General features: G+C 38.6%; 215 protein-coding genes, 1 tRNA gene, 1 pseudogene and 1 riboswitch (2 of these 218 running past the window's edge). Of the genes and pseudogenes, 112 read left to right on the top strand and 105 right to left on the bottom strand.

The window, feature by feature from the left end:
* The 4 genes from H4J38_RS04320 to H4J38_RS04305 form a co-directional block, all read left to right on the top strand.
* A protein-coding gene (locus H4J38_RS04320) for a hypothetical protein (RefSeq protein ID WP_182129744.1) crosses the window boundary here: on the top strand, window positions 1-515 show its 3' portion. The gene continues 22 nt to the left of window position 1, outside the view; 515 of the gene's 537 nt are visible here — the last part of the coding sequence; the start codon falls outside the window, past its left edge; its stop codon occupies window positions 513-515.
* Between the two features lie 13 nt (window positions 516-528).
* Entirely contained in the window at window positions 529-1074 is a 546-nt protein-coding gene (locus H4J38_RS04315; RefSeq protein ID WP_182129742.1) for a hypothetical protein, read from the top strand.
* A gap of 510 nt (window positions 1075-1584) precedes the next feature.
* Window positions 1585-2004 (top strand): hypothetical protein, encoded by a 420-nt coding sequence (locus H4J38_RS04310; protein ID WP_182129740.1) that lies wholly within the window; start codon window positions 1585-1587, stop codon window positions 2002-2004.
* 96 nt (window positions 2005-2100) lie between these two features.
* Window positions 2101-2679 carry a hypothetical protein gene (locus H4J38_RS04305; protein ID WP_182129738.1) on the top strand — a complete coding sequence of 193 codons (579 nt, stop codon included), beginning with the start codon at window positions 2101-2103 and terminating at the stop codon, window positions 2677-2679.
* Window positions 2680-2757: 78 nt separating this feature from the next.
* On the opposite strand, the gene H4J38_RS04300 is transcribed toward H4J38_RS04305, so the two are convergent.
* Window positions 2758-3462 (bottom strand): endonuclease, encoded by a 705-nt coding sequence (locus tag H4J38_RS04300; RefSeq protein WP_182129736.1) that lies wholly within the window; start codon window positions 3460-3462, stop codon window positions 2758-2760.
* A 97-nt stretch (window positions 3463-3559) separates the two neighbouring features.
* On the opposite strand from H4J38_RS04300, the gene H4J38_RS04295 reads away from it, so the two are divergent.
* Entirely contained in the window at window positions 3560-3745 is a 186-nt protein-coding gene (locus tag H4J38_RS04295; protein WP_182129734.1) for a hypothetical protein, read from the top strand.
* A 63-nt stretch (window positions 3746-3808) separates the two neighbouring features.
* Here the strand turns inward: H4J38_RS04295 and H4J38_RS04290 are convergent, their stop codons facing one another.
* On the bottom strand, window positions 3809-4471 hold the full coding sequence (locus H4J38_RS04290; protein ID WP_182129732.1) for a magnesium chelatase domain-containing protein: 663 nt from the start codon (window positions 4469-4471) through the stop codon (window positions 3809-3811).
* 529 nt (window positions 4472-5000) lie between these two features.
* Here H4J38_RS04290 and ilvG point away from each other — a divergent pair.
* The 6 genes from ilvG to H4J38_RS17130 all read left to right on the top strand — a co-directional run bounded on the left by ilvG (window position 5001) and on the right by H4J38_RS17130 (window position 13329).
* The gene (gene ilvG / locus H4J38_RS04285; RefSeq protein WP_182129730.1) at window positions 5001-6665 is read left to right on the top strand and encodes an acetolactate synthase 2 catalytic subunit; all 1665 of its coding nucleotides are present in this window, start codon (window positions 5001-5003) and stop codon (window positions 6663-6665) included.
* Complete coding sequence (gene ilvM, locus H4J38_RS04280; protein WP_182129728.1) at window positions 6666-6923, top strand: acetolactate synthase 2 small subunit; 258 nt, start codon at window positions 6666-6668, stop codon at window positions 6921-6923.
* Window positions 6924-7018: 95 nt separating this feature from the next.
* Window positions 7019-7945 (top strand): branched-chain amino acid transaminase, encoded by a 927-nt coding sequence (locus H4J38_RS04275; RefSeq protein ID WP_182129727.1) that lies wholly within the window; start codon window positions 7019-7021, stop codon window positions 7943-7945.
* Between the two features lie 237 nt (window positions 7946-8182).
* Complete coding sequence (gene ilvD, locus H4J38_RS04270) at window positions 8183-10057, top strand: dihydroxy-acid dehydratase (RefSeq protein ID WP_182129725.1); 1875 nt, start codon at window positions 8183-8185, stop codon at window positions 10055-10057.
* Window positions 10050-11630 carry a threonine ammonia-lyase, biosynthetic gene (ilvA, locus tag H4J38_RS04265; protein ID WP_259365380.1) on the top strand — a complete coding sequence of 527 codons (1581 nt, stop codon included), beginning with the start codon at window positions 10050-10052 and terminating at the stop codon, window positions 11628-11630. The genes ilvD and ilvA overlap by 8 nt, the downstream gene beginning before the upstream one ends.
* 121 nt (window positions 11631-11751) lie before the next feature.
* Window positions 11752-13329, top strand: a complete 1578-nt coding sequence (locus H4J38_RS17130; RefSeq protein ID WP_259365379.1) for a DUF418 domain-containing protein — start codon at window positions 11752-11754, stop codon at window positions 13327-13329.
* Window positions 13330-13541: 212 nt separating this feature from the next.
* Here the strand turns inward: H4J38_RS17130 and H4J38_RS04255 are convergent, their stop codons facing one another.
* Window positions 13542-13793 carry a ubiquinone biosynthesis accessory factor UbiK gene (locus tag H4J38_RS04255; protein WP_182129721.1) on the bottom strand — a complete coding sequence of 84 codons (252 nt, stop codon included), beginning with the start codon at window positions 13791-13793 and terminating at the stop codon, window positions 13542-13544.
* A gap of 178 nt (window positions 13794-13971) precedes the next feature.
* Here H4J38_RS04255 and rep point away from each other — a divergent pair, with 178 nt between their 5' ends.
* Together rep and H4J38_RS04245 are read left to right on the top strand one after the other, a co-directional pair.
* Complete coding sequence (gene rep, locus H4J38_RS04250; RefSeq protein ID WP_182129719.1) at window positions 13972-15990, top strand: DNA helicase Rep; 2019 nt, start codon at window positions 13972-13974, stop codon at window positions 15988-15990.
* A 117-nt stretch (window positions 15991-16107) separates the two neighbouring features.
* Entirely contained in the window at window positions 16108-17124 is a 1017-nt protein-coding gene (locus H4J38_RS04245) for a GGDEF domain-containing protein (RefSeq protein WP_182129717.1), read from the top strand.
* A gap of 33 nt (window positions 17125-17157) precedes the next feature.
* Here the strand turns inward: H4J38_RS04245 and H4J38_RS04240 are convergent, their stop codons facing one another.
* From H4J38_RS04240 to H4J38_RS04185, 12 genes are all read right to left on the bottom strand, one after another.
* On the bottom strand, window positions 17158-17637 hold the full coding sequence (locus H4J38_RS04240; protein ID WP_182129715.1) for a DUF1456 family protein: 480 nt from the start codon (window positions 17635-17637) through the stop codon (window positions 17158-17160).
* A gap of 93 nt (window positions 17638-17730) precedes the next feature.
* Window positions 17731-19296 (bottom strand): ubiquinone biosynthesis regulatory protein kinase UbiB, encoded by a 1566-nt coding sequence (ubiB, locus tag H4J38_RS04235; protein ID WP_182129713.1) that lies wholly within the window; start codon window positions 19294-19296, stop codon window positions 17731-17733.
* A 9-nt stretch (window positions 19297-19305) separates the two neighbouring features.
* Window positions 19306-19947, bottom strand: coding sequence for an SCP2 domain-containing protein (locus tag H4J38_RS04230; RefSeq protein ID WP_220465406.1), 642 nt, complete (start codon window positions 19945-19947; stop codon window positions 19306-19308).
* Window positions 19948-19951: 4 nt separating this feature from the next.
* On the bottom strand, window positions 19952-20740 hold the full coding sequence (gene ubiE, locus H4J38_RS04225) for a bifunctional demethylmenaquinone methyltransferase/2-methoxy-6-polyprenyl-1,4-benzoquinol methylase UbiE (RefSeq protein WP_182130151.1): 789 nt from the start codon (window positions 20738-20740) through the stop codon (window positions 19952-19954).
* Between the two features lie 134 nt (window positions 20741-20874).
* The gene (gene recG / locus H4J38_RS04220) at window positions 20875-22974 is read right to left on the bottom strand and encodes an ATP-dependent DNA helicase RecG (RefSeq protein ID WP_310733438.1); all 2100 of its coding nucleotides are present in this window, start codon (window positions 22972-22974) and stop codon (window positions 20875-20877) included.
* Between the two features lie 26 nt (window positions 22975-23000).
* A complete protein-coding gene (gene trmH, locus H4J38_RS04215; protein WP_182129707.1) occupies window positions 23001-23711 on the bottom strand; it encodes a tRNA (guanosine(18)-2'-O)-methyltransferase TrmH in 711 nt (236 codons plus the stop codon).
* A 78-nt stretch (window positions 23712-23789) separates the two neighbouring features.
* Window positions 23790-24179: a RidA family protein gene (locus H4J38_RS04210; RefSeq protein ID WP_182129705.1), complete on the bottom strand. Its 390-nt coding sequence runs from the start codon at window positions 24177-24179 to the stop codon at window positions 23790-23792.
* An 8-nt stretch (window positions 24180-24187) separates the two neighbouring features.
* Entirely contained in the window at window positions 24188-26296 is a 2109-nt protein-coding gene (spoT, locus tag H4J38_RS04205; protein WP_182129703.1) for a bifunctional GTP diphosphokinase/guanosine-3',5'-bis pyrophosphate 3'-pyrophosphohydrolase, read from the bottom strand.
* 196 nt (window positions 26297-26492) lie between these two features.
* On the bottom strand, window positions 26493-26768 hold the full coding sequence (gene rpoZ / locus H4J38_RS04200) for a DNA-directed RNA polymerase subunit omega (protein WP_182129701.1): 276 nt from the start codon (window positions 26766-26768) through the stop codon (window positions 26493-26495).
* Window positions 26769-26842: 74 nt separating this feature from the next.
* A complete protein-coding gene (gmk, locus tag H4J38_RS04195) occupies window positions 26843-27466 on the bottom strand; it encodes a guanylate kinase (protein WP_182129699.1) in 624 nt (207 codons plus the stop codon).
* 107 nt (window positions 27467-27573) lie between these two features.
* Window positions 27574-28551 carry a diguanylate cyclase domain-containing protein gene (locus tag H4J38_RS04190; RefSeq protein ID WP_182129697.1) on the bottom strand — a complete coding sequence of 326 codons (978 nt, stop codon included), beginning with the start codon at window positions 28549-28551 and terminating at the stop codon, window positions 27574-27576.
* Between the two features lie 27 nt (window positions 28552-28578).
* Window positions 28579-35280: a response regulator gene (locus H4J38_RS04185; protein ID WP_182129695.1), complete on the bottom strand. Its 6702-nt coding sequence runs from the start codon at window positions 35278-35280 to the stop codon at window positions 28579-28581.
* 802 nt (window positions 35281-36082) lie between these two features.
* On the opposite strand from H4J38_RS04185, the gene H4J38_RS04180 reads away from it, so the two are divergent.
* On the top strand, window positions 36083-38344 hold the full coding sequence (locus H4J38_RS04180; protein ID WP_182129693.1) for a TonB-dependent receptor: 2262 nt from the start codon (window positions 36083-36085) through the stop codon (window positions 38342-38344).
* Window positions 38345-38776: 432 nt separating this feature from the next.
* Here H4J38_RS04180 and H4J38_RS04175 read toward each other — a convergent pair whose 3' ends face one another.
* The 4 genes from H4J38_RS04175 to H4J38_RS04160 all read right to left on the bottom strand — a co-directional run bounded on the left by H4J38_RS04175 (window position 38777) and on the right by H4J38_RS04160 (window position 42575).
* On the bottom strand, window positions 38777-39181 hold the full coding sequence (locus H4J38_RS04175; RefSeq protein ID WP_182129691.1) for a VOC family protein: 405 nt from the start codon (window positions 39179-39181) through the stop codon (window positions 38777-38779).
* A 149-nt stretch (window positions 39182-39330) separates the two neighbouring features.
* Window positions 39331-39831, bottom strand: a complete 501-nt coding sequence (locus tag H4J38_RS04170; protein ID WP_182129689.1) for a DUF2569 domain-containing protein — start codon at window positions 39829-39831, stop codon at window positions 39331-39333.
* 388 nt (window positions 39832-40219) lie between these two features.
* Window positions 40220-41407: an amino acid aminotransferase gene (locus tag H4J38_RS04165; protein WP_182129687.1), complete on the bottom strand. Its 1188-nt coding sequence runs from the start codon at window positions 41405-41407 to the stop codon at window positions 40220-40222.
* A 457-nt stretch (window positions 41408-41864) separates the two neighbouring features.
* Window positions 41865-42575: a DUF445 domain-containing protein gene (locus tag H4J38_RS04160; protein ID WP_182129685.1), complete on the bottom strand. Its 711-nt coding sequence runs from the start codon at window positions 42573-42575 to the stop codon at window positions 41865-41867.
* A 189-nt stretch (window positions 42576-42764) separates the two neighbouring features.
* Between H4J38_RS04160 and H4J38_RS04155 the strand changes: the two genes are divergently transcribed.
* Window positions 42765-43694, top strand: a complete 930-nt coding sequence (locus tag H4J38_RS04155; protein ID WP_259365378.1) for a peptidylprolyl isomerase — start codon at window positions 42765-42767, stop codon at window positions 43692-43694.
* 21 nt (window positions 43695-43715) lie between these two features.
* Here H4J38_RS04155 and H4J38_RS04150 read toward each other — a convergent pair whose 3' ends face one another.
* Complete coding sequence (locus H4J38_RS04150) at window positions 43716-44543, bottom strand: SDR family oxidoreductase (RefSeq protein WP_182129683.1); 828 nt, start codon at window positions 44541-44543, stop codon at window positions 43716-43718.
* Window positions 44544-44697: 154 nt separating this feature from the next.
* Between H4J38_RS04150 and H4J38_RS04145 the strand changes: the two genes are divergently transcribed.
* The 5 genes and pseudogenes from H4J38_RS04145 to greB all read left to right on the top strand — a co-directional run bounded on the left by H4J38_RS04145 (window position 44698) and on the right by greB (window position 52361).
* Window positions 44698-47586, top strand: coding sequence for a pitrilysin family protein (locus H4J38_RS04145; protein WP_182129681.1), 2889 nt, complete (start codon window positions 44698-44700; stop codon window positions 47584-47586).
* Between the two features lie 524 nt (window positions 47587-48110).
* Window positions 48111-48743 carry an OmpA family protein gene (locus H4J38_RS04140; RefSeq protein ID WP_182129679.1) on the top strand — a complete coding sequence of 211 codons (633 nt, stop codon included), beginning with the start codon at window positions 48111-48113 and terminating at the stop codon, window positions 48741-48743.
* A 459-nt stretch (window positions 48744-49202) separates the two neighbouring features.
* Window positions 49203-49358, top strand: a pseudogene (locus H4J38_RS04135) (MgtC/SapB family protein); the annotation flags it as partial.
* 208 nt (window positions 49359-49566) lie between these two features.
* Window positions 49567-51624 (top strand): S8 family serine peptidase, encoded by a 2058-nt coding sequence (locus H4J38_RS04130; protein WP_182129675.1) that lies wholly within the window; start codon window positions 49567-49569, stop codon window positions 51622-51624.
* 263 nt (window positions 51625-51887) lie between these two features.
* A complete protein-coding gene (gene greB / locus H4J38_RS04125) occupies window positions 51888-52361 on the top strand; it encodes a transcription elongation factor GreB (RefSeq protein WP_182129673.1) in 474 nt (157 codons plus the stop codon).
* Window positions 52362-52778: 417 nt separating this feature from the next.
* Here greB and H4J38_RS04120 read toward each other — a convergent pair whose 3' ends face one another.
* The 3 genes from H4J38_RS04120 to H4J38_RS04110 all read right to left on the bottom strand — a co-directional run bounded on the left by H4J38_RS04120 (window position 52779) and on the right by H4J38_RS04110 (window position 55709).
* Window positions 52779-53015 carry an RNA-binding protein gene (locus H4J38_RS04120; protein ID WP_182129671.1) on the bottom strand — a complete coding sequence of 79 codons (237 nt, stop codon included), beginning with the start codon at window positions 53013-53015 and terminating at the stop codon, window positions 52779-52781.
* Between the two features lie 99 nt (window positions 53016-53114).
* Window positions 53115-53813: an exonuclease domain-containing protein gene (locus H4J38_RS04115; protein WP_182129669.1), complete on the bottom strand. Its 699-nt coding sequence runs from the start codon at window positions 53811-53813 to the stop codon at window positions 53115-53117.
* A gap of 15 nt (window positions 53814-53828) precedes the next feature.
* Window positions 53829-55709, bottom strand: coding sequence for a putative nucleotidyltransferase substrate binding domain-containing protein (locus H4J38_RS04110; RefSeq protein ID WP_182129667.1), 1881 nt, complete (start codon window positions 55707-55709; stop codon window positions 53829-53831).
* Window positions 55710-55995: 286 nt separating this feature from the next.
* Here H4J38_RS04110 and H4J38_RS04105 point away from each other — a divergent pair, with 286 nt between their 5' ends.
* The 4 genes from H4J38_RS04105 (at window position 55996) to H4J38_RS04090 (ending at window position 62192) form a co-directional block, all read left to right on the top strand.
* Window positions 55996-56247 (top strand): DUF4212 domain-containing protein, encoded by a 252-nt coding sequence (locus H4J38_RS04105; RefSeq protein ID WP_182129665.1) that lies wholly within the window; start codon window positions 55996-55998, stop codon window positions 56245-56247.
* Window positions 56247-57986, top strand: coding sequence for a sodium:solute symporter family protein (locus tag H4J38_RS04100; protein ID WP_182129663.1), 1740 nt, complete (start codon window positions 56247-56249; stop codon window positions 57984-57986). Before H4J38_RS04105 ends, H4J38_RS04100 begins: the two co-directional genes overlap by 1 nt.
* 228 nt (window positions 57987-58214) lie before the next feature.
* The gene (locus tag H4J38_RS04095; RefSeq protein WP_182129661.1) at window positions 58215-58655 is read left to right on the top strand and encodes a hypothetical protein; all 441 of its coding nucleotides are present in this window, start codon (window positions 58215-58217) and stop codon (window positions 58653-58655) included.
* Window positions 58656-58754: 99 nt separating this feature from the next.
* Window positions 58755-62192, top strand: coding sequence for a PAS domain-containing hybrid sensor histidine kinase/response regulator (locus H4J38_RS04090; protein WP_182129659.1), 3438 nt, complete (start codon window positions 58755-58757; stop codon window positions 62190-62192).
* Window positions 62193-62253: 61 nt separating this feature from the next.
* Here H4J38_RS04090 and H4J38_RS04085 read toward each other — a convergent pair whose 3' ends face one another.
* The 4 genes from H4J38_RS04085 to coaBC all read right to left on the bottom strand — a co-directional run bounded on the left by H4J38_RS04085 (window position 62254) and on the right by coaBC (window position 66650).
* The gene (locus tag H4J38_RS04085) at window positions 62254-62913 is read right to left on the bottom strand and encodes a response regulator transcription factor (protein WP_182129657.1); all 660 of its coding nucleotides are present in this window, start codon (window positions 62911-62913) and stop codon (window positions 62254-62256) included.
* Between the two features lie 192 nt (window positions 62914-63105).
* Window positions 63106-64578 (bottom strand): aminoacyl-histidine dipeptidase, encoded by a 1473-nt coding sequence (locus H4J38_RS04080; protein ID WP_182129655.1) that lies wholly within the window; start codon window positions 64576-64578, stop codon window positions 63106-63108.
* Window positions 64579-64673: 95 nt separating this feature from the next.
* Window positions 64674-65258 carry a nucleoid occlusion factor SlmA gene (slmA, locus tag H4J38_RS04075; protein WP_108457513.1) on the bottom strand — a complete coding sequence of 195 codons (585 nt, stop codon included), beginning with the start codon at window positions 65256-65258 and terminating at the stop codon, window positions 64674-64676.
* A gap of 147 nt (window positions 65259-65405) precedes the next feature.
* Complete coding sequence (gene coaBC / locus H4J38_RS04070; protein WP_182129653.1) at window positions 65406-66650, bottom strand: bifunctional phosphopantothenoylcysteine decarboxylase/phosphopantothenate--cysteine ligase CoaBC; 1245 nt, start codon at window positions 66648-66650, stop codon at window positions 65406-65408.
* An 84-nt stretch (window positions 66651-66734) separates the two neighbouring features.
* Between coaBC and radC the strand changes: the two genes are divergently transcribed.
* The 6 genes from radC (at window position 66735) to rpmG (ending at window position 69528) form a co-directional block, all read left to right on the top strand.
* Window positions 66735-67412 carry a DNA repair protein RadC gene (gene radC / locus H4J38_RS04065; protein WP_259365377.1) on the top strand — a complete coding sequence of 226 codons (678 nt, stop codon included), beginning with the start codon at window positions 66735-66737 and terminating at the stop codon, window positions 67410-67412.
* Between the two features lie 40 nt (window positions 67413-67452).
* Window positions 67453-67776, top strand: a complete 324-nt coding sequence (locus H4J38_RS04060; protein ID WP_182129650.1) for a PilZ domain-containing protein — start codon at window positions 67453-67455, stop codon at window positions 67774-67776.
* Between the two features lie 71 nt (window positions 67777-67847).
* Window positions 67848-68516: an AAA family ATPase gene (locus H4J38_RS04055; RefSeq protein ID WP_182129648.1), complete on the top strand. Its 669-nt coding sequence runs from the start codon at window positions 67848-67850 to the stop codon at window positions 68514-68516.
* Window positions 68503-68889, top strand: coding sequence for a hypothetical protein (locus H4J38_RS04050; protein ID WP_182129646.1), 387 nt, complete (start codon window positions 68503-68505; stop codon window positions 68887-68889). The genes H4J38_RS04055 and H4J38_RS04050 overlap by 14 nt, the downstream gene beginning before the upstream one ends.
* 237 nt (window positions 68890-69126) lie before the next feature.
* Entirely contained in the window at window positions 69127-69363 is a 237-nt protein-coding gene (gene rpmB / locus H4J38_RS04045) for a 50S ribosomal protein L28 (RefSeq protein WP_077284236.1), read from the top strand.
* Between the two features lie 9 nt (window positions 69364-69372).
* On the top strand, window positions 69373-69528 hold the full coding sequence (gene rpmG / locus H4J38_RS04040) for a 50S ribosomal protein L33 (protein WP_070375415.1): 156 nt from the start codon (window positions 69373-69375) through the stop codon (window positions 69526-69528).
* Window positions 69529-69846: 318 nt separating this feature from the next.
* On the opposite strand, the gene H4J38_RS04035 is transcribed toward rpmG, so the two are convergent.
* Window positions 69847-71589 (bottom strand): DUF885 family protein, encoded by a 1743-nt coding sequence (locus tag H4J38_RS04035; protein WP_182129644.1) that lies wholly within the window; start codon window positions 71587-71589, stop codon window positions 69847-69849.
* 140 nt (window positions 71590-71729) lie between these two features.
* On the opposite strand from H4J38_RS04035, the gene H4J38_RS04030 reads away from it, so the two are divergent.
* From H4J38_RS04030 to mutM, 3 genes are read left to right on the top strand one after another with little or no spacing between them, the layout of a single operon-like run.
* Window positions 71730-72221 carry a hypothetical protein gene (locus H4J38_RS04030; protein WP_182129642.1) on the top strand — a complete coding sequence of 164 codons (492 nt, stop codon included), beginning with the start codon at window positions 71730-71732 and terminating at the stop codon, window positions 72219-72221.
* Window positions 72222-72278: 57 nt separating this feature from the next.
* Window positions 72279-73175: a RimK family alpha-L-glutamate ligase gene (locus H4J38_RS04025; protein ID WP_182129640.1), complete on the top strand. Its 897-nt coding sequence runs from the start codon at window positions 72279-72281 to the stop codon at window positions 73173-73175.
* A 1-nt stretch (window position 73176) separates the two neighbouring features.
* Window positions 73177-74094: a bifunctional DNA-formamidopyrimidine glycosylase/DNA-(apurinic or apyrimidinic site) lyase gene (gene mutM / locus H4J38_RS04020; protein ID WP_182129638.1), complete on the top strand. Its 918-nt coding sequence runs from the start codon at window positions 73177-73179 to the stop codon at window positions 74092-74094.
* Window positions 74095-74214: 120 nt separating this feature from the next.
* Here mutM and H4J38_RS04015 read toward each other — a convergent pair whose 3' ends face one another.
* A complete protein-coding gene (locus H4J38_RS04015; protein ID WP_259365376.1) occupies window positions 74215-74778 on the bottom strand; it encodes a class I SAM-dependent methyltransferase in 564 nt (187 codons plus the stop codon).
* A gap of 697 nt (window positions 74779-75475) precedes the next feature.
* Between H4J38_RS04015 and H4J38_RS04010 the strand changes: the two genes are divergently transcribed.
* Together H4J38_RS04010 and H4J38_RS04005 are read left to right on the top strand one after the other, a co-directional pair.
* Complete coding sequence (locus tag H4J38_RS04010; RefSeq protein ID WP_182129636.1) at window positions 75476-75799, top strand: hypothetical protein; 324 nt, start codon at window positions 75476-75478, stop codon at window positions 75797-75799.
* Between the two features lie 108 nt (window positions 75800-75907).
* Window positions 75908-76114, top strand: a complete 207-nt coding sequence (locus H4J38_RS04005; RefSeq protein WP_081150364.1) for a cold-shock protein — start codon at window positions 75908-75910, stop codon at window positions 76112-76114.
* Between the two features lie 353 nt (window positions 76115-76467).
* Here the strand turns inward: H4J38_RS04005 and coaD are convergent, their stop codons facing one another.
* The gene (coaD, locus tag H4J38_RS04000; RefSeq protein ID WP_182130146.1) at window positions 76468-76962 is read right to left on the bottom strand and encodes a pantetheine-phosphate adenylyltransferase; all 495 of its coding nucleotides are present in this window, start codon (window positions 76960-76962) and stop codon (window positions 76468-76470) included.
* 86 nt (window positions 76963-77048) lie between these two features.
* Window positions 77049-77429 carry a nuclear transport factor 2 family protein gene (locus H4J38_RS03995; protein WP_182129634.1) on the bottom strand — a complete coding sequence of 127 codons (381 nt, stop codon included), beginning with the start codon at window positions 77427-77429 and terminating at the stop codon, window positions 77049-77051.
* 172 nt (window positions 77430-77601) lie between these two features.
* Here H4J38_RS03995 and H4J38_RS03990 point away from each other — a divergent pair, with 172 nt between their 5' ends.
* Entirely contained in the window at window positions 77602-78258 is a 657-nt protein-coding gene (locus H4J38_RS03990; protein ID WP_182129632.1) for a TetR/AcrR family transcriptional regulator, read from the top strand.
* A gap of 49 nt (window positions 78259-78307) precedes the next feature.
* Here H4J38_RS03990 and H4J38_RS03985 read toward each other — a convergent pair whose 3' ends face one another.
* Window positions 78308-79063, bottom strand: a complete 756-nt coding sequence (locus tag H4J38_RS03985; RefSeq protein ID WP_220465405.1) for a 3-deoxy-D-manno-octulosonic acid kinase — start codon at window positions 79061-79063, stop codon at window positions 78308-78310.
* A gap of 48 nt (window positions 79064-79111) precedes the next feature.
* Between H4J38_RS03985 and H4J38_RS03980 the strand changes: the two genes are divergently transcribed.
* From H4J38_RS03980 to H4J38_RS03970, 3 genes are all read left to right on the top strand, one after another.
* Entirely contained in the window at window positions 79112-80200 is a 1089-nt protein-coding gene (locus tag H4J38_RS03980; protein ID WP_182129630.1) for a glycosyltransferase family 9 protein, read from the top strand.
* A gap of 19 nt (window positions 80201-80219) precedes the next feature.
* Window positions 80220-80663 (top strand): NUDIX domain-containing protein, encoded by a 444-nt coding sequence (locus H4J38_RS03975; protein WP_182129628.1) that lies wholly within the window; start codon window positions 80220-80222, stop codon window positions 80661-80663.
* A 78-nt stretch (window positions 80664-80741) separates the two neighbouring features.
* Window positions 80742-81341 carry a PepSY domain-containing protein gene (locus tag H4J38_RS03970; RefSeq protein ID WP_182129627.1) on the top strand — a complete coding sequence of 200 codons (600 nt, stop codon included), beginning with the start codon at window positions 80742-80744 and terminating at the stop codon, window positions 81339-81341.
* A gap of 33 nt (window positions 81342-81374) precedes the next feature.
* Here the strand turns inward: H4J38_RS03970 and waaA are convergent, their stop codons facing one another.
* A complete protein-coding gene (gene waaA, locus H4J38_RS03965) occupies window positions 81375-82667 on the bottom strand; it encodes a lipid IV(A) 3-deoxy-D-manno-octulosonic acid transferase (RefSeq protein WP_182129625.1) in 1293 nt (430 codons plus the stop codon).
* Between the two features lie 177 nt (window positions 82668-82844).
* Between waaA and H4J38_RS03960 the strand changes: the two genes are divergently transcribed.
* Entirely contained in the window at window positions 82845-83663 is an 819-nt protein-coding gene (locus tag H4J38_RS03960; protein WP_182129623.1) for a hypothetical protein, read from the top strand.
* Here H4J38_RS03960 and H4J38_RS03955 read toward each other — a convergent pair whose 3' ends face one another.
* Complete coding sequence (locus H4J38_RS03955) at window positions 83664-84092, bottom strand: Lrp/AsnC family transcriptional regulator (protein WP_081150340.1); 429 nt, start codon at window positions 84090-84092, stop codon at window positions 83664-83666.
* A 176-nt stretch (window positions 84093-84268) separates the two neighbouring features.
* Here H4J38_RS03955 and H4J38_RS03950 point away from each other — a divergent pair, with 176 nt between their 5' ends.
* Genes H4J38_RS03950 through glpG form a run of 4 tightly spaced genes read left to right on the top strand, consistent with a single transcriptional unit; the run spans window position 84269 to window position 87712 of the window.
* Window positions 84269-85483 (top strand): glycine C-acetyltransferase, encoded by a 1215-nt coding sequence (locus H4J38_RS03950; RefSeq protein WP_182129621.1) that lies wholly within the window; start codon window positions 84269-84271, stop codon window positions 85481-85483.
* Window positions 85484-85485: 2 nt separating this feature from the next.
* Window positions 85486-86514 carry an L-threonine 3-dehydrogenase gene (gene tdh, locus H4J38_RS03945; RefSeq protein ID WP_182129619.1) on the top strand — a complete coding sequence of 343 codons (1029 nt, stop codon included), beginning with the start codon at window positions 85486-85488 and terminating at the stop codon, window positions 86512-86514.
* The gene (gene glpE, locus H4J38_RS03940) at window positions 86514-86846 is read left to right on the top strand and encodes a thiosulfate sulfurtransferase GlpE (RefSeq protein WP_182129617.1); all 333 of its coding nucleotides are present in this window, start codon (window positions 86514-86516) and stop codon (window positions 86844-86846) included. The genes tdh and glpE overlap by 1 nt, the downstream gene beginning before the upstream one ends.
* Before the next feature lie 26 nt (window positions 86847-86872).
* Window positions 86873-87712: a rhomboid family intramembrane serine protease GlpG gene (gene glpG, locus H4J38_RS03935; protein ID WP_310733437.1), complete on the top strand. Its 840-nt coding sequence runs from the start codon at window positions 86873-86875 to the stop codon at window positions 87710-87712.
* A 71-nt stretch (window positions 87713-87783) separates the two neighbouring features.
* Here glpG and H4J38_RS03930 read toward each other — a convergent pair whose 3' ends face one another.
* A complete protein-coding gene (locus tag H4J38_RS03930; RefSeq protein ID WP_182129613.1) occupies window positions 87784-88164 on the bottom strand; it encodes a flagellar basal body-associated protein FliL in 381 nt (126 codons plus the stop codon).
* A gap of 547 nt (window positions 88165-88711) precedes the next feature.
* Between H4J38_RS03930 and H4J38_RS03925 the strand changes: the two genes are divergently transcribed.
* Window positions 88712-89278 (top strand): chorismate lyase, encoded by a 567-nt coding sequence (locus tag H4J38_RS03925; protein ID WP_259365375.1) that lies wholly within the window; start codon window positions 88712-88714, stop codon window positions 89276-89278.
* A 12-nt stretch (window positions 89279-89290) separates the two neighbouring features.
* Window positions 89291-90151 (top strand): 4-hydroxybenzoate octaprenyltransferase, encoded by an 861-nt coding sequence (ubiA, locus tag H4J38_RS03920; RefSeq protein WP_182129611.1) that lies wholly within the window; start codon window positions 89291-89293, stop codon window positions 90149-90151.
* 265 nt (window positions 90152-90416) lie between these two features.
* On the opposite strand, the gene plsB is transcribed toward ubiA, so the two are convergent.
* Entirely contained in the window at window positions 90417-92861 is a 2445-nt protein-coding gene (plsB, locus tag H4J38_RS03915; protein ID WP_259365374.1) for a glycerol-3-phosphate 1-O-acyltransferase PlsB, read from the bottom strand.
* A 262-nt stretch (window positions 92862-93123) separates the two neighbouring features.
* Here plsB and H4J38_RS03910 point away from each other — a divergent pair, with 262 nt between their 5' ends.
* The 12 genes from H4J38_RS03910 (at window position 93124) to H4J38_RS03855 (ending at window position 105780) form a co-directional block, all read left to right on the top strand.
* The gene (locus tag H4J38_RS03910; protein ID WP_182129609.1) at window positions 93124-93615 is read left to right on the top strand and encodes an NYN domain-containing protein; all 492 of its coding nucleotides are present in this window, start codon (window positions 93124-93126) and stop codon (window positions 93613-93615) included.
* A gap of 188 nt (window positions 93616-93803) precedes the next feature.
* Window positions 93804-94748 (top strand): response regulator, encoded by a 945-nt coding sequence (locus H4J38_RS03905; protein ID WP_182129608.1) that lies wholly within the window; start codon window positions 93804-93806, stop codon window positions 94746-94748.
* Window positions 94749-95690: 942 nt separating this feature from the next.
* Entirely contained in the window at window positions 95691-96383 is a 693-nt protein-coding gene (locus H4J38_RS03900) for a hypothetical protein (RefSeq protein ID WP_182129606.1), read from the top strand.
* Window positions 96370-97329 (top strand): LPP20 family lipoprotein, encoded by a 960-nt coding sequence (locus H4J38_RS03895; RefSeq protein WP_182129604.1) that lies wholly within the window; start codon window positions 96370-96372, stop codon window positions 97327-97329. The genes H4J38_RS03900 and H4J38_RS03895 overlap by 14 nt, the downstream gene beginning before the upstream one ends.
* Window position 97330: 1 nt before the next feature.
* Window positions 97331-98461 (top strand): hypothetical protein, encoded by a 1131-nt coding sequence (locus H4J38_RS03890; RefSeq protein WP_182129602.1) that lies wholly within the window; start codon window positions 97331-97333, stop codon window positions 98459-98461.
* Window positions 98458-99825: a hypothetical protein gene (locus tag H4J38_RS03885; RefSeq protein WP_182129601.1), complete on the top strand. Its 1368-nt coding sequence runs from the start codon at window positions 98458-98460 to the stop codon at window positions 99823-99825. The genes H4J38_RS03890 and H4J38_RS03885 overlap by 4 nt, the downstream gene beginning before the upstream one ends.
* 9 nt (window positions 99826-99834) lie before the next feature.
* Window positions 99835-101115, top strand: a complete 1281-nt coding sequence (locus H4J38_RS03880; RefSeq protein WP_182129599.1) for a hypothetical protein — start codon at window positions 99835-99837, stop codon at window positions 101113-101115.
* Window positions 101115-101828 (top strand): hypothetical protein, encoded by a 714-nt coding sequence (locus H4J38_RS03875; protein ID WP_182129597.1) that lies wholly within the window; start codon window positions 101115-101117, stop codon window positions 101826-101828. Before H4J38_RS03880 ends, H4J38_RS03875 begins: the two co-directional genes overlap by 1 nt.
* On the top strand, window positions 101791-102939 hold the full coding sequence (locus H4J38_RS03870; RefSeq protein WP_182129595.1) for a transglycosylase SLT domain-containing protein: 1149 nt from the start codon (window positions 101791-101793) through the stop codon (window positions 102937-102939). Before H4J38_RS03875 ends, H4J38_RS03870 begins: the two co-directional genes overlap by 38 nt.
* Window positions 102936-103520, top strand: a complete 585-nt coding sequence (locus H4J38_RS03865; RefSeq protein ID WP_182129593.1) for an LPP20 family lipoprotein — start codon at window positions 102936-102938, stop codon at window positions 103518-103520. Before H4J38_RS03870 ends, H4J38_RS03865 begins: the two co-directional genes overlap by 4 nt.
* A gap of 90 nt (window positions 103521-103610) precedes the next feature.
* The gene (locus H4J38_RS03860; RefSeq protein WP_182129591.1) at window positions 103611-104429 is read left to right on the top strand and encodes a PKD domain-containing protein; all 819 of its coding nucleotides are present in this window, start codon (window positions 103611-103613) and stop codon (window positions 104427-104429) included.
* Window positions 104430-104439: 10 nt separating this feature from the next.
* Window positions 104440-105780 carry a YfaP family protein gene (locus H4J38_RS03855; protein WP_182129590.1) on the top strand — a complete coding sequence of 447 codons (1341 nt, stop codon included), beginning with the start codon at window positions 104440-104442 and terminating at the stop codon, window positions 105778-105780.
* A 626-nt stretch (window positions 105781-106406) separates the two neighbouring features.
* Here the strand turns inward: H4J38_RS03855 and H4J38_RS03850 are convergent.
* A tRNA-His gene (locus tag H4J38_RS03850) sits at window positions 106407-106482 on the bottom strand.
* Window positions 106483-106810: 328 nt separating this feature from the next.
* Between H4J38_RS03850 and H4J38_RS03845 the strand changes: the two genes are divergently transcribed.
* Window positions 106811-107359 carry a DUF1285 domain-containing protein gene (locus tag H4J38_RS03845; RefSeq protein ID WP_182129588.1) on the top strand — a complete coding sequence of 183 codons (549 nt, stop codon included), beginning with the start codon at window positions 106811-106813 and terminating at the stop codon, window positions 107357-107359.
* A gap of 1 nt (window position 107360) precedes the next feature.
* On the opposite strand, the gene hemN is transcribed toward H4J38_RS03845, so the two are convergent.
* From hemN to H4J38_RS03805, 8 genes are all read right to left on the bottom strand, one after another.
* The gene (hemN, locus tag H4J38_RS03840; protein WP_182129586.1) at window positions 107361-108731 is read right to left on the bottom strand and encodes an oxygen-independent coproporphyrinogen III oxidase; all 1371 of its coding nucleotides are present in this window, start codon (window positions 108729-108731) and stop codon (window positions 107361-107363) included.
* A gap of 169 nt (window positions 108732-108900) precedes the next feature.
* Window positions 108901-109401: a DUF2489 domain-containing protein gene (locus tag H4J38_RS03835; RefSeq protein WP_182129585.1), complete on the bottom strand. Its 501-nt coding sequence runs from the start codon at window positions 109399-109401 to the stop codon at window positions 108901-108903.
* 9 nt (window positions 109402-109410) lie between these two features.
* Complete coding sequence (gene yihI, locus H4J38_RS03830; protein ID WP_182129583.1) at window positions 109411-109983, bottom strand: Der GTPase-activating protein YihI; 573 nt, start codon at window positions 109981-109983, stop codon at window positions 109411-109413.
* Between the two features lie 659 nt (window positions 109984-110642).
* Entirely contained in the window at window positions 110643-111176 is a 534-nt protein-coding gene (locus H4J38_RS03825) for a VOC family protein (protein ID WP_182129581.1), read from the bottom strand.
* Between the two features lie 142 nt (window positions 111177-111318).
* On the bottom strand, window positions 111319-113112 hold the full coding sequence (locus H4J38_RS03820) for a M61 family metallopeptidase (RefSeq protein WP_182129579.1): 1794 nt from the start codon (window positions 113110-113112) through the stop codon (window positions 111319-111321).
* A gap of 105 nt (window positions 113113-113217) precedes the next feature.
* Window positions 113218-114078, bottom strand: a complete 861-nt coding sequence (purU, locus tag H4J38_RS03815; protein WP_182129577.1) for a formyltetrahydrofolate deformylase — start codon at window positions 114076-114078, stop codon at window positions 113218-113220.
* Between the two features lie 87 nt (window positions 114079-114165).
* Window positions 114166-114408 carry a VF530 family DNA-binding protein gene (locus H4J38_RS03810; RefSeq protein ID WP_182129575.1) on the bottom strand — a complete coding sequence of 81 codons (243 nt, stop codon included), beginning with the start codon at window positions 114406-114408 and terminating at the stop codon, window positions 114166-114168.
* A 139-nt stretch (window positions 114409-114547) separates the two neighbouring features.
* Window positions 114548-115276: a glutathione peroxidase gene (locus H4J38_RS03805; protein ID WP_182129573.1), complete on the bottom strand. Its 729-nt coding sequence runs from the start codon at window positions 115274-115276 to the stop codon at window positions 114548-114550.
* Window positions 115277-115609: 333 nt separating this feature from the next.
* On the opposite strand from H4J38_RS03805, the gene hutG reads away from it, so the two are divergent.
* Together hutG and H4J38_RS03795 are read left to right on the top strand one after the other, a co-directional pair.
* Window positions 115610-116422, top strand: a complete 813-nt coding sequence (gene hutG, locus H4J38_RS03800) for an N-formylglutamate deformylase (protein WP_182129571.1) — start codon at window positions 115610-115612, stop codon at window positions 116420-116422.
* A 12-nt stretch (window positions 116423-116434) separates the two neighbouring features.
* Window positions 116435-117799, top strand: coding sequence for a formimidoylglutamate deiminase (locus H4J38_RS03795; RefSeq protein ID WP_182129569.1), 1365 nt, complete (start codon window positions 116435-116437; stop codon window positions 117797-117799).
* Between the two features lie 102 nt (window positions 117800-117901).
* On the opposite strand, the gene H4J38_RS03790 is transcribed toward H4J38_RS03795, so the two are convergent.
* Complete coding sequence (locus H4J38_RS03790) at window positions 117902-118258, bottom strand: hypothetical protein (protein ID WP_182129567.1); 357 nt, start codon at window positions 118256-118258, stop codon at window positions 117902-117904.
* A gap of 222 nt (window positions 118259-118480) precedes the next feature.
* Here H4J38_RS03790 and ccoG point away from each other — a divergent pair, with 222 nt between their 5' ends.
* Genes ccoG through H4J38_RS03775 form a run of 3 tightly spaced genes read left to right on the top strand, consistent with a single transcriptional unit; the run spans window position 118481 to window position 121576 of the window.
* Window positions 118481-119914, top strand: coding sequence for a cytochrome c oxidase accessory protein CcoG (gene ccoG / locus H4J38_RS03785; RefSeq protein WP_259365373.1), 1434 nt, complete (start codon window positions 118481-118483; stop codon window positions 119912-119914).
* Window positions 119914-120891, top strand: coding sequence for a serine/threonine protein kinase (locus H4J38_RS03780; protein ID WP_182129565.1), 978 nt, complete (start codon window positions 119914-119916; stop codon window positions 120889-120891). The genes ccoG and H4J38_RS03780 overlap by 1 nt, the downstream gene beginning before the upstream one ends.
* Before the next feature lie 52 nt (window positions 120892-120943).
* A complete protein-coding gene (locus H4J38_RS03775) occupies window positions 120944-121576 on the top strand; it encodes a thiol:disulfide interchange protein DsbA/DsbL (RefSeq protein WP_182129563.1) in 633 nt (210 codons plus the stop codon).
* Between the two features lie 126 nt (window positions 121577-121702).
* Here the strand turns inward: H4J38_RS03775 and H4J38_RS03770 are convergent, their stop codons facing one another.
* The 14 genes from H4J38_RS03770 to H4J38_RS03705 form a co-directional block, all read right to left on the bottom strand.
* Window positions 121703-122368 carry a TVP38/TMEM64 family protein gene (locus H4J38_RS03770; RefSeq protein WP_182129561.1) on the bottom strand — a complete coding sequence of 222 codons (666 nt, stop codon included), beginning with the start codon at window positions 122366-122368 and terminating at the stop codon, window positions 121703-121705.
* 232 nt (window positions 122369-122600) lie between these two features.
* Window positions 122601-124724 carry a hypothetical protein gene (locus tag H4J38_RS03765; RefSeq protein WP_182129559.1) on the bottom strand — a complete coding sequence of 708 codons (2124 nt, stop codon included), beginning with the start codon at window positions 124722-124724 and terminating at the stop codon, window positions 122601-122603.
* A gap of 43 nt (window positions 124725-124767) precedes the next feature.
* The gene (locus tag H4J38_RS03760) at window positions 124768-125421 is read right to left on the bottom strand and encodes a single-stranded DNA-binding protein (protein ID WP_182129557.1); all 654 of its coding nucleotides are present in this window, start codon (window positions 125419-125421) and stop codon (window positions 124768-124770) included.
* A 118-nt stretch (window positions 125422-125539) separates the two neighbouring features.
* Window positions 125540-125893, bottom strand: coding sequence for a DUF3802 family protein (locus H4J38_RS03755; RefSeq protein ID WP_182130136.1), 354 nt, complete (start codon window positions 125891-125893; stop codon window positions 125540-125542).
* Between the two features lie 244 nt (window positions 125894-126137).
* Entirely contained in the window at window positions 126138-126935 is a 798-nt protein-coding gene (locus H4J38_RS03750; protein WP_182129555.1) for a DUF1338 domain-containing protein, read from the bottom strand.
* Window positions 126936-127183: 248 nt separating this feature from the next.
* Window positions 127184-128656 carry a succinylglutamate-semialdehyde dehydrogenase gene (astD, locus tag H4J38_RS03745; RefSeq protein WP_182129553.1) on the bottom strand — a complete coding sequence of 491 codons (1473 nt, stop codon included), beginning with the start codon at window positions 128654-128656 and terminating at the stop codon, window positions 127184-127186.
* 49 nt (window positions 128657-128705) lie between these two features.
* Complete coding sequence (astA, locus tag H4J38_RS03740; protein ID WP_182129551.1) at window positions 128706-129722, bottom strand: arginine N-succinyltransferase; 1017 nt, start codon at window positions 129720-129722, stop codon at window positions 128706-128708.
* Window positions 129723-129792: 70 nt separating this feature from the next.
* A complete protein-coding gene (locus tag H4J38_RS03735) occupies window positions 129793-131007 on the bottom strand; it encodes an aspartate aminotransferase family protein (RefSeq protein ID WP_182129549.1) in 1215 nt (404 codons plus the stop codon).
* Window positions 131008-131472: 465 nt separating this feature from the next.
* Entirely contained in the window at window positions 131473-132618 is a 1146-nt protein-coding gene (locus H4J38_RS03730; protein WP_182129547.1) for an HDOD domain-containing protein, read from the bottom strand.
* A gap of 79 nt (window positions 132619-132697) precedes the next feature.
* Window positions 132698-133303 carry an aminodeoxychorismate/anthranilate synthase component II gene (locus tag H4J38_RS03725; protein WP_182129545.1) on the bottom strand — a complete coding sequence of 202 codons (606 nt, stop codon included), beginning with the start codon at window positions 133301-133303 and terminating at the stop codon, window positions 132698-132700.
* Window positions 133304-133435: 132 nt separating this feature from the next.
* Window positions 133436-134521, bottom strand: coding sequence for a biotin-dependent carboxyltransferase family protein (locus tag H4J38_RS03720; RefSeq protein ID WP_182129543.1), 1086 nt, complete (start codon window positions 134519-134521; stop codon window positions 133436-133438).
* Window positions 134518-135288, bottom strand: coding sequence for a 5-oxoprolinase subunit PxpB (pxpB, locus tag H4J38_RS03715; RefSeq protein ID WP_182129542.1), 771 nt, complete (start codon window positions 135286-135288; stop codon window positions 134518-134520). The genes H4J38_RS03720 and pxpB overlap by 4 nt, the downstream gene beginning before the upstream one ends.
* A 4-nt stretch (window positions 135289-135292) precedes the next feature.
* On the bottom strand, window positions 135293-136036 hold the full coding sequence (locus H4J38_RS03710; RefSeq protein WP_182129540.1) for a 5-oxoprolinase subunit PxpA: 744 nt from the start codon (window positions 136034-136036) through the stop codon (window positions 135293-135295).
* 14 nt (window positions 136037-136050) lie between these two features.
* Window positions 136051-137259 carry an MOSC N-terminal beta barrel domain-containing protein gene (locus H4J38_RS03705; RefSeq protein ID WP_182129538.1) on the bottom strand — a complete coding sequence of 403 codons (1209 nt, stop codon included), beginning with the start codon at window positions 137257-137259 and terminating at the stop codon, window positions 136051-136053.
* Window positions 137260-137478: 219 nt separating this feature from the next.
* Here H4J38_RS03705 and mpl point away from each other — a divergent pair, with 219 nt between their 5' ends.
* Both mpl and H4J38_RS03695 read left to right on the top strand, forming a co-directional pair.
* Window positions 137479-138846 (top strand): UDP-N-acetylmuramate:L-alanyl-gamma-D-glutamyl-meso-diaminopimelate ligase, encoded by a 1368-nt coding sequence (mpl, locus tag H4J38_RS03700; RefSeq protein WP_182129536.1) that lies wholly within the window; start codon window positions 137479-137481, stop codon window positions 138844-138846.
* 127 nt (window positions 138847-138973) lie between these two features.
* Window positions 138974-139645 (top strand): flavin prenyltransferase UbiX, encoded by a 672-nt coding sequence (locus H4J38_RS03695; RefSeq protein WP_182130134.1) that lies wholly within the window; start codon window positions 138974-138976, stop codon window positions 139643-139645.
* Window positions 139646-139812: 167 nt separating this feature from the next.
* On the opposite strand, the gene H4J38_RS03690 is transcribed toward H4J38_RS03695, so the two are convergent.
* Complete coding sequence (locus H4J38_RS03690; RefSeq protein WP_182129535.1) at window positions 139813-140106, bottom strand: hypothetical protein; 294 nt, start codon at window positions 140104-140106, stop codon at window positions 139813-139815.
* Window positions 140107-140328: 222 nt separating this feature from the next.
* Between H4J38_RS03690 and H4J38_RS03685 the strand changes: the two genes are divergently transcribed.
* The 9 genes from H4J38_RS03685 (at window position 140329) to H4J38_RS03645 (ending at window position 148225) form a co-directional block, all read left to right on the top strand.
* On the top strand, window positions 140329-143634 hold the full coding sequence (locus H4J38_RS03685) for an amidohydrolase family protein (RefSeq protein WP_182129533.1): 3306 nt from the start codon (window positions 140329-140331) through the stop codon (window positions 143632-143634).
* Window positions 143635-143923: 289 nt separating this feature from the next.
* Entirely contained in the window at window positions 143924-144868 is a 945-nt protein-coding gene (locus H4J38_RS03680; protein WP_182129531.1) for a DUF523 and DUF1722 domain-containing protein, read from the top strand.
* 75 nt (window positions 144869-144943) lie between these two features.
* On the top strand, window positions 144944-145363 hold the full coding sequence (locus H4J38_RS03675) for an N-acetyltransferase (RefSeq protein WP_182129529.1): 420 nt from the start codon (window positions 144944-144946) through the stop codon (window positions 145361-145363).
* Window positions 145364-145421: 58 nt separating this feature from the next.
* Window positions 145422-145832, top strand: coding sequence for a GFA family protein (locus H4J38_RS03670; protein WP_182129527.1), 411 nt, complete (start codon window positions 145422-145424; stop codon window positions 145830-145832).
* Between the two features lie 20 nt (window positions 145833-145852).
* Window positions 145853-146662: a formyl transferase gene (locus H4J38_RS03665; RefSeq protein ID WP_182129525.1), complete on the top strand. Its 810-nt coding sequence runs from the start codon at window positions 145853-145855 to the stop codon at window positions 146660-146662.
* 23 nt (window positions 146663-146685) lie between these two features.
* Entirely contained in the window at window positions 146686-146970 is a 285-nt protein-coding gene (locus tag H4J38_RS03660; protein ID WP_182129523.1) for a putative quinol monooxygenase, read from the top strand.
* 24 nt (window positions 146971-146994) lie between these two features.
* Window positions 146995-147363, top strand: a complete 369-nt coding sequence (locus tag H4J38_RS03655; RefSeq protein WP_220465403.1) for a hypothetical protein — start codon at window positions 146995-146997, stop codon at window positions 147361-147363.
* Window positions 147364-147415: 52 nt separating this feature from the next.
* Window positions 147416-148033: a DUF2238 domain-containing protein gene (locus H4J38_RS03650; RefSeq protein ID WP_182129519.1), complete on the top strand. Its 618-nt coding sequence runs from the start codon at window positions 147416-147418 to the stop codon at window positions 148031-148033.
* Between the two features lie 3 nt (window positions 148034-148036).
* Entirely contained in the window at window positions 148037-148225 is a 189-nt protein-coding gene (locus H4J38_RS03645; RefSeq protein ID WP_182129518.1) for a hypothetical protein, read from the top strand.
* A gap of 50 nt (window positions 148226-148275) precedes the next feature.
* Here the strand turns inward: H4J38_RS03645 and H4J38_RS03640 are convergent, their stop codons facing one another.
* Window positions 148276-148815 carry an NADPH-dependent FMN reductase gene (locus tag H4J38_RS03640; protein WP_182129516.1) on the bottom strand — a complete coding sequence of 180 codons (540 nt, stop codon included), beginning with the start codon at window positions 148813-148815 and terminating at the stop codon, window positions 148276-148278.
* A 144-nt stretch (window positions 148816-148959) separates the two neighbouring features.
* Here H4J38_RS03640 and rluF point away from each other — a divergent pair, with 144 nt between their 5' ends.
* On the top strand, window positions 148960-149916 hold the full coding sequence (gene rluF / locus H4J38_RS03635; RefSeq protein ID WP_182129514.1) for a 23S rRNA pseudouridine(2604) synthase RluF: 957 nt from the start codon (window positions 148960-148962) through the stop codon (window positions 149914-149916).
* Between the two features lie 30 nt (window positions 149917-149946).
* Window positions 149947-150573: an FMN-binding negative transcriptional regulator gene (locus H4J38_RS03630; protein ID WP_182129512.1), complete on the top strand. Its 627-nt coding sequence runs from the start codon at window positions 149947-149949 to the stop codon at window positions 150571-150573.
* 42 nt (window positions 150574-150615) lie between these two features.
* On the opposite strand, the gene H4J38_RS03625 is transcribed toward H4J38_RS03630, so the two are convergent.
* The 3 genes from H4J38_RS03625 to uvrA form a co-directional block, all read right to left on the bottom strand.
* Window positions 150616-151536 (bottom strand): spermidine synthase, encoded by a 921-nt coding sequence (locus H4J38_RS03625; RefSeq protein WP_182129510.1) that lies wholly within the window; start codon window positions 151534-151536, stop codon window positions 150616-150618.
* Complete coding sequence (locus tag H4J38_RS03620; RefSeq protein WP_182129509.1) at window positions 151529-152206, bottom strand: fused MFS/spermidine synthase; 678 nt, start codon at window positions 152204-152206, stop codon at window positions 151529-151531. The genes H4J38_RS03625 and H4J38_RS03620 overlap by 8 nt, the downstream gene beginning before the upstream one ends.
* Window positions 152207-152340: 134 nt before the next feature.
* Complete coding sequence (gene uvrA / locus H4J38_RS03615; RefSeq protein WP_182129507.1) at window positions 152341-155187, bottom strand: excinuclease ABC subunit UvrA; 2847 nt, start codon at window positions 155185-155187, stop codon at window positions 152341-152343.
* 321 nt (window positions 155188-155508) lie between these two features.
* Between uvrA and H4J38_RS03610 the strand changes: the two genes are divergently transcribed.
* Entirely contained in the window at window positions 155509-156873 is a 1365-nt protein-coding gene (locus tag H4J38_RS03610; RefSeq protein ID WP_182129505.1) for an MFS transporter, read from the top strand.
* 42 nt (window positions 156874-156915) lie between these two features.
* On the opposite strand, the gene H4J38_RS03605 is transcribed toward H4J38_RS03610, so the two are convergent.
* Window positions 156916-157515, bottom strand: a complete 600-nt coding sequence (locus tag H4J38_RS03605) for a hypothetical protein (RefSeq protein ID WP_310733436.1) — start codon at window positions 157513-157515, stop codon at window positions 156916-156918.
* A gap of 153 nt (window positions 157516-157668) precedes the next feature.
* Here H4J38_RS03605 and H4J38_RS03600 point away from each other — a divergent pair, with 153 nt between their 5' ends.
* Complete coding sequence (locus tag H4J38_RS03600; protein ID WP_182129503.1) at window positions 157669-159699, top strand: NADPH-dependent 2,4-dienoyl-CoA reductase; 2031 nt, start codon at window positions 157669-157671, stop codon at window positions 159697-159699.
* Window positions 159700-159989: 290 nt separating this feature from the next.
* The gene (gene pssA, locus H4J38_RS03595; RefSeq protein ID WP_182129501.1) at window positions 159990-161321 is read left to right on the top strand and encodes a CDP-diacylglycerol--serine O-phosphatidyltransferase; all 1332 of its coding nucleotides are present in this window, start codon (window positions 159990-159992) and stop codon (window positions 161319-161321) included.
* 93 nt (window positions 161322-161414) lie between these two features.
* Here the strand turns inward: pssA and H4J38_RS03590 are convergent, their stop codons facing one another.
* Window positions 161415-162170, bottom strand: a complete 756-nt coding sequence (locus H4J38_RS03590) for an ABC transporter substrate-binding protein (RefSeq protein WP_182129500.1) — start codon at window positions 162168-162170, stop codon at window positions 161415-161417.
* A gap of 127 nt (window positions 162171-162297) precedes the next feature.
* Window positions 162298-162996: a 2OG-Fe(II) oxygenase gene (locus tag H4J38_RS03585; RefSeq protein WP_182129499.1), complete on the bottom strand. Its 699-nt coding sequence runs from the start codon at window positions 162994-162996 to the stop codon at window positions 162298-162300.
* Between the two features lie 216 nt (window positions 162997-163212).
* On the opposite strand from H4J38_RS03585, the gene H4J38_RS03580 reads away from it, so the two are divergent.
* Window positions 163213-163605 (top strand): thioesterase family protein, encoded by a 393-nt coding sequence (locus H4J38_RS03580; protein ID WP_182129498.1) that lies wholly within the window; start codon window positions 163213-163215, stop codon window positions 163603-163605.
* Between the two features lie 293 nt (window positions 163606-163898).
* The gene (gene ssb / locus H4J38_RS03575; RefSeq protein ID WP_404842584.1) at window positions 163899-164579 is read left to right on the top strand and encodes a single-stranded DNA-binding protein; all 681 of its coding nucleotides are present in this window, start codon (window positions 163899-163901) and stop codon (window positions 164577-164579) included.
* Window positions 164580-164760: 181 nt separating this feature from the next.
* On the opposite strand, the gene H4J38_RS03570 is transcribed toward ssb, so the two are convergent.
* The 5 genes from H4J38_RS03570 to H4J38_RS03550 all read right to left on the bottom strand — a co-directional run bounded on the left by H4J38_RS03570 (window position 164761) and on the right by H4J38_RS03550 (window position 169274).
* On the bottom strand, window positions 164761-165156 hold the full coding sequence (locus tag H4J38_RS03570; protein WP_182129496.1) for a hypothetical protein: 396 nt from the start codon (window positions 165154-165156) through the stop codon (window positions 164761-164763).
* Between the two features lie 22 nt (window positions 165157-165178).
* Entirely contained in the window at window positions 165179-166075 is an 897-nt protein-coding gene (locus H4J38_RS03565) for a TIGR01777 family oxidoreductase (protein WP_182129495.1), read from the bottom strand.
* A gap of 291 nt (window positions 166076-166366) precedes the next feature.
* Window positions 166367-166558: a hypothetical protein gene (locus H4J38_RS03560; RefSeq protein WP_081150193.1), complete on the bottom strand. Its 192-nt coding sequence runs from the start codon at window positions 166556-166558 to the stop codon at window positions 166367-166369.
* Between the two features lie 171 nt (window positions 166559-166729).
* Window positions 166730-167866 (bottom strand): anhydro-N-acetylmuramic acid kinase, encoded by a 1137-nt coding sequence (locus tag H4J38_RS03555; protein ID WP_182129493.1) that lies wholly within the window; start codon window positions 167864-167866, stop codon window positions 166730-166732.
* A 1-nt stretch (window position 167867) separates the two neighbouring features.
* Entirely contained in the window at window positions 167868-169274 is a 1407-nt protein-coding gene (locus tag H4J38_RS03550; RefSeq protein WP_220465402.1) for an OapA family protein, read from the bottom strand.
* Between the two features lie 190 nt (window positions 169275-169464).
* Here H4J38_RS03550 and tyrS point away from each other — a divergent pair, with 190 nt between their 5' ends.
* On the top strand, window positions 169465-170664 hold the full coding sequence (gene tyrS / locus H4J38_RS03545; protein WP_182129492.1) for a tyrosine--tRNA ligase: 1200 nt from the start codon (window positions 169465-169467) through the stop codon (window positions 170662-170664).
* Window positions 170665-170779: 115 nt separating this feature from the next.
* Here tyrS and H4J38_RS03540 read toward each other — a convergent pair whose 3' ends face one another.
* Entirely contained in the window at window positions 170780-171208 is a 429-nt protein-coding gene (locus H4J38_RS03540) for a hypothetical protein (protein WP_182129490.1), read from the bottom strand.
* 128 nt (window positions 171209-171336) lie between these two features.
* On the opposite strand from H4J38_RS03540, the gene H4J38_RS03535 reads away from it, so the two are divergent.
* The 6 genes from H4J38_RS03535 to H4J38_RS03510 all read left to right on the top strand — a co-directional run bounded on the left by H4J38_RS03535 (window position 171337) and on the right by H4J38_RS03510 (window position 174811).
* The gene (locus H4J38_RS03535; RefSeq protein ID WP_182129488.1) at window positions 171337-171930 is read left to right on the top strand and encodes a DUF4136 domain-containing protein; all 594 of its coding nucleotides are present in this window, start codon (window positions 171337-171339) and stop codon (window positions 171928-171930) included.
* Window positions 171930-172406, top strand: coding sequence for a hypothetical protein (locus tag H4J38_RS03530; RefSeq protein ID WP_182129486.1), 477 nt, complete (start codon window positions 171930-171932; stop codon window positions 172404-172406). Before H4J38_RS03535 ends, H4J38_RS03530 begins: the two co-directional genes overlap by 1 nt.
* A gap of 186 nt (window positions 172407-172592) precedes the next feature.
* Window positions 172593-172916, top strand: a complete 324-nt coding sequence (locus H4J38_RS03525; protein WP_182129484.1) for a ribonuclease E inhibitor RraB — start codon at window positions 172593-172595, stop codon at window positions 172914-172916.
* Between the two features lie 474 nt (window positions 172917-173390).
* The gene (locus H4J38_RS03520) at window positions 173391-173600 is read left to right on the top strand and encodes a hypothetical protein (protein WP_182129482.1); all 210 of its coding nucleotides are present in this window, start codon (window positions 173391-173393) and stop codon (window positions 173598-173600) included.
* Window positions 173601-173716: 116 nt separating this feature from the next.
* Window positions 173717-174208: a DUF6622 family protein gene (locus H4J38_RS03515; protein WP_182129480.1), complete on the top strand. Its 492-nt coding sequence runs from the start codon at window positions 173717-173719 to the stop codon at window positions 174206-174208.
* Window positions 174209-174319: 111 nt separating this feature from the next.
* Window positions 174320-174811, top strand: a complete 492-nt coding sequence (locus H4J38_RS03510) for a gamma-glutamylcyclotransferase family protein (protein ID WP_182129478.1) — start codon at window positions 174320-174322, stop codon at window positions 174809-174811.
* A 75-nt stretch (window positions 174812-174886) separates the two neighbouring features.
* Here the strand turns inward: H4J38_RS03510 and H4J38_RS03505 are convergent, their stop codons facing one another.
* Complete coding sequence (locus H4J38_RS03505) at window positions 174887-175558, bottom strand: tRNA (adenine(22)-N(1))-methyltransferase TrmK (protein WP_182129477.1); 672 nt, start codon at window positions 175556-175558, stop codon at window positions 174887-174889.
* A gap of 226 nt (window positions 175559-175784) precedes the next feature.
* Between H4J38_RS03505 and H4J38_RS03500 the strand changes: the two genes are divergently transcribed.
* On the top strand, window positions 175785-176162 hold the full coding sequence (locus H4J38_RS03500; RefSeq protein ID WP_182129475.1) for a PAS domain-containing protein: 378 nt from the start codon (window positions 175785-175787) through the stop codon (window positions 176160-176162).
* A 126-nt stretch (window positions 176163-176288) separates the two neighbouring features.
* Window positions 176289-176456 carry a PLDc N-terminal domain-containing protein gene (locus H4J38_RS03495; protein ID WP_182129473.1) on the top strand — a complete coding sequence of 56 codons (168 nt, stop codon included), beginning with the start codon at window positions 176289-176291 and terminating at the stop codon, window positions 176454-176456.
* A 222-nt stretch (window positions 176457-176678) separates the two neighbouring features.
* On the opposite strand, the gene H4J38_RS03490 is transcribed toward H4J38_RS03495, so the two are convergent.
* Window positions 176679-176837: a hypothetical protein gene (locus H4J38_RS03490; protein WP_182129471.1), complete on the bottom strand. Its 159-nt coding sequence runs from the start codon at window positions 176835-176837 to the stop codon at window positions 176679-176681.
* 477 nt (window positions 176838-177314) lie between these two features.
* On the opposite strand from H4J38_RS03490, the gene H4J38_RS03485 reads away from it, so the two are divergent.
* The 5 genes from H4J38_RS03485 to H4J38_RS03470 all read left to right on the top strand — a co-directional run bounded on the left by H4J38_RS03485 (window position 177315) and on the right by H4J38_RS03470 (window position 180912).
* On the top strand, window positions 177315-177572 hold the full coding sequence (locus H4J38_RS03485; RefSeq protein WP_182129469.1) for a hypothetical protein: 258 nt from the start codon (window positions 177315-177317) through the stop codon (window positions 177570-177572).
* Between the two features lie 88 nt (window positions 177573-177660).
* A complete protein-coding gene (locus H4J38_RS17040; RefSeq protein WP_220465401.1) occupies window positions 177661-177852 on the top strand; it encodes an MscL family protein in 192 nt (63 codons plus the stop codon).
* Window positions 177821-178051, top strand: coding sequence for a hypothetical protein (locus H4J38_RS17035; RefSeq protein WP_220465400.1), 231 nt, complete (start codon window positions 177821-177823; stop codon window positions 178049-178051). The genes H4J38_RS17040 and H4J38_RS17035 overlap by 32 nt, the downstream gene beginning before the upstream one ends.
* 617 nt (window positions 178052-178668) lie before the next feature.
* Window positions 178669-179427 carry a PRC-barrel domain containing protein gene (locus H4J38_RS03475; RefSeq protein WP_182129467.1) on the top strand — a complete coding sequence of 253 codons (759 nt, stop codon included), beginning with the start codon at window positions 178669-178671 and terminating at the stop codon, window positions 179425-179427.
* A 114-nt stretch (window positions 179428-179541) separates the two neighbouring features.
* Complete coding sequence (locus H4J38_RS03470; protein WP_182129465.1) at window positions 179542-180912, top strand: lyase family protein; 1371 nt, start codon at window positions 179542-179544, stop codon at window positions 180910-180912.
* A gap of 198 nt (window positions 180913-181110) precedes the next feature.
* Here H4J38_RS03470 and H4J38_RS03465 read toward each other — a convergent pair whose 3' ends face one another.
* The 6 genes from H4J38_RS03465 to H4J38_RS03440 all read right to left on the bottom strand — a co-directional run bounded on the left by H4J38_RS03465 (window position 181111) and on the right by H4J38_RS03440 (window position 185586).
* Window positions 181111-181740, bottom strand: coding sequence for a trimeric intracellular cation channel family protein (locus H4J38_RS03465; protein WP_182129463.1), 630 nt, complete (start codon window positions 181738-181740; stop codon window positions 181111-181113).
* A gap of 12 nt (window positions 181741-181752) precedes the next feature.
* Window positions 181753-182142 (bottom strand): rhodanese-like domain-containing protein, encoded by a 390-nt coding sequence (locus H4J38_RS03460; RefSeq protein ID WP_182129461.1) that lies wholly within the window; start codon window positions 182140-182142, stop codon window positions 181753-181755.
* 120 nt (window positions 182143-182262) lie between these two features.
* Window positions 182263-183243 carry a cobalamin biosynthesis protein gene (locus H4J38_RS03455; RefSeq protein ID WP_182129459.1) on the bottom strand — a complete coding sequence of 327 codons (981 nt, stop codon included), beginning with the start codon at window positions 183241-183243 and terminating at the stop codon, window positions 182263-182265.
* Complete coding sequence (mtnN, locus tag H4J38_RS03450; RefSeq protein ID WP_182129457.1) at window positions 183243-183953, bottom strand: 5'-methylthioadenosine/S-adenosylhomocysteine nucleosidase; 711 nt, start codon at window positions 183951-183953, stop codon at window positions 183243-183245. The genes H4J38_RS03455 and mtnN overlap by 1 nt, the downstream gene beginning before the upstream one ends.
* Window positions 183954-184119: 166 nt before the next feature.
* On the bottom strand, window positions 184120-184779 hold the full coding sequence (locus H4J38_RS03445) for a DUF2726 domain-containing protein (RefSeq protein WP_182129455.1): 660 nt from the start codon (window positions 184777-184779) through the stop codon (window positions 184120-184122).
* A gap of 174 nt (window positions 184780-184953) precedes the next feature.
* Window positions 184954-185586, bottom strand: coding sequence for a dUTP diphosphatase (locus tag H4J38_RS03440; protein WP_182129453.1), 633 nt, complete (start codon window positions 185584-185586; stop codon window positions 184954-184956).
* 135 nt (window positions 185587-185721) lie between these two features.
* On the opposite strand from H4J38_RS03440, the gene H4J38_RS03435 reads away from it, so the two are divergent.
* Window positions 185722-186066, top strand: coding sequence for a DUF2956 family protein (locus H4J38_RS03435; RefSeq protein ID WP_182129451.1), 345 nt, complete (start codon window positions 185722-185724; stop codon window positions 186064-186066).
* Between the two features lie 88 nt (window positions 186067-186154).
* Here the strand turns inward: H4J38_RS03435 and H4J38_RS03430 are convergent, their stop codons facing one another.
* From H4J38_RS03430 to H4J38_RS03420, 3 genes are all read right to left on the bottom strand, one after another.
* Entirely contained in the window at window positions 186155-187387 is a 1233-nt protein-coding gene (locus H4J38_RS03430) for a hypothetical protein (protein ID WP_182129449.1), read from the bottom strand.
* A gap of 98 nt (window positions 187388-187485) precedes the next feature.
* Window positions 187486-188367 (bottom strand): outer membrane lipoprotein-sorting protein, encoded by an 882-nt coding sequence (locus H4J38_RS03425; protein WP_220465399.1) that lies wholly within the window; start codon window positions 188365-188367, stop codon window positions 187486-187488.
* Window positions 188368-188384: 17 nt separating this feature from the next.
* Window positions 188385-190976 carry an RND family transporter gene (locus H4J38_RS03420; RefSeq protein WP_259365372.1) on the bottom strand — a complete coding sequence of 864 codons (2592 nt, stop codon included), beginning with the start codon at window positions 190974-190976 and terminating at the stop codon, window positions 188385-188387.
* Window positions 190977-191174: 198 nt separating this feature from the next.
* Between H4J38_RS03420 and H4J38_RS03415 the strand changes: the two genes are divergently transcribed.
* A complete protein-coding gene (locus tag H4J38_RS03415) occupies window positions 191175-191495 on the top strand; it encodes a metalloregulator ArsR/SmtB family transcription factor (protein WP_182129447.1) in 321 nt (106 codons plus the stop codon).
* Window positions 191496-191552: 57 nt separating this feature from the next.
* On the opposite strand, the gene H4J38_RS03410 is transcribed toward H4J38_RS03415, so the two are convergent.
* Window positions 191553-192572: a GlxA family transcriptional regulator gene (locus H4J38_RS03410; RefSeq protein ID WP_182129446.1), complete on the bottom strand. Its 1020-nt coding sequence runs from the start codon at window positions 192570-192572 to the stop codon at window positions 191553-191555.
* A gap of 136 nt (window positions 192573-192708) precedes the next feature.
* On the opposite strand from H4J38_RS03410, the gene H4J38_RS03405 reads away from it, so the two are divergent.
* Together H4J38_RS03405 and H4J38_RS03400 are read left to right on the top strand one after the other, a co-directional pair.
* A complete protein-coding gene (locus H4J38_RS03405; protein ID WP_182129444.1) occupies window positions 192709-194604 on the top strand; it encodes a beta-ketoacyl synthase in 1896 nt (631 codons plus the stop codon).
* Window positions 194605-194818: 214 nt separating this feature from the next.
* Window positions 194819-197026 carry a diguanylate cyclase gene (locus H4J38_RS03400; protein ID WP_182129442.1) on the top strand — a complete coding sequence of 736 codons (2208 nt, stop codon included), beginning with the start codon at window positions 194819-194821 and terminating at the stop codon, window positions 197024-197026.
* A 67-nt stretch (window positions 197027-197093) separates the two neighbouring features.
* On the opposite strand, the gene H4J38_RS03395 is transcribed toward H4J38_RS03400, so the two are convergent.
* The 3 genes from H4J38_RS03395 to folE2 all read right to left on the bottom strand — a co-directional run bounded on the left by H4J38_RS03395 (window position 197094) and on the right by folE2 (window position 204561).
* Window positions 197094-198542 carry an FAD-dependent oxidoreductase gene (locus H4J38_RS03395; protein WP_182129440.1) on the bottom strand — a complete coding sequence of 483 codons (1449 nt, stop codon included), beginning with the start codon at window positions 198540-198542 and terminating at the stop codon, window positions 197094-197096.
* Window positions 198543-198569: 27 nt separating this feature from the next.
* Window positions 198570-203030, bottom strand: coding sequence for a glutamate synthase large subunit (gltB, locus tag H4J38_RS03390; protein WP_182129438.1), 4461 nt, complete (start codon window positions 203028-203030; stop codon window positions 198570-198572).
* A 604-nt stretch (window positions 203031-203634) separates the two neighbouring features.
* The gene (folE2, locus tag H4J38_RS03385) at window positions 203635-204561 is read right to left on the bottom strand and encodes a GTP cyclohydrolase FolE2 (protein ID WP_182129436.1); all 927 of its coding nucleotides are present in this window, start codon (window positions 204559-204561) and stop codon (window positions 203635-203637) included.
* Window positions 204562-204923: 362 nt separating this feature from the next.
* Between folE2 and H4J38_RS03375 the strand changes: the two genes are divergently transcribed.
* Complete coding sequence (locus tag H4J38_RS03375; protein ID WP_182129432.1) at window positions 204924-205271, top strand: Hpt domain-containing protein; 348 nt, start codon at window positions 204924-204926, stop codon at window positions 205269-205271.
* A 53-nt stretch (window positions 205272-205324) separates the two neighbouring features.
* Here H4J38_RS03375 and arcA read toward each other — a convergent pair whose 3' ends face one another.
* The 3 genes from arcA to H4J38_RS03360 all read right to left on the bottom strand — a co-directional run bounded on the left by arcA (window position 205325) and on the right by H4J38_RS03360 (window position 209046).
* Window positions 205325-206026 (bottom strand): two-component system response regulator ArcA, encoded by a 702-nt coding sequence (gene arcA, locus H4J38_RS03370; protein ID WP_182129430.1) that lies wholly within the window; start codon window positions 206024-206026, stop codon window positions 205325-205327.
* Between the two features lie 270 nt (window positions 206027-206296).
* Window positions 206297-207910 carry a sensor histidine kinase gene (locus tag H4J38_RS03365; protein ID WP_182129428.1) on the bottom strand — a complete coding sequence of 538 codons (1614 nt, stop codon included), beginning with the start codon at window positions 207908-207910 and terminating at the stop codon, window positions 206297-206299.
* Window positions 207911-207996: 86 nt separating this feature from the next.
* The gene (locus H4J38_RS03360) at window positions 207997-209046 is read right to left on the bottom strand and encodes a methyltransferase (RefSeq protein WP_182129426.1); all 1050 of its coding nucleotides are present in this window, start codon (window positions 209044-209046) and stop codon (window positions 207997-207999) included.
* A 287-nt stretch (window positions 209047-209333) separates the two neighbouring features.
* Between H4J38_RS03360 and H4J38_RS03355 the strand changes: the two genes are divergently transcribed.
* The 5 genes from H4J38_RS03355 (at window position 209334) to H4J38_RS03335 (ending at window position 215240) form a co-directional block, all read left to right on the top strand.
* Complete coding sequence (locus H4J38_RS03355) at window positions 209334-210593, top strand: DsbA family protein (protein ID WP_182129424.1); 1260 nt, start codon at window positions 209334-209336, stop codon at window positions 210591-210593.
* Window positions 210594-210710: 117 nt separating this feature from the next.
* Window positions 210711-210945, top strand: a riboswitch (Lysine riboswitch).
* Window positions 210946-211025: 80 nt separating this feature from the next.
* Complete coding sequence (gene dapA / locus H4J38_RS03350) at window positions 211026-212036, top strand: 4-hydroxy-tetrahydrodipicolinate synthase (RefSeq protein WP_182129422.1); 1011 nt, start codon at window positions 211026-211028, stop codon at window positions 212034-212036.
* The gene (locus H4J38_RS03345; RefSeq protein WP_182129420.1) at window positions 212033-212782 is read left to right on the top strand and encodes a 2,3,4,5-tetrahydropyridine-2,6-dicarboxylate N-succinyltransferase; all 750 of its coding nucleotides are present in this window, start codon (window positions 212033-212035) and stop codon (window positions 212780-212782) included. Before dapA ends, H4J38_RS03345 begins: the two co-directional genes overlap by 4 nt.
* A gap of 8 nt (window positions 212783-212790) precedes the next feature.
* Window positions 212791-214053, top strand: coding sequence for a PLP-dependent decarboxylase (locus H4J38_RS03340; RefSeq protein WP_259365371.1), 1263 nt, complete (start codon window positions 212791-212793; stop codon window positions 214051-214053).
* A gap of 38 nt (window positions 214054-214091) precedes the next feature.
* Entirely contained in the window at window positions 214092-215240 is a 1149-nt protein-coding gene (locus H4J38_RS03335; protein ID WP_182129418.1) for a succinylglutamate desuccinylase/aspartoacylase family protein, read from the top strand.
* A gap of 160 nt (window positions 215241-215400) precedes the next feature.
* On the opposite strand, the gene yjgA is transcribed toward H4J38_RS03335, so the two are convergent.
* The gene (gene yjgA, locus H4J38_RS03330; protein WP_182129416.1) at window positions 215401-215919 is read right to left on the bottom strand and encodes a ribosome biogenesis factor YjgA; all 519 of its coding nucleotides are present in this window, start codon (window positions 215917-215919) and stop codon (window positions 215401-215403) included.
* Between the two features lie 99 nt (window positions 215920-216018).
* Between yjgA and pmbA the strand changes: the two genes are divergently transcribed.
* Window positions 216019-217380, top strand: coding sequence for a metalloprotease PmbA (gene pmbA / locus H4J38_RS03325; protein WP_404842583.1), 1362 nt, complete (start codon window positions 216019-216021; stop codon window positions 217378-217380).
* Between the two features lie 158 nt (window positions 217381-217538).
* Here pmbA and mgtE read toward each other — a convergent pair whose 3' ends face one another.
* The 12 genes from mgtE to H4J38_RS03265 all read right to left on the bottom strand — a co-directional run bounded on the left by mgtE (window position 217539) and on the right by H4J38_RS03265 (window position 227222).
* Window positions 217539-218900: a magnesium transporter gene (mgtE, locus tag H4J38_RS03320; RefSeq protein ID WP_182129412.1), complete on the bottom strand. Its 1362-nt coding sequence runs from the start codon at window positions 218898-218900 to the stop codon at window positions 217539-217541.
* A gap of 489 nt (window positions 218901-219389) precedes the next feature.
* Window positions 219390-219668 carry an HPr family phosphocarrier protein gene (locus H4J38_RS03315; RefSeq protein ID WP_182129410.1) on the bottom strand — a complete coding sequence of 93 codons (279 nt, stop codon included), beginning with the start codon at window positions 219666-219668 and terminating at the stop codon, window positions 219390-219392.
* A 6-nt stretch (window positions 219669-219674) separates the two neighbouring features.
* Entirely contained in the window at window positions 219675-220529 is an 855-nt protein-coding gene (gene rapZ / locus H4J38_RS03310) for an RNase adapter RapZ (RefSeq protein WP_182129408.1), read from the bottom strand.
* 6 nt (window positions 220530-220535) lie between these two features.
* A complete protein-coding gene (ptsN, locus tag H4J38_RS03305) occupies window positions 220536-220988 on the bottom strand; it encodes a PTS IIA-like nitrogen regulatory protein PtsN (RefSeq protein ID WP_182129406.1) in 453 nt (150 codons plus the stop codon).
* 27 nt (window positions 220989-221015) lie between these two features.
* Window positions 221016-221303, bottom strand: a complete 288-nt coding sequence (gene hpf / locus H4J38_RS03300; RefSeq protein WP_182129404.1) for a ribosome hibernation promoting factor — start codon at window positions 221301-221303, stop codon at window positions 221016-221018.
* 34 nt (window positions 221304-221337) lie between these two features.
* The gene (locus H4J38_RS03295) at window positions 221338-222846 is read right to left on the bottom strand and encodes an RNA polymerase factor sigma-54 (protein WP_182129402.1); all 1509 of its coding nucleotides are present in this window, start codon (window positions 222844-222846) and stop codon (window positions 221338-221340) included.
* A 60-nt stretch (window positions 222847-222906) separates the two neighbouring features.
* Window positions 222907-223638, bottom strand: a complete 732-nt coding sequence (gene lptB, locus H4J38_RS03290; RefSeq protein WP_182129400.1) for an LPS export ABC transporter ATP-binding protein — start codon at window positions 223636-223638, stop codon at window positions 222907-222909.
* Entirely contained in the window at window positions 223639-224118 is a 480-nt protein-coding gene (gene lptA, locus H4J38_RS03285) for a lipopolysaccharide transport periplasmic protein LptA (RefSeq protein WP_182129398.1), read from the bottom strand.
* 31 nt (window positions 224119-224149) lie between these two features.
* Complete coding sequence (lptC, locus tag H4J38_RS03280; RefSeq protein WP_182129396.1) at window positions 224150-224716, bottom strand: LPS export ABC transporter periplasmic protein LptC; 567 nt, start codon at window positions 224714-224716, stop codon at window positions 224150-224152.
* A complete protein-coding gene (kdsC, locus tag H4J38_RS03275; RefSeq protein WP_182129394.1) occupies window positions 224713-225258 on the bottom strand; it encodes a 3-deoxy-manno-octulosonate-8-phosphatase KdsC in 546 nt (181 codons plus the stop codon). Before kdsC ends, lptC begins: the two co-directional genes overlap by 4 nt.
* Window position 225259: 1 nt before the next feature.
* Window positions 225260-226225, bottom strand: a complete 966-nt coding sequence (locus H4J38_RS03270; protein WP_182129392.1) for a KpsF/GutQ family sugar-phosphate isomerase — start codon at window positions 226223-226225, stop codon at window positions 225260-225262.
* A gap of 16 nt (window positions 226226-226241) precedes the next feature.
* Window positions 226242-227222, bottom strand: coding sequence for a calcium/sodium antiporter (locus H4J38_RS03265; RefSeq protein ID WP_182129390.1), 981 nt, complete (start codon window positions 227220-227222; stop codon window positions 226242-226244).
* Window positions 227223-227636: 414 nt separating this feature from the next.
* Between H4J38_RS03265 and mlaF the strand changes: the two genes are divergently transcribed.
* The 5 genes from mlaF to H4J38_RS03240 form a co-directional block, all read left to right on the top strand.
* Window positions 227637-228446 carry a phospholipid ABC transporter ATP-binding protein MlaF gene (gene mlaF / locus H4J38_RS03260; RefSeq protein WP_182129388.1) on the top strand — a complete coding sequence of 270 codons (810 nt, stop codon included), beginning with the start codon at window positions 227637-227639 and terminating at the stop codon, window positions 228444-228446.
* Entirely contained in the window at window positions 228443-229219 is a 777-nt protein-coding gene (gene mlaE / locus H4J38_RS03255; RefSeq protein WP_182129386.1) for a lipid asymmetry maintenance ABC transporter permease subunit MlaE, read from the top strand. Before mlaF ends, mlaE begins: the two co-directional genes overlap by 4 nt.
* A 60-nt stretch (window positions 229220-229279) precedes the next feature.
* Window positions 229280-229750 (top strand): outer membrane lipid asymmetry maintenance protein MlaD, encoded by a 471-nt coding sequence (mlaD, locus tag H4J38_RS03250; protein ID WP_182129384.1) that lies wholly within the window; start codon window positions 229280-229282, stop codon window positions 229748-229750.
* Between the two features lie 2 nt (window positions 229751-229752).
* Window positions 229753-230391 (top strand): phospholipid-binding protein MlaC, encoded by a 639-nt coding sequence (locus H4J38_RS03245; RefSeq protein ID WP_259365370.1) that lies wholly within the window; start codon window positions 229753-229755, stop codon window positions 230389-230391.
* Between the two features lie 68 nt (window positions 230392-230459).
* Window positions 230460-230686, top strand: the 5' portion of a protein-coding gene (locus H4J38_RS03240) for a lipid asymmetry maintenance protein MlaB (RefSeq protein ID WP_182129382.1). The gene runs 70 nt beyond the window's last position; only the first 227 of its 297 coding nucleotides appear in the window; its start codon is at window positions 230460-230462; its stop codon lies off the right edge, out of view.

Here is a 230686-nt window from a genome sequence, read left to right as displayed (position 1 = left end):
TATTATTTTCTTTATTTATCTCATATCCAACTTTTGTTAAAGGAACTGCTCTTTCTCCTACACTAGTAGCAAAACTTCAAGCTATAGAAGGTGATATGGAATCAAAATATCATAAATACGGTTGGTATGATTCTAGGAGTGTAGATGAGTTAACAGGAAAGTTTTCAGCCAGTTTATCACCTGAAGGGGCGCCCGCAAGATTTACGCCAGTCGTTATATGCTCTAGTGATAACAAAGGAGGTAATTTCGCATTGAAAAATACTGATGGTTACCATACTGATGAACCTATTACTCTAACGTTTAGATTTGATGATGATAAGGCATTCGAGCAAGAACTAAAAAGAGAAAGTTATTGGCTTCATGTACTACCCAATAATTATTTTGGTGAAAATGTCCTCGATAATATGTTGTCGGGTAAATATAAATTAATGAGATATCGAAGTGGTAAAGATGGGTTAATTATCAAAATAGAAATAAAATCATTAAATGACTTGTTTATTAAAACTTGTAAATAAAGAGTAAATATTTATGTTTAGTTTTTTCAAAGGTTGGGCACCTAAACAACCAGTAAGTGAGTCAGATCAAGCTCACTTAATACAAAAGTACAAACTCACCAAGCAAGAACTTAATTGTTACATTGAGAGAGTTGATGCTTTCGATGTTGCCAAGCTAACTAGAGAGTTTTACTGTTCTTTCCGTAATGTAGTGGAAGCATATATTCGAATTCAACTAGGTTTTAAAAAAGCTCTTTTTGATCCCATTGATGAACCATATGTTTGGTCAAATAGTAAAGAAGTCTCTGAGGAGTTCATTAATGATAACTATTACAACTTTGGAGAGCAATGTCGATATCATGGGGTTTCTGATCCTAAAGACATAAAAAAGTGCTATATGGAGGTAGTCAAGTTAGTCAATTCACCCGCAGGAAATATCCGCTATACAATCCTTGTGGAATATATTGTTCTTAATTTGATAAGTAGAGGAGATATAAAAGGTACACCCAAACCACCTTCAACTACAGAGTCTCCTATTCTTACTGTAACTCAGGAACTGATGCTTGACCGTAACAAGTAAGATTTTGAAGCTATATTAATTAGGGATTGTGAATCTTGAATAGCTATTAGCTCATTATAAATCTGATTTTAGTTGTCGAATTTAAAGATATTCTTATATGAAAGTATATAAGCAACACCAAAAATTAAAAACCAAAAGATCCACAGTCCTATAAATCCAAATTCACTCACTACGAATTTTGCATTTACACCTAAGCCAAATATGCTTAAGAATAGGTAGACGGAACAATGCTTTTTGTTAATGTTTTGAATGTGCGCTCCTGTGTAGAATATTATCGATAAAGTTATTAATGGTAATAGGTAGTTAAACATGGTTCCTCAGTTGTTACTTAATTCAACTTGATATTTATTTTAAGGTCTAAATTTATTTAATTCAATGTGTTATACCAGTCTAAGAGTGTTTTAACTAAGGTTTTTTCATTAGTCATATAGAAACATAGTTTGTGCTTTCTTATTTTTCTAAATTGTGGAATATTATGAGTAAATCTCTATTGTTGATCTAAGGATAGCTATGAAAAATTTATTACTCATGCTTTTAATTGCATTCACCGTTGCCCCTGTATTTGCTAAGGGTAAGTGGGAAGGGGTTACAGCATATGGAAGTAGCCTAGAACACTTGATAAGTCGCTATGATAATCATAGTAATGGAAAAGAAGCACATATAGGTGCGGTAATAGATTTCACCCATATGTATTATGGTAATTATGTCGCCTTAGAAATGGCAAAGAAAACTCACATTGATAAACCTGTTTTTTATTATTGCCTTACAAATGCTGCAAAGTCCGCAACAGATGAATTAGAACTTTTCATCTCTTGGTCAAAATTGAAAATTGCTAGTGAGAGCAGCCTATCAAGTCAATCTATAGTTTCTGTATATCCCATATATTTAATGGATATGTACCCTCTAACTGAATGTGAAAGTAATAACTAATTAAAGAAACGCAAGCACTGCTAGCTTTTAATTACCTCCCAATATTACTTTTTAATCGATGAAATGCCTAAACCTCAGGATAAAGACAACACTCTTATGGATATAGAATTATATAAACTTACTTTAGATGTAATAGGTGATGCAGTAAAAATTCTTGGACCTGCTTCTATTACAGGCATACTCGTTTTTCATCAGAGTAAACTTCGATTAGGTTTGAAAATAAAAGAATTAGACAAAAACAATGAATTTAAGGCTAGAGAGAAAATATTTGAATTTCATAAAGATAAGCTTAATAGCGTCCAATTATCGATTGATAGTCTTAGTAATGAATTGGGACATTATTTAGGTATGTCTGTAGCTGACCAACATAACGAACTCAGACTGAACAGCTTTATTAATCGTCATATCACTAATAATATTAAAAACCTCCCATTTGAGGTATCTCATATACATACAGAATTAAAAAAGTATCCTATCGATTTTGATGCGGAGTTAATTCGTATGGATGCAGAGGTCGAGAATATACATACTTTAATTACTCCTACTGACCCACAAATGGTTCAATCAACTATTACAGATTTATTAAGTATCTATGGATTTCTAGCACATTGTGTTCGTTGTTTAATTGAAAAGGAGGCTATATCAAGTTTTAGACCATATATCGTCGATACTTGATTGTTAAGTTTTACACTCACTACCAGCCATACTTCATGTTAAAAACCATTCTAATAACGACTATGTTCATAAATGGATTTAATCAATAAACATATCCACGAACACATTAGAGTTCCCTTGGATCTCTTTAATCCTAGTATTCCTAATGAACTCCCATTCACTAGGTGGATCTATACGAGACCACTTAAGGAACATCAAAAACTCGTTCTCAGAAACAACCACATTATGCTTATAATTCATATATAGCCAAACCCTTGCTAAGTCGCCCCTAATAGCATCAGAAGGCTCTACAAGCTCCTTAGTCCATTCAAAGTCACATGAGCCTAACTTCCTTTCTTCACCTTGGATAATCCCATAACGAGAGTCTGACCTGATACGGTTAGCTTGTCCTACTGCTGGTACAAGGTTATGTAAATCAAAGATGATATTCTTGGCATCTTGTGAGGTTCTTTCGCATTGACTACGATTACCATTAACCCAACAGTCCATTTGTCTAGCTGGCGTTAATGAAGCAGGCACTACGTGTTCCCAATCGAGGACGTTAATAGCATTCTTATACTTTGCTCCAGAGCCTTCATACCCACAGGATTCCGTATCGACAACACCACCACTAGTACCTTTAGGCTCGTAAGGGCAACTACAATACTTAGTTACTGAGTGGTCGAAGTAGACTTTATCCCTAGCGGTCTGCTTGGTCTTAGTCCATGAACTAGGGACACTGTGCGCATCAGCTAAGTTAATTAATAAAGATGATAGTAATACAAGAAAATAGAATAACTTCAATGTTCATTCCTAGAGGACTTTATAGAGAAAACACTATTGCAGAAACAAGAATTGTTTACTACTTTTTATATATGGAGTCTCAATAAATGGAATTATTATGAGCAATAGACCTAACACTAAAAAACAGCAGTTAACCCCCCCTATAACCTTAATGCAAACGTGGTGTATCCTTGCTAGAGATGAAGACGAGCAAGTCAGTAAACATGCCATGAAGATGCTTTTAGATACTTTTGGTGACTTGAAGTCAATTATTGAGTTTGTTAAAAAAAACAATATTAAATAATAACTTATGTTAATTTTTAGAGTTATATTCTTACTTGTTTAGATTTAAAACTAAATGGGTCTATTAAGGCATGTAAATAAGTAAATTATGACCACCACTGGCGGCAATTTCTAGCGCTCGCTTGGCTAACGGCTGACCGACAACATCGGCAATGTCATGCACAATTTTGGTTTTATATTCTTGTATGGTACTTGTTTCAACAAGTGGCAAGCTTTGTTGTTTTAAAAAATGAGGAAATAGTTGATTTAAATGTGACAGACTTAATATTTTTACTTGTTGTACCCAGCTGGCTTGTTCTGCGTTTGCCGTTGGTATTACTAGTGTTCGGCCACTTTCTTTGCAAGCCATTGCCATGGGTATTTCACCAATAATAGCCCTTAGTTCGCCAGACAACGCCAACTCACCAGCAAATTCATATTGCTTTAAGTCTGCTTCAGGAAGCTGTGCAGCAGCGGCAAGAATACCTAAGGCAATAGGCAGATCGAAGCGTCCTCCCTCTTTTGGTAAATCTGCAGGGGCTAAGTTTACTGTGATACGTTTAGCGGGGAATTCATATCCGCAATTGAGAATGGCACTACGAACCCGATCTTTTGCTTCTCGAACCGATGTTTCAGGTAAACCAACAATGTTAAATGCGGGTAGTCCATTGGCTAAATGTACTTCTACCGTAACTAAGGGGGATTCGAGCCCGACACGAGCACGACTGAAAACACAGGCTAAGGTCATAAAAATCCATTTTTATTTTCTTTATTACTATAGACTAGTGTAGTTAAGTAATGCTTATTGCGCGAAAAATAAACAGACTAAATTTTAAAGCCAAAGTGCTGGTTATAACTAAGAAAAATGTTTTTACAAAAAAAACACTAATAAAAACACTTGCGCTTGTTATTAGAGCTATGGTACTAATTTAAATAGGCTTGAAATTCTTAGTACTCGAATTAATATACTTACAGAAAATATAGATAAACATGCAAAATTATAACTCAATGATTATTAACGTCCTCATCGTGGTGATTCTTAAATCGTCGCGGGGGTATTTGTTGAGCTAAAGAAAAGTAAAAAATTAAAACAACAACAAACCCCCCGCTCCGCAAGGACCGGGGGGTTTGTCGTTATATGAACTATTTAAGCAGCGTAAAACGCATTAGCATTATTTACCTTTGGGAGAATACTTATAAATCACTAAAACAATTACGCTTTTTCATATAAATGAATAGCTAATGAATAAAAAGTGATTAAAAAGTAAAATAAACACATGACAACTGAAAAGAAATTGACCGGCGCAAGCTTATTATTTAACGTGCTAGAGCAGCATGGCGTTGCTCATGTTTTTGGCTACCCAGGTGGCGCAATAATGCCTATCTACGACGCGCTGTATGACAGTGATGTAGAACACTTTTTGTGTCGACATGAGCAAGGAGCCGCATTTTCAGCCGTAGGTTATGCCAGAGCATCCGGTAAAGTAGGTGTTTGCTTTGCCACATCGGGGCCAGGAGCGACTAATTTAATCACAGGCCTTGCTGATGCCTTAGCCGATTCAATTCCCGTTGTTGCTATTACAGGACAAGTTGCCACTGCTGCCATGGGTTCTGATGCATTTCAGGAAATTGATATTTTTGGTTTATCTCTTGCCTGTACTAAGCACTCTTTTCAAGTCACCGATATTAACGATTTAGCCAGCGTGCTGCACCAAGCATTTGCCATTGCCTTAGAAGGTAGGCAAGGACCGGTATTAGTCGATATTCCTAAAGATATTCAGATCACCGAAGTTAATGGCTGTTTAGATGAGTTAGTTAACTTACAAAACAAAGTGAAATTGCCACCAGCGAATGTTGGTAGTGCTATCGCATTATTAAATCAAGCCAAGCAACCTATTTTATATGTTGGTGGCGGTGTTGGTATGGCTAATGCCATCGATGAATTACGCGATTTTGCCAAAATAACCGGTTTGCCAAGTGTTTCTACCCTTAAAGGATTAGGTGCGATTGATCCAGAAGATAAATATTACCTAGGTATGCTGGGCATGCACGGTACTAAAGCGGCGAATATAGCGGTACAAGAATGTGATTTATTGATTGCAGTAGGGGCGCGCTTTGATGACCGAGTTACCGGCAAGTTAAATGAATTTGCGCCTAATGCCAAAGTTATTCATTTTGATATTGATACCGCAGAAATAAATAAACGACGAATTGTCGATGCGTCAATATTGGGCGATTTAAAGGTTAATTTACCTGCATTAGCCATTCCATTAGCCATTGAAGCTTGGAAAAAAGTTTGCCTGCAAATGAATGAAGATTTTGCTTGGGATTATAACCACCCCGGTGAGTCCATTTTTGCGCCTGCGGTATTAAAAGAAATTAGCGATAAAATGCCTGAAAATAGTTGCGTAACTACTGATGTTGGACAACACCAAATGTGGGCTGCACAACACATGGTATTTGATGACCCAAGTAATTTTTTAACCAGTGCCGGTATGGGCACCATGGGTTTTGGTATACCAGCAGCAGTTGGCGCCCAAGTTAGTCGACCGACAGACTGTATTATTGCGGTTTCGGGTGATGGTTCTTTTATGATGAATGTGCAAGAGCTTTCAACCATTAAGCGTTTTCAATTACCGGTTAAAATAGTGCTTATTGATAACGCCAAGCTAGGTATGGTGCGTCAATGGCAAGATCTATTTTTCAATGGCCGATTAAGCGAAACGGATTTAGCTGATAACCCTGATTTTATTATGTTAGCGAATGCTTTCGATATTAAAGCTCAAATGATCACTAAAAAATCAGAAGTGAGCGCCGCCATTGAAGAAATGCTAGAGCATGACGGGCCATATTTGTTGCAAGTAAAAATTGATGCGCAAGAGAATGTATGGCCACTTGTGCCACCGAATACCGCTAACGATAAAATGATGGAGAGTACCTAAATGAATAACTATCAATTAATGATAACAGCGGATGATAAGCAAGTGGTACTTGAACGAATTCTACAAGTAACTCGCTATCGTGGTTTTTTAATCAGTGGCATGAATGCAAAAGTGAATACGGGTACCAACGTAGGCACCATTGAATTAATGGTCAGAAGTGAACGTCCGATCGAACTTTTGGTCGATCAAATTAATAAACTGATCGACATCAAAGAAGTCAAGGTAGACAATAGCGCATCACAGCAATGCATCGCATAATGCTGAGTTAAAATCGATGACAATACGTAATATAACTTAATCAGTTAATTTTTTAAGCTGACTGATTGATACGCAATAAAATTTAGGAAAAGAAAATGGCAAAAGTTAACGCAGAACTAATTTGGTTTAACGGTGAACTCATGCCGTGGCAAAATGCTACGGTACATGTAATGAGTCATGCGCTACATTACGGTTCATCAGTGTTTGAAGGTATCCGCGCTTATGACACACACAAAGGCACGTGTATTTTCCGTTTAGAAGAACACATTGCAAGATTATTCGATTCTGCAAAAATTTATCGCATGAATATTCCTTTTACACATGAAGAAGTTGTTCAAGCGTGTAAAGACGCTGTTGTGAAAAATAATTTAAAATCTGCATACCTTAGACCTTTAGCATTCTTGGGCGATGTAGGTATGGGACTTCGTCCACCGATTGATGCTAAAGCCGATTTAATGGTTGCTGCTTTTAGTTGGGAAGCTTACCTAGGTGCTGAAGCTATTGAACATGGTGTTGATGTAGGTGTGTCTAGCTGGAATCGTTTAGCACCAAACACTATGCCAACAGCGGCTAAAGCGGGTGGTAACTACTTGTCATCACAGCTAATTTCTACAGAAGCTGCTCGTCATGGTTATACTGAAGGTATCGCCTTAGATGTAAATAACATGGTAAGTGAAGGCGCAGGTCAAAACCTATTTTTGATCAAAAAAGGGGTTTTATTTACGCCGCCAAGTGCCGCCTCTATTTTACAAGGTTTAACTCGTGATGCCGTATTCGTGTTAGCAAAAGAATTAGGCTATGAAGTACGTGAAGAGACTATTTCACGCGAATCTTTGTACCTCGCCGATGAGTTTTTCATGTGTGGAACAGCAACTGAAATTGTGCCAGTTAAAACTGTTGATGGCATTCAAGTAGGTTCAGGTACACGTGGACCCATCACTAAAGCACTTCAAGAAGCCTTTTTCGGCATTTTTGATGGTACAACTGAAGACAAATGGGGTTGGTTAGAGCCGGTTAAATAATTGCAATAACTCAATTTGTTGTCATCTGATCTTTATCTGTGTCGCTAATACTCACTTATTTCTTATAAGTTCGGTATTCTCGCTTTACTAAAGTATCAGGTGACCACGAGTTGCGTCATCAACACCAACTTAAATGTTATTTTATAAGCTCATTGTAAAGTGAATTTTTAAAATAATTTTTCATACTTATCACGCTTACTGATAGCAACATACATACAATATATAGGGACTAAGGTCATGCCAAAATTAAGATCAGCAACTTCTACTCAAGGCCGAAATATGGCTGGAGCTCGTGCGCTCTGGCGTGCAACGGGTATGACAGATGGTGATTTTGGTAAACCTATTATTGCTGTGGTTAACTCTTTTACGCAATTTGTACCTGGTCATGTGCATTTGAAAGATATGGGACAGTTGGTTGCAGGTGCCATTGAAAAGGCAGGCGGCGTAGCTAAAGAATTCAATACCATTGCTGTTGATGACGGCATTGCTATGGGTCATAGCGGTATGCTTTATAGCTTACCGTCACGTGATTTAATTGCAGATTCTGTTGAATACATGGTTAATGCCCATTGTGCTGATGCCATGGTCTGTATTTCAAACTGTGACAAAATTACCCCAGGCATGTTAATGGCGGCAATGCGCTTAAATATTCCGGTGATATTTGTTTCTGGTGGCCCAATGGAAGCCGGTAAAACCAAACTTTCAGATCAAATTATAAAGTTAGATTTAGTTGATGCCATGATCCAAGGTGCCGATCCGTCAGTATCTGACGAGCAGTCTGATCAAGTAGAACGTTCAGCCTGTCCAACTTGTGGTTCATGTTCTGGCATGTTCACCGCTAATTCAATGAACTGCTTAGCTGAAGCGTTAGGTTTAGCACTACCCGGTAACGGCTCTATGCTAGCTACGCATGCAGACCGTGAGCAGTTATTTTTAAACGCGGGTAAAGAAATTGTCAAATTAACCAAGCGTTACTACCAAGATAACGACGAATCGGCCTTACCACGTAACATTGCCAATAAAGATTCGTTCTCAAATGCGATGTGTTTAGATATTGCCATGGGCGGTTCAACAAATACTATTTTACATTTACTAGCAACAGCGCAAGAAGCGGAAATTGATTACACCATGGAAGACATGGATAAATTATCACGCATTGTGCCGCAATTATGTAAAGTTGCGCCATCCACGCCAAAGTACCACATGGAGGACGTTCATCGTGCTGGTGGTGTCATTGCCATTTTAGGTGAGCTAGCACGCGCTAATTTATTAAAAACAGATGTACCGAATGTTTTAGGCACGACATTAGCTGATGTTATAGCTAAATATGATATTACCGTGACTGACGATGAAGAGGTTAAAAAGTTTTACCGTGCTGGTCCTGCAGGTATTCGCACCACTAAGGCATTCAGTCAAGATTGTCGTTGGGATACCTTAGACGATGACCGCGAAAATGGTTGTATTCGTAGCATTGAAAACGCCTTTTCATTAGAAGGTGGCTTAGCCGTACTTGCCGGTAATATTGCGGTTGATGGCTGTGTAGTTAAAACCGCAGGCGTAAGTGACGACAATTTAGTATTTACCGGTCCTGCGCACGTATTCGAAAGCCAAGACGCCGCTGTAGCCGGTATTTTAGATAAAAAAGTCGTGGCTGGTGAAGTGGTTGTTATTCGTTACGAAGGCCCTAAAGGTGGTCCTGGGATGCAAGAAATGCTGTATCCAACTACTTATTTAAAATCGATGGGCTTAGGTAAAGCCTGTGCGCTATTAACTGATGGCCGTTTCTCTGGTGGTACTTCTGGTTTATCTATTGGCCATGTTTCTCCTGAAGCCGGCAGTGGCGGCACTATTGCTTTAGTAGAGCAAGGCGACATTATTCATATTGATATCCCTAATCGCGTTATTGAGTTAAAGGTAAGTGAAGAAGAACTCACCCAGCGTCGCAAGGCGATGAACGCTAAAGGTAAAGATGCTTGGAAGCCAATTGGTCGTATTCGTCCAATTAGTTATGCCTTGAAAAACTACGCCATGTTAGCCACCAGTGCCGATAAAGGTGCTGTACGTAATCGTGAATTGCTTGATAGCAATTATAATGGTGAAAGCAATGACTGATGCTGAACAAGCAGCATTAGTGCAAGCCCAAGCTATGCAAGGGCAAGGACTAGACTATTTACGGAGAATATTACTTGCACCAGTTTATGATGTTGCCGTTGAATCAGCGCTAACACCTTTAACAAAGTTGTCATCACGTTTAGGTAATCAAATTTTCCTCAAGCGAGAAGATCAACAGCCGGTACATTCTTTTAAGTTGCGTGGTGCTTATAACAAATTAGTCAACTTGTCTGAGCAGCAATGTTTGCACGGGGTTATTGCTGCATCTGCCGGTAATCATGCACAAGGTTTAGCATTAGCGGCTCATAAAATGGGTATTAAAGCGACCATTGTCATGCCCATTACCACACCTGAGATCAAGGTGGAAAATGTTAGGCGCTATGGCGCTGAGGTACGCTTAGTCGGTAAGAGTTTTAACGAAGCACAACAAGCCGCGATGGAATATGCCAAAGCAGAAAATAAAACCGTGGTTCACCCGTTTGATGATGTTGATATTATCGCCGGCCAAGGCACGGTGGCAAAAGAGCTATTACAACAACTCCCTCATACCCAAGTGGTATTTATTCCGGTTGGCGGTGGTGGCTTATTAGCCGGTATGTCGGTTTATCTGAAACAATTACAACCTAATATTAAAGTCATTGGCGTCGAAGCTGAAGACTCTGCCTGTTTAAAAGCCGCATTCGCTGCGGGTAGGCCGGTTGATTTGGCACAAGTTGGCTTATTTGCCGATGGTGTGGCTGTAAAGCGTATTGGTAAGCATACTTTTGATTTAATTAAACATTACTGTGACGACGTGATCACAGTTTCTACCGATGAAATTTGTGCCTCGATAAAAGATATTTTCGAGCAAACCCGAGTTATTTCTGAACCTGCCGGCGCATTATCCTTAGCAGGACTGCAAAAGTATTGCCAAACTAGTCAAGGTGACGAGTCATTAGTGGCGATTCTTTCTGGCGCTAATATGAACTTTCATACTTTGCGTTATATTTCTGAACGCTGTGAATTGGGTGAGCAAAAAGAAGCGGTATTTGCGGTCAAAATTCCGGAAGAAAAAGGCAGCTTTAGAAAGTTTTGCAAGGCACTTGCAGGAAGAGTGATCACCGAATTTAATTACCGTTATGCAGACAAACCTAATGCTTCAAATCAAGCACAAAATGCCAATATTTTTGTTGGTGTGCGCTTAGGTGGAGATGTTAATGACAGAGAAACATTAACCCAAAATTTGCAGCAACAAGGTTATGAATTAGCTGATTTTACTGAAAATGAATTGGCCAAGCTTCATGTGAGATACATGATCGGTGGTAAAAATGCATTGTCAGCTCAGGAACGTATTTTTCGTTTTCAATTTCCTGAATACCCAGGTGCACTAGAGACATTTTTAGATACCCTTGGGGAGCATTACAATATTACGTTGTTCCATTATCGTAACCACGGTGCAGCTTTTGGCCAAGTATTAGCGGGTTTTGAAGTAAAAAAAGCGCAAGAAGCTGACTTTTTTGCCCACTTAAAAGCCTTAGATTATGACTGGCAAGAAGAAACAGACAACAAGGCTTATCAAACCTTCCTTACCTAATCTTTGGTTAGTGCCAATGTATTCTTCGTTAAAAGCAGCTTTAAGCTGCTTTTTTTTTGTTAAATGATTTATATTGCTTAGGCTTATCAAGTAAAATTATAATAATAAAAAAGGAAATTTTATGTCAGATATTCAAGCTGATACACCAGAAACAAGACCCAAATCAACACCAATAATTGAAAATCTAGCACCGATTGTCATCAGCCAGCGCATTGACGCGATGGACATTCTTAGAGGCTTGGCACTTGTGGGTATTTTGCTGATGAATATTGAGTGGTTTAATCGCGCCATGGCCAGTTTAGGTAGTCAGGATGCCAGTTTAACTGGTCTAGATCATGCCGTAGGTTGGTTGGTTAGGTGTTTTGTCGAAGGTAAATTTTATAAGCTGTTTGCTTTGTTATTCGGTATGGGTTTTGCGGTGATGCTGATCAGGGCGAAAGAAGCAGAGCGTCCATTTGGTGCTTGGTTTTCGCGCCGCATGCTGGTTTTAATCGTCTTGGGTTTATTGCATATGGTGTTTCTATGGGGCGGTGATATTCTTCATGATTATGGTATTGCAGGTTTGTTACTTCTGGGCTGGGTATCATTACTGAATAAGCCACGCTTTAAAAAATATGACAATCCTAAATCATTTTTTAAACTCTCCGTAGTCTGGTTATCTGTTCCTATTCTAATGTCGGTATTGGCTGGTATCAGTTTTGGACTCTTTAATGATACACACGACTTAACAGAACAATGGCATGAACAAATCCAAGTAGCAGAACGTGTTGAAACCATAAAGTTAGCGAACGAAATTTTGTCGCAACAACAGCGTGAAGCACTAACCGAAGCAACAAAAACCGAATTACTAGTTGAAGACTCAGCAATACTTGAAATGACTACTAATGAAGAAAATTTAGCGAATGAAATGTCTGTGCATGTTGACGCTAAGCAAGCGACAATTGATGGTGCTGAAGAACCAGCCGAGCTTTCTGCGGAAGGTTTAGTAGAACAACAAGCGCAAGCCATAGTGGCTCAGCAAGCTGAAATGCAACAAGAAATAGATAAAGAAATTACTGCTTTTACCGAGGGCACTTATTGGCAGGCAACTGAGTTTCGTTTGAACTTTGCTCTATTTATGCTGATGTTTACGTTGCCTTTTGCTTTTAGCATGCTGTTGCCAATATTTATTTTAGGTTATTGGTTAGTATCGAGTGGCATTATGAAAAATTATCAACAACATGGCGCATCATTTAAAATTATGGCCTATGTTGGTGTAGGTTTAGGAGCCGTACTTGAAACCGCTGGGTTGTTAGTGGTACAACACCCAGTTGCGAAACAAGTCATATTGTTACTGGGCGTTGGCGAAAGTTTATTTTTTATTGGTCAGTTTGTAATGGCAGTGGGCTATTTTGGTTTGATCATGTGTTTACTAACAGATGAAAAATGGCATAAGCGTTTATCGGTATTTACCCCTATGGGTAGAATGGCATTAACCAATTACATTATGCACTCAGTAATTTTAACCACCATATTTTATAGTTATGCTGGCGGCTATTTTGGTGAAATATCTCGAGCGCCACAAATGTTAATAGTATTGGCCATTGTTGTCTTTCAATTACTTTTTTCACGCTGGTGGTTAAATAACTATGCCTTTGGTCCATTAGAATGGCTATGGCGCAGTTTATCTTATAAAAAATTACAAACTATGCGTATATAAGTGTATCTGCTTCAAAGGCCTGTAGATTAATTAAGGCCTTTGAAGTTGCTATTATACCAAGTGAAATAAATAATCCATCATTCTAAAGTGGTCTAAACCTTCAATATCTGCGTTACTTTCAATCCCAATAGCTAGCTATTGCTTAATCAAGTGCCTTGCTCTTGAATATTTACCCTCACTTACAATTGATCAATTACTTAATTCAATTGGTATTACTCGACGTTTAACTTTGCTTCTAACGCGGAAACTTTGGCTTCAAGCTCTGTTAATATAGCACGTGTTTTAATTAACACCTGTGTTTGTACATCGAATTCTTCACGCGTAACTACATCAAGTTGAGACAGTTTACGCTGCAAAACAACCTTAGTTTTATCTTCCATTTCATTGGCAAAGTCTTTCAAACCCGCAGGAATTGAATCAGTGACTTGTTTGGCTATCTCTTCTATTTTTTTTGCGTTAATCATAATAAATTTCTTTTTTTGCTAGCGATGGCGTTATTGTAGGCGCTTTTGAGAATAATATCTCCATTAACGAATCTAAGAAATTACACAAGTAAGCTCAAAGTTGATGTTGTCTTGCAATAAAAACAGGTAAAATTGCCGTATAAATATATTTACCATAAATTTGAGTTACAGCGCAGCAATGAAATTAAACCCAGGTCAAAATGAAGCAAAAAAATATGTTGAGGGTCCTTGCCTAGTATTGGCAGGCGCAGGCAGTGGTAAAACTGGGGTTATTTGTCAGAAAATTGCGTACTTAATTGAAAATTGTGGTTATAAAGCGAAGAATATTGCTGCAGTAACCTTTACAAATAAAGCCGCACGAGAAATGAAAGAGCGTGTGGTTAAAATGATGGATAAATCGCAGACCAGAGGATTAACGGTGTGTACTTTCCACTCATTGGGTTTAGACATTATTCGTCGAGAATTAAAAACTTTAGGCTATAAGCCCGGTTTTACCTTATTTGATGACCAAGACAGTTTAGCGTTATTGAAAGAACTTACCCAAGAGCAACTTGAGGGTGATAAAGACTTATTAAATAAATTACAAATGATGATTTCCAGTTGGAAAAATGATTTGTTACTGCCCGATGCAGCAATTAAACAAGCCAGTGATGCTGATGCTCTGCAATATGCTGAGTTTTATGCAATGTACCAAAAGCATATGAAAGCCTATAACGCGCTTGATTTTGACGACTTGATTTTAATTCCAACATTATTAATGCGTAATTATCCGGAAGTACGTTCGCGTTGGCAGCAAAAAATTAAGTATATGTTGGTCGATGAATATCAAGATACTAATGCCAGCCAATATGAATTAGTCAAGCAGATCACCGGCGAACAAGGTTTATTGACCGTGGTAGGGGACGATGACCAATCAATATACTCTTGGCGTGGCGCTAAACCGCAAAATTTAGTGCTTCTAGGTAAAGACTATCCCAATCTTAAGCTGATTAAACTTGAGCAAAACTATCGCTCTAGTGGCCGTATTTTAAAATGTGCCAATACGCTGATTGCCAATAATCCTCATGTTTATGACAAAGCGTTGTTTAGTGAGCTAAATTACGGCGTTGAATTACGTGTACTGCAAACTAAAAATGAAGATCATGAGGTTGAGCGAGTTGTTGGTGAATTAATCGGCCACCGCTTTTTGAACAAGAGCAAATTTAAAGATTATGCGATTTTGTATCGTGGAAATCATCAATCGCGCTTACTCGAAAAAGCGTTAATGACTAATAGAATTCCCTATAAAATTAATGGTGGCACCTCGTTTTTCTCGCGCGCTGAAATTAAAGATATGATGGCGTTTTTAAGGGTGCTGGTTAACCCTGATGATGACAATGCTTTTTTACGTATTGTGAATGTACCGCGACGAGAAATTGGCCCAACAACGCTAGAAAAACTGGGCAGTTACGCCAATATGCGTCAAATTAGCATGTTTGCTGCTAGTTTCGAGCTAGGATTAGAGCAGCACCTGACTGGTCGCGGTTTGATCAGCGTACAAAAATTTTCCCGTTGGTTAGTAGAAACCGCTGATCATGCTGAGCGTGGTGAGACGTCAGCTGTATTGCGCTCTATGGTGCGTGAAATTAACTATGAAGATTGGCTGTACGATACATCTCCGAGCGCAAAAGCTGCAGAAATGCGCATGAAAAATGTTACGCAACTGTTCAGTTGGGTAACACAAATGCTCGAAGGTAATGACGATGAAGAGCCAATGACCTTAGCACAAGTTGTTACGCGATTGACCTTACGTGACATGATGGAACGCAATGAAGATGAAGAAGATACTGACCAAGTGCAGTTGATGACGCTACATGCCTCCAAGGGCCTAGAATTTCCCTATGTTTTTCTAATTGGTATGGAAGAAGGCTTATTGCCACACCAAACCAGTATGGACGAAGGTAACGTTGAAGAAGAGCGCCGTTTAGCTTATGTTGGCATTACTCGTGCCCAGCGAGAGTTAATATTTACCTATGCTAGAGAGCGCAGGCAGTATGGTGAAGTTTCACGTACTGAAGCCAGTCGCTTTTTGCATGAGTTACCGCAAGATGATTTAAGCTGGGAACTGACGCAAACTAAGCAGAGCATAGAAAAGAAACAGGAAACGGCAAAAATGGGTGTAGCAAATTTACGTGAGATGCTAAAACATAAAAAATAATATAGACTCTGAAGATAAAGTTCATCAATTTGAATTATCTATTTGAATTTTTTATATTAAAGGTTGATAGTCAAATTAATATTTTAAGGAAAATAATAGTTGAGTAGGAAAGCTTTAATGACAAAACGTTCAGCAGCAGAAAAAATGCTACTAATATTAAGTGCGTTTGCGGTTATTACCATTTCACCATTTGTGTATTTACGCTGGCTTGATGGTGACATGCTCATGGCGTTTATTGATGGCACACTTGTGGTTGTGACAGCGACTTTCTTTACTTTTGTTTATATTACCAGACAAGTTGATACCGCTAAACTTGTGCTATCTAGCTTTTTTGCTGTCGCTATTGTGTCTATTGTTGCCATTCGTGGGCAATCACATTTATTTTGGTTGTATCCTTGCATGATCGCCTTTTACTACATATTACCAGCGCGACCGGCAGGTATAATATGTTTCATTGCTATTATGCTAATTGCTCTCATCTTATGGCCTGTTACTAGTACTTTAGAATTTTTAACCATCACTTTAACACTCTTTCTAACGGCTTTGTTTGCTTATGTAATTTTTAACAACTATAGCAAAACCAATAGTAAGCTAGCTTTATTAGCCAGTATTGATCCATTAACCTCATCTGGTAATCGTCGGGCTTTGGATTTAAAGCTGGAAAAAATTCTAGCAGATCAAAATAGAGAATCCTCGAAAGTTTCATTACTGTTATTAGATTTAGATCATTTTAAGAAAATTAACGATAACTATGGTCATGCTAATGGCGATATCGTGCTAGTTGAATTGGTTGAGTTAATTCAAAAATCTAGCCGAGCGTTAGATGCCTTATATCGTTATGGTGGTGAAGAGTTTATTATTTTACCGTTAAAAGTTGATTTAGTTGAGGCCACAAAGGTCGCTGAAAAGTTACGTGCTTTAATTGCTAAAACGACTTTTGCTGATGACATCTCAGTAACCGTTTCTATTGGTGTTGCGCAATATCGTGCTGCTGAGTCCGCAGAAGCTTGGATTAGTAGAGCAGATGCTGCGCTATATTTAGCAAAAGATAGTGGCCGTAATCGTGTGGTAGCTGAAACAGAAGTTACAGAGAAAGCGATTGCAGCTAAATCAGTTGAAGAGAAAGCTAGCTAGGTCTATTACCCTAGCTTGCTTTATTGTATTCCTTTATTCCTTTATTTCTAAAATAGCTTGTTGATTTTTTAAATGTAAGCCATTAAAAAACTTCAATAATGTGTCATCGTTACATGTGCGGAAATGTTTGTGCTCAGGTTTACGGAAAAAAGCACTGAGCTCATGCTTACTCAAGGTTAACTCAGCAGAATCGAGCAAGGCAATAATATCTTCAGCTTTTAAGGCTAGAGCGATTTTTACTTTATTAAAGACTATATTGTTATTTACTGACTGATTCAACAGCGCTTGCGCACCCTCTTTTGCTCCACGACACTCTATAATTAAACCATCAAGAAAACTCGCTAAATTGTTATCAGCGATACGCGTAAAAGTTGGCTCACCATTTTTACGGAAAAAACTGTTAATTTCTTCATCAGTTTTTGGACATTCAGCAAGCTTAAAAATAGCGGATATTTTTTCATTGCTTAGGGTGAATATATAACGAATGTGATGTAAAACTTCGTTGTTAGTCATGTTTATTCCTGTTTAATTAATCTATTTTTTATTACTTAATACTTTACGCTAAGTACTTATCTCTAACGTTGAAATAGCAAGTTGCTAACGTCATTAAGTAAAGCTAATGGTCAAGCAAATGGCGAGCGTGGCAATAACGACCATTTTTGTCATTTGCTTGCTGTGTTGTTGTTGCTGCTGCTGTATCTGTTTCAGTGACATTAATTGTTGTCGCTGAGCTTCTCGATTAGTTTTTAAGTAATCGTAGACTAAATCAGGTATTTCCGGCAGTTTTTCATTCCAAAAAGGTAAGTTATCTTTTACCTTTTTATAAACCGCTTTAATGCCCATTTGTTCTTTAACCCAATTTTCTAAAAATGGTTTGGCTGTTTGCCAAAGATCTAAGGCTGGATAGAGTTGTCGACCTAAGCCCTCAATATAGAGCAGTGTTTTTTGTAGTAACACTAGCTGAGGTTGTACTTCCATATTAAAACGGCGTGCGGTATTGAAAAGATTGACCAATACCTGACCAAACGATATTTCAGATAAGGGCTTATTAAATATGGGCTCGCAAACTGTGCGTATAGCAAATTCAAATTCATCAACACTGGTGTCACTGGGTACCCAGCCAGAATCGACATGTAATTGTGCAACTTTACGATAGTCACGGTTAAAAAAGGCAACAAAATTTTCTGCTAAATAGCGCTTATCTTCACGATTTAGAGTCCCAACAATGCCGTAATCAATCGCAATCCAAGTGGGGTCAGCTGGTGTTGTTGCATCAACAAAAACATTACCTGGGTGCATGTCTGCATGGAAAAAACTATCACGAAATACTTGTGTGAAAAACACTTCAACACCACGTTCAGCGAGTAGTTTCATGTCGACATTTTTTGCTTTTAAGGTGTCAACATCACCCACACCAACACCATAAATTCGCTCCATAACCATCACGTTTTTCGAGCAGTATTCGCTGTATATTTCAGGTACGTAAAGCACTTTATCGCTATCTCGCCCTTGGCTGAAATTGCGCTTTAATTGAATGGCGTTACCCGCTTCACGGTTTAAATCTAATTCTTCTAAAATAGTTTTTTCATATTCTGCGACAACTTCTACAGGGCGTAAGCGTTTTCCGTCAGGTAACCAACGAGCAATAATTTTGGCAAAGAGTGACATCACGTTGATGTCAGCTAAAATAGTTTCTGCAATGTTTGGTCTTAATACTTTTAGCACCACGGCTTGCTCGCCATTTGCATGCAACATGGTAGCTGTGTGCACTTGGGCAATAGACGCGGATGCAAGCGGTGTTAGATCGAAATCTTTAAACTGTTCAGCAAAAACTTCAGCGCCCATTGCGGCAATAATTATTTTTTCAGCTTCTGTGCCAGCAAATGCGGGTACCTTATCTTGTAATAAGGTCAACTCATTAGCGAAGTCTTCGGGTAACAAGTCTCGGCGAGTTGAAAGCATCTGGCCAAATTTAACAAATACTGGCCCCAATGACTCTATCGCTAATCGAAAGCGCTGCGCTTTAGTTTTATCTTGGTGCTTGTTGCGAAGCCAAAACAATGAGCTGCGCAGCATTTTTATGTACCACGGCAGATATTTTTCCGGCAAAAGCTCATCAAGCCCAAACTGAAGAAATGTTTTTACTATCTTGTATAAACGTTTACTACTCACCAAAGGCCCTTAGGATAATTTGCTTATGCGATTAATTAATTGATTAATTCGTTGATTTAAATCGGCAGTTTGTTGTTCAGTATGTTCAACATCACGACTAAAATAAGATAATTCTGCTGCCGTTATGATGAGGCGTTTTTCATGTACTAGCCATTCACTCGCATCTGCTGGAATTTGTTTTGCAGCAAAGCTTAACTTATTCAAAAGTTGGCGACCCAGCAACCCAATTTTGTAGGTTGGAACATCACCAATGCGTTTGGCTAACTCACTTTGCCAATCAATGTCGAGTGTTTGTGCAATGTCGGCGAAGCGTTGAGCTACTTTTAAATCACCTTGAATGTCGAGTTTGTCATTTTTAATTAAATCAGTAAGTTGCTGCTCTTTTTTTAACTCAATCAAGGTACTTATACTGGTGATTAAACAGCAATTATAATGCTCATCGTTGGTGGTTACATGAATTTTTTCATCACTAACCGAAAAGCTTAAGGGAAACGATAATTCTGCAAGCTTCACTGTTAGTGTTTTTTCAGACAAAGGTTTTAACGCCCGTGTGCCGTGCAAATTATAACGCAGAAACTGATTGATCAGTGTTTCAAGCGCCGCACTTAGGGTCTGAGCAAACATAAGTTGTTGACTAATAGTCTGACGCATAAGGTTAAAATTTATAACCTTTATGCAGCGCGACAACACCACCGGTTAAATTTTTGAAACTGGTTTGTTCAAAACCAGCAGCGTCCATCATGGTTTTCAGTGTTTCTTGATCAGGATGCATACGAATAGATTCTGCTAAATATTGGTAGCTGTCACCGTCTTTTGCCACTAACGCACCCATTTTAGGCAAGATATTAAAAGAATAAAAATCGTAGGCTTTATTGACTAACTCATGCTCAGGTTTAGAAAATTCTAATACTAATAAACGGCCACCAGGCTTAAGTACACGGTACATAGAGCGCAATGCCATATCTTTATCGGTAACATTGCGTAAACCAAATGCGATAGTGATGACGTCAAAAGTATTATCCTCAAAGGGTAAATATTGCGCGTTTGCTTGAACGTACTCAATGTTTTGCACTAAACCACGATCGCGCAATTTATCGCGACCAACATTCAACATTGAGCTATTGATATCAGCGAGTATTACTTTACCTTCACGACCAACAAGTTGAGAGAATTTTGCTGTTAAATCACCAGTACCACCGGCTAAATCTAATACTTTATTGCCTGGGCGTACGCCACTGGCGTCAATGGTAAAACGTTTCCATAAGCGATGAATACCAAACGACATCAAATCATTCATCACGTCGTATTGTTGTGCAACAGAATGAAATACGCTGGCAACTTTCGACTCTTTTTCATTTTTTTCGACGGTTTGAAAACCAAAGTGAGTGGTGGACTCGTCACTATTGTCATTGTTTACCGGATGATTTTGATCGTGTGCAGACATCATGGTTTCGCCATAAAATAAAATTACTGTTAGTTTACCGTATTTTTTTAGATTAATTAACACTTGAGATCAAGGTGGGAGTTAATAACACTGATGTTAATGAAAATAATGACTACTTACTGAAATTATCTGTCTTAAGCATTAGAATATTTTTCACGGTTAGCTAGCCATCGATTGATCAGCGCGTTGGCCTTTTCAGGGTACTGTCGCCATATCAGGTGAGCTTGCTGTTGTACTTCAGGTATTAAGTGAGCGTCTCGCTGTAGGTCAGCAATCCTTAAATCAGCTAAACCTGTTTGTTTGGTACCGAGCAATTCACCAGGCCCGCGAATTTCGAGATCTTTTTGCGCAATAACAAAACCATCGTTACTTTCTCTGAGTACTTTTAAACGTTTGGTGGCGGTTTTAGTTAAGGGCGCTTTGTACATTAATACGCAATGCGAAGCTACTAAGCCACGGCCAACACGACCGCGTAATTGATGTAATTGGGCCAAGCCTAAACGCTCTGGATTTTCAATAACCATTAAACTTGCATTAGGCACATCAACACCAACTTCGATAACGGTTGTTGCCACTAACACGTCGAGTTCACCAAGTTTAAAGCGCTCCATTACAGCTTGTTTTTCATCGGCTTTCATTCGACCGTGTACTAAACCAATTTTTAATCCGGATAATTGCTCTTGCAAGTACACAGCAGTATCTTCTGCAGCCTGACATTGTAGAACTTCAGACTCTTCAATTAGGGTACACACCCAGTAGGCTTGACGATTATCTTTTGTGCAACCTTGACGAATGCGTTCAATAACATCATCTCGACGACTGTCGGGCAATGCTACTGTGGTAATGGGCGTTCGCCCCGGCGGTAATTCATCAATTACTGAGGTGTCTAAGTCTGCATAAGCTGTCATGGCCAAGGTACGAGGAATAGGTGTTGCTGTCATGATTAACTGGTGTGGATAATTACCTTGCCATGCGCCTTTTTCACGTAATGATAAACGTTGATGCACACCAAACTTATGTTGTTCATCAATAATAATCAGTGCGAGTTTGTTGAATATTACCTGCTCTTGAAACAATGCATGGGTGCCAATAACCATTTGCATATTGCCATTTTCAATGTGCTCTAAGGCATTGCGTCTTGCTTTGGCTTTGGTTTTACCGACCAGCCAACCTACTGAAATGGAAAGAGGCTCAAACCATTTTTGAAAATTAATCGCATGTTGTTCAGCCAATATTTCTGTCGGTGCCATTAAAGCAACTTGAAAACCTTGGCCTATAGCGGTTAATGCTGCTAACGCTGCAACCAAGGTTTTTCCTGAGCCAACGTCACCCTGTACTAAACGCATCATCGGCATGGGTTTGAGTAAGTCGGTGCGTATTTCTGCGGTAACTCTTACTTGTGCCCCTGTTGGTGAAAAAGGTAACGATCCTAAGAAGTTTTTCTCTAACTGAGTATCTATTGCCAAAACAACCGCGGGGTGATGATCATTAGCCGCACGTAATTTCAACATACTGAGGTTATGGGCTAATAACTCTTCTTTGATCAACCTAAGTTGTGCCGGATGTTTGCCTTCTTCCATTAAAACAACTGAGGTGTCTGGCGGTGGTCGATGAATTAATGCTAATGCTTCAGCTAAGGAGTATTGTTGATGGCTAATTTCTGCGGGTAATAATTCTTCTACATGGCCGCGTTTTAAACGGATTAAAGCTTGTTCGGTTAAATTACGTAAAGATATTTGCCGTAAACCGTCGGTAGTTGAATAGACCGGTGTCAGGGTTTCTTCTGCAGGAGTTAAGGGTTGATCTTGATCTAGCGCTTTATATTCTGGATGCACCATTTCAAAGCCACGCATACCGCGATTAACTTCGCCATAACAACGAATATTGAGCCCAATAGCTAGGCTATTTTTTTGACTAGCTGAAAAATGAAAGAATCGCAGGTTGATACTGCCAGTACCATCATTGATGGTAACTAGCATCATTCTACGTTTGCCTTGTATGATTTCGTTTTGGGTTACTTCACCGATAATATTGGTGAATATACCGGGCATAAGATCACGAACAGAGGTAACGCGTGTACGGTCTTCGTAACGAAGTGGTAAATGAAAAAGTAGGTCTTGCAATGACACTAAACCTACTTTTTCTAGCTTAGCCGCCATACCTGGGCCAACGCCTTTTAAGGTAGTGACTGGAATTTGGGCTAAATTAGTTAACGCTTCCGTTTGGCGAGACACCGCAGAATTCCTTATCAGTTTACTGATTATTCGTTGTCTATATTTTTCCAAGCATCTTGGGTCATTTGCATTTGCTGCCACCATTGCTCTGATGCAACAATTTGTCCATCTTCATCGATCTCTGGATAGGGCAAGCCTTTGCGTTGGCAAGCCGTTGCAAAAATAGGATGACCCCCTTCAAATAATATGCGTTGACGGCGTTGCTGGCTTATTCTTGGTTGCTGATATAACCCCACTGCTTGACGTTGGCGCTGGGCTTCATATAAAACAACAGAACAAGCAACAGAGACATTTAATGACTGCACCATGCCCACCATAGGAATAATAATATCTTGGTCAGCCATTTCTAGGGCTTTTTCAGAGGCGCCAAATTTTTCTTGTCCAAGAATAATAGCGGTTGGTTTGGTATAGTCAATTTCGCGAAAGTCGACAGCAGTATCAGATAAGTTTGTTACCAATACCTGCATACCCTGCTTTTTTAATTCGTTAATTGCATCTTCGGTATTACTGTAATCATGCACATCAATCCAGTTTTGACTACCCGCAGCACTACCACCAGAAAGGCGCATGGTTTCATTTTTCCATACTGCATGCACATCGCTAACGCCAACGGCGTCTGCAGTGCGAACTACTGCGGCTAAGTTATGAGTTTTGTGCACGCCTTCCATACATACGGTTAAATCAGGTTGGCGTTGATCTAACATGCTGTTAATTCGTTGTAGTCTATCCGGAGTCATATACTTGTTCTAAAGTTGAGTTAAATGTTGGTAAGCGCTCATCAGTGGTGCTTGCCGGTAAAATTTTATTATTTGGTGTTAACTGTAATTTGGTAATTCCATAATGCCGTCAATTTCAATGGCAACGTCTTTTGGTAGTCGAGCAACTTGCACCGCTGCACGCGCAGGGTAAGGCTGTTGAAAGTATTGGCTCATAATTTCATTCACCGTAGCGAAATTAGTAAGGTCTTGTAAAAAAATATTCACTTTTACCATGTCATTAATATTGCCACCAGCTGCTTCACACACCGCAACAATATTTTTAAAGACTTGTTGTGTCTGCTCAGCAAAATCGTCAGAAACGATTTCCATAGTTTCAGGTACTAATGGGATTTGGCCTGAAAGATAAACCGTATTGTTAACTTTTACTGCTTGGCTATAGGTGCCTATTGCACTAGGAGCTAAGTCTGTATTAATAATTGTTTTCATAGTTTTTCCTATTTGTTACGCACAACGCGTTGAACGTCGACCATAACTTTAATTTTCCGGATGATGTCGGCAAGGTGAACCCTGTTTCGACAAGTAATTTCCATATCAATGAGGTACAAGCCAGACTCTTTCTCGCCAGAATTTAGCGAGTGAACATTTGAGCCACAACGGGCAACTACATTGGTTAATGCTGCGAGCGCGCCTTTATGATTGAGAATTTCGATGCGTAATTTGGCAATAAAATCTCGGTCAATATCTGTATCCCAGCGAACGGGGAACAAACTACCTTGTTCATGACCTTTGTTATTTCTACAACCATGTTGATGCACCATCAAGCCTTTACCTGGGCTTAAATAGGCCAGAATAGAATCACCAGGAATAGGTCGGCAACATTTACCATAACTGACCATCATGCCTTCGGTACCTTTAATGGGCATTTTATTTTTAGTGGTGGTTGGTTTTAGTTCTGACTCTTCGGTAAATTCGTCTTTTAAACGTTTAGCAATACCTATGCTTAGTGCATTACCCAAACCGATATTGATCAGTAACTCTTCAATATTTTTATTACCGGTGTCTTTTACTACTTGGGTTAGCTTTTCTTCGGCAATATCTTCTAATTTTGTCGCACCTAAAGCATGGCTAAGTAAGCGTCTGCCCAAGGCAAGCGATTCGGTTTTCTCTTGCGAGCGTAAATAGGTACGAATTTGTAAACGAGCTTTTGAGGTAACAACAAAGTTAAGCCAAGTCGCATTAGGTCGCGCAGCAGTGGAGGTCACCACTTCGATGGTTTGACCTGAATCTAAAGGCTTGCTTAATGGGAAAGGTTTACGTTCCACTTTTACGCCAACGCATGAATTACCCACGTCGGTATGCACAGCATAAGCAAAATCGACCGCTGTAGCCCCCATAGGTAATTCGATAATACGACCGTCTGGTGTGAAAACATAAATCTCTTCTGGAAAAAGATCCGATTTTACATTTTCGATAAACTCAAATGAGCTCCCTGCGCTTTGTTGCAATTCTAATAAACTTTGCATCCAGCGGCGTGCTTTCATTTGTGCTGTAGTGCCGGTGTCTTCGCCGTCTTGTTTATATAACCAGTGAGCCGCAACACCTTTATCCGCCATTTGATCCATATCGTGGGTACGAATTTGAATTTCAACAGGAATACCATGTGGACCAATTAAAGAGGTATGAAGTGATTGATAACCGTTGGTTTTAGGAATAGCGATATAATCTTTAAAACGTGACTCAATCGGTTTAAATAAGTTGTGAGCAGCACCTAACGCGCGGTAACAGTCATCAATTTTATCACCAACAATAATCCTAAAAGCATAAATGTCCATCACTTCATTGAACATCAGTTCTTTATTGCGCATTTTACGATAAATAGAATAAAGGTGTTTTTCTCGGCCAATAACCTGTGCATTAATGCCGTTTTCAGCTAAACGGTTGGTGACTTCTTCTTGAATATTATTGATAACTTCTTTGCGGTTGCCACGTGCTTGTTTTATTGCCGATTTTAATGCTCGAGCACGCATAGGGTAAAGCGCCTCAAAACCTAATACTTCCAGTTCGTTTTTAACATCATGAATACCGAGGCGATTGGCAATAGGGGCATAAATATCTAATGTTTCACGGGCAATACGTCGACGTTTATCTGGTCGTAAGGAACCTAAGGTACGCATATTGTGGGTGCGATCAGCAAGCTTGATCAAAATAACGCGAATATCTTGCACCATGGCTAAAATCATTTTGCGGAAGTTTTCCGCTTGCATTTCTTCTTTATTATCGAACTTTAGCTTATCGAGTTTACTCACACCTTCAACCAGTTCGGCGACGGTATGGCCAAAGAGTTCAGCTAATTGGTCTTTAGTTACAGGCGTATCTTCAATCACATCATGCAGTAAAGCAGCCATTAAGGTTTCGTGATCTAAATGCATTTTTGCAAGGTTGAGTGCAACGGCTACGGGGTGAGTTATATAGGGCTCGCCACTTGAGCGCATTTGGCCGTCGTGCGCTTCACGGGCAACAATATAGGCCTGTTTTAACAGGTCAATCTGTACTTTCGACAGATAACTTGATACGTGTTCTTTTAGTGGTTCAAAAAGGTACACCCAGTATTTCCTTGCTTGTACTATAGATTTTAGCGATAAGTTTAGAATACGATTATTTTGTCGCTATGCCAATGTTTAAGCGCACTAGCATGGATTTTTATCATAAAAAATAAACAGAGAATAAAAAACGCGTAAATCACAGTGATGTAATTTACGCGTTTTTGATGTTACTACTAACGTTAAACGTAAGTAAAAACTATTGGTTGCCACCAACAATTGCTGCAACAGCGGCTAATTCAGCCGTATCTTGTTGCACTTGTTCATGCTTATCTGAACGGTCCATTACTTCAGTGGTAATGAGACCAGCTTCGATTTCACGCAAAGCTATTACTGTTGGTTTGTCATTTTCAGGGTCTACCAATGGATCTTTACCGCCCGTAGCAATTTGACGAGCACGACGAGATGCGATTAACACCAAGTCAAAACGATTACCGACTTTTTCTACGGCATCTTCAACAGTTACGCGAGCCATTTGGTCACTCCAACAATTAAATTTATAAAATAGTCGCGTAGTTTACTTGATCCACAGGTAAGTAAGCAATAGCGCTACGCTAATAATTCATCAAATAATGTTTGATGCTCACAGACTTGTTGACTGCGCTTTAAACGTTGATTATTCACTACTGTGGTTAAATCTGCTAATGCTGTCTCGAAATCATTGTTGATAATAATATAGTCAAACTCTTGGTAATGTGAGCATTGAGCCTGCGCTTGTGCCATTCTGGCTTGAATAACTTCCTCACTGTCTTGACCCCGTCCGCGCAATCGATTTTCTAATTCTTGCTTGGATGGAGGGCTAATAAATAGAGTTGTTACCTCGGGCTTTTTAATTCTAACTTGCTGCGCGCCTTGCCAGTCAATATCAAGAAAAACATCAATACCTTCAGCAAGCTGTTGATCTATTGCAACTTCACTGGTGCCATAAAAATTGCCAAACACTTCGGCGTATTCGTAAAAGTGTTTGTCTGCAATCGAGCGTTTAAACTGCTCTTTATTAACAAAGTGATAGTGTTGACCGTTGACTTCACCGGGACGAGGCTCGCGAGTAGTGTGCGAAACAGAAACTTGCATAGGTCTTGCTGATGTTTGTTTAAGTAAAGCGGAGATTAAACTCGACTTACCTGCGCCACTAGGGGCAGATAGAATGAAAAGGTTGCCTTTAGTTGTCACAATTTATCCTTTATAGCTGAGTCAGTATTAATGGCGCGCACTATAACTAAAATTTAGTGTATTTCCCATTAATTTGTCCTCGAAAAGTGTGATGCTTTATCATTGAACTAGGAAATATCGAGAGGAATTTGCTTATTGTTTTGATCAAGCTCTAACAGACTGAAGGCATTTCGAGAGTCATTTTTAACTTTATACAACCTTTCATCGGCTTGCTGCATGATTTGCTCAATACTGGTGTTTTTATTTGGAATTACCTGAATAGCACCAATACTTACCGAGACATGACAACTTGTGCTAATCGCGAGATGAGGAATGGCGAGTTCAGTTATGCTGTTAAGACAAACGGACAGTACGGTTGACGCTGTACAGTTACTTTTAACTGGAAAGTAAAAATAAAATTCTTCGCCACCACAACGAAAAATAGCGCCATTATAATCATATAATTTTCGTTTAATGATATTAGCAATTTTGCGTAACACCACATCACCTTGTTGGTGGCCGTAATGATCATTATATTTTTTAAAGTGGTCAACATCGATAATGCCATACACCATAGCACTTTGTTTAGCTTTAGCTGATAGCCAGCTGTCGATACTGTCTTGTTGCCATTTACGTCTATTGGGTAATTCAGTCAAGCTGTCAAATAAAGCAAACATTTTCAATAGATTACGTTGGCGGATAATTTCTAAATGGGTATTAACCCGTGCGCGTACAATACTATAATTAAAGGGTTTTTGAATATAATCACAAGCCCCTAGCATTAAGCCTTTTTCTTCATCTTCGGCATCTTGTAAGCCAGTAATGAAAATCACGGGTATATGAGCTAATTTAGGGTGTTTTTTTAGCTTCTCCATTAACTCAAAGCCGTTTTCTTCTGGCATGAGAACATCAAGCAAAATAATATCGGGACTTTCTTGTAACGCATGCTGAAAACCTTGTTTAGCACTCTTACAAGCAACAACGTTGTAGTGATCTTTGAAAATGGATGCCAGTACTTTTAAGTTAACGCTTTCATCGTCAATGCACAATATAGTATAACTTTGTTCATCAGCCCTTCGGCGTTCTTCCCAGTTGAACGGTTGCATTATATGTGTACCTCAATAGCAAAAGCGCTATTTCGCGTTATTCATTTTTTTCTCTAAGGCTAATAATGCAGCTAAAGCATCTACAAAGTCAAAGTTGTTCACCAACTTTTGGATGTCAACTATGTGCTGATGGTAAGGTGTTTCATGGCCAATAACCATTAACTCCTTAGTAATATCTTCCGCTTGAATATTGGCAGATATTAAGCAAGGTTTTAATTTTTCTATAATTTTTTTAGCATTTGCGATATTAAAATTTTGATCGGTTTTAGCTGATATCACGTGATGATAAATACGATTTAATTGGCAAATAATAAAGTCTAAATGTGTGGTAACTTCATTGAGTTTTAATTCAACATTTGAACCTTGATGATGAATTTCGCTTTCGAGGGCACTAGCACAAGCGGCTAACTCATAAGCACCGATATATTGTGCCGTCGATTTTAACGAATGTGCACTGCGATAGAGTAATTCCGTTTGTTCTAACTTATAAAATTGCATCATTTCTTGTGACAGCACTTGATAATTTAACCAAAAGTCATGGATCAATTCAGTATAAAGACCTTCTTTACCTTGAATTTTTTTGACCGCCTCATCAACCGCTAAAATAGTTTTTTGACGTAGTTCGGCTAATTTTTGCTTTGTATCGCTTGATTGCAATGAACTCGTTGACAAATTTTGTCGAGCGCTACTTGGCTTAACCAAATACTGGCTGAGTGTTTTATATAAAAATTCAGGTTCAATAGGTTTGGTTAGGTGAAGGTTCATACCCGCCGCGATACTTTTTTCTATATCGCCTTTCATCGCGTGGGCGGTCATGGCTATAATTGGTAAATCTTGTAATTGTAAGGTTTGGCGAATTTCTTTAGTCGCAGTTAAACCATCCATCTCTGGCATTTGAATATCCATCAAGACTATATCGAATGCTTGATTAGCTATTTTTTCTAGGGCGACAAGACCATTTTCTGCACATTCAACACTAATTCTTGTGTCGGCTAAAAACTCTTTCGCTACTTGTTGGTTGATCATATTATCTTCAACCAATAATACTTTATAAGCACTTAAATCTGGAGCTATAAGTTCAGGTTGAATATTTTCCACGGTAATACGTTCACTCTCTTTACTTAATAATTCAATAATGGCGTCAGCTAGCACCGATTGGTTTATCGGCTTCTCAAGAAATTCATCAATGCCAACATTTATGGCGAGTGCTTTTGCTGCATCTTTATCATAAGCTGAAACCATTAATATATGGGGAAGTTTTTTCTTTGCTTGTGCTTGAATTTGTTTCGCTGCTTCAATGCCATCCATTGCTGGCATTTTCCAATCCATCATTACAATATCATAAGGTGTGCCATTTTTTTCCGCAGATAATACCGCAGCTAACGCTTGTTCACCATTCTCTACACCTTCAGCCGAAATTTCAATATAAGCTAAGGCTTCAATTAATACTTTTCTAGCAATATCACTGTCGTCAGCAACTAAAACTTTTAAGTTATTTAACATTTTTTGATTGATGGTTGGATTTATTGCAAGTGTTTTTTCTGCATGTTCAAAGGTCGCAGTAAAGCTGAATGTTGAACCAACATTGAGTTCGCTTTGAAGTGAAATTTCGCCATTCATCAGTTCGGTCAGTTGTTTACTTATTGCTAAACCTAAACCTGTGCCCCCGTATTTACGGGTGACGGAATCGTCGGCTTGAGTAAATGATTGAAATAATCCTTTTTGCTGCGCTTCGCTCATGCCTATACCAGTGTCATGTACCGAGAATTTTAGGCAGCATGTTTGATTATTTTTACTGTGTTTTTCAATACTGATATGAATAGAACCCGCATGAGTAAACTTTAAGGCATTGTTGGCTAAATTAACGATAACTTGCTGTAAACGCAGTGGATCACCGATCAATGTTTTCGGTACGTCTGGTGCTATATCAATAACAAACTCTAAACCTTTTTCATGCACTTGAAAGGTACAGACATTAACCACACGTTGCAGAATATCGTGTAGTGAAAATTCAATGCGCTCTAACGTGAGTTTTTCGGCTTCTATTTTGGAAAAGTCTAAAATATCGTTAATTAAACCTAATAATGACTTTGATGAATCTTGTATTTTTTCTAAATAATCTTGTTGAGTTTCTGACAGCTTGGTACGCAATGCTAATTGACTTAAGCCAATAACTGCGTTCATTGGTGTTCTTATTTCGTGACTCATATTTGCCAAAAAATTAGACTTAGCTTGGCTTGCCTGTTCTGCTTTAATTTTTTCTGCAGCCAACTCTTTTGTGCGGTCATGAATTTGATTTTCGAGATTACGACTGTAATTAAGTATTAGCTGATACAGTTTGGCATTATCAAACGAAATAGCGGTTTGATCGGCTAGCAACTGCAAAACGTTAACCTGCTCATAGCTAAATACACCTTCCACATCATAATGCTCAAGATAGACAATACCTTGTAAACTCCCTTTTACGATACTGGGAAAACATAGAATTGATTTTGGTTGATGGTCTTCAAAATAAGGATCAGACAAAAATTGCTCTTGAACACTGATATTGGTTAATACTTGTGCTTTTAGCGTGCGCGAAACAAAGTTGATTATCGAGTAAGGTAATTTCTGCTGCTGTGAAGTGTTGGCAATTCCCTCTGGAGACAAGGAAATTTCGATATTTAAAATACCATCACTTTCTAATAATAAAACACCACTTTGTGCTCCAGCGTTTTCAATAATGATCACCATCATTCGGCGCAAGTAAGCCGATAAGTCGGCTTCACCACTTAAGGTTTCAGAGGCTTTTAGCACAGAGGTAAGATCAAGTACTTGGGCATTATTGTGTTGTTGATCACTTGGCAAGCTATTGTGGCTATGATTTTGTGTAATTAAAAGTGCTTGGTGTAATTTTAGCAATTGTTGTGCTTTATGGTTTGCTCCCCATATTTGGTAACTGTTAAACGCTTGCTGATAATAATCTCTTGCCAGCGGTTTTTTATTGGCTGCTAACCAATAATTACCGGCAAGTTCATTAGCAAGGGCAAAATGATGAGGCGCCGAATGCTGCTTTGCCAATTCAATGGCGTGATCAAAGTTTTGCCATGCGGCGTTGTCATTTAACAAAGACTGCAATTCAGCACGGATCAAGGTTTCTTTATGACGATAATTTTCCGGGCTGCTTTCAGCCCATTGGGTAATTAAATCAAGGTGAGTGTTTATTTGGGCAATATTTTCATGATAGCGGCTATCTTGCTGATCAGGTTTTGTATTACGGCAATACTGCGCAAGAATAAGCGCGGCATAAAAGTTAAACTCGCCAAAATGATATAAAGAAACAACTGAATGTTGGTAAGGTTGCGCAAGTAGCATTTGCGCATGAGCCTGGGGTATATTATTAAATAAATAAGCTTGGATCATTCGGGCTAAATGATAAGCGAACAGCGTAGTAACATTTTGAGTTTCCATGAGAATAGGCAGTTGTAATGCCTCATCAAAGTGCTCACCCTGTAAATTGTTGATGTCAGCATTTTCATCTTGTAAGTTGCTAATATACTGCTGCCACACTTGTATTATTACTAACTGATAATACTGTTTTTTGTTTTTCATTGCCTTAATATGGCGAGCAATTACTGTTTGGCATGCAATAAGGCCTTCACCACTGAATAAACTATGCATGCCATGAAATAATGCGGAGTGAAAGGCATATTCAATACTGCCACACTCAATACCACGATAAAAATTCTGCTCTAATGGTTGTAATGTTTTGCTCAGTGAAGATGTCCAAGGAGAAATTGAAACATTTTGAGTAAACTCAACCTCTACATAAATAGATTCAGAGGGGTATTGTTGATTGACTTTTTTTGCTAAAGCAGCAAAAGCTGAACCCTCTTCAAAACGGCTAAATACACCACATAATAATAATCCATGGGTAACAAATACCTTAGCACTTAGCGCAGAAAGCCCAGCATTTAGGCATAACTCAAGTGAAGCGTAAGCGATACGGATATACTCTGCAGGGCTTAATAAATAAGCCGGTGTCTGAATAGTATTAAGAATATCTAAGGCTAATAATTGACGTTTGTCGGTCATGGCTGGCAAATTTTGCAGGTTAGCAATGCGGTTACTTTGATAATGTTGCTCTATAGCTAAATAATTCAGCTTTTCGCAATCTTGAGGCAGCTTAATAGCAAGCGTTTTTAAGGAGGATATCCCCAAATCTAGCGCTTTTTGCATGTTGTTTTGCGCGATAAGTGTATGCACTTGGATTTTTGTAAAACTAGCCTGATCTATAACGTCACTAATGAGCGAAATGTGTTGTTGAAAATGTAAATTACCTTGTTCGTAATCTTGGGTGTAATACAGCACATTGGCTTTGCCTAGCGCGATGCTAAGGCTTAAGGAGTATTCATTCTGCCAATGCATATTACCTAAATAGTCTTCAGCCTGTTCAAAGTAATAGAGCGCATTATTGTAGTCATTTATTTCTAACGACTTTACGCCCGCAGCATTATTAAAATGAGCTAGTAATGTTTCATTGCCTTGTTCAATATACAAAGCAGCAGCCAAGTTTATATGCTCAATGTAATCAAAAACATTCTCATCAGTAGATAAATTATTTACATGGTTAGTGTTGTCAGATGAGAGATAATATTGCGCCACTTTGTAATGAATAAGCGAGTTTGGCTCAGGGTTGTTCAACAAGTAAGCGGCTTGTTGTATTTTATCATGTGAGAACTTAATTTGTTCTAATGCATCCATTTGTTGGTTTTGTGAATAGGCAATTAATAAGCCATCAGCGATTAAAGGACGTAATTCCCGCTCAATCTCTTTATCGGTTGCACCGACTACTCGTGTTAGTAAGCTAATTGGAATTATGCCACCGATGCAGGCAGCGTGATGTAATATGTTTTGACCAAATTTTGATACATGAGTTAGTCGTAAGGCCATTAACTCGATAACGTTGTCTGTTGCGTTAAGTTTGTGTGTTAGTTGCTCATCCCAATGCCACTGATTTTTTTTATTTTTAGTTAATATACATTGTTCATTTAAAGACTTAATAAACTCTTTAATAAAGAATGGATTACCGGCAGTTTTTTCAATAACGATATCAACTAAAGGTTGTATTACTTCAAGCTTTAGTGATAGTGATGCGGCGATAAATTGCCCGATTGCGCTGGCATCGAGTGGTAATAGGTGAATGTGCGCATTAAAAGCTTCGGTTTTCTTTATTTCTTCTAATAGTTGATTTAATGGGTGTGTAGCACTTATTTCATTATCTCGAAATGCAATAATCAGCAGTAGATTAGTAGTAACGTTCGCTTCAACTAAATGTTGCAATAATTTCATACTAGCGATATCAGCCCATTGCATATCATCAATAAAAATAGAAACAATGCTATTTTGCATACTAAATGCTTCTAGAAAAAGCCCGATTGTCGAGTTAAAACGCATACGAGTTTCTTCTACAGGTAATTCGGCAAGTGTTGGTTGCGGGCCAATTATCAGCGCTAATGCTGGCACCAGCTCAATCAACAATTGCCCATTACCTTGCAATGCCGTTTGGAATATTGTTTTCCAGCGTGTTAGACTTTCTTCACTCTCACCTAGGATTTGTTCAACAAGGTCGGTAACCGCTTGAATTAATCCGAAATAGGCAGTATTTTTTTTATATTGTTCATACTTACCTGAAACACAATAACCTTGTTTTTCAATAATGGGACGATGTAACTCTTTAATAAGTCGAGACTTGCCCGATCCAGAGTGGCCACTGAGCACACAGATTTGACTATTTTGTTGTTGTTCAACATGATTAAAGGCTTGCAGTAAAATATCTTGTTCGTGTTTACGTCCAAAAATAGCAGCAGAAAAAATAAGTTTATTACTGAAGTCTTTTTTACCCAGCTCAAAAGGATGGATTTCGCCAAAACTCTTTAAATCATTAGCACAGTGAACAAAATCGGCTTTAAGCCCTACTGCGGTTTGATAACGTTGCGAGGGTTCTTTTGCTAATAATTTTGCAAGTATATTGGTGATTAATTCAGGTATATCGGCATTATATTCGTTGGCAAGTTTGGGTTTCTTTGCAATATGGGCATGAACGAGTTCCATTTCATCGGAATAAACAAAGGGTAATCGACCGGTAAATAAGTTGAATAAACTCGCTCCAATAGAATAAAAATCAGAGTAAACCTCAATCGCACGATTTATTCTGCCACTAGCTTCAGGGGCTAAGGTACTTAAATATTGACGTTCAACAGCAATACTTGAGGTCTTTTTATACAGTACAGAAATTTTGGTTGCAAAGCTTAAGTCGTATATTCTTGGCTGTAAATGCTCATCAATAAAAATATTATCAGGGCAAATGTTATTAACAATAAAGCCGAGTTGATGCAACTGAGCATAGAGCTGGCAAATATTAATAGAAATTTGTAATTTACTGTTTAATGAAAGAGCTGTTGACGACAATGCAGACAGAGATTGAGTTTGTGTAGAAAAAGGAAATACCGCGTAACAATATTGTGGTTCGTCATAAATTTCAAGCGGCGCAACTAGCTGTTCGATTGAGAGTTCACTTTGTAAGGCCAAAACCTTTTTAAAGCGAGCAAGTGCTTGGTAATTATTCGTTTTTTTTAGGCGTTTAACTAAGAAATTTTGCTCGTTATCATTTTTGACTACAAATAACTGAACTGAGCTTGAAACTTCTTGCTGTTCCTTTACGAAGGTGTAGTCTTGAAAGTTTACCATTGGTATTTACAGCCTTACTCAATTTATGTCTTATTCAAATACTGCGGATTTGAGATATACCCAACAAGGTTTTATCATAGTCTTTGTTATTTAGTACCAAGCAGATCACTTTATTGTACAACTTAGCACTGCATTAGGGAATTTAGAACAAGCGAAATAATTTAAGCAAACTTATTCTCGTTTTATTTTCCTAGTTGACTCATCTTATATATTTGCGTGGTTGTATAATTAAGTTGTTGGGCGATGTTGCCAGTGTTTAATAAACGACCTAAGAAAAGTTGAAAAACGTATATGTCGTGTTATTTAATTTGGTAAGGTGAATAGATTAATAAAGTTACTTAAGTTGAGTTTGAAACCATATACGTGTGACTATTAAATATTAAATATTGAATTAACATTAAGTCATATTAATTAGCTTAATTAGTGCTATTAACTTAGCGCCTTTGTATACAATACATAGATCAATAAATTATCGAATCAGCCAAAGTGTCAATGTTATTAATGGCAATGAAATGAGCTACGGGTTTTAATTATGTTGAAAATTGCTATTGCTAGATTTTCTTTGATAATGAAAATATACTTATACCCGTTGAAACCATGAATGCGGCTTAGAGCACAATGCATTAATTGAAATTCACGGGTTCAATGATTATTAACAGTCGCCCTCAAAATGGCATAGGTCAAATATTAATCGCTTTCTTTTTTTTCAAATGTCTTGAAATGCATTGTTGAGTATTACAGTTATCAAAACTTTTTAAGCTATGGTCATCTTGGTTCAAAATAATATTATTGCAGGAAATAAATGTTCAATTCAAATCTACTATCGGCTGCTGTAAGTTCAGTTAGCGTTACTTTGGTATCATTCTCTGTTTTTGCTGGTAGTGTGGATAATAATCAGCCAGCTAATGTGTTAATTACTGAAAGTAAGCTCAAAAACATTGAAGTTATTGAAGTTTATGCACAAAAGCGTAAGCAAAATATCAATAACCTTAGTGTTGCGGTATCCGTTATTGATGGCAAAGCAATTGCTCGCCAGCAGCTAAAAGATACCACGCAACTTTCTGCGCTCGTACCAAACTTAAAAATCACCAATAATGCTGGAGAAGGCACTCCACCGGCATTTAATATTCGCGGTGTTGGTATGATTGATTATAACACCTCAACCATTTCGCCCATTTCTATATATGCTGATGATGTTGTAACTGGTAGCGCTAATAATTTATCAATAAATCTTTATGACTTAGAGCAAGTAGAAGTATTACGTGGTCCACAAGGGTCTTTATTTGGTCGCAACACTACAGGCGGCGCGATTCTTTTACGCTCGCAACAACCTGAAAAAGAGTTTGGCGGTTATATTAATGCCAGTGTTGCGCAGTACGACACGCTTTCGCTAAAAGGAGCGGTGAACTTACCTATTAGCGATACTACGGCAATGCGTTTTGCCTTTAGTCATCAAGATTATGAATTTTCAACTGAAAATCAAATGCCAGGTCAACCCGATGGAGGCTTAAAGCAAACTAACTTGCGCTTAATTGTTAAATCTGAATTTGATGATTTAACCATCACCAGCAAGTTTCATCTTGAAGATTGGTCAGGCAAGCCAAAACCTATTGCGAGTTTGGGTATTAATCGCACTGATGGCAATGGCAGATGTTCACCCTCGCAGGCGGGTTCAAACTTATGTATGGACAACTTTGGGAGTCAAGTGGGTGGTAAGGATTTTTGGGCGGTTAATGCCGACACAGCCGATCGAAAACATGACACCGAAAGCTGGGGGGCTAGCGTTAAACTTGCATGGCAGCTAAATGCAGACATGCTATTAACATCAATTAGTGGTTATCGCGCGTTAGATCGTTTTCATTCTTGGGACTCCGATGGCGCGGGCAATTTTATTGAAGGTTCAATGGGCACGGATAACACTTTATTTAGCCAAGAGTTAAGCTTAGCTGTTGAAATGGGCGATAGTCATTGGGTCAGTGGCTTGTTCTATGTTAGTGAAGATATTAAGCAAAAAAATGATTTTGATTTATTTCGCGACTTTCGTGCCATACCTGAACTAGCTGCAGTGCCAGCGCAATTTTTTTATGATAATCGTCTAGAAAATCGAGCATTTGCGCTTTACTCTCAAATTGATCATAAACTTAATCAAACCTTCACACTAATCGCAGGCTTGCGTTATACCGATGAAACAACCGATTACCATGCCAGTGCTGATTTAGACCTAGTAAATGCTTTTATTCCTGATTTATGGGATATAAAAGGTGTTGTAGAAGATGATGAGTTTTCAGGGAAATTAGCGTTAAATCAAAAAATAAATAATCAAGCATCGTTATATTATAGTTATTCTCGAGGCTATAAAAGTGGCGGTTATAACGCTGGATATTCAACCAACCCGGTGCAAGCAGCAGAATCTGAATACGCACCAGAAAAACTTGATGCTTATGAAATTGGTAGTTATTTACAGTTTTGGCAGCAAAATGCTCGCTTACACTTAGCGGCATTTTATTATGATTATAAAGACCAGCAAGTATTTGTTAATCAAACTCAAGGCATCGCGGTTGATCATGTATTAAAAAATGCCGGCGACTCTACTATTTATGGTTTTGAATCTGAATTGGTATTAACACCAAGCGTTGATTGGGAATTACGGTTGAATGTTGGTTATTTACCTAAAGCCAATATGGGAAGCTTTAATCAACATGGTGTCGTGGTTGAAGATAATAGATTACCTTTTGCGTCGAAGTGGAATATTAGTGGTGCGATAATTCATGAAATGCTTGTGCTGGGACATGATTTAACAGCGCAGCTAAGTTTTGATTTCCAGTCTGACTTTTATTTTGACCAAGAAGAAAACGCATACACTCAACAAACTGACTTTATGGTGATTAATGGTCATGTGAGTTATGAATTCAACCCCGCATTAACCTTAACACTTTGGGGCAAAAATTTAACTAACACTGAATATAGTGAACTTCGATTTAACACAATTGCAGCACTGGGTGCTATAACTGAGTTGAAGGCAGAAGCAAGGCAATTGGGTATTGAGGCAAGTTATAAATTTTAATTAAAGTACAGTGTATGTGTATTTAATTATTACAACTTTGTTGTACATACTCATCACTGAGCACATTGTTAGCAGTGCTTCATAATCAGCATATATGTTTATATTACTTCAAGTAAAATACAAAGGTAAGCTTAAATCTTATCGTTTTAGTGCTGTAGTTAGGCGTTTTTGTCACTGGTCTCTGGAGCATCGTTACAAAGAGTACACGCCTCACCCTTGTATGAATAATACAACCTTGTACCGATAAAAATTGCCGTTGAAATTGATGACCCAATTATCGAAAAAAAACTGCATCATCAAGGGTATGGCCTATTAATAACTCAACGATAAATAATGCTATGGCAATACCTATGAAGACTTTAAACACTCTAATAATCCAAAATTCTATACCTATATAACCTCTGTATTGGGTGAACAGCTAACTAGCTTATTTTAAATTATTGCACGCAATTCAATGTTATTGCCGGCAATATCTTTTAAATAGAGTGAGCGCCCCAACCCTTGAGCCCCATATCTTTCTTCAAATTCACCAACCTCTACACCCTTACCTTGGAGATAAGATTTTAATTCGCTTTCATCAAACTCTTCTATTTGTAGGCAGAAGTGATCAACATTATTACCCGTAGATTTTGGTGCAGCGCCACCCGCTTCACCTAAGGTTGAATTTACATTCACTATATCAATAAGTGAAGCGCCGGCTCGTAGCTGAGTTAAACCAATATCGTCAGGCAATTCGCGTTCTACAACACAACCTAAAACCTCGCAGTAGAAATCGATAAGCTGTTGATATTTAACTGTGCGTAATACGATATGATCTATTGCTTTGGGCTTAATCATAAATATACTCCTTGGGTAAAATTTGATACTAACGCCCAACGGAGGGCTTATACATAGTGACCTAAATTTTGAGGACAGAAAACAGAAGGTTTTTTGCCATAGTTAATAGCTGACTATAATTTTACATTTTTACTATCTTGTTCACTACATCATTGAATAAAGGTGTTTTTAGCTCTTTCTGATGTAAATAAGTAGGGTGTCCAGACAAATATTGAAACAAGGCCGCTAACCATATGCCTTATGGTATCTTCTGACCATAATTCTATGGAAGGATATATCCAAGAAACCAAATATGAATTTGTTAAGGCAAACAAAACAGTGGCTAATGCGCATATGAAGTACCATTTAGGAAATATAGACTTCTTTTTAAAAAATAAAAAGAGCAAAAAAAATGTTAAAAATATAAATACTAAGTTAGCAATTATTTCTACTGTAATTAATGTTCCCCAATAAGGATCATAGTTTAAAGAATTCATTGACGTTATCGAATCCCATGTACCTTCAGTAAAAATAGGAGGGTAAGTTGAAACAAAATCTATAATTATTCTAAAAGGGCTAATTACCACACCCAAGCCGACTAAAAGTAATAATCCTGCAAACTCCCATGGTTCTTTCGAAGTATCCTTTGCAGCAACATCAATAACGTCCATTTATTCTCCTAGTACCTAACTGCTTTTTATGGATATATTTTAGTGATAAACGTCCCATAATATTATCTATTTATTAATATCACACAATATCAACTCATTAGAAAGTATCACTAGAAATATTGTGTTAAACAGTTATTAAGACTGAAATGAGTGTTTGATAAAAAGCGGATATAACTTAAGTTACTGGCAACTTAGCTCACTCGATTGTTGAGCTTATGATCATGAATAGTAGAGTCATGTTAGTTAAGGGATTTTGTTAGTTAAGGGATTTTGTTAGGTAAATGATGTTGAAAAGTGAAATTATTTTGATGAGTTATGCTTGTTTTTGCCTCTACTAAATAAAAAAACTCCATGCATTATCATAATGCATGGAGTTTTTAACCATAACTTACAGTACTTTTGCGATTGATTGCGCTAAGTAGTCAACGTTTCGGTTAGCAATGCCTGCAATACTCATACGACTTGAACCTACCATGTAAATACTGTACTCGTCTTGTAATTGCTGCACTTGTTCAGGCGTTATGCCTAAGAACGAGAACATACCTTTTTGGCGCGGAATAAAGCTAAAGTCGCGCGTTACGCCATTTTCAATAAGCTTATCAACGAGTAGTTGACGATTTCCATTAATACGGTCACGCATTTCTTTAAGTTCACTGTGCCATTGAGCGCGTAATTCATCAGAATGCAAAATGGTCTCAACTATCGCAGCACCATGTGCAGGCGGCATTGAATATATACAGCGAATAACGGTCAATAGCACTGAGTTTGCCACGTCAACACTGTGCGGGCTCGCGCCTATAATGGTACAAGCGCCAATACGTTCACGGTACAAGCCGAAGTTTTTCGAGCAAGAACTACAAACGATCATTTCTTTAACGCTATCAGCCATTAAACGTAGGCCGTAAGCATCTTCGTCTAAACCTTCACCAAAACCTTGGTAAGCCATATCAACTAACGGTAAAAAGCCAATATCTTTCGCTACTTGTGCAACTTGTTGCCATTGTTCTTTGGTTAAATCCATACCACTTGGATTATGACAACAAGCATGAAGCAATACAGCATCATCTGATTTCACTTCTTTTAAAGCAGCTAACATGCCATCAAAATCAAGGGTTTTATTTTCATAGTCGTAATACGGATATGTTTTAACGATTAAGCCCGCTGCTTGGAATAACCCCGTGTGATTTGCCCACGTAGGATTACTTACCCAAATAGTTGTGCCAGCTTTGCATGAATTAATAAATTCAGCAGCAACACGCAATGCCCCTGTACCACCCGGAGTTGAAACGGTGCGTGCACGATTTTCAAACAACACTTTATGATGACCAAAAACTAATTTAGCCATTTCTTCGTTAAAAAGTGATGAACCCGTTGGGCCAATATAAACTTTGGTATCTTCGGTATCGAGTCGATGTTTTTCAGCGGCTTTTACACACTTTAAAACGGCAGTATGACCTGCTTCATTTTTGTAGACACCAACACCTAAGTCGATTTTTTTAGGGTTTGAATCTTCACGATATTTAGCCAACAAGCCTAAAATAGGATCGGCAGGCAACGCCGTTAAACTACCAAACATTTTTGGGTTTACCTTTTACGAAGAGAGGGAGTTGAGCTATTAAACTCCGAGCTTGGAGTCGCCGCATTAAACCCTGTTATTAAAGGTTAAGCATAACGGCTATCAGGCTAAAATTAAAGCACAAAAGTTAAAATATTCCATGGTCAATAGCCTAAAATAATCTAGTTGATAACGCATAGTTATAGTCGGTGAATTAATGACCAAATACAGCTATGAGATTGAATCAATTATAATTACTGTTATCTAAAGTTTTTTATGTGTTTTATCAAATGTAAGCTTTAGGTGAAAGCAAATTTCACATACCGAAAGTTTTAATACTATCAATTAGCGTATTTGTGGTAAAAATAATTTTTACCTAGCTTATGACATAAAAGGATTGGCCAATAAATTAGGATGTTAGGGCAAGACAGTCAGTAACTTTAACTTGCTACTGACTGATGATTAGAAAAATAATATTTTAGAATGTAGCGGTAATTGCTGCGATAAAACCAATAACTCCGCCAAAAACACCACCCCAAATCACTAACCAGCCTAAATGTTCTTGGATCATTTTTTGCACAATTTCTTTAACGAGTTGTGGCGTTAATTCATTGAGGCGCTTTTCAATAATATCGCTTACCTTATCGCGCATGCCTGCCATAATGCTGGGTTGTTCTAACTCTTCACGAAGAATGACATTGAATTCTTCACTTTGGCTAATTTCGACTACCGAAGCGCGCATTTTTTCAATAAAGGGTTCACGCATAGGTTGTAGAGCTTCAGTGCCACCCACCATTGCTAACATACCGCCAAAAGAAGATTGTTCAATAACGCTAACTAAGTTGTCAAAGGCAGGAGATAAATCTACTTTATTAATGACAGGTGCCAGATCGATTGCCGTGGCCGGGTTATCGTTCCCAGCTAAAAATCGGTCGATGTTTTCTTCAGTAAAAAATTGTTCCATCATTAGAGCGCGAATGGCAACTTTAAAGTCTTCAAAGCGAGCAGGGATAACGCCGGAACCATACAAAAAAGGTACGCGTTCAAACAACATATGTATTGCAAGCCAATTAGTTATTGCGCCAGATAAAGCAAATAAACCTATGGTGAAAATAATATTGTTAGCGACTATATAGCCAATAATAATTGCAATTAGGGCTAAAAAATTGGTGATAAAACTCTTATTCACAAAAAATCCATTAAGTTGAGGGCAGTGATTCTGGTTATGGTATCAATTGCCTGCTGTTACGCCAATATTTCATTTATCAGCGACAGCTATTGATAATAATGTCAGTAACTTTTTGTTCTAATTTGCTATTTTTGTTGTAACATTAAACAATCATTGGGTTAGTAAAAAAAATAATAAAAAAGAGACTTTATGAAGATTCGATCAAAATTTTTAAATTTCATGGTAGTGTTTAGCTGCTCAAGCTTGTCATTAAGCAGCATGGTAAATGCTGAACAAAATATTCAAAAGCAAATAACCACAAAGGTCGCCGCCGAAACTGCTAAAAACAATCAAGATGAATGGCGAACAGTCGCTATTGAAAACATGGTGCTGTTAACCTTACCCTACGGCAAAGTCGTTATTGAATTAGCGCCACAATTTTCTCCAAAGCACGTAGAACAATTTATGCGTTTAACCAAAAATGGCCATTACGACGGCAATAAGTTTTATCGGGTTATTGATGGCTTTGTAGCACAAGCCGGTCCTGAAGACGGCAGTAGATTAGATAGTTTAGTGCCCTTGCTAAAGCTTGAAGGCGAGTGGCCAACAGATAAAAATTGGTCGTTCACCTTAGTGCAAAAACAGGACTTGTTTGCTGAACAAACGGGCTTTAAAGATGGCTTTGCTGTTGCACATAGCTCGAGCGAAAATCGAGCATGGTTAACACATTGTCCGGGTATTATTGCCATGGCGCGTGGTAATGATGCTGATTCAGGCTCTAGCCATTTCTATATTACTAATGGTCAAGCACCTAGGTATTTAGACCGCATTATGAGCATATTTGGCCGGGTTGTTTATGGCATGAACCATGTACAAGCGATAACTCGTACGGCAACAATAGAAGGTGAAGCTGAAGTTACTAGTGCTGCTTATACCCCCATAGTGTCGATGCAAATGATGGTGGACGTACCATCAGCCGAGCAAATACATTTGGCAGTAAAAAATACAGAAAGTAAATTATTTGCTACCAAATTAGCCGAGCGTATTAAGCGTGATAATGCTTTCTTCTTTAAGAAACCGCCACCGGTGCTTGATGTTTGCCAAACTCCGGTACTAACTCGTCTACTTGCTCATCATTAGGCTGATTTATTTTAATACCTGCTAAGGCTTAGCATTGCGTTGTTTGTATTGTTCTTTCGCTTTGCGGCCTTTGCGATAAAGCGCTGGCCGCAATACTCTTCTAAGTTTTGGAAATAAATATGAAACAGTGGTTAGCCAACCACTGGCTCTTGGTAAGGATATTTCGGTTTCTTCTCCGCGCGCCACACTAACAATAGCATCGGCAACTTGTTGGGCACTACTCATGGGTTGCGAGAACACAATGTCTTCTACTTGTTCTATTTCTGACATAATAAAACCCGTATCAATAGGGCCAGGTGAAACTACACCAACATAAATCCCCGTGCCTTTTAACTCATCAGCTAAAGAGTAAGTAAACGCTCGCAAACCTGCTTTTGTCGCTGCGTAAGTTGCTGCACCTTGCAACGGCGTTCTGCCAGCGAGTGAACCAACATTAACGATTGCACCGCCACCGGCTTTTCGTAAATACGGTAACATTAAGCACGATAATTGGATCGGCGCACGCAAGTTCACATCAACCATTTTTGCTAAGTCATTCGCTTGATTTCGTTCTACTTCACCGCGTTGGTGAAAACCGGCATTGTTAACCAAAACATCAATCGAACCAAATGCCTGCGCTGCTTTTATCAGTAAATTTTCATTAGCTGCTGAGTCATTAATATCCATAGCAATATTGATGACCGATGTTAATGGCGCAAGTTCTTTGGTAATTACATCTAACGCTGTTTGTCCGCGAGCAACCAAGACTAAATTTGCCCCTAAATGCGCAAATGTTCTTGCTGTTGCCGCGCCAACACCGGCAGAGGCACCGGTAATGATGACCGTTTTATTTTTAAAATCACTATTCATAATGCTCAGTTCTCTCTAAGTAAAGCTTATTAAGCTTCGTAGGCTTGGTGATGTATGTATTTTGTTACAGATTATTATGTAAATTAATTGTTAAAATAGTGATAAAACATCAGTAATTTCATAAGATGTCAGCATAACAATAAAGGGATCTATAATGAAAATAAAATATTTAGCGGCGGCGATTGTTGCCAGCTTTACTCTCTCAGCTTGTATAGCTACCCAAACCAACCAAAACTCAACACCAGAAAGCGCAGCAGTTGCCTCCAATAGTAATAAAGTTTTCAGTCAAAATTATGTTTTTAAAGAATTGGCGAATGGTTTGCGCGTGCTAATTGTTAAAACCGATTACCCTGATCTTGTGTCTGTGCAAATTCCCGTGTCAGTGGGCTCTCGTGATGAAGACGAAGTTGGTAGAACTGGCTTTGCTCATTTTTTTGAACATATGATGTTTAAAGGTTCAGAAAAATTTCCACAAGACGTTTATGCTGATTTGTTTAAAAATGCGGGTGTTGATAACGGCGCCTACACCACTAATGATTACACTAATTATCATTTAGACTTTTCTAAAGATCATTTAGAAAAAGTTTTAGAGATTCAAGCAGATCATTTTAAAAACTTAACCTATACCGATGCTCAATTTAAAACCGAAGCATTAACGGTAAAGGGTGAATACTTAAAAAATAATGCCAGCCCGATACGAAAATTACTTGCGGCCGTACGTAAAGAAGCCTTTGATACTCATACCTATAAACACACCACCATGGGATTTTTTGAAGATGTAGAAGCTATGCCTGAGCAAATTGCTTATGGCGAAAAATTCTTCAAACAATTTTATAAACCAGAGTATGTCTCGTTAGTCATTGTTGGTGATGTTGAGCCTGAAGCCACTATGGCTATGGTAGAAAAACATTGGGGTAATTGGCAAAAAGGTGACTTTGTTAATAACATTACGCCAGAGCCAAAACAACAAGTGGCAAAATACGTACACGAAAAATTTGACGGTTTACCAGGCCATTGGTTATTAGTGTCGTACAAAGGTGCTGACTGGCAACCAAAGAAAAAAGATCGCGCAGCATTAGATCTTATATCTGAGCTTTATTTTTCAAATAACTCAGCGTTATATCAAGAGTTAGTGGTTGATAAACAATTGGCGAGTCAAATGTTTAACTATAACCCACAAACAAAAGATGCCGGTTTACGTCACGTATTTATCAAAGTAAACGAAGAAAAAGATTTAGCGACTGTTCGTGATGCTGTTAATCAAACGTACGCTCAGGCACGTACTGAGTTGGTGTCAGCAGAGAAGCTTGATAATTTAAAATCGAACTTAAAATATAGCTTTGTTAATGGTTTAGACTCTTCGGAGTCAATCGCATCAACGTTAGCGAGTTATATGCATTTTGATCGTGATCCCGAAACTATTAATCATCTTTATAACAGTTTTGATAATATTTCAGTTGAAGATATTAAAAGTATTGCTAATAAATATTTTATTGATGAAAACCGCACAACCGTAACCTTATCGGCTCTAGATAAAGTGTCAGGTTTTGAGCAAGACGTTGATTTAAACGCAGCGGTGACAAATCTTGAAATGAAAAAGGCACAGCCAAGCACACCACAATTTGCGGTCTTAGATAAAACCAATGACTCACCGTTAATCGATGTAAACTTTTTGTTTTATACTGGCGCAGCAGCAGACCCGGCAGGTAAAAAAGGCGTAGCGGCATTAATGGCGCGCATGTTAACGCAAGGTGGCTCTCAAACTCGTAGTTATAAAGAAATTCAACAAGGTTTGTATCCTTTAGCCGGACAGTTTTCATCGCAACTTGATAAAGAAATGATGTCGTTTACGGGTCGTGTTCATAAAGACAATGCTGAGTCGTGGTATCAATTGGTCAGTGACCAATTATTAAATCCAGGCTGGCGCGAAGATGATTTTAAACGCCTGAAAAAAGAACTAATTGATGGTATTAAATCAGGGCTAAAATCGTCTAATGATGAAGAGCTAGGTAAAGAGGTGCTTTATAGCGAACTTTATCAAGGTCACGCCTATGAAAACTATAACAGTGGTGATTTGTCAGATTTAGAGGCAATTACCCTTGAAGATGTTAAAGCTTTTTATAACGCGCAACTAACACAAGCTAAATTGCATGTCGGTATTACTGGCGCATTGTCGAATGATTTAAAAACGCAATTATTCACTGATTTAGCCACCTTACCTGTTGGTGACGAAAAGCGTTTGAACATTGCAAAAGCGCCAATGTTAAAAGGTCATCATGCGACAATTGTTGAAAAAAATGCACAATCAACTGCGGTTTCATTTGGTTTTCCAATCGACACTATTCGTAATGACAAAGATTGGGCTGCGCTTTGGTTAGTGCGTTCATACTTTGGCGAACACAGAAGTTCAAACAGTTACTTGTATCAACAAATACGCCAAGCGCGCGGCATGAACTACGGTGATTATTCATACATTGAATACTTCCCACGAGGCATGTACCAAACTAAGCCTGATGCAAACTTAGGCCGTTCTAGCCAAATTTTTCAAGTATGGTTACGCCCATTGCGTTCAAATAATGACGCACATTTCGCCACACGTGCGGCTTTGTATGAATTGGACAAGCTTATTGAAAATGGAATGAGCGAAAAAGACTTTCAAGCTACGCGTAATTATTTAACTAACTATGCACCGCAACTGGTAGCCAGCCAAGATCAGCAATTAGGTTATGCGCTTGATAGTGAATTTTATCAAACTGATGAATTTGTTAAATATGTGCGTGAGCAATTTGCTAAATTGTCGTTAGCAGACGTGAATCGTGTGATTAAAGCGAACTTACAAACTGATAATATTCATTATGTGTTTATTTCAGGTGATGGCGCAGACATGAAAAAACGTTTGTTGTCAGAGCAAGTTTCATCTTTGAAATATAATTCTGAAAAACCGGCTGAGTTATTAGCAACCGATAAAGTTATCGAAAGCTATAAACTGACTTTACCAAGTAAAAATGTCGAAGTAATCGCTATAGATGCAGTATTTGAATAGCGCTAATTAACACATAAATTAACGAATAGGCTAACTCATAAAAGTAACTTTAGAGGCTAACTTATTTTTTAAGATAAAAGGTTAATTAACTTCATAAAACACCACGCTAGTCGTGGTGTTTTTATATTTAGACCTAGCTACAACATCCTATTTTTTAAGGTATGAATACACTCGGTAATTGCTCCTAAATTACTCTATTGGCTCACATGCTTTTAAAAACATGCACGTCGACGAATAGTTAGGTTATGTGTTCTATATAACCTGACTATTCGTCGACGTGCAGGCAATACCAAGAACAAATGCAGATGAAAGAGTCATGTATGTTCAAAACAAGTGGTATATATTGGCCTTAAAGGTTATATCTTGGTGGTTAATTGATACAATTACTTATTCTCGTTCATCTACCATTCATTTATTCTTGGTATGATGAAATTAATACCCATTGAATTAAGCAAGTGAATGCTTATTTATTTCAATGGATATCAGTTATTTCAACTAGTATTATTTTCTCTAAGGTAGCATTTATGCAATTTAAAAAATCCATCATCAGTGTCGTTGTTTTGTCGTTAGCATTCACCGGTTGTGCGAGCACCAATAAAGAAAAAGGTGCCGCTATTGGTGCTATTACTGGTGCAGTTATCGGTAAGTCGACCAGTAATCATAAAAACAAACGTGCGGTTTGGGGGGCAGCTATCGGTGCTCTTGCCGGTGTTGCGATTGGCGATTACATGGATAAACAAGAGCAAGAGTTTCGTGAGGAATTATCAGGCTCTGGTATTGAAGTGGTGCGCGAAGGTGATAACTTACGTTTAATTATGCCTGCCAACATTACATTTGCGACTGGCCAAGCTTATATTACTTCGGGTTTTTACAGCACACTGGACGATATTGCACGGGTGCTAAATAAATATGAAAAAACCTTATTAAGTATTGAAGGCCATACTGATAGCCAAGGTGCCGCCGATTTTAATCAAGATTTATCTGAGCAACGTGCCGGTAGTGTTAAACAATATTTAACGAACCAAAGCATTATTGCTAGTAGGTTACAAACCGTGGGTTACGGAGAATCTCGCGCTGTTGCTGACAACACAACTGCTAATGGCCGCGCACTAAATCGTCGAGTTGAAATTCAAATTGTTCCAAATCAAGCTGACTAAATTGAAACATTAATTAGCTTAACCAAAAGCAAGCTTTGAAATACCGCGCACTGTCGCGGTATTTTTTTGGAAAATTATCGGCCAATCAGCAAAATATGGTATCAAAAAGCGAACTCAGTTAGTGCCATAAAAAAGCAATACAGGCTAATACTTGGCACTGCAATGACCAAGTTGTTTCCAGCTAATAAAGGATAAAAGTGATTATGGTTTTATTTAATATTGATATTAACTAAGAGTAAGTGATGAAAAGCCTCATGCAATTATTTATCGCATGAGTTTTACCAATTATGACCGCAGGGAAAGAGAGCAACCAGCAGATAGGCAGGCTTAAGATCTTTTCCTATGGTGTTCATGGTGGCCTGTAGCTTTACTATTCTTGCTATGTCGATATTTGAAGGTCAAGGCGTTCAGTCTCAGGTTATTGCTGGTGGCGCAATTTAAAAAAACTCTTCAGAAGTTAGTGGTACTCCAACGGCTGTGGCTATTTGGCCTACGGGCGCCATTGGTATCGCGGTTGGCTTAGAACGTATAGAAATTGCTATCGCATTGAGTATTATGACCTTTGCAACCCTTAAAGTTATAGGTCGGGTGAAAAAGAAAGTTCCTAAAGAGTGATTTAATTCAAGTGTGATTAAGGACGAAAATTGTATTAATTAAAAAGCGTTCACTTTTAAAAATAAATTACTCGCCAGATTATTTTTGTGTGGATTCACGTTTAGTTAACTGGTGGTAAAAAAAATTAAAACTAGGGGTTTATCCGGATATATCATCTTGCTAATTTTCGACACAGTGTCAGGGTCAACTATCTTTATAGGAAAGTACCATGAACAAGAAATTATTAGCGATTACCATTTCAGCATTAACGGCTTTTAACGCAAACGCAGATGCGCTTTTGGGTTCAAAACTGCAAAATATGATGCCAACATTACTTGGCCAGACGAAAGTAATCGTCTCAACTTACGATCGTGCTGAAATGCCACATGTAATGGCGACATTAAATGTTCCCTACTTATCCTTAACAACATTACCCATGGCTGGTGCTTCGCTCTCTAAAGCCCAAATTCAGCAACTCTCTTCTGATGCCCGCGTAAAAAGTATTTATTATGACGCCGCACTTGAGTACTACAACTACACGTCAGGTGAAGTCACTGAAGGCCATTACGTTCATGACGTTGAAGGCGTAACAGGCGCTGGGACAACAATTGCCGTGCTTGATTCTGGTGTTGATGCAACGCATCCAGATTTAAAATTGGGTGAGAAAACCATCCAAAACGTAAAAATCGCTGGCGATTTAGATCTTGCGGGCGGTGTAAATTTATTTTTAGAAGGCCAACCTAATACTGATACGAGTTCGGGCCATGGCTCGCATGTCGGCGGCACGGTAGCTGGCTCAGGTGAAGCGTCTCGAAATGATGAAAGACGTGCATTTTACCATGATGGTATAGCTCCGGGAGCGAAATTAGTTGGTTTAGGCGCAGGTGAAGCCATTTCAATTCTGTATTCACTGGCTGGCTTTGATTACGCGATTGCTAATAGTGACCGCTACAGCATTGATGTTATCACTAATAGCTGGGGTGGTGGCGATGGTAATAGCTTTGATCCGAACAACCCAATAAACCAAGCGTCATATACTGCTTATAAAAAAGGTATAGTAGTGACATTTGCCGCATCAAACAGTGGACCTGACGACAATACCTTAAACCAATATGCTATCGCACCTTGGGTTATTAATGTTGCTGCTGGTACACCGAGCAAAGGCCTAGCAGATTTCTCTAGTCGTGGCGTAGCCGGTGACTGGATTAAGACACCTGATATTACCGCACCAGGCAGCGGCATAGTATCAACACGCGCGATCAATACACCATTACCAGCATTAGGACCTATTATTGACCCTGATCATCCTGATTACCATGTTTACTATGCATCAATGAGCGGCACTTCAATGGCGACTCCGTTTGTCGCTGGTGTGGTCGGTTTATTATTGGAAGTAAATCCTGATTTATCGCCTGACCAAATAGAAAGTGTTATAAAACAATCAGCAGATGAAATGCCGGGCTATGAAGTTCATCAAGTTGGTGCGGGCTATATCAATGTAAAAAATGCCGTAGAACTAGCAAGAAACACGGTTGGCGAACGTGATAATTTCTTAAGCGGTGATACTGATTGGTCTAGTCAAGGCGTATGGTCAGCATCAAGCGAAGATTCAGCAGAGATAAATTATTTGAGTCGCTGGAAATCTGTCAATAGTGACTTGAGCATTGATAATTCGTATAAAAAATCTAAAAGTAAAAAATCTGAAATTGCCTTTAGCTTTATTGGTGACAGCATTAAGTTGAATTATGTTACCTCGACGAAAAATGGCCATGCCGAAGTATTTATTGATGGAAAAAGCAAAGGCATGATCGACTACTACTCATCGACTAAAGCGGTCAGCACGTTTTCGGTACGAGATTTAGATCCTAATCAAGTACACTCGGTTACGTTAAAGCATGTTGCCGGCACTATTACATTTGATGGTGTAGAGCTTGATGGTCAATTGGTTGAGCCTAACTCAAGAATCGAAAATGTTGAGACGCAAATATTAGGTAATATGGGGCCATCAGCTGAAAATCTACAAGTGAATGATCACCCTATCGAAGTACTTGCAAACACAACATTAGTGAATGCGGTTTTATCTTGGACAGGTGTTGCTGATTTAGACTTTGAATTGGTTGATACTGACGGCAATGTTGTTGCTAATAGCTCTTCTTTAGAGAATCCTGAAGAAATCAGCTTTCGCCCAACTGCTGCCGGCACATACTTGTTAAGGGTTAATGGTTACATTGCAGCATCAGCTGACTATACCATCGACTTAACACTTTCTAATATGTATGCTAATTAATACTTATTAAATAAGTTAATTATTAAAACGACGCTTAGCGTCGTTTTTTTATGTCTATTAGAAAAGTAACAACAAACTTTTATTTTTAACTGGTACAAGTGAAATATAACTCAATGACATGGATAAAACATCGTTAAGGTATAGTTCGCTAGCTTAGCGAGATGTTTAGCTATATTATTACTGGTAAATAAGTGTTTTATTTTCGCATTATTTACTGTTAACACCGCTATTCATTTCTAATTACCTAACTTACAATAAAACTTATGAAAACAAAATTAATTACCCGACCGGGCTATATTTTACTCCAGCAAGAGTTAAATAAACTTTGGCGTGAAGACCGTCCTGAAACTACTCGAAAAGTATCGTGGGCCGCAAGTTTAGGTGACCGAAGTGAGAACGCTGACTATCAATATAACAAAAAACGCCTGCGTGAAATTGACCGACGTGTGCGTTATTTACGTAAAATACTCGAAGAGCTAAAAATTGTCGACTACGGTCCTCAGCAAGAAGGCAAAGTGTTTTTTGGCGCTTGGGTAAGTTTAGAGAATGATGAAAATGAAACACTAAAGTTCCGTATAGTTGGCCCCGAAGAAATCTATGGTCGCAACGACTACTCCTCAATTGATTCGCCTATTTCACGCGCTTGTTTAAAAAAAGAAGTTGATGACGAAGTGGTAGTAAAAACTCCCGCGGGTGAAAAAAATTGGTACGTTAATGCTATTCAATATGAGAAATAACTAGCATACATATAGTGATGCTCTAGCCATCGGTATTTTTTAGTGCAAGGCGATATTGTTCTTGCTGAAGTTATAGAAACACAGGAAGAACTTAATACATTAAGAAAGCTTGGTGTTGATAAGGTTTAAGGGTGTTTTATTAGACGTACAGCGCCTTTTGATGAAGTAATAAAGTACCAAATATCAACACTGCCGAGCTAAAAGCCACTCGTTAATAGCACTGGTTTTGTGTTATTCTTTTTGCAAGATAATGCTTTGAATAGATTTAATTTAAATACCAAGCGATATCAGAGTTGTGTTGTTCTTCTACTCAATCGACAAGTAAATATAGTTATCTGCTTCACCTACATTTAGCCTCATACACAAACAAAAAAGCCAGCATGATGCTGACTTTAATTTTTTACTATTGCGGTAATGTTATTGCGCGATTTTCACCCGAATTTTATTATTTGCAATTTTGGTTTCATGAAGGTTAGATAAAGCTAATTTAGCTTCTTTTTCATCTGGCATTACAACAAAACCAAAACCTTTTGATTTCGCCGTTGCTTGGTCTAAAACTAAATTACATTCAGTAACAGTGCCATGAGCAGAAAATAAAATACGGAGTTCTTGTTCAGTTGTTGAACGAGAAAGGTTGCGAACTAAAAGTTTCATAATGGACCATTGATGTGTGATTGCGGGCACAATTATCTCATAGTTTTGCGATAGACCAAGTTATTTTCTGCATTTGAGAGAAATAAGTGTATTAGGCCGTTATAAAATCAATTGCTGTAGTGACATATCTTCATTGAGTTCGCTAATTTGTGCTAACAGTAATTCAGCTGTAGCAATCGCGTCATTTAACGCATTGTGGGCATAGTGATTGGGCAATCCGTACTTTACTCTCAACGCGGTAAGCCTCAACTCGGAAGGGTCGTAAGCAACATCGCGTTTATCTAATCTTTTTTTAGCAACAACTAAAGTGTCTATCATAGGAAATGGTGGAGCCATGCCATAGAGTTCTACACAAGCTTGTTGTAAAAACTGTCGTTCAATACGGGAAAAATGTACTAACATGACTTTGCCGGCGAGTCTTTTAAGTAAGTACTCAACAACTTCGGCTAATGGTTTACCTTGGTCTTTTTGGTCATCAGTTATTTGATGAATGGTAACATTATCCGCTTTTAAGCTGCCTTCGGTTTGAATGATTTGGTGATAACTAGTGCCAAGTTTAATTTGACGATGATTTAACTCCACACACCCGACACTGAGTAATTTATCTTGTATGGCGTCTAACCCCGTAGTTTCAAAATCTACCGATAATATTGGCGTGTGATCAAATGGTGTATAAAGCGTAGGAAAAGGCACGCTGAGAAAATCGCGTAACGGCCCTTCAGGCGCTCGCTTTAGCATACGTTTTCGTTGTGCTTCGTAGCCGATTAGCCAGCGAGTTAATGGGTGATGGTTAAGCATGATAAATAACTATCGCTAATAAGTTGATTGACGGTGATCTTGCATGGTTTTGATCACTTTAAAGGCATCTTTTAAGTGTTCACGCTCGAGTTTAGAAATTTCTTTTGGCGACAAATAGTTATTGGGTTGTTGCCCTTTTTGTAATTTGTTCGCTTGGTGCATCATACGTAGCATGCTTAAAAATTCATAGGCGTCGATGAGGTTAGCTGCTGACGCTTTTGATAATGAGGGTGTTCCTGCTGCTTGTTTTAGTCGCTCTATGGTATTAACCGACGAAATCCCTTCAGATAACGCATAAATACGCGCGAGATCAACTATCGGGGCAATACCGTTATGTTTTAAGTCTAACGTGGCTTTATTTTCGCCATTTTGTATTAAAACAAAATCTCGGAAAAACCCCAGTGGTGGTCTTAAATTTAAGGCATTTCGTGATAAGTGTGCGATAAATAGCGTACTACCTTGTGTAGTTTTTAGCATTTTTACTCGTACTTGCTCCAGTAAACGAGTATCGCCATAAACTGTGGTTAAGTCGAAAAAAGTACTGCAATGCATTAATGCTTTGGGTTCAGGTGTGTTAATCCATTTGGCAAAATATTGCGACCATTTTTTCTGTGTTTGACACCATTCAGGGTTAGTGGCCATGACATTACCCGGGCAATAAATAAAACCGCAAGCGGCTAAACCATCAGAAACAAAAGTGGCAAGGTCTTTAAACCAAAAGCTGTGTTGTGGTTTCATGTCGTTTGAGATGATCAAAGCGTTGTCTTGATCTGAGTGGGCAAATTGCTCTTGCCTCGCTTGTGAACCCGCGGCCAGCCATGCGTAAGACACAGGTGGTGGCCCTAATAACTTTTCTGCCATTTCAATTAAGCGAATGGTAAAAGCCATGGTGATCGCACTAATACTTTTGCCAACATGGTCAGCGGTAGTGCCCAATTTTGCCATGCGTATTTGTAGTTTAGGTATCAGACTACTAATTTCGATTAGTTCACTAACCGACGTTGCTTTATGAATAACACTGGTAATATTGACGGCATTTTGCCCTTCATTATTCATTAAATCAGTAACGGTGACCATGCCTTTGAGTTGACGGTTTATGGTGACAGGCAAGTGGTGAATATGCTTTTTTGTCATCATCATTAAGGCGTCGTAGGCGGTGCTTTTTATGTCGATGGTGGTCATATTGTCAGTCATAATAGCGCTAACAGGTTGATCAATGCCTAATCCTTGGGCGACACAGCGACGTCGAATATCTTTATCGGTTACTATGCCTAATAATTGGCCATTTTTTACAATCACCAAACATGAAAATCCTTGTTCGGTCATCAAAATAGCCGCTTGTTGAATACTGGCATCAGGACCAATGGTGACGGCTGGGCTATGATAAAAATTGGCGATTGAGCTATTAAGCAATGAAGAGTTTACAATGGCGTCTTCATTGACTTTCAGCATTTTTTTATTGAGCCGCTGTTCAGAAGTTTGCTGAAAAAATGCCATAACATCGGGGTATTCACTCACCAAATGATAAAATTTTTCACAGCTAATACTGTATAGCAAGGTATCTTCATCAGTAGTGACTTTAGGCTTTAGTTGCGCCTTAACTTCTGTATTCTTATTGCTAGTATGAGAACCATTATTGAGACAAAAAGCAGTACAAATATCCCCTTCACTATATTTACCTAATAATTCATCACTTTCGGTGACATAACTTAAAGCACCTTTTCGTAATATGTAGAGGTTTTCTTCTGTGACTCCTTGTGGTGGGAGAAATTGGCCACGACGCACATAACAAATACTGATCTCTTTAACGACTTGTTCAATGATATTGCTCGGCAATAAATCCATCGGAGGAATCGCTTGTATAAATTCGCTGATTTCGCTTAATGCTGAGTCCATAAAAATATCTCAAGTAATAATACTCATTGTATTTAGGGGAATTACAGCGCTTAAGTCAACTGTTTCACCTGTGTTCTAGACTAAAGTTTAATATAAGAGTCGAAAAAAGATTGCTAGTGTGTAGCCTAGAGTAGGTTAAGTATTGATTTATCCATGTTTGGTTTTGCTAATGGGTCGAATGAATAGTCAACCACTTTAAACAACGGGTATAAAGCGTATAAAAATCATAAAACGCTGTGCTTATTAAGCTAAATGGTTTAATAGGAATAATTGCTAGGAGAGAATGATGGAAGGTAATACAACATATTGGTCAGAGAATCTGCGCCTAATATTTATATGTCTTGCTATTTGGTTCGTGGTTTCATTTGGTTTTGGTTTGCTTCTTGTTGAGCCATTAAATGCGATACGTCTGGGTGGGTACAAGCTAGGTTTCTGGTTTGCACAACAAGGTTCGATTTACACATTTGTCGGTTTAGTTTTTTGGTATACCAAAAAAATGAACGACCTTGATAAAAAATATAACGTGGAGGAATCATAATGGATGAGTTAAAACTCTATACATACATTGCTGTATTCGGTTCTTTCGCCGTATATTTTGGTATTGCCTGGTGGGCTCGTGCGGGTTCAACCAGTGAATTTTATGTTGCAGGTGGTGGTGTTACACCAATGCAAAATGGTATGGCGATTGGTGCCGATTGGATGAGTGCAGCGTCATTTATTTCAATGGCCGGTATGATCTCATTTTTAGGTTACGGGGGCTCTGTATTCCTAATGGGTTGGACCGGTGGTTATGTATTATTAGCCATGCTACTTGCACCATATATGCGTAAACACGGTAAATTTACCGTACCTGAATTTATTTTTGACCGTTATTATTCAAAAACAGCACGTGTTGTTGCCGTTGTTTGTTTAATTATCGCGTCATTAACTTACATCATAGGTCAAATGAAAGGTGTGGGTGTTGCTTTCTCTCGCTTCCTCGAAGTTGATTATGATAACGGCCTTTACATCGGGATGTTCGTTGTTTGGGTTTATGCTGTACTTGGTGGTATGAAAGGTATTACTTACACGCAAATCGCTCAGTACGTAGTATTGATTTTTGCTTACACCATTCCTGCTGTGTTTATTTCACTACAGTTAACAGGTAACCCAATTCCACAACTAGGTTTAGGTTCTACGTTAGCCGACGGTAGCGGTGTTTACTTACTTGATAAATTAGACTTAGTTGTTACTGAGTTAGGCTTTAAAGAGTACACCACTGACAACATGGGTGGTTCAGTAAACATGTTCGCTTACACCTTGTCTCTGATGATTGGTACTGCAGGTTTACCTCACGTTATTATGCGCTTCTTCACTGTTCCTTCAGTTAAAGCAGCACGTCAATCAGCAGGTTACGCTTTAGTATTCATTGCATTGTTATACACAGTTGCTCCAGCAGTTGGTGCTATGGCTCGTCTTAACTTAATGAACACTATTGAACCAGCCGCTGGTCAAAACCTTGAATACGCTGAGCGTCCTCAGTGGTTTAAAGATTGGGAAAAAACGGGTCTATTGCAATACGAAGAAAAAAATGGCGATGGTAAAATTCAGTACACTGCTGATCCGGTAACCAATGAAATGATTAAAGTTGACCGTGACATCATGGTATTGGCTAACCCTGCAATTGCTAATTTACCAAACTGGGTAATTGCTTTAGTTGCCGCTGGTGGTTTAGCTGCTGCATTATCTACCGCAGCCGGTTTGTTATTAGCTATATCGTCCTCTATTTCTCATGATTTAATGAAAGGTATATTAACGCCTGATTTATCAGAGAAGAATGAGTTACTAGCCGGACGTGTTGTCATGACATTATCCGTTATGGTTGCAGGTTGGCTTGGTTTAAATCCGCCTGGTTTTGCCGCAGGAACGGTGGCGCTAGCCTTTGGTTTAGCTGCATCGTCAATATTCCCAGCGCTAATGATGGGTATATTCGCTAAGAAAATGAGCGGTACTGCAGCAGTTTCAGGTATGATCGCAGGTATCGGTGTAACTATGCTGTATGTATTCCAGCATAAAGGCATCATGTTTATTCCTGGTACTTCATTCCTAGGTGACATGGGTCCTAACTGGTTCTTTGGAATTTCACCAAATGCCTTTGGTTCAGTAGGTGCTCTTGTTAACTTTGCAGTAGCTTTCGCTATGTTGAAAGTAACAGGTCCAGCACCAGCTCATATCCAACAAATGGTTGATAATATGCGTACGCCTGCTGGTGGCGTATCGACAGCACATGATCACTAAATAGTTTTAACTACTTATTGATTAACAAACTAAAAGCCCTATTTAATTTCTATAAATAGGGCTTTTTATTTTGTCATTAAGATATAATGATTAAATACAGATTGCCTCAGCAGAATGACGAAGTTAAACCATTCCACAAAAATAAGTACTCAATGATTGCGCAGGAAAAACTAGTAAGTTCAAAAAATTTTTATGCGGATTGGTACAATATAAATTGCAGGATACTTTATGAACAAACACACTAAAACAGCTATTATAGTTGCCCCTATCCTTACTATTTTAGGCTTTGCATTAGCTGACTTATGGGAAGAAAATAGCGCTAATCAAATGCGCGCATTTAAATTGGTTCCCTATGGGCATTGTGATGTTATCAATCAAAAATGTATTTTGAAATCAGGTGAATTTGAAGTCAATATATATGATGAAGCAGGCATGACAACATTAAATTCTACTTTTCCGCTTGATAGCGCAACATTCTTTGTAGTAGATAAAGACAATAAAGCGAATGCTTACCCATTAGGCATGATTGACAGCCCTTATTATTGGAAGAGTCCAACGCCATTACGTAATACCATTAGCCACAAGGGCGATAAGCAAAAATTACGCGTTATTGCTAATATTAAAGGCGGACAATATATTGCCGAGTTTTACACTCAAACGGTAAATTAGCATTGCAGTTTAGGTGATGAGTTTAAGTTTAATGACATGTGTGAATAAATTCATATAATCATATAATCAAATAGTTAATATAAGTTATAGAGAAATTAGATGTTTCCAAATTGGCAATTAGCAGGCTTAAGTTTTGCTTATATAGGTTTGCTGTTTTTTATTGCCTATGTTGGAGACAAGTATCGCCATAAATTATTGCGTAAAAGCCAAGCGATAATTTATGCGTTAACGTTAGGGGTTTACTGTACGTCGTGGAGTTTCTTAGGCACCACAGGGCAAGCGTCGAGTAATTTCATTTCACATTTACCAATATATCTTGGACCTATACTACTCTTTATATTCGCCTGGCCATTTATTCAGCGTATTATTCGCGTTAGTTTAAAGTTAAACCTCACTTCAATCGCCGACTTATTAGCCGCACGTTTTGGTAAATCACATAATTTAGCTATTTTAGTCACCATAGTGGCGTTAATTGGCACTATGCCGTATATCGCGCTGCAATTAAAAGCCATTGTTTATACTTTCCAACAGTTACAAGCAGAGCAAAGCTTAGCCAATTGGCATTTTGGCTTAGTGGTTAGTTTGGTATTAGCCGGCTTTACTATTGTATTTGGTGTGCGAAATATCGATGTTACTGAACGTCATCCAGGGGTAATGCTAGCAATCGCTTTTGAATCTTTAGTTAAGCTGTTTGCGTTTATCGCCGTTGGTATTTTTGTTACCTATGTCTTATTTGATTCGCCGATGGAAATTTGGCGACGTTCATCTGCAAGCCTACAACTCGATCAACAACTTAATTTTCCTAATGTTATGTCAATGTTTGCCATGTTAATTATCACTATGGCGGCATTTTTATCATTACCACGCCAATTTCAAGTGATGGTGGTTGAGCTAAAAGATGAAAAAGACACTTGGTTAAGTCGCCGTATTTTCCCTCTTTATTTATTAGTATTTGCCATTTTTGCTGTACCGCTTGGTTTAGCTGGACATTTACTGTTAGGCGACACGGTTCCGTCTGATGCTTATGTATTATTTTTACCTTGGTATCAACAGCAACCTTGGCTAACGTTATTAACATTTTTGGGCGCTATATCTGCGGCCAGCTCTATGGTGATTATTTCTTCAATTGCCTTGAGTACTATGCTCAGTAATGAAATTGTTTTTCCTTGGTTATATCGGGCTAATAAAAATCATGACACGGATTATGACAAGTTCCGTTTACGCCTTTTAACTATTCGTAAAATATTAGTTTTATTCGTTATTTTACTGGGTTACGGTATGTTTTTAATGGCATCTCCAGATACCCTAAGCTCTTTAGGTGAAATAGCTTTTGGCGCATTTGCCCAATTAACCCCCGCATTAATCGCTGCTTTTTATTGGCGCAGAGCCACTTTAACTGCGGTTTATGGCGGCATTGCTATCGGTTTTTCTGCCTGGCTGTTACTGAATTTTATTCCACAGTTTGGCGTTTATCCTCACCCCTTTGAGGGCGGGTTTCTTCCGGCTAATTCAATGGCTAGCCTACTATCGTTATCGGCTAATATTATCGCTATGTGGTTACTTTCTCACGTTAGCCGTCAAAGTGTGCAAGAGCGTATGCAAGCATCGATATTTATGGAATATCAAGCGCCAAAAGCTTTAAAGTTACAGCGCAATAAACAAATTGATTATCAAGAGCTTGAATTATTAGTTTCGCGCTTTGTTGGCGAGAAAAAAGCCAGTACTAGTTTTACACAATTTCAGCGTTTAACAGACAAAGCGCAAATGAGTAATGTCGCTTATAATCAGCAATTATTGCAACACACTGAAAACACCTTGGCGAGTGTTATGGGGGCATCATCAGCCCGTTTAGTCTTATCTTCGGCGCTGGAAGGCCGTGATATTGCTTTAGACGAAATTGCCGTGCTAGTAGAAGAAGCATCAAGCCAACGCCAACAATATAGCCAAGATTTATTACAAAGCGCCATTGAAAATGCCAGTGAAGGAATCTCAATTGTTGATAGTGAACTCAACCTTGTTGCTTGGAACAAAAAATATGTCGATTTATTTGACTACCCAAGTGAGCTAATTTATCAAGGCAGCCCCGTTAGCGGTTTAATTCGCTTTAATGTGCGTAGAGGTTTATGTGGTGTCGGTAAAATAGACCAGCAAGTGAATAAACGCCTTGAGCATTTACGCAATGGCAGTCCGCATAGTTCAGAACGTGAACATAGTGATGGTCGCGTGATACGTATTGAAGGTAATCCGTTACCCGGCGGTGGTTTTGTTATGTTATTTTCTGATATTACTGCCTACCGCCAAGCCGAAAGGGGCTTGATAGAAGCCAATGTCGATTTGGAAACAAGGGTACTTGAGCGCACACAAAAATTAGAGCAAACCAATGATGCCTTGGCATTAGCGCGCGAAAAAGCTGAGCAAGCGCATATCAAAAAAAGCTTATATTTAAAGGCGTGTAGTCATGACTTAATGCAACCATTAGAGGCTGCTCGCTTATTTACTTCCGCTTTAGCTAGTCAAGGAAATTTAACTGCAACCCAACAACGACAGGTCGACAATATTGACCACTCTTTAAAGGTTGCCAACGATTTAGTCGCTGATTTGGCAGAAATTGCTCGCATTGAAAGTGGCAATATTAAACCTAATATCAGCTGCTTTTCAGTGAAATCTTTATTTGATGATCTTGCCAAAGAGTTTTCTGCCAGTGCGGTTGACCTCGAGATAGATTTTCGCGTGCATTCTAATTCAATGTGGTTGCGCTCAGATCGTAATTTACTGCGTAGAATGCTGCAAAATTTAATTGGTAATGCCTTTCGTTATGCCAGTCCAGGTAAGGTGTTGTTAGGGGCGCGCGCTAAGGGAGATATTGTTAATATTCAAGTGCTAGATAATGGCCCCGGTATTCCCGCAGACAAGCAAATCATGGTCTTTGAGCAATTTACCCAATTAGATAATCAACAAAGTTCAGTCGCAGGTGGTTTAGGTTTAGGGCTGAATATTACCCAAAGTTTAGCTCAGTTATTAGATCATCCTTTAGCACTGCACTCGCAAGTAGGCATGGGGTGTAATTTTTCTGTTGGGGTTGAGAGAACTCAGGCACAAAAAGAAGTGTTTGCCGCAAAACCAATAGTTAATATAGGCTTAAGTGATGTAACGGTTATGTGTATTGATAACGACCCCGACGTATTGAGTGGCATGGTTGAACTATTATCAGCATGGGGTTGTAATGTGCTAGCCGCAGATTCATACCAACAAGCACTTTCACTTTATGATGATCATAAGAATGATATTGAAATACTCTTGGTTGACTATCAACTTGACGCTAACTTTAACGGTATCGCGTTAATTGCTCGATTAAGAAAGCTCAGCCGAAATTATTTACCCGCCATTTTAATTACGGCAACCACAGACAGTGACTTAGAAGAAAAAACCTTAGCCGCTGATATTGGTTTTATGCGTAAATTGGTTAAACCTGCTGCGCTTAGAGCTATGATAAGTGCAATGTTAACTAAGAAACTTCAAGCAAAGTACTTCCAATAAGAGCTTACAGAGCAAGTTTATTTACCTCAGATTTAGTTATTTAATCTGAGGTGTCTAAATGCTAACAGTCTTGTAATTGCACGTCGGAAATATCAAGTTGAGCAATCACGATAACGGCTTGTGTACGGTTGCGAACATCAAGTTTACGAAATATCGCGGTGGCATGCGCCTTAATGGTTGCCTCTGAAACATGCAAATCGTAAGCAATTTGTTTATTAAGCATGCCTTGAGCAAACATCATTAAAATTCGATATTGTTGTTGAGTTAAACTGGCAACGCGCTCAGCAATATCGTTATTGTCTTGCATTGGCGACGACTCATTGTATGCTTCTGGCGTCCAAATATTACCCAATAATACCTGTTGAATAGCATTATAAATATCGTCAACGGGTGTGGACTTTGGAATAAAGCCTGAAGCGCCGTAACCCATAGATTTATGTATAGTTTCGTGATCTTCGTGAGCTGATACCACTACAACGGGTATTTGAGGGAAGTGGTTGCGTACATGGATCAGAGTATTAAAACCATGCGCTCCAGGAATATGTAGATCGAGTAACAGCAAATCGCTATCGTTATTATCGCTTAGCTGTTGTTCTAATTCAGCAATGGTTTGTGCTTCCAACCACTGTGTGTGTGTTAGTTTTAACTTTAATGTGCCCAATAATGCTTGTCTAAATAATGGGTGATCGTCAGCTATTATAATTTTTTTTGGCTGAATCATGTGATTGTTTCCTTAAAAAAACCCCAAGTATAGTGTAGTCCTTTTAACATCATTTGTTTATTAGACTTTAGCCTAATGAAGCATATGTTGATCTAATCGATATATTATTCAATTGTTGTGAGCTGAGCTTATTGCAGGATAAAGGAAGCATGAGCTTTAGCGCAGATAAGGCATACTGCGCTAAAGCGTTAATTATGCTTTTTCTGGGATATTGGCTAACACGGCGAGCAATAACTGCCAATATTGTTCAACCGCGGCTATTTGAACTTTTTCATCAGGTGAGTGTGGAAATTTGATGGTAGGACCAAATGACACCATATCCCAATCTGGGTAGGCGCTTTTGAATAAGCCACATTCAAGACCCGCATGAATAACCATAATTTCAGGCACTTTATTAAATAATGACTGATAAGTGTCACGCACCGTTTGCATTAATGCTGAACTGGTATCAGGTTTCCAACCCGGATAAGCGCCAGAAAATTTGACACTTGCCCCCGCGAGTTCAAACACTGACTGCACCATAGTTTGTGCATCTAAGCGGCCATCGTCATGTAAACTACGAATTAGGGTCATAGCGACAAACTTATTACCTTTGCTACGCATAACGCCTAAGTTTAATGAGGTTTCAACAATGCCTTCAATGTCATCACTCATACGTAACACGCCGTTAGGGCAGGCATTAAGCGCCAGTAAAATGGTCTTTTGGGTTGCTTGAGTCCAACATTCATCAAAAGTTTCTGGCGAAATTAAAAGCATGTCGATATCGGTTTCGATAGCAGCTAGTGATTGACGCACAGTAGCTAAATATTCAGCCAGCTTGGCTTTTAACGCTTCTATTTTTGAACGGCTAATAACAAAGCTTGCATCGGCCTCACGCGGAATAGCGTTGCGTAAACTGCCACCATTTAATTCTGTTAAACGTAAATCTAAATCGTTACTGGCGTCGAGTAAAAAGCGTACCAGTAGTTTGTTGGCATTGGCACGACCGGTGTGAATATCAACACCAGAATGACCACCTTTAAGGCCAGAAATTGATAAGTTAAATGATTCAACATCATCTGCAACATCTTCATTGGTAATCGTGAACGTTGCTTCGCCATCAATACCGCCGGCGCAACCCATGTAGATTTCACCTTCTTGCTCAGAGTCGGTATTGATCAATAAATCACCGTCTAACCAACCTGCTTGCAGACCAAAAGCGCCGGTCATGCCAGCTTCTTCATCAATGGTTACTAATACTTCTAATGGGCCGTGGGGAATATTGTCACTGGCCAATACGGCTAATGCAGATGATAAACCAATACCGTTATCTGCACCTAATGTGGTGCCTTCAGCGGTAACCCAGTCGCCATCAGCTTCACTAACAATGTATGGTTTAATCGAATCGGTTAGAAAGTCATGATCAGTATTGGCATTTTTTTGCGGCACCATATCCATATGAGCTTGTAATATAACGCCCTTTTTATTTTCCATGCCTGCTGTTGCTGGCTTCTTAATAATTAAGTTACCTACAGCGTCTTCTTTAACCTTGAGACCCAGTTCAGTCGCCCAAGATTGAATCCAAAGCGATATTTTTTGTTCGTGTTTTGATGGGTGTGGAATGCTACAAATTTTATCAAATATTTGCCATAACTTGTTCGGTTGTAGTTTTGCTATAGTGCTCAATGAAGTTCCTTTATTTTTTGCCCTTAGAAGGGGTATTCTATAACAGTTTTTTAATGTGCTTTACCAAATGGAATATTAAATTATTCTGCTTAGTTTTATTTATCAGCCATTAAAAATTGCCATTGTTCATTAAAATCGTTACTGGGTTTTTTGGTAAAATCGGAGCGAACATATTGATTGATTTTACCTTCAGCATAGGCCATTAAAATATTAGCTAAAGCCAATTCTGAAATAGTAAAACCTTTGCCTTCGCGGAGTTTTCGCTCGCGTAGAACTTGTTTAAATTGTGATTCAAGCTTTTCAAAAAATTGATTTACCCGCGCTCGTAACCGTTCGTTTTCACCCATTAATGCATCACCTGCCAGAATTCGGCACATGCCGGGGTTGCGCTCAGCAAAAATGAGCAATACGTGCAAAATATGATGACAACGAATAAGCGCTTCTTTGTGATCAGTTAATATCAAGTTCACGCGAGAAAAAATTGATTCTTCAATAAATTCTATCAAGCCTTCGAACATACGTGCTTTCGAAGGGAAGTGGCGATAAAGTGCGGCTTCTGAAACGCCTACTTCGGCGGCAAGCTTTGCCGTTGTAATCCTTTGTCCTGCACTGGTTTGAAGCATATGAGCAAGGCATTCTAAAATTTGCTGTTTACGATTAGGTTTTTGAGTCGCCGGCATAAAACTGATTCTCTATTTTTATTATATTTTCAGTAGTCATACCAAGCAGAACATTAAATGTACCTGTCTGTTTTGCTACTAAAAGATTAGCGTAATTGTATAGCGTTATTTAGCTGATGTTCAACAATGAAATCAGCTGACCTTAAATTAATTTTTTAATCGCGAACTTTGTAAGCTTTGTTGAATATGTTGCACTAATTTTTTGGCAAGCTCACTTTTACTCATCAAGGGTAAAACTTTTTCATCACTAGCAGTAAACACTATTAAGGCATTGTCGTCGCTATTAAAGCCTTGTCCTTGAGTAGCAACGTTGTTTGCGGCGATCATATCAAGATTTTTACGCACTAATTTATCACGAGCATAATGTTCAACATTTTGTGTTTCAGCAGCAAAACCGACGGTAAAGGGTTTGTTTTTTAGTGCGGCAACGTCAGCAACGATATCAGGATTCTTAATCAGATTAAGTTGCATGGTATCTTGCGATTTTTTAATTTTTTCACTGGCAATATTATCAATACGGTAGTCAGCTACAGCAGCACAAGCGACGAAAACATCTGACTTAGGTGCATGTGCCAAAGCTTGTTCATGCATTTCTACCGCACTGGTGACCGCTATTTTTTGACAATGAGGCGGTGTATCTAGGCTAACTGGCCCTGAAATTATGGTGACTTCTGCGCCCTGGCTTTGTGCAGCACTGGCAATGGCAAAGCCCATTTTTCCTGAACTATGGTTAGAAATATAACGTACTGGGTCGATAGCTTCGCGCGTTGGCCCTGCGGTAATTAGCCATTTTTGACCAATTAAAGGTTTTTGTTCAGCAGGATTAGTGTCACTCGTATTCATTTTTTCAATTGCTTGGCAAGTTAGCTGAACTAATTCAGGTACATCTAACATGCGGCCTAAGCCAACATCACCACAAGCTTGTTCACCCGCACCCGGGCCAAATATGCTGTAGTGCCATGACATTAACGTTTTAATATTATTTTGCGTTGCTTGGTTATGCCACATTTGTTGGTTCATTGCGGGTGCAACAGCAATAGGTGCAGCTGTTGCTAAGCAAAGTGTGGTTAATAAGTCATTAGCCATGCCTGCGGCTATTTTTGCAATAACGTTGGCTGTTGCCGGTGCAATTAAAATAAAGTCAGCCCATTTTGCTAGTTCAATATGGCCCATAGCCAATTCGGCTTGAGTATCTAATAAGCTGTCAGATACTGCATTGGCGGAAACTGCTTGCAAGGTTAATGGTGTAATAAAGGCCTTAGCGCCCTCTGTCATCACCACACGCACATCAGCACCTTGCTCTTTTAATCGTCGCACTAGCTCTGGTGTTTTGTAAGCGGCAATACCACCACTAATACCCAAAAGAATTTTTTTACCCTGAAGAATCTGCATAAACTGCTAATCTTAATAACCACAATGGGCAATAAGATAGCATTATTCCCACTTTTTTTAAAATCACTTTGCAAGGATGCACTTATGTTAAAAGACTGGCCAGACAGTGAAAAACCAAGAGAGAAGTTATTGCAACACGGCGCAAAAAGCTTAAGCGATGCTGAATTACTGGCAATTTTCTTACGTACAGGCGTCAAAGGTTGCCATGTGGTTGACCTTGCTCGAAATTTATTAAAAAGTTTTGGTAGTATTGCTAAAATATATCAAGCTGAATTAGATGACTTTTGTCAGTATCATGGCTTAGGGGTGGCAAAATATGTGCAGTTGCAAGCGTGTTTAGAAATGTCTAAACGCTATTTAGCGGAGCAAATGCAGACCGGGTTAGCGTTAACGTCTTCACTTAGTACGCAAAACTTTTTAAAAGCTGAGCTGCGAAATGAAACTCGAGAAATATTTGCCGTACTGTTTTTAAATACTCAGCATCAAGTGATAAAGTTTGAACGGTTATTTCAAGGCACCATCAATGCTGCAGCTGTGTATCCGCGTATTGTTGTTGAGTTGGCCATAAAATATCAAGCGGGTGCTGTTATTCTGGCGCATAATCATCCTTCTGGCATAGCAGAGCCCAGTATTGCTGATAATCAAATTACGAGTCGCTTAGAGCAAGCACTGGCTTTAATTGATATAAAAGTACTTGATCATATAATAGTTGCGGGTTGCCAATGTTATTCGTATGCTGAACATGGTCGAATTAATGAATAATAAATGATATAAGCTTAAGTGCTGTGAATAAGGAGTCTCTATGAGCGATATTGACACAATAATAGATAGCGAAGAAAACGAACGTCGACGATCTTTTCGTTTAGACATGGAAAAAGAGTTAATTGATATTGTTTGGACTGATGATAATGGCCAAGAGAAATGTAAGAAAATCGTTTGTTTAGATTTCTCACGTGGGGGTTTGAAGGTTGAATGTGATTGCGAAATCCCAGCAAATACTCAAGTAACTATTATATTTAAAGCAGCGAATCAAAATAGCCAAAAACTGTTTGGTAAAGTGATACGTTGTATCAAACAAGACAATGGCTGGTTTAAAGTTGCGATGCAACTGACGGATCTTGCTTAAGTTAACCCTTAATTATTGAACTATAATAAAGTGGTTGTTGTATTTTAAGTAGTAAAAAAGGAATGTCCAAAATGATGATTTTAGTAGGTGGGGAAAAAGGCGGTAGCGGTAAAAGCTGCCTAGCACAGAATTTAGCTGTGTATTTTGCCCGCGAGAAAAAAGCTATTGTATTGATGGTTGATTGTGATCCACAGCGTACGACGTCTGACTGGATACAAGCAAGAAATTCTGATCCATCGCTACCTGCAATCAACTGTATTCAGTTGTATGGAAAAATACGCAACGACTTATTAAGTCTTAATCAACATTACGATTATGTTGTTGTCGATTGTGGTGGCCAAGATAATTTAGCCCTACGAGCGGCGATGTCAGTGGCAGATCATGTTGTTATTCCATTAAGACCAAAGCGTCGTGACTTAAAAACTGTACCGCATATGGAAGACATGCTCAGCACCTGTAAAATGGTCAATCCTAAAATGTTAGCGTCATTTGTTATTACTCAATGTCCTTCGCTACCCAATCAAGCAGGTCGCATTTTAGAAGCCAAAGAAGTTTGTAGCTCATTCGGCATTAATGTTTTAAATGCCGTAACTTATAGTCGCAATATTTATGATGACAGTGAAGAACTGGGTTCATCAGTACTGGAAATTGAACCTGATAGTAAAGCGGCGGTAGAAATGATCGCAATAGCTGAAGAGCTATTAGCGATGAAACCGGACAATTCCCATGAGTTTAAGTGATTTAAAAAAATCCAAGGATGGTCCCAAGAAAAAGAAACAGTTCACAGTTGATGAATTTATTGCCGACGCTGAAAATTATGCTCAAGGTCAACCAAAAATAGTTAGCCGAGAACATGATGAGTTGACATTACAGCAAGCTGTTTTAGCTGCTAAGGAACACGTTGCTCGAAAAGCACAAAGTACCCCTGATGGCGGGCGTCGTTTTCGTCCTGCCACATTTACTTTGAGCGAAGCAGCAATAGAACAATTGCAAGAATTGGCGCTTGATACTAAATTAGCCAAGTCACATATTATTCGCATTTTAATCGATGAATTGTGTAATAAAGATCAAAAAGAAAAATTAAGAAAATTATTAGACTCTAAAATAGGCTAAAAATGCGGCATTATTATTCGACTAGGATAATAATACCGCATGAAACGCTACATTTATGTCAATTTATCCAGTTAAGCCATTGAATTACCATCATTTTCAAAACTATTCACTTTAAAGGTGATTAATACTGGAATTCATTTTTCACTTTCACTATAATATGCCACCTTTTTCAGGATCCCGAGGCGACGGTCTTGGGGAAATACAGCTCGACCTGAAATTAATTTTGGAGTACTCATTATGTCTAAAGTTTGCCAAGTAACAGGCAAAAAGCCAATGGTTGGAAACAACCGTTCGCACGCAAGAAACGCGACTCGTCGTCGTTTTTTACCTAACCTTCAAACTCACCGTTTTTGGGTTGAGAGTGAAAATAGTTTCGTTAAATTACGTTTAACTCCGAAAGGAATGCGTATTATCGATAAAAAAGGTATTGATGCAGTTTTAACTGATATCCGTGCCCGTGGCGAAAAAGTTTAAGGAATTGCAATGCGCGATAAAATTCGTTTAGTTTCTAGTGCTGGCACTGGCCATTTTTACACTACAGACAAGAACAAGAAAACTATGCCTGAAAAAATGGAGATCAAAAAGTTTGATCCTCGCATTCGTCAGCATGTTATGTACAAAGAAGCTAAAATCAAGTAATTGATAGCCGCTTATTTAAAAACCCGGTTTATACCGGGTTTTTTATTGCCTAAAGAAAAGTACACAATTAATGCGGCTTAATGGCTACCGTAAGTAAACCTACTGAGTTATCCTGACTTGTCGGTATAAATGTCGACCTACAAAGACAAGCGCGCACAATCTACTTTCTTGATGATCTTTTATTCTTTACTTTAGTAGGTTTAGCTTTAGACCATCATTTTTATTTAGTCAGGTAAAAAGCAAGCCAAATAAAAAGGAGAAACCGCTTAATGTGGTTTCTCCTTTTGTTTTTAAACTATTGTACAAATGCCATAGTTATTATGTTTGCTGTTGTTTAATCCAAGCTAAGGTTAATTCTTCAAGCAATGCCATGGGTAAGCTACCATTTTTCAGCATTTGATCATGAAAAGCTCTTACGTCAAACTTATTACCTAGTGCCTTTTCAGCTTTAGCGCGTAGTTGGCGAATTTTAATCTCACCAATTTTGTACGATAACGCCTGTGCTGGCCAGCTAATGTATCGGTCAATTTGGCCAACAACATCAGCTAGGCTTAGGGCGGTATTCTCGGCTAAATAATCAATTGCTTGCTGACGAGTCCAACCTTTGGCATGAATGCCTGTATCGACCACTAAGCGACAAGCACGCCATGCTTCATAGGTTAAACGACCAAAGTCACTGTATGGATTTTGGTAAAAGCCCATTTCTTTGCCTAAACGCTCAGAATATAGTCCCCAACCCTCACCATAGGCAGCGTGGTATAAAGTTTTACGAAACTCTGCCATATCAATTTCTTGCGCAATAGCACTTTGGAAATGATGACCGGGTTCAGCCTCATGAAAAGTTAATGCCTCTAAAGTGTATAAAGGTTGGCTGTCTAAATTTCTAGTTTCCAAAAAGTAAGTTCCTGATGTGGTGCCGCTGCCATCTGAGGCAACATAGTAGGCTCCGCCATTCGGGCTTGATTTAATATCAAAAGTTGAACGGGGTAATACTGAAAACCACTTAGGCAATTGTGCTGCCATTTTACGGGTGATATAACTGGCTTTCTCCAGCATATCCATCGCGCTGTCGGTGTAAAATTGTTCATCGGTGCGTAAAAACTCGATAAAATTTTTAAATTCGCCTTTAAAACCCACCGCGGTAATAATTTGCTGCATTTCTTGTCGAATACGGCTGACTTCATCTAGACCCGTTTGATGAACTTCATCAGCCGATAAAGTTGTGGTGGTGTAATACTCGATTAAGTATTGGTAGTAATCGTCTCCGCCCTCAACACTACTAATGCCAGCAGTAGTTCGACAGTTAGTCATGTATTCTTTGGTAAAAAAGTCATAAAAGGCTTGGTATTCGGGTAAAACAGACTCTTTGATCAGCACTTTGACTTGTTGGCGATATTGGGCTTGTTGTGTTGGTAAAATACTTTTTGGCATATTGAGCATTGGAGCATAAAAAACGCTGTCTTCGACATTCGACACTAAATGCTTACTGATTGATTTTTCGTAAGCTTTAAAGCTCTCACAATAATGTGTATGGCCAACAGCGATAGCTTGTTTTAGGTCGACAATATGTTCTTGATTGTAACGTGGATAATCAGCAAGGCTGATTAAATAGTTACGGTAGTCTTGTTCAGTTAAAAACGACATATTGGCCGGCGCGCCAGCAAAGTAACTGTGAAAGCCTGAATAATAGGTTAGTGGATAAAGGTGATCTTGAAATTGATAACTTTTTGCTTCCGCTTCGCGCTCATATTTAAATAAACGGTAGGTCACTTGATCGGTCGCAGACAGCTTATTAATATCGATATTTTCAATGCGCGTTAGCAAATCGTTGTTGTACTTTGACCGACGATCACGGCCATTCGCTGACATTTCAGGTAACTTACCATTCATACGAAATGCGTCAGGGTCTTTCCTAAAGAAAATTTGTTCTTTATTTGCCCTTTGCCAATGGTCATCGAGCAACTGTTGAAATTGCTCACTTGCTGGGTTGGCAAACGTGCTGGTTGTGCTGAATAAGCCACTGAGCATTAATACACCAATACTTAATTGTTTTAGTTTCATATGAAAGCCTTGATTTTGGAGAGCGGTTATTGGATACACTATTATTTGTTATTAGTGTAAAGCTATGTATTAATAAGCTCAATTTTAATAAGCTCAATTTTTTCGTATCATTAAGATAACTGCAAGATTAGGAATATACTATGGTTAAATTATCAAAAACTGGTTGGAATAATGTCATTATTTTTGCAGTTATGGGTTTTATTCTAATGATTAATATGACCAATAAAAAAATTTTCTCTCCAGATGAAAATACAAATAATGAGCAAGAGATTGCCTTAGTTGGTGCACAAAAGGTTATTTTAACCCTGAACATTAATAATGTTGTAACTATTGAGCGAATAGGCCGAACATGGCGTGCAGCACCCGCCAGTATTTCTGACCAAGCTTTAGCTCAAATGATGATGTCGTGGCAGCAAAGTAGTGGCGAGGCTATGGCGCAAACACCGGAAGTTGATCGTCAATTTTCGCTTGAAGTAAAGCTAGATATTGCAGGAGAGGCACAGCCATTACAGCTAAGTTTTTATGCCACAGAACAGCAATTATTAATTTTTAATCAAACATCACAACAGTGGCTTGTTATGCCGTTAGCTATGTATGGGCAATTATTTCCTCAAGAAATATTTAGTAATTAAATAGCCTTAGTTTTATTCACCTTAATCTTATCCACTGAAGTAAAGGCAGAAAATTTTATGAGAAAATGTGCAATTTTAACCATGGACAGTTTGGCTGATTTCGAAGCTTACGACTGTTTGATTGATGAACCCATGCTTGCTTTAGGCTGGCAAACTGAATTAGTTTCATGGCGCTGTGCCAACATAAATTGGTCTGACTATGAAGCGGTTATTATTCGCAGTCCATGGGATTACCAAGACGATATGGACAGCTTTCTTAAGGTATTGACTGAGATTGAAAAATCAACAGCACGGCTAGAAAACAGCTTGAATGTGGTTGAGTGGAATATTAATAAAAGCTACTTACAAAGTTTAGCCGCAGACAAAGTGACTATTGTACCCACTTTATGGCCTGAAACGTTTGATGCTAACAATATGGCAGGATATTTTAGCCATTTTGCTACCCAGCAAATCGTCTTAAAGCCGCGAGTAAGTGCCAATGCCGACAATACTTTTTGGCTAACAAAAGATAATTATCAAGATAAAATTGCTGATTTAAGTCAAGCGTTTGCTAGTCGAGAATTGATGGTGCAACCTTTTATGGCGGCTATTTGCCAAGAGGGTGAATTCTCTTTATTTTACTTCAATGGCGAGTACAGTCACACGATTCTAAAAACACCGGCTCAAGGTGATTTTAGAGTTCAAGAAGAGCATGGCGGTGGCTTATTATCGGTCACGCCTGAGCCTTCATTATTGGTGGCATCAAACAACACGATGCAAGCTATAAGTAAACTTCATGGTGAATTACTTTACGCGCGAGTTGATTTTGTTCGTTATCAAGACACTTTTGCTTTGATGGAGGCTGAATTAATCGAGCCATCACTTTATTTTAATATGGACCAAGCCTCACCGCAGCGATTTGCCAAGGCTTTTGTTGCCCGTATGACCGCTAAGTTACCAGAAGGAAGCGTTTAACTTGCCTGAGTTACCAGAAGTAGAAGTTTGCCGTTTAGGTATTACGCCTCATATTGTCGGGCAAAAAGTGACTAATGTGGTGGTGCGCAATGCCAAATTACGTTGGCCGATCCCTGATGAAGTGCATAGTGTTGTTGGTCAAACCGTAGAAAAAATAGAACGTCGTTCGAAATATTTATTGTTAAGGTTTTCCAGTGGCACTTTGTTATTACATTTAGGCATGTCAGGCTCAGTACGTATTCTTGAGGAACACATACCAGCGGTCAAACATGATCATTTTGAAATGCTATTCGATAATGACAAAATGTTGCGATTGAATGATCCTCGCCGTTTTGGTGCGGTATTATGGTTTCCTGAACATCATGACCTACAAGGTTTATTAACAAAATTAGGCCCAGAGCCACTAACACAAGACTTTACTTACGGACATTTATTTGCCAAAGCCGGTAACCGCAAAGTACCAGTTAAAACCTTCTTAATGGATAATCATGTCGTGGTAGGCGTAGGTAATATTTATGCTAACGAAGCGTTATTTATTGCTAGTATTCATCCTGCAACCTTAGTGAACAGTATTAGCGAAGAAAAATTTAATGAGCTAACCGATATTATTAAGCAAGTATTAGCAGCAGCAATCGAACAAGGCGGTACAACCTTAAAAGACTTTACTCAAGCAGACGGCAAGCCAGGTTATTTTGCTCAAAAGCTTTTTGTTTACGGACGTGCAGGCGAAAAATGTGACGGCTGTCAGACGATACTAGAAGAAATTCGTCAGTCTAACCGCAGTTCAGTATTTTGCCCACAATGCCAGGTTCAAGTAATACCGAAGCAAACAGCAAAAAAAGCAGTGAAATCTAAGGTAAAAAAGACCTTAACTAAGAAGAAACGGGCTAAAAATAAAAGCGCTAAAAAAGCTGAATAAAATTTATATATAAATTACTAACCACAATAAAGCTTGGTAAAGAACAGCTTGAATGTTAAGTCTTTTAATTTATTAAAAATAAATCAGCATTTTATCTCATTTAAAAAGGACTGATTTTTACTAAGTGCTCAATACGTTAACCTGGTTGGTAGCAACTATTTTGTAAAGATAAATAGGTGACTTGTAGAAGTCATCTAGCTTTATGACTTTGTTAGGTTGCCATGAGGGTAAAGCAAAATTATTACTGATGATAAATTCGATTTCAGGTTGCTCAATAAGCAATTTTTCTTGAATTTTGTTCATAGCCTGTGGATATAAATAACACACTATTACTGATGCCGGTGGCAGTTTTACCTTATAAAAATTTTTTCGATATAAGGTTAAGTTTTTTAACCCCAATAACTTTTTTAGTATTATTGAAGTAAGCCACGGCAGTAAAGACATTTCATAGCCAATCACTTGTCTTTGTGGTTTGCACTTTGCCATAGGAATAACAAAGTTTCCCCAACCACTACCCAAGTCAATGATGGCGCCGGCGCCGGTCTCATCGACTAATTTTAGCATCGCATTATAAGCTTTACTTGAACTTGGCATAGGAGATATACCCAATTGCAGGGTGCTGTATATCAGCGATACGGCAATAAAAACTACGGTAAAAAATAGCACAATATCAAATAGGGTCAAGGCATAATTCCAAAACGGATTGTGTTATAACCAATTGATTAATTTCAATAAGTACGTAATAAATTAGTTCGATTAGTATTAACTACTTTAAGCGATACGTTAACCCTGATGATCTTCTTATACAACGTCTTTCGCCGGATTAACTTAGATAATAACTCATTGCTTAGTCATTTAAACATAATTGACAGTGGAATAAACGCGGTTGATTTTAATAAGAAAATAAAACAGAATGAACCAGCAGTAACATAGGTTATTATTTGAATTTGCAGAGAAATTTAATTTAAATCGAGTGAATTTATTAAGTAAAAACCTCATAGAGCAAGATCATATTTGCAATATATACAGTGTTTCATAAATAATTGGCATTCAAAAGCTATTTACTGACTTTCATTCACTGTACAATGATGTTTTTACGTATAATGGTTATACTGATTTGTGGCACGGTTATAGTGAACACAATTGATATGTTCAGATAACCCTATAAGAGATGAATTAGCTGAGCTGTCGATAAGCGAATTTGCTTAATTACGATATTATTTCGTTTGTTAGAGTTATTTTTATTTATAATAGCAAGCTATTATAAATAAAAAGGCCTGATAACTGAGAAAATTTTGTCATTAAGATTATAATTCAATTAAAGCGATAGATTATTAGTGATACAAAAAACTCTTATTTAAATATCAGGTTAATTAACTTAATGAAATCTTATGAAAACATCGCCGAATTAATTGAAAATTTAGAGCTAGAAATTAAAGCAATTAACGACGAAATTACTACCCTAAAAGCAGAGCCTCAAAGCTTTAATGAACAAGTTATTTTTAAATATATTGAAACGGGTAGTACCGGTAAAACAAAAGATTTTGTTCGCTCGTTAGGCGTAAAGTCTGAGCGTGGTTCGCTATTCTCTTCGGGAGATGTCAGTAAGTTAATAAAAGCGGGTAGCGAAGATATTTCAGCTGAGTTACTTGCTATAGCGCGAAAGGTCGCTAATATGAAAAATAAAAATGGAAAGCAGCGTTAATTAGCTAACTGGTTTTCGCTCAACGTAGCGTAAATAAATTCAAATTCTGATTTGTAATGGTGATAGCAAGTCAGAATTATATTTTTCACCGAAGACAAAGAGAATAATATGAGCAAAGGTATAGTTAAGTGGTTTAATGCAGACAAAGGTTTCGGTTTTATTACTCCAGAAGATGGCAGCAAAGATTTATTTGTTCATCATTCAGAGATCCAATCTGGTGGTGAATACGCAACTTTGGCCGATGGCCAAGCTGTTGAGTTTGAAGTAGGCCAGGGACAAAAAGGTCCATGTGCAAATAAAGTAGTTGCTGTTTAAGCGCTAGCACATTGTCATTAGCCTGAGCGGCGGATAAGCGAATTTACCTAATCTCGATACTACTTCGTTATTAGGCATAAAATTTAATTAATACACTTAGCTTTAAGTGTTTATGAAGCTCTTATCCAAGCGTCAGGTTAAATAAGCGGGTGCGTATTTCGTACTCGCTTATTTATATCTTATCGATAGAAAAATCTAAATTTTCCTTTCAAATCCAAAATAAGCGTACGCCTTTTTCAGAGGGTGATTGCTGTTTTAACTTAGCGTAAACCAATTCAAAAGTATTTGATCTGCTGTGTATTGCTGCAGCTTATAGCCTGTATGCCAAGCAATAACTCCTCTCACTTTTGTGCTTATTTATTTATATTCTTACGCATGCTGATATCAAGTGCTTGTTTTACAACCGGATGAACAAACTGGCTAACATCACCGTTGTGCAGTGCTACTTCTTTAACTAAAGTTGAAGAGATAAAAGAATTTTTTTCAGCGGGTGTTAAAAATACTGTCTCTAAATCGGGTGCTAAACGCCGATTCATGTTAGCTAATTGAAATTCATAATCAAAATCAGAAACCGCGCGTAGACCACGGATCAGAACCTTCGCCTGATGGTCTTTGGCAAAATCAATCAATAAACCAGTAAAGCCAACTATGGTAACGTTCGGTAAATGTTTTGTTACTGCTTCTAATAACTCGACCCGCTGGGCTAAATCAAAATGTGGCTGTTTACTTGGGCTAGCCGCAATACCAACAACAACCTCACTAAATAAGCGGCTTGCGCGTTCTATTAAATCGGCGTGACCGTTGGTCACAGGATCAAAGGTACCTGGGTAAATCGCTTTAACTGACATAAATATAGTTAATTTCAAATGAGAAAAATCTATTGTAATTGTTGAAGCCGATAATTTCAAAGCAATCAAATAATTTAAACTGCACCCTATTGTTTCAGCTTGGCTAACATGGCTGTCATTTGATCATTAATCATATTTAACGCTTTGTAAGGGCGGATCATTACTTTGAATTCAGTAATTTTTCCTTGCTCATTCCATGTGATCATATCAATACCATTGATGTCGATACCCTGTATGTTTAACGAAAACTCTAATACGGCGGAATTATCGCCTGAAAACTCTCGATCGTAATTGAATGTACCATTTAGAAATGTATGAAAGGCCGCCGTTAAGTAAATGCTGACCATTTTTTTGCCTTGGATAGGTGTATGGATAACAGGTGAAAATAGGGTGACGTCGTCAGCAAGCAAAGTAGAAACCTGATCAATTGCTTTATTTTTTATCAGAGTGTGCCAATTATTAAGCATTTTTATTATTCCTTTTGTTTGGTTTTTGTTCACTGTAAGCTAAGATGCAACCAAATCTAACAGGTGTCAATATTAAGCTTACTTAAAGTATTTACTCGAAATGCTTTAATATTGGCTTATTTTGATAGTATGATAGAAAAATCTATAACAACAAATACAAGAAGTAGTATCCATGAAAACTCGGGATAAAATAATTCAAGCCAGCATTGTATTATTTAATGAACAAGGTGAGCGTAATGTTACCACCAACCACATTGCCGCCGATCTTGGTATTAGCCCCGGTAATCTGTACTACCATTTTCGCAACAAAGAAGACATTATACTTTCCATTTATGAAGAGTATGCGCGTAATCTTTTATTAGAAACCATGCCGGAAGTAAGCCCCGATGTAAAACCACTCGATGCCATTATTTTATATATGGATGTGGTATTTCAGGCGATGATGAAGTTTCGTTTCTTCTACAGTAATTTACCGGTACTACTCGCAAAAAACCCCTTGCTGCATGATAAGTATGTGGAAGTGCAAAGCTTTATTGCCCAACGTGTAAGTGAATTGTTACTATCTTTACGTAACGCTAACATGATGGATTTTTCAGATGAAGACTTACCTGATATAGTTAGTATTTTACGTTTAGTGAATACTTTTTGGTTGAGCTTTTATCAAACACAAAATAATGATAACGAAATTAATGACGCGGTATTCTATCAGGGTGTTTTGAAAATATTAGTCATAATTCACCCTTACATTAGCGATGCAGCTAAGGATGAATTCTTAGAAGCTCGCGCTATGTATCGCCAACGCTGCCAAGATAGTTTAGATGCTGCATAAGCGCCTTCACAGTAATAATAAGCTTTAGTCACAGGCACCATTTGAATTCTTAAGACTGGTAACCGTTTAATAACGCTTGCCAGTTTTTTTCTCGCCATTGAAAATTCGATACTCTATTGCTTTCTTTACGAAATGATCTAAGCAGCCTAGCCATATTCTCTTCTGGCCATTTAACTCGCTTTTTTCGCTGTTCGCCTTGGTCAAAATCTATTAGCCAAACTTTGTCATTATCATCAATTAAAATGTTGTGTGCATTTAAGTCATGATGATAAATACCTTGCTGATGAAAGGTTTTAATCACTTTGCCGATTTGCTGCCAAAGTAGCTGATTGATTTCTTGTTTACTGAGTATGCCGACTAGATCACTAGCGTTTTCGATACGTGATGACAATAAATCAGCGCGATAAAACAAGCCATGTTTAATAACACGAAAAGCGACGGGTTTTGGTGCGGGTAGACCTAATGATCGCATAGATGTTAGTAAGGAAAATTCGCGGGCAGCGCGGGTGTTTGCAATGCCGGTGTATAAGTATTGGTCGTTAATAACTTTACCAATTAAACCGCCACGATAGTAATGGCGCAATACCCAGTTTCGCATAATACCAGCAGCGTTATCCGTCGCAATGAACCAAGTGGTACCGCGGCCTTGGGCACTACCGACTATGGCATTGTTTACTTGCCAATAATCGCTATTAAGCATTTCGGGCATAAAAGCGCTGACTTCATCGCTGTCATAGCGACAATAAACATTGCCTTGTTGAAAAGTTTTTTCATTACAGGGTTTTACAATTGCGGGCTTGTTCAAGATAATAGGCCTATATTATATTTCTGCTCCTATTGTGGTGAATCCTTTATGCTGGGTCAAATATCTGCTCCGAAAAATTTATGTTTATTGCGATTATCAGCCATCGGTGACGTTTGTCATGCCGTTGCTATGGTGCAAAATATTCAGCGACAGTGGCCAGAAACCAAAATTACTTGGGTAATAGGCAAAATTGAAGCGAGCCTATTAAAGGGGCTACATGGCGTTGAATTCGTTATTTTTGATAAACGCGCCGGCCTAAAAGGCTACCGCGACTTAAGGCAAAACCTTAAAGGCCGTAAATTTGATGTTCTATTGCATATGCAGGTGGCATTGCGCGCGAGTATTGCCAGCCTTTGTATTTCAGCGAAAGTTAAAATTGGCTTTGATACCCAGCGTGCAAAAGAGGGGCAGTGGTTATTCACTAATAAAAAAATAGCTAAGCAAAGCCAACCTCATGTGCTCGATGGTTTTATGGGCTTTGCACAAGTATTAGGTCTAGACGTTCCCCCGCCGTTGTGGAAAATGCCTTTAGCAGATAGCGAGCAATTATGGGCCAGTGAAAAACTCAGTGCTGCTAATGAAGCCGGTAAACCTATTGCGGTTATTTGTCCTGCAGCGAGTAAAGCAGAGCGTAATTGGCATGCGGAAGGTTATTCGCAAACGGCTGAGCATTTAATCGCTCGTGGTTTTAAAGTGGTGATATGTGGCGGCCCAACCACCATGGAAAAACTGCTTGCTGAGGCGATTATTAGTCGAAGTAAGTTCAGTGAAGGCGAAAATAAAATACAAAACTTAGTTGGGCAAACTAGTCTAAAACAGTTATTGGCGGTATTAAAAGTTGCTCATTTAGTTATTGCACCTGATACCGGGCCTGCTCATATGGCGGTTACGGTTAAAACACCTGTTGTGGGTTTATACGCTCATAGTAACCCTAAACGCACAGGTCCTTATTTATATCCTCAATATGTCGTCAGTGCTTATGCTTCAGCTATAAAGTTACAATATAAGCAAAGTGTTGAACAATTACCTTGGGGAACACGTGCTAAAGGTAAAGATTTAATGATGCAAATTAGCATTGCTGAAGTAAAGAAAACGATTGAACGGGTTATTATCGATAACTATCCAGAGTTGCGCTAAACCAACACAAGGAATATGTGTGAAAAAATATGTTACGGGTTTCTTGTTTTCAAAAAACGCTAGCCACGTGGTGTTAATTAAGAAAATAAACCCGCAATGGCAGCGAGGTTTATTTAATGGCATTGGCGGTAAAATTGAAGCTAATGAGTTGTCTGTCGATGCTATGGTTAGAGAGTTTATTGAAGAAACAGGTGTCACAACCAATAAAGCCGATTGGACCTGTTTTGCGAAAGTATACCGGCCCAATTGTTATGATGTAGACCTATATTTTGCCCATTCTGATCTGGCCTTTAGTGCTAAAACCATTGAGCAAGAACAAGTACATATTATCAAGTTGACTGAATTACCAAACAATATCATTCCGAATTTACATTGGTTAATTCCACTAGCTTTAGATAAACAGGCTGACTTCACGACACCAGTGTTATTGCAAGAAGTGGCACAAGAACGCACTAAAGCATAGCTATCATCAACGGGCTAATGCCTTAAGTGTTTATGCTGAACCTCTGGCATAGCAATCAATAAAATAAGAAAAATATTAATGAAAACTAGAAAGCTGCATAAGCTAATTGGGCTGGTTTTGGTGTTACCTATGTTGGGCTGGACAATTACAGGTATAGTGTTTTTTGTTAAACCCGGTTACCAAGGTGCTTTTGAACAATTATCAATAAAAAACTACCCATTGAGCCAATCGTTGACGATTACACCTCAGGAAAATTGGCAAGAAGTGAAAGTTGTTAAAACCATTTTAGGTGACCACCTTCTGGTGAAAGCTAACAACAAAAGTGCACACCTAGAACCGGTATCACTTTTAGCTAAACCTGAGCCAACACCTTTACAGTTTAAAACACTATTAAACGATGCGTTTAGCCAGAATGAAGCGCGCTATGGTGAAATTGAGCATGTTAACGGCTTGTCGGTGCAAACAAGTACCGGTGTTGAGGTTACACTTGATTGGAATAGTCTGAGATTAAGTCAAAAGGGCCAAGATACCCAATTAATCAACTTATTGTACCAAGTACACTATTTGCAATGGACGCCCTATAAAGGGTTAAATCAAGTATTAGGAATATTCGGTTTGGTGTTATTGATTTCGTTAACCTTGTTAGGTGTCAGAATTTATTTTAAGCCAGGTGCTTAATCTTGGCTTTAACTTAACTCTAACCATGAGCATTTATGATTTAAGTAAGGTTCTTAATGCTGTCAAAGACTGTGTTGTTGCACCTTGATTTGCCATAACAACGGTATAACTATTTCGCCCTAGCATTTGGGCACTACTTTCGTCAGTAAGCAAACTTAGTACTTCTTGGGCTAGAGTTTTCGGCATATTGGAAGTGGCTGGTAATTGTATTATGCCTTTTGCAGTAATTAACTGTGCTAATATCTCTTTAAAATTACTCATATTTGGGCCAACGATCACTGGTTTTTGAAATAATGCAGGTTCTAATGGGTTATGGCCGCCAATTTCACTAAAGCTCCCTCCCATAGTGACTACATTTGCTAGAGAACATGCGGCGAGCAATTCTCCTAAAGTGTCCATGACCCATACGTGGGTATTAAGTGTTACCTGCTGATTTTGGCTGCGCCTGAGGACATTATTTCCTGCGTCTTGCGCTAGTTTAGTTACTTGTTCAAAGCGCTCTGGGTGTCGAGGTACAATAATCAACAATACGTTGCTGTCTTGTTGTTTTACTTGCTCAAATGCCGCCAATGCAAGTGTTTCATCACCAGGATGTGTGCTAGCGATTAGCCAAATTTTGCGGTTATCGGTGAGTAAACTCTTTAACTCACGTTGTTTAGCGATAACATCATTATTTAACGAGATATCAAACTTTAAGTTACCAGATAACTTACACATTTCAGTGCTTGCGCCCATGGCCAAATAATTATCTTGGTTAACTTGGCTTTGGGTTAATATTTTATCAAAACAGCGAATTGTCGGGGTGATCAACCAGGCTATTTTTTGGTAGCTACGCATTGATTTATCGGATAATCGAGCGTTTATTAACAGCAGTTTAATCGGGCTATTTGCGCACTGAGCAATTAAATTTGGCCATAATTCGGTTTCCATAAAAATCATAGCTTTGGGCTTTAAACGCTTTAAAAATAATCTCGTAGAAAAAATATTGTCTAATGGTAGATAACAATGTTGTACTTGATCTCCAAATAATTTTAGCACTTGTGCTGAGCCGGTTGGTGTGAAGGTAGTGACTGTGACCGGCAATTCAGCATAGTCGCTAAGCAGTTGCGATATAAAAGGTTTTAAAGCAATAACTTCTCCAACACTTGCGGCATGAACAATAATGCCTTCGGGCTTTAGTGTACTAGACAGTAAACCAAGACGTTCCAGCAGTCGGTGCCGATATGCTTGGTGATTAACTGAGCGCAGTAGTAGTGCCACTAATAGTAGTGGCGTTAGCAGTAATAAAAATAATCGGTATAACAATAAAGCGAGAGTAAAACGCACCAAAAGAGCTCAAATATCAACAATTAATTCTCAATAGTATACCTAAAATCTTGCTTAAAAAAATCAAGCAAGATATAAAATAGTTAGGCACTGTTTTTTATGTCACTTTTTTTCGATATTGGCCTAAAAATGTCAATGATATTATGTTTAGTTGTGAAAGGATGTTTACGTTAACTTATGAAGATTTTTCGACAAAATGCGTTTAAAAGCGGTAAACGTTCAACATTGAAAACTATGTTTTGTTTACTATCGCTTGGCTTTTCTCAACTAATAGTCGCTCAACCTGTGTTAGCGAAAGATCAAGATCTTGCAGGGCAAACGGTGGAGATATTAGCTGCGGATGAATTTAAGTTATCAGCACAGTTCTCTGCCGGTTTAGCAACGTCGGGTGGTGTGTTGCTATTGCATGATTGTCAGCATGCCTTAAAAGATTTTCAGCCTTTGTACTCTGCACTTGCACAGCAGGGTTTTTTCTTATTAGCACTGGATTTACGCGGTTTTGGTAGCAGTCAAAGTGATATATATTCGCACCAAAATATTCGTCAACAGGCTGGTGATATTGTTAGCTATCAAGGGCAATTAGCGGCTTTGATGTTGCATTGGCAAAAAGATGTTTATAAAGCGTATCAGTATTTGCAAAGGGCAATGAAAAATAATCAGGCCATTAGTATAGTAACCAGTGGCTGCAGCAGCAATCAAGCTATTTACTTAGCAGAAAAAGTGCCTGTAAAAAGTTTGGTGATGTTGGCGCCAGAACTCAGTTATGGCGATAAAGAACAATTTAAGCACTTAGCCGACATGCCTATTTACTTGCTCAGCGCAAAACATCAAATAGACGCTATGTTGAATGCACAAGAACTTTTCGATTGGAATGGCGATATGCATTCTATTTTGCAAATATTCAAGGGGAATACTTCAAGTTATAATTTATTAAAACATCAGTCTTACCTTAATGAAAATATTGCTACTTGGTTGCACAGCACCTTAAAGAATTAATTAGCGTTTAAAAATAGTATCGAGAATAATCGAGGAGTTAGTTCTTGCGACACCTTCAAGTGAACACACCATATTTAGCACTTCACTTAATTTCTCTAACGTGCCTGCTTGAATGGTTACCAATAAGTCGTATTCGCCACTAATGGAATAAATATGGCTAATTTGGTGAACTTTTCGCAATGCTAAGCAGATAGTTTTTCGCAAGTTAGGATTTACTTTTAATGACACGTTTGAAGAAATTAATCCGCTAGTATATTCACTTCCTAACACCACGCTGTAAGCTTCGATAACATTATTGTTTTCAAGTTTATTGAGTCGATTTTGGATCGCCGTTCTTGAAACACCTGTCGCTCTGGCCATGTCTGAAACACTGGCTCGGGCGTTTAGTCGCAATATGGATAATAGTTCTTCATCTTTTTCAGTTAACAATAGCACTCCTGGGCGACAGAAAGCAAAAAACAGCCTTAGATGTTACACTTTGACATAACTATATGTCAATTTAACTATAAAAAAGGTCAAATTATCACGTAATGTCACTTTGTTTATAAAGTCGTCTAGGCTGATAATACGACTATTGAAAGACAATTACTTTTTAAGGAATTACCGTGACCGATTCTGCCAACACAAATAATTTTTATGCTCATTTAACTTCGCAAATAAACCAAGTAAAAGAAGACGGTTTATATAAGGCTGAACGTGTAATAACCACAGCGCAACAACCACAAATGGCGGTTAACACCGGCGAAAAAGTAGTAAATTTTTGTGCCAACAACTATTTAGGCTTAGCAAATCACCCGTCATTAATTGCGGCCGCTAAACAAGGTTTAGATGAGCACGGCTTTGGTATGGCTTCGGTACGTTTTATCTGTGGCACACAAGACATTCATAAAACCTTAGAGCAAAAGTTAAGTACCTTTTTAGGTATGGAAGATACTATATTGTATTCTTCATGCTTTGACGCTAATGCTGGTTTGTTTGAAACATTATTAGGCCCAGAAGACGCTATTATCAGTGACTCTCTTAACCATGCCTCAATTATCGATGGTGTACGTTTATGTAAGGCCAAACGCTTTCGTTATGCAAACAATGACGCTGCTGAACTTGAAGCGCGTTTAATTGAAGCAGATGCAGCCGGTGCGCGTTTTAAGTTAATTGCAACAGACGGCGTATTTTCGATGGACGGTGTTATTGCTAATTTGAAAGCGGTTTGTGACTTAGCCGACAAATACAATGCCATGGTAATGGTTGATGACTCTCATGCGGTTGGCTTTGTCGGTGAACAAGGCCGTGGTAGCCATGAATACTGTGATGTTATGGGCCGAGTTGACATTATCACAGGTACGCTAGGTAAAGCGATGGGTGGTGCCTCAGGTGGTTACACAGCCGCGAAAAAAGAAGTGGTTGAATGGTTACGTCAACGCTCACGTCCATACTTATTTTCTAATTCATTGGCCCCAGCGATTGTTAATGCTTCAATCACCGTAATTGACTTATTAGCCGAAGGCGGCGAATTACGTAAAACATTAAAAGACAACGCGGCGTATTTTAGAGCGCAAATGGAAGCCGCAGGTTTTACCTGTGCTGGTGCAGACCATGCGATTATTCCAGTTATGTTAGGTGATGCAAAAGTAGCCAGTGCTATGGCGGATCGTTTATTAGCCGAGGGCATTTATGTGATTGGTTTCTCATTTCCTGTTGTACCTAAAGGCCAAGCGCGTATTCGTACGCAAATATCTGCCGCACATACCAAAGCTGAATTAGATAAAGCCATTGAAGCCTTTATTCGCATTGGCAAAGAAATGAAAGTGATTGAGGGTTAAACATGAAGTCATTAGCAAAACTAAAAGCTGAACCGGGTATTTGGATGACAGATTCGCCAAAGCCAGAAATTGGCCATAACGATCTGTTAATTAAGATTAAGAAAACCGCTATTTGTGGTACAGATATTCATATTTATAACTGGGATGAGTGGTCACAAAAAACAATTCCTGTGCCTATGGTTGTCGGTCATGAATACGCTGGCGAAGTCGTCGGTATTGGTCAAGAAGTTAAGGGTTTTGCCCTTGGTGACCGTGTTTCAGGTGAAGGCCATATTACTTGTGGCCATTGTCGTAACTGCCGTGGTGGTCGTACACATTTATGTCGTAATACCGTAGGTGTTGGCGTAAATCGTTCTGGCTCTTTTGCGGAATATTTAGTGATCCCAGCCTTTAACGCTTTTAAATTACCGGATGAAATTTCAGATGATTTAGCCGCTATTTTCGACCCATTTGGCAATGCTGTACATACTGCTTTGTCATTTGATTTAGTGGGTGAAGATGTGTTGATCACCGGTGCTGGTCCAATTGGTATTATGGCAGCGGCAGTGGCAAAACATGTTGGTGCTCGTCATGTTGTTGTTACCGACGTTAACGAATACCGTTTAGACTTAGCCCGCAAAATGGGTGCTACTCGTGCAGTTGATGTGACGAAAGAAAACCTTGCCGATGTTATGGCTGATTTAGGTATGACCGAAGGCTTCGACGTTGGCATGGAAATGTCAGGCGTACCAATGGCATTTACCGATATGCTAGCCAACATGAACAATGGTGGTAAAATTGCCATGTTAGGTATTCCGGGAGAGGATATGGCAATTGACTGGAGTAAAATTATTTTTAAAGGTTTAACCATTAAAGGTATTTACGGTCGCGAAATGTTCGAAACTTGGTATAAAATGGCGAGTTTGATTCAATCAGGCCTAGATTTATCACCAATTATCACTCATCACTTTAATATTGATGATTTTCAGCAAGGGTTTGATATTATGCGTTCAGGACAATCGGGTAAAGTAATTTTAAACTGGGAAACATAATGTCAAATAGCGAAGAAAATTTTAAACACATGCAAATCAGTGAACTGCAGCAAGTGTTAACTGATGAGACGCATGTGGTGGTTGATATTCGCGATCCTGCCTCGTTTCAATCGGGGCATATTCCTAATGCCATACATTTAAGTAATGATAGTTTGCCTGAATTTTTGCGTACCGCAGATTTAGACGCACCAGTTGTGGTGTGTTGTTATCACGGTATTTCAAGTCAGCAAGCGGCGCAGTTTCTGATCAGCCAAGATTTTACCGAAGTTTATTCTTTGGATGGCGGTTTTACTGATTGGCAGTTACAACATCCGGATGTTATTGAACACTGATGTTGGAGCAAGAGCTGCGGCCACTGGTGAAAGTAACGCAACATAATATTGCGTTACTGTTTTGTAACTATCTAAAATCTGTTGCCGTTCAGGCGCAGGTGCAAAATGAAGAAGCTGGCTTTGTTATTTATTGTCAGGGCGATAAGTATGACTTTGCTCAACAAGCGTTTGAGCAGTTTATTGCTGATCCTGACCAAGCTAAGTATCAGCAAGCAGCATGGCAAAGTGGCGATGTAGCTGATATTAATTCTAATTCTCCAGCGTTATTGACTAGTCTTAAAGCGCAGTTTTTTTCTCATGCCGGTATTGTTACCTTAGTGGTTTTCTCCCTATGTTGGCTGGTATTTATTGCCAGCAATTTAGGTTGGGGAAATACTGTATTTCACTATTTACAATTTTATCCTCAACTAAGTGTAGATGCTGTTTTACAAGCTCCTCATAGGTTATTAGGCCCAGCTTTTTTTCACTTCTCATGGTTACATATTGTTTTTAATACCATGTGGTGGTGGCAATTGGGCGGCTCAGTTGAGCAAATAACGGGCAAGTTTAGTTTAATCAATTTACTGCTCGTTTCTGCGTTAGTCTCTAATATTGGACAATTTTTCGTTGATGGGCCAAATTTTGGTGGTTTATCTGGTGTAGTGTATGCGCTAGTTGGATATGTATGGTGGATGGGTTGGTTAATGCCAGAAAAAGGTTTATCACTGCCTAAGCCAATCATTGGCTTTATGTTGTTTTGGCTATTATTAGGTTACACCAGTTTAATGCCGATTAATGTTGCGAACACAGCACATTTATTAGGCCTACTTAGTGGTTGTATAATGGCTTATATTCAAGTTTTAAAGGAAAAAAAACACACTTCTTAAAATAAGTAAGTGTGTTTTAGTTTTCCCGCAATTGAATTTATTATTCCGATTGCTGTTTGATTCAGTCGCGCTTAGTTATCTAACCATTGAGTAAATAGAAGCTTTTTAATTAATGGTTTGCCAGTCTCTGTTTCCAGTATTTCTCTGACTTTCTCTTCACACAAGCGCTGTATTTCATGGCGGCCATTGATTGATTTAACTTTTGACTCAGGTTGCTGACCAATTATATTAATAATTGCATCTCGCAAAAGCGGTGCATGGTGTTCAACAATCTCATAATTTGAAGCATCTTCGATCATCAGCTCTACCGTTAAACGGACATAGCCCATTTTTTTCTTCACTGCCACGTAGTTGGTAACAATTGAAGGTTCAAAGCCAAAGTAAGCGTAATCAGCCGCTTTGGCAAAAGACGAACTTAGCAGTACTAACAGTAAAATAATGGATGTTTTCATACACTAAAACTCAAATTAGAAAATAAGTTAACTATTTATGCTAAGCAGTTAAATAGGTTGATTGCCTTTAAATGATAACGCGAATTTTGATCATGCGCTGAATTATTTAGCGATTTTTTATTTACCTCATGCTTTTAGCCTAAAAACGCTAGTATCTCCTAGGATAAGTACCGTTATTCAATACGGGCAGTAAGCTGTTTTTGTGGAAAAATATACCCGCAACACTTCACAATGCAGTTGCAGGGCTAAGCTAAGAAATCAGATCATGGCGCGATACGCAGATAATAGTTATTCTCGGTAACTGCTCCTGCGTTACTCTAATGTCCGACATTCATGTATGCAACGAAGGACTTTTTTTAGTTTAACTCCCTACGCGCGAGCCGATAAAGGGTTATTTCCTGTGTTATTGATTTTGATACTAGAATAACTATTCTCATCAATCAATGTCTGGTAGCTAACCCTTTATCAATTTGCTGAAACCTGCATCTTGAAGTGGAACGGGTATAAACGCTATCATACGTCGTTTTTCGTTAAATAGTTTCCGGGTATGACAGCAGAACATTCATTATTTCCTGTACAAATGGTCGCAAAGTGGCAGCCGCCAGAAAGCTTCAATCTTCCAAATAGCTTACGCGATTGGTTGCTTGATCCTGGTTCACTTACAGCGCGGCTGAAATGCCATGGTCAACAATTTCGTGTGCAAGTGCTTGGGCAGTGTATTCAAGCATGTGATGCGAGTGAAGCCAATGATGATGTTATTGTTGGCGAGCAGGTGTTGGTCCGAGAAGTATTATTATATTGTGATGATATCCCGCAAGTATTTGCTCGAAGTTTATTACCTTTAAGGTCTTTAACTGGCGCCCAGCAGCAATTAGCACATTTGGGTACACAATCTTTAGGGCAAGTATTGTTTAATCACCCTGATTTACAGCGTAAAAAAATTGAAGTTGCCGCATTTGACCAAGCTTCTAGCGTGGCAAATCTCGTGAATTATTTAGCACTTCAAACAACTCAACAACCGCTGTGGGGTCGTCGTTCGGTTTTTGTACTTGATGCTAAACCGTTAATGGTGGCTGAAATATTTTTACCCGGCGCCGTAGCATATGAAATATAAAAGGGCACTACATTGAGTGAGTTAACGAAAAAACTAACCGCTATTAAACAGATTACCCGCATGGATAAGCCTATCGGCACGTACTTGTTGCTGTGGCCGACTTACTGGGCATTGTGGATTGCCTCAGATGGCTGGCCGTCATTGCATCTTTTGGTGGTATTTAGCCTAGGTGTTTTTTTTATGCGCAGTGCTGGTTGTATTATTAATGATTATGCCGACCGTAAAATTGATGGTGAAGTTAAGCGTACACAAAACCGCCCGTTAGTTACCGGGGCTTTATCGAGTTGTGAAGCCTTGCAGTTGTTTGCAACTTTTATTCTGCTTGCTTTTACTTTGGTGCTGAGCTTAAGTAATTACGCCATTATGCTCTCTGTTGTTGCCGTTTTATTGGCGGCTAGTTATCCGTTTATGAAACGCATAACACATTTTCCGCAAGTTGTTTTAGGTTCGGCGTTTAGTTGGGGCATGATCATGGCTTTTGCACAAGAACAAGGGCAGATACCTACGGTGGCTTGGCTATTGTTCAGTGCTAACGTTATATGGACTGTCGCTTACGACACCATGTACGCTATGGTAGATCGAGATGATGATTTAAGAATCGGCGTTAAGTCGACAGCCATTATTTTTGGCGAAAATGATAAACGCATTATTTTGTATTTGCAGTTAATAACCTTGGCGTTGCTGTTTACTGTTGGTGATATGCTTGCCTTTGGTTGGCCATATCAATTATCGCTAGTGATTGCTGCTGGTTTTTTCTGTTATCAACAAATCCTAATTGCCGGGCGTGATCGTGACCGCTGCTTTACGGCCTTTTTAAATAATCATTATGTTGGTTTGATTGTGTTTATTGGTGTGATGGTAGAGTATTTATAATAAAGGTAATATTCTATCCGACATCAAGCAGATAAAAATGCCAAAATTGACGGCATAAATGCTTATCCAGAATAAACAATCGCGTATCTATATTGTCATTGGCGATTTTTGGTTATGTATAGGTTAGATGTTAGTACATTATTTTGATAATAAAGCCGCTATCAAGATAATACCTTAGTGAGTTATGTTGACTAAGGTTTTGAAACAAGTGCTGTTGACCTGATCAAAACTTCTCAGTCACTTTCTTGAACTGTTACTCTCAATGTTAACGCACGATACTTTGTAAAACCTCGATATCCACTAAGTTACTGACAGAGCTTTTTAATAAGCCTAAAGTACTGCTATCAACTAATTTATCGTTCTCATCTAACACGATATAACCTTGATCTTTCATTGCGGTAATTAATGTCGATTGTGCTTTTTTATCTATAAATTCAGGGGCATTGATGTTGTTCAATACAGATAAACGCTGAGCTATCGCGACAACCTTTTCATTTAATTCAGACTTTTTAATCGGGGCCAATTGGCCAAGTAGCGAGGTAATTATGGCAAAGCGCTGCATGGTTTCGTTAACACACTCTGCTATTAAGCGTATTTTTGCCCGATTTTCATCGTCACTACTTAATGACCAAACACCCGATTTACTTTGTTTTACGATCCCCTTCTCGGCTAAAAACTGACATACTGCTTGTACTTGTTGCTCTGCGTCTTCTGCTGATTGCCACAAAAATAAATCGGTTTTGAGTAATTCGATTAACCGTTGAACTTGGCCAAGCATGCTGTTTTGACTGATTTTTGCATTGCGCTCTAATAAACGACAAACCAGTGAAGGCAATATAAAAGTGTGAATAATATTGTTGCGATAGTAGCGCAGCTCCAATATTGCACTTTCGGTTAAGGAAATAATGTCACCAAAACTGTCTTGGTTAATGGTCACTTTGTTCAATAATATTACATGCTCTAAAAGCTCTGCACCGGTTTCAGCGGGTATAGTTAACTCGGTGTGGTATGGCACAGCGCGCTGCAAAGCGATGAAAAAATCAAGCTGGCTTATTAACTCAGCTTTGGTTAGCGCTTTGTTTTCTGTTGCATGTAAAATCAGTGAAACTAAGGCAACGCCATTTAACGCGGCACATTGGTTGATTGAGGTCATAACTTGCTGGGCTAACAGATTAACGCTAGGATTTAACCATTGAGGCTTTTGTGGGTCAATGGGGTCTATTGCTTGTTTCCAGTCAGGTACCTGATTATTCAAAAACTGATTAATATTGATAGGTTCACCAAAGTTAACGTAGCCTTTGCCGTAATTGCGCAAATTTCGAATTGCTTTAATCACACCAAATATTGACTCGCCTTTCTTTTGGCTACCACTTAACTCTTTATGATAAGTACCAACTTCCATTACGTGTTCATAACCTAGATAAACAGGCACTAAGGTTAACGGTCGGTCGATGCCGCGCAGCATGCTTTGAATGGTCATCGCTAACATGCCAGTTTTTGGTGAAAGTAATCGACCTGTTCGGCTACGACCACCTTCGGAATAGTATTTAACTGGGTATCCACGTTCAAAAAGTAAACCTAAATATTCACGAAAAATCGTGGAATAAAGGCGGTTACCTTTAAAACTACGGCGAATGAAAAAGGCACCGGCTTTTCGAAAAATAGGTCCTGCTGGCCAAAAATTTAAATTGATACCTGCAGCAATGCGCGGTGTTACTAGGCCTTGTTGAAAAATAACGTAGGTAAGGAGTAAATAATCCATGTGGCTGCGGTGACAAGGCACGTAGATAATTTCATGGCCCTCTTGTGCTAAATTCCGTAAACGTTCAGCTTTATTCACTTCAATGCCGTTATAAAGACGGTTCCATAACCAGCCGAGAAGTCGTTCACCAAAACGTACGGTAACATCACGATAATCACCGGCAATTTCGTCCATTATCGCTAATGCTTGTTTTTTAGCTTCTGCTTCAGTGATATTTTTGCTTTTTGCTTCTTCGTTAATCACACGTTTTATCGCGGGATTAACGATTAAATTAGCAAACATCTGTTGTCGATGCATAAGCCTAGGCCCTTTGGCCGCAATAATTTGACGATGAAAATGAAAACGCGCAATACGTATTAATTTCCGCGCACTGGCTTCATTACTACCATGCTTATCCGCCATGTGGCGAAATGAAATAGCTTCGCTAAATCGCACCATGGTATGGCGGCCTAGAAATAAGACGATCAAAAATTTGCGTAACCAAGTTGGCGATTCTTGATCGGTTAAAAGTGTACCAACATTGGTATTATTTCTTTCTTTGGTCGGGGTGCGTCCCCAAATAACATTGGCAGGTATAAGTTGAGCATCTAACTTTTCATTATTGGCGTGAGCATTAAGCAATTCAAAGCCTTGCGCTATTGCTGTGGTTTTTTTTGCTTTGCGCCAATGGAATAATGTTGTAGGTTCTTCTAAAAAAAGTAATCTTGATAAAGTTTGGCCATCCACATCCACAGGCGCTAGGGGGTCAGGTAAGTTAGCTTTTTTACAAGCTGTACGTAGCGATAAAACATCACTGGCCGATTGATGACGTAATACATAAAATACCGGCTGCTCAGTGGTTAATTGACCTGAATTAATCATTTCGTCGGCAACAACTTTACAACGCACCAATATCTTCATCGGTAAACGCAGTAATAAATAAAATAATTTACGAACGGCTAACATCATGTTTTACTCAGCTTTATTTGACTGTCTATTGTAGCACTTAGCTTAATAATTGTCTCTTATACCCAGTAGAGTTATTTTGACTAAGTTCTCAATGCAATATTTTAATGGCTATTATACTCGCACTTCATTCTGCTTGGCGATGGGTAGTTTTTAGTTGTTAATAATTAACTGCTAAAAGCATTCAAACCAGGTACCATAATGAAATATAACGAATTTATTACATTAGGCCAAAATATGACCTAAGTTAGCAAATAGGATTTTTATGCAAAATAGCGAACAACCACCAAAAATTGCCATATTTGTTGATGTACAAAATATTTATTACACCACACGAGATACTTTTCAGCAGCAATTTAATTATCGAGCATTCTGGCAACAAATTAGTCAACAAGGTGATATTGTTTTGGCTAATGCTTATGCCATACAGCGCAGTGACGACCAACAGCATAAATTTCAAAAAGCCTTAAAATACATTGGCTTTGAGGTAAAACTTAAACCTTTTATTCAGCGTCGTGACGGCTCTGCAAAAGGTGATTGGGATGTTGGTATCGCGGTTGATGTGATGGAAATGGCACCGGAAGTGGATATTGTCATCTTACTTTCCGGCGATGGTGACTTTGATTTATTGCTTAGAAAAGTAATGCAACGTGACGGTGTAAAAACTCATGTATATGGTGTTACTGCTCTAACCGCGCAGTCATTAATTAATGCAGCGAGTGAGTTTTTTCCTATCGACCGTCATCTATTGCTTTAGTTGATGTTGTGCCTAGGCGACTTTCGGTTTTACGTTCATACTATAAGAACATTAGCATCGATAGTGGAAGATATTTTGTTATACAAGGTGATTTTAATAGTGACTTAAGCTAAATTTGTATTTATTGCTTGGGCTTAGTATTGTACTAGCAAAATTGATTTAGAAATAATTATAAAAAAGGAAAAATCATGTCAGTAGAAGCGCTATATAAAGTTATTTTATACCCTTTTATCAATGAGTCACTTGCTAGTTTGAAGGCAATGACGAATTTGGTTGGCGAGGCAGGTGAGGCTTTTGTAGATAACGTTGATGATTTTCGCTTTAAAGGCTATGCCGTATGTTCTGAAGTCACCGGTGGCTTAGACGGCGTTATAATGATGCATCATTATCCAGAAACAGCTATCGCAATTGGTAATTCAGTTTGTGAACATATGTTTGAAGAAAAATATCAATACACTGAAATAAATGAAGAGTTAAGTAATGCCTTAGCGGAATGGGGCAATACCATTGTGGGTCGCTCGACAGATTTACATGGCCGTTATAGTTTAGATTATAAATTTTCTAGCCCATACTTTGTTCACGATGTTAATGACATGGACAAATACTTAGCGGGTGTAACCGAAGTTATAACTGTGCCTATCACTATTGAAGGTGTAGGTCGTTATTATTTTAATTTGCTTATTCGTAACGTTGAATATCAATCGGTAGGCATTAAGCGAGAAGCCAGTACTGGTATTAGTAATCCTCACAGCAAAATATTACCGCTAGAAAGTAAAATACTTTTAGTTGACGACAGCGGCATGATCCGCAAAGCACTAAAGCGTTATCTATCTCAGCTAGGTTATAACAATGTTATTGAAGCTGACGACGGTTCGGTGGCAGTTACTATGGTACAAGAGCAACAACCTGACTTTATGTTTATGGATGTTGTAATGAGTGAAATGAACGGTGATCAGGCATTGGTAAATATTCGTGCTAATGGCAGCAATGTTCCCGTGGTTATGCTTTCTTCAGTCACAGATCAAGCGTTAATAAAAAGCTGTGAAAGTCAGGGGATTTCTGGTTTTATTTTTAAACCGATCCAAGCGGATACCGGTGCCGAAGTTATTAAAGACTACTTGAAAATAGCTTAAGTAATGTAAAGCTGGCGACGATTATTAAAGTCGAACTTTTTAATCGTCGCTTAATATTTACCATGGCTAACTTGCCAAGAAAAAATTTTATTGATGTAACCTTAAACCTTTCAGAGAATACTGCTGCGTAATTCACATTTAATAAGTTGTAATAGTTGCTGATAAATTAACTTAAAACAGTTCGTATAACTATCTCCCTGCCCCTTGCTAGTTAAAATTAAACAAGCGACATTGTTTACAGTCGATTAACTGAACAAGCGACTTGGATCCCTCTACAACATAAATCACCATCATTTTTTCGGCATAGAATTTAGCTGGGTTCACTTGTCAGGTGTAAGGTATTAAGGTTGTTCTTCATGTTATAGCTTGAAGTACATCGTAATTTATTACCTTAAAAAGGAAATAATCATTGCTTTAACGTGAGCTAGACTAAAAATAATTTGTTTAAAACCTAGCTACACTCAGAGGACAATTAGCTGATTATTAAGTAGTACTGACATATGCAACTAGCTCTCCATTTTAGTAGTAAGTAAAAGCTAAAATAGTCACAAAGGTTTAACTCACTATTTGTCGATTACTCTTTCCTAAATAGAAATCTTAATTACAGCTATTCGGCTAATTTTTACACCGTGTACGGCCAATAAAATGTCCCTTTTTTATAACTGATCTGTAAGTTTAAACCCCTTTGAAAGACACGGTAACAAACAAAAGTGAAAGCAATGTGCCCTTCAATTTCTAATGTTATTTAATTAATTTTTCATTCAATAATAAATTAATCCTAACTGTCCAAGAGATAAACTTTGAAGAATATCGCCCAGATAAATCATTGATTAAAATAAATAATTATGTATTATGTATTTCTTAAGAAGCAAGGACTGCTCAAAGACAAATTATGTCAATGGCTCCGCCTTGTCGTAATTTATCAATATAATGGAGTATAAAATGTTAAATAAAAACCTCACTGCGGCTTTAATAGCCCTGTCACTTATTGCTGGTTGTAGCAGCTTATCTAATGAACAAAAAGCCAACATTGATCGAGATGACGAAGTCGAGCGTATTATTGCCGAAATTGATACTGTTGGTTATGAAGTTGTTAAAGTCTCTCCGGGTATTGATGAATTTATAAACGGCTTGTCAGCTTTTGTGGAACAGCAAAGGAATGTTTCTGTTATGTATCGTGAGGTTGTTAAGCAACATCGTGATGTTACAAGTTTTTTAGCGGCTAATGAAGGCAAAACAGATCAGGAGTTATTGGCTGAAGCTAAAGAGTTTGATCTTCATTCTAAATCTGAAGAAGACAAAATCGGCAATAAATTAGCGGCTTATAACAAAGCTACTCAAGATATTTCAGAAGAAAATTCTAAATTAACGATTGAACTCGTGAAACAAGGTGTGCAATTGGGTTATTTAGTTACTCAATATGGTACTCAAATAGCACAAGTTGCTGCGATTAACACCGCAATGGGCTTTTTCAAGGACGATGATGCTGACGAAAAACTGACCGTTGCCACTGCAGTTATACGCGCTAGGGATCAATTGTCATTGCTTAATGAAATTAATGGCTTGATTTCAGCTGATCAAGAAGTTGCGGGTAGCTTAAGCAAATTACAAGAGCAGTTGGATGCACGCGGTTAATTTATTAGTGCTACTGATTATATTCTCAATCTCGGTTAAGGCATCAGCCTGGCCGAGTTGGGTGTATCAAGCAAACTGCAGTGCAGAATATTTCTGTGCTGTCGGCGTTGCTGACAATCAAGTAATGGCAAAAAAGTTTGCTTTTGATGATTTAAGTCAGCAACTTCAAGCAAGTATTAGCTCTCGATCGATTATCTCAGTTACAAAAAATGGTAATGAAAGTGATGCTACATTGTCACAAAAAATTGAATTGATAACTGAATCTATTCCATTAAATTTAGTTTCGGTAGCTGAAAAAGCATTTGAAAATAATCAAACTGCGTTATTAATCAAGTTATCTAAGCAACAGTTTTATAAAAATCTAACAGCGCGCATAAATACCTTCTTTGACAACATATCTACCTCTGCTCAATTAAATCAACAACCCTTATGGCAACAGCACGTTTGGGCTCAAAGGCAGTTAGCTCAACAGTCTCGAGTTGAAAACCATCTTGTTTTACTCAGTGCATTAAATGAAAAAAAAACAAGTTTTTCGGGGCTGTGGCAAAAGTTTAAGCACTGGCAACAACTAATACTAGCGTTAAAAAACAAAGCGATTATTGAAGTTCAAGCGCCTACAGAACTTAACGTAATTAGTACTAGTATTAATCGTAGTTTAACCGGCGGTGCTGGCACAGTTTATTGGTTACAGCCTTCGATTAAAACCAAGTCAGCTAAAGATGGTAGCGAGTATGTAGTTGAAGTTTTACTTTCACTTGAGTTACTGGAAAGTGAACCGCCGTATCGAGTTTTATTTACTAACACACTGAAAGAAAGGCACCGTGCATCCTCCATCAATGCAGCAAAACAGCGAGCAGTTGCCGCTATTGCAGATTTGATTGACCTATCGAAAGGCCAGGTATTGTTCGATACAGGTACTCAAAATAACACCAAGGAATATCTATAAAATGTTAAAAAAAGTTCTCACTAGTGCCCTAATTGCAACGCTAATCACTGGTTGTCAAAGTACAGGACCAAGCAGCCAAACAAAAAAAGTCACCGTAAAAAATCAAGCCTCGAATGCCTCCATCGCAAAGAGCGCCTATGATTTTTCTGATGATGACATAACCGTTCCTGCATATTTTGATACCCAAGGTTTGGAACGATGCACCTTCGATCGTCAAAAAGAAAGCGAAGGTTGTCCTCTGAAGAAGCCAACGATAAGAATTTATTTTGATAACAATGATGTTGCGGGAAAAGGTAAAGGCATAGAGCATTTAAAGCAGGTTAATAATTTAAAACTTGTCCAGATGCTTGAAAATCAATTAGCGGGTTTAAGTCGTTTTAGAATTATTACTCGTGATGATGAGGTTATAGGACAAGAACAAGCAACTTATTTAGCTGAACAGGGTGCGAAAGCTTATGCTAAACGCGCAGCGAGTCAAAAAGTTTTAGCGCCTGATTTTGTTGTGAAAATAGATACAACTAAAACAGTTGACACTTTCTATGCTCAAACTTCAGGTGTTATGGACTATACCCTTGAAATGACCTCAGCAGTAATTGACCCATTCACTAAAGAGAAAATGTCGCATCCGAATATTGGTAAGATCAGAGTTAAATCGGCTGATGTTGTTAAAAGTAAAGATGAGCTAAATGTTGTTATTGTTAGCGGCCGCTATTATAGCGGTTTTAACTTTTCTGATCCTCAAGTAGTACAGGCAATGATGTCTGACATGGCAAGCCGTGGTTTCGATATATTTTTAACCAGAATGCTAAGTGAAATGCCTGCAACAGCTCAAGTATTAGGGATTAAAGGCGACCAACTAAGCTTAGACCGTGGTCAGAATGCCGGCGTGCTCGTTGATGAAACTATGGTTATATTTCAATATGAAGCCGGTTTTGTTGAGCCTATTGGTGTCGCGACGGTAACGCCATCAAAGCAAAGTGCTAGTGGACGAATTGTTAAGTGGAAGAACAGTAAATTAGCCGACTCAATCAAAAATCAATCTAAATCTGGGATCTTCCGTCCGGGTAATGGCGTTAAAATTTTTGCTGTTTCTGTAGGTACACCCGCCAATTTTCTTGAGAATAGGACATGAGAAAATTAGCTCTATTATCGATGTTACTTAGCTTCGCCAGTTATGGTGAAGTTAAGGTGTTAGACAACGGTAATATTAGCACCTCTGCTTGTGCTTACGGCCGAGGACAAGGGGCAATAACACAAGCTAGTAATAATGCAGCGCTTGAGCTTGCACAATTTATCAAGGGTAATAAAACACTGGCTTTTGGTGATCACAGTGAAAGTATTGAGTCAAACCTTGATCAAGTTTATAGCAGGTCACGCGACACCATAATAGAAGGGCTTAGTAATGGCGGCATGCGACTTGATCTTGGCCAGCCATATTTACAAGGTAATGATACCTGTTTATCGGTGGCTATCAATGTTGAACAAACAATTGAACATGCAAATACGGATGATGCTCTAGAGTGGAAAGATGATAGTTCAACAGTCACTGTAACTGTAGTTGGTGAAGGTTGGTCTCAGGCTGGTGATTCTGCGCGTCAACGCGCTGAACAAGACGCGTTGCGCCGAGCTATTTCTCGCGTCGTTGGTATTTACCTCAGTCAAAATTCAGTGCAGTCATCTTTAACCTTAATGCAATTGAGTGATGATGGTGAACAAAATGCTGTAAGAGATTTGATCAGCCAGCAAATGTCTAGTCGTAGTTCAGGGCTGGTTAAATCGTGGCAATCTTTAGCATCGAAGAAATTGGATAAAGATGGTTTGCAAGTTACGTTGCAAGTGGTTGTTGAAAAGTCACCTTTGATCACACAGTCTAATGATTTTCTTACTCAAATTGGTTCGCCAAGAGTGAACGTTATTGCCGACGATAATTTTGAGCCAATTTTGAAAACTTGGTTATCAGAACAAGGAATTGAAACTGGATCTGGCGCTAGTTTAAAAGTGATTGCTAAGCACGAGTTACGAGGACCTGTGAGCAGCAAACGCTTGTCATTAACCATTGAAGTGCGTGATTTAGCCAATAACCTCTATGGTCAATGGCGTAACGATCCAAGTTTGGTGGCGCTACCTGATTCAACACACGTGTTAGATGACTTAACCCAGGTAACGTTTGAAATGCCCCAACAGTTGCAAAGCTTGCAACTGGCACTCAATAAAGCCTTTATCAATGTTGTGAGTCAAGGTGGTTTAGTTCGTGAAATCAAAATACGTTCAAGCTATCTATCACAACCTGAAAAATTACATGCCGTTATCTCTACGATTGGAGGAGTAAAAGATGTTGCGATTTTCAAGAAAAATAACTACGTAGTTGCTAGCCTTCGTTACTCAGGAGACACCGGTGAATTGGCGTTAATGCTGCAGAATTCTTTAGCAGCTATTAGCGAACCTTCTTTTCCAAATGGACAGGTCATAGACGACCAAACAATATTATTTAATTAAAGGAATACTATGAAATTTAAAATATTTACTTTGGCATTAGCCTTATCTCTACCGGCTTTAGCTAACGATGATTTCGATTTAACTGACCTTATTCCAGCAAAAGCAGGACAAAGCATTCCAAATGCCGATAAGGTAACAGTGAAGGGTGATGTAGTGGTTGGAACTGATGACGTTGCTGCCGTTGCTGTAGCGTATCAGGCATTAATCGAAGAAGAAGAAGATGGTATAAAAATGATTAAAGTGGGCTCTGGTATGGGGATCCTTTCAGTGGGTAGTGCAAGTTATCAAACCTTTAATAATCAAAATGCCAGCTTACTATCAAAGCGCGGTGCTTATAACAAAGCCTTGTTAATTGCAAAAAAACAGTTTGTTGCCAATATGAAAGGCGTTACTCTGGCTTGTGCTAATGTAGTATCGGCAAGTATGGACGTTATTGATAGCGGTAATGAAAGTGTCGCGAATACGGCAGATGCCCAGCAAGAAGCTTGTGTAGAAAGTGTTTCTGGTTCTTTAGCTGGCTATGTAACTTTTGATGTTAACGATGATATTGAAGAAAAATTAGTACGCGTTAGCTTAATTTCTACGCCAAAAACGCGTGCTCAAATTAGACATCAAGCCGGTGCAGTAGCAGTAACTACAGCTCCTAATGAAATTTTTAAACATATTATTAGTGATCTAAAAAGTGGTATTTTACCGCCGGTTGGCGCTAAAGTGTTAACTAACCCTGAAACTAATGAAAATTATGTTATGGGTTTTGGCTCAGCTATTGTCAGAGATAACAAAAACAAATCGATTGCTCGAAAGCTTAAAACTGTGGCAAAACGTCAATCTGAAACTCGTGCGCGTGCTGCGTTACTAGGTACTTTAAAAGGTGAACAGGTTTATTGGGACGGTAGTTTTGATGAGAAGCAAGTCGATAAAAATACTCAGTTTGACTACGATCCTGAAACGTTAGATCCATCACAAGTTGCAGTATTAGATGAAGAACAATCGACTTTTATCAATCAGCTTAAAGCAACAGATGATTATAAAACGCTAATTGCGGGCACACTACCTCCTGGCGTTTCAACCAAGAGTTTTGTTTCTACCGATGGTCATTGGCAATATACCGTGGCTATTTATGCACCTAGCCTAGAGAAAACGGCACGTGAAGCAAATAAAGAAATGAATTCTACGAACACTAGCCGCATAAAAACCACACATAAGATCAAGGCTAATGGTGGCCGCAATGAAAATGGAAAAAACTCTCAAGCAGCATCTGGCCAAGTAAGTAAATCAGGCGACTTATAATGCTCGCTGCAGCAGTGCTGTCGGTATCAGTTGTGGCGAGTTCCGCCGCAACTGTTCACCATACACCTTCTTTTAAAGTGATAAATCAAGCCGATACTGCTCAGGTTTTTCCTCTGAATGCTGACCTGCCTACTAGGTTGTGGGTAAAGGCTTGTCGTAAGGCATTATCTTATCCATTAAGGGTGCAAAAGCAGCAACAGCTGGCTGAGCAATTAAACCTCGCGCTATCGGATAGTATTAATTATGCCACTAGCCATTTAAGTAACTATCACGACCAAAAAATTGAAGGCGGCTTAAGTTGTAGTGGCACGATTAAAGAAACAGAACCTGAGTTAGGCAAGGCAAGGTTGGCACTGATGAATGCGTGGTGGGCTTTAGAACAAGGAGAAAATAGCTTTTTAAAGCCATTGTTACGACTATCAATGGTAAATTCGGCTACTAGAAATGATGCCATTGTCTTAATAGCGACTAAAACTGGCGGCGAAAAAGGCAAAGGGATTTTCGAGCATCAAGTTGACGGAAGCAATTTATTGCTTAATCAAAGTAAAGCAGCGTTGGCAAATTTTTGGATTGAGCAAGGTAGTTATCAGTCTGCAATCGACATTCTAGCGAACTGTGATAGTAAGCAGTGCTATCAATTGCAACGTAAAGTAAATACGCAAAAGGAATTACAAGATGAAAAAACGGCTGACGATCTGTCTAGCTATTTTTAGCTTACTACCGCCATTATCAATTGCCCATGATAACGAAGAGTCTTTAGAATTTGAGCAATATCTAGCACAGCAAGATAAAGAGTTTTCTGCTTATAAAAAAAATATAGATGAAGAGTTCGCACAATTTGTTGCCGCATGGAAGTTGGCTGAAGATGACTATAGAGCAAAAATTTCCCAGAAATGGCAACAACCATTACTACCAGGGAAAAAGCAATGGGTCGATTATTCAGCTGACTTAAATCAACGTACCACGGTTGATTTTGCTTCTGGGGCAATAAAGATTGAAGTACGTCAATCTTTAACATCTCAGCAAGTCACTATTTTAGCTGAACAAACCATAACAAAGCTCACTACCACATCGCTAGCTGATGCCTTAGCGAAAGACCCTGTTGTACAAGCGGTAAACAAACAATTAACCGAAGATAACAAGCAATTAGTGATAGCGAAAAGTTCACCTGTTTTGTTGGCTAAAAAGCATGTTGGTGAATTAGCAACAATATTGAGTAAAAGTGAGCAAAATAAAACTACCATTACCATACCATTAAGGCCCAGCTTACTCAGTGATAATGCACAGCGCTATTATCCTTTTGCTCAACAACAAGCAGAAAAGTGGCAAATACCGGCCTCATTAATTCTTGCCATTATCCATACCGAATCAAGCTTTAATCCTTTAGCACGTTCGCACGTCCCAGCTTTTGGTTTGATGCAAATTGTTCCTGGAAGCGCAGGTAAGGACGTTACTGAATTTTTAAATGGCAAAACCACGCTACTTAGACCTGAATATTTATATAGTGCAGAGCAAAATATTGAAGCGGGTAGCGTATATCTTCACTTACTGATGTCACGTTATTTTAAAGGAGTTACAGACAGTAAAAACAAACTTTATATGTCGATTGCTGGTTACAACACAGGTCCTGGTAATGTTGCCAGAGCATTGAGTAATACCACATCACTGAAGCGGGCAACTCAGTCAGCCAATCAGCAGACCTCAGAACAACTATATTTCAATTTAATTGATAATTTACCCCATCAGGAAACCGTCAACTATTTAAAGAAAGTTCTTAAAAGAACCTCTTACTACAATAATTTACTTATCAAGGAATCAATATGAACAAAATATCAATAGTGGCAGCTGCTTGCTTATTTTTAGGTGCTTGTAGTAATACTAATGAGCAAAAATCTATCATGCTTGAGTCGACTGATTCAGTGCCAAATTGGGTCTTAAACCCTAATGTTGATAACGCATTAGCCGCCGCTTCTTGTGTGCCATGGTCAGGTAACTTATCTATTGATAAAGCACAGAGTTTAGCAATGGCACGTGCTGAAATAGCACAGCAAATTAGTTTGAAAGTTAGTGTGCTCGATAAAATGTATCAGCGTAAGTTGGAAGCAGATGATAAGCAAAACATTGGCGGCACATTTGAGCAAGTGTCTAAGCAAATCTCGCAACAAACATTAGTGAACACTAAAGCTGCAAAAGTTGAATTTGCTAAAATAGATGGCAAGAAGCAGTTATGTACTTTAGTGACATTATCTGAAAATAAGAGTGATTTGTTATTTGAGCAACTAGTCAGTAAGTCGGGTGCTAAAATTGACCCAACCTCTAAAGCAGCTCTTTATGAAGAATTTAGATCGCAAAAGGCATCTAAAGAGCTTGAAGTAGAATTGAAAAAATTAAACTCTCAAGGCTAAACTGAAAATTAAATAAAGTAATAGATCATCCATTTAATTCATTTTTTCTTGTTATGGATGGTATTCAACAAACGATAAAGGAACTATATTATGAAAAAAACGTCGATAGCCATAATGTTAAGCAGTATTTTGCTAAGTGCATGTGGTGATTCAGAATCTAAAGATGAAGTATCTACACCTCCCCCTTCTGAAAATGTAGCCCCAACCGCTTCGTTTACATTGGCAAACGACTTACAGGAGCGTGCCGAATTTACAATAGATGGCGCAAACTCCAGTGATTCAGATGGTTCTATTTCCACATACAACTGGACAATAGACTTAGGACAATATAGTGGTGAAAATATTTCACTTAATCAAAACAATGCTAGCGCTACATTAGTTGTTGGAGAGATAGCAGAAGATGTTACAGCCACTATTACTTTAACTGTGACTGATAATGATAATTCAACCGATGAATTTTCAAGTACAGTAATTATCAGTGAACTTGATGTTGCTATGCTCCCACCTATGCCGATAGAGCCAGACCTAGGGTTAACAGGTACAGACTCAGATAACGACGGTGTTAGAGATGATTTGGAAATCGCTATTTATAAACTTTACCCACTTTCTAAAGACAATCGAGAGGTGTCACGTAATGCTGTACTCGTGTTTAATAATGTCCTTGTTACGGGTGATTCGATAGACGATCTAGATGATGGTGATGCATCCGAAAAACTAGCAAAATTAGCTTCTTGCTACATCGATCATACTGACCTAAATGGTCGTCATGAAGTAGCTAAAATAAAGGCACTGACCTTTGATACCGAGGAGCGATTAAAAGCATTCGAAAAGTACAAGGTTGGCCGAAATGGCACTGTACAAAGAACTGTAGAAGCGACTTTTGACGAATGCAGATTACCTCAGAACTAAGGATAGTATCATGAAAAATAGATCATTATTGTTTCCTGCATTTTTGTGTGCAAGTTTAAGTACACCATCAATTGCAATGCTAAACGGTTGTATTGACACAAACGAGTCTGATAAAAAAACAGCGTTTTATTTCGCAAACGGCATTCTAACATCGCCATTTGCCGCGAAATTTATGGCTAAAAAAATGAAAAATGCCTATAAAAGTCAATTTGAGTCTCTTCATGAAAATTCTTCTTATGAATTCTCCGATGCCTATAATTACTCGCAAGGTGCTCTCACTGACATTACACAAGTTCTGCAACAGAAAATGGACGAAGATGGAGCAGATGGAATTAATGGATATCAAATCTACGAACTTATTTCTTCGGGTCTTGATAACGATGCGATCCGCGCAGTATTGGCGGTTCGTCTCACGCCAAGCGCTCTTGCCGTATTTACAGATACCTTACTTGAAGAACTGGGTGAATCAATGACTCAAGCATCAGTAGAAGCAATTTCAGATCGTCTTACTGTAAACTCTGAGCATGTAGGACTTTATGAGGCTGACCTATTGTCTGGAAAACGTGTTCTTATTATGCCACACAGCCAAGGTAACTTATTCACCAACACTGCTGTAACTTCTGTTAAAGCCCGCCAGCGGGATAGAGCAGAAAGCATTGACTACTTTGGTGTGGCAAACCCAGCAGCCTCAACTGTAGATGGTGCGAGCTATGTTACAGCAGATGATGATAGGGTCATTGGTGGCCTGCGCTTAATTGAAAATGTATTACCGAGCAATATAGATAACGACCCAAGTATTCTCCCCGACTTTTTAGGAGGGGATTTTCGATCAATATCAAACCATTTAATTATTGAAGACTATTGGGATACGCGTTTAGCATCGAGGGAGGTTATTGACACCAACTTAACCCGTCTCGCAACGGATACACCTTTCCCAGTTCAAATTGCAGGAACAGGCTCTATCCGTGCATCATTATCATGGGGGGACCAACCTGATGTTGATTTGCATGCGTATGAACCAAATGGCGAGCATGTTTATTATTCGAATAAAACAGGTGACGATGGAATACTTGATGTCGATGATGTAAATGGGGAAGGACCTGAAAACTATACAGTATCATGCGAAAGCGTTAATGTTGGGACATACAAAATTGGTGTTAATTACTATAGCGGAAGTGCTCCAGAAACTGCAAAAGTGACTATATTCCTTGGTGATGGCAGAACAATCACACCACGAGAACTGACTCTTGAACAGTCTGAAGGCAGCAGTGGTAATGACAACCCAGAAATCATGTTTGAAGTGACTGTAGCTGATGATGGGAACGGCAACGCTGTTTATAGCGTGCAATAGAGTCATAATATAATAGGGAGCAGACCATCGCTCCCTATTATATTTTAAGGTTCTCATTGTTATCTTCTTGTATTAGCACCCTCATCTTCTGCCCCTAGAAATATACCTAGGCAACGCATTTTATAACTAGTATCCAGTGCAATGTTGATAGTAATGGTTAGGTGCACGGACTACAAAATATTCTATATTAAGTGGAGGAAGGTACGTCTTAACCACTTATCAAGCTGCCGATAAAACTTCAACGGCAGCAATGAGCATAAGCATGCCCTACGAACCTTCAGAAAATTTTAGCTATTAATGGTCTAATTATGATCGTGTTATTAACAAAAGCTTATAACTGCTTTGGGCTCTAAGTTGTCTTTATTTACTGAAAAGCTAATGTCAAATTTTAACCAATTTTTCACTTTTCAGTAAAAAGCACAGGAAATAGACAGTAAAGTCCCTAAACAGGCAAAGTTAATCAGTTCCGGTCGATGTTGAATATATGAGCTGGAAGTTGGATATACGTGTAAGTAATTAGACATAATTAGCTTCAAATACTCACAGAATATGCACAGGAGCATTCATCAGAAAGTGCTAATTATAGTAGGTGATTGCCCAGAGGCTTTGAATCTAAAGGGGAAGAATGGGGTGGCTAAAGGGACTTGAACCCTCGACAACCGGAATCACAATCCGGGGCTCTACCAACTGAGCTATAGCCACCACTGATATTACTTGAAGCGCCTAGTGGTAAGGCGCGAGGAGTATATTGTATTTATGCGTTGATTGACAAGAAAAATATTGTCTTTCGAGTAACTTTTCTTAAATTTTATGGTGTCTATTAATACTGCTCAGATGCTATGACTTTTATTTGCTTCCCCATCGAAAGGAATAATAACGCAAGGTGGCTAACTTAATCGCTTTAATACACTCGACGTTCGGCAGACTAGGTTTTTACATGAGCAGATAAAACGCTTTTTGATCGGTCTATTTTAAGTTTACCTGTTAACTTGCTACCATTAGGTAACGCTACCCATTTAAGTTGATAATTATGTCATTAGAGAAAATTTCTGCACAAATTTCTGATACTCAGCAAGGTGATGGTAAAAAAATGCCACCGGTTGAATTATGGGATCCACCTTTTTGTGGTGATATCGATTTAGAAATAAAGCTAGATGGTAGTTGGTTTTATAATGGCACTGTTTTTAAACGCTTGTCTTTGGTTAAGCTATTCGCGTCGGTTTTAAAAAAAGAAGATGATAAATACTTTTTAGTAACACCTGTAGAGAAGGTTGGTATTATTGTTGAAGACGCCCCCTTTATTTTAACACAATGGCAATGGTTAGATGACAAGAAAACCAGTATGGAAGTTACCACTAATTTAGATGACAGTTTTATCTTAAATGCTGATCACCCATTAGAAATTACCGAAGATGGTGGCTTATATGTCACGGTTAGACGAAATTTGCAGGCTAAGGTGCATCGTAATGTTTATTATCAATGGGTAGATTTAGCCAGTGAAGATGACATAGGCAAAGGCACTGAAATGGTATTCTTCAGTGCCGAACATCGATTTAGTTTAGGGCAACTTGAAAGCTAATTTAAATTACCCGTGAAAAGCGCTGTTGGTTTAAATGTTGTTTCATGTGCGCATCAAAGCTCATGCATATATTACGTATTAACAATCTAGCTTTTTGATCGACGCGGATTTCATCGGCTGTGTCGCTCATTAATCCGTCATTAATGAAGGTTTGGAGTAAGGGTAAATCTTCAGCAAAATATTCATCAAAATTAATCGCAAACTTCTCGCTAATTTTATTTTTGTCGACATAAAGATTACACATTAGTTCGCGAATAACTTCACCACGAATAATATCGTCTTGAGTTAAGCTTACGCCTTTTACGTGAGCATGCCCATGAGTTTCAATAGCTTTGTAATAGTCTTGTAAATCTTTGGTGTTTTGACTAAAACTGTTACCAATAGCACTAATTGACGATACGCCTAAGCCGAGTAAGTCGCAACTGCCTTTGGTGGTGTAACCTTGAAAGTTTCGGTGTAAATGACCTGATTTTTGGGCAATCGATAATTCATCTTCAGGCTTTGCAAAGTGATCCATACCGATGAAGTCGTAGCCAAAATCGCAGAGTTTTTCAATGGCAAGTTTCATTAAAGCGAACTTCTCATCTACGCTGGGTAACCATTCATCTTTGAGTTTACGTTGAGCGGCAAAGCGAGCAGGAATGTGGGCATAACTAAACAATGAAATGCGATCCACATCCATCTCATGGGCTTTGTTTAGGGTGCGAGTGAAAGTTTCTATATTTTGATGTGGTAGACCGTAAATCAAGTCGATGTTAATGGATTTGAAGCCAACTTGTTTAGCATGGGCAATAAAGTTTTCAATAAATTCAGTAGATTGTACTCGGTTAATAGTTTTTTGGACTTTTTCATCAATATCTTGCACGCCGATACTTAAGCGATTAAAACCTAAACTATAAAGGTGTTCAGCTAGGTTCATTTCTATTTCACGCGGGTCTATTTCAATACTCATTTCTACTTGCGCTGCAAAGGTAAACTGCTCTTTTAACAGTGCAACTAGCTTAGTTATTTGTTTGTGCCGTAAAAAGCTAGGCGTACCGCCACCCCAATGTAATTGTTTAACGGTGAAGTCTTTAAATAATGGCGCTCTGGAGGAAATTTCTTGTGCAAGAAACTCAAGATAAGTATCTGCTTTATCGCGATGGCGAGTGACAACTTTATTACAACCACAGTAATAACAAAGACTATGACAAAAAGGAATATGCACGTATATAGACAATTCACGGTTTGGTGAGTCAGCAACAGCTTGCACTAAATGTTCATGTTTAAATTGTTCATGAAACTCTAAGGCAGTTGGATATGAAGTATATCGAGGACCACTGGTGTTATATTTCTGTAATAATGCACTATCAAAAAATTGAGTTACTGGCATGAGTCTTCCCGCTTATCCATTTTACGCTATTATAGATAAACTAGCCGCGTAAACATTGATCAAGCTCAATTTTTACGCGGCTTCATGATGACTTTTTTGATTGAACCTCTGGTTTAGTGCTTATTTAAGCTGTTGTGTTAACCATTATAATTTATTTCATAAAAATAATTTAAGCGGAGGATTCACTCAGCATGCTATTACGTTCATTAGCGTATTGGTGAAGTAATTCGATATCTCGACGAATATCTTCTGCCATTTCTGATTCAAGTTTCATGCGCTCAAAATCTAGTTTCATACGAGATTGTTTATCTAGCTTTTTACGTGCGGCTAGAATCGGCATGTGCTTTATGGCTTCATAAAACTCGAATACGGCTGGAAATTGCACATTTAAATCTTGGCTTAACTTCAATGAATCCAGCAATACACTTAAGCGCCAACAGCCTTCTGCAATATCGCATTGCTCTTCTTTCATTGCGCGCACAATAATAATAACACTGGAGATTATTTTTTTATCATGTTGCTGCAATGCTTGCTGTTGAGCGGCCTTTGCTTGCGCTTGCTCAAGTGTTTGTTGTTTCAACTGGCGCAAGAGCTTAGTGGCTATTGCTGCTAACACGCCAATAATTACAATGGCTAATAATGTTAGGTATATCCAAGGATTTGATAGCATTAAAGTTACCTATTCAAATTTCGATAAATCACTGTTATCAAACTTGTCCCAGAGATCATCTTCAGAATCAGATTTTTTAGCAGGCGCAGCAATCTCTTCTTCTTCATCTAGACCTAGCTCTAGACTGATTTTTTCATGTTGTTCCATTAGCGTATTGAAATAGATAACGTCTTCTGGCGTTAAGGCTTCGTCAGCATCTTGCTTTTCGAGTATTTCAAGTAATCTAGGGTCTTGTTCGATACGGCCTAGTTGTTCTTCTAAGGTCTCACTGACTTCGACAACGCGAATTGCCGCTATAGGTGAGTTATCTTGAACTTTTTTAGCGGGTTTAACTTTAATCGGCGCAGCAACTTTTTTACCTAAATCAATAGGAGTTTTATTACCAATACGTGGATCTTTGTTTTTAGCTGAATTTTGATCATTGATTGCTTTTGGCGTGGCTTCTTTTTGGCGATTTCCCGCTTCGTTGCCATTTGTTTTCTTTGCTCGGCGAGGTTTTGGTTCTACTAATTTTTTTTTGTCATCTTTAAGGATGCCAATAGAGCCGGTGCCCGGTTTGCGTGATTTTTTAGTACGAGACATAGTAATAACTTAAAATAATGAACAATTAGGGCTATTTTACGACATTCCACGCTAAACAGCGATAGAAAGAAAAAAAGCGACGTTATTAGCGTCGCTTTTGGAGAAGAATGTGGCATAAGCCAACATATATAGTTCCGATTCTTAATTGGTTATCCTAACCTTATGATACAGTCCCTGTTAATCTGACAATTTCTGATCTTATTATTATTATATCCGTGCAAAATTATATTTTTTTCGGTCGTCCTGACACTTTTTTAAGCAATCCCTGATGCCCTCTTGGGCAAAATATTCAGTACTCATCCTGAGCTTAAGTAAACAATCCGTATTTTAAATTATGTGCTGCGTAAATTAACGCTTATGGCTTTCCGTGCAAATATTATCCGTTTTGTGTAGTGCTATCTATGTAGCTACCCCATACTTTACGTTAGTTTAGTAATGCATCAAGCTGTTTTTGCTATTGTTTATTGCCCTAAAATCAAATATTCAGCAAGTCATTGTTTTTAATTGTAATAATTTTGTTAATAAATGTAATTTAATTTTTTAGTTTTGATTTTTAATGGGCAATGTCTTACAAAAAAGGCTAAATGTGTAGGTGGTTTTTCTATTGCCCTTATTTACGAAGCTCTTCGTTAATAGGGGCTGTAGCGCTATTTTGTGCATTAATCGTCTTGTTGATGCAACCAAGCGGCATGTGTGGGTGCTTTTTTAGTTTTCGACCATTCTTCAACCATCAATGGTGCAACTCGTTTAAGTTCAGCATACTGTTCAACCGTACCGGTATTTGCCGCTAATTCTAAGCGATGACCATTAGGATCAAAGAAATAAATAGATTTAAACACACCATGATTTACCGGACCTAAAACGTCTAACCCATGTGCTTGTAAATCGCTTTTTGCTGAAACTAAGGCGTCAAAGTCTTCAACTTCTAAGGCAATATGTTGTACCCATTGTGGCGTGTTTTCATCGCGGCCCATGTCAGGAGAATTGGGAATTTCAAAAAATGCCAAAACATTGCCCATGCCAGCGTCTAAAAATATATGCATATAAGGATCTGGCGCTTTTGTTGATGGCACCTCGTTTTCTGCAATGGCGACAGTGAGTTCCATATTTAAATGTTTTTTATACCAATCAACCGTTTCTTTGGCGTCTTTACATCGATAAGCCACATGGTGGAAGCGTTTTAAATTAATCATAGTGTTATTACTTAAATTATAAATGAGCGAATCTCGAATGAGGTAATTTTTACCATAACTCGATAATGCACCCTAATTTTCCAGTTAGTTTAGTTGCTAAATGTTGTCAGCAATTACGTACGCTTTAGTTTACAAAGCAAATTTACTCGATTGATATAATATCCTGCCAGCGTTTGACTAAGTTTTCATCAACGACTTTAAACGCGATGCCAGCTAAAGGTGAGTCAATGACTTTCAATGTTGATGTTAGCAATTGATCGTCTCTAAAGAAGTGACAAATTAGTTCACTGTTGGCCGGTAGATGATCAAGCAAAGCTTGTATTGACTGTTCAGTAACTTTAACTTTATCTACCGCGATTAGAATATCGTTTACGGCTAATCCCGCATTTGCGGCCGGCGATTTTTCAAGCACTTGAGTGATTACTAGTCCAAATGCTTGTGCTTTATATTGTGCGCCTAAGTAAGCGTGGTAATGCGATGCAGAAGTCGTTTCTAAACTGTTTAATTTTTTGAATTTTTGTTTTTGTAGTTCGACACCATAATTTGCCAGATCTGCGGTTAAATCTATGCGCTCGTTGCTATATAAATAGTGTTTAAATGTTGATGAAATATCTTCACCGCAAAGCACGTTAGCAATGTTGATAAAATCGTCTTCACGGGTGCCGATATTAGTACGACCAAAATGGATCCATAATTCTCGCATCAAGGTATCTAAACTATATTGGTTATTTGATTTGCTGCGAATGGTTAAATCTAACCATAAAGCAATAATCGCCCCTTTGGCGTAGTAACTGACAATATTGTTTACGGCATCTGGACCTTGTTGATAAAACTTAGTCCAAGCGTCAAAACTTGAAGCGGTTATACTTTGTTTTAATTCCCCAACGCCGCGATTAACTCGAGTAGAATTTTTCGCTATTATTGCCAAATACTCATCGAAGTTAATTAAACCTGTGCGGAAAAGTGAAAAGTCATCGTAGTAAGAGGTAATGCCCTCGAAAGCCCATAATTGCTTGGTGTAGCTTTCTTGTTTTAAATCGTAAGGGATAAATTCTTTTGGTTTTATTCGACAAACATTCCAGGCATGAAAATATTCATGCGAGCACAGACTTAAGAAGGTTCTATAGTCTTCAGTGCGCTCAGTTGATGATTGTTGTGGGTTGGACAAATCGAAGCGACCCGCCTGTAAAATGGTAGAGTTTTTGTGCTCTAAACCACCAAAACCATTAGCGAGCAAATGGGTAATAAACCAGTATTCTTTAAAAGGCGCTTCACCAAATATGCTGATGTGATGTTGGCATAATTTGCTCAGATCATCAGCCAATCTTTGTGTGTCGCCGTAATGTTTACTGGTGAAAACTAAATGATGAACTACACCATCGACGGTAAACTCTGTGCTATCAAACTCACCTATCGCTACTGGGCAGTCAATTAAATGTTGATAATTGTCGGCAATATATCGCCCGAACTGGTACTTTTTAGTTTCGTTTGCTCGCGTTAATCCAGTAGCCACTCGCCATTTGCTATGCTCGGCTAACTTTGATGGCTGAATTGTTAGCTCGCATGCTAAGTCACTTAATTCATGAACTTGTAAAAAAGTCGAACTGCCATTGAAAAAACCACGTTGGCTATCTAAATAAGCCGTGCGAACTGATAGGTCAAAGGCAAAAATTTGGTAACGTACTTCAACCTGTTCATCGCTTGCTTGCAATGACCAAGTTTGTTTATCGATTTTGCTTATGCCAATGGCTTGTTGGTTGCTGTTAAATACGCAAATTTCGGTAATATTCTTGGCAAAGTCCCGAATCATATAACTGCCGGGTAACCAGGCAGGTAAAGATAAGGTGTAACTTTGACCCGGTATACTTTTAAAAGATAATAAAACCTCAAATAAATGACTATTTGGGGTAAGAGGGGAAATTTGATATTGGATCATATTGGCGCACAAATGTTGACTAGATATTTGTGCTCCAATGTAGCAGAGTTATCTGAATAAAACAGCTTGAAAGTCAGCCTTAGCAGCTAACTATTGGTATTAAATTTAATTTAAAATAACGGTTTTATCTTTATTGATACAGATGCGTTGCTCGGCATGCATTTTTACGGCATGGCATAAGGCGGTTGCTTCTAAATCGTGACCTAAATGTACCATTTGCTCAATGGTAAAAGCATGATTGATAGGTTTTACTTCTTGAACAATTATCGGCCCTTCATCAAGAACAGCTGTAACATAGTGTGCGGTAGCGCCAATGATTTTAACACCACGTTTATGAGCTTGGTGATAAGGTTTTGCGCCTTTGAAGCTTGGCAAAAAAGAGTGGTGAATATTAATTGCTTGGCCACGTAAGCTGTTACAAAGTTCATCTGACAATATTTGCATATAGCGAGCAAGTACCAGTAAATCGCCATTATATTGCTGATAAATATCTAATAACGCTTGCTCTTGTTGTGCTTTATTGTCTTTATTTACCGGTAAGTGATGAAATGGCACATTATGCCATTGTGCAAGCGCCTGACAGTCTTGATGATTTGAAGTAATAGCAACGATATTGACCGGTAATACGCCAGCCTTCCATTTAGTGAGCAATGAAACTAAACAATGGTCATCTTTAGAAACGGCAATAACCACATTAGGGAAGTTGGCTTTTTCCCGTAGTTGATAATTCATATTTAAAGGCTTAGCTAGAAGTTCAATAGCTTGGCTAAACTCTTCAAAGCTAACGGTTAGCTCGCGGTCATCAAAAGCAATACGTGAAAAAAATGTATCGGTATAAGGATCACTGTATTGGCTAGTTTCAGTAATAAAAGCGCCGTGTTGGAATAAGCTTTGGCTGACTTTTGCTAGCACGCCGGAAGTGTCAGGGCATTGCCAAGTTAGAATGTAATGATGAGTGTTTGTCATATGGAAAATTTCTGTGATTATATGCCAGCAGTTTGGCACTTTCTGGTCATTTTGATAAATACTTTTGTGCTATATGCTAATGCTATTTCAAGCAGATTCGTTTTCATCGCTAAGTTTGCTTTTGTGTTGAATATAAAGCGCTTCAACTTTTTCTCTAGCCCAAGGGGTTTTTCTGAGAAATTTTAAGCTTGAGTTAATGCTGGGATCATCAGTAAAACAGCGAATTTTTATTTCCTTGCCAAGATATGGGAAACCAAAATGTTCGACTAATTGTGTCACGATAGCTTTTAACGTTACTCCGTGCAGTGGATTGTAGGGTTGATGATCCATATTTTTGGCCTTAGCAATTTTAGTCGTTATTCTACCATGGCGTTGGCAAATAGTTAAAAAGCAAAAATAAAAAAAAACGACGCTAATGCGTCGTTTTTAATCGTTAAGCTAAATTTAACTTATTTCGTTGTACTTAAGGTTAACTAAAGTGAACTTCTAATGCTTCGCTGCCACGAATATGTAGTCCGTCGATAAAAATTTGCGGCACTGTGTCAGCGTTAGTTATAGCTTTAAACATTGTTAAGTTAACATCTTTGCCAACTTCTAATTCTTCAAATGTTAAGCCTTTTTCAGTTAATAATGCTTTTGCTTTCTTACAATATGGGCAAGAAGGCTTGCTAAAAACCGTAATAGCTGATGTTTGACAGTCTGACGGATTAATATGCTTTAACATAGTGTCAGCGTCAGATACTTCAAACGGGTCACCTGGTAAATCAGGTTCGATAAACATTTTTTCAATGATGCCATTTTTAACTAGCATCGCATAACGCCAGCTACGCTTACCAAAACCAATGTCAGCCTTATCAACTAACATGCCCATGGCGTCAGTAAATTGGCCGTTACCGTCAGGTATAAAACTAATGTTGTCTGCATCTTGATGTTCTGCCCAAGCGTTCATCACGAAAGTGTCATTAACTGACATACAAATAATTTCATCAACGCCATTTTTGAATAGTGTTGGTGCTAATTCGTTATAACGTGGTAAATGTGAAGATGAACATGTTGGTGTAAAAGCACCTGGTAATGAAAAAACTACTACAGTTTTATCGTTGAAAATTTCATCACTACTGCGCGTTGTCCACTCGTCGTTTGCTCTTAATGTGAAAGTAACATTAGGGACTTTTTGTTGCTCTTTGTTTTCTAACATAATGGCTCCGTTTATAGTTTCTAAAATAATGGTCTTGCTCGATATGTTGCTATTATTGAATAAATATGAATCCAATTAAAGTGATTAATTTTGTATTTTATGATTGATAAAATCGATTGATTAAGATTACTTTAAACATTGTCATCTAATAGTAAGAAGTTTTATTTTTGGTATCCAGATTACAACTAACTGTGGTGTAACTTCATGTCTCTGTTGATTTCGAAAATTTAACCAAAATGAATTAGCTACTAAAGATAGAAATAATTTCCTGTTTTATTACTGAAGTGGTAAATTAGTGTTAATAAAGTTGTATATACAATTTGAGAGGGTTGAATGTCAAACAGTTACACCTTATTTGAAGGCTCTGTGCCTTTACTCATCAGCATGCCGCATAATGGTGAAGAAATACCGGCAGATATTGCTGCAATTATGACAGCTAAAGGGCGTGAAGTTGCCGACACCGACTGGTATATGGACCGTTTATACGCTTTTGCGAAAGAGCTTGGCGCTTACATATTAATTCCTAAATACAATCGCTATGTTATTGACTTAAATCGTGATCCTGACGGTGTCGATTTATACCCAGGCGCTAATAACACTGAGCTTTGTCCGACCACAGCTTTTGATTTATTGCCTCTTTACCAAGAGGGATGTGCACCTACTACTGAACAAATAACTGAACGTGTAAAAAACTATTGGCTACCTTATCATCAGGCTTTAGCGTCAACCATGCAGGCAATAAAAACCGAGTTTGGTCAAGCGGTGTTGCTTGAAGCACATTCTATTCGCTCACATGTGCCAAGATTTTTTCAAGGTCAATTACCTGATTTTAATTTTGGCAATGCCGACGGTAAAAGTTGTGCGCCTGAATTGATTGCTACTCTGGCCGACTTAGATTACGCCCCATACACTATGGTATGTAATGGTCGCTTTAAAGGTGGGTACATTACGCGGGCATTCGGCCAGCCGAGTAATAATTTTCATGCTGTGCAATTAGAACTGTCGCAGCACACTTATATGAATGAGCAAGCCATGACATATAACGAAACGCTAGCGCTGCAAGTTCAACCTAAACTCCAAGCGCTAGTTAAAACGCTAATAACTTTTGCTTCAACTACAACAACAAGTAAAAACGCTACGGATTAATGGGGGGTATTAATGAAACTTTTTGTAAAAAAAATATTGTTAGCCGATGGTTGGGCGAACGAGCAAACCTTGACGATTGAACAGGGCGTTATTACCGACATTGCCGATGGTTATGTTACTGGCGCAGAACGTGCCAATGGCGTGGTTATTCCGGGCATGGTGAATTGTCACTCTCATGCTTTTCAGCGTGCTTTTGCCGGGTACAGTGAACAAGGTAGTGAAGGGCAAGACAGTTTTTGGACTTGGCGTCATATTATGTATAAATTTTTGGGGCAATTAACCTCAGAAGATGCGCAAGTTATTGCTAGTCAGCTTTATATTGAAATGTTGAAAATGGGTTATACCCGCGTTGCTGAGTTTCACTATCTTCATCATGATATTGACGGTCAAAACCATGAAAAACTAGCAACTATGGCACAAGCTATTTTTGCTGCAGCTAAGCTGTCAGGCATTGGTTTAACATTATTACCGGTATTGTATCGCTTCAGTGGTTTTGGCCCACAAGCCGCTACTGATGGTCAAAAGCGTTTTATTAATTCTGTTGAGCAATTTAATGACTTAGTCAGTGATTGTTTTAAGCTAGCTCAATTACAGCCTAATTGTAATGTTGGTATTGCACCGCATTCTTTGCGTGCTGTTGATAAAAACTCATTGTTATCGGCTGTTGAGCATGTTCGAGCACTCGATGCGCAAGCACCGATTCATATCCACATTGCTGAGCAGCAAAAAGAAGTTGAAGATTGCTTAACTCATTATGGTCAACGCCCTGTGCAGTGGTTACTCGACAATGCCGATTTAGATAAACATTGGTGTTTAATTCACGCCACGCATATCGATGAAAAAGAGCGCAAGGGCATCATTGCTAGTCAAGCAATTGCAGGTATTTGCCCAACGACAGAAGCTAATTTAGGTGATGGTATCTTCCCAACTGATGAATTTTTGATGGAGAATGGCACATTTGCCATAGGCTCAGATAGTCACATTTCGGTCAACCCAATCGAAGAGCTGCGATGGCTTGAATATGCACAACGTTTAAGTAAGCGACAACGTGCCATGTTAGCTAGCAGTGAGCAAAAATCTGTTGGGCTTAATTTATGGCAAAAAGCCGCCGCAGGTGGAGCACAAAGTACTAATAGTAATACTGGAGCACTAGCCATAGGCAAGCAAGCTGATTTATTGGTTTTAGATGATAGCCAATTACGTTTATTTGCTCACGATGATTTGTATTTACTCGACAGCGTGATTTTTGCTAGCCAGCAAAATCCAGTATTAGATGTGATGGTCAATGGAAATTGGGTGATCCGTGGCTCAGAGCATGCTTTAGAGCAGGTAAGCGCCGATAGTTTTGCTAATTTATTAGCCAGAATCTCAGCTTAATTTTCATGATTAATCAGTCAGCAGACGATTAGAACACAACCTAATCGTCTGATTTATTTGATAGTGTGCGTCTAGCTGTATTACCTACTAGGAGTAATACAGCTATAATAAATTGCTGTATTTGCTAATGGTATAGCAAACCTTAGTTAAATTATCGCGATGTAATTTTGGTGTTTGTTTTTTGCTTTTACAGTATTGCTCGTTAAAGATTTTTACTTTTTCACGGCTGCTGGTAATCTCAGCAACATAGGCTTTTTCTTGGCTAGTAAATTGGCCAAAATCTCGTGATAGGTCTTGATATATTTTATCTGACTTTAAACGCACTTTTGTATCAGTTGCATCTGAAAAATAACTAAGCGCCATCTCTTTTTGCTCAAAAAACCAGCTGTTTAGTTTTTCATTAGGATAATAATGAAAATATAACGCGCCAGCTACGATCAAGATCAATAATTTTTTCATACCATCCCTTATAATCTTCTATGCGTACAAATAACAAGCAAGTTATTGTTGTTATTGAAGCTACCACACATAGCATTATTGTTTTCTTAGACAAAATGTCATGAGAATAGTTCTAGGGTAATCAATTTTGTACCAACAAAGCAATATTTTGCTATTTTATTGATGGGTAACGCCGGCGAATCCGTTATAATTGACCGGTATTACCGAAATAAAGGATCCGCATTGAAATCAAAAGATAAAGACATTAAAGTTAGTCAGTATATTCCGATTAAAAATGTTCAAATTCATCCCCCTGCCAAAAGCGATGCCTATGCACCTCGCGATCAAATATATGTCCGTAAAGTAAAAGGTGTATTTCAAAAACTCCGTAAAAAAATGAATTTTTTCTTTTTGGCATTGTTTGCTGTTTTACCTTGGTTGCAATATGACGGACATCAAGCCATTTTGTTTGATATTGGTGAGCAACGTTTCACGCTATGGAGTGTCACGCTTTGGCCACAAGATCTTACATTACTGGCGTGGCTTTTTATTCTTAGTGCATTCTTACTATTCTTTATTACCACTTTTTTAGGGCGAGTTTGGTGTGGTTATCTTTGTCCACAAACCGTTTGGACTTTTATATTTATCTGGTTTGAAGAGAAAATAGAAGGCACAGCCAATCAGCGTAAAAAGCTCGACAGCCAAGCGCTAAACGTTAATAAATTTTGGCGTAAAGCGCTAAAACATTTTTGCTGGGGCTTCTTTTCTATTTTAACCGCACTTACCTTTGTCGGCTATTTTGCACCCATGAATGAGGTTTTTGTTGATTTCTTCACCTTTAAGGCTTCGTTTGCCTTGGCAGCAACGGTATGGTTTTTTGCTTTTTGTACTTATGGTAACGCGGGTTGGATGCGTGAAATTATGTGTTTGCATATGTGCCCATATGCCCGCTTTCAATCTGCCATGTTTGATAAAGACACTTTAACCGTTTCTTATGATGCCAAACGTGGTGAAAATCGCGGTCCACGTACTCGAAAAGATGTGCCAAAAGATGTGGGTTTAGGAGATTGTATCGACTGTAATCTATGTGTTCAGGTTTGCCCTACCGGTATCGATATTCGCAACGGCTTACAATATGAATGTATTAATTGTGGTGCCTGTGTTGATGCCTGCGACGATGTAATGGAGCGAATGAGATATGACAAAGGTTTAATTCGTTATACCACTGAGCATGAATTAGAAGGGAAAAAAGTTCATTTTGTCCGTGGTAAACTTATTGGTTATGCCATTGTATTGATTTTGATGACAAGTTTATTGATTTTTGAAATGGCTAATAGATCTCCACTGTCAATGGATATAATTCGCGACAGAAATGAGCTAGCAAAAGAGAACTTTAATGGTGATATTGAGAATGTTTATACCTTAAAAATTCTTAATAAATCACAAAAAGATAATCGCTATCGCCTGTCAGTAAAGGGTATTAATAATACTACATGGCATGGTGAACAAGAGGTACTTGTTAAAGCGGCTAAAGTATATACTTTACCAATTAGCATTTCGGTTGATCCCTACGAATTAGAAGGTTATATGACAGATATAAGTTTTGTTATTGAATTAGTTTCAGACACGGATGAGGTTAAGCTTGAACATGAAAGCCGCTTCTTTAATAAACGCTAATGTCAGTATTTGATTTTACTTCGTTATCGCCAGATTTAATTCTCGACGGCCTAGAAAGCACCGGCTTAACGGTTGATAGCGGTTTGTTGGCATTAAACAGCTATGAAAATCGCGTTTATCAATTTCATGATATGGATAAAACTAAATATGTTACTAAGTTTTATCGACCGCAACGCTGGACAGAAGCCCAAATTAGAGAAGAACATAAATTCTCATTTGAATTAGACAAAAGTGAGCTGCCATTAGTGGCACCGATGAAAATTGATGGCGAGTCTTTATTTTCGTATAAAGGTTATCACTTCGCTATATTTCCTTGTCGTGGTGGTCGTATTTTCGAGGTCGACAATTTAGACCAATTAGAATGGATGGGTCGGTTTTTAGGACGCATTCATGCCGTTGCGGCTAAAAAAAGTTTTACTGAACGTCCAACATTTAAAAGTGAGGAAATGCTTCAGCAAGCACAACTTATTATTGAAAAATCTAACTTTGTCCCCTCGAGTTTAACCTTACCTTTTTTCACTATTTTAGAGCAAGTGATTGCCATCGCAAGCCAACAGTATCAACCTAAATCACAGATTCGCTTACACGGTGATTGTCATGCCGGTAACATTCTATGGACTGATAAGGGACCACACTTTGTCGATCTTGATGATTGTAGGATGGGACCTGCTGTACAAGATATTTGGATGATGCTCAGTGGCGACCGTCAGCAGCAGTTATTGCAGTTAGATACCATATTAACGGGCTACGATGAATTTCATCGCTTTGAGACCAATCAATTGCCTTTAATTGAATCATTGCGTACTATGCGAGTAGTTAATTATATGGCATGGCTATGTAAACGTTGGCAAGATCCTGCTTTTCCTCATAACTTTCCGTGGTTTAATACTGAAAAATATTGGGAACAACAAATTTTGATGCTTAAAGAGCAAATGTCAGCATTGCAGCAGCCTCCGTTGAGCTTACTACCTTATTAAGTAGGTTCGGCACTATTATTTTGATTTATTAATGATTAGGAATTTTAATTTTATGAAAAAGTTAGTGAGCTTATTCGCTTTAATGTTATTACCAGTATTCGCATTCGCAGCAAATTATACTGAAGGCGAGCATTACACTAAAGTAAGTGAAGAAGTCACCGCGAAACAAGAAGTACGTGAGTTTTTCTCGTTTTATTGCCCTCATTGTTTTCAATTTGAACCGTTTATGCAGAAGTTAAAAACATCAATACCGGCCGATGCTAAGTTCGAAATGAACCATGTTGACTTCTTACGTGCTGCTTCACCTAAAGTACAGCAAATGCTGAGCAAAGCGGTTGTTGTTGCTCATCAAATGGGTTTAGAGAAAAAAATTATCAGTGCATTGTTTAATTACATTCACGTACAAAAAGCGGTATTTACTTCAGAAAAAGATATCCGAAACGTATTTGTGTTTAACGGTGCTGATGGTGAACAATTCGATAAGTTAATGAAAAGCTTTGGTGTTGTTAGTAAAGCTAATGCCATGAAAAAACAGCAAGATAACTTTGCGAGTAAAGGCGCTTTAACAGGAGTGCCGGCAGTGATTGTTAACGGCAAGTACCGCGTAGACGCTCAAGGCCTAGACAGAAACAATTTTGAGCAAGATTACATTAATCTTGTGAATCACTTATTAACCTTAAAATAAGTTAATAACCTGATGTAAAAAAGAGGCTGCGGCCTCTTTTTTATTAGCTAAAATTTAGCCGACAAGTCCAGCATAACCTCCTTAAGCAATTCCGGCTCACTTAATACAGTTCAGTAGGGTTTAGGTTTAGCTCAAGGTAAATTTACTGTGTGTTTTTTGATATAGATAGCTACTGAGCAACAGTGCGATAACAAGTAAAATAACACTGATAATTAATTGTTGCTGACCATTAACCTGTAATCCCGCGCCCATTAATGAAAATATAGTCATTTGTGGCAAAAAGCCGAGTGCGGAGCCCAAAACATAAGGTTTTATAGGTGAGCGTGCGGTGCCTGCAAGCACGTTAGTTAGAAAGTTTGAACCTGCGGGTAATAGTCGAATAATCAGGGCTTTTAAAAAAGTGTTGTGACTGAAGAAATGGCTAACTTTAGCTAACGGTTTTGGATAACTACGCTGCACCATATTCGCAAATAGTTTACGCGCTAAAATCAGCGTTACTATGCAGCCTAAAACTGCAGATATTGTTGCTAATAATGTGCCAAAGCCAGTTCCAAATAAAAACCCTGCGCTTAATGCGGCAATTTGTCGAGGTAAACCTAAAGCCATAGCAGGTGTTAGTATTAATGTGAAAGTTAAAGCGCCAAGCAGGTTTTTTGGGATTAAAGTATTTAAATAGTTTTGAATAACAATACTATAGTCACCGAGTAATAGCGTAGCTAAGGTCATGACCAAAAATAACGATATTAGGGTTGCGAAAACGGTTAATTTTAATGCTGACGTTGATTTAAACACTTAATGGCTCATTGTTCTTAGTAGTGCAGTTAAACTAACCCCGTTTTATTCTGCATAATATATTTTGTCACAAGCTACCGCTAGTTGAGTGCTTGTATGACCTTAGGTATTTAAAAAACAGCTAAAGAGCGGGGAAAACCGACCGCATTTTACGCTATTTTTTAAGTAAATATAAGTGTTCTATCTTTCAAGCTATAGGCTTAATAATCTAATATGATTTAAATGTTATGCATTAATCATTGGTTAAATCTTTTAAAATTTTAGCTTTTGCAACATTGAATTCATTTTCATTCAAATAACCTTGTTTTTTCATCATAACAAGCTTGTTTAAAGCAGAAACCAGGTTTGCAGAGCCGTCTTGGTTATCTTGTAGGTTGTTATTTGCTGATAGGTTATTTTCAGCAGAGCTATCGAGAGAAACGTCGATAGTTTGTGTTACTTGCGTCGAATTATCTTCAAGAATTTCGGGGTGAATTACTTGTTCAGTTACTGATTTTTTGACGACATTAACTACAGATTTTTTGCGATTTGGCTTAACTATAATTGTTCGCTTAGGGGTTACCTCTGGGCAGATAAATTGGGCGAAAAACCATTGCCAGTCGATAACTTTATTGATCACTTGCTGGTATTTAAGTTTAGTATGGCGAATGTTACCAATACGTAAGTAAAGACAAAACAGGTAACGATTTTGTTGATCGTCGGTGAGGCATAATTGAATGTTTCGCTGTTTTTCATCAATCATTTTTAACCTGTGTTCTTTCGCGAAAAAAGCTAAAACTTCATCTTCTAGATCATTAGAGAAGGTTGGTACTGAATTAACCGTGATGGTTGAAATAACCTCGTCATTTAATAATAATTCACTACCGGTGATTGATGATATGCTGATAACTTGTTCGGCGACATTGGTGTGGCGTTTATACAAAGATAGTGATTGTGTTGTAAGATCGACCTCAAAGTTGGCCCACTGTTCATGCAAAAGATTTTGTTTTTTAAGGCTACTTTTTCTTGAATACCAAAAATAGCTCATTAAAATAAACATAATGAAAAACAGAAAAGCAAAAAAGCTATTATAATTTGAAGCACTTATTGAGTTGTCACTAATAGCGACTTTACTCATGGTAATTTCAGGTACTTTAATAGTGTATAAGCGCTGTTGAGTATGTTCAAGCAGTAATAACTCGCCATTGTGCTTTTGATGCAAACTAAATTTTGCTTGCTCATTCGCATTATGTTTTATGAGTTTATGGGGAGTATCTTGCAGTAAACCTTCGCTATTAACTGTCGAATTTAATGCTATTGCTTGTAATTGCCAATCGTTTTCTATTTGCTGTAAATGAAGAGCTTTACCCCATAAATTTTTAAGTTCTCTACCATGGTAAAGCAAGGTTTTATGTTTTGTATTCGTTGCCGGTAAGTGTTTTTTTATCTGTTTTTGTGGGATAGCTTCACGCCAGTCATCACCTATTTTTGCTTCTATCAGTACATTAGCGTCGTGTTGGTTAAATTGCACAAGTAAGCTATAAGTACTTTTCTTTATCCAGTCAAAATGTTCGGTTTTTTGTCCAGCTATAAAGACAATTTCATTACGAATATCAACTGTCTTTGTAAAAGGGTTGTCGGCTGGAATAGTATAGTGTTGTAAACCATGCTTTTCTGGTTTTATTCGCAGAATGGCGCCAGCATAAAGTGCTTCATGTTTTAACGTATCACTGCGAGCAAGGGCAATAAAAAGTAAACCAAAGTCATCGTGCCAAGGTTCAATATAAGGATTAAAACTTAGTTGTTGAATATGTTCTTGCGGTTGTAAAATAGCAATACGCATTACTTCATTTTGTTGACTAAGTTTAGGTGTTTGGCTGTGTAGACTGGTAATTTGCCAGCGCATTAACACCGTATCGTAAGGAGTGCTGATTGTATTATTTTGAGGGGTTAATTTTGCTTTAGTTTTTTTGCTTGCTTCAGTATGGGCAGTATAAAAAGTTTGGTAACCATCACGGTCACGATAGTGAAAGTTTGGATCTAAAGTAATAGCCGTTAGTGCAATAATGTTAGGGTTTTTTAACGCTGATTTTAGATCAAAAAAAGCAGATTCCGATATTTCATTATTATTTAGTTGGTAAACCTTTCCTGCTTGTGTTGCTATGAAATATTGCTCATCATCGCCGATAACAGGCAATACACTAAGCCATTGGTCATTTTCTAATGCCGCTTTATCAAGGTTAGCTACTGCCGATAACTCTAGTTCATTTACCTTTTGTACTTCATCATGCTCAGCATATGCTGTTTGGCTAATCACGGCCACAAAGATGAAAATAAGATAAAACTTACAAGTTTTAAACCAGCTATTTTTGTCCATAAAGCAGCGAATTCCTTAAAAATTAATTATAGGCAGTTAAAGCTTAATCATTTGCAATTAAAACCGCTTGTTGCGCATCTATAAATTGGTTTTTATTCTTATTATTAAGATAGCTTAATTTTCCGTCAACTATTATTTGGTCATTTCTTTTTCCGTGCTCAGCAAGATAAAGCGCCTGCTTACCCCAAACATGGATCGGGCGCTGTATTGTTACTACATGATATTTATGGGTAATGGCAGAAAATATATGTTGCTGTGATTCTAAAATAATTTCGGTTAACTCTTTATTATGCTCGGTGGTCATAACTTTAATATCAGAAACTATATTACCACTACAATGAATCTGGTTAATGGATTGAGCATAACCTTTAGGAAAAGTTTGTGCGTAGCTCGCATGGATAATTTCACGGTTATTTTTCTTACTATTAATTAAGTAGCCTTGCAGTAGTATAATGTCACCTTTGTCGGCGTGAATCAGGGCACGTTCAACAATTTCGCCAATCACTTTCACCGTATGATAACTGGTCCATTCTTTAAATTTATTACTGGTTTTATCAAACCAACGACTATGTGTCGCCAAAGTAAATTCAGCAAAAGCAACAACTGGATTTGCTTGATAGCGAATGTCAGGCTTATTAACTAAGTTGCCTAGCAGTGTGACAGTGCATAAGTGATTTTGTGGTAATTCAGATAACATAGCGCTACTTGTGATTATTTTGCATAAGTGATTAGCAAGTTAGAAAGCATGGTTGCTGATAAATAGTGGTAAAAAAGTATTCAGTAGATAACTAGTTTAATAAAACGCAATCTAATGGCTATAGTATCAACTGACGATTAATTTCAGTATCAAATAAATTTTTTATTAATATCGCAAACTCTTTTATAAATGCTAATTGTTCATTAGTCACTGAATTGTTGACCACACCAGACAATATTTCTTGTAAGTCATAAACAATGGCGTCAATTTCTCGAATAATAGTGTTTCTTTGATTAAATGTTAATGCTTGGTTTTGATTACATAAGCTAATAATTTGTTCACTCATTTCTTGTTCTATCACCTCTAAAACCGAAATTTTGGCATCATTGGTGTTGGTACTATTTTCAAATAAGCTTAAATGAGCGGTTAAATATTCAATAATATGAATATAACCATCAGTATCGGTAACCATTTTTGTGTCTATCATATTTAATTATTACTCTACTCTACTTTACTCGTAAATTGAGGTGATGATCAAGCTATCTATTATTTATGGGAATTGATAGATTGCAGGTATATATTGAAAAGAAGGTATATGGTTTATACAACGTTGAATATTTAGTAGTTAAATTGACAAAAGCAATATCTGGATTCATGAGTTGGTGATAATTGACACCTATACCAGAGGGGAATAGGTGTCAGTATAAACTAAACCATTAAGCCGCAGCGTTAGTACTTTCAAAGATTTTATCAGCAGAAGCTGCAACAAAACCTGTGTACAATTCACCATTCTCCATGGGGTAGCGTTTGGCGAATTCGTAAAAACAGCTTGGAATAGCGACGGTTTTATCAGAGAATTCGACTAATACATGGTCGGCCATGGTAGATGATTGCTCTAGTTTAACCGCTTCATCACCCTTGATTTCACCGCCAGTGGCATTTAGCGTAAAGCCACCGGCTTTAACTGCGGCATTCACGGCTTCAATAGAATCGTAGTTTGATAAGTGGTTAATGCTTACCGTGAAATGGTTGGCGCGGTAGCCCCATGCTGCAACCCATGCTGCATATTCACTTTCGGCAAGTAGGTCTAAATATTCTTGATGGCTAACTTGCCAATGCGTACCTGAGTATAAAAAGCTTTCTATGTTAATATCCGCTTCGTTAATACTAGCGACCATTTTCTCGATAATTTCTTGCGTGCGCGGAGAAAATTTTTCTACTAATAGCTCACTGATGAATACTTTTGGTAAGTTAGTGTCTGTATGTTCAAAGTGCTTTGCGTAGAGTTTTTTTGCTTCAAAATGGTATTCACCGCACTCTGTATAACCTAAATTAAGTAAGTGTGTGGAAATTTTCGCAATATTTACTTTTGCAATATTAAAGGTGCGATAAGCAACGTGGTCGTTGATTAAGTCGTTTCCGTTACTTAAAAGTTGATGTACTTTGTCAGCTGACGGTGTAACTTCTAAATAGTTTTGCCAAATGTTGTTAAATAAATTTTTAACGGGAGTCATGTTGATTTCCTAAATGCATAATTTAAATTTGTGTCGATTTTTTCAAGTCGGCTGAATGGTATGCAAAGCTATTTACGCATCCTTGAAATAACCAGCGAGTAGGGTATTAAAAGAATATTTAGGACAGCAAGATGGATAACCACTCAGAATAGGCGGCTATATTTGATCGATATTTTTGAAAAAGCTGGGACGGATCCCAGCTTTTTTTAATGGGCAGTGATGTTTCATTACGATTAAAATTATACTGCTTACTTAATGGTTAAGCCAGGGCTTAACGTTGCCGGTAATGATACTTTTTCAGCTTCAACTGATGCTACTGGGTATGCACAGTAATCAGCCGCATAAAATGCGCTGGCTCTGTGGTTACCGCTTGCACCAATACCACCAAAAGGTGCAGCACTGCTGGCGCCAGTAATTGGTTTGTTCCAGTTTACAATACCTGCACGAATGCGGCGGAAGAAGTGAGTATATAGCGCTTCGCTGTCACTCAATAAGCCAGCAGATAAACCAAATGAAGTATTGTTCGCTTCATCAATCGCCGCGTCAAAGTCAGTATAACGGTACACTTTTAATAACGGACCAAAGTGTTCGTCATCTGGCATTTCAGAGATATTTGTGACATCAACAATACCAGGTGAGATAAAGCCCGTACCTACTTCAAGGTGCTTCATCATCACAATTGATTCTGCGCCAAGGTCTAATAACTGCTGTTGTGCGGCAACTAAACTTAACGCCGCTTTTTCAGAAATCATTGAGCCGATAAATGGTTGTTCTTCATCGTCAAAGTAGCCGATTTTAATTGCTTCTGTGCTGGCAACTAATTTAGCTAAAATAGCATCGCCTTGCGGGCCTGCTTCAATAAACAAGCGACGAGCACAAGTACAACGCTGACCGGTAGTAATAAATGCTGATTGTAAAATGTCGTGTACTACGGCATCAACATCACTGACATCTTTAACGACTAATGGGTTATTACCCCCCATTTCAAGCGCTAAAATTTTGCCGGGTTGGCCACCAAACTGTTCATGTAAAAAGTGTCCAGTAGTCGAACTACCCGTAAAGAACAAACCGTCAATTTGTGGGTGATTTGCTAATGCTTTGCCGGTTTCAACTTCACCTTGCACCATGTTGATAACGCCAGCAGGAAGGCCTGCTTTCAACCATAGTTTTAAGGTTTCTTCCGCAACCATAGGTGTTAATTCACTAGGTTTAAATACCACGGTGTTACCCGCAATAAGGGCAGGAACAATATGACCGTTTGGTAAATGACCCGGGAAGTTATAAGGACCGTAAACAGCAACAACGCCATGAGGCTTATGACGAATAAACGCTTTAGCGCCTGGCATAGGGTTTTCAACCGTGCCAGTACGTTCTTCGTTAGCGCGTACTGAAATGGCTATTTTACCCACCATAGCGCCTACTTCTGTGCGAGTTTCCCAAAGCGGTTTGCCCGTCTCAAGCGCGATAGTGGTGGCAAAGGCTTCTTTGTTTTCAGTCAGTAATTCAGCAAATTTAACCGCAATGGCAATGCGTTCTTCAATCGGCATATTAGCCCAAGCGTCGAACGCTGCACGCGCTGACATAACCGCCTCATCTACTTGTGCTGCAGAAGCGGTGTTACCCTGCCAAACTACTTGATTTTTAGCCGGATTTTTTGAAAAAATTTCGTGGCCTAAACCCGCTGTCCATTGACCATTAATAAGTTGTATATTGTGTGACATTATTTATTCCTCTGCGCGTTTATCGCGAGTGTTCAGTTTTGTTTAATGATTAATTTGAAACTAGGCGCACCCAGTCTCCTTCGCTAACCATTAACGCATCTGCAACTGCTTGTGAAATCACCACTTGATTAGCGGTTTCACGTAATAAAATTGGTGCTTGCGTTGCTCTAAAATTTGCAACTTCGCCATTACAAATAATATAGTTATTGTCGTTCGCTACATCACCAATTAAGACTTGGCACTTTTTACTCAAACGTACGGTTTTAACTAATGCTGTTTGGGTTTCAACCGTTGGGCCGCCATCAAAAATATCGACATAACCACGACGCGAGAAGCCTTCAGCTTCAAGCAGTCTTAACGCCGGCACTGTTTTTGGATGTACCTTGTTAATCACGCGTTGTGCTTCTGGGCTCAACAAGTTGACGTAAATCGGGTACTTTGGCATCAATTCAGCAATAAATACTTTTTTACCTATACCGGTCAGGTAATCCGCGGTCGGAAAATCAAGCGAGAAGAAGTTATCTTCTAGCCATTTCCAAAAAGGTGATGAACCGTCTTCGTCTGAAACGCCGCGCATTTCTGCGATAACCGTTTCGGCGAAACGTTCAGTATGTTCTGCCATAAATAGAAAACGAAAACGAGATAATAAGCGTCCGTTACGATTTTTGCGATGAGTCTCACTTAAAAACAAGGTGCAAATTTCAGAGGCGCCCGTATAGTCATTACATAAGGATAATGTTTCAACGGTATTATATATATTAAGCTCACGAGAGCTGTGCACAACCTTACCTAAATGGTAATGATAAAATGCGTCATCTAGACCAACCGCAGCTTCAATGCCACTGGTGCCAACAACCGCACCTGTTTCGGTATCTTCCATGACAAACAAGTAGCCTTCTTTGCCTGGCTCAGTAACTGAGCTAGCGAAAGAAACTTCTGCGTGAGAAATGCGATTTTTCAGCAGTTTTTCGTTGACCGGTAGTGATGTAAAACCGTGTCCTGACTCCACAGCAATACGATGAAGTGCATCATAATCATTGCTTTGAATAGGGCGTATAATAATCATAGAAAACTCTCAATGAGACGTTCAAACACCTAATGCTTTAAGGTATTTGAACGCTGTAATAATGAATGACTTATTTAGCTAATTTAGCTACGGCTTTTTCAAAACGTGCTAAACCTTCAGCGATATCTTCATCAGGAATAACTAATGAAGGGGCAAAACGTATAATGTTAGCGCCGGCAATCAGTGTCATTACACCTTCATCCATTGCGGCATTTAAAAACTCTTTTGCTCGGCCTTTGTATGCTTCAGTAAGTACAGCGCCAATCAATAGGCCTTTACCACGAATTTCGCTAAAGACATTGTATTTTGCATTGATGGCATTTAAGCCAGCAATATAAAGTTTTGCTTTCGCTTTAACGCCGTCTAATACTTCAACTGTGTTTACCGTATCAAATGCCGCTTCTGCTACAGCACAAGCTAATGGGTTACCACCATAAGTACTGCCGTGTGTGCCTACTTTAAGATGCTTAGCGATATCTGTTGTCGTGATCATAGCGCCAATCGGGAAACCACCGCCAAGTGCTTTTGCTGTAGTTAAAATATCAGGTGTAACACCTAAACCCATGTAAGCATATAGCTCACCTAAACGGCCAACACCCGTTTGTACTTCATCAAAAATGAGTAAGGCGTTATGTTCGTTACAAAGCTCGCGAACACCTTTAGCAAATTCATCAGTCGGTGAAACAACACCACCTTCACCTTGCAATGGTTCCATGACTACGGCACAAGTTTTGTCAGAAATAAGCGCTTTTAAACTGTCTAAGTTATTGTATTCAGCATGAGCGATATCGCCAGGCTTAGGACCAAAACCGTCAGAATAAGCTGCTTGACCGCCAACAGTAACGGTAAAGAATGTACGACCGTGGAAGCCTTGTTTGAAAGCGATAATTTGCGATTTTTCTGCGCCAAAGTTTTCAAGTGCAAAACGACGGGCTAATTTTAAAGCCGCTTCGTTTGCTTCAGCGCCTGAGTTAGCAAAGTAAACTTTATCAGCAAAAGTGCTGTCAGTTAATTTTTTTGCTAAGCGTAATGCTGGCTCGTTGGTCATTACATTTGATAAATGCCAAATTTTATTAGCTTGTTCTGTTAATGCGCCAACTAATGCAGGATGACAATGACCTAAACAGTTAACGGCAATGCCACCTGCAAAATCGATAAATTCACGATCTTGTTGATCCCAAACACGTGAACCTAAACCGCGAACGGGGATAACTGCAGATGGTGAATAGTTAGGTACCATAACATCATCAAATAATTCACGATTTACTGGGAAATGGTTAGACATTGTAAATTCCTCTTATATTTAGGATATTGTAATCAATAGTTGTTTATTAGCTTTGAGCGAAAACACGAGCAAAACTAAATGATTTAACCAGTGTTGCATTATTTTATGCAGAACTAATTAAAAATAGGCACGGATTATGACAGATAAAACAGACAGTGTCTTGTCAAAATGCGCTGAAGCCCTTGTAAAATAAAGGCTCGTCCGTTTTTATTCATTATAACTGCATAACTATTTTTGCCGTGTTTTTACGCACTGTGGCTAGTTATTAGCGTTTTATGTCAACTAAGCTGCTCTGCAATTGCTGGCAATGTTTCATAATTAATCAAAAATAAATTGTTGTGATTTAGATTTTGAGATGACTTTACCGCAGTTTATATGTAAGTGAGATAAATAATTGCAGTCGAGCTGCTACTGGAGGCGCAATATAATTTTTAAAACAGTACTGATTTGGGAGGGAAACAGGCGCTAATTAAAAATTAATTTTATATGGTCAATATCACTTTTCTTCAACAAGGCAATATCATTTTTGGTTAATTGCCCTGCTGTTAACAATATTTTTGCTTCATCTGTACTGATAAGGTCTTCTTTCGCTAGGCTTCTAAATGCGACATAGGCTTTGGCTTTAGTAACTAACTTAGCAATAGGGCACATGTGTTTGATGTCAATCGCGTAAGCAAGGTCGAACAAAGGTTCTGTAATTTGTAAACGATCAAAACGCATAAGCTCGACCATGTCTGCGGCCACTTTACTGCTACGTTGGAGTAACTGTTCGAGCAATAAATCTGGTGCAACGTCGAGTGTCACTAAAACGTCATGCAGCTTTTTATCTTTATTTTCATAAGCTGCACGAAGTTCCTCATTGTAAAGTTCACTATAAGTATTTAAAAATCCACGGGTAACGGCTAATAAACCTAAGTTACTTAACATGCCAGCGGTAAAGGCTGTAAATTCATCTAAGCCTTGTTCCTTCGCTAATAGCTGAGACGCTAGCGCGATAGATAAACTATCGTTCCATAGTTTTCTTTTCATTAGAGGGTAAGGAGCAGTGCTGGTGGGTAACCAATGTTTTAACATAAATGTTGGCATAACCAGTTTAAGATTATCTAAACCGACATAACTTAATGCTAAATTGGGTTCAGTTACTTGTACGTCTGAACGTTTACGGTATTGAGGCTTATTGACCAAATTGATTAATTCGGTGCATAGCCAAGGTAATGCTTTCGCCAATGGCGTAATGCGATTGATGCTAGCCGCTTTCACGGCCAGTATTTCCATAATAGAAGGTGCGGCATCTTCTATTTTAAGCACGTTCATGTAGAGGTTTTCTTTATTATCAAAATCTTTATTAACTTGGGCATTAACGCGCTTAAAAAATTTATTCTTCACCTGCGTTTTAAAGTGTTCTTGGCCGTGTGCTTGAATAATTTTGTTTTTGTTTGCTTCTTCTTCTACGGCAAGTAACTCACGTCGGCGGTTAAACTGCTCACTGTCTTGATGCTTAGACATACTTATTTTGCCATTTTTTTGGTTGGCAAAATCTTTACTAATCGCGAGACTCAGCACGCGACTATAGATAGGGTAAACTAATTTATTATTTTCAAATATTTGCATCAGGCCTTCATTATTAGTATTTGTAATCAGTTTTTAATTTGTGAGGTTAGCTAAGTTATCGGCCTGTTAGGTTATTTCATTAGGCACTAACATTATCATCTATTTGATTTGTATATTGGTCAATAAAATTTTGTAATAATTGATGGCCTTGTTCAGTTAATACTGATTCAGGGTGAAATTGTACGCTGGCGATAGCTAATTGTTTATGTTGTAGGGCCATGATTTCTTGCTGACCATTTTCAGTTACCCAAGCGGTTATTTCTAGCTCATCAGGTAGAGAATGTTTATCTACAATCAGAGAATGATATCGCGTGACCGTTAATGGCTGCTTTAAAGAGGTAAATAATCCCTGCTCATTATGGTTAATGATACTGGTTTTACCGTGCATTACTTTCTTCGCTTTAATGACTTTAGCGCCGAAGTGTTGGGCAATGCATTGATGTCCTAAGCATACGCCTAATATGGCAATTCGGCCTTTAAATCTTTCGATTATTGCGAGTGACAAACCGGCAGCATCTGGGTCGCAGGGGCCAGGTGAAATAACAATATATTGCGGTGCTAATGCTTCGATTGCATCTAAGCTGATTTCATCGTTTCTACAGACTTTAACTTCTTGTCCTAGCGCTTGAAAATAATGCACTAGGTTAAAAGTAAAAGAGTCGTAATTGTCGATCATTAATAACAAAGAAACACCTGCGTAAGACTAAATCGTAAAGCGGGCATTATTCTAATCTTTTATTGATCGCCATTCTACCTTTAGCTTGGTTTTGACCGTAACTGATATATTAAACGCCTTGATTTAGGCGTTGATAAAACGTTATAGACAGTACTTTTGATAAAATGCCGTTAATTGTTGCTGGGCTTTTTGATGACTAATTAAAGTAAAATTAACTTTTTCGCCGGGGCGCATTTGGCTTAAACGAAATAAGTCAGTTTGCATTACGGTGCCAAGTACCGGATAACCGCCCATGGTTTGTCGCTCTTTCATTAGTATTATAGGTTGTTCATTGTCAGGAAACTGCACCATGCCATAAGTCACTGGCATTGATAATAAACAACGGCTGCGTAACTGCTCAGAAAGTATTTTTTCGTTGGCTGATTTAGCGGGTGATTTTTGTGAACGCGAATCGCCAAGACGATAACCCATGCGGTTGCTATCAGGCGAAATAATGTAGTCAGTGGTTAAAAATCGTTGTTGTTGCTCGCTACTCATTTGTAAAAATAAACTGCTAGGCATAATCCGTAAAGTCAGATTTTGCTGCGCGTAAAATTGACTTGGTGCTTTGAATGGCTTGTTTGCTTCTTTTGGCTTATTTGTTTTTTCTAATGCTGACTCAGTTAACACTTTAGTTTGTGCTGAAAAATACAGTTTACTGCCAACTGTTAACTTTTCACCGGTAAAGCCTAAGGCCATTTCATTTATGGTTTGAGAGTAACTTCCTAACCAGGGTTTTTGTGCTTTTTGGCAGGTAAAACCGCCAAGCACTGCCAGATAACTATGCAACTCGGTTTTGGGCATTGCAAACTCTAGCATGTCGCCAGTTTGTAGTTGATAACATTGCCAGTTATTAACTGCGATATTATTGATTTTAGCTTGGCAGTCCGCTCCGGTTATCGCAATTATGCAAGCTGCTTTGGCTTCGAAACTGACTTGCCCAAGCGTAACTTCTATTGCGGCACAGTGGCTTTTTTTATTCTTTAGTTCGTCAATATTATGCTGATGTTTAATACTGATTTTATTGGCAGCTAATGTATCGTTAATAAGCTTGTTAGCGCTAAGAAAAGCGAACTCGTCGGCGGCGCCACTGGCACTAAATCCTAAGTGCTGTGCATTAAGTCGACCAAGATCTTGAATACTTGCCTGACCATTAATGTTAATAATTTCAAGGTAACCTTGGCTCATGTCTGTAAACCTTGTTGTATCGCTATAAATTCAGCTTTAGTGATGGCATAAAATTGTACATTTTGCCCAACGTTAATGGTGGTATTGAACTGACCATTTTTACTTTCATACATGGGTAATGGTGTTTGGCCGATAATATGCCAACCACCGGGGCTTTCAATCGGATAAATTGCACTTTGTTGTTCAGCAATAGCGATTGCGCCTTGAGGTACTTTTAAACGCGGTGAGGACTTTCTAGGTAAATGTAAGCTTTCAGGCAAGCTGGCTAAGTAACAAAAACCGGGCGTAAAACCTAATGCATAACCATGATAAGTTTCAGCGCTGTGCTGTTTAATTACGTCATCCATCGACATATTGCAGCGCTTTGCAACGTCGGCTAAATCCCATTCTTGCTCGGTATCGTAGTAAACCGGTATCTTAATGCAATCGCCATGGAGGCTTTTGACTTTTGGCGTATCACCCTTGTCTATTTCTAAACTAGCGTGATGATTTTTGGCGATGCTATTAATTTTGTCGATCATTTGCGTGCTAGTACTAAGTTGGGGGCTGAAATAAACCATTAAACAATGATAACTCGCCACCGTTTCTATAATTAACTCACCTAGTTGCTGCACAATCATAGCTTGCAATGTAATGATTTTATTATGTTGGGTAAGCGATATTTTCGCTTGCCAGCTCAGCAGTAAAGCGTTTTCAGCGACCACCTCAATCGTAAGTTGTGTACTATTTTCAGCGCCATTTGTATCACTTTCTTGGTAACTACTCATATTATTAACGCTGACCTTGCGCATTAATAGTTGCTCGCAAAGCTTTTAGCATTGCTAAGGCATTAGGCGTGTCACCATGAACACATAAAGCATCAATATGAAACTGTAAAGGTTGTTGGTGCTTGCTGAGTAAAGGTTGTTTATCGAGCAGCGCTTGGCAGCGTGTTACTACATCTTGGTTATTAGTTAAAACCGCGCCGGTTTCGGTGCGAGGTACTAACAAACCGTTATCTAAATATGCGCGATCGGCAAAGGCTTCATAATAGAGTGAAATATGATGTTTTTTTGCTATTTGATCAAATTTATCAATGTCGGTTAATGCTTGTATCATCAAAGATAGTGGCTTGATGTTACTTTGGTTTAGCTGCGCGATGGCCAGACAAACATCCTCAAATAAGTTTAAGTTTTTCATCATGTCGTTGTATAAGGCACCATGGGGTTTAACATAATCAAGCTGGGCATTTTCTACCGCGCAAAGTGCTTGTAATGCCCCTATTTGATATTGCACATTAGCGATTAATTCATCTTGCGATAAATCCATAGACTGACGACCAAAGTTTTCTACATCTGGATAGCTGGGGTGAGCACCAATAATCACTTGATGTTGCTGGGCAAGTTTAATGGTTTTTTTAATCGTTAAAGAATCAGAACCATGAAAACCACAGGCGATATTGGCCATATCAATTAATGGCATAATATCGGCATCGTTATTTTCTTTAAACTCACCTAAATCACAGTTTAACTTCATAATATGAACTCTATTTAATCATCACTTCTGTTACGGCGTTGTCGGGTAGGGTGACTAATCACAACATCGGTAATAGGCGTGCAACTGCAACTTAATATATAACCTTGCTGCTGCTCTTCGTCGGACAAACCATCTTGGCAAAGTTGCTCTACTTCACCTTGTTCTAATTTTACTTTGCAACTACCACACATACCTGCGCGGCATGAGTAAGGCAGTATTAAACCGGCATCTTCACCTTGTTCAAGTAGCGTTTGAATATTATTGCCGGTGATCGTTTTATTAAAACTACTAAATGTGACAACCGGTTTACTTTTCTTTTCGCTCAAGACGGGATCCTTTTTGAATTGGGTCATAGTGTCACTATTGCTGGTGTTTATAGCTGACTTGTTTTTAACAGTGAACACAGGGGCTACTTGGCGCTTTATTACTTCAACTTTATCACCACGTTTAATTTGGCCTTGATTAAGGGCAAGCAAATTTTGGCCAAATAAAATGTCGCCATTCGCTAACTGTCGATAGTTTTTTAGCGCCTTTAGAGGTTCTTGCTGAGGGTGCTTTTCAGCCGTTGCCGGATCAATAGTAGTAAAAATACAGCGCGTGCAGGGTTTCGTTATTTCAAATTCCACTTCGCCAATGCGAATATGCTGCCAAGTATCTTCTGCAAATGCATCACAATTAGTTACGACAATATTTGGCCGAAACTGCGCCATGGCTATGGTTGTGTCTTCAGGGTTATATTGGTTATTTAAGCTATCAAGCGATGCTTGTGAAATAAGCAATAAAGGGTAGCCATCTGCAAAACCCACTTGGCTATTTTTATTTTTTACAAAGCGTTGTGAATCTGCGCCGAAAAACAGTAATTGGCAAGGTTGGTTAAGATAGTCACTAAACCACTTATTTATGTTTTCTTGGCACTGCTGTGCATTAATCGTGTCTTGCCAAACATTAACCGAGACATAACTTTGGCAGAGATTATGATACTCAATAATCAAAACTGGCATATTTGGCGCGGTAACCCTAAGGCCAGTTGGCGTTAGGCTCGCTTGAATTAAACACAAAGTTGGCTGCGTGCGAGCGGTAAAAAACTCACCGGTTGGGCTAGCAACAACAAAGCGACGATCAAAGGCTAACCCGAACTCTTCAACCCAGCTGTTTGAAAGCTCAATGCCGGCGCTAGATTTAATAGGATAAATATGGATATTTTGTAGAATAGCCTGACTCATGAACTCCCTCAAATACTGCTAATGGTGATACTAATGGGCCTAATTTTTACCAGGAAGTAATTAATTATTTCCGTTAGTGTTAATCATCTTGATAGTGGGCAAAATGCATTGATTTTGCAATATGTATTTTTGGTGGATTAAGGTATATTGAGGCCATTCTGATTTAAATTTAAGCTCGCATTAGCATATGTAGTGTTCGAGCTAACAAAATGAGCTTTTATGCATCTTCATATATTAGGTATTTGTGGCACTTTTATGGGCGGTATTGCCGCTATTGCCAAGCAAATGGGCTTTCGAGTTTCTGGTTGTGACGCCAATGTTTATCCGCCAATGAGCACTCAACTTGAACAATTGGGTATCGAATTAAAGTCAGGCTATTTAGTCGAACACTTAGGTGACGAGCCCGATTTAGTCATCGTCGGTAATGCCATGGCACGCGGTAACCCTATGGTGGAATATGTGCTCGATAGAAAAATACCCTATACCTCTGGTCCACAATGGTTATTAGACAATGTTTTAAAAGACCGCTGGGTATTGGCAGTTTCCGGTACGCACGGCAAAACTACTACGAGCTCCATGCTGACTTGGATATTGCAATATGCAGGAATGGAACCCGGATTTTTGATTGGCGGCGTACCGCAAAACTTTGATTGTTCTGCTCGCTTAGGAAACGCTCCATTTTTTGTTATCGAAGCGGATGAATACGATACGGCTTTTTTCGATAAGCGTTCTAAGTTTGTGCATTATCGCCCCAATACTTTAGTGATCAATAATATGGAATTTGATCATGCGGATATTTTTAATGATATCAGCGATATTCAACGTCAATTTCATCACCTTATTCGTATGGTGCCGAGCAATGGGTTGGTGTTGTCGCCGAAAAATGAACCTGCCATTACCGAAACACTGGCGATGGGTTGTTGGACTCCTACGGAATATAGTGTTGACGAAACACATAAGTCATCTGGCTGGCACGCAGAAAAATGTATTGCTGATGGCAGTGAATTTATCGTGAGTTTTGAAGGTGTAAAACAGGGGCAAGTAAATTGGGCACTAATTGGCGACTTTAATATCGACAACGGTTTAATGGCAATTGCGGCCGCGCGTCATGCTGGTGTGCCTACAGCCGTAGCCATTGAAGCGCTAGCAAGCTTTGTTAATACTAAACGCCGATTAGAGCTTAAAGGTGAGGTTAATCAGGTTAGAGTATTTGACGATTTTGCTCATCACCCTACCGCGATTGCTAAAACATTGGCGGGTGTGCGGGCAAATGTTGGCAGCAGGCGCGTAATAGCGATACTCGAACCAAGATCAAATACCATGAAGTCAGGCGTGCATAAAGATACCTTGGCAAAATCGTTAGCTGATGCGGATATGGTGTTTGTATATCAAGGTGAGCAAGTGCAATGGTCAGTTGATGCTTTAATTGCCGATTGTACTCAACCCTGTTTTGTTGGTGACAATATTGCACAGATGGTGGCAGACATTGTGATAAAATCTAAAGCAGGTGATACGCTAGTCGTGATGAGTAATGGTAGTTTTGGCGGTATTCATGAAAAACTGTTGTTGGCACTTTCTAAGCTATAATAGCCAGTGAAATAATTATCGCTGCAAGTATGGCTGAGTGATCAATTTATCAGTTCAATCAGTATAGTAAACACGATGAAAGCAAGTTTTTGAGAACCCTTAAGGTGAATGTGTGCAGAATCAAGCAATGACAATTAATAACAATGGTGAATTTGATCAGAAAATAACCCTAGCCATCACGGGTGCTTCAGGCTCGGCTTATGCGCTGCGGTTATTGGAATGTTTAGTTGCGGCAAACTATCAAGTTTATCTATTGTGTTCAAGTGCTGCGCGTGTGGTGTTTGATACTGAAGTTGGTTTGAAGTTGCCGAGTTCACCCGATGCCGCTAGTCGATTTTTCATTGAAAAATTTAAAGCTAAACCTGAGCAAATTATCGTTTTTGGTAAAGAACAGTGGTTTTCTCCTGTAGCTTCAGGCTCTGCGGCACCAAAAGCTATGGTGGTTTGCCCGTGTTCGACTGGCACGCTTGCAGCGATCAGCCAAGGCATGAGTGACAATCTAATTGAACGTGCTGCGGATGTAGTAATTAAAGAGCGTGGGCAATTAATTTTAGTGCCGCGCGAAACACCTTTTTCAACGATCCACTTGCAAAATATGTTGTCGTTATCGCAAATGGGCGTAACCATTATGCCGGCATCACCAGGCTTTTATCATCAGCCTGAATCGATAAATGATCTTATTGATTTTATGGTTGGGCGCTTACTCGACCATTTAAATATCGAGCAATCAATTATGCCGCGCTGGGGTTATCAATCGTCCACTCATACCCATAGTAAAATTACTAACAACTCAGAGTAGAATAATCACTAAGTGATAAAATCTATTGTTGCTATGAGTCATGCAGATTTATTAATCTCAGATCGGGGTTAATAAATCTATGCGTAGTTACCTTTAAAATTTATATCGTCCAATTAAGATCTTTAATTGGCAAGCTTTAAGTGAATACCTTAAGTTAAGGCCGGAAACTATTCAGCATTTGCTGCAACTTTACTTTTTGCTTTGAGAATTTTAATATCGACACCATCAAGCAGTAGCATAACATCAGCGAGTAATCTTTTAAGTTCGGTGACTTCAGTGGGAATGCTTTTCTTTACTTTTTGTACGTAAGCGATGGCTTCACGATTTTGAATAACTTCCAATAAAGCCTTCAATGTTTCATTGTCATTAGCATCAATTGCCGGCAACTTCTTTTCACTTGCGGCATTGTAAAGTGAGTAGGTGGTAATTAGGCTTGCTTGTGCTTCTTTTAATCTTTCCATAAAAATCAGTCCTTATTTTTATTGTTATCTTATTTATCTACCATACTGAATAACAAAAAAATTGTCTATTTTTTCTGCATAATAGCCGTTATAAAGATAGATATTTAGAACGGGTGTTGAACGGCAAATAGCGACTATTTGTCGCATTCTACTTAAGTTTTCAATGCTGATGTGTTCTAGTAAGCTATAAAAATAATTTATATAGCTGATTAGGTTAAACATATGTCTAAATTTACTGCTCGCACTTCTTCACTCGCACTTAGCATTGCCTTGGTATTAAGTACAGGTCAACAAGCTTTTGCTGAAGATATCGCGGCTAAAACGTCAGAAAAAGCCAAAGCTGAAAAGTGGTCGGTCAATAGCCCACAAGGTAAGTTTACCACCGCAAAAATTGATGTTCGCCAAGGTACTTGGATGAATGTTGATATTAGCCCAGATGGTAAAACATTAGTATTTGATTTACTTGGTGACATTTACACCTTGCCAGTTGATGGTGGTGAAGCAAACGCGTTAATGACAGATATTGCATGGCAAATGCAACCTCGCTTTAGCCCAGACGGTAAACACATTGCCTTTACCTCTGATGAAGATGGCGGTGATAATTTATGGATTATGAAAGCAGATGGCAGTGCTGGTAAAGCGGTTAGCTCAGAAACTTTTCGTTTATTAAATAGCCCTGCTTGGTCACCTGACGGTAACTATATCGTCGGTCGTAAACACTTTACCGGCTCACGTTCTTTGGGTGCTGGCGAAGTATGGATGTACCACAAAACGGGTGGTAACGGCGTTATGTTAACTAAACGCCCTAACGAGCAGAAAGATTTAGGCGAACCGGCATTTTCACATGACGGTAAATACGTTTACTTCTCGCAAGATGCGACACCAGGCAAAACCTTTCATTACAGTAAAGATTCTGAAAAAGGCATTTATAAAATTAAACGTCTAGAACTTGAAACCGGTGAAATTAAAGTTGTTGTTTCTGGTAAAGGTGGTGCGATACGACCCGTGCCGTCACCCGATGGTAAGTACTTAGCTTACATTAGCCGTGACGATTTCCAATCTAACCTATACCTTTACGATTTGAAAAGCGGCGAAGAAAGTCTGATTTTTGAAAATTTAGACCGTGATATGCAAGAAACCTGGGCGATCCACGGTGTTTATCCCAATATGGCGTGGTTGCCAAATAGCACTGGCATGGTGTTTTGGTCTGGCGGACAAATCAACAAACTAGATCTCGAGAGTAAAAAGACCACGGTTATTCCTTTTCATGTAAAAACCGAGAAAAAAATCCAAACGGCGTTACGTTTTCAACAGGATATAGATCAAGATAAATTTGACGTAAAAATGCTCCGCGATGTTGAAATTTCACCTGATGGTCGTAAAGTGGTTTATGAATCAATGGGCCATATTTATGTGCGCAGCATTGCTGATGGCAAAGTTAAAGGTAAAGCCAAGCGTTTAACAAAACAAAAATCACACTTTGAATTGAACCCTAGCTTTTCTCGTGATGGCAGAACTGTAGTGTATAGCACTTGGAATGATAAAAAACTCGGTGAAATTCGCATCGTATCATCGCGAGGTGGTAAGAGCCGGGTATTAACTGAAGAACCGGGTAAATACATAGAGCCTAGCTTTTCTCCTGACGGTAAAACTGTGGTATTTCGTAAAGTACAAGGCGGTTACATTACTGATCCAACTTGGGGATTGAACCCCGGGGTTTATACCGTAAATGCTAAAGGTGGTACACCAAAACTAGTAACAGAGTCAGGTTTACTGCCGCATTTTGGTGCTAAAAATGATCGTATTTATGTCTTACGTAACGGCGAAAAACCACAACTGGTAAAAATTAATTTAAATAACTCATTAAACGCTGAGAAAGAACAAGTGCTTTATCAAGGTAAGTTTGCTACCGAATATAAGGTTTCACCTGATGGTAAGTATTTGGCATTTGCTGAACGTTTTAAAGTATTTGTAACACCCTTTGTTGAGCGCGGCCAAGTGATTGACATTGGACCGAAAGCAAAAAACTTACCGGTGAAGAAATTGTCATTACGTGCTGGCGAAGGCATAAACTGGAATGGTGAATCTAATGAACTTTATTGGAGTTTAGGGCCAGATTTATATCAAGCAAGTGTGGGTGGTTTATTTGATATAACCGACAATAAAGTCGTTGCTAAGACTGATATTGAAGACAATGACGCTGATAACAGCGAAGAGCAGGCGACAGAATCGTCAACACCTGAACCACTTAAAACTTATTTAGGCTTTAAAGAAAAGGCTGATAAACCTTCTGGTCGTATCGCTTTTGTTGGCGGTAAAGTTATCACGATGGAAGGTGAACAAATAATCGAAAACGGCGTTGTAGTTGTCGAGGGTAATAAAATTATTGCGGTTGGCAAAAACGGGCAAGTAGATATTCCGTCAAATGCTAAAGTTATTGATGTTACGGGTAAGTCGATTATGCCGGGTTTGATTGATGCACATGCGCATGGCCCTCAAGGTAGTAATGAAATTATTCCACAGCAAAACTGGAAAAACTATGCAGGTTTGGCATTAGGGGTAACTACGATTCACGATCCGTCAAACGACACCACTGAGTTTTTTGCTGCTAGCGAAATGCAAAAAGCCGGTGATATTGTCGGTCCTCGTTTATTCTCTACCGGTAGTATTTTATACGGTGCCACCGCCGCCGGTTATACTTCGCATGTTGATAGTTTAGACGATGCGAAATTTCATATTGAACGTTTGAAAAAAGCCGGTGTATTTAGTGTTAAAAGCTATAACCAACCGCGCCGTAATCAACGTCAACAAATGATACAAGCCGCGCGTGAAGCGCAAATCTTAGTCGTTCCTGAAGGCGGCTCATTACTACAACATAATTTATCTATGATTGTTGATGGCCATACGACGTTAGAGCATTCAATTTCGACCGCGAAAATTTATGATGATATTAAGCAATTATGGTCGCAATCTGAAATGGCCTACACGCCAACGATGGGCGTAGCTTACGGTGGTATTTCAGGTGAACATTTTTGGTATGACACCACAAACGTTTGGCAACATCCGCGTTTGAGCCAATATGTACCAAGCGAGTTCTTAGACCCACGTTCAATGCGTCGAACTAAAGCGCCACATCATCATTACAACCACATTAATGTTGCAAAAGTCGCGAAAGAGCTTCAAGACTTAGGTGTTGTGGTGAACTCTGGTGGTCATGGTCAACGTGAAGGTTTAGCTATGCATTGGGAAATGTGGATGATGGCACAAGGTGGCATGACGCCATTGAATGCTATTCGTACAGCAACCATTGCACCAGCACACACCTTAGGTTTAGATAGCCAATTAGGGTCGATAAAAGTCGGTAAACTTGCGGATATTTTAGTGGTTGATGGCGATGTGAGTAAAGATATTCGTTTGTCAGACAAAGTTATCTACACCATGGTTAATGGCCGTTTGTATAATGCTGAAACGATGAATGAAGTGGGTAACTACGATAATAAGCGTGCTAAGTTTTATTTTGAGAAATAGCGTTTAATTTTCTCGTAGCTCATGTTGATAAAGCCCGGTATTTCCGGGCTTTTTTATGTTCAGACATCCTGTCTTTCTAGGCATTAGTGCATCCAAGCACGTCGAAGAACGGTCAGTTTTTTATTCCTGGTAAAAAGTAGTACTTACATCAATGTAAGCAATATCGTAGGTTTATGAATGCACAGAGTGGCGATATCGTTTAAATCGTATTTAAATGATTAACTTGATTAGGCTTTTAGTTATACTTAAATTAAACAAAATATAAAAATTTAGTAATAGGGAAATAAGCATGGATAACAAAATATCAATTGGCATTAGTAGCTGCTTATTGGGTCACAAAGTGCGATTCGACTCTGGCCACAAAAACAACTCATATATTAATAATACCTTAAGTGAGTATTTCGATTTTATTCCCTTTTGCCCAGAAGTTGAAATTGGATTAGGTATTCCTCGTGAAACCATTCGATTGGTCTTGCTAGATGACAAGGTGCATTGTGTCGGTTCAAAAAATCCAGATTTAGATGTAACGGAACGGCTTAAAGATTGTGCTGAAGAGCAAAAGCCGTGGCAACAAAACCTTAGTGGTTATATCTTAAAAAAAGATTCACCTAGTTGCGGTATGGAGCGTGTGAGATTATATAAAGGTGATATGCCAGATCGTATTGGTGTTGGTATTTACGCACAAAAATTGATGGAAAACTTTCCAGATTTACCGGTCGAAGAAGAGGGTCGATTAGGTGATGCAATATTACGTGAAAACTTTATTCAACGGGTGTTTATTTATGCGCGTTGGCAAAAGCTGGCAGCAGAAGGGTTTTCATTACAAACCTTGAATCGTTTTCATGCCCAGCATAAATATATTTTTATGAGCCATAGTCAAGCGATGGCGAAAGAGCTAGGTCATTGGTTAGCACAAGCTCATGGTGAAGAGCCTAGTGAAGTGTTACCACAATACTTAACAAAAATGATGACGTTATTAAAGCTAAGAGCTAGTCGCAAAGGCCACGTGAATACCTTACAACATCTGCAAGGCTATTTAAAAAATTCTATCAGTACTGATGATAAAGCTGAACTCGTCGATATTATTGATCAATATCGTAATGGTTTGCTGCCATTGATTGTGCCAATAACATTATTACGCCATCATTTTCGACGCTTCCCACATGACTATATTACCGAGTCATATTATATGAAGCCACATCCAAAAGAGTTGATGTTATTAAATAGTTTATAAAAATATTAAGAACGACATCGCATTGATAACAACTTAGTTAAAAAAGCAATTTATATAATTTATTGGAATGAAGCGTTGAACATTGAAGTGATTGAAAACCCTGAAGCAGAGCTAATTGCATTTTTAGATGAAAAAATTGCTGAATTTAACTGGGCGCATTGGGAAGTGAGTGAGCGGAAAGCAATTGCCGTGAAGTTGAATGATGAAAATGGTGACGTTATTGCCGGTGCCGCAGGTCGAACTTTTGGTGATTGGCTGATGATCAACACTTTATGGGTTTCAGATACTTTGCGAGGACAGCAAGTGGGTAGCAAAATATTGCATAAAATAGAGCAAGCGGCTCAGGCTCGTGGTTGCAATAAAGTCTTACTCGACACCTTGAACTTTCAAGCTATGCCATTTTATGAAAAGCACGGTTATCAAGTGCAGTGGACGCAGCAAGGCTACCCCAAAACTGGTTGTAGATATTATATGATGAAGCAATTAAGTGTATAAATTCATCGTCAATTAGCTAAGCTGTGACAAAGTGAATCGTTAAAAATGGACGTTGTAAATGTATTCAGGTAAATGTTTGTGTGGCGCGGTCGAAATTTCAATTAAAGGTGGAATAAGCGACATTATTCATTGTCATTGTTCGCTCTGTCGTAAAAATTCAGGCACTGCTTATGCTACCAACGGCTTTGTTAATAGTGCCGATTTTATTATTGAAAAAGGTCAACAAGCATTATCTGCCTTTTCGTTAAAACCTGGACGAACACGTTATTTTTGTCAACATTGTGGTAGTCCAATTTATAGTAGTAATGAGCAAGATAAATTAAGAATTCGTGTACGATTAGGGATAGTTGATTCCGAGATTATTGAGCGGCCGATGTCACATAATTTTGTCGACTCGAAAGCTAGTTGGGAAGATTTTACTGCTGATTTACCCCATTATCCAACTTTCGAGCCTAGTCGAGTTAAATAACAATTGCAGGAATTAGCTCCATGAACATTGTTTTATTACTGAATAATGACATTGCCAGCAACTTAGCATTAAATTTATTAATGCCAGTATTACGGGCGCATAATATTCAGGTGTTTTTGTCTAGTAAAGTGGGAAGTAATTCCACACGCCCGCAGGCATTACAGGCGTTAACGCAATTTGAACAACACGATGTTTATCGGATTCTTGAACAGTTGCCTGACAGTACTAAAAAGTCGCTAATGTTTAAAACCTATGCTGAAATCACTCAGCAATACGGTGTTGCAATCGAAACTTTAAATCAGATAAATTCAGTAGATGGTGTCGAAAAAATTCAGTCACTTTCAGCTGACTTAATTATTTCTATTCGTTATGGAGTTATCTTAAAAAAGCCGATAATTGATTTGGCAAAACATGGTGTTATAAATTTACATTCTGGAAAGTTGCCTGACTATCGTGGTGTTATGGCTACGTTTTGGGCTTTATTAAATAGCGATGAGCAACTGTCAACGAGTTTACACTTTATAGATGACAGTACGATAGATACCGGCCGAGTTATTGCTCATTCAACATTGCAAGTGCAAGACAAGTCTTACCTTTGGCATGTGTTGTCTTTGTATATTGGCGGCTGCCAGTTGATTGAAAAAGCGATTAATTCGCTTGCTAGTGGTGATGAAATAGCGACCTTTGTTCAAACTCAGCAAGGTGATTATTTTACCTTCCCAAGCACTGAACAAATTACTGAGTTTACGACTGATTTTGGCGCATTGTATGATAAAGATGAAGTTGTTAATCTGCTTGCAACTTTAAAGATAAGCCCTAAGTTAAAATAAATAATCATAATTGAGAGGATACTATGAGCATAGTACGGGTTAATGAATTTACTGCCGCTGCAGAAAAGTCAGCTGAACTTTTTGCTTTTTTACAAGCATTAGTGCCTTATATCTCAGGTGCTGAAGGTTGTGTTTCTTGTGAATTATTAAAGCATCATGAGCATGGGGATCAATTTATGATAATTGAACGTTGGGATTGCATTGAAAGCCATCAGCTTGCTATTACTCATTATCCCCAAGAAGATATGCAAGCGGCAATGAGTTTATTTGGTGCCGCGCCTAAAGGAAGTTATTACAAGCAAGCGTAATATTAAATGCAGGCAATTTTTCCTATGATATTTATCATTATATTTGGTCTCACGATGATAGCGTTAAGTGTGTTGATGATCATAAATCCACAGGCTTTTTCGGATAGTATTATTAAGTTTAGCCAACAAAGATATTTTCATGCTTTCGAAATTATGAGTCGCTTATGTTTTGGTGGGATTTTTATTTATTACTCAGCACTGACGTCGGCGCCAACAATAAATGCGGCACTGGGTTACTTAATGATATTTGCCGCAATATTTTTACTGGTAATTGGCGCTAAGAAACACCGAAAATTTGCCTTGTGGTCAGCGCAGAAATTTAGCGCTATGTTTCGGTTTTGCGGTGTGTTCTCTTTTATTTTTGGTGGTTATATTGTCTACACCGCCATTTAAGATTCCACTACTGCCTGGCTAGGGTTCTTTCATTGATTAAATGGTGAGTAAAATGTTAAAAATTCTCTGGTTAACGCTCTTTTTTGTCGTCTTAACTTGGTCAGGTATTGGGCCAAAAGATCAATTTACTTGGTTTTTAGAAGTATTACCGGCGCTTATCGGTTTAGTGCTGATGGCGATAAGTTTCAAGCGTTTCCCGCTAACGCGTTTACTTTATAATTTTATATTATTGCATTGCATCGTATTAATGGTTGGCGGCCACTATACCTATGCCGAGGTTCCATTGTTCGATACCATCGCTAATTGGATGGGTTCTGAGCGTAATAATTACGACAAAGTAGGGCATTTTTTCCAAGGTTTTGTGCCCGCTTTGCTTGCCCGTGAAATTCTTATTCGCAAAGGCATTGTTAATGGTACCGCGTGGTTAAACTTTATAATTGTATCTATTTGCCTAGCCTTTAGCGCATTTTATGAATTGATAGAATGGTGGGTTGCCGTAGCTTCAGGTGAAAATGCTGAAGCATTTTTGGGTACACAAGGTTATATTTGGGATACACAGTCGGATATGGCATTAGCGTTATTAGGGGCAATTATTTCAATTATTGTTTTAGCTAAATATCATGATAAACAATTGGCCAAAATGAGTGTATCAGTAAAAATTAACGAGTAAGAAATGAAAGTAAATCAGTCACTATTAATGTTATCAATAATGATATTGACACTTTCTGCTTGTGGCTCTTTGTCACTTAGCAATAGAGGTGGAACAATTAAAGTTGAAAATAAACCCAAACAACCCAACGTGATCGTTAATGAAAATGTAAAAGATAATATGAAGAGTAACACTACAGAAAAAGATAAATAAAGCGGTAAGACCTAAAGCCTTAAAACTCATCTTTAGGTCTTGGTTTGCGGTTATGCTATTAAAAGTTTTACAGCGGCCGTTAATTTCTGATGCAACTCATCGTTAGTTAACTTAGTATTTTCCATGTCAAAGTTATCAAAAAAGCTTGGCACAGATAATGAGGCTTTCACATCTCCAGCAAAATAAGGCGCTGAACCTAATGCTGCGGCTAACACACTAGCTGCTCCGCCTGGCCCAGGAGATGTTGCTAGTAATAACATCGGCTTACTTTGAAAAAGTTTTTGATTAATCCGTGAGGTCCAATCAAATAAATTTTTATAGGCGGCACTGTAACTGCCGTTATGTTCAGCAAATGAAATGATAATGGCATCACTTTCACCTAGCTTATCAAAGAAAGCTTTTGCTGCTTCAGGCTGGCCTAGCTCAGCTTCTTTGTCTTGGCTAAATAGTGGTAATTCAAAGTCGTTTAAGTCGAGAACCTCTACTTTAATATTTGCCTGAACTTCAGTAGCTAAATACCCTGCATACTTGGCAAGTTGCTTATTGATTGATTTACTACTGGTGCTGGCACCAAATGTGACTATTTTCATATTTACACCTTATTAATACGGTTGTTTAGAGGGTTTTTAACGGCTTTTAATATCATTACTCTACAGTGTGACAAAAGTTAGGTAAAATAGCTTTAATCAAATGTAGAACTTACAATTATTTACTGCTCTTATTTAGGATAGCCAGTGTCAAGTTACGAAAAACGTCTCAACAAATATATTAGCGACTCAGGTTATTGTTCGCGTCGATTTGCCGATAAGTTAATCGAAAATAATCGTGTCACCATTAATGGCAAAGTACCAGAGCTTGGTACTAAAGTTGTTTCAGGCGATAGAGTTTGTATTGACGGTAATGAGATTAAAGCCAGCGACAGTAATCATACTGACCGTGTTTATATTGCTTATAACAAGCCAGTAGGTATTACCTGTACGACAGAGCGACATGTTAAAGGTAATATTATTGACGCTATTGGCCATACTAAACGTATATTTCCTATCGGCCGTTTAGATAAGCCATCAGAAGGCTTGATTTTTCTCACCAGTGACGGTGACATTGTTAATAAAATACTGCGTGCTGAAAACGCTCACGATAAAGAATATATCGTAAAAGTTGATAAGCCGATTAGTGAACGTTTTATTGAACGTATGTCTAAAGGCGTTCCAATTTTAGGCACCATCACCAAGACCTGCATTGTTAAACCTGAGAGTAAATTTGTATTTAGTATTATTCTCACTCAAGGTCTGAATCGACAAATTCGTCGTATGTGTGAATACCTTGATTATGAAGTTATCGAACTGCAGCGTTCGCGCATTATGCAAGTCGAGCTTGGTAAGTTGCGTCCAGGAGAATGGCGCGACTTAACTGCGAGTGAAATGGCTGAGATAAATACCGCGGTGGCAGGTTCTCGTAAAACCGCGCTCGATGATGACTTTATTGAGCGAGAAGCTAATGAAGATGATTTTACTGAAGTAGAAATTAATCATGACGCTGCAAAAGTCGACATTACAGATATTAAGCACGCCAATAAAACCATTACGTCTAAATCACCGGCTTCTTCACGCACCTTAACTCGTATCGATGTGAAAAAACCAGTAGCAACATCAACAGGTAAAAAACGCTTAAGTTTGAAAAAGAAAAATTAATTTTATCTGAATAAAAGGTCATTCGGTATTATGCATGTTGAAGAAAAATGGCGCTTAACTGAGCAAGAACAAATCTTTTTATTTATTGAAAAATATAGTTTTGCAACATTAGTATCTCCGTCTCTGCAGTCGAGTCATTTACCATTAATGTTAGATCGTAGTAATCATTGTTTAATCGGGCACTTTGCTCGAAATAATCCACATTGGCGTGAACTTGCTGAAGATATTGTTAAACAGCACTTAGTGATATTTAATGGCCCGCATGGCTACATTTCTCCAACTTGGTATCACAATAAACCTGCGGTACCCACATGGAACTATGCGGCAATACATATCAAAGGTTGTGCTGAAATACTCAGTGCAGATGATACGACACAAGCACTTGATTCGCTTATGCACAAATATGAACCTGAGTTGCTAGTTAAGCGTGATGTGGTAAGTGCAGATTATCAAAAAAAATTATCTAAAGGTATCGTTGGCTTTAAAATTTCAATCGATATTATTGACGCCAAAGCTAAGCTGGGTCAGCATCGCTCAATTGCAGATCAACAAGGCGTAGCTGCTGCACTTAGGAAATCTTCATCTGCTGATCATCAAGCACTAGTTGATTACATGCATGAATTAAAACTGGGCATAGGCGAGCCTGATAAAACTTAATATTTTTAACAGCCTATGCCACTTTAACCCTACTATCTACGCTTAATTTTTTAAATTCAATAAGTTTGCTGGCGAATACTGATCGGTTAATACTGGTGAGTTTTTCGGCCAATCTTGAGTTGTGGTTGTTGAAATCATTTGGCGGCTAATTTCAGTGATATCGACATTAAATGGTAATAATTTCTCGCTCAAGGCTTTAGCGCGTGCCGCTATAATATCATGGGTAGGCAAGGGCTTAGCACTGGCTAATATGATGCGATTACTGTTGTTACTATTTCTAACGTTAAAGAAATCGCCAAATACAGATTTATAAGTCGCCGATTCGTAAGTGTACAAATCACTGACCGAAAATGTATTTGCTGCTAACACACCGTTTTCGCTGAGTAAGTTTTTAGCTTCTTGTAAAAACTCTTGTGTCATTAAATGTTCGGGTATGTAGTCACCATTGAAAGCGTCGAGGATTATCCAATCGTATTTTTGTTTCTTAATCGACTCGCGTTTAACAAAAATACGTCCGTCTTGTGCCACTGCAGTAATATGGTCGTTTTCTAAAAAGCTAAAGTAGTTGCGTGCGACTTTAATTACCGCTGGATCAATTTCAACATTGGTAATGGTAGCCTTCGGATAAATGTGGTGTAAGGCATTCGACATAGTGCCACCGCCTAAACCAATAATTAAAATACGCTCAGGGTTAGGATTTATTAATAAACTCGAAAATAACATTTTGGTGTAGTTAAAAACTAAGCGTTGTGGGTCGTCCACTAACATACAGCTTTGCTGAGTTTTTGTGCTTCTCACATTGAACTTTAAGCAGCGTAAGCCTTTGTTCTCCTCGACTAATATGTTGCGATATAACGAACGTTCACTGTGGATAGTTTTGGCAATTACTTTCGTACTTAGGCCTAAGCTTATGAGCAAAGCACTGACAACACCGATAAGGAGAGTAAAAGATAATTTATTCATGTGCTGCTTCCTGCAGGGTAATCGAACTATTATTACTATTGTTTTTTTGCTGATTTACACGATTGAAAATCATCGCACTGACACCAAGCACAATAAGAGCAGTGCTAAACACCATAATGATGTCGTTAACCTCAAACAGTAAAACCAAATAGAAAGAGGTAATAATAGTACCTAGTGCACTGCCTAGCGTTGATACAAAGTAGAGAAAACCGGCGACTTGGCCACTTTTATCTTTATCGGTAACTAACAAGCGTACCGAGTAAGGTGAAATCATGCCCAGGATGACTGTTGGCACAAAGAACAAGGCCATTGACGCGAGGAGAGAGCCATAACGGGTATCTTCAACAGCAAGGAAAATAGCCTCCATTAACCATTCTGAAGAAAATGCCACTGGCAAAACAGCGATACCGGCAAAGATGAAAATTAGCCCGTAGCGATTTAAAGACGCGTTTTTTGTGGACAATTTGCCACCGGCTAAATAGCCAAAAGATAAACTCAGCATAAATACTGTGATTATACTGCCCCAAATATGCACACTACTACCGAAAAATGGCGCTAAAATTCTGCCGCCTAATAGCTCAATGCCCATAATGCAAAAGCCACTAGAAAAGGCCAGTAAATAAATTAGCGGGTTTTGCCAAGGCACATTATTATTTTTTTTATTAGTCATTTAACCTACTGCTTTAGATTTTCATTCAATTGAGATTAGTCATATTAAACATAACTTCTATCAGATGCTAGATACAAAAAAGGCTTGTTACAAAAAACAAGCCTTTAGGAAAGTCATCACGATTGATTCTTATGTCACTTTTTAGCTGATTTCTCTTTGGCTAATAACGGCTTTAAGAAACGCGCAGTATGCGAGCCTTTATGTTTAGCAACTTGCTCTGGTGTACCGGTAACTAATATTTCGCCACCACCTGCACCGCCTTCTGGACCTAAATCTATTACCCAATCAGCGGTTTTTATTACATCTAAATTATGCTCAATCACCACAATGGTATTACCATGATCACGTAAGCGGTGGATCACATGCAATAACTGTTTAATATCGTGGAAATGCAAACCCGTGGTGGGCTCATCTAGAATATAAAGAGTTTTACCCGTATCTCGCTTTGAGAGTTCTTTAGACAATTTAACCCGTTGTGCTTCACCGCCTGAAAGTGTTGTCGCGGATTGTCCAAGCTTGATATAACTCAAACCAACGTCCATTAAAGTTTGTAATTTTCGTCTTACGGCTGGAATAGGTGAGAAAAATTCAAAAGCATCTTCGATGGTCATATCTAGCACTTCATGAATGCTCTTGCCTTTGTATTTTACTTCTAAGGTTTCACGGTTATAACGCTTACTTTTACAGACATCACAAGGCACATATACATCGGGCAAAAAATGCATTTCAACTTTAATTAAGCCGTCACCTTGGCACGCTTCACAGCGTCCCCCCTTAACATTAAAGCTAAAGCGACCCGGTTTATAACCCCGTGAGCGTGATTCTTGCGTAGCTGCAAAAATATCACGAATGGCGGTAAAAATACCGGTGTAAGTTGCAGGATTAGAACGCGGTGTTCTCCCAATTGGGCTTTGGTCAATATCGATAACTTTATCGAGTAAATCTAAACCGATAACCTCTTTATGTGGCGCGGGTTCTTGTGTGGTTGCACCATTTAATTCAATGTGAGCAAGCTTGTATAAGGTATCGTTAATCAGGGTTGACTTTCCTGAGCCTGACACGCCAGTAACACAGGTCATTAAGCCATTTGGAATAACTAAATCAACATTTTTTAAGTTATTGCCGGTAGCGCCTTTAAGCTCAACTACATTTTTTTTATCAAACGGTATTCTGGTTTTAGGTATTTCAATGCGCTCTCTACCCGATAGGTACTGGCCAGTAAGTGAGTCTTCACACGCTAAAATATCGTCAACATTACCTTCGGCAATAATATGACCACCATGAACGCCTGCGCCAGGTCCAATATCAATAACATAGTCAGCGGCGCGAATAGCATCTTCGTCGTGTTCCACCACGATAACAGTATTGCCTAAATCACGTAAATGGATAAGGGTTTCTAATAAACGTTCATTATCACGTTGATGCAAACCAATTGACGGCTCATCTAAAACGTACATTACCCCCACTAAACCGGCACCAATTTGGCTAGCTAAACGAATACGCTGTGCTTCACCACCTGATAACGTACCAGCAGCGCGGGACAAGTTAAGATAATTTAAGCCGACGTTAACTAGAAAGCCTAAACGGTCGCAAACTTCTTTAAGAATCTTTTCGGCAATTTGTCCTTTTTGCCCTGTTAACTCTAATCCTTGAAAAAATGTTAAGGCGTCAGCAATGGCATATTCAGCTACTTCAGTTAATGGCGTATCACCAACAAATACATTACGTGCTTCTAGGCGTAATCGGCTACCTTTACAGTCAGGGCAGCTTTGGCTATTAAGATATTTAGATAGCTCTTCTCGCACCGCGTTAGATTCGGTTTCGCGATATCGGCGATCCATATTATTTAAAATACCTTCAAACGGATGTTTGCGAATAACAATATCACCACGATCATTCATGTATTTAAATTCAATTTCTTGTTTACCACTGCCTTTTAAAATCAGTTGTTGAGTTTTCTCATCTAATTCACTAAAGGGTAATTCTAGGGGAAATTGATAATGTTCAGCTAAGGCTTGCAGCATTTGAAAATAATAAAAATTACGCTTATCCCAACCACGAATAGCGCCACCGGCTAAACTTAATTCTGGGTTGGTAATTACGCGACTTTTATCAAAATATTGTTGATTGCCTAAACCATCACAAGTTTGGCATGCCCCTGCTGGGTTGTTGAAAGAGAACAAGCGTGGTTCTAATTCTTGCATGCTGTAGCCACATTTAGAACAGGCAAAATTAGCCGAGAAAACGAGCTCCTCTCTTTTAGGGTCATCCATAAAGCCGACTTTTACTGTACCTGAGGTAAGTGAAAGTGCGGTTTCGAAAGATTCAGAAAGGCGTAATTGAATGTCTTCACGCACTTTAAGGCGGTCAACAACCACTTCAATCGTATGCTTTTTATGTAACTCTAGCGTTGGTGGATCTGATAAATCACAGACTTCACCATCAATGCGGGCACGAATATAACCTTGTGCGGCAAGGCTATCTAATAATTTTACATGCTCACCTTTACGGTCTTGTAGCACAGGTGCTAGCACCATAACTTTAGTGCCTTCGTCGAGTTCTAAAACCCGATCGACCATTTGAGAAATAGTTTGTGCAGCTAGTGGTAGATGGTGATCCGGACAACGCGGTTCACCTACGCGGGCATAAAGCAAACGCAGATAATCGTATATCTCGGTGATAGTACCCACGGTTGAACGCGGGTTATGTGAAGTCGATTTTTGTTCAATTGAAATAGCAGGAGACAAGCCTTCGATATGGTCAACATCGGGCTTTTCCATCAAGGATAAAAACTGGCGAGCATAAGCAGAAAGTGATTCTACATAACGTCTTTGCCCTTCAGCGTATAAAGTATCAAAGGCTAATGAAGATTTGCCTGAGCCGGAAAGACCTGTGATAACAACTAGCTTATCGCGAGGAATATCTACATTAATATTCTTTAAGTTATGAGTGCGCGCACCCCTGACTTCAATTTTCTTCATAATGACTTTTTGACCAGTTAACGCCCGAGAATCGTTATACGAAATATTTGTATGCAAAGATCAGACTGATTGTAAATTACCTTATGTTATACCAAGATTTAACATAACGATTAACCATAAAACATTCACCAAATAAGGTTGTTTTTACAGTCAATTACACTAAACGTTGTTACTATCTGAGCATAAAGTTAGAACCGAACATTATCGCACAATTTTTAATCCTAATTCATCTTAAATCTCTGTTTTTGTTCATTCGGAAGCCGTGTTAAGATATGCCCGTTTATATGCCCGCTCCCAACAAATTAAGAGTTAACAACCTTCATGAGTGCATCCGGTTTAAATAGTATCGAGAAAAAGGCCGCCATATCGCTGGCGTCAGTGTTCGGCTTGCGGATGCTAGGTTTGTTTATGATTTTGCCTGTTTTTGCCATTTACGGTGAAGAACTTATCGGCTATAGCCCTATTTGGCTTGGCTTAGCGATTGGTGCTTATGGTTTAACGCAGGCGTTGCTACAAATTCCGATGGGAATTTTATCGGATAAATTTGGTCGTAAACCGGTAATTTTAGCGGGATTAGTCATATTTTTTCTCGGTAGTGTTGTAGCAGCAATGTCAGACACTATTTATGGCGTAGTGCTTGGTCGTGCGTTGCAAGGCACAGGCGCGATTGCCAGCGCAATATTAGCATTAGCGGCAGATTTAAGTCGTGAGGAACAGCGCCCCAAAGTCATGGCAACTATCGGCATGTTTATTGGTCTATCGTTTACTATCGCGATGATTATTGGCCCGATAGTCGCACAGGCATTTGGTTTAAGTGGTTTGTTCTGGTTTATTGCTATATTAACGATTTTTGCCATGCTAACCATCCAATTTATAGTACCTAATTCAATTAATACCGCGCCAAAAGGTGACAATGTTGCCCTGCCATCAAAACTAGGTAGCTTAATTCGTGATGGGCAACTGTCACGTTTAAATTGGGGTGTATTCATTTTACACATGGCGTTAACCGCTTGTTTTGTTACTTTGCCCAAGCAATTTGTCGCTAATGGTTTAGCGCTTGAACAGCATTGGCAGCTTTATTTACCGACGCTAATAGGCTCATTTTTTTTGATGGTACCCTTTATGATCATTGGATTGAAAAAGCAAAAAGAAACCCAAATGTTTAGCGCCGCTGTTGCCTTGCTAACGTTAGCTTTATTATTGCTTTGGTACCTGCCAACTAGCATGACAACATTAATTGTATTAGTGATGATGTTTTTTACCGCTTTTAATTATTTAGAAGCGACCATGCCGTCAATATTATCGCGCATTGCACCTGCCGGTGTTAAAGGTAGTGTGATGGGAATATATTCTAGCAGCCAGTTTTTAGGTGCTTTTGCTGGCGGTATTTTAGGTGGTTTTATTGCCGGCGAATTTGGTGAGCAAACTATATTTCTTGTTACCGGTTTATTTGCGCTAGTTTGGTTGCTGTTAACATTGGGCATGAAGCCGTTGAAAAAATCTAAGGCTTATAGTTTTTCAACCAGTATTATTAATGATGAAAAAGCACGTGAAATCGCACTGAAACTCAGTGAAATGCCCGGCGTAATTGAAGCAACTATCATGCATGAAGAAGCAGTTGCATATTTAAAAGTAGATGACAAAATCGCTGATCTTCCGAGCATAAAAGCCTTACTTAATGAATAGTAGTTACGCTTAAAGCAGTCATATCAAGCCGAAAAATGCGTTTTAATTCACCATAATGATGAAATCAGCAATACGCTTTTCGGCTATTTTTATATTTACTTCATCGTCTAGAACTTTTCCCATCATGCCAGCGCCTAAAGGTGACTCTGGCGTAATAACAACGATATTAATAGTATCGTTAACTAGAGTTAACTTGCAGCGATAACCGCCAGCTACTGGCGCAAGAAAAAACCACTGCTTTTTATCAATATCTTTTTCTAACTGTACGACTGAACCTATATTTATCTTCTGCTTAGGCTTTAACGCTTCTAAAGGGATATTTTGTAAGCGTTTGATGGCGTATTTAATTTCATCCACCCGCCTTGATTGGCCCTCTGCCAAATAACTTTGCTCGATAGCTAAGGTGTCGTATTGTGTTTCTGCCACGGATTGATCGTCGGTAGCGGCTTTATGAGCATTATTTGCTGCAACTAATGCGAGCGCTAATTCTTGTGTCAGCTGTTTAGTTACTTGGTTAATAATGATAGTTTTATCGAGGTAAATAAAGATTCTCCCTAATGCTGCTCCGTATTGCTTTAACGCAGCATACTGAGAATATAGTGAAAGTAAACCCGTGCTTTGAGCTATCTTACATTCAATCACTGACACCCCTATCTGACAGGTGTCAAAATAAAGCTTGAGTTTTACCTTAGTAGCAGATATTTTATATACTCATTGGTTCGACCAAAAAATATGAACTAGCTTTACACAATACCATTGCTATCAATTAGAATAACAACCAAAAAGTGACTTAATATGAATGATAATGCTGCCTTTCCACATTTATTAGCGCCATTAGATTTAGGCTTTACCTCCTTAGCTAACAGAACCTTAATGGGCTCAATGCATACCGGTCTTGAAGAAGAAAAAGGCGGTTTTGATAAACTCGCAGCATTCTATCAAGCGCGCGCAAAAGGCGGTGTAGGTTTGATTGTTACTGGCGGTATTAGCCCAAATTTACGGGGGCGTTTAGCGCCTATGGGTTGTGAGCTGAGTAAATTTTGGCACGTAGGTAAGCATAAAAAAATCACCGAAGCTGTTCATAAATATCCAACAAAAATTTGTTTGCAGTTATTACATGCAGGCCGATATTCGTATCACCCGTTTAGTGTTTCAGCCAGTAAAGTTAAGTCACCGATTAATCCTTTCACGCCTAAAGCAATGTCAGTACGCCAAATTAAAGGCACGATTAAAGATTTTGCCCATTCGGCAAAGTTGGCAAAAAGAGCGGGTTATGACGGTGTTGAAATTATGGGTTCTGAAGGTTATCTCATTAACCAATTTAGCTGTGTAAAAGTCAATAAACGTACCGATGAATGGGGCGGCAGCATTGAAAATAGAATGCGCTTAGCAATTGAAACTATTCGCGCTGTGCGAGCAAGTGCTGGTGACGATTTTATTATAATATTCCGTTTATCCATGCTTGATTTAGTTGACGGCGGCAATAGCTGGCAAGATGTAGTTACTATGGCAAAAGCGGTTGAGGCCGCAGGTGCGACATTAATTAATACCGGTATTGGCTGGCACGAAGCGCGTATTCCTACTATTTCAACTTCAGTGCCTCGTGCCGCATTTACTTGGATCACCGAGCGAATGAAAAAAGAGGTATCTGTACCATTAATTACCACAAACCGCATTAATACCCCTGAAGTGGCAGAAAAAATACTGTCTTCAGGACAAGCTGATATGGTGTCGATGGCGCGACCATTTTTAGCGGATGAAAACTTTGTCGCTAAAGCTGCAGCAAATAAAAGTGATGAAATTAATACCTGTATTGGTTGTAACCAAGCGTGTTTAGATCACGTGTTTAACCAGCAACGTGCGTCATGTTTAGTTAACCCAGTCGCGTGTTATGAAACCGAACTGACTTTTGAAAAAACAACGGCTAAGAAGAAAATAGCCGTTGTGGGTTCTGGCCCTGCAGGCTTAGCGTTTAGTGTTTATGCCGCGCAACGTGGTCATAGTGTTGAAATATTTGACCGTGGTAGTGAAATTGGCGGCCAGTTCAACTATGCCAAACAAATACCGGGTAAAGAAGAGTTCTTTGAGACCTTGCGTTACTTTAATAAGCAAATTGAATTGCTTGGTATTACACTACATTTAAATCAAGAACAAAGCGCAGAGCAGTTAGCTGCTGCCGGCTTTGATGAAATTGTACTCGCAACGGGCATTGTACCCAGAGCGTTGGATATAAAAGGTATAGATCACGAAAAAGTAAAATCTTATATTCAAGTATTACGCGATAAAGAACCTATAGGTAAGCGCGTTGCTATTATTGGCGCAGGGGGTATTGGTTTCGATGTTGCTGAATTTTTAGTTGAAGAAGAGTCGTTGACGACAAACCCTGACAAATGGTTAAAAAGTTGGGGCGTAGATAAAAACTATCAAGAAAATGGGGGTTTATCAGGTAACCCTGTTCAAGAAGCGCCAAGTCGTGAAATTTACCTACTACAACGTAAAGCCAGTAAAGTAGGAGCAGGTTTAGGTAAAACTACTGGTTGGATTCATAGATCTACATTACAAAAAAATGGGGTGAAAATGCTGGCAGGTATTACTTATCAAGAAGTTAATGATGAAGGATTAGTTATTTCTGTTGATGGTGAGCAACAAACCCTGAAAGTAGACAACATTATTATTTGTGCAGGACAAGAGTCTGAACGCAGTCTTTATAACCAGCTGCAAGCTCAAGGCGTAAAAGCACACCTGATTGGCGGGGCAAATGTTGCTGCAGAGCTTGATGCAAAAAGAGCTATTAGACAAGCAGCAGAACTCGCAGCAACAATATAACTTTAAATGCCTCACTCAAAAAATTAAGGTGTTGTTCAAGCGCTATAAAAGCTTGAATAGCACCTTAATTTGTTGGTTATGAGCAAAAAACAGGTCAATATAATTAACAATAGTGATAGTTTACGGCAATATAGTTAAAGTGTTGCGCATGCGGACATTAATATTTCTCAACTCGCAGAAGATCTTGCGGTACAATTAGCTCAGTTTACTTTGAAAAAATAGTTATCTAAATTGAATGAATAATAATAAAACAACTAATTTAGCCATCGTGCTAGCGGATAACCGATAATATGGTCACCGTTAATTCTACCGCTGGAATTGCCGCCACAGATATAGATATTGCCCACAGTGCAGCTGACTTTAAGCAACTACTATTGGCAGAAATTGCCCAAGCAAAATCACGTATTTACATTTCTGCGCTTTATATTCAAGACGATGCGGCTGGCAGAGAAGTACTTGATGCTTTATACAACGCCAAACAACAAACCCCAACATTAGACATTTGTTTGTTCGTTGATTTTCATCGCGCACAACGTGGTTTAATTGGTGAAAAAGAATCTGGCGGTAATCGTGACCTCTATTTAGCGCTTGAACAGCAACATAAAGTGTCGATTAATATTTATGGTGTGCCGGTAAAGCGCAAAGAATTACTTGGCGTTTTACATTTAAAAGGTATGGTGATCGACAACGTGCTGCTTTATACCGGCGCGAGTATTAACGATGTTTACTTGCAGCAAACCGAGCGTTATCGTCTTGATCGCTACTACCGCTTAAATAGCCAAGCGCTAGCGGATAATTTTTGTCAGTATCTTCAACGTTACTTTATTGATTCAAGTTTGGCACCGCTATTAAATCAGGGCGAGTTGCCAGACAGCAAAATAGTAAAACGCAATATTCTTCGTTTAACTAGGTTATTAAAATTATCAAAATATAGCCCGTTTAGTGCTGATAAAAATGCTAATAACCGTGCTGATATTCAAGCAGCTATGTTTGTAGGTTGTGGACGAAGAGGCAATCAACTTAATCGTGTCATTCGAGATTTAGTACGCAGCAGTCGTAACACCTTAGTAATTTTTACACCTTATTTTAACTTACCTAAGCCTTTGTTAAGAGATTTAGATGCTGCACTAAAGCGTGGCGTAAAGGTAACTTTGATTGTGGGGGATAAAAAAGCTAATGACTTTTATAACGCCGATGAAGCAACATTTTCAACGGTTGAGATTGTGCCTTATATTTATGAGCGTTTGTTAGCAACTTTCTTATCACGACGTCAAAAATATTTAGACAATGGCACTTTATCACTGAAGCTTTGGCAACACGATAATAATAGCTTTCATTTGAAGGGTTTAGTGGTTGATGAACGTTATCACTTGTTAACGGGCAGTAATTTAAATCCGAGAGCATGGGCACTAGATTTAGAAAATGGCATTTTACTTGATGACACAAAAGGCCAGTTGATAGAAAAATTTAATGCTGAATTTCAACGTATTACCCAACACACAAAAATAGTACGTAAGCTAACAGATATTGAAAGTGTAAAAAGCTATCCTGAGAAGCCGCGTAAATTACTGAAAAAATTGCGTATGACCCAAGTTGATCGCTTACTAAAACGTTTTCTTTAACGGTAACTTTTAGTTTTTTGTAGCAATTTTATAGGTTACCACTTAAAAGCATAATGATGTCATTATGCTTTTTTTATTTGTGTGTCGATAATTTTACTTGAGCGTTTGTAAGGGCTGCGGGAGTGGTAATAGGGTATAGAGTTCGGCATGTAGATACTCTTCCTCGTTAAGGAAGTATTGTTTTAATTTGTCATCTGCAACCAACTTGATAATTTCTTGGTCATAATGTTTTTGCAGCTTTTCGCCTTTAGATGAATGCGTAAAGGCCAAATATAATCGTTCTTCAGTCCCTATAACTTGGTGGCTGAAACGGTTTTCAGGGTCTGCTAAATATAAATTTGTACGATAGCAAATAGCGGCGTCAACGCGCTTTTTATCAATCAGTCTTACAATGTTATCTATGTATTCTACGCCATAAAAGCGACTTGTGATGGGCAAAAATTTCTGTAAGTCGTAATCTTTTTTACCCGCGATGGTGAGCCCTGCTAGGTCATTAGCTTCGCTTATGTTATGTATGTTTTTATCAAAAATTGCGTACAGCGGATATTCAATATCTAGGTGATGTTGAGGGAAAATTAGTTTGCGATTCGTGTCTTTATAGCTGCCAACAAGCACATCTGCTCGTCCTGTTTCCACTAAATTTAAGGCACGGCTCCACGTCGTAGAGATGAATTTTAATTGATATTGCTCGCCATACACGGCTCTGACAATATCCCAGTAGGTACCTGTACCATCAGCGTTGGTATATTCTTGCCATTCTTCGCTCGCCACTGTTAATACGGGTAAGGGTTGTGCTGCAAAGCAATGGCCCATGAAAAAGGCAGCGATACATATAATTATTTTATCCATAAAATATTAATTAGTCCCATTAAAGGTAGTTTAACAGTTCAATATTGCTGCAACTCTAAAATCATCATAGCTTTTTTTTTTGATAAAATGTTAAAGTAATTGGCCTGTTCGCAGTAAAGTCATCATACTAACTTGCGGTATAAATTTGCTGTGCTGGATTAAAGCTCATCCAAGACGTTAGCACGTATTTATTAGATGAAATAGGTATATTTCCTCGGTGCGTATGAGTAAACCCGCATGGAGCAATAATCATACTGCCTGCTTTAGGCTTAATGCTTTTATTTTGATAATAAAAGTCTGTTTCACCGCCTTCCTCAACGTCATTTAAATAAATTATAAACAGTAGCACTCTATGTAGCGCTTTGTTCTCGCCAAGTTGTGGAAAGATCTCTGAGTGCCAATAGCCATAATTACCTTTTCCTTGCTCATAACGTTGACCGTTTACCGGAGCTAAGTTAAACAAATACTTTACCAAGTTAAATAAGTTTGGCTTGCCTACTTCTTCAAAATTATCGACCGTTAATACTACAGGTTGCTTGGTTTTAGGGTGTTGAACCGTTAATGAAATACCGCCAATTAAGCTAAAAAAATATTTACCAATATAATCGGTAATATGCTCACCGCAGGCTTGTAAAATTGTTTGCAGTGCAGGCTGAAATTCAGCATGTTGATTGAGGTAAATATCTTGACTGAGCTTTTTAGTGGTATCAACACCGCTACCGGTTCGCCCCGCAACTTTATGTTTGCTGTTATCAAAGTCCAAAATAAATTTTTTACAAAACTCTGGACTTAATGCGTTGGGATATACTTCAATAAAATCTGTCATGGTTATATTCTTATTATTAATCTGAGCTTAGCATACAACAAACTGTGACTAATTTAATTACCTTGTTGAAAAATCTCTGTAGAATGTTGTGATAATTTTTATTTATTAAGTGCTTTTATGTTTATTGCAAACGAATGCAACAAGTGAAATATCAAAAAACATAATGCCTTGTTATTTATATAAAAATATTACAATACAACCATGTAGAGAATAATAATGATTAAAGAAAGTATAAAACCAAGATTTTGCGAAACTGATGGATTAGGTCACATCAATAATACAGTAGTTGGACAGTGGTTTGAAGGTGCTAGAGATCCAGTATTTAAATGGTTTACACCCGACCTAAACTTAAAGAATTGGAAATTAATTTTAGCTAAAACAACGGTAGAATTTCATGCTGAGCTGCAATATGGCGCTGATGTTGAATTAAAAACTTATATTAGCCGTATTGGTAATAGCTCGTTTGATGTTTATCAAGAAGCTTGGCAAGAAAATAAAAAGTGTGCCTCGGGTACGGCTGTTATGGTGCATTTTGACCATCAAACTAAAAAATCACAAAAAATTTCAGAGGCGACAATCAGTAATATGAAAGCGCATTTTATTGATTAATAAGCACAAGCAGTAGCCTCAATAATTTGTAAAACTACAACTTATAATCACGCAAGATTAGCCGTGGTAAAAGCCACAGTTTGATCTGGCAATATTTAAATTCAAGTAAGTAGTAATTTGCTTATGAGAGATAAAATATTTCAGAAAAAAATCGTGTAAACCTAGCGTAATTTTTTACCCATAGTGATAGAATCTGGTTATTGTTATTAAAAATAAATATTCTGAGCGAGCTGACGCTTAGGTAGTGTTAAATAAGTAAAGTATCACTTTACTGCAAATATAGGATTTTGTTCATGGCTGGTGTCAATAAAGTAATAATTTTAGGTAATTTAGGAAAAGACCCTGAAGTACGTTTTATGCCTAATGGTGGCGGGGTTGCTAACCTTACTATTGCAACTTCTGAAAGTTGGAAAGACAAGCAAACGGGTGAACAAAAAGAAAAAACAGAATGGCACCGTGTGGTAATGTTCGGAAAACTAGCTGAAATTGCCGGCGAATATTTAAAGAAAGGCTCTAAAGTTTATATTGAAGGTGCTTTGCAAACACGTAAGTGGCAAAACCAACAAGGCCAAGATCAATATACAACTGAAATTGTTGTTCAAGGCTTTAACGGTACTATGCAAATGTTAGATTCTCGTGGTGGTAGTGGTGCTGGCGCAGGTGGTTTTAATCAACAAGCTGCACCGCAACAATCAGGTGGTTTTCAACAACAAGCTGCTGCTCCACAACAAGGTGGTGGATTTAACCAGCAAGCGGCGCCACAACAGGCTTATAATAAACCTGCACAGCAAAGCGGTGGTTTTCAACAACCTGCTGCACAACCATCAAGCTCACAACAGTCAGGTGGTTTCCAACAACAGTCAGCGCCGCAACAGTCTGGTGGTTTTCAGCAGCAAGGTGGCTTCCAACAAAATGCACCTAAAGTAAACCCACAAGAACCAACAATTGATTTTGATGACGATATTCCGTTTTAATTTGAAATAAAACAGTTTTTGTAGGATAAATTATTTAAAAAAGGTGAGCTTATGCTCACCTTTTTGATTTAATATTTTGCAATTATTTAGTTATGATTGAAAAATTACTCAGCCACTAGCTGGGGTAATACAATAAGAATGCCAGATTGGTGGGATATTTATTAGTTTAAAATTTAGGGTACTAGGTTAATTGGGTTGTTAACCAAGCTTTAGCTGCCTCAGTTGAGTCAAAAATTTGATTTTTAAGTCCTGCTTGATCATAGACCTTCTTGAAAATACTTTTGGTTATTTTTGGTGAGTCGCTCAAGCCAGAATGTAAAGCAAGCGCTTTTGTTGGACCTTTTCGCACTAAATTTAAATGATAATCTAAGCCATTTTTGGTGGCTAAAGAGTCACCTTTTAATATGAGTAATATGGCAAAATTGTGATAATCAACGTCGTTTAAAATAATATTAGAAAGTTCTTGGTGCATTTGTTTAAAGAACTCTAAATTCCATGGCCCTGTAGCATCTATGGTAATGATGCTACCTTCAACAACAAAACTGCACTTACCGTGTGGAAAAAATTCTGCTTTCAAGCTAATGCCTCATATTTGTTGTTTATGACATAACTAATAGTTGTTTTAAGGCTATCTGTAAAGACGGATATTGAAACTTAAAATGATTATTGAGTAGTTTTGTTGGTAATACATTCTGGCCATATAAAATTAAATCTGCAGACTCTCCCATTAATATTCGCAATACAAAGCCAGGAACTTTGAACATACACGGACGCCCGAGCACAGCGCTCAAGGTTTCTGAAAATTCTTGATTACACACCGGCGATGGTGCGGTGGCATTTATAGCTCCAGACAGCGAAGTTTGGTAAATGGCAGCGAGTAAAACTGCAACCATGTCATCAATATGTATCCATGACATAAATTGCTGTCCGCTGGCAATGGGGCCACCAAGGCCTAACTTGAATGGGGGTAACATTTTTTGCAAAGCACCACCATTATTGGCTAAAACAATGCCGGTTCTGATAAGACAAACGCGGGTATCATCTGATTCAGCTTGTAAGGCTATTTCTTCCCATTTTTGGCAAATATGATGACTAAATTCGTCATGTATATCTTGGTAGCTCTCATCGATTTCTACAGCGCCTTGGCGACCATAAAAGCCGATGGCACTACCTGAAATAAAACTGTGTGGTGGTTTTAGCGCTGTTTGTATTTTTTCAACCAAGCTCTGGGTTATCTGCCAGCGACTTTGGCAAATAATATCTTTTTGTACGTTGGTCCATCTTTTGTCAACAATGGCTTCACCGGCTAGATTAACCACAACATCAAGCTCATTAAAGTTAACTTCATCAATTGAGACGATTAGTTCAACCTTATCAGGCAGGAGTTTAGCGGTTTTTTCGGGATTACGAGTTAGAACAATAATACGATCGGCATTCAAATGTTGGATCAGTGCTTGCCCTATTAGGCCACTACCTCCGGTGATCAAAATATTCATTATTGCTCCTTGTTTGAATCAAATCGTAATTTATTACTAGTCACTTTTTAAATATCTGTGCAGTTCGCTATGCATTTTGGGGTTCTGTCGTTAAATTAACGGTTTGTTATCAGTGCGTAATTAAGTATCTATGTAGTATGTATACAGACAGCTTCAATTTATGGATCACTTATAAACGATACTTCAGAGATAACTATAGCAGGGTAATGCGGTTAGAAATAAAACGTTGGCAATAAAAAAAGCTCCTGTAGGAGCTTTTTTTTACTAGGCGAGTCGAATATAAAAACTTACTTAGTAGTAGGTATCTTCTTTATTGTGCGCTTGAGGATCTTCAATAATCTCTTCAAAGCCGACTTCAAAACTGTTGTTACTATCGGTATTTGCCATGTAAATAGTGCGGGTTGAACCATCGATCCAAGTAACAGTGCCGCTACCTTTTTTACTGCCGCATTTCATACCAATATGTATGTCGTTAAATTCCATCGTTTCCTCCTCGTTTGTTGTCGAACATCGAACCGTGCTTTCGATTAAGCAAACTATGTTATTACTTAGAATATCTATTTTGATAATAGTTCAAATATTCTGCAGCTAACGTGCTTTTTTTCGACGGGAACGCTTTATTATAAAGAGAAAATTATTCAGATCTAGTCATTTTTAAGGTTTGGCACTAATACCTAAAACAGCCGGCTTGCTAGCCCCTGTTACCGCTGGAATGTTGCCGAAAATATTTTTATCAAATGCCAAGGCTAACCAGGCGAATGCCATGGCTTCTAATGAATCACTATTTATATTTTTTGTATGAGTATTCACTATTGAATGCCCGGTAAGCTTTTGATTTAATAGTGAAACTAAATAGTTGTTTTCTATGCCGCCACCACAAATATATACGTCAGACTTCGTACTTAGTTGATTGATTTCTTGTGCAATTGTTTCAGCAGTTAATGCGGTTAATGTTGCTTGAATATCGGCAGGCTTTAAGGTGCTTTTTTCTATGAATTTTGCCAACCATAGGGCATTAAAATACTCACGGCCGGTGCTTTTAGGGGCGGGTTGAGCAAAGTAAGGGTCGCTTAACATTGCCTGAAGTAAATTATGGCAAATGTTACCTGAATTGGCCCATTGGCCTTTTGTATCATATCGCCCTGATTGATGCTGAGCAAACCAATAATCCATCAAAGCGTTGCCTGGACCGGTGTCAAAACCTGTGGTTTTATGTGGTGTATTTGAGGGCAAAAAGGTGATGTTAGCAATGCCGCCAATATTAACTACAAAAACATCTTTCTCCGTTGAGCCAAAAATAGCTTGATGAAAAGCAGGCACTAATGGCGCGCCTTGGCCGCCTAAGGCAATGTCTTTCGTTCTAAAGTCACCCACCACACGAATATCGGTTAATAATGCTAAGGTTTGTAAACAGCCTATTTGCAAGGTAAAAGGCGTTGATATTTGTTGGTTTTTAACTGGGCGATGTCGAATAGTTTGCCCATGACAACCAATGGCCTTGATATCCGCGGCAGATAAATTTTCTTGCTGTAAAAATTTTATAATCGCTTGAGAAAATTGTTGCGCTAACTCGATATCTAGGCTGCCAGCACGGTCTATTTCATTGGCGCTAGTGTTGTATAAGCTCATTATTTTTTGTTGAGTGGCGTTATCGTAAGCTTGATAATAACTGGCGAGTAAATTGGCTCCGTTAGCTAGTTCCGGCTGATCATCAAATTCGACCAGCGCAAGATCAATACCGTCGGCGCTAGTACCTGACATTAAGCCAATATAACGCAATTTATTACTCATATTATTTTGTGTTACCTGTGCTTGATTGCATGGTGACCATCATATGGCGCGAACTAGATAATTCTGCAATACGTTGTTTCGATATTACATCAAATGCTGGTCTATATTTCTGACTAATAGGTTTAGCGTCAGGCAATTTCACCGTTCTAGGATTGCGATGCACACCGTTAAGTAAAAACTCATAATGTAAATGCGGCGCTTGCGACATTCCTGTTGAGCCTACGTAGCCTATAACTTGACCTTGTTTTACCCGTTCACCTTTTTTAACCGCTCGTTTAGAGAAGTGTAAATACTTGGTAACAATGCCATTACCGTGTTGAATAAAAACATAATTACCGTTGTATTTATTGTAGGTTGAATCGGTAACCCTACCATTACCTGCGGCTACTACCGGCGTACCTTTTTTAGCACTGTAGTCTGTGCCGTTATGTGATTTCCAACGCTTTTGAATCGGGTGAAAGCGGTTGCGCTTAAAGTTAGAGCTAATATAACGAAAACTTACTGGCGCTCGCAAAAACGCTTTGCGCATACTTCGGCCATCGGGTGAATAGTACTCATCGTCGGTAAAACGAATGGCTTGAAAAGATTCGCCTTGGTTGATAAATTCTGCCGCCAATATTTTGCCCGTGCCGATAAAGTCGCCTTCAACATATTGGTTTTCATAGATTACATTAAAGCTGTCACCCTCACGAATATCCATAGCAAAATCAATGTCCCAGCCAAATACATTCGCTAAGCTGATAATCTGACCATCATTTAAACCTGCTGAAGACGCAGCATTCCAAAAATTAGCTTTAATCGTGCCTCGAGCAATAGCTTCACGAATCTCAACGCTTTTGCTTTCTTTGTAGGCGTGATATTGCTGATTCTGTAAATTGACGAATAAAGTTTCATACTTTGAAAGCGGATACTCAAGTGAAACTAAGTTACCTTCATTGTCTTTACCGATACGCATAATGTCGCCGACACTGAGTTTCTTCAGTAACTCACTGTCATCACCTTCTGCGGTGATCACTTTATGGGTTGTAGTGGCATTTAAGCCATTGCGTTTAAATATTTTTGCCAACGAGTCGCCACTTTTTACTTCGACTGATTGCCAGTCTAATTGGGCAGCGTCTTCTTCAATATTACTGGGCAGAACCCGTATTGGCTCTTGAATAATATTTACGGCTTCGATTGGTTGAACAGGTAATTCAATATTAGTCAGCTTATCAAGGTTATTTGCTTGCTCTGGCATAACGACTTGATAGCGCTGACCCGCTTTAAATTCGCCATTACTACTTGACGTTACTTGCTTACTACTTTCTAACGGCACTATTAATAAAAATAACACTACAACAACGCATGAAGTAATAATTATTTTATGCTGTTTTGGTAAGGCAAAATATAAATTTTTTATATTTTTCAAAAAGCTAAGACCTATAAATGAAATTTTAATACGAAAACTGTCGTCTACTATAACAAAATAATATCGCCCTAAACAATGATAGGGTTTTCACCGCAGTTAAAATTACAGTAGAATTCGACAATAAATTATAAATATCAACCAAACTCATTGATTAATCCGTTTGGTCTATACCTCTTGTTGGAGCCTAGTAATGTCAGATGTAAGCCAAGCGTTTGAAGAGATAAAACGCGGTGCGGAAGAAATTCTGTTAGAAGATGAATTGTTGGAAAAGTTGAAAAAAGGAAAACCGCTAAAAATTAAAGCGGGTTTTGATCCAACAGCACCAGATTTACATTTTGGTCATACCGTATTGATAAACAAGTTACGTCAGTTTCAGCAATTAGGTCATGAAGTTATTTTCTTAATTGGTGACTTTACCGGCATGATCGGTGACCCAACGGGTAAAAATGTCACCCGTAAAGCACTAACTAAAGAAGATGTTTTAGCAAACGCTGAAACTTATAAAGAACAAGTGTTTAAAATTCTCGATCCCGCTAAAACTACGGTTGCTTTTAACTCTACGTGGATGGATAAACTGGGCGCTGCAGGTATGCTAAAGCTTGCTTCACGCCAAACCGTTGCACGTATGATGGAACGAGATGACTTTAAAAAACGCTACAACGGCGGCCAAGCCATTGCCATTCATGAATTTATGTATCCGTTAGTGCAAGGCTGGGATTCTGTTGCTTTAGAAGCGGATGTTGAATTGGGCGGCACCGACCAAAAATTTAATTTATTGATGGGTCGTGAACTGCAAAAATCTGAAGGGCAACGTCCGCAAACCGTGCTTATGATGCCTTTGCTAGAAGGCTTAGATGGCGTGCAAAAAATGTCTAAGTCACTCAACAACTACATTGGTATTACTGATGCGCCGAACGATATGTTTGGTAAAATCATGTCGATATCTGATGATTTAATGTGGCGCTACTATGAGCTGTTAAGTTTTAAGCCGATAAACGTTATTAATGGTTATAAAGAACAAATTGCCGCAGGCTCTAACCCGCGTGATGTGAAAATTGACTTAGCAAAAGAGTTAATTGAACGCTTTCATGACCATGCAGCAGCTGAAGCAGCTCATCAAGAATTTATTAACCGTTTTCAAAAAGGTGCTGTGCCTGACGATATAGCAGAAATTGATGTAGTGAGTGAAAATGGTGAAATTGCCATAGCTAACTTATTAAAAGAAGCCGGTTTAGTCGCAAGCACCTCGGAAGCTATGCGGATGATAAAGCAAGGTGCGGCTAAAATTGAAGGTGAGAAAGTTGTCGATAATAAGCTAGTGATCAGCGCTGGTTCAACGGCAATATATCAAGTGGGTAAACGTAAATTTGCTAAGGTTACTGTAAGTTAATTACGGTAAGACCCTATAAAATTTACTTTTAAATAAAAGCCAGTCAACGAGACTGGTTTTTTTATCAGCAGCTTAAATCAGTTTACTTAGCCTTCAGTTATAATAGTTTACCTATTTAAATAGGTAAACTATTTAAAAATTCGCTAGTATCAATCTTAAATTGGCAAGATTCCATCCACGCAATAGCATCTGCTGTTTCGGCAAAGACTCGTCGTTCATAATTAACTTCGCTTTTCGGGACAATATTTTCAAGTTGGATACTTTTCAATGCCGAGGGACTATAAATGTGACAGTCTTTGATGCAGCCATTGTCTTTAAAGCGCTGACAATGCGCAATGAGATGTGACTCTATATCCGGAACACCTAACTCCCAATTATCAAAAAAAGAAACAATAGCCCACTGTGTGCCTTTTAAATGTTGGGTTTTATCTTGAAATTCTTTGCTGTATTGAATAGCCGCCTCTTCATTCCAGCAGCCACTAAACCATTGCAATACATAATTATCTTTTACTAAAATTTGCCAGTCACCGTGTACTGCAAACATATGGACTCACTTATGTATCGATAGTTGTTTACTCTAATGACCATTACACGACTTTTTTAAGTTTAAGTAAAGTTGTAATTTACAACTAGCTAGGTAATCTAGTGTCATTATTTCTTGTTTGAGCCACCATGATAAATAGTAGATCACTTAGCTGCTTAGTATTAATAATCAGCCTTGTTTCTTGTTCATCTATAAACAGTGCTACCACGGCTTTTCGTGATGGCTTTGATTTTTCCACTGTTGAAAGCTATAGCACTTATGGCCGCAACTCGGCCTTTGGTGATTTACAAAACCTTAAAGATACTACCCGCAACACCATTGAACTTGCTATTGAACAGGGTTTTGATGAAAATGGCTTTCGCTATAAAATTTTAGAAAATGCTGACATTGTTATTGCATACCACGTGCTTAACCATAATTTTGCTGAACTTAACAAATATAATCAGCAAGTAAAATATTGTGGCTATTGTTTAAATGCAGGCAAAAACTCGCGCGTAGAATTAGAAAAAAAACTCCGCCCCGGCAGTTTGGTTCTCGATATTATTGACCCAAAAAGTCAGCGTTCGGTCTGGCGCAGTATTTATCCATTAGGCTTTAAAGAGCAAGACAACAGTCGTGAATTACAGGAAAAAATTAGTAACGCTATCGATACCATGTTGCGTGATTATCCTCGTGGTAAAAATATTAGCCAAATTCTTAACTTTAAAGGGGAGTTTGCATAATGGCGAAGTGGCTAGCTATTACGCTTTTTGCGATGATCTGTTTTATGGTGATTTTACTAGGTTTAGGTTATTTACTGTCAGAAAATGAAAAATCCACCGCAGTACTGAAAGATCAATTGGCGCAACAAACCCAGTTAAGTCAGAAAAAAACTCATCAACGTCAAAACCTTAGTGGCTACTCTAAGGCAGAGGCAGCTGCCGATGCAGCGCCAAAGCAAACGAATGCGGAAATAATGCAAACGTTTGAAATGACCTTAATAAACAACTTAACTTGCGTAACTTTAACGCAATGTCAGGTGGTGACCGTTAAATTTAAAAATATTAACTGTAAGCTAGCCAGCAATGTTATAGGTGCATCGCAACTTAAAAAAATAGCCACTAACACCATCACAATGGATAACTGCCCAATAGTAACCCCGAATAGCCAACTGGCTTGCCAGCAAAATATTTGCAGTTTAGTAAGTAGAGCTGATTAACTGTATTAGCTAACTTACCAAGCGCTTTATAGGCTATTTTTGTGATGCTATTTCTTCCTATTGGAGTATGGCAAACCCTAAAAACAATTACCTTAGTAAAATAGCTTTTATAATTGTCAGCAAACGAGCATATTTTAGGACTTTGGGTATATAATAAGGCATTGTTTTTAATAAATAGTATGTAATATGACTTTTCCCGACGACGAAACCGGCCAAGTTTTAGCTGAAATGCAAGCTGCAGGCATTAACTTAAACGAAATGCACCAAGTAGTGTTCTTTCAGTTATTTGAACAAGAGCTTCAAGCAAAAGCTATGATTGAGCATTTAGCTGAGCAAGCACCAGATATGCTTGTAACTATAGAGCCCGACGAATTACCTAATGTTTGGGATGTTAATTGTACTGTATCCATGATCCCTAGTTATGAAGCCATAGTTGCGCAAGAAGCTGAGTTTGAGTTGCTAGCGACAAAATTCAAAGGTTTTAATGATGGTTGGGGGATTGAGGCTTAGCTTAGAAGTTTCAGCTAGCCCAAACGTACTATTATTTTTGTAATGAGGCATTTCTTTTAAGTGTCTCATGCAAGCTTTCAAAATAACAAAATCACTTCATAAAAAACCTCTATTACAACCGTTAAATTACTCAATTACCAGTTCCCCATAGAATCAATTAAGCTTTATTGGAAAGTGATATTAACCATGCTTGATTGCTGTTTTATAGACAGTATTTTGATACTTCCACTCATGTAGGTAATGAAGAAAATTTTCTTATTTCGTCCTAAAGTGAAATGCATATTATACTTTTAAGTCGATAGTGGTAATAGGTACAAAGATTTGTTATTAATAATACGTAAATACGGCTATATGTCGTTTAACAGAACAAAATACAGTTGGCGCTTTCTCTTTAGTCTATCAACATTTTAGCCAATAAATTTTTGTCCATTAATTGGGCTAGATTACAAAATTAACATGGAGTATATAGCAATAATGGAAGTTAAAATATTCACGAAAATCATAAAAACTAAAAGAGGTTTTCTTCCCAACTCAGACACTTCATCAGATAGTGGTTTGGAAGCAGAGATAAACCTTTGGCTGGCTTCTAAACTAAATGTTGAAGTAAAAAAAGTGACTCAATCTCAAAGTGGTGGTTCATGGTTCCCGTCAACATTGGTAATAAGTGTTTGGTATGAACCGTAATATAGAAAGAAATAAACAAGGACACGTACCAGTAGGCTACGTTTCACTACACAATTGTAGCCAACCATTACTTAGCTTGTTATGTGGGCGTTATATATTTCTAAAGGGATAGGTCATTGTCAGAGTTAATTAGTCATACACCTGTTTGGGTTTTTATTGTATTTTTTACTCTACTAGTTTTGGGTTTCATCCAAACAAAAGAGCGCACTGTAAAAGTTAAGACGGTCTTTATTTTACCTGTAGCAATGATTATATTTTCATTTTTTGGCGTGTATTCTGTTTTTGGGCTTTCAGTTGCCGCTATTGCTCTATGGTTACTTGGCCTTGTCATAGCTTTAGTCCTAGGTTTTAAATTGGGTTATCCAAAACACGTTAGCTATTCACAACAAGTAGAAAAGTTAACTATTTCTGGTAGTAAAATACAGTTAATATTTATGATGGCTATTTTCTTTACTAAATACTTTGTGGGTTTTGCTTTTGCTAGAGACTTACCTCTAGTAAATGAGTTTATATTCCTAGTTGTAATATGTTTATTTTACGGTCTATTTAGCGGGATCTTCTTGTCACGTAGCCTAGTTATGTTCAACGTGAGTAAAGTTTCAGTGTAAATATGTACAACAAGTAATAAAGCAAGACAAAAGCAGTTGGCTTTACTCCTGCGTATTATTGTAAACAACTATGTTGCCCTTTAATTTGGCATTAACTGTACAGGAGGTTTAGTGAAGTATTTTGCATATGGTTCAAACATGTCACTTGTAAGACTTCAAGAGCGAGTACCAAGTGCTCAAAAGCTTGAAGTAGTTACCCTCAAAAACCACCAATTACGTTTTAATATGAGCGGTAATGATGGTTCAGGTAAATGTGATTCTTTTGAAACTAATAATAGCGAAGACATAGTCATTGGGGCTCTCTTTGAGATTAACGAAAATGAAAAATCAATTTTGGATCGAGCCGAAAGTTTAGGATCTGGTTACAATGAAAAGTTTGTCTTGGTACAGAATTACTCGGGTGAGACCTTCGAGGCATTAATATATTGTGCAATTAAAATAGACGCTTCATTAAAGCCTTATTCTTGGTACCTAAATCACGTAATTATTGGAGCAAGGGAGACAAAATTACCTGCGGACTATCTCGCTGTCATTGAGTCCGTTGAGTGTATAGTAGACCCAAATCAAAATAGAGAAGCAAAGGAACGCTCAATGTACAGTTAGTACACTGTTGAACAAGGGTGAAATACAGTTGGCTTTATGGCTTCGCCCAAACATTTTAATCACTCAATAAGAGCGTTAGACTTTGCTGCTATAAGCACTAATAATGTCATCAACGTTCTCGGTGCCTCCTTGTTGTACTCGCTTGTAGTGGTTGAGAGTTCTTGCTAAATACTGTTCAACTACACGTGTTTGTTTAACGGTATTTGATCGCCAAATGTTATGCCCTACCGGGTCAATGGGTTTATAGGTATCGCTTATTGTTGACACCAACATCACCTCGTAGATACGGCTATTATCCTCAACTAACACTTCATTTTTCAAACTGAGCTTTAATTCTATTAGCTTTTTACGCAGTGCAAATTGTTGGTTAACTGGGCAAAGTAGAAAATCAATATTCAAGTTTTGATGTTGTTGATGAATGTCATTGATGAATTTGATCATTAAGTCGCCACCTATGCCTGCAATAATGACTAGGTGTTTTCCTTGATATTGCTTCAGCGATAATTTCGCTACATTAAGACAGTGTGTTTGCCAATTTGAACGGGAGTTTTGGTAAAACTGCTGTAGCTTACTTTCTATACTCGTTATCAGCTCTGGCACAATATCAACAAAGTGTATATTTTGGGCTGCTTGTCTAGACAACAAACTTGCCCCTAAAAAACCATGATCACAGCAGCAATCCCATATATGGGTATAATCTGCAGTTACCATTTGCTCAATTTGCTGTAATCTTTTACTGAGTTTCAATGAAATAGCCTGTATTGCGACGATTAAATTATCGCATTGTAATGGTTTTATTTATTTTTGCGAGCTTGCTTTGCTTTAAAAAAACATTGAAGCTAAGCTCTACTGATGGCATGTAGTGCCTAGCTCAATATTTATTTTATTGTTTAAAAAAATTTTTGAAGTTAGAGTATCAGCAACCATCAACAACAGTAAAAACGAGTGATTTTTTAGGCTCGTTAGAGTCTTTATGTTTACTGAAAATCCAGAAAATTTTATCTATAACTCATCCATTGGCATTCACGCAGTATCACCCGATGGTATTATTGTCTACGCTAATGAGTGTGAACTCGATGTTTTAGGTTATGAAAAAAACGAATATGTAGGTCATCATATTTCAGAATTTCAGATAGATAGCGTTTGTTTAGCTGACATGATGGAGCGTCTAAGTCGCTTTGATATATTGAAGAATTATCCTGCAAAGGTACAAGGGAAAGCTGAGATTAAATATCTTATCTATAACTCGAGTGTATATGAAGAAAATGGCGAATTTAAACATACCCGCTGTTATGGAACTGAGGTTGAGAAAGTCATTTATGATGTGTTTTTAAAGCATTTTGATTTTTAATATGGCTTTTAGTCGCTACTATAAAGTGGTTAAAGTTAGTTTCATGATTATGCGCTAGGATAATAGAGGATCGTCCACAGTTTTGTGGTTTAGGTATTAAATTAATATCTCTTAGGGAGAGAATTTATGTTTACAGGTATTTTAGGTTTTCTGCATTTAATTATCGCGATATGGGCGATTCTTAGTATTTTTAAATCAGGTGCATCGACGGCAGAAAAAATTGTATGGGCATTAGTTGTACTTTTCTTCCCTATTATTGGTTTGATTATTTGGTTTTTAGCCGGGCCCAAATAACGATAAAATGAGATCATAGGTACTGATTTACTTATAGGGCTGAATTGATATTAGGCTAGTCAAATTGGTATCACTACTAATGTATGCTTAAGTACGTTTGAAACTATTAAATATAGTATTTGATTTTAAAAATCCCCCGCTAATTAATGTTCACATTACGGGGGATTACAAATTACATATTAATCAAGGTTATATTACTTAGGGCAACGGCTATTCTGCTTGTTATGAAGATTGCACCAAGGATTTTACCATTCGTGAATATCTATTTAGCTGTAAATAATGCCAATGGATTGCTGATAACGCGGATAATTGCCCCAATGCTCTTAATGCTGACCAAGCAGACAATGATAACGACGGTTTAGGTAATTTTTGCCATAGCACACTGGAGCCTATTACGAACCACAGTTCTAGTTGTGAGGAGACTTTGCTTCATGTTTTATTAGTCGAGCCAGAATTGACCATATCAAAATAGAAAAGAGACGTTGGGTAGCTTGATAGCCATCCATTTTTGGCATTTGACAATCCATTAAAAGCAATAAAAAAAGCGTTCATCTTCTTCCTCATAGTCAAGTATGGCTAGGCTTCTAGTCCGTCATTTACAAAGGTACGTTTTGCTAAATCATCTTAAATAAAACTTTTTACAGTTGCTACATTTGCTAACTAGTAAATCTCCAGCTAAGTTAATTTATCATTAAGTAAAAGGTTTTTGACAACTTATGTGGCAGCGGTTATGTTGAATTTGTATTTTATAAAGATGGGTTTTCTAGTGAGTCAGTTAAGAGATCTTTTATGTGAACTTAATTGATTTATAATGTTATAAAGCACGCTTGTAGAGTGGTGTTAACTTAAGGAATCGGGATGCCAACAAATAAACACAAACGAAAAGCTTCTGCTCATGCTACACCTAGAACAGTCAAAAATGCTAAATCTTCTGGGTTGATATCGTTACACCCAAAAATTTTTATTTCCATCGGTTTGTTTTTTGTTGCTTTAGGTATATATCTTATGGCTTTTGAAGCTCAAAGCAATGCTATGTTTGGTATTGCTATGCTATTGCTTGTTACTGGCACGGCAACAACCATTTATGCTAATTTTGCGGTGCCTAAGAGTAAATAGAATAGTATTTAAAGATTATATAGCCACTGTTAATAAGCGAAGCTGAGAGTCTATAAAGAAAATATTTGCGGAATATAAAGTATTTGCCTTGAAAGGCAATGTGCTAGATATAGCTATTGTTGTAGGCGGTGCTTTTGCTTCCATTACCAGTAGTTTACTGGCTAATGTTTTTGCGCCAACCAAAGGTTTATTTATCAGCGGCGTTGATTTGGCCGATTTGTTCTTGGTGCTAAAAATTGGTGTACAGGATGGCCCATATTTTATTAGCACTTGCCAATAAAGACGGTGCGGTAACACTCAGTTATGGTTTGTTTATTAATAGTGTCTGGTTTGCCTTCATCTTAGTTAAGGGGATCAATCGTATAAAGGACGCAGAGTCAAAGCAAGTAGGCAAGGCAACGAAAAATTGCCAGTTTTGTTATTCGGTTATCAATATTAAAGCGTCTAAGTGGCCACAATCCACAGCAAACCTAAGGTAAGCTTCCAAATTAAGCTAGTTTACTTTCCCCTCGATGTTTTGCCCCATTATTGTTTTGCTCTTGTTGAATTACCTGAAAATCGAATACGGTTACGCGTCAATGCCTAGTGGCTAAAGGCTACGCCATATATCAACAATAATCAGTCGAGTCAGTGAGCAATGTAAATTATGCTATTCCGGTTATAGTCTGGTTATTCATAACTAACACACTGGGTGTTAAGTTTAAAATGACACTACTACTGAACATATTAGTAACTACCGCTATGACTTTTAACGCATACCCTTTGTCACATAAAATTCAATCAGAAGCTATAAAATGTTTGTGCTGACTATCGCTTTTAGTTAGTACACTAACTATTAATTTTGGTAGGTTTAAATTTATTTCTAAGTTTTGATAGGTTGTTTTGTTTTTATATTCAAATAAATAAAATTTGAACTATAATTATAGTATGTACACTAAGTAATGTAGCAAGTAATTGCGTTGCATATAAAGTAAGGAACTTGTACGAAATCATCTTAAGTTATTATCGGCGTATGAGAGCGAAAATTCTAATGTTTTATTCTAATGTTTTGATGAAAATCAATTGTTAAATATAACGAACAAAGATGGAGAAAGTGATGTTAGTCAATTTGGAAGAGCTAAACGGAAGTACTATTCATGCAGTAGATGGTGAAGTTGGGCAGGTAACAGATGTGTATTTTGATGATAGACACTGGACCATAAGATTTATGGTAGTTGATATCCAGCCTTGGGTACCCTTAAGTGAAAAAACCTTGATAAGCCCTATATCACTGCTTGAATACGACATTAAAGAGCAGCAACTTAACGTTTCTATAACAAAAGATAAGGTTAAGAACAGTCCACAAATAGATGAACACGAAACAGTTTCCCGTGAGTTTGAAAAGAGCTATTTTGATTATTATGCCTATGGTTACTATTGGGTGGGGCCTGGAGCATGGGGTGAATACGCGTATCCAATGGCTTTGGTTAATCCAAAAACATTGTCAAAAGATAGCAGCGAAAGTGAAGATACTAAAACTACCAACCATCTTCGTTCAACCAATGAGATTACGCATTACGGTATAGATGCTTTAGATGGTAAAAAAGGTTATATCAAAGACTTTATTTGTGACACCGATAGTTGGTCTCTGCTTTACATTGTGGTTGATACCCGTGACTGGCTACCTGGCGGCAAAAAAGTACTGATCTCTCCAAAGCATTTAGATAAATTAAATTGGGAAGAAAAAACGGTCACCTGTAATCTTAGTTTTGAGCAGATAAAAGCATGTCCAGAATACTACGAAGACAAATTGAATGATGTTGAATATCTAGCAGAGGTTAAAAATAAACTCATGTTCAATAAGCAGTCAAATTAATTATATTCTCACAGTAATACGCCCATTATCCCATGGGCAAAAAAGTCAGTCGACGAAAAATTCTCAAGCTACTATTCTCAAGGTACTATTCTCGGGTAATTAAAGGATAACTAAATGCAAAAAAATGACGACAATAAAACATCTAAGAGTTACGAGATAACCGATATATTATATGGCAGTGAAACGGCCAAAGCATTGAGTAACTTTACCATTAGCGAGCTAAAAATGCCGCGAGCTTTTATTTGGGCATTAGCAACAATAAAAAGTGCATGCGCACAAGCTAACCACGAATTAGGATTGCTTGATGCCGATAAATCAGCTGCGATTCAATTTGCGGCCAAAGAAGTTGCTGACGGTTTTCACGTTAATCAGTTTCCAATTGATGTATTTCAAACCGGCTCGGGCACCAGCACTAACATGAACGTTAATGAAGTTATTGCCTCGTTAGTCAAGCGACATAGTCAGCAAGAAATTAATCTTCACCCAAACGATGACGTGAACATGGGGCAAAGCTCTAATGACGTTATCCCGTCATGTATCCACTTAAGTGCAGCAAAGCTTATTTCTGATGAATTGTTACCCTCACTACAACATTTAATTGATACCTTGGATGCAAAAGCAAGTGAACATCACAGCACGATTAAAACTGGCAGAACGCATTTAATGGACGCTATGCCATTGAGTTTCGCTCAGGAAATAAGTGGCTGGAGCAGCCAAATTAGTTATGCACATGATCAACTTAAAAATAGCTTACCTAGCTTATGCAAACTGGCTATTGGCGGAACCGCAATCGGTACAGGTGTTAACACACATCCTGAGTTTGCTGCGATTGTAACGCGGGTATTAACCCAAAGAACCGGTTTAAAGCTGAGCCCCGCGGATAATTATTTTCGCGCCATAAGTGCTCAAGACACAGCAGTACAGGTCAGTGGTATGCTTAAAACTACAGCGGTTAGTTTGAGTAAAGTCAGTAATGATATTCGCTGGCTTAGCAGTGGACCGCTAAATGGCTTAAATGAATTACAGTTACCTGAGCTACAAAAAGGTAGCAGTATTATGCCAGGCAAAGTTAACCCTGTGATCCCAGAAGCGGTATTAATGGCTTGTACTCAGGTGATTGGCAACGACACCACTATTACCTTAGCTGGGCAATCGGGTAATTTTCAACTCAATACTATGCTGCCTTTAATTGGTCATACTTTAGCGCAAAGTATTCAACTTTTAACTTCAAGCAATATAGCACTCGCCGATAAAGTGATTAAAGATATGAAAGTAAATCATTCTATGATTAATCAAAACTTGGCAAAAAATCCTATTTTGGCAACAGCGTTAAACCAGTTGATTGGTTATGACAAAAGCGCCGAGATTGCTAAAAAAGCGTATGAAGAAAAAAGAACGGTGTTAGATGTTGCGCTAGAGCTAACCGATATTAGTGAAACCGAGCTTATTGTATTACTCGACCCTAAACGGCTAACAGGAGGATAAAATTTAATATAACTGTTAGGCGAAAAAATTAGGCGATAAGGTTTATTTTCCATAGCCGATTAATAGCATTCTACAGGGTAATTTTTAACTTAAGTCTATAGGGTTTAATTAAGTTTCAACTCGGGGATAGCTGAGCTTAAGTTTTTTAGGTGAACTAAGCTCGCTGTTAACTTAGTTCACTAGCGATAATTAGCGCTACTACTTACTCTCTTCTTGCTCAATTATATCAAAAGCCGGCAAGGTTACGCGCCAATAAATGGCCGCTAAACGTAACGACAATGCGCCCAATATTGAGCCAATAATAGCGATATGCTGGGGTAAGTCAAAATATAGCAATAAGGTATATAGTGTGCCCCCTAAGATAGCGGCGGTAGCATAAATTTCTTTTCTTAAAATCATCGGAATTACATTACACAACACGTCGCGTATCATGCCGCCAGCAACGGCTGACATTGTGCCCATAACAATGGCGACAGGAACTGCTGCGCCGAGGCTGAGTGCTTTTTCGGTACCCAATACGGCAAATAAGGCTAAACCAAAGGCGTCTGAAACCAATAAAAATCGTTTGGGAATGCGCTTTGGGCAACGAATAAAAATAATAGTCAGTACTGCAGTAGCCAAAATAACATAAAGATAAACCGGATTTTCGACCCAAAATACTGGTGTTTGTAAAATTACATCGCGAATGGTGCCGCCGCCAATAGCAGTAACCGCAGACAACACCACCACACCAAAGGGGTCAAGTTGATAGCGCCCGGCCATTAATGCCCCTGAAAAGGCAAAAACAATAACGCCGAACAGATCAAGCCAATAAAGTAATTCTAACATTTGTGAACTTGCTTATTTTACTAGGGGTAAGTCAGCTGATTGCCATCCGTTCATATCGCCTTCTAAGTGGCGAAGGTCACTAAAGCCTGCAGCACGTAAATCATTTTCTGCGCTTATTGCTCGACGACCTGAGCGACAATGCACGACAACAGTTTGGTCTTTTAAAGCAATAATTTTACTGAGATTATCGTTAATTTGCTCGTGGCTGATATTAATTGCGCCAGCGATATGTCCTTCTGCAAACTCTTCAGCGGTGCGCACATCTAACACTACGGTTTTATTTTCAGGTGTGGCCATTAAGCTTAAAAGTTCTTGCTGTGAAATAGTGGCTGTTTGCTCTGCAAAAGTTAAAAATGCACCAACGCTTAATAAAATAAATAATGCTGACTTGATAAATTTCATGAGAATTCCTTATGATCTGGTTAAACGTATTTTTACGCTAATGCCAATAGTTTACCTGATTCGGTAAGTTAGCAAAGGCTTTTAATTGCTCGTAAAGAGCTTTGCTACTTAGCGCTAGTTTTATCTACTCAAACCAGAAATAGAATAGGAGATTACGGCGAGTAACATCACTAGTAAAATAAAGAGATATAGTGCGTAATTTATTCGTTTGCTGGCATGAATAATATCAGTGGCTTGCGGTTGTCTAGCGTGGTCATTAAAGCTGGTTTTACGGACTTTACTTCTGTTATACATAGCCACGCCGCTGAGTTTTATTTCTAATCCTAAGGCAAGTACATGCAATAAAATACTGTTGTCCGTTTGAAAAAACTTGCCTCGTATTAAGCGCCAATATAACAACGTATTCTGGCCAACGGTGCCGATCAACAGTAGCACAGCAAATAATCGTGAGGGCAACCATTGTAGTAATTTAACAATATAGTTAATCGCCGCGCCAAAGTGCACAAAGCGATATATTTTGATATTCCATGCGTAATGCATTTCTAACAATAAACGAAACGCTAACGCCGCTAACGGACCAAAAAAAAGAAAGTAAAATCCAACACATACTAACAGTTGTGAGCTACGTAATACTTGCATTTCTATACAGGCTTTGCTGATCCCTAACGGTGAAAGCTGTTCGGTGTCACGCAACAATAGCGGCGCCACTTTTTGTTTGGCTTGGTAATTGTTATTAGCGACTATCTCTCGAGCAATGGCTTTATTGGTTTTAGTTAAGCCAAAGCTGCCTAGGGCGAAGTAAAGTAATAACGCATGCCAAAGCCATTGCACTTCAATAAACACTTCAAATAGCCATAAAATTGCGATCAAGGGAACTAAAGTCACTAGTACGGCAATGAGGCCTGAAATATTTTGTTGGCGTGAACTATTAGTCTGTTTATTAACTTTATCGGCTAAACGTTGACAATAAAAATTGAAAAAAGCTAACGGTTGTTGAGTAATAAACTGGCCGATTATTGCTTTTAATGCAATCAACAATAACAAGGTGACTGCAGAAGAATACAAATAAGGGCTAGTTAAAATATTACTCAGATGTTCCATTAGTTTAATGACTTTCCTTTCAGGGCTTCTATCATGCTCATTACTACTTTAGACGAGTTAACAGAGGCAGTTTCTAAGTATGCTTCAAATGAGGTTGGTGACTCTTTACCTGCAATATCTGACATTGAACGAATAACCACAAAAGGGGTTTTGAACTGATGACAGGTATGAGCAATGGCCGCACCTTCCATTTCTACAGCAGCCATAGTAGGGAAGTTGGCTCTGGCTTTAGCAATATCGTCATCTTTGGTCATAAAGGTGTCGCCGGTGGTGATCAAACCCACTAACGTTTGTATATTTTCAAGCGAACTTATGCCCACTTTTGCTGCAGCAATAAGTTCAGGGTGAGGAATATAAGCCGGTGGATTAGCCGGTAATTGGCCTATTTCATAACCGAAAGCGGTCACGTCAACATCGTGGTAACGTACTTCTGAGCTAATAACAATATCGCCGACTTTGAGTGATTGTTCAAAACCACCAGCTGAGCCGGTATTAACCACATAGTCAGGTTGAAATTTATCAATCAGTATTGCGGTTGCTAGTGCGGCGGCTACTTTACCAATGCCCGATTGCACAATAACCACGTCTGAGCCATTTAATAGCCCTTGATAAAATGTGTATCCAGCATGGGTGGATGTTTGGCAATTTTCTAACTTTGCTTTTAAAATTGCAACTTCTGGCTCCATAGCGCCAATAATGCCTGCTTTCATTAACTTTAATCCTGTAAATATTTTGGCGACCACATAGCGCCAGAGTTTATGCGCGGATTATAGCGCGACTTGCCGGTAAAATCTTTTATCCGTATCAACAAAAAAGCAGACTTATAGGTCTGCTTTATATTTTATCTAGTAACCGATACTAATGAAATAAATAATATTAGTGAGGTAATGCAGCCATTTGAGCAGATGAAAGCTGTCCAGCCATGGCTGGCGTATCTTTGGCCAACATTGCTTGCGCCGCTGATGGAGACAATACACCTGATGATCTTGGGCGAGCTTTAACTAAAGGTGCTGGAATAATTCGACCTTTCACTTTTGGAGAAGGCAAATTGTTACCCAACATGCGACTGTTAATGCAGGCACGAATTTCATCGATGGTGTAATTGGGTTTAACTTTAATACGAATATGCGGAATGGCCGCTGCTTCAAGTGCGCCGCTAACAAACCAGTCTTTTTTCACTTTGTAGCCTTTACCTTGGGTGTCGACTAAATCAATCACACCTAGCAACTTCATGCTATCGCGATCACAAATAACAAAATCTAAATACTTACTATTGGCATTGTTTGTGGCGGTTTGGCCGGCTCGTTTTGATACGCCATTGCGAATACTCACTATATCGGCAAGTTTAACGCGATTGATAATACGGTACTTTGAGCCCATAGCTTGCTCAACAAGGTTTTGAAAGTTTTTTTCTGCGGGAGTGAACAGGGCAGTTTTACGATCGAAAGGAAAAGGAAAACTATTATCGTTTAAGCGGCTAGCAAGCATACCAACAATAACAATTAGGCTGATCATGGCAAATAGAATGAGTTCCATATACATCTCCGGCAGTTCAATTTATTGACGTTTATCTTAGTTAACTAGATAAAGCAAAAAATGCGCCAGAGATGATGTTATGAACTCGCCAATTAGTTAATAAAGTCTATTAGGGCTGAAGTCTCAATTAACCAACTGATTTATAATGATTTATTGTTGTTGATTTAGTTTGTGTTATTTCGGGTACTTAGTTTCTAGCGCCGTGTAAAGCTGTTGCTGAAAATCGTCAGCGCTGGCGTCAAGGGTATTAACTAAGTTGGCTAACACTTCGTTATCTTCTTCACCGTTCCAAATTTTAATATAGCTACCGTCTTTATAACCGTGATCTTGACGGAAAAAATTCAGCGTATTTTTACCAACATATTGACGAAATAGCTCATTTAAATCCATCGACATTAAGCGCATACAGTCAGCTAAAGCTAAGGCGTCAAAAGCCTTATCAGTAACGGCTGCTGAGGCAAGGGCTTCTAGAGCAATTTTGAAATCTTGCTCGCCACTGTTTTGGGTTAATTCATTGGCTAAAGTCTGGGTGATATCTTCAATTGAGTCGCCAGTCATTAAGCGTAAACTTAGGCCGAAATGGAAAATATCCACTAATTCTAACTGTACCTGTGCAACGTCAATTTCTTGGTGTTTCCACCATTTCCAACCATGGTGATCTAGCATTTCTGCACACTCAACCCAAATGGCACGATACCATTCATAATTGTTATCTCGCCAAGTTTCACTGACCCGTGAATTCATGGCATTTTGCATTGATAACATTTGTGTAATTTGGTTTTTTGCCGTGCTAAGTAAATCGCTCATGCTTTTCTCTATTCTAGTCAATTAGGTGGTTGATCAAGTTTTGATAGTGCAAGAATAAACTAATAAGCTTTACGGTTAAAGTATTGGGCGAATAATGGCATTATATAATCATTAAAAATTATCAGAGGTTTGGTTTTGACAGCTCAAGTTCCAACTAAAGTATCCAGCGAAGTACAAAGTGAAGCGTTGCGTATTGCCAAAGGCACGCAAAAAAAATCGCAAACTAAAGAGCAAACTAAGTTGATTGCTCAAGGTATCGAAAAAGGTATTAGTGAATATAAGAAGCAACAAAAAGTTAAGGCTCGCGATCGCGATAAACAACGTAAAAAATCCGTCGCGACGAAAGCGAGTGTTGAAGCAACAGATATATTGCCAACTAAAAGTATTAAATTAGAAAGCTCATCAAATAGCGTTAGAGCACTTTCCGTTTTACCATGGTTACTTTTGCTAACGAGCTGGGGTTACTTTCTTTTATTTTAAAAATTTTAAACAAGGAAGTCGCTTGAAAGGAAAGTTATTTTGAGCGATTTACTGAACTACAAGTAATGCACTTTGCTGTATTACTATTTTAATATTGATATCGCGCTCTTAGCCAAGCATTGCTGTTGTCTTGATGTTGACCAAAAAAAGAATATTCTTGCTCACCAAAAAACACGTTTGCACCAGCACTTAACAACCATTGATCATTATATTGGTAATTGACTGAAGGCTTAATGTAACCATCTTTATCGCTTGGTGAATAAAAAGTAAATATTGAATAAAGTAACGTTTGCTTCTGCGCACGATAGCTTAAGCGTAAGGTTAATAAATGACGATTCTCTGCTACTAATTGTTCAGGATTAGCGCTATTTTCAAGCCAAGCCTGATAATTTTTAGTGCGCTCTAGGTAATATTGCATACTCGCAGTGAAGTTTTTCGCTAATTCGTGCTCATAGCCAATTAATAATCTGTGTTGACCATTGGCTATTCGGTCGTTATTTCCATGCGTATCTTCAATGCTATTATAGCTAGCATATTCGATATTGACGATACCACCTTTAAACGGTGCTAATGCGCTAACGCCCCATGAATTTAATTTTGGAAAGTATGCTTGGTTTTCTACTTGTACTTTACTGCCCATAGGTGTTGGCCAAAATCCACGATAACCATAGAGTGAAAATTCAACAGCTTTAATACGGGTTTTTAAGCGTGCAGACCATTGTGCTTGACTAGTTTTATCAACGGTAAATGCATTTGCTGGCGCGACTATTTGCTGTGCTTGTGGTGAATAAAATGAGAAACGTTCACCAGTGATATAGTTATCTGGGGTAAATTCTGGTGTCCATACTAAGGTGAAATTAACCTCTTTATAAAACCAGTTACTTCTGAGGCTATTAGAAGGCGCTTTTAGGTATTCATCAGCACGACCAGAAAAAAATGACTGCCAATCTTTAGCAAACAAGTCATTTACAAACAAATAGTCGCCAGTGCCCCAGGTTAATACTTGTCTACCCGCTTTTATATCAACAAAACTAAATGGACTGGCGCTAATGCTCAGCTCTCGGGTTTGGAAAATAGTTTTAGCTAATACTGCGTCGTAGTAGCTATCAAGTTTGCCACTGGCTTCGAAAAATTTATGGCTATAATCGAGATTTATTCTTGCTCTTAGTTCGTTAAGTGAGGCTCCGTCTTTGACGACATTCGATTGTAAAAACTGCCCGTAAGCGGCCTCGACAAAACCGGTTAATTGCCAAGGCGACGGAGGAGGAGCTTCAACCCAAGCGTCGGCCCAGTCATCGTTATTCTCATTATTTGCGCTCACGGTTGTACTCACCACTAAAAGCAGAGTATTGAGCCCCAAGGCTTTAATCAACGATAAAGTATTAATATTTTATGTCCTCTTAGCTAAATAGTTAGCAATTATTCTAACCAAGCTTTCGGTGGTGTACGCATACTGCGCTCACTAAAAATATTATCAGGCAAACCCAGATTATATTTAACGTTACGAAATTGCATTTCGGTATAACTATTATTGCTGAGGTTGGTAATGCGTGATTTCATCACTGTGGGAATGCCGTCAATATCTTGCACTTGCAGTACGGTCATTTGGCGTATTGCTTGGTTGCTTTGATCGAAATAAATGGTTTCTGTTGGGAGAAAGTTTTGCTTATTTATTTTTACTGTATAGCTGCTAAATTCGACACTATTTTGATCTTTAGGTTTAGCGGTAATAGTGTAATTGGTTTTATCTTCGCTAACTAAAGTAAAATTATCTTCCTTAGGGTTACGACCCGAAACATCTTCATAATAAAAGTGCGAACCAACAAAAGACGTGCGTTTGTCACCAGCAGAAATACGTTTAACCAGATCGAGCGCCGGTAAAAACAACCAACGATTGTCGTCGCCTTTAAGTTGTTTTTCTACACGAAACACCGTGTCTTTGACATTGCTTGGTTGTGAGAAAAATACCAGCATATTTTGATCGCCAAGATCTTGTACATCTTTACGTAAAATAGTGAATTGTCGCATTTGGCGATTACCGTTTTCATCCACAATAATTATTCGCGCCTCAGCGCTGCCATCGTTACCGGCGTAATATGAAGCTAGATTCGCTTGATCGATAATATCTCGAACTGTTTTTGTTACTTCGTTATTTGTCACGTTTGTTGTGTTTGAATTATCTAAGGATAGTTCTTCGGCATGTAAGCCAAAATTAGTCACTAAAAGTAAGGTAAACGACAAGGCTATTTGCACGCTGCTTTTTACTGTTTGCATCATATAATTACTTACGTTAATGGTCATGATGGTTTCCTTTATGATTACGCTAATTTTTTTGTATTTTTAGTCTTACGATCACGAGCTAATATTGTGAGTATTGCCGGTAGTAACACTAAGGTAACTAATGCAGATAAAATCATGATGCTGGCTAAGAAAAAGCCAACGGTGATATAGGGCATAAGTGGCGATAACAATAGTGGTGTAAAACCAATGGCAATAACAATGGCATTGCGCGTGATGGCACGACTAGGCTCTTGAAACATCGCCTTTAGTGCTTTGCTTAGGCTTTGATGTTCAACTTCTAGTTCGCGCACACGCTGTATAAAATGTATGGCAAAATCAATTGATAATCCTAATGTTAATGCCGATAAAACAGCGATAGGCATATCATAAGCTTTGCCAAACCAGCCAACTAATCCGTAGATCATCGTGATAGTAAAAGTCAGTGGCAACATGGCCAATATGCCATATTTTATCGACCTAAAGAGCAGCATCATCATGATAAATACGATGACAAAAGACGATAGTAGGCTATCTATCATGCCGCTGACCATGGCGTCTTGCCAAACCACATTGAGGTATGATTTACCCGCCCATTGATGCTGCACATCGATAGGGGGTGGATTTTCATTAATGTAATTGTCTATCCAACTCACCACATTAGCCATGTGTTGATTATCGCCACTGGTCATTTGTAGCCATAAAAGTGTGCGTTGGTAATCAGGGCTAACAAAGTGCCATAAATCTTGCGGGCGATGAGAAGACTGAAATTGCAATAAGGTTTGTGCAACACCATTACTGGTGTTTGGAATCGCAAAGTCTTTATCGTCACCAGAATTAAGCTCGCGGTTCACGGTGCTAATAATATCGGTCAAACTATTTATCTTGCCGACATCACCTTTATTGACGACAGCGGTTTGCAATTTGGCCAACCAATTGAGCATTTCAGGGTCAGTAAATATTTTTTGGGCATTGTTCGCTTGCTCACTGACATTATAAAGTTGCTCAAGCCAAGGTTGTTCTAGCTCATTTGCACTAAATCGAAAATCATCAAGCTGTATTAATAAATCTTGTGTAAAGAAGCTGCTTTTTTCATTCGAATCAATTTTTAGCCATTGATTATAGGTTTCTGCAATCGCTATTTTTGTTTCACCATCATACGCCGTGTTAAGTATTTTGCTAAAGCTATCAAGGGCTTTTTGTTGTTGAGGGTTGTTATTACTAAACACTAGCCATGCATTATAAGTGCCGGCAAAATGTTTATTAAGCGCTTTGTCGGCGATACGAATTTCATGATCAGCTTTAAACCAATTTACCGGATTGTCATTAATAATAATACGGTTAACACCGACCAAACTAACAGCAAATAAAGCAATAAAAGTGATTAAAATAAGTTTGGTACGTTTAACCGAAAAAGCGCCCAGTTTTTCTAGACTGTTGGCCAATCGGCCTTTTTGTTCCATCAAGGCTACTGCGCGCTGTAATTTAGCTAAGGTTTCAGGCTTCATGCGGGCAATGTAGGCTGGGATATAAGTAATAGTTAAAACAAAAGCCAATAAAATACCGCTTCCGATAAAGGCACCAAAAACTTTTACTGGTGGAATCGGAGTTAACATTAGTGAGTAAAAACCGACGGCAGAAGTTATTGAAGTAAATAACATGGGTTTGTACAAATGGCCCATAACCTTTTTAATGGTTTTTGAGGCGTCATCACCGGCTTTAAAGCGATCGGCAAATTCAGATAAAATGTGTACCGAGTCAACAACCGCGATAGGCATAAGGAATATAGCAATCATCGAAGACATAATATGCACAGTAAAGCCTAAGCCTATTAAGCTCCCCATGATGATTAATACCGTTGCCATGGCGACTACCATAGGTGCAATAATCAGCGCTATATTGCGAAAGAAAAACCACAGTAATAAAAATATAGCTACGCCAGCCAATGGTGCAGCTACGCCCATTTGAACAAACATTTCATAACCAAACTGGTCTTCAGCGACCGGTAAACCCGTAATGTGAAAAGCCAAATTTTCTTGTTCAATTGCCGTTATGTTAGCGGCTAAAGCACGAATTTGTTCAGCAATAATATAACTTTGATCTTTGGCAATAATGGGAACATAAATCGAAACGGCTTTGTCGTCGCCAGACACTAACGTGTTATTCAACATAGGTAAGCGTTTAACTGCTTGTTGAATCTCCTGGCTTGCTTTTGCGCTAGTAGGGGCTTGTTTCATCAGGTATTCAAACAAAACACCTTGATTAACACCCTGCTCGTTAGTTAACTGACTAATATTGTCGACAACATTTAGCGACAATAAATCTTCTGCGATAACGCCATCAAGCTGAAGAATATCGTTAGTTAATTGCTCTACAATATTTAAAATTTCAGGCGTAAATATACTGTTTTTACTGACTAAACCAACGACGATCATATCGCGCATCAGAAATTCTGTTTTTATTTGATTATGAAATACCCGCGCCGGAGCATCTTGGCTAAGCATATTTTCAGGATCGGTATCAATGGCTATTTTGGGCAGCATCGCCACACTCAAAAGCGTGATGAGTAATATTAAGCTGTAGATTACTTTCGGTTTTTCGATGGCAAAGTTTAATAGGCGTTGATAGTTCAAAATACTTCCTTGGCTAGCTTATAATCATTGGGGCTAATGAATGGGTGATGCATTGAGCCGTTGGTAACTCTTCTAACATTAAGGTATATTAGATAAGTGTAATATACTTTTATATTAGCAGTATCTAATGTAATATCCAACAAGAAATAACCTTTCGTAATAAAATGACTTTTTACGATACACAATAGAGCGTTATAAATGACCGAGTTAGCAGCAATTGATATTAAAGAAATGCGTGAAAATGCCTCGCAGGCTGCCGATTTATTAAAAGCCATGAGTAATGAGCACAGGCTGTTAATATTATGTCATTTAGGTGAAAAAGAAATGTCGGTAAATGAGTTGAATAACTTTGTCGATTTAAGCCAATCAAGCTTATCGCAACATTTAGCCCGATTACGCCAAGATAACTTAGTCAAAACGCGACGTGAATCTCAGACTATATTTTATAGTATATCTAATCCTTCGGTGGTGAAGTTAATTAGCTTTTTACACAGTGAATTTTGCGCCAAGCCTTTATAAAAAACAACTAAACATCTCAGGTACTAAAGCATATAAAAAAAGTAATAGAACTGAGTCCTAGCCGTTACTAAATAATTTTTTTCTCACCATAGCGCGATAAGCTTTTGGCGTTATATTTAGCATTTTTTTAAATAGCCGTGTAAAGTTTGCTTGGTCTTGATAGCCCACCTGAAAGGCCACTTCTTGAATCGATAAATTACTCGCCGCTAATAATTCTTTCGCTGTTTGTATTTTTAATTGTTGCCAATATTTTGTGGCATTAATGCCGGTGGCGAGTTTGAATCTGCGCGTAAATGAGCGCTGACTAATGCCAAACTGTTGAGCAATCTCATTTAATGTTAATTCAGCGTTTAAATTTGTTTGCAGCCAAAATTGAATTTGGCTTATTAATTCGTCTGGGTGGCGATCTACTGCACCTTCTAAGTAACGTTGTTCTTCATAAGGCTTTCTAATCTCATGGGAAAAGTTTCGCTCCACTTGCTGTGCGGCATTTTGTCCGTAAATTTGAAATATAATATGCACAACAATGTCAGCTAAGGCATTTACACTGGCAGCACAATAAGTTCGTTCAGATTGGGTAATAAAAAAGTCTGGTTTTAAATCTACTTTTGGATAATCACGTTTAAACTGCTCAACATAGTGCCAATGGGTAGTGGCAGGGTGATAGTCTAAAATACCTGCTTCAGCCATGAAGCAAACGCCAGTACCACCACCAATTAAAGTTGAGCCGCTTCCCCAAATATCACTTAACCATTGTAACATTTTCGGCTGTTTAGCAATTGTAGGTCTAGGATTGCGCCATAAACTTGGAATAAAAGCAAAGTCAGGGCGTTGCGCATGGTCAATGTCAGTATCTGGCAGTAACTTAATTAAAGCTCGCGTAGAGATAGGTTTGATAGTTTCAGCAACCATTTGAATCGATAAACGTGGAGCACGACGATTTTCTTGCAAAGCCACTGCTTCACCAGCACGTAGCATTTCAACCGGCAGGCTGACACTAGTCGCCAGCATGTGATCATAGAGTAACAAGGCAATGTTAATGGTATTGCCTTTACTGCGCTTCAATTTTGCTTTCATGACGCTTTAATCTGCTTAAATTTTACTTGTTTGGCTATTTTGACACATTTTATGGCTATATATGAATATTATTTATTTGCGCTAACTCTTACACTGACAACATAAATATTTAGATTTGAATTTAAAGAGATTTTTCATGACTGCGTTACCGATTATAGTTGGCATGGGTGGCATTAATGCTGCAGGTAGAACATCGTTTCATCAAGGCTTTCGCCGCATTGTTATCGATAAATTAAATGCTGAAGTTCGCCAAGAAACTTTTGTTGGTTTAGCGACTTTAATGAACTTATTAACGAGCCAAGCAGGCAATTTAGTTGACGCTGAAGGCAATGTAGTTGAAAAGTCTGACGTTGAACAACGTTTCGGCGAAGAAATTTTGGCTGGTACTTTGATCCGCAAAATTGAAAATGAGCACTTTAATCCTGACGCGACACCATGGCAGCAAAAATTAACCATGGATACTGGCGAAAAAGGTATTAGTTTTGAAACCCGTGCCCGTGATTTACCAAGTCCGTTGCCGCGTTCATGGAAAATTACCGAATTAGAAGATAAACGCGTTCGTGTAGAAATTGCTGGTGAGATTGAAGTTAAACATGACTCAACCCGTGATAACCCGATTAAAGCCGCAGGACAATTTCCAACTGGTTTTAAACCAGCTAGTTTATATAACAGCCGTTATCAACCTCGTGGTTTACAAGCGACAATTTTTGGCGCAGCCGATGCAATTCATTCAACGGGCTATAGTTGGGATGAAATTGTTGACAGAATAAGCCCAGATGAAATTGGTACTTATTCAGCCTCAGTGTTTGGTCAAACTCAAGCAGAAGGTGTTGGCGGCATGATGCAAAGTCGCCAAAAAGGCGAACGAGTATCCACTAAAAACTTAGCGCTGGGTTTAAACACCATGTCGACTGATTTTATCAATGCCTATGTTACTGGCAGTGTTGGTACAACATTTACCTCTACTGGTGCATGTGCAACTTTTTTATATAACTTAAAAGCGGCAGTACAAGATATTCAAGCGGGCCGGATTCGTTTGGCGATTGTTGGTAGTAACGATTGTGCAGTAACACCAGAAGTTGTTGAAGGTTTTGGCAACATGAGCGCACTGGCTAATGAAGAAGGTTTGAAAAAAATTGATGGCAATGGTATTGCCGATCATCGTCGTACTAGTCGACCGTTTGGTGATAACTGTGGTTTTACTATCGGTGAAGCGGCACAGTTTATTGTGTTAATGGATGACGCGTTAGCGCTTGAACTAGGTGCTAATGTTTTAGGCTCAGTGGCTGATGTCTTTACCAATGCTGATGGCATTAAAAAGTCTATTACCGCGCCAGGTCCAGGTAATTATATTACTATGGCTAAGTCAGTTTCATTGGCTAAATCGATTATAGGTGCTGAGTCAGTTCAGCAACGTAGCTTTATCTTAGCGCATGGTTCTAGTACGCCGCAAAATCGTGTTACTGAATCATTAATTTATGATCGTGTCGCAAAAAGTTTTGATATTAATAATTGGCCTGTTGCAGCACCAAAAGCCTATGTTGGCCATACTATTGGCCCAGCAAGTGGCGATCAGGTGGCTATGGCGTTAGGTGTATTTGCACACAACATCATGCCGGGCATTACCACTATTGATAAAGTGGCGGATGACGTTTATAACGAACGCCTAAATATTGCGACTGAACATTGGCATTGTCAAAATATGGATGTTGCCTTTATTAACTCAAAAGGCTTTGGTGGTAATAACGCTACAGCAACCTTGTTTTCGCCAGCGATAACCTTGGCGATGATGGAAAAACGTCATGGTAGTGATGCCATGGAAAATTACCATAATAAAGCCAAAGTTGTAGAGCAGGCTAGAGTTAAATATCAAGCGCAGGCCGATAATGGTGAGTTTCAAATTATCTACCGTTTTGGTGATGGTACTTTATTGGATGATGACGTAACGCTTACCGATGAAGATATTAGTGTTAAAGGTTTTGCTAATAAAATAGTGCTACCTGTAAAGAACCCATTTGCCGATATGATTTAACCTTAACTAGCAAAGCTAGTTTGTCACAAAGCCCTGCAATTATATTGACAGGGCTTTTGTATTTAATGCACTATAAACAATCGCTAGATGAATATTATTCAAATACTCATCAATTTCTACGGCTGATAAAAATGACTTTACTGTAGGTAATGTAGCCTTAATTATGCAGCTTACATCATAGTAATTTAATAACGATTGAAGTGGTACATAATATATGGCTATCGCGCCTATTAAGATTGCGCTAAAACTTGACGAAGACATCGTTGAGACCAAAGCTAACCAAACACGCGCTATCATATTAGCCATAGCTTTAGGCTTGTTTGGCGCATTGCTCAATAGTTACCCTATTGAGCTTGCCTTTAGCGTTTCTTTAGTGATTGGTAATCTGGCGTTTATTCTTGCCGCTGCTTATCTTCGTCCTGCATTAACACTATTATGTGCGTTGATTTGTGTCGCGCCGTTGTTCATTATTTGGGGCCACCCTTTTGGTTTTATAACCTTCGGCTGTGAAGCACTTTTTGTTTCCTATATGCGGGGTCGTGGCTGGTATTTGCCAACAGCAGACTTTTTATATTGGCTTATTATCGGTATGCCACTAACCGCGGTGTTAATTTGGTTTAATACGGCAGAGTCACAAGGATACTTATTGTTTTCGCTATTTAAGCAAAGTATCAATGCAGTTTTTTATACCGCTTTGGCCGTGATCTTGATTTTTGTTTTCAGTGATAAACTCAATGGTTGGGTAAAGACACAGCAACCTCGGCTAGTAAAAAATCTTAAGCAATATTTACACTATATTTTATGGATTATGTCTGCTTTTTTTGTGATTGGCGTTTGCTTGTTTTTAAGTCGTAATTTAAATGATATACAACAAAAACAAATTGAAGATAAGCTTGATATAAGTAGCCAATATTTAGGCCGTATAGTAGATAACTATGTTGATGACCACAAAAAAGCTGTTGCACAAATAGCTAATGAATTATCTGCTATTGAGCCAAGTAGTTACAACGATGCGTTAGTTAGAGTTCATCAGCTGTACCCAGGTTTTATAACTATGTTGATAGCTAATAAAGAGGCGAATATAGTGGCTTCTTCACCGTTCTCTTTAATGAAAAATATAACTAAAAATGCTGTAAGTGTCGAAGACAGAGCTTATTTTACGGAAGCATTTTTTAATCAATCTATTTACGTTTCTCCCGTTTTCTTGGGTAGAGGGTTTGGCGCTGATCCTATTATTGCCATTAGTGCCCCAATTTATCTTAAAAATAATGATAAACCGACAGGGGTAGTTGAAGGGTCTTTAAACTTAAACCTATTTGAAAACGTTAATAGTTTTTCTGCGAACGATCGAGAGATTGAAGTTGTATTAACCGATGAAAATGACAATGTTATCTATGCAGAATCTACTTTAGCTGTGACTAAGTTGTCGAAATTTAATTACGTTTTAGAACATGTAGATATTACACCGCAATTAATGAGGATTGAGTCTCAAGGATCGAGTAGAGAACGTTATTTATACCGCAAAATAGAGTTAAAAAATGGCTGGAAAATATTTGTATTAATTGAACATAGTCAAATATTAAAGTTAATTGAACAGCAATATTTAACCATTTTTCTCTCGTTATTCTTAATCTTTATTTTAGTGGTTTTATTAGCAAACCAAATTGCTAATACTTTAAATAAACCCTTAGCCTTCGCTTTAAAAGAACTTGCTCATGGCGATGTTAAAGAAGGCTATAAAGCTATTCCTTATGATGATGCCCCTAGTGAATTTTTAACCTTATATAATGAATTACAACAATCGAAAGAACGTTTACTTAAGCATCAATTTATTTTAGAAGAAAAAGTAGAAAAACGAACTAAAGAGCTGAATAAAGCGAATAAAGCGCTGAAAGCATTAGCCAGTAAAGATAGCTTAACAGGTTTGTATAATCGTCGTTATCTGGCAAACAAATTTAGCGAATTACAATCGATACTATCGCGAAATAATGCTGCTATGGTAGTAGCAATGTTAGATTTAGATCACTTTAAAAAACTTAATGATGAGCATGGTCATTTAATGGGTGATAACTGCTTAAAATTTGTTGGTGAAGCGATGCAACGCAAATTTGATCGTCGTAGTGATATTGTTGCCCGTTTTGGCGGTGAAGAGTTTATTGTTGTTGCGCAATATGATGAACAAAATGGTGTGTTGAAAAAGCTTGAAGAGTTGCGTGAAGAAATAGTGCAACACTGCTTCCCTTATGATGCTCACCACTTTATTGGTGTTACTATTTCAATTGGTGCTGTAACCGCGAATGCTAAATTTTCTGGAAACATTGATGATTGGATCCGGCTCGCAGATGAACAATTATATGAAGCAAAAAACAATGGCCGCAATCAATTATCAACAAATCACTTAGCTAGCGTGAGTAAGAGTTAAGCTCGGTGTTATTATAAATATCACTTTAAAATACGGTAGACCGCATTTTAAAGTGAGCTATACAAGTTTATGCTTCTTTTTCTTGAGCGGTTAAAACAAAATCTAGAATGCCAATAGCGGCTTTTCGACCTTGGTCTATAGCGGTAACTACAAGGTCTGAACCTAGCACCATATCACCGCCAGCAAATATATTTTCCTTAGAAGTTTGTAATGCAAAGCTGGTATTGTCGGCAGCAATTACACGACCTCTAGCATCAACTTCTACACCAGCATCTTTCATCCATTGTGGTGGGCTTGGCATAAAGCCAAAAGCAATAACCACGGCATCAGCAGGCATGATGAACTCAGAGCCTGCAATAGCTTCTGGGTTGCGTCTACCTTTAGCATCTGGCGCACCCAGTTGTGTTTTGATAAATTTAACACCACAAGCTGAGCCGTTATCGTCAGTCGCAATATCAATAGGCTGAATATTAAACTGGAAATCTACACCTTCTTCTTTAGCATTTTGTACTTCGCGTGGCGAACCCGGCATATTGGCTTGGTCGCGGCGATAAGCACAAGTAACTTCAGTGGCACCTTGGCGAATAGAGCTACGTACACAGTCCATCGCGGTATCACCACCACCGAGTACTACGACCTTTTTACCTGAAAAATTAACATAAGGTTTGGCGTTTGCATTGCCATCTTCTTGTGAAAGTTTCATTAATTTCTGGGTGTTTGCAATCAAAAAGTCTAGGGCGTTGTAAACGCCTGGTGCAGATTCATGCTCAAAACCACCTGTCATATCGGTATACGTACCAAGGGCTAAAAATACCGCGTCAAATTCATTACTGATATCAGCAAAACTTATATCGACACCCACATTGATATTTAATCGAAACTCAATACCCATACCTTCAAGAATTTCTCTACGAGTTTGGATAACATCTTTTTCTAGTTTAAAAGATGGAATCCCAAAGGTCAGCAAACCACCAATTTGAGCGTGCTTATCAAACACAACGGCTTCAACGCCGTTTCTTGTTAATACATCGGCACAAGCTATGCCGGCAGGACCTGCGCCAATAATAGCAACACGTTTTCCGGTAGCAATAACTTGAGATAAATCAGGTTTCCAACCTTGAGCTATAGCGGTATCGGTAATGTATTTTTCAATATTACCGATAGTGACAGCACCAAAGTCATCATTGAGGGTACAAGCTGACTCACAAAGCCTGTCTTGTGGACACACACGGCCACACATTTCAGGCAAACTATTGGTTTCATGACAAAGGTCAGCAGCCTCCATTATTTTACCTTCAGTCACCAGCTCTAACCATTGTGGAATGTAATTATGCACAGGGCACTTCCATTCACAATAAGGGTTACCACAATCTAGGCAACGATCGGCTTGGCCTTCACTTTGATCTTCACTCAAAGGTTGATAAATTTCGACAAAATTTATCTTGCGCTGTTCTATCGCTTTTTTCGGCGGATCGATGCGTTTAACATCGATAAATTGATAAATATTTTTACTCATGAGTTAGCTTCTCCACTCGTGTTCTCATTATTGTGCCTGAACACGAAGTTCTGCAGATGAACGGCTGCGATGTCCCAAAAGGGTTTTAACATCAATGGCCTTTGGCTTAATCAACTTAAATAGTGGTGCGTATGTGGCAAAATTATTCAAAATTTCTTCTGCCCTTAAGCTGCCTGTTTCATCTAAGTGCTGGTTGATAATGCCACGTAAATGTTCTTGATGGATATTAAGTTCATCTATCGCTAACATTTCAATTGATTCATTGTTAAGGCGTATGGCCAAATCGTCTTGCTCATCTAAAACATAAGCGAAACCGCCGGTCATACCAGCACCGAAATTAACCCCAACTTGACCTAAAATGGCAACAATGCCGCCGGTCATATATTCACAGGCATGATCACCCGTACCTTCAATAACGGCATGACAGCCAGAATTTCTTACAGCGAAACGCTCACCTGCACGACCACAACCGTAAAGCTTGCCGCCGGTTGCTCCGTACAAACAAGTATTACCCATAATCATGGTTTTATGGCTTAAATATTCAACACCTTTTGGTGGCTTGATAGTTAATTTACCACCGGCCATACCTTTGCCAACATAGTCGTTGGCGTCACCTGTTAGCGTCATTTCTAAGCCACCGGCGTTCCATACACCAAAACTTTGACCTGCAGTACCATTTAAAAATACTTTAACTGGGTTTGCTGCCATGCCTTGATCGCCATGTTTACGAGCAATTTCACCAGATAAAGAAGCACCTACAGAACGATCTGTGTTTTGAATAGTTAAACGGTATTCACCACCGGTACTGTGAGCAATAGCGTCTGAAACTAGCGCTAGTAAACGCTGATTTAACTCACCTTTATCAAAAGGCTCATTAGTATCCGTTTGATGTAATGCGGTATCGTCACCAGCAACAACGGGTGCAATTATAGGGCGTAAATCTAGCTTTTGTTGCTTTGCGGTGATACCCGCTAAAGGTACAAACAAATCTGTGCGACCAATAATAGCCGTTAAGCTTTCTACACCTAAACTAGCTAAAATTTCACGAACATCTTGAGCTATAAATTTAAAATAATTCATGACTTGATCAGGCAAACCTTTAAAGAATTGTTCGCGCAGTACTTCATCTTGTGTTGCAACACCTGTAGCACAGTTATTTAAATGACAAATACGGAGGAATTTACAACCTAGAGTCACCATAGGAGCGGTACCAAAACCGAAGCTTTCTGCACCTAAAATAGCCGCTTTAACAATATCCAATCCAGTCTTTAGACCACCATCTACTTGTAAGCGAACCTTATGACGTAAACCGTTTGTTACTAATGATTGATGGGCTTCAGCTAAACCAAGTTCCCATGGGCAACCCGCATACTTAACTGAGGTTAATGGACTGGCACCTGTGCCACCGTCATAACCAGAAATAGTAATAAAGTCAGCATAGGCTTTTGCAACACCAGAGGCGATAGTGCCAACACCTGGTCCCGACACAAGTTTTACTGAAATAACTGCTTTGGGATTAACTTGTTTTAGGTCGAAAATCAGTTGTGCCAAATCTTCAATCGAATAAATATCGTGATGCGGAGGAGGTGATATTAAGGTAACACCAGGTACTGAAAAACGTAGTTTTGCAATCAAAGGAGTAACTTTATCGCCTGGTAATTGGCCACCTTCACCGGGTTTTGCGCCCTGTGCTACCTTAATTTGCAGCACATCGGCATTTACTAAATAGTAAGGTGTAACGCCAAAACGTCCTGAAGCAATTTGCTTAATACGTGAATTTTTTACCGTTCCAAAACGGCGTTCGTCTTCTCCACCTTCACCAGAGTTAGAAAAACCACCTAAGCGATTCATGGCAATAGCAAGTGCTTCATGTGCTTCAGGACTTAACGCGCCAATAGACATAGCAGCGCTGTCAAAGCGTTTAAATAGTTCGGTGTCGGCTTCAACAGCTGAGATATCAATCGCTGTTTGATCGTCTTTTAGGGCTAATAGATCCCGTAATGCGGCGGCTGGACGTTTGTTAACGTGGTCAGCAAAGATTCTGTAATCACTATACTCACCGCTGCGCACCGCTGCTTGTAACGTGCTAACAACATCAGGGTTATAAGCGTGATATTCACCACCATGTACGTATTTTAGTAAGCCACCATGACTCATTTTTTGATGCGGCATAAAGGCTTTGCGAGCAAGGTTAATATTGTCTTGTTCGATGTCTACAAAATCAGCGCCTTGAATACGGCTTGGCAAATCTGGGAAACAAAGGTCCATGATGTTACGATTTAGACCGATAACTTCAAATAGTCCAGCACAACGATAGCTTGCGATGGTAGAAATACCCATTTTTGATAAGATCTTCAATAGACCTTTATTGATACCTTCACGATAATTTACCACGGCTTGTCGGGCAGTCAGGTCAATTTGATTTTGTTCAACCAGTTGCTCAATCGTATCATAAGCTAAGAAAGGGTAAATTGCCGTCGCACCTAAGCCGAACAATACCGCAAATTGATGTGAATCACGTACCGAAGCGGTTTCAACAATAATGTTTGAATCACAGCGTAAATGTTTATCGACTAAACGTTTTTGTACAGCACCAACCGCCATTGCCGCTGGAATAGGTAACATACCTTTTTGAATCTTGCGATCTGACAACACTAATATAACGGTGTTTTTATCTCTTACTAAGGTTTCTGCTTCATCACACAAGCGTAACACTGCAGCTTCTAAACCTTCCGCCTGATCATAGTTCAAGGTGAGGGTGTCTGAACGGTAATGCTCAGGGTCAAGCTCACGTAATTGCTTTAATCCGGTATACATTAATACCGGCGTAGCAAATAAAATACGATCAGCATGGCCCGTAGTTTCATTGAAAACATTATGTTCACGGCCAATACAAGTGCCTAATGACATAACATAGCGTTCACGTAATGGATCAATAGGTGGATTGGTTACTTGGGCAAATTGTTGACGGAAGTAATCATAAAGTGAGCGCGGCTGACTTGATAATACGGCCATTGGCGTGTCATCGCCCATCGAACCTGTCGCTTCTTGCGCGTTTTCTGCTAATGCTTTTACAACTTGATGTATTTCTTCGTAGCTGTAGTTAAACATTTTATGGTATTGAGCGATTTCTTGATCACTAAAAATCCGTTGGCCAATCAGGCTGGCATCTAATTGATCGAAAGGGATTAAACGACGAATATTATTGTCTAACCATTCACGGTAGGGATGGCGAACTTTTAACTCATTGTCGATAGCATTCGAGTTATAAATTTTACCGGTGTAAGTATCAATGGCTAGCATTTCGCCTGGACCTACACGGCCTTTTTCGATGACTTCATCTTCGCCATAATCCCAAATACCCACTTCAGAAGCTAAGGTAATAAAACCATCTCGGGTGATAACATAACGAGCAGGTCGCAAGCCATTGCGGTCTAAGTTACAAGAAACGTGACGGCCATTAGTAACAACAACCCCTGCAGGACCATCCCAAGGCTCCATATGCATAGAGTTAAATTCATAAAAAGCTTTTAGGTCATCATCCATCAAAGGATTACTTTGCCAAGCAGGTGGCATTAATAGTCGCATGCCGCGGTAAAGGTCCATGCCACCAGCCATAAATAGTTCAAGCATGTTGTCTAATGACGAAGAGTCAGAGCCGCTTTCATTAACAAAAGGTGCAGCATCTTGTAAATCTGGTAGTAACGGTGATCTAAAACCGTGCGCGCGCGCGCGGCTCCATTGACGATTACCTTTAATGGTATTAATTTCACCATTGTGTGCTAAATAACGGAAAGGTTGTGCTAAATGCCATTCAGGAGATGTATTGGTTGAGAAACGTTGATGGAATAGGCAAATAGCGGTTTGCATACGAATATCGGCTAGATCCAAATAAAAATTTGGTAAATCTACCGGCATCATTAAACCTTTGTAAATTGTGACTAAGCACGACAAGCTTGCTACATAAAAGCGTTCATCAGTGATACGCTTTTCAGCACGTCGTCTCGCCATATATAGTCGACGCTCAAGATCTCGGTTACGCCAACCTGAAGGCGCATCAACAAAAACTTGCTCTATACCAGGTAAATTACCTTTAGCAATGTCACCTAATGTGCTGGTATCTGTAGGCACTATTCTCCAACCTACTAAGGTAAGTGTTTCACGTGCTAATTCTTCTTCTAGAATTTTTTTACTAGCATTTGCTTGAATAGGATCTGGATTGAGAAAAACCATACCAACGGCGTATTTTCGGCCTAACTGCCAGTTATTTTCTTCAGCAACAGCGCGAAAAAAACTGTCTGGCTTTTGCATTAACAAACCGCAACCGTCACCGGTTTTACCATCGGCAGCAATGCCACCTCGATGCTGCATACGGTCTAGTGCTTGAATGGCAGTCTTTACGAGTTTATGACTGGTCTCGCCGTGCTGATGGGCAATTAGACCAAAGCCACAATTGTCTTTTTGATATTTATGATCGTAAAGTTGCATTATCTTCTCCTAAATAAAGGCCTCGGTAGTTTGGTTTGATGAGAGTGGAATAAAGTCATACAAAAAGTGCATAAATAATCCGAAATTCGTACCGAGGAACCCCTTACATTAAACATTTACAATTGATACGTCAATCAGAATAGAGTAAATGCTCGTAACTTTTTTACGTGATTATTAATGGGAAGTAGAAATTAGTCTGATAAGTGCGCTCTTTATGTTATCAATTATGCAATTTTAAGGTGAATAAGCTGCAATAATAAATTACCACTTTAATTTATGTAATTTTATTACATTATTCAGTTATAAAGGAGCTAATGCTTATAATATTTTATATTCACTATTTATTCAGCATTATAATTGGTGGGGAGGGCTTTTTATAGCGTATTAGTGATAGTTAAGTATAGGACGTAAATCGTAGCAAGTTAAAGCTATACTTATTTCACATTGTGGCATCAGCACTTATTTTTGCAGATATGGATATATCAGGATAAGTATTATTATATATCTGAGATATTGAATACTATGGATAAAAAGGGGCAAAAAAAATCCCCAGCTATTTAAAAATAACTAGAGATTGTTACTTGTTCAAGCTTAAGTTATTTGATTAAGCTTTGTAGCCATCAACAATACCTTTAGTGGTTACACTTACAGCATCATGAGCATGTAAAGATTCTAAATGATTAATGCGTAACCAAAAGTCATCAAATTGTTCAGATGCATTCATGGTGTGTTGTAAACGGCGAGCCGCATCTTCACAAAACATTAAATTTTGACCATTTAAACGAGCAAACTCTTGTTCGTCTTCACGTTTTACTGCCGCTTGAACTGGTGTTTTAAGTGAGTTTTCAATTAAGTCGACAAGATCAGTGATCGGGAACTCAGTGGTAGCACTATTTAGTTTAACTTTAATTTCAGCAACAGAACGTTGGCTATGTGGTGTTGCCACAATACCTTCTGTTGTACCAAGCCATTCGTGCACGGCGGCTAAATCAACGTTAGCAGGGTCAACAAACTTTTCTTTAAAGGCTTGTTGGATTAATTGACGAGCTAATGCTGCTGAACATGGACAAGTTGAAGAGTAACGCACATCGAGAGAAAGCTCGATATCGAGTTTACCTTTATTTAAACGTCCGGTAACGGTAACAGGATAAGCTTTCCAGCCTTGTTTGCCACTGATAAGCGATTTACGACGCAGATGATAATCAAAACTAAATTTAACTTTGGCATTATCACTTAGTTCTTGGTGACTACTGATAAAACCGTCTAGTAAAGTTACTAAGCTTTGGTGATTTAAAACATTTGAGTTTGATAATTCATCAAGGAGTAAATATAAGCGCGACATGTGAATGCCTTTGGCTTGTGGCTCTTTAAGGTTGACAAACGCATCTACGTAGGCTGAAACCATACGTTCTGATTGGCCTTTAGAGGCAACCATGATAGGCATTTCAATGTTGCTCATGCCGACCCAATCCAAAGTACCCTCAGTTTGTGCTGTGGTGTGATTTGCTATATCAGGCATTAATGTTGGCATTTTGACTCCGCTATTCGCTGTGCACTACGTAAAGGGCTATCTATGGTAACTTCAGTACGTAGTAAAATTATAATTGGCATCACTATCGTAAAAATCGTGATAGTTTCTACAAATCCCATCAATATTGTAAAAGTGGAATATAATGCAGTGACCCTGAAAAAGGCGGCTATTTTGAACGAAATACCCACCAATAGCAATGTTTGTAACAGCGATGTTGATATTGTTCTAGTATATGGTAGTTGTATTTAATATCTGCTATAAACTGAGTATAAATACTTGGTTGTCATCTTGTTTACTGTTAACAATAGAACGGTCAACCAGAATTCGACCTAGCAAAAATTTGCAGTCGCTAAGGAAACTTCATGCCATCATCACAACACATAGACTTAACCTTAATTAAGGGTTATTTAGAAGCATTAGACCTAGCGGTTATACAACAAATGTTGGACTTATATATACAGCAGTCTGCATTGTATTTACTGGCTATTAATAGTGCAGTGGTTGATGATGATCAAAAGTCGTGGCAGGAACAGTGTCATAAAATGAAAGGGGCGGCAGCCAGTGCTGGATTAAGCCAAGTACATCAAAAACTTATCGTGTTAGAAAAATCAACTGAAGATTCTGAAACTAAAAATCAGCACCTGCAAGCACTAAGGTTGTTAAACCAACAAGCTATCGCTGAATTTCAACAATGGCTTGCTGAGCAATAGCCTGAATGGTTAAAAAAATAAGTAGATGAAGGATTCTTTCTGCGAAGGTTTTTTTAATCTACCTGACCAATAAAGCGATAACCTTCACCATGAATAGTGTTGATCAACTCTGGCGAACTTTCTACTGACTCAAAATGTTTACGTAAGCGACGAATAGTGACATCAACTGTGCGGTCATTCGAACGTAAATCTCGGCCAGTCATTTCTTTTATTAATTGCTGGCGAGTAACAATTTGCCCTGCATTAGCAATAAGTAAGCGCAGTGCACGATATTCACCACGCGGAATTGATATTTCTCTATTGTCTGGCGTCGTCATTTTTCGTGCATTACCATCTAGAGACCACTGATTAAAACTGATAAGAGCGTCGTTGTTTTCTATATTGCTCGCAGACATACGGTTTAATATATTACGAGCGCGAATAGTCAGTTCTCGTGGATTAAACGGTTTAGTTAAATAATCGTCAGCACCAATTTCTAAGCCCAAAATTTTGTCAATATCACTATCGCGACCCGTGAGAAAAATTAAGCCTAAGTCTTTGTTACGGGTTAATTCTCGTGCTAATAATAAACCGTTTTTTCCAGGTAAATTAATATCCATAATCACTAAGTTGATCAGGTTGTTTTTTAGTGCGCTTTCCATGCTATCACCGTCTATTGCTTCTGCCACTTGATAGCCTTCTGCTTCAAATAGATTACGTAGATTAAAGCGTGTGACGTCCTCGTCTTCTACTATTAATATATGAGGTTTTTGCATGTTAATTGTCCAGTTCTGTGTGGTTTAATTTTTTTTAATTATTAATCCGGTTGCTTTAAGTTAGCTCCAGACAGTTACCTTGCAATTATAGTCTATATCTAGACTAATAAATATTGGCTAATGGTATAGAAGCTCTAGTTAAAAAACAATCAATAGCATGATAATTATGCCATTTTATCGCTCTTTGAATACAGGCTACGCAGAACCGAATCAGTGCTAGCACATTGTTGATCTTTCAAGGTCAAATTTAGCTAAAGGTCAGTCAATAATCTAGTTAATAGGAAAGTTAATTTCAATGCTTGCACCATGACCTAACTCACTGCTTAACACTATTGAGCCCCCGAGTGCTTGGGTGACTAAATTGTAAACTAAGTGTAAGCCTAAACCACTGCCACCTTCACCACGTTTTGTAGTGGTAAACGGTTCAAAAACTTTATGCTTTATTGATTCATCAACCCCAAGACCGTCATCTTTAAAGAGGATGTTAAGTTGGTTGCTCAGCGGCATAACAGTTATTGAAATTCGACCATGATCTTTGCCTTCAAAACCATGAATGATTGAGTTCATAATCAAATTAATAAGAATTTGATTAATAGGCCCTGGTTTACTGTTAATCATTAAAGCATTAGGGCAATCAATATCAATAATATAAGGCAAACTTTGTAGTTGTGGCCTTAGGGTGAGTAAAACCTCTCTTAAAAGCTCCTTAACGTCGAAAGTGCGAAGGTCTTCACTTGATTGGTCTACTGCTACTTTTTTAAAGCTGGATATCAGATCGGCCGCACGATTTAGATTGCGATAGATAATGGCAATATTCTCGCAACCGTCTTGCAAAAACTTTTTTAACTGACTCGACTTTAATGTTTTATTATCGAAAGCATTTTTAATTTCGTCTAATCTATCCGCCAATAGTGTCGAGGCTGTTACTCCAAGGCCTATCGGCGTATTTACTTCATGAGCTACGCCTGCAACCATATCTCCTAGCGAGGCCATTTTTTCACTTTCAACCAGTTGGCTTTGAAATTGATGAAGCTTTTCTAAGGTAGAAAGCAATTCTTGGTTAGACTCTTTTAGTGCTTCGGTACGCTTATTAATTTTATTTTCTAATTCTTGTGAGTGCTCTAGGCTTTCCTGCTCTGCTGAGTCTAATTGTGAAATACGCTTTTCCATACGAGCAAATAAAATATTAATATTACGCGCTAAAATGTCTGCTTCTCGGTATGGCATAGCTTGGCATTTTTGTTTGAAGTTTCTTTGTCTTGCAGCAATTTGAACTGTGTTAGATAAAGCTAAAAATGGCGCGCTAATATAGCGTTCAAGTTGTAAAGCTATAAAAATGGCAATAAGGAATACCATGAGAACAAGAATGAAGCTGGTGATTAATATTTTATCTGTGATCTGTGTTATATGTTCGATGCTGGTCTGGAGATAAATATAGCCAACTGTTTTTTGTTTTACTCTAATTGGCTGTATGTACTCAAGATATTTCTCTCTAAACTTTGGTGTTTGTAAATTAGCTATTTCTTTCGATTTTTCTGAAATACCTGCGCGTTGCTGATTACGCTTGTAACTATAAAAAAGTTTGAGATTTTCATTTTCGTCAACTGATTGATAAATATGTATGAAATTTAAATTAGGAATGTGCTCAGGTAGTGAAAAATTATCCTCTAACGCCAGTCGTTCTGAATTAATTAAATAGCTTAGGCTTTGGTCTGTCAAAACATTAGCCCAGTGCTTTATTTTAATTACTTCACTGTTATTGTCATTTTTACTAAATTGTTGGCTGATTACTGAGAGACTTAATATAGCTAACAAGGTGAAAGCACCAATGATCGAGATCAGGCAAATGCGACGAATAGACCAAGTAGGCTGGATTGTTGGCATACAATACTTAACTCAATTAATTGTGACTATAAAATGATTGTAGAAAATCTTATGGCTTTGAACAATCATTTTGTCTTAGTTATTATTTAATCTTTGTTATTAAGATAACACTGATAAACAGCAAAACCTTTTTTAATTGCTAATGTTTTTGTTTTGCCGATAGCTTCTTGCATTATTGGCAAGTATTTCAAAAAACTGTTGGCGACAATGGTAATACAGCCGTTGCGGGCTAAATTTTGCTTGATATCAGCTAAAAATTGCTCAGTAGCGGCATAATGAGTTTTTACGCCTTGATGGAACGGCGGATTGGAGATAACAAAATCGTAGCGTTCTCGAACATCAGATAAGCTATTTGACGCAATTAATTCACCAGATAACTTATTTAAACTTAATGTTGTTTGGGCTGAATGCAATGCTAAAGCACTAACATCTACCAAAGTTAATTTTGTTTGAGGGTAAACTGTGCCTATATAAGCGGCAATAACGCCAGCACCACAGCCAAAATCTAAAACTTTACCTGCCATAATATCCGGTAAGTGCGCTAATAAAATTTCTGTGCCTGTATCTAGTGCGTTTTGGCTAAATACGCCGGGTAATGCGGCAATTTCTAGTGTTTTTTCTTGCACCTGTATTTGGTAATGTTTATAGAATTTTTGCAGTTCAAAGCGAGGAAGAGTGGTTTTGTATTCGCCAATAAACATTAAGCAATGGCGCGCGGAGTCAACTTTATTGCAATATTCTAGGTAGTCAATGCCGAGCTTTTCGGCCGACTTTACTCCACCTTTATTTTCCCCAACAATAACTAGGGTTGCATTCTCTGTCATCGACTCGGCAAGCATTTCTAGGGTAAAACTAAACTCAGCCTTACTTTTTGGAAAATGGATAATAGCCATGTCATGCTTAGTCTTGGCTACATACTCAACACAAAAATGTGCATTCACACGGGCATTTTGTATTTGCTGGCAAGTTTTGTATTCAGCATAATTTGTGTGGTAACTATCAATGTTAGCAGCGCTGTGTTGCGAGAGATACTGGGAAATAAACCCTTGATCTTCGATATTAACCAAAAGAGGTCTTGTAGCTGATAATGCCTCAATATTGCGGATCAATAATTGGTTAATGTTATTTATTGCCATGTAAAGTACCTGTTATTACGCTAAATTTTACTGATTTCAAGTAACGTATTCGTATGAATTTCATACATATGTGAGCCGTAGTTGTTTTATAAAAAACTTGTCATAATGAATTAAGCAACTTAGTGATAATTCATTAATAGATATTTTATTAATATGTCATAATGCCGCGTATTCTACGCGAATAAAATTATCTCGCCATCATATTAGTCCACAGGGAATTAACTATTTTTAATAAAATGTTATTGCGACTAAAAATAAAATGGCTACATAGCCAATTTAGATCAGGAATGTTGATCTTTCGCTATTTTATGGTTGGTCGCTTTTTGGGTAAAAAAGCCCAAGCCGAAGTTTATCTTTCACTCAATGACCCGCATAGTTTTATGTTAGTGCAAATGTTGTCACGTTTAGCAAAAAACTATCAAATTGATTTTAAAGTGCTTTTTATATGGGGTACTTTACCAGGCGTTACCATTAGCCCAAAACTTTACCGACAATGGGCGATTAAAGACGCCAATCTAATTGCTCAGCAAAATCAATTAGTCAAGATTACTGAAAAGCCCTCATTGGCCTTGTTAGCGACAGGTCAGCAAACATGGCAACTGCTGGTAAATAACATTGAAAATGCAGAGCAGGTATTTATAAACACATGGGGTAATCAGTACACTGAGCACTTTCAAACATCGACACCTACCATTAATCATCAAGTTAAAAATCAAACGCGCTTGCAAGCAAAAGGCCATTATGCTCCGGCAAATATTTTCTTTGCTGGCGATTGGTTCGTTGGCGTTGACCGGTTATATCATTTTGAAAATATGCTACAAAAATTTGCTTTAGTGGATAATGTGAGTGAAGAGTTGAAATCAAATATTCAGCTAGAAACAAGTGATATTTCATCGATTATCAGCAATGCAGTTACTGATATTAATACCGCTATTAACACCACCAACACAACTACTGCAAAGTCAGAGCCTTTGGTAATTTATATCTCTTTGCGCAGTCCCTATTCTTATTTGGGATTTGTTCAAGCTATTAGTTTAGCTGAGCGCAATCAAATCGAATTGGTGATTAAACCCATATTGCCTTTATTAATGCGCGGAGCCTCTATTCCGATTGTAAAACAAAAGTATATTTATCTTGATGCTATACGCGAAGCTAAAAAACTTGGTATTGAATTTAATGGTTTTGTAGATCCATTAGGTAGCGGCGTTATTAATGCCTATCGTTTATTTGCCTGGGCACAACAACAAGGTAAGGCTACAGAGTATATTTTAGCGTGTTTTCGAGCGATTTATGTTGATGGTATCGATTTGTCGAAGGCTAACAATATTGATGATTTAATGAAAAACTTAGCCTTAGATATTGAAGCTGCGAATGCTTATCAGCTGCAGCATGACTGGCAACAATGGGCAGATACCAATCAAGTTGATTTAACCAAGTTAGACTTATGGGGCGTGCCCTGTTTCAGCTATGGCGAATGCTGCTATTGGGGGCAAGATCGAATCCCATTATTAGAAGAAGAAATAAAAAATTTAAAATCAATAGGTTAGCTTTAAATTTCAATAGCAGTTTAGCCGTCTATTGACTATGCTTATATTTAAATGTTTTAATATCGTCGTCCCTTATTCCAGTGAGATTAATCGTAAGACATTAATCACCGCTAATAAAGGGCCAGAAGAGGAGCGTTAACCAGGTAATTATTGTGAAGAGATCAAACTCTAATGAGCAATAATGAGGGGGTATAACGCCGAGGCAATGGTATTTTTGATAATACTATTGCCGGTTGTTAAAGCTTAGTTGTTAATAAATAACAATTAAGCGCTATACCAAACAGATTAGTCTGATTGGTATTAGGTTGAATCCTTGCAACTGTCACCTATTAGGTGGAGAGCTTCTGGCCTTTGTAAAGGCCAAATTTCGTCCTAGAAATTTTGTCTGCACAAGCGCCTAAAAGTTCTCCGAACGACATGAGTTCGAGAGAAATGAATCAAAAAAAATCGATAGAAAATCATTCCATCACAGACCTACCATTGGTTTGGACTGCTTTGATCACGCCATTATTTGATGATGGTGCAATTGATTACAGCAGTTTACGTCAGCTAGTTTTACAACAAAATTCCGCCAACAATGGCATTTTATTACTGGGTAGCACGGGTGAAGGTTTAGCGTTAACCGCGCAAGAGCATTTAAGCATTGTTGAATATGTCTGTGCTATGTCTTTTAAGGTGCCCATCATGGTTGCCGTTGGGGGTTATAACCTCAACGAGCAACTTGTCTGGATAGAAAAATGTAATAAGTTATCAATAGATGCCTTCTTACTTGCCAGCCCAATTTACGCCAAACCGGGCCCAACAGGGCAAACGATTTGGTTTAAAAGCTTACTCGATGTCGCACACTTTCCTTGCATGCTTTATAACGTACCTTCGCGCACGGGTGTTGAAATTTCACTTTCAACCTTGCAAGAAGTGCAAAATCATAAAAACTGTTGGGCACTTAAAGAGGCGAGTGGCGATCTCAATAAACTGCTAGCCTATCGTCAACATTGCCCGAATGTTGACTTGTATAGTGGTGAAGATGCCATGATGCCTTATCTTGCTAGTGCAGGGGTGAAAGGTTTAGTGTCTGTTTGCGCTAACGTTTGGCCAGAAGCAACCAGACAATATGTCGCTATGGCATTATCTCATCAACATGATGGACTTTTTCCGCTCTGGCATAAGGCGATATCGGCATTATTTCAAGTGGCTAGCCCAATCCCAGTAAAAGTTTTAATGGCTGAACTGAAAACCATTAGCTCTTCAAAACTTCGTTTACCCCTATGTGAAGAAGAGATTTCAGCCCAACACGGCTTACACGATATCCATCAACAAATTCAACAATGGCTAGAAAATAACAGTAGCAATCTCTTAGCTCAGCATCATGCTTCAGATAGCTTTTTCAATGCGGTAGCCACCCAATCTTTAGCAACAACTAACTTACGAGAAATAAATCAATGACTTGGCAGCAAACATTAACAGACTTAGAAACCGGTAAAGTTCGTGCAGCAGAACAAAATAGCAAGGGTACTTGGCAAGTTAACACGTCAGTAAAACAAGCCATTTTAGCGGCATTTAAAGCCGGAGAAAATATCGAATTTGATGGTATTTACCAAGGCTTTGTTGATAAACATAATTTGCCTGCGCGAGAGTTTACGGTTGCTGATAAAGTTAGGATGGTACCTGGTGGTTCATCGGTTCGTCGTGGTGCTTATGTAGCACCGGGCGTTATTATAATGCCACCAGCCTATATTAATGTTGGCGCTTTTGTTGATAGTGGCACTATGATTGATAGCCATGCATTGATTGGATCGTGCGCGCAAATAGGCAAAAATGTCCATGTTTCTGCTGCGGTGCAAATTGGTGGTGTGCTTGAACCTATTGGTGCTAGTCCGGTGATCATTGAAGATAATGCCTTCTTAAGTGCTGGCGTTATTATTGTTGAAGGTATTGTAGTGAAAAAGGGCGCGGTATTAGCACCGGGTGTTTCGTTGTCGGCATCGGTACCTGTTTATGACTGTGTAAATAATGTGATATTGGAAAAAGGTGCTGATATTCCTGAAAATGCTGTAGTTGTACCAGGTACAAGACCGGTTACGGGGGCTTGGGCTGAGCAGCAAGGACTTAGCATGGCTTGTGCGCTAATTGTTAAATACCGTGATGAAAAAAGTAATGCCGCTTTAGAGCTTGAATCTGTACTGCGCTAGGAACAAAAATGACTGCAATGATAAATTATACACCTAGGCCAAACTGGCTTAGGGCGTCTGTACTTGAAGCATGTGCTAAGCACACTGATGTACTGAAAAATAGTGCTGAAGCTGAGCAAGATCAAGAAGGTTTTTTTCTTTACGATTTAGACTATCTTGAGCAACACTTGGCAATGCTGATGAAACAAGACGTTATTAAGCTTTGGTTTGCTGTTAAGGCAAACCCATTATCGCGGGTGATACAAACCTTAGCGCAGCAAGGATTTAACTTTGATGTGGCAAGTCAGGGCGAATTAACGCAAGTATTAGCACAAAATGTTAAAGCAGATCGCATTCTTAACACGGGTCCAGCTAAATCAAAGCGACAAATAAAAGCTTTTCTGGCCCAAGGTGTGCGTACTTTTGTGGTAGAGAGTTTGAACCAGTTACAATGGCTTAACCAAGCAGCTAGTGAACTTTCTTGCCAACCGCAAGTGTTGTTGCGAGTGCAATTACAGTGGCAAGAAGGAGAAAAAAACCCTTTAGGTGGTAATGAAGTTACGCCCTTTGGTTTATCTTGCCAAGCGTGGCAAACTATAAAAGTAAGCGATTTTCCTGCACTGAATATCAATGGCTTACACATTTTCCAATGGGGAAATATGCTGAGCAATGAACGTATGTTTGAGCTTTGGTCACAAATGGTAACGCCATTGTTGTCTTTGGCAGAACAATTAGAAATGACCTTAGAGGTATTAGATTTAGGTGGTGGCCTAGGTGTTGATTACCTGCAAACAGGGCAAGGCTTAAGCTGGCAACAAATTGTTGCCAGCTTAGCAAAAATAAAAGCTCGGGCAGGCGTTAGCGAGCTCTGGTTGGAATTAGGTCGTTTTGCGGTTGCAGAAATGGGCTATTACGTAACCTCAGTCGTTGACCGTAAAGAAAATTTTCAACACCAACAATTAGTGCTCGCTGGTGGTATTAATCATTTAATTCGTCCTGCAATTACTGAACAGCCATTTCCTGTGGCTATGATCAGAGAATCATCAGCAAGCCCGGTTTATTTTGATCTCCATGGTCCATTGTGTACCAGTTTAGATAAATTGGGCACCTTGGCGATTGCCAGTGATGTTGCGGTTGATGACCCATTAATATTTGGTTTAGCCGGCGCATATGGCTTTACCGAAAGTATGCCATTTTTCCTTTGTCATCAAATAGCGGCAGAATATGTCTTGCAGCAAGGTAAAATTGAGCAAATACGTGCAGCACAGCCCGCTGCTTGGTATTTACGCTAACGTGGTCAATAAATTAGGTCGATTGGTATAGGTTATTTATGAATTTAATTAGTAAAGAAGTCATGCATGTGGGTGAAATGGCCAGTGGTGCTGCGCTTACCGTGCCAGTTTATCGTATCAAAGGTAAACAGCGAGGGCCTGACGTTTACATACAAGCCAATATGCATGGCGCAGAAGTGCAAGGCAATGCGGTTATTTTTCAGTTGCTAGAGCAATTAAAAACCCTTGAATTAAATGGCAGTATTACACTGGTGCCTTATGCCAACCCTGTCGCTTGTAACCACAAAAATGGTGAATATACCTTAGGTCGATTTGATCCAATTACCGGTGTTAACTGGAATCGCATGTATCATTTTGACGAAAATATTATAGAGCCTTTTGCACAGGCGTATTTAACTGAGTCTGCTGTTGAGATTGAGCGTGCTTTTAAAGCCTTAATGCTGGAACAAATATCGCAAAAATTAAATCATAATATTTATGGTCTTACAACGGGTCAGCGTATTGCCTTTCAGCTACAACGTTTAGCACATCAGGCTGATATTGTATTGGATCTGCACACGGGGCCAATTTCTAGTAAGCACTTATATTGCCCTGAATATGCGCAAGTCAGTGCCAAATATTTTGACATTCCACATGTTTTATTTATCCCTAATGGTTTTGATGGCGCGTTAGATGAAGCAACATTTTGTCCTTGGTGGTGCTTACAACTTAAATTTGCTGAATTAGGAAGAGATTTTCCAATAACGAAAACTGACGCTAATCAAGGTAAAGATGCGGTGATCAAAGAAAGCTTTACCGTTGAACTGGGTTCGCAAGAGCAGATTGATTTAGACGTGGCTCATGATGATGCATTGGGAATTTTAAGTTACTTGCAGTATCAAGGGGTGATAAATAGCCATGATTACCATCCAAAAGTCATGATTAGATATAGCTGTATGCTAGAGAACTATAAAGCGCTTTATTCGCCGATGGGTGGCATGGTGGATTATTTAGCAGAGTTTGGTCAGCCTTTATCTGCAGGCGAGCCTTTAGCACGTATTCTTCGTATGGATAATTACGGTGACGGCGATCCATTACACTATATAAGTCTTGATCATAGTGTTATCCCTATTTTACATTTTGCTTCAGCAAGTGTGAATCAAGGTACTGAACTTTATAAAGTCTTTAGCAAGTATAGTGTTTTATAATGGCGAGTACTTTCTCTGTATAGCCTTTTGTATAATTTATTGTATAACCACTGCATGTAAAAACGCCTTGATTTAATCCACTTGGTATCATCCAGATGTTTTAAATTAAGGCGTTATTTTTATGCGGATATTATTTTTCTGCTCTTTACGCACTAGGCATTTAAAAAACTACGTGTTCTTTTAAATAAGCAAATAAATCACGGTAATGTTTTCCGACTTTTTCAGCCGTATGTTCTTTTTTAGCTTGGCGTACTAATTGTCTAAGCTTTTGTCTTTCCATATTTTCGTATTCGGCTAACAATGCTTCAATTGTGTCGTTGCCTTCAGCTATAAGGTCGTCGCGCAATTTTTCAAGTTTTTCAAATTTGACCGATTCTTGTTGATGTTTGTTGGCCATAACATCCATAGCTTGTTTAATCGGTTCAAGATCGGTTTCAGACAATATTTTTGCAATATGACGGACATGGCGGCGCAAAGCCTCATGCTTATTGGTGATTTTATCCGCCAGCAACATAGCGGCTTTAAGATCATCAGTTAGCGGCAATTTACTGCGTTGATGCTTCGACATTTTGACTATGACTAGGCCAAAATCTTGCAGTCGATGCATTTCTCGTTTTATTTCCGATTTACTCAGTAATTCTTCTTCTAATTCATCGATATCGTTGGCAGAGTGGGGCATAATGTTAAGTAATCAAGTGATAATTACCTATAGTATACAACAAAGCAGTAGCAGCAAAAACATTCCTGTTGTTTGTATCGATAAAATGTGAGAAATAATTTGCCCATGAGCGATTCCGATAGTATCCAAATGCAAATAGAACAAGTGAAAAATCGTGTTAATGACGCGATGAATATGGCTAAATCACTTGGAGCCGATGGTGCTGAAGTTGCAATGAGTCGCCAACAAGGCCTTAGCGTAAGTACACGCTTGGGCGAAGTTGAAAACGTTGAGTTTACCAATGATGGTGGCCTTGGTATTACGGTTTATAAAGATGGTCGTAAGGGGAGTGCCTCTACCGCTGATTTATCTGAAAAAGCCTTAAAACAAGCGATTGAAGCTGCGGTAAATATTGCTAAGTATACCTCTGTTGATGAATGCTCAGGTATGGCTGATAAAGAGTCGCTGGCTATGTCGCCGCAAGATTTAGACTTATATCATCCTAAGGTGTTAACAACTGAGCAAGCGATTAGTTTAGCGAAAGCATGTGAAGACACCGCCCTTGCCTATGATAAACGCATTACTAATTCAGACGGGGCTACGTTAGCCAGCTTTGAAGGTTTTAAAGTTTACGGTAACAGCCATGGCCAGTTAGTTGGGTATCCGAGCACTAGGCATAGTTTAAGTTGTGTAATGATTGCTAACGAAGGTGATGATATGCAGCGCGATTACGCTTATACCGTTAGCCGTGAATTTGATGCTATGGAAAGTGCAACTAAAGTAGGGCAACAAGCATCTAGAGAAGCTTTATCTAGATTAGGGGCTCGTAAATTAGCGACCACTAAAGTGCCGGTGATGTTTCGTGCTGATATCGCTAATACTTTGTTTGGTCATTTTATTGCTGCCATTAGTGGTGGAAATTTATATCGAAAATCTTCTTTTTTGATGGACTCTATTGGCAAGCAAGTTTTTCCTGATTTTTTAAGCATCAGCGAACGTCCTCATTTAAAAAAAGCGCTGGCAAGTGGTGCTTTTGATGCTGAAGGTGTCGCCACCCTTGATCGTGAAATAATTACCGATGGAAGTTTAGCGACTTACCTTTTAACAAGCTATTCAGCACGTAAGATGGGTTTGAAAACAACCGGCCATGCCGGCGGTATTCATAATTGGCAGCTCGGTATGAAAGGCGCTGGGCAAGGTGGCGATTTTGATGCCATGTTAAAAACCTTAGGTACGGGCTTGTTAGTTACTGAACTTATGGGCCAAGGCGTTAATGTGGTTACCGGCGACTATTCTCGTGGAGCCGCGGGCTTCTGGGTTGAAAATGGTGAAATAGCTTACGCAGTTGATGAAATTACCATTGCCGGTAAATTGCAGGATATTTTTGCTGGTATTGTTGCTATTGGTAACGATACAGATATGCGTGGCAGTATTCGTACCGGCTCTGTTATTGTTAATGAGATGCAAGTTGCTGGCAGCTAATAGCTACTGAACCTATTAGTGTAAGATCTAAAAAGCGAGCTAAGTAGCTCGCTTTTTTGTAGGTATAGTTCAATAAGGACAAGCGTTAAGGAAAGTTGGAATAATGACTCATGGCTTTAGTTAGCAAGTGCTCGTTACCCAGCGTTAGTTAACACGCACTAGTTACCTAGTAATAGGGTTGCGGTACCTAAAAATGCGAATATGCCGACAACATCAGTAACGGTTGTTAGGATTACACTACCGGCTAATGCAGGATCTATGTTCATTTTCTTCAACATTAATGGCACGGTAACACCGGCAATACCAGCCGCAGTCATATTCATTAACATGGCAAAAGCAATGATGGCACCGAGCATTAAGTTTTGCTGCCAAATAGCAACCACGGAGGCAATTAACACCGCCCAAATCAAACCATTAAAAAAGCCAATGGCCAGTTCTTTATAGAGGAGAATTCGTGAGTTACTTTCACCAACATGACCTAAGGCCATACCACGAATAACTAAAGTTAATGTTTGATTGCCTGCGACGCCGCCCATGCTAGGCACGAGAGAATTAAGCACAGCTAAAATAGCTAATTGATTTAAAATGCCTTCAAACATACTCGATACAGCAACCGCCATAAGTGCGGTAATTAAGTTTACGCCTAACCAGATAGAACGTCGTTGGGTACTTTTTAAGACCGGAGCGAAAGTATCGGCTTCGTCGTCTAGACCCGCCATACTCATCATGGAATGCTCTGCTTCTTCACGAATAATATCAACAACATCATCGATAGTAATACGACCTAGAAGTCGACCTTCATGATCGATAACGGGCGCTGAAAACCAATCGTAACGCTCGAATAATTTCGCGACATCAGTTTCGTTCATATCAGCGGTAATAGCTTCAATGTCTTTATCGATTAGGCTCGATATAATTGTTTCTGCTTTGGCAGTAACAATGGCTGATAAGGAAACGGCACCAATGAAATGATCTGCTCGGTCGACAACATAAAAAGAGTCGGTTGCTTCAGGTAATTCACCCCGTAAGCGTAAATAACGTAATACCACATCTACCGTCACATCAGGACGAATAGAGATGGTGTCGGTATTCATAATACCGCCGGCAGTATCTTCTTCAAATGAAAGTGCGGCTTCTACACGACTGCGATCTTGCCAGTCCATCGCGTTAAGCACTTCCTGATAAACACTGTCAGGTAATGTTCTGAAAACTTCGGCTAAATCATCAACATCCATGCCTTCTGCAACAGCAGCTAGCTTTTCTGGATTAATATTTTTCAGAATGCCTTTTCGAACTTCTTCGTTTAGTTCTTCGAGCACATCACCGTGATGATCGGCATCAATAAGCTGCCAAAGTGCCATACGGCTTTTAGTTGGAGATGACTCTAATAATAAGGCGAGATCGTAAGCGGGCATGTCTTGCAACAGTTTGCGGACATAGACAAACATACCACTATCGAGGGCATCATTAACCTGCTGAAGACGCTGGTGACTGTATTCTTGTTCAGAAACTTCCGGCATACATTTACCCTTTGCCGTTGCAAAACGAAAACTATCAGGGATTGTTGAATTTATTTTACAGTAGTTTCTTTGCTATTTAGAATCAACACAACATATAAAATGTAGCTAGCTGCATAAACGTGTAACACGCGGTGTCAATTTCAAACTTACGCTACTTTTGGGCTTTAAAGTCACTTTACATGACTTAAATTTCAACCAAAAAAATAAACAGACCCTATTATGAAAGACAATTATTAAGGTTAAGTTATACCAAAAAATAAATATTAGAACAAAAGATATGGGAGGTCGAGTGACTCAGGAGATAAAGACTATGCTTGAGTTATTTCGCTTGTTCTATATTCCCTAATATAGCGCTAAGTTGGCTAAATTATTATTTCTATTGGTATTGTTTGCTAATAATTATCCGCGTTGAGTTTACCGTAATTTCTCAGTTTTTGCAGCTTTTTTATCAACTTAAGCATTAGGTGAGTTAGGTTTAAAATTAAATTACTATTCAGCCTCGTTAAATTTGTCACCAAATAATTGGCAAATTTCTTCTAGGGCTTTTTCAGCCTCTTTACCAGAGGCAATTACCTTGATGGTTTTTCCTTGGGCGCCTGCAAGTAGCATAAGCCCCATAATACTATTTGCGTCTGCACGGTTTTGGTCTAATTCAATGGTGACTTTAGCGGTAAATTTTTGGCTTAATTGTGCAAGCTTAGAAGCTGCTCGGGCATGTAGTCCAAGTTTATTGATGATAAGTACTTCTCGGCTCAATTGCTTGCTCATGACAACTTAGGTACCTGCAACAGGTAAGTCACGGTGACGAGATTGCACATCTTTACGTTCTTTACGCATATTATTTGCTAGTAATTCGGCAATATATACCGAACGATGCTTGCCACCTGTACAACCAATAGCAATGGTAATATAACTGCGATTATTACGCTCTAAATGGGGTAACCAAGTCATCATAAAACTGTTAATTTGCCAAATAAATTTTGTCACAATGGGTTGGCTTGCAAGAAAATCTTGTACTGGCTTGTCTAAACCCGTGTAGTCTTTTAGTTCTTTATCCCAAAACGGGTTAGGCAAAAATCGCGCATCAAAAACATAGTCGGCATCTTGAGGCACACCATGTTTAAAACCAAAGGATTCAAATACCACCACCATAGATCCCGAGGTTTTACCCAGAATTCGCTCTCTGACTAAATCGGCTAGTTGGTGTGGTGATAGTTGACTAGTATTTATGTATAAGTTTGCTCGGGTGGCTATTGGCTCAAGTAGTTTTTTCTCTAAGGCAATGGCTTGGTCTAAGGCAATGTTTTGCTTGATCAACGGATGTAAGCGGCGCGTTTCACTGAATCGGCGAATAAGGTCACTATCGTCAGCATCTAAATAAAGAATGCTTAATTCGACAGCATTGGGCAGGTATTCAAATATTTCAGGGACATCGTTAGGATCTGCCGGGAGATTACGTACATCGAGACTTACCGCAACATTTTCATAATCATTAATCACAGTATGGGTTAGTGCGGGTAATAAATTTACTGGAATATTATCGACACAATAATAGCCTAAATCCTCTAAAACACGCAGAACAACACTTTTCCCAGAGCCTGAACGGCCACTTACAATAATTAACTTCATCCGTGTTTAACTCGCTTGTTGGATTAACTGAAACAGTTCTTGATTACTTTGGCATTTACGCACTTGCTTGCAAAATTGCTTCTCACGAAAAATTTTTGCAATGCTTTGCAGTGTACTGAGATGATTTTGGCATTCTTCTTCGGGAACGAATAAGGCGATAAAAATATCAACAGGACGATGATCTATCGCGTCAAAATTAATTGCTTGCTCTGTGGTAATAACTACCGCAATAGGTTGGGTAGAATTATCTAAACGTCCATGTGGTATAGCAATGCCATTGCCTATGCCAGTAGACCCCATTCTTTCGCGCTTAACTAAGCTTTCTAATAGTTGAAAAGTATCATGGTTCTGCAGTTTTTCGGCAGCCAAACTACTTAAATACTCTAAGATGCGTTTTTTACTGGAACCTGGTGCTGCACAAATTGTGCAGTCCAGGGTTAAGATGTCTTGCAACTTCATAAACTTCTAAAACCTAATACGAGGGTGTTAATGCTTGTTTATCTTGCCTTTATGCTTCAGAATTTGGCGATCTAACTTATCAGTTAATGCATCAATTGATGCATACATATCGCCATTCTCTGCCTTAGCATGAACTTCTGTGCCACTTAAGTGCACAGTAGACTCAGCAATCTGATTCATTTTTTCTACAGTTAGTACTACATGTACATTATTGATTTGATCAAAATGACGTTCTAGCTTTTCAAATTTGCCATTTACATAATCACGTAATGAGTCGGTAACATCGACATGGTGTCCAGTAAGATTAATTTGCATAAGCTTCATTCCTCTTTTTTGTGAATAAGACTGCCTACAATAGGCTTTTACGTTGATTTGATGGTGGTATAGAAAGTGACTCGCGGTACTTGGCAATCGTACGTCTTGCTACTTTTATACCTTGTTCTGCTAAAATATCTGCCATTTTGCTGTCGCTTAATGGCTTTGCTGGAATTTCGGCAGCAACAAGCTTTTTAATTAATTCGCGAATAGCGGTTGATGAACATTCGCCGCCATTTTCCGTACTTACGTGGCTGGAGAAAAAGTACTTGAGCTCATAAATGCCTCTTGGTGTATGCATGTATTTTTGCGTGGTAACACGAGAAATGGTTGATTCATGCATATCGACAGCTTCGGCAATATCATTCAGTACCATAGGACGCATGGCTTCAGGGCCATGTTCAAAAAATCCTTGCTGGCGTTGCACAATGCAATTTGAAACTTTTAATAGCGTATCGTTACGACTTTCTAAGCTTTTGATAAACCACTTTGCTTCTTGCAAGTTAGAACGAATAAACTGGCTGTCAGCAGACGATTTCATCGTTCGTGACATAGCGGCGTATTGCTGATTAACCGATAGTTTAGGTGCCGTATCGGGATTAAGCTCTACTGTCCAGCGGCCGTTTTTCTTTTCAACTGACACGTCGGGAATAACATATTGTTCTTCACTTTTTATCACGCTATCACCCGGACGGGGATCTAAGCTTTGTATCAGGCGAATAACTTCGCGTAATTGATCTTCCTTCAGGCGTAATTTACGCATCAGTAGTCGATAATCGCGATTGCCTAGTAATTCAATATATTCAGTGACGGCTAATTTGCTTTCTGCCAACCAAGGGGTGTCTTTAGAGAACTGATTGAGTTGAATAAGTAAACATTCAGGAATTGAGCGGGCGGCAACACCAACCGGATCAAACACGTTAATACGTTTTAACACCACTTCAATTTCATCAAGTTCTACATCGTCAATACCAACGCTTTCTAAGATCTCATCAGCTGAAACTGTTAAGTAACCAGCGTCGTCTATGGCTTCAATAATGGCAATAGCAATAGTTCGGTCAGTGTCGCTAAAGGGGGTTAGTTCCATCTGCCAAATAAGATGGTCTTGCAGTGAATCTTTTGTTTCACCTTGGTAGGTATAATCTTCTGATGCGTGGCCAACACCACCACTACTTGCTCCAGCACTAAAGTTATCATCCCATGTGCTATCGCTGTTCAGTTCTTCGGGAATATCAGTTTTTGCTAAACCTTCTGAGGAGCTTATTTCATCAATACTAGGTGCAGAATCTTCGCTACCATCAGAGGTGGCCATTTCTTTAGTTTCGCCAACACCTGCCGAGTATGCTTCTTCTAAATTGTCTGGGGTATTTTCTGAATTATTATCAAACGATTCATCAACTTCAAGCAAAGGGTTACTTTCAAGTGCTTCTTGAATTTCTTGCTGGAGATCCAAAGTTGATAATTGCAGTAGCTTGATAGCCTGCTGCAATTGCGGGGTCATCGTTAACTGTTGTCCGATACGGAGCTGCAGAGTAGGACGCATTTACGTTTTCTTTTCCCTGTTCAAATACATTATTGTTGTATCGCTGTAGTCTTTTACTCACTATAGCGTGAATTGTTCACCAAGGTATACATCTCTTACATGTTGATTTGCAAGTATTTGATTCGAATTCCCTTCAGCGATAAGCTCACCATGACTAACGATATAAGCATGCTCACAAACATCGAGTGTTTCTCGTACATTATGATCAGTGATCAAAATACCTATGCCGCGTTCTTTTAAGTGTAGGATAATTTTTTTTATATCACCTACCGAAATAGGGTCAACGCCTGCAAAGGGTTCATCCAGTAGAATAAATTTAGGATCCGCTGCTAACGCACGCGCTATTTCAACACGTCTGCGTTCACCGCCAGATAAGCTCATACCTAAGTTATCTTTGATATGGCCAATGTTGAACTCTTCTAATAAGTGCTCAAGTTTTTCTTCTCGTTCAACATCAGTAAGCGATTTACGTGTTTGTAGAATAGCCATGATGTTGTCATAAACAGATAACTTTCGAAAAATGGACGCTTCTTGTGGTAAATAGCCAATACCTTTGCGTGCACGTTCGTGCATGGGTAATAAGGTTAAGTCTTCATCATTCAAAACAATTGAGCCACTGTCGTTATTAACTAAGCCAACAATCATATAAAAGGAGGTGGTTTTACCGGCGCCATTGGGACCTAATAAACCAACAATTTGCCCAGCGGACACTTTCATACTGACGTTTTTAACGACTTTTCTGCCTTTATAGGCTTTTGCTAGGCCGGTTGCTGATAAGGTTGAAGTTGACATTTACTCTTGCTTGTCCTTTGATTTTTTTGGCAATTCAGTTTTATTTTTTGGCTGTAATACTGTTTCAACCTTAGCATTTTCTAGGCTTTCGGCATTGACATATTCAGTGTCGAAATTATAAGTGATTTTACTGCCGCTAACTTCACTGCCTTCTTGGCGAAGCAATGCATTGCCTGAAATAACCACGGTATTCATGGCAGGTTCATAACGAATTTCATTGGCTTGTAAGTTGATTGGACTACCATCTTGCAGCGTTTGTTCAAATGTCGCAGGTGAGCCTTTGGCAATATAAATTTTATTATTGCTTTGGTCTTGGGTGATAACCTGTACTAATTCGGCATGTATCTTTAGCGTGCCTTGAGAAATAATGACATTATCAATATAACTGAATATTTTATTTTTTAGATCGGCAGCTTGGCGCGAAGAAGATATTTTTATTTCTTGTTCTACGTCAAATTTTTCTGCGTTTACTACTGGCATTAATAATGCTAAAGCGGTAAGGCAAATAAAGTTATTTTTTAATTTTTTTATAAATGGTTTGCACATGTTCAGTCAATGTCATCTGTGTTGTGTTTAAGTCTACAATTAATCCTGAGCCATACATAGTAAATCCTTTACCTAATATTAAGATAGTTTGCTCTGAGCTGATAATATTAGTTTTTAAGTCCATTTCTAAATTTTTTCCGTGTACTTCCTGTATCAAACTTTCTTCATCAGTAGCGATTAAACGTACGCGATTTTTTAATTTTACACGATTGTTATTATATAACGTGCCTTCATCAGCGGTTATTTGCCAAGTAGGTTTGTTGTTCTTTGGGTATAAGGTATATTTTGGATATTCAAAGTGTGTGACCTCTAATTGAGCATAATGTTCCATTCGTTGTGCTTCAACATTATAAGATAATGCACCCGATGCTTTGTAAACATCACTGTTGAGGTTTTCAGCAATAAATTCTGGGTTATTACTACTGTCGAGGATATTACTGGTTTCTTTTTGTGCGCCATACCATTCAAGTAAGCCATAGGTGGTTAAAGCCAGTAGAAATAAGCTTATTGTCGCAAGGGTTATGCGATTCATACACTAGCACCTGTTGCATCGGCTAAGGTGTTTTGACTTTGCATAATAAGATCGCAAGTTTCGCGTACAGCACCAAAACCACCACGGATATAGGTTGTGTAATTACAGAGGTTTAAAATGGCAGGGTGTGCGTCATTAACTGCAATACTAAAACCGACATAGTTAAGACAGTCAAAATCTGGCATATCATCGCCGATGTAAGCGACTTGTTCAGGCGTTAGTTGCAAAGAGGCTATCATCGCTTTTAATGCGGGTAGTTTATTTTCTTCGCCTTGCACTATATGTTTAACATTTAATGCGCTCATGCGTGTTTGGACGATATTAGATTTTCTGCCCGTGATCACAGCAACATCAACTCCACTTGCACCTAGTGCTTTAATGCCATAACCATCTTTGGTATGAAAGGCTTTTAGCTCTTCACCGTTGTTGCCCAAGTAAATACGGCCGTCTGAAAAAACGCCGTCAATATCACAAACAAAAAGTTTAATCTTTTGTGCTTTTTGCCAAACACTCGGCGCAACTTTTCCGTATAAACTGTCCAATTTATAGCACTCCAGATTTTAATAAGTCATGCATATTCATGGCGCCAATAGGGTGATTATTATCGTCGACAATAATTAAACCATTAATTTTTTTGTCTTCCATTATTTTCAATGCTTCAGCGGCCAACATATCTTGCTTAGCAACAAGGGGATTTTTAGTCATTACGCTGGTAATACTGTCTTGGTGAATATTAATTTCTGCGTCTAAAATACGGCGTAAATCACCATCAGTAAACAGGCCTACTAGGCTATTTTTAGCGTCAACAATAGCGGTCATACCTAAGCCTTTGAGAGACATTTCAACTAAGGCATCTTTAATCTTAGCAGTTTCTGTTACGGTTGGCAGACGTTCATCTTTGTGCATTATATCGGCTAAACGTAATAATAATCTTTTACCTAAACTGCCACCGGGGTGAGATAAGGCAAAGTCGTCAGCGGTAAAACCTCGCGCATTTAATAAAGCAACCGCTAGGGCATCGCCCATGACTAAAGTTGCTGTTGTACTAGATGTTGGTGCTAAGCCTAAAGGACAAGCTTCTTGTGATACTTTTACACAGACGTGGGTATCGGCAAGTTTAGCGAGTGTGGAATCAGGGTTACCTGTCATAGCAATGAGTTTTGCCCCGATACGCTTAAGCACCGGAATAATTGCCAATACCTCGCCAGTTTCACCAGAATTAGAAATGGTGAGTACTACATCATCTGCTGTGACCATGCCGAGATCACCGTGACTTGCTTCACCAGGGTGAACAAAAAATGAAGGGGTACCCGTACTTGCTAATGTTGCGGCAATTTTGCCACCAATATGGCCAGACTTCCCCATACCAATAACGATGACGCGACCGCGACAGTTAAACATTAGCTCACAGGCTTGAGCGAAGTAGTCGTCTATAAATTGCGACAATTCTGCAATAGCTTGCTGCTCAATATTAATGACATTTAGTGCTAATTGTTTAAAGTTTTTCATTATTGTAGACCAATTGTTACGCGTTAATTTGACTGAAAAGTAGCACTTGATAGCCAATAAATACGGCTAATAATAGTAACCCTTTCGCGCGCGTGATGCGAAACTTTCCACCACGACTAAAACAAAGTATGAATAATAAGAAGGTGGTTGCTAGCATAAATGGCGCGTCGCGAACTGCAGCGGCATTATCAATATCGCCTGGGGAAATTAAACCTGCAAGTGACAATACCGCTAATATATTAAAAATATTTGAGCCAATAATATTACCTAAAGCAAGATCATCTTCTTTTTTAATAATGCTCATAATGCTGGCGGCTAACTCTGGCAAACTGGTACCTATGGCAATAACAGTTAAACCAATAACGAGATCACTTATACCAAACGCTTTAGCAATAAATACAGATGAGTCAACCAGGTAGCTAGCACTCAATGGTAGTAATATTATGCCAACAACTAACCAGAGTATGGAGTTTTTAGTACTGACGCCGTCAGGCACTTCTTGCTCTGCTTCTAGCACCATTTTATCGTCAATAGGATTTTCTTTTGCGCGCTTTAAGGTCACAAATAGCAAGGTAGAGATATAAAGTACAAAGCCAATAAGAAGAATCATGCCTTCAGTAAAGCTAAAGTTACTGTTGGCTAACATGTATGTTGCTATGGCGGTAATGACGAGAATTAGTGGAATTTCACGTTTAATGGTTGATGACGAAACCGATAGAGGGTGAAACAGTGCGGTTAAGCCTAGCACCAATGCAATGTTGGTAATGTTTGAACCAATGGCATTGCCAATAGCCGTATCTGGATTCCCTTGTAAAGAAGCGGTGGCGGCGATCATCATTTCAGGAGCCGAAGAGCCCATAGCAACGATAGTTAAGCCGATTATCATAGGAGAAATACCAAGATTTCGTGCTAATGCCGAGGCACCAAATACAAATTTGTCTGCACTCCACACTAAAATGACTAGTGAAAGTAATAAGATCAAAATTTGGATGAACATTCAAAACTCCTGTTTGGCTATGGTAAATAGTTTATTGATGATGAAATAGAAAGAGGAATTATAAACCATTGATGATAACCGATGACACCCAATTAATACTCATTTTGCCCACATTATGTCGTGCAATCAGCATTATAAGCTTTTTCTGATATTTTTGGCACGTTGATTCAACATTAAACCGTTAAAATAGCTTGGGTATTGCTAAATTTTAATGATGTCTACGTCTACCGTACGACATTTCATCTGATCTAGCGCCATGAATATCAATATATATCACATTTTAATTACACTTAATTACTTTTGGTTACTCTTTTACTGCTAAATATTTGTTAATTTGTAATGACTGGGGTGTTGCGCTGCGGTAGAATTCTGCTACATAAAACAATAATTAACAGTGATGTTATTCCAAGCGATATGTCCGAAATTTTAGTTGATATCAAAAACATGACCTTTAAGCGTAACGAGCGTGTTATTTATGATGGCATTAGTTTGTCTATTCCTAAAGGTAAAGTTACCGCGATAATGGGCCCAAGTGGTATTGGTAAAACAACGTTATTGCGCTTAATTGGTGGTCAAATTAAACCAGAGTCTGGGCAGATCCTTTTCGATGGCCACGACATTCCTAAATTGTCTCGTAGTGCGTTATATGAAATACGTAAACGTATGAGTATGTTATTTCAAAGTGGTGCCTTGTTTACCGACATGAGTGTTTACGACAATATCGCCTTTCCTATACGCGAGCATACTGAGCTATCAGAAGACATCATTGAAAAAATGGTGCTAATGAAATTAGAAGCGGTGGGTTTGCGTGGTGCAAGAAATTTACGCCCAAGTGAGCTCTCTGGTGGTATGGCGCGTCGAGCAGCATTAGCTCGCTCAATTGCGCTTGACCCTGAACTCATTCTTTACGATGAACCCTTTGCTGGCCAAGACCCTATTTCTATGGGCGTAATTGTCCGGCTCATTCATCAATTAGGTGATGCATTGGGATTAACCTCTGTGGTGGTTTCTCATGATGTCCCAGAAGCGATGAGTATTGCAGATTATATTTATATTATTGCAGAACAAAAAATTATTGGCCAAGGTACGCCGGAAGAAATCTACGCGCACACCTCACCTTTAGTGAAGCAATTTGTTAAAGGGGAAGCGGATGGCCCAGTGCCATTTCATTATCCTGCGGCGTCATATAGTGAAGAGTTAATGGGTCGAGGTGTTGAGAAGTGAAGCAGCTGCAAATATTGGGTCATACCATTATCGAACAAATCTCAGGCTTAGGTAGAGCTTTATTGATGTTAGCATCAGCACTCTTTCATATTCCGAATCCACGCAAAGGTTTTCCTTTGTTGTTGAACCAATTGTACTCCGTTGGCGTATTATCTTTAGTTATCATCGTTGTTTCGGGTTTGTTTATTGGCATGGTATTGGCTTTACAGGGCTATACTATTCTGGTTGATTTTGGCGCTGAAGCTAGCTTAGGGCCCATGGTAGCCTTGTCGTTATTGCGCGAATTGGGACCAGTGGTTGCCGCCTTACTTTTTGCTGGTCGAGCCGGGTCTGCGCTGACCGCTGAAATAGGTTTAATGAAAGCGACCGAGCAACTCTCTAGCCTTGAAATGATGGCAGTAGATCCTTTGCGTCGTGTTATTGCCCCGCGCTTTTGGGCTGGTTTTATCAGTTTGCCACTGTTAGCAGCTATATTCTCTGCGGTGGGTATTTTAGGTGCTCATCTAGTTGGTGTTGATTGGTTAGGTGTTGACAGCGGTACGTTTTGGTCGGTAATGCAGTCGCAAGTATCATTCGAAAAAGACATTTTAAATGGTATTATTAAAAGCTTAGTATTTGCTTTTGTGGTGACTTGGATCGCGGTTTATAAAGGTTATGCTTGTGAGCCAACCTCTGAAGGTATCAGCCGAGCAACAACTTCAACCGTAGTGCAGTCGTCACTATTAGTTTTAGGATTAGATTTTGTATTAACCGCGATAATGTTTACAAGTTAATCTTTGTAAAAAATTTATAGCGGTTATTTAGTTAAATATTATTTGAATTTGGTGGAAGACATGGTGTCGAAAAAAATAGAATTATTGGTCGGACTATTTGCTGCAATTGGTATTGCTGCATTGTTAATGCTAGCACTAAAAGTTGCTGATAGCGGTATTACAGGTACTGGTAACACGTATCAGTTATATGCCAAATTTGACAACATTGGCGGCTTAAAAGTTCGCTCGCCAATTAAAGTGGGTGGCGTTGTGGTCGGCCGTGTTAGTGCTATTTCGTTAGATAGAGAAGATTATACTCCCGTGGTGACTTTAGATATTTTTGCTGAGTACAATAACTTTTCAGAAGCGACTTCAGTGTCAATATTAACCGCGGGTTTATTAGGTGAACAATATGTAGGTTTGTTACCTGGCTTTATTCATACCTCAGTTGAAACTTTGCAACCCGGTGATTATATTGAAGATACCAAGCCAGCATTGGTCTTAGAAGAGCTAATTGGGCAATTTTTGTTTGGTCAAGGAAGTGGTGATTAATCATGAATGATACGATGAAAAGATTCTTTTTTTGTTTAACGCTTTTAACTTGTTCTACCTGGGCTAGTGCCGCAGAAGAGGTTGACAAAAAAGACCCTTATCAAATGATTAAAACGGTTGCCGAGATTACTTTTAAACGTTTTGCTAATGAACAAAGTGCAATACGTAAAGAGCCTAATCTGTTAAAGACCATAGTACGTGAAGAATTAATGCCTTATATAAATTATCAATATGCGGCATATAAAGTTATTGGTAGCAACTTTAAGAAAACTAATAAAGCGGACCGAGCTGAATTTGTTCCAGCATTTCGTGAATACCTTATTACTTCTTATGCACAGGTTTTTACTTTATACAATAACCAAGAAGTAGAGTTTGCACCGGCAAGAGATTTCTCTGATGATCGCGTGGTATCTGTTGCCACCAGTGTAATAGAGCTAGGGCGCGAGCCCATTAATATTTCATTTCGCGTGCGCAAGCATAAAAAAACTGGCGAATGGAAAGCTTACGATATGGTTGCCGAAGGTATAAGTTTACTTGATAGCAAACAAGCGGAATTAAGTAGTTTGATCCGTCAAAAAGGCTTGTCTCATGTTACTGAAATGCTGAAAGAAAAAAGTGAAAAAAGCATTGAATTCAAGTAATAGCAATTGCATTAGTTATTTAAAACGTACAGATAAAATAGCGTATTAAGGGTTGTTAATAGATTAAAATGATAGATGTCCAACAAGCAAATGAAAAAGCGGTTTTTAGTGGTGCCTTAACGCGTGCTACAATAACGCGTGAATTTGATAAAAAATACCGTCAATTAGTTGATCATGAGCGCATGATTATTGATTTGGCTAAAGTCAGTCAAATTGACACTGCAGGCTTAGCTTGGATTCTGTTATTAATAGAATTAGCAGCGAGCAAAAACTGTGATATCAAATTGGTTAATTT

The organism is Colwellia sp. BRX10-3, from assembly GCF_014077505.1.
GTDB lineage: Bacteria > Pseudomonadota > Gammaproteobacteria > Enterobacterales > Alteromonadaceae > Cognaticolwellia.
Note: the sequence above shows the minus strand (reverse complement) of the source record. Positions and strands in the feature narration are given on the sequence as shown.

Excerpts from the sequence above, each read along its gene's own strand:
- H4J38_RS04315 (WP_182129742.1), top strand. The coding sequence starts at position 529 with ATGTTTAGTTTTTTCAAAGGTTGGGCACCTAAACAACCAGTAAGTGAG.
- H4J38_RS04310 (WP_182129740.1), top strand. The coding sequence starts at position 1,585 with ATGAAAAATTTATTACTCATGCTTTTAATTGCATTCACCGTTGCCCCT.
- H4J38_RS04305 (WP_182129738.1), top strand. The coding sequence starts at position 2,101 with ATGGATATAGAATTATATAAACTTACTTTAGATGTAATAGGTGATGCA.
- H4J38_RS04295 (WP_182129734.1), top strand. The coding sequence starts at position 3,560 with ATGAGCAATAGACCTAACACTAAAAAACAGCAGTTAACCCCCCCTATA.
- H4J38_RS04290 (WP_182129732.1), bottom strand. The coding sequence starts at position 4,471 with ATGACCTTAGCCTGTGTTTTCAGTCGTGCTCGTGTCGGGCTCGAATCC.
- ilvG (WP_182129730.1), top strand. The coding sequence starts at position 5,001 with ATGACAACTGAAAAGAAATTGACCGGCGCAAGCTTATTATTTAACGTG.
- ilvM (WP_182129728.1), top strand. The coding sequence starts at position 6,666 with ATGAATAACTATCAATTAATGATAACAGCGGATGATAAGCAAGTGGTA.
- H4J38_RS04275 (WP_182129727.1), top strand. The coding sequence starts at position 7,019 with ATGGCAAAAGTTAACGCAGAACTAATTTGGTTTAACGGTGAACTCATG.
- ilvD (WP_182129725.1), top strand. The coding sequence starts at position 8,183 with ATGCCAAAATTAAGATCAGCAACTTCTACTCAAGGCCGAAATATGGCT.
- ilvA (WP_259365380.1), top strand. The coding sequence starts at position 10,050 with ATGACTGATGCTGAACAAGCAGCATTAGTGCAAGCCCAAGCTATGCAA.
- H4J38_RS17130 (WP_259365379.1), top strand. The coding sequence starts at position 11,752 with ATGTCAGATATTCAAGCTGATACACCAGAAACAAGACCCAAATCAACA.
- H4J38_RS04255 (WP_182129721.1), bottom strand. The coding sequence starts at position 13,793 with ATGATTAACGCAAAAAAAATAGAAGAGATAGCCAAACAAGTCACTGAT.
- rep (WP_182129719.1), top strand. The coding sequence starts at position 13,972 with ATGAAATTAAACCCAGGTCAAAATGAAGCAAAAAAATATGTTGAGGGT.
- H4J38_RS04245 (WP_182129717.1), top strand. The coding sequence starts at position 16,108 with ATGACAAAACGTTCAGCAGCAGAAAAAATGCTACTAATATTAAGTGCG.
- H4J38_RS04240 (WP_182129715.1), bottom strand. The coding sequence starts at position 17,637 with ATGACTAACAACGAAGTTTTACATCACATTCGTTATATATTCACCCTA.
- H4J38_RS04230 (WP_220465406.1), bottom strand. The coding sequence starts at position 19,947 with ATGCGTCAGACTATTAGTCAACAACTTATGTTTGCTCAGACCCTAAGT.
- ubiE (WP_182130151.1), bottom strand. The coding sequence starts at position 20,740 with ATGTCTGCACACGATCAAAATCATCCGGTAAACAATGACAATAGTGAC.
- trmH (WP_182129707.1), bottom strand. The coding sequence starts at position 23,711 with ATGACTCCGGATAGACTACAACGAATTAACAGCATGTTAGATCAACGC.
- H4J38_RS04210 (WP_182129705.1), bottom strand. The coding sequence starts at position 24,179 with ATGAAAACAATTATTAATACAGACTTAGCTCCTAGTGCAATAGGCACC.
- rpoZ (WP_182129701.1), bottom strand. The coding sequence starts at position 26,768 with ATGGCTCGCGTAACTGTTGAAGATGCCGTAGAAAAAGTCGGTAATCGT.
- H4J38_RS04190 (WP_182129697.1), bottom strand. The coding sequence starts at position 28,551 with ATGCAACCGTTCAACTGGGAAGAACGCCGAAGGGCTGATGAACAAAGT.
- H4J38_RS04185 (WP_182129695.1), bottom strand. The coding sequence starts at position 35,280 with ATGGTAAACTTTCAAGACTACACCTTCGTAAAGGAACAGCAAGAAGTT.
- H4J38_RS04180 (WP_182129693.1), top strand. The coding sequence starts at position 36,083 with ATGTTCAATTCAAATCTACTATCGGCTGCTGTAAGTTCAGTTAGCGTT.
- H4J38_RS04175 (WP_182129691.1), bottom strand. The coding sequence starts at position 39,181 with ATGATTAAGCCCAAAGCAATAGATCATATCGTATTACGCACAGTTAAA.
- H4J38_RS04170 (WP_182129689.1), bottom strand. The coding sequence starts at position 39,831 with ATGGACGTTATTGATGTTGCTGCAAAGGATACTTCGAAAGAACCATGG.
- H4J38_RS04165 (WP_182129687.1), bottom strand. The coding sequence starts at position 41,407 with ATGTTTGGTAGTTTAACGGCGTTGCCTGCCGATCCTATTTTAGGCTTG.
- H4J38_RS04155 (WP_259365378.1), top strand. The coding sequence starts at position 42,765 with ATGAAGATTCGATCAAAATTTTTAAATTTCATGGTAGTGTTTAGCTGC.
- H4J38_RS04150 (WP_182129683.1), bottom strand. The coding sequence starts at position 44,543 with ATGAATAGTGATTTTAAAAATAAAACGGTCATCATTACCGGTGCCTCT.
- H4J38_RS04145 (WP_182129681.1), top strand. The coding sequence starts at position 44,698 with ATGAAAATAAAATATTTAGCGGCGGCGATTGTTGCCAGCTTTACTCTC.
- H4J38_RS04140 (WP_182129679.1), top strand. The coding sequence starts at position 48,111 with ATGCAATTTAAAAAATCCATCATCAGTGTCGTTGTTTTGTCGTTAGCA.
- H4J38_RS04130 (WP_182129675.1), top strand. The coding sequence starts at position 49,567 with ATGAACAAGAAATTATTAGCGATTACCATTTCAGCATTAACGGCTTTT.
- greB (WP_182129673.1), top strand. The coding sequence starts at position 51,888 with ATGAAAACAAAATTAATTACCCGACCGGGCTATATTTTACTCCAGCAA.
- H4J38_RS04120 (WP_182129671.1), bottom strand. The coding sequence starts at position 53,015 with ATGAAACTTTTAGTTCGCAACCTTTCTCGTTCAACAACTGAACAAGAA.
- H4J38_RS04115 (WP_182129669.1), bottom strand. The coding sequence starts at position 53,813 with ATGCTTAACCATCACCCATTAACTCGCTGGCTAATCGGCTACGAAGCA.
- H4J38_RS04110 (WP_182129667.1), bottom strand. The coding sequence starts at position 55,709 with ATGGACTCAGCATTAAGCGAAATCAGCGAATTTATACAAGCGATTCCT.
- H4J38_RS04105 (WP_182129665.1), top strand. The coding sequence starts at position 55,996 with ATGGAAGGTAATACAACATATTGGTCAGAGAATCTGCGCCTAATATTT.
- H4J38_RS04100 (WP_182129663.1), top strand. The coding sequence starts at position 56,247 with ATGGATGAGTTAAAACTCTATACATACATTGCTGTATTCGGTTCTTTC.
- H4J38_RS04095 (WP_182129661.1), top strand. The coding sequence starts at position 58,215 with ATGAACAAACACACTAAAACAGCTATTATAGTTGCCCCTATCCTTACT.
- H4J38_RS04090 (WP_182129659.1), top strand. The coding sequence starts at position 58,755 with ATGTTTCCAAATTGGCAATTAGCAGGCTTAAGTTTTGCTTATATAGGT.
- H4J38_RS04085 (WP_182129657.1), bottom strand. The coding sequence starts at position 62,913 with ATGATTCAGCCAAAAAAAATTATAATAGCTGACGATCACCCATTATTT.
- slmA (WP_108457513.1), bottom strand. The coding sequence starts at position 65,258 with ATGCCGGCGACTCAAAAACCTAATCGTAAACAGCAAATTTTAGAATGC.
- coaBC (WP_182129653.1), bottom strand. The coding sequence starts at position 66,650 with ATGCAGATTCTTCAGGGTAAAAAAATTCTTTTGGGTATTAGTGGTGGT.
- radC (WP_259365377.1), top strand. The coding sequence starts at position 66,735 with ATGTTAAAAGACTGGCCAGACAGTGAAAAACCAAGAGAGAAGTTATTG.
- H4J38_RS04060 (WP_182129650.1), top strand. The coding sequence starts at position 67,453 with ATGAGCGATATTGACACAATAATAGATAGCGAAGAAAACGAACGTCGA.
- H4J38_RS04055 (WP_182129648.1), top strand. The coding sequence starts at position 67,848 with ATGATGATTTTAGTAGGTGGGGAAAAAGGCGGTAGCGGTAAAAGCTGC.
- H4J38_RS04050 (WP_182129646.1), top strand. The coding sequence starts at position 68,503 with ATGAGTTTAAGTGATTTAAAAAAATCCAAGGATGGTCCCAAGAAAAAG.
- rpmB (WP_077284236.1), top strand. The coding sequence starts at position 69,127 with ATGTCTAAAGTTTGCCAAGTAACAGGCAAAAAGCCAATGGTTGGAAAC.
- rpmG (WP_070375415.1), top strand. The coding sequence starts at position 69,373 with ATGCGCGATAAAATTCGTTTAGTTTCTAGTGCTGGCACTGGCCATTTT.
- H4J38_RS04035 (WP_182129644.1), bottom strand. The coding sequence starts at position 71,589 with ATGAAACTAAAACAATTAAGTATTGGTGTATTAATGCTCAGTGGCTTA.
- H4J38_RS04030 (WP_182129642.1), top strand. The coding sequence starts at position 71,730 with ATGGTTAAATTATCAAAAACTGGTTGGAATAATGTCATTATTTTTGCA.
- H4J38_RS04025 (WP_182129640.1), top strand. The coding sequence starts at position 72,279 with ATGAGAAAATGTGCAATTTTAACCATGGACAGTTTGGCTGATTTCGAA.
- H4J38_RS04010 (WP_182129636.1), top strand. The coding sequence starts at position 75,476 with ATGAAATCTTATGAAAACATCGCCGAATTAATTGAAAATTTAGAGCTA.
- H4J38_RS04005 (WP_081150364.1), top strand. The coding sequence starts at position 75,908 with ATGAGCAAAGGTATAGTTAAGTGGTTTAATGCAGACAAAGGTTTCGGT.
- coaD (WP_182130146.1), bottom strand. The coding sequence starts at position 76,962 with ATGTCAGTTAAAGCGATTTACCCAGGTACCTTTGATCCTGTGACCAAC.
- H4J38_RS03995 (WP_182129634.1), bottom strand. The coding sequence starts at position 77,429 with ATGCTTAATAATTGGCACACTCTGATAAAAAATAAAGCAATTGATCAG.
- H4J38_RS03990 (WP_182129632.1), top strand. The coding sequence starts at position 77,602 with ATGAAAACTCGGGATAAAATAATTCAAGCCAGCATTGTATTATTTAAT.
- H4J38_RS03980 (WP_182129630.1), top strand. The coding sequence starts at position 79,112 with ATGCTGGGTCAAATATCTGCTCCGAAAAATTTATGTTTATTGCGATTA.
- H4J38_RS03970 (WP_182129627.1), top strand. The coding sequence starts at position 80,742 with ATGAAAACTAGAAAGCTGCATAAGCTAATTGGGCTGGTTTTGGTGTTA.
- H4J38_RS03960 (WP_182129623.1), top strand. The coding sequence starts at position 82,845 with ATGAAGATTTTTCGACAAAATGCGTTTAAAAGCGGTAAACGTTCAACA.
- tdh (WP_182129619.1), top strand. The coding sequence starts at position 85,486 with ATGAAGTCATTAGCAAAACTAAAAGCTGAACCGGGTATTTGGATGACA.
- glpE (WP_182129617.1), top strand. The coding sequence starts at position 86,514 with ATGTCAAATAGCGAAGAAAATTTTAAACACATGCAAATCAGTGAACTG.
- H4J38_RS03930 (WP_182129613.1), bottom strand. The coding sequence starts at position 88,164 with ATGAAAACATCCATTATTTTACTGTTAGTACTGCTAAGTTCGTCTTTT.
- H4J38_RS03925 (WP_259365375.1), top strand. The coding sequence starts at position 88,712 with ATGACAGCAGAACATTCATTATTTCCTGTACAAATGGTCGCAAAGTGG.
- plsB (WP_259365374.1), bottom strand. The coding sequence starts at position 92,861 with ATGATGTTAGCCGTTCGTAAATTATTTTATTTATTACTGCGTTTACCG.
- H4J38_RS03910 (WP_182129609.1), top strand. The coding sequence starts at position 93,124 with ATGCAAAATAGCGAACAACCACCAAAAATTGCCATATTTGTTGATGTA.
- H4J38_RS03905 (WP_182129608.1), top strand. The coding sequence starts at position 93,804 with ATGTCAGTAGAAGCGCTATATAAAGTTATTTTATACCCTTTTATCAAT.
- H4J38_RS03900 (WP_182129606.1), top strand. The coding sequence starts at position 95,691 with ATGTTAAATAAAAACCTCACTGCGGCTTTAATAGCCCTGTCACTTATT.
- H4J38_RS03895 (WP_182129604.1), top strand. The coding sequence starts at position 96,370 with ATGCACGCGGTTAATTTATTAGTGCTACTGATTATATTCTCAATCTCG.
- H4J38_RS03890 (WP_182129602.1), top strand. The coding sequence starts at position 97,331 with ATGTTAAAAAAAGTTCTCACTAGTGCCCTAATTGCAACGCTAATCACT.
- H4J38_RS03885 (WP_182129601.1), top strand. The coding sequence starts at position 98,458 with ATGAGAAAATTAGCTCTATTATCGATGTTACTTAGCTTCGCCAGTTAT.
- H4J38_RS03880 (WP_182129599.1), top strand. The coding sequence starts at position 99,835 with ATGAAATTTAAAATATTTACTTTGGCATTAGCCTTATCTCTACCGGCT.
- H4J38_RS03875 (WP_182129597.1), top strand. The coding sequence starts at position 101,115 with ATGCTCGCTGCAGCAGTGCTGTCGGTATCAGTTGTGGCGAGTTCCGCC.
- H4J38_RS03870 (WP_182129595.1), top strand. The coding sequence starts at position 101,791 with ATGAAAAAACGGCTGACGATCTGTCTAGCTATTTTTAGCTTACTACCG.
- H4J38_RS03865 (WP_182129593.1), top strand. The coding sequence starts at position 102,936 with ATGAACAAAATATCAATAGTGGCAGCTGCTTGCTTATTTTTAGGTGCT.
- H4J38_RS03860 (WP_182129591.1), top strand. The coding sequence starts at position 103,611 with ATGAAAAAAACGTCGATAGCCATAATGTTAAGCAGTATTTTGCTAAGT.
- H4J38_RS03855 (WP_182129590.1), top strand. The coding sequence starts at position 104,440 with ATGAAAAATAGATCATTATTGTTTCCTGCATTTTTGTGTGCAAGTTTA.
- H4J38_RS03845 (WP_182129588.1), top strand. The coding sequence starts at position 106,811 with ATGTCATTAGAGAAAATTTCTGCACAAATTTCTGATACTCAGCAAGGT.
- hemN (WP_182129586.1), bottom strand. The coding sequence starts at position 108,731 with ATGCCAGTAACTCAATTTTTTGATAGTGCATTATTACAGAAATATAAC.
- H4J38_RS03835 (WP_182129585.1), bottom strand. The coding sequence starts at position 109,401 with ATGCTATCAAATCCTTGGATATACCTAACATTATTAGCCATTGTAATT.
- yihI (WP_182129583.1), bottom strand. The coding sequence starts at position 109,983 with ATGTCTCGTACTAAAAAATCACGCAAACCGGGCACCGGCTCTATTGGC.
- H4J38_RS03825 (WP_182129581.1), bottom strand. The coding sequence starts at position 111,176 with ATGATTAATTTAAAACGCTTCCACCATGTGGCTTATCGATGTAAAGAC.
- H4J38_RS03820 (WP_182129579.1), bottom strand. The coding sequence starts at position 113,112 with ATGATCCAATATCAAATTTCCCCTCTTACCCCAAATAGTCATTTATTT.
- purU (WP_182129577.1), bottom strand. The coding sequence starts at position 114,078 with ATGACAAACACTCATCATTACATTCTAACTTGGCAATGCCCTGACACT.
- H4J38_RS03810 (WP_182129575.1), bottom strand. The coding sequence starts at position 114,408 with ATGGATCATCAACCCTACAATCCACTGCACGGAGTAACGTTAAAAGCT.
- H4J38_RS03805 (WP_182129573.1), bottom strand. The coding sequence starts at position 115,276 with ATGTTAGAAAACAAAGAGCAACAAAAAGTCCCTAATGTTACTTTCACA.
- hutG (WP_182129571.1), top strand. The coding sequence starts at position 115,610 with ATGTCAAACAGTTACACCTTATTTGAAGGCTCTGTGCCTTTACTCATC.
- H4J38_RS03795 (WP_182129569.1), top strand. The coding sequence starts at position 116,435 with ATGAAACTTTTTGTAAAAAAAATATTGTTAGCCGATGGTTGGGCGAAC.
- H4J38_RS03790 (WP_182129567.1), bottom strand. The coding sequence starts at position 118,258 with ATGAAAAAATTATTGATCTTGATCGTAGCTGGCGCGTTATATTTTCAT.
- H4J38_RS03780 (WP_182129565.1), top strand. The coding sequence starts at position 119,914 with ATGTCAGTATTTGATTTTACTTCGTTATCGCCAGATTTAATTCTCGAC.
- H4J38_RS03775 (WP_182129563.1), top strand. The coding sequence starts at position 120,944 with ATGAAAAAGTTAGTGAGCTTATTCGCTTTAATGTTATTACCAGTATTC.
- H4J38_RS03765 (WP_182129559.1), bottom strand. The coding sequence starts at position 124,724 with ATGGACAAAAATAGCTGGTTTAAAACTTGTAAGTTTTATCTTATTTTC.
- H4J38_RS03760 (WP_182129557.1), bottom strand. The coding sequence starts at position 125,421 with ATGTTATCTGAATTACCACAAAATCACTTATGCACTGTCACACTGCTA.
- H4J38_RS03755 (WP_182130136.1), bottom strand. The coding sequence starts at position 125,893 with ATGGTTACCGATACTGATGGTTATATTCATATTATTGAATATTTAACC.
- H4J38_RS03750 (WP_182129555.1), bottom strand. The coding sequence starts at position 126,935 with ATGACTCCCGTTAAAAATTTATTTAACAACATTTGGCAAAACTATTTA.
- astD (WP_182129553.1), bottom strand. The coding sequence starts at position 128,656 with ATGTCACACAATATACAACTTATTAATGGTCAATGGACAGCGGGTTTA.
- astA (WP_182129551.1), bottom strand. The coding sequence starts at position 129,722 with ATGATTATTATACGCCCTATTCAAAGCAATGATTATGATGCACTTCAT.
- H4J38_RS03735 (WP_182129549.1), bottom strand. The coding sequence starts at position 131,007 with ATGTCTAACCATTTCCCAGTAAATCGTGAATTATTTGATGATGTTATG.
- H4J38_RS03730 (WP_182129547.1), bottom strand. The coding sequence starts at position 132,618 with ATGCAAATATTTGAAAATAATAAATTAGTTTACCCTATCTATAGTCGC.
- H4J38_RS03720 (WP_182129543.1), bottom strand. The coding sequence starts at position 134,521 with ATGAGCCAAGGTTACCTTGAAATTATTAACATTAATGGTCAGGCAAGT.
- pxpB (WP_182129542.1), bottom strand. The coding sequence starts at position 135,288 with ATGAGTAGTTACCAAGAAAGTGATACAAATGGCGCTGAAAATAGTACA.
- H4J38_RS03710 (WP_182129540.1), bottom strand. The coding sequence starts at position 136,036 with ATGAAGTTAAACTGTGATTTAGGTGAGTTTAAAGAAAATAACGATGCC.
- H4J38_RS03705 (WP_182129538.1), bottom strand. The coding sequence starts at position 137,259 with ATGAGTCAGGCTATTCTACAAAATATCCATATTTATCCTATTAAATCT.
- mpl (WP_182129536.1), top strand. The coding sequence starts at position 137,479 with ATGCATCTTCATATATTAGGTATTTGTGGCACTTTTATGGGCGGTATT.
- H4J38_RS03695 (WP_182130134.1), top strand. The coding sequence starts at position 138,974 with ATGACAATTAATAACAATGGTGAATTTGATCAGAAAATAACCCTAGCC.
- H4J38_RS03690 (WP_182129535.1), bottom strand. The coding sequence starts at position 140,106 with ATGGAAAGATTAAAAGAAGCACAAGCAAGCCTAATTACCACCTACTCA.
- H4J38_RS03685 (WP_182129533.1), top strand. The coding sequence starts at position 140,329 with ATGTCTAAATTTACTGCTCGCACTTCTTCACTCGCACTTAGCATTGCC.
- H4J38_RS03680 (WP_182129531.1), top strand. The coding sequence starts at position 143,924 with ATGGATAACAAAATATCAATTGGCATTAGTAGCTGCTTATTGGGTCAC.
- H4J38_RS03670 (WP_182129527.1), top strand. The coding sequence starts at position 145,422 with ATGTATTCAGGTAAATGTTTGTGTGGCGCGGTCGAAATTTCAATTAAA.
- H4J38_RS03665 (WP_182129525.1), top strand. The coding sequence starts at position 145,853 with ATGAACATTGTTTTATTACTGAATAATGACATTGCCAGCAACTTAGCA.
- H4J38_RS03660 (WP_182129523.1), top strand. The coding sequence starts at position 146,686 with ATGAGCATAGTACGGGTTAATGAATTTACTGCCGCTGCAGAAAAGTCA.
- H4J38_RS03655 (WP_220465403.1), top strand. The coding sequence starts at position 146,995 with ATGATATTTATCATTATATTTGGTCTCACGATGATAGCGTTAAGTGTG.
- H4J38_RS03650 (WP_182129519.1), top strand. The coding sequence starts at position 147,416 with ATGTTAAAAATTCTCTGGTTAACGCTCTTTTTTGTCGTCTTAACTTGG.
- H4J38_RS03645 (WP_182129518.1), top strand. The coding sequence starts at position 148,037 with ATGAAAGTAAATCAGTCACTATTAATGTTATCAATAATGATATTGACA.
- H4J38_RS03640 (WP_182129516.1), bottom strand. The coding sequence starts at position 148,815 with ATGAAAATAGTCACATTTGGTGCCAGCACCAGTAGTAAATCAATCAAT.
- H4J38_RS03630 (WP_182129512.1), top strand. The coding sequence starts at position 149,947 with ATGCATGTTGAAGAAAAATGGCGCTTAACTGAGCAAGAACAAATCTTT.
- H4J38_RS03625 (WP_182129510.1), bottom strand. The coding sequence starts at position 151,536 with ATGAATAAATTATCTTTTACTCTCCTTATCGGTGTTGTCAGTGCTTTG.
- H4J38_RS03620 (WP_182129509.1), bottom strand. The coding sequence starts at position 152,206 with ATGACTAATAAAAAAAATAATAATGTGCCTTGGCAAAACCCGCTAATT.
- uvrA (WP_182129507.1), bottom strand. The coding sequence starts at position 155,187 with ATGAAGAAAATTGAAGTCAGGGGTGCGCGCACTCATAACTTAAAGAAT.
- H4J38_RS03610 (WP_182129505.1), top strand. The coding sequence starts at position 155,509 with ATGAGTGCATCCGGTTTAAATAGTATCGAGAAAAAGGCCGCCATATCG.
- H4J38_RS03600 (WP_182129503.1), top strand. The coding sequence starts at position 157,669 with ATGAATGATAATGCTGCCTTTCCACATTTATTAGCGCCATTAGATTTA.
- pssA (WP_182129501.1), top strand. The coding sequence starts at position 159,990 with ATGGTCACCGTTAATTCTACCGCTGGAATTGCCGCCACAGATATAGAT.
- H4J38_RS03590 (WP_182129500.1), bottom strand. The coding sequence starts at position 162,170 with ATGGATAAAATAATTATATGTATCGCTGCCTTTTTCATGGGCCATTGC.
- H4J38_RS03585 (WP_182129499.1), bottom strand. The coding sequence starts at position 162,996 with ATGACAGATTTTATTGAAGTATATCCCAACGCATTAAGTCCAGAGTTT.
- H4J38_RS03580 (WP_182129498.1), top strand. The coding sequence starts at position 163,213 with ATGATTAAAGAAAGTATAAAACCAAGATTTTGCGAAACTGATGGATTA.
- ssb (WP_404842584.1), top strand. The coding sequence starts at position 163,899 with ATGGCTGGTGTCAATAAAGTAATAATTTTAGGTAATTTAGGAAAAGAC.
- H4J38_RS03565 (WP_182129495.1), bottom strand. The coding sequence starts at position 166,075 with ATGAATATTTTGATCACCGGAGGTAGTGGCCTAATAGGGCAAGCACTG.
- H4J38_RS03560 (WP_081150193.1), bottom strand. The coding sequence starts at position 166,558 with ATGGAATTTAACGACATACATATTGGTATGAAATGCGGCAGTAAAAAA.
- H4J38_RS03555 (WP_182129493.1), bottom strand. The coding sequence starts at position 167,866 with ATGAGTAATAAATTGCGTTATATTGGCTTAATGTCAGGTACTAGCGCC.
- tyrS (WP_182129492.1), top strand. The coding sequence starts at position 169,465 with ATGTCAGATGTAAGCCAAGCGTTTGAAGAGATAAAACGCGGTGCGGAA.
- H4J38_RS03540 (WP_182129490.1), bottom strand. The coding sequence starts at position 171,208 with ATGTTTGCAGTACACGGTGACTGGCAAATTTTAGTAAAAGATAATTAT.
- H4J38_RS03535 (WP_182129488.1), top strand. The coding sequence starts at position 171,337 with ATGATAAATAGTAGATCACTTAGCTGCTTAGTATTAATAATCAGCCTT.
- H4J38_RS03530 (WP_182129486.1), top strand. The coding sequence starts at position 171,930 with ATGGCGAAGTGGCTAGCTATTACGCTTTTTGCGATGATCTGTTTTATG.
- H4J38_RS03525 (WP_182129484.1), top strand. The coding sequence starts at position 172,593 with ATGACTTTTCCCGACGACGAAACCGGCCAAGTTTTAGCTGAAATGCAA.
- H4J38_RS03520 (WP_182129482.1), top strand. The coding sequence starts at position 173,391 with ATGGAAGTTAAAATATTCACGAAAATCATAAAAACTAAAAGAGGTTTT.
- H4J38_RS03500 (WP_182129475.1), top strand. The coding sequence starts at position 175,785 with ATGTTTACTGAAAATCCAGAAAATTTTATCTATAACTCATCCATTGGC.
- H4J38_RS03495 (WP_182129473.1), top strand. The coding sequence starts at position 176,289 with ATGTTTACAGGTATTTTAGGTTTTCTGCATTTAATTATCGCGATATGG.
- H4J38_RS03485 (WP_182129469.1), top strand. The coding sequence starts at position 177,315 with ATGCCAACAAATAAACACAAACGAAAAGCTTCTGCTCATGCTACACCT.
- H4J38_RS17035 (WP_220465400.1), top strand. The coding sequence starts at position 177,821 with ATGGCCCATATTTTATTAGCACTTGCCAATAAAGACGGTGCGGTAACA.
- H4J38_RS03475 (WP_182129467.1), top strand. The coding sequence starts at position 178,669 with ATGTTAGTCAATTTGGAAGAGCTAAACGGAAGTACTATTCATGCAGTA.
- H4J38_RS03470 (WP_182129465.1), top strand. The coding sequence starts at position 179,542 with ATGCAAAAAAATGACGACAATAAAACATCTAAGAGTTACGAGATAACC.
- H4J38_RS03465 (WP_182129463.1), bottom strand. The coding sequence starts at position 181,740 with ATGTTAGAATTACTTTATTGGCTTGATCTGTTCGGCGTTATTGTTTTT.
- H4J38_RS03460 (WP_182129461.1), bottom strand. The coding sequence starts at position 182,142 with ATGAAATTTATCAAGTCAGCATTATTTATTTTATTAAGCGTTGGTGCA.
- H4J38_RS03455 (WP_182129459.1), bottom strand. The coding sequence starts at position 183,243 with ATGGAACATCTGAGTAATATTTTAACTAGCCCTTATTTGTATTCTTCT.
- mtnN (WP_182129457.1), bottom strand. The coding sequence starts at position 183,953 with ATGAAAGCAGGCATTATTGGCGCTATGGAGCCAGAAGTTGCAATTTTA.
- H4J38_RS03445 (WP_182129455.1), bottom strand. The coding sequence starts at position 184,779 with ATGGAACTCATTCTATTTGCCATGATCAGCCTAATTGTTATTGTTGGT.
- H4J38_RS03440 (WP_182129453.1), bottom strand. The coding sequence starts at position 185,586 with ATGAGCGATTTACTTAGCACGGCAAAAAACCAAATTACACAAATGTTA.
- H4J38_RS03425 (WP_220465399.1), bottom strand. The coding sequence starts at position 188,367 with ATGACCATTAACGTAAGTAATTATATGATGCAAACAGTAAAAAGCAGC.
- H4J38_RS03415 (WP_182129447.1), top strand. The coding sequence starts at position 191,175 with ATGACCGAGTTAGCAGCAATTGATATTAAAGAAATGCGTGAAAATGCC.
- H4J38_RS03410 (WP_182129446.1), bottom strand. The coding sequence starts at position 192,572 with ATGAAAGCAAAATTGAAGCGCAGTAAAGGCAATACCATTAACATTGCC.
- H4J38_RS03405 (WP_182129444.1), top strand. The coding sequence starts at position 192,709 with ATGACTGCGTTACCGATTATAGTTGGCATGGGTGGCATTAATGCTGCA.
- H4J38_RS03400 (WP_182129442.1), top strand. The coding sequence starts at position 194,819 with ATGGCTATCGCGCCTATTAAGATTGCGCTAAAACTTGACGAAGACATC.
- H4J38_RS03395 (WP_182129440.1), bottom strand. The coding sequence starts at position 198,542 with ATGAGTAAAAATATTTATCAATTTATCGATGTTAAACGCATCGATCCG.
- gltB (WP_182129438.1), bottom strand. The coding sequence starts at position 203,030 with ATGCAACTTTACGATCATAAATATCAAAAAGACAATTGTGGCTTTGGT.
- folE2 (WP_182129436.1), bottom strand. The coding sequence starts at position 204,561 with ATGCCAACATTAATGCCTGATATAGCAAATCACACCACAGCACAAACT.
- H4J38_RS03375 (WP_182129432.1), top strand. The coding sequence starts at position 204,924 with ATGCCATCATCACAACACATAGACTTAACCTTAATTAAGGGTTATTTA.
- arcA (WP_182129430.1), bottom strand. The coding sequence starts at position 206,026 with ATGCAAAAACCTCATATATTAATAGTAGAAGACGAGGACGTCACACGC.
- H4J38_RS03365 (WP_182129428.1), bottom strand. The coding sequence starts at position 207,910 with ATGCCAACAATCCAGCCTACTTGGTCTATTCGTCGCATTTGCCTGATC.
- H4J38_RS03360 (WP_182129426.1), bottom strand. The coding sequence starts at position 209,046 with ATGGCAATAAATAACATTAACCAATTATTGATCCGCAATATTGAGGCA.
- H4J38_RS03355 (WP_182129424.1), top strand. The coding sequence starts at position 209,334 with ATGTTGATCTTTCGCTATTTTATGGTTGGTCGCTTTTTGGGTAAAAAA.
- dapA (WP_182129422.1), top strand. The coding sequence starts at position 211,026 with ATGAATCAAAAAAAATCGATAGAAAATCATTCCATCACAGACCTACCA.
- H4J38_RS03345 (WP_182129420.1), top strand. The coding sequence starts at position 212,033 with ATGACTTGGCAGCAAACATTAACAGACTTAGAAACCGGTAAAGTTCGT.
- H4J38_RS03340 (WP_259365371.1), top strand. The coding sequence starts at position 212,791 with ATGACTGCAATGATAAATTATACACCTAGGCCAAACTGGCTTAGGGCG.
- H4J38_RS03335 (WP_182129418.1), top strand. The coding sequence starts at position 214,092 with ATGAATTTAATTAGTAAAGAAGTCATGCATGTGGGTGAAATGGCCAGT.
- yjgA (WP_182129416.1), bottom strand. The coding sequence starts at position 215,919 with ATGCCCCACTCTGCCAACGATATCGATGAATTAGAAGAAGAATTACTG.
- mgtE (WP_182129412.1), bottom strand. The coding sequence starts at position 218,900 with ATGCCGGAAGTTTCTGAACAAGAATACAGTCACCAGCGTCTTCAGCAG.
- H4J38_RS03315 (WP_182129410.1), bottom strand. The coding sequence starts at position 219,668 with ATGAGCAAGCAATTGAGCCGAGAAGTACTTATCATCAATAAACTTGGA.
- rapZ (WP_182129408.1), bottom strand. The coding sequence starts at position 220,529 with ATGAAGTTAATTATTGTAAGTGGCCGTTCAGGCTCTGGGAAAAGTGTT.
- ptsN (WP_182129406.1), bottom strand. The coding sequence starts at position 220,988 with ATGAAGTTGCAAGACATCTTAACCCTGGACTGCACAATTTGTGCAGCA.
- hpf (WP_182129404.1), bottom strand. The coding sequence starts at position 221,303 with ATGCAAATTAATCTTACTGGACACCATGTCGATGTTACCGACTCATTA.
- H4J38_RS03295 (WP_182129402.1), bottom strand. The coding sequence starts at position 222,846 with ATGCGTCCTACTCTGCAGCTCCGTATCGGACAACAGTTAACGATGACC.
- lptB (WP_182129400.1), bottom strand. The coding sequence starts at position 223,638 with ATGTCAACTTCAACCTTATCAGCAACCGGCCTAGCAAAAGCCTATAAA.
- lptA (WP_182129398.1), bottom strand. The coding sequence starts at position 224,118 with ATGCCAGTAGTAAACGCAGAAAAATTTGACGTAGAACAAGAAATAAAA.
- lptC (WP_182129396.1), bottom strand. The coding sequence starts at position 224,716 with ATGAATCGCATAACCCTTGCGACAATAAGCTTATTTCTACTGGCTTTA.
- H4J38_RS03270 (WP_182129392.1), bottom strand. The coding sequence starts at position 226,225 with ATGAAAAACTTTAAACAATTAGCACTAAATGTCATTAATATTGAGCAG.
- H4J38_RS03265 (WP_182129390.1), bottom strand. The coding sequence starts at position 227,222 with ATGTTCATCCAAATTTTGATCTTATTACTTTCACTAGTCATTTTAGTG.
- mlaF (WP_182129388.1), top strand. The coding sequence starts at position 227,637 with ATGTCCGAAATTTTAGTTGATATCAAAAACATGACCTTTAAGCGTAAC.
- mlaD (WP_182129384.1), top strand. The coding sequence starts at position 229,280 with ATGGTGTCGAAAAAAATAGAATTATTGGTCGGACTATTTGCTGCAATT.
- H4J38_RS03245 (WP_259365370.1), top strand. The coding sequence starts at position 229,753 with ATGAATGATACGATGAAAAGATTCTTTTTTTGTTTAACGCTTTTAACT.